Genomic DNA, 228,128 nt, shown 5'->3' on the forward strand with positions numbered 1-228,128 from the left:
CAGGGGAGAGGTTTTGGGGATGCAGAGGATGACACGGGCCGCGGCCCGCAGGACGGCGATCGCGGCGACGGGGCTGGACCGACCGCGACCGGAGAAGGTCACGGCCCGTCACCTCAAGAACGTCTTCGACACCCTGGGACTGACCCAGATCGACTCGGTCGCCCGAGTCGTCCGCTCCCACTACCTGCCCTACTTCTCTCGCCTGGGCCCCTATCCGCGAGAGACCCTGGACCGCCTCTTCTACTCCTCGCCGCGAATGGGCGTTGAATACTGGGCTCACGCCGCAGCCTTCGTGCCTCCGCAGACGTGGAAGCACTTCTCTCGGGCCCACAGCGAATGGTGGCGCAACGACTTCGGTCAGCGCCATCCGGAGACCGGGGAGGAATTCCGCAATCTCCAGTCCTCCGTCCTCACCGCTCTGTCCACCCGGCCGATGACGGCACGGGAAGTCGCCGAGGTGGTCGACCACGATCTGCCGGAGATCCACCGTGGCCATTGGGGTTGGAATCCCAGCCAGGTGAAAGTCGCCCTCGAAGCGCTGTTCGCCGGCGGCATCATCAGCGCCTCGGGACGCAACGACCACTTCGAACGCATCTATGCCCTGGCCAGAGACGTCTCACCTGAGCTGCCGCAGCTGCCTCTGACCTATGGGCCGCCGGAGGATCCGGCGCTGAGCCTGGACCCGGAGGCAGAGCTGCCGCGCGGAATATCCGGGGTCGAGAACAATGTCTTCGAACTCACTCGCATCGCGGCACGCGCTCTGGGCATTTCCCGTCCCGAGGACATCGCCGACTACTTTCGGCAGCGGCGCGCACCGACCGACGCCGCCATCACCGAACTCATCGCCTCAGGCGAGCTGCGAGAAGTCGACGTCGAAGGTGTCCCCGCGCTGAAGTGGCACGAGGCACGGACCCCACGCACCGTGAACGCTCGAGCGCTGCTGGCACCGTTCGACCCCTTGGTCTTCTACCGACCGCGCATCGAATGGCTCTTCGACTTCCACTACCGCATCGAGATCTACACCCCGGCGGCCAAACGCGTCCACGGCTACTACGTCACTCCGTTCCTCCTCGGCGATCGACTCGTCGGACGGGTCGACCTGCACCGGGACCGAGCGGCAGGAGTTCTGCGCGCTCACCAGGTGACGTGGGAACCGGGGGAGGAGCACACCACGGAGCTGGTTGAGGAGCTTAAGACGATGGCTGCGTGGCTGGGACTGACCGCCGTGGACCTCGAAGGTACTCACCTGCCATTAAGCTAGGGGCTATACAGTCGTTCGAGTCGTTGTCCGGCAGACATGCCGATTAGGAGAAAAGTGGCTAATTTCCTCGAGAAGCTTCTGCGCACAGGTGAAGGCAGAACTCTGAAGAAGCTCCGCCGATACACGGATGCCATCAACCAGCTGTCCGATGAGTTCAGCGAGATGACGGACACCGAACTGCGTGAGGAAACCGGCCGGTTCAAGGAGCGCTACAAGGACGGCGAAAGCCTCGACTCTCTGCTTCCCGAAGCCTTCGCCACCGTGCGCGAAGCATCGAGCCGGACCCTGGGTCTGCGACACTTCGACGTTCAGCTCATGGGCGGCGCCGCCCTGCACCTGGGCAACATCGCCGAGATGAAGACCGGTGAAGGCAAGACCCTGGTCGCCACGGCCCCGGCCTACCTCAACGCTCTCACCGGCAACCCGGTCCACATCATCACGGTCAACGACTATCTGGCCACCTACCAATCGGAACTGATGGGCCGCGTATTCCGGTTCCTCGGGATGGAGACCGGCTGCATCCAGGCGAACATGCCCTCGGATCTGCGCCGCAAACAGTACGCCGCGGACATCACCTACGGCACGAACAACGAATTCGGCTTCGACTACCTGCGCGACAACATGGCCTGGTCGGCCGACGAGCTCGTCCAGCGCGGCCATGCCTTCGCCATCGTCGACGAGGTCGACTCGATCCTCATCGACGAGGCCCGTACCCCGCTCATCATCTCCGGTCCCGCCGAAGGCGATGCCAACCGCTGGTACGGCGAGTTCGCCAAGGTCGTCAAGCGTCTGAAGACCGATCGCGACTACGAAGTCGATGAGAAGAAGCGCACCGTCGGCGTCCTCGAACCCGGAATCGAACGTGTCGAGGACTACCTGGGCATCGGCAATCTCTACGACGCGGAGAACACCCCGCTCATCAGCTTCCTCAACAACGCCATCCGCGCCAAGGAGCTGTTCAAGAAGGACAAGGACTACGTCGTCCTCGACGGCGAAGTCCTCATCGTCGACGAACACACTGGTCGCGTGCTCAAGGGCCGCCGCTACAACGAAGGTCTGCACCAGGCCATCGAGGCGAAGGAAGGGGTGAAGGTCCAGGCCGAGAACCAGACGCTGGCGACGATCACCCTGCAGAACTTCTTCCGTCTCTACGAAAAGCTCTCCGGAATGACCGGTACGGCCGAGACCGAGGCCGCGGAGTTCATGTCCACCTACAAGCTCGGCGTCGTCCCGATTCCGACGAACAAGCCGATGCAGCGCGTCGACCAGTCCGACTTCGTCTACAAGAACGAGGTTGCGAAGTTCGACGCCGTCGTCGACGACATCGTCGAACGCCACGAGACCGGACAGCCCGTCCTCGTCGGCACGACCAGCGTCGAGAAGAGCGAATACCTGTCGAAGCATCTGGCCAAACGCGGCGTCAAGCACGAGGTCCTCAACGCGAAGAACCACGCCCGTGAGGCGTCGATCGTGGCGATGGCCGGACGCAAGAACGCCGTCACGGTGGCCACGAACATGGCCGGACGCGGTACGGACATCATGCTCGGCGGCAACGCCGAATTCCTCGCGGTCGCGGAGATGGAACGTCGCGGCCTCGACCCGGCCGAGAACGAGGACCAGTACGAGTCCGAATGGCCCGAGGTGCTCAAGGCCGCCGAGGATAAGGTCAAGGAAGAGGCCGAGGAGGTCGTCGAACTCGGCGGGCTCTACGTGCTCGGCACTGAACGCCACGAATCCCGCCGCATCGACAACCAGCTGCGCGGACGTTCCGGACGTCAGGGCGACCCCGGCGAATCCCGGTTCTACCTGTCGCTGACCGACGACCTCATGCGTCTCTTCGGCTCGGGAGCCGCTGAACGGATCATGGCTACGGCAAATGTGCCCGACGATGTGCCGCTGGAATCGAAGATGGTCTCACGCGCCATCCTCTCGGCCCAGTCGCAGATCGAACAGCGCAATGCCGAACAGCGCAAGAACGTGCTCAAATACGACGATGTGCTCAACCGCCAGCGCACAGTCATCTACGATGAGCGCCGCCGAGTCCTCGACGGCGCCGACCTCGAAGAGCAGGTCGCGAACTTCCGCGAAGAAGTCATCGACGCCTACGTCGCCCAGGCGACGACAGGACCGGTCGAAGACTGGCAGATCGACGAACTCTTTGAAGCCCTCGGCAAGATCTACTCGCCGTCGATCACCCCCGAGGACCTCGCCGAGGAGCTCGGCGGACTCGGCAACCTGACGAAGAACCGCCTCAATCGGGAGATCCAGTCCGATCTAGACGTGTTCTACTCCCAACGTGAAGAAGAACTCGGAGAGGAAGCCACCCGCGAACTCGAACGCCGCGTGGTGCTCTCCGTCATCGACAAGCGCTGGCGTGAGCACCTCTACGAGATGGACTACCTCAAGAACGGCATCGGACTGCGCGCCATGGCCCAGAAGGATCCGCTGGTGGAGTACCAGCGTGAGGGCTTCGAGATGTTCAAGACCATGCAGGATGGGATCAAGGAGGACGTCGTCCGCCTGACCAACACACTGAAGGTTCAGGTGACCTCATCGGCCGGCACCGACGATGCCGAACCCGAGGTCGAGGTCGACGCAGAGGAGCTGCGACACAAGACTCCGAAGATGCAGCTGTCGGCCCCGTCCGAAAACGGTACCGCCTCCGTCTCCGAAAACGAGGACGACGACGAACCGGCACCGGCCAACCGCGCCGAACGTCGCGCGAAGAAGAAGGCCAAGAGCTGAAACTGAGCCCTCAGCGGCTCACATCGTCTGCAGCGCAGTCAGCGTCCACCGGGTGGTGAGCAGTTCCAAGCGGACTGCCACCGCCCGGACGCGGTTTGCGGCGGCAACGATGACCGTGACCTCGGCGATCTCGGGACTGATCTGGCAGACGTGCGCCGTCCCCGGTCGCACGGTACGGGCACCGGGCACGGTTGCGCGTTGCGGTGCCACCTCGGCGCGCAATTGACAGCGGTGATCGATCTTCGCCAACAGCTCCGGCTCGACCCAGCGGGCGATCGTCTCGCTGCGACGGACCCCGGAGAGGACCTCGAGGCAGGCAACCGCCAACGAGGTGGCTGTGGCCGCGATCCGGGCCCGGTCGTCCGCAATGTCCTGAGCTCGGACCTGCCGACTTGCACGGCGAGGAGACTGTGCCGTGGGCACCGGTGTGGACGGTCGCCGAGGCGGTGCCGAAGCCTGCGGTCGGGTGAGGGTGAGCGGGGCGGTCATTTCTGGATCTCCAATCTCTGACCTGCGAGGATGAGGCTCGGATCGGGTCCGATGATGTCCTCGTTGGCGGCATAGACGTCCGCGACGATCTGCGGGATCTCCGCGGGGGCATCGGTCAGATCGGCAGCGATCGACCACAGGCTCTCGCCTTGGGCCACAACATGGGTGGCTGTTCCGGAATCCTCAGGAACCGTGACATCGGCATCCGGCTCGTTCGCATTCTTACTGCGGTCGGGCTCGTCGGTTTGATCCGATTCTCTGGGTTCGTCTGCCGGACCGTTGGCCGGCGGTGACTCGGGTGATCTGCCCGACGGAGGTTCGGTGGGCCATCCGGGGTCGGGCGGCCGTGCTCGATCAGGTGACTCAACATCCTCTGGTGGTTCTGCCTCGTCAGCCCGCTCCGTGCTGTCCGGGGAATCCGCGGACGGCTCATCATCGTCGATCGTCGGCCACCCAGGGTCGGCCGGAGCGGACGAGGCCTGAGTAGTTGAGGTGGGCTCAGGCTCGAAGTGCACGACCGGTGCCGCTTGGGCGGAATGGACGGCCAAGCCGGCGGAGACGACGGCAAGAACGCTCGATGCGAGTATCCGCGGCATCGCCCTGACGACCACGCCTGTAAGCGCAGACCTGAAGCGACCGGAGGGGAGAAGTCGCAGCAGCAGGGCCAGCAGAGAGATGAGTCCGATCCGCGCGAACAGGAGCACTCCAGCGCCGATGATGACGATGACGACGACGTCGCTGGTCGTCCGCGGCTGAGACAGCTGTTCCCACCCGGTGAAGAACGAGCCGAGCAGAACCAGCCATGAACCCGCACATGCAATCAAGAGATACATCTAGACATCCTCCATTGGATATTGATGATAATGATGCAGTTAGATGCAATTTGCTGTCAATGGATCGAGTCTAACTACATGACTGTAGTTCGATGCTGATTCTTTTCAAGTCTTGAAAGTGGACTACAGCTGGGGCAAGCTTATCGACTATGGACGATCGCATCGATGCACTCCTGGCGGATATCGAAGCCGCCGACTCGGCAGCGCAAGCGCATGCCAGGAGAGGTGAATTCGGTGACGAAGTTGCCGGTCAGGCATCCGAGAGGACACTGCGCGAACGGCTGCGCGGATCGTTGGGGTCGACGGTGCAGGTGATGGTGTCCGATCGCGACATTACCGGGATTGCGTGCTTCCTCGGCCGGGACATCATCGTCCTCGCTGGGGTCGAAGTCTCCGCCATTGCGATCGCGGCCGTCCGCGGACTCAGGCTGACCACGAGAGTGCATCGGTTCGAAGTCGGTGGGCTGGAGCGGCTGGGGATGGGCTCTGCACTACGCCGCTGGTCAGCCGCCCATGAAGAAGTGTCGATCGACACTGTTGACCGCTCCGGCTCGATTCGCGGGCGCTGTGCGCTCGTCGGTGCCGACTACGTCGAAATCGCCGGCCGGATCATTCCCTTCACGGCGATCAGGGCCGTCCACGCCCGGACGAATCCCTTTGAGTGATGCGGGCGTGATGGCGATCAGTGGCGAGGCGAGAGAGTCAGTCCTCGATGGATCCGGTCTTGATCTGGTACTCGGTGCGCTCGTACATCCGCTGGATATACGCTTCGATCTCGGACTTCTCGACCCGCCACTGGCCGCGCCCGCCGACCTTGATGGCGCGGAGATCGCCGGAGCGGACCAGGGCCCGAGCTTGAGCGATCGAGACATTGAGCAGCTCGGCCACATCGGTCAGCGGCAGGAAGCGACTTTCGACGGCCATGAGGTGACTTCTCCCATTCCAAATGTCCATCTGCCACCAGATGTCCATCTGCTTGTTGACGCACTTTGCCAAAAACATTGCTTTGGCATCATTTGATGGTCAATATTATCACTGAGAAACAGTTTCTGTCAGTGAAACTTCTGCGAATCTGGAGACGCAATGGAGCTCTCGAAACGAATCCGACGCCCCCGCTGGACCGATGCACGGCTCTTGATCGGAGCGATGCTCGTCATCCTCGCGGTGGTCGGAACCTATCTGCTCGTCACCTCGGCGAACTCGACCACCCGGGTCTGGGCGAGCGCCCGCGCACTCGTGCCCGGTGAAGTCCTCGAGCCGGCCGACCTCACCGTCGCCGAGGTCAATCTCGCCGATCTCGGCAAGAAGTACCTCTCGGCAGATTCAGAGCTGCCGGAGAACACGAGCGTACGCGGCGTCGTGGCAGCGGGAGAGCTGCTGGCAGCCTCGGCGGTGGCGCCCCTGTCTGAACTCGAAGGACGGGTCGTCGCCATCGACGTCGCCGGCTCGGTGCCGAGCGTCGTCGACTCGGGCAGCCTCGTCGACGTGTGGGCGCAGCCGGAGCAGAACGGGCTCGACGACGACGGAACACCGCCGGAGCAGATCGTCGATTCGGCCCCGGTCGCCCATATCAATCGAGATGTCGGCAGTTTCGGAGCAGGCGACGGCGCCCGCATCGAAGTGTTCGTCGGCTCCGTTGACCTGCCCGGCGTGCTTGCCGCCCTCGACGGACGCAGCGTGCTCTCCGTCGTCGGTGCGCCGTCCGTTCCCGCCGACGACGGAGATCAGTGATGACGCAGGTTCTGCTGGCCGTCGACTTCGAATTCGACCTCATCCTCTTCGAGCTGCTCAGCGAGATCGACGACGTCACGATCGTCGCCCGCCCTGCCGACGAGGTGGAGCTGCTGGCACACTGCCGCACTGGCGGCGCCGACGTCGTCATCATCGGCCGCTACTTTCCCGGTCTCGACGCCGAGGTGGTCGCCGCGATCACGGCGTCCGGTGCCAAGGTGCTCGGCTTCGGCGACGAAGCGCATGTTCTCGAAGCCGTCGGCATCACCGCCGTCGTCGCAACGGATGCCGATGCGACGACGATGGCCGCGGCGATCGATGACATCCGTGCCGCCACCGTCGTTCCGCCGCGCCCGATGATGCCTCCGGGCCCGGTCAGCGGAGCGGGAGTGATCATCACGGTCTGGGGGACCGGTTCGTCGCCCGGACGCACACTCACGGCCGTCAACCTTGCCGATCAGGCCTCCCGCCAGGGCAGACGCAGCGTCGTCGTCGACGCCGACACGGTCTCCGGAATGGTCGCGTCCACTCTTGGGCTGACCGAGGAGTCCTCTCACCTGGCCAGCCTCTGCCGGTCGCAGACGGACCCCGTGAACCGCCTCGGCCAGCATGCAGTCCCGCATGCAGCGATCCGGGAGAACTTCCACGTCGTCACCGGGCTGACCCGGCCCGAGCGATGGCCGGAGATCCGCGCCTCCGTCCTCGAAGCGGTGCTCAAACGTCTGGCCAAGGTCTACGACGTCGTCATCGTCGACGTCAGCGACCGCATCGATCCCGATGACGACCTCGCCGATCCCTTCTACGACCGGCACTGCGCTACACGCGCGGCTCTGGAAGCCGCCGATATCGTGCTCGTCCTCGCTGCGGGGGAGCCGATCGGTCTGCAGCGGCTGGTCAAACTCCTCGGCACACCGCGGGCCGAGGCGGTCCGAGACAAGATGCGGCTGGTGATCACGAAGGTGCGGCCGAGCGCGGTCGGCCACCCCGCCGAAACGCGGATCAGAGAAGTCCTCGACCGTTTCGTCCGAATCACTCCGGACTTCCTGCTCAGCGACGACCGTTCCACTGCCGACGCGGCGATGCTCGCCGGCCACACCCTGCACGAACAGAATCCCAAGTCCGTCCTCGTCGGCGACCTCGCGCGGATGATCGACGAGCTCCTGCCGGGCCGTCGCCGCTCCCGCAGATCCGGCGGCGGACGCGAACGCCGCGGCGGCGGTCGTCGCGGGGGCACACGGAAAGTGCGGGTGGGCCAGGGGACCGGGGCACGGGACTAGGATGAGGGACATGGCCATTCGCTGCTACGTTCCCACTACACTGACCGCGCTGCGTTCGCCGCTGACGGACGTCCGCGCCGTCGCCCCCGACGCTCAGGGGCGCAGCCTGCGCGGTGAGGAGTTCGAATCCGCTGAGTTCGACGCCATGTGCATCGCCGCCGCCCTGGCCGCGAATGCGGTGTTCGATCCCGCTGAGACCCAAACCGGCACCGAGGCGGCTCCCGAGCGCCGTGTCATCGTGGCCTATGACGCCCCCGAGTCCAGCCCGACCGAAACGCTGACCGAGGGCTTCGACCTCATCAGCCTCGGCGACGTCGACATGACCCGGGTCGCAAGCTTCCACCTCGACGAGGACGTCGTCTGGGACGAAGCGGTGCAGCTGGCCGAGGAATCGGGGCCCAGCGCAGCCGAGGACCGCCTCGGCGCTTCCGATCTGCTGTGGTATGACTCGTCGGAGCTCGAACAGCTGCTCGGCGACGCAGACTGAACCGACTCAGACTGAGAAATTTTGCAGACTGAGCCGACGCACGAGTGCTTGGGTCGCGACGTCGTCGGCCGTCCGGCTCAGGCGGATTCGAAGCGGCGCAGTCGGTCGCTCAGGCGCTTCTCCAGGATCGGCACCACGGCCTGTTCGATCATCGGCCCGAACATCGGGATCGACGAGCTGATCTCGGCATGAGCGGCCAGCTTCGTCGCTGACTCGACCTCGCGCAGTTCGAGGACCGCATCGATCTCGACGGGAACCCCTGCGGCGCGTGCGGTCATGCGGATCTCGGCCTCGTCTCCGAGGACATCCCCGGGAATCATGTACACCTCGACCAGCACGGTGTTGTCCGGAAGCCTGGAGGCCAGAGCTGCAGGAAGCTCGGCATTGGGCATCGGCGTCCGCACGGTCATCTCGGTATCGGGGTCGATGTATTCGGCATTGGCCTCGGAACCGAGCTTCTCCCACACACTGGTGTCGGCGAGTTTGGCCAGGAATGACGACAGATCAACCGAATATTCTTGATTGAGAGTCAGAGATCGCATAGCTCCAGTTTGCCAGCGAATGACCGGTACACCACCGTAGGCTGCTCGGCGTGCCTTTCTCGATATTTGGGCATAGTGTGGTGAATGACGATTCGACGTCGAATCGCATCACGAATGCTCGTTGATCATAGAGGTGAAACAGTGACTCAGGTCTCAATTTCGAACGTTGCAGAAGAGTGGAGGAAGCAGAGGGGACAATCTGCTCCCGAGAACTTCCTCGAAGCCTATTATCCGCGGTTCGAAACAGGGGCTCACGACCCTGAGGCCTACGCAGCCGCGGCGGCCCGTCACTTCGCACTCGGCACCGAATACGACGGTCAGAAACCGGCGATCGCCATCTATAATCCGAGCGTCGACTCGCCGGAATTCCGCGACAACCACACGGTCATCGCCATCGTGCTCGCCGACATGCCCCATCTCGTGTCCTCGATCGTCAGCGACCTCGCCGCGAACGGACGAGCGATCCGCCGCGTCCACCACCCGATCATCACCGTCACCGGAACCGGCCAGGGCGAGAAGATCCTCTCCCCGGCAGAAGCCCCCGCACTCAGCGCGGACACGGCGAGCATTCCGACGGTCTCCGAAGCCTCTGCCGACAGCGCAGACGGAGCCCCGCAGCAGCAGTCCTGGATCCGTCTCGAGATCGACCGCATCTCCGAAAGCGACTTCGACGCACTCGAAGAGCGCCTGCGCGGAGTCCTCGACTATGTGGGCGCAGCAGCCCGTGACGCCCAGGCGATGGCCGCGAAGGCCAAAGACATCGCCGCCGAACTGAGCGCACATGCACCGCGTCCGGAACTGGCCTCTGAAGCCGAATCCGCCGCCGCCCTGCTCACCTGGCTCGACGGCCACTTCACCTTCCTCGGCTACCGCGAATACGACTACACTCACGACGCCGAGCACAGCAGCCTCGAACCCATCGAGGACACCTCGATGGGCATCTCGTCCCTGCGCCCCCTCGTGAAATCACCGCTGAGCCGGGCGGTCGCCGACAAGGCCCTGGAACCGCATGTGCTGGTGCTGACGAAGGCGAACTCCCGCTCCCGCGTCATCCGGTCGTCCTTCATGGACTACATCGGCGTGAAGACATTCGATGCCGACGGTCAGATCGTCGGCGAACGCCGCTTCGTCGGCGTGTTCAAACCCGAGTTCTACAACGACAGCGTCCTCAACATCCCGGTCATCGACCGGAAGGTCGCGAAGATCCTCTCGGCCAGCGGATTCCCGACCGGATCCCACTCGGCCAACGAACTGCTCGGAGTCCTGGAGAACTATCCCCGCGAGGACCTCCTGCACGAGGACACCGAAGAGATCTATGACGTCGTCATGGAGATCGTCGACATGCAGGAACGCCGCGAATCCCGCGTTTTCGTCCGCACCGACCCCTACCAGCGCTTCGTCTCGGTGATCCTCTACCTCCCACGCGACCTGTACAACACCGACGCCCGCGTGCGCGTGCAGGAAGTGCTGCGAAAGTTCTACAACGCCGACAGCGTCGACTTCGATGTGCTGCTGAGCGAATCTGCGTTGGCCCGCATCCACTTCGTGGCCCGCGTCGCCCGAGACTCCGAACTGCCGCAGATCAGCGCCGATGAGGTCGAGGCCCGCATAGTCGGAGCTGTGCGCTCCTGGTCCGAAGACGTTCACGCGTTCCTCGTTCCCGCCGAAGCCGGCGACACCGGAGCCTCACAGGCCCGGGCCGACCTGTGGTCGAAGGCGTTCCCGCCCAGCTATGGCGAGTACCACACCCCCGCCGAGGCGGTCGCCGACGTCGGTCGGTTCGAAGCCCTCGAGGCGGGCCACGGTCCGGCTGTCCGGCTCTACCGTCCCGACCAGAGCACCGACGCCTCCGTCCGTCTCGTCCTCTACCGCAGCGACCGGATCAGCCTGTCCGAGGTCCTGCCCTACCTCACGGCATTCGGTGCCGACGTCGTCGACGAACGTCCCCACGAACTCGACCTCGCCGACGGAACGCATCGGTACATCTACGACTTCGGACTCAGCTTCTCCGAAGAGCTGGGCGATGACGACTACGACCGCATCGCCGAGGCCTTCATGGCCGGCTGGGACGGCAAGAAGGAAGCGGGAGTCTTCGACCGCCTCGTCGTCGCTGGCCTCTCCTGGCAGCATGTGACGATCATTCGCGCCCTGGGCAAATACCTGCGCCAGGCAGGCTTCACCTATTCCGACGCCTATGTCGGTGAGGTCTACAGCGACAACCCGCAGATCTCGAAGCTGCTCGTCGACTACTTCACCGCCAAGTTCGATCCGGACGTCGACGACGCCGGACGCGAAGCGGCGATGACCGAGATCGATGAGTCCATCGAATCCGCACTCAGCGAGGTCGCGAGCCTCGACGCGGACCGTGTGCTGCGGTCCTCGCTCGAACTGCTGCGGGCGACGTTGCGCACGAACTACTACATCGACGAATCCGGTGCGCTGCCCACGGCACTCGTGCTCAAGATCCGACCCGACGAGCTCAGCTTCGTGCCGAAGCCGAAGCCGGCACTCGAGATGTGGGTGTACTCCCCGCAGGTCGAAGGCGTGCACCTGCGCTTCGGCACCGTCGCACGCGGCGGACTCCGCTGGTCGGATCGTCGCGATGACTTCCGTACCGAGGTCCTCGGCCTCGTCAAGGCGCAGATGGTCAAGAACGCCCTCATCGTGCCCACCGGCGCAAAGGGCGGGTTCTTCCCCAAGCAGCTGCCGCCGATGAGCGATCGGGACGCCTGGATGGCCGCCGGTCAGGCCGCCTACGAGGTGTTCATCGAAAGCATGCTCGAAGTCTCCGACAACCTCACCTACGGCGCCGATGACTCCAGCGTCGTCGTCCACCCCGACCGCGTAATCCGTCACGACGGCGACGACTACTATCTCGTCGTCGCCGCTGACAAGGGCACGGCACGGTTCTCCGATGTGGCCAATGCGATCGCCGAGCGCCGCGGCTTCTGGCTCGGCGACGCCTTCGCTTCGGGCGGATCGGTCGGCTACGACCACAAGGCGATGGCCATCACCTCCCGAGGTGCGTGGAAGTCCGTCGAACGCCACTTCCGCGAGCTCGGACTCAACACCGCTGCCGAGGACTTCACGGTCGTGGGCATCGGCGATATGAGCGGCGACGTCTTCGGCAACGGCATGCTGCGCAGCGAGCACATCCGCCTGGTCGCCGCCTTTGACCACCGGGACATCTTCCTCGACCCGAACCCCGACGCCGCGCGCAGCTTCGTCGAACGTCAGCGACTCTTCGACCTGCCGCGCTCGAGCTGGCAGGACTACGACCGGGAACTCATCTCCACCGGCGGCGGAGTCTTCTCCCGGTCGGCGAAGTCGATCGACCTCAGCGCAGAGGCCGCCTCGGTGCTCGGAGTCGAACCCGGCAAACGCAGCCCTGCCGACCTCATGTCCGAAATCCTCAAGGCCCCCGTCGACCTCGTCTACAACGGCGGAATCGGCACCTATATCAAGTCCTCTGCCGAGAGCCACGCCGATGTCGGCGACAAGTCCAACGACGCCATCCGCATCGACGGCGCCGATGTGCGGGCGCGAGTGATCGGCGAGGGCGGCAACCTCGGTGTGACTCAGTTGGGACGTGTCGAAGCTGCACTGGGCGGCGTCGAGGTCAATACCGATGCCGTCGACAACTCTGCCGGCGTCGACAGCTCCGACCACGAGGTCAACATCAAACTGCTCCTGCGCACGCTCGTGCATAAGGGCGCCTTTGCCGCCGAGGAGCGGGAACAGGTTCTGCACTCGTTCACCGACCAGGTCGCTGACCGTGTGCTGGCGAACAACTACTCGCAGAACGTCGTCCTCGGCGAAGCTCGGGCCCAGACCGAATCGATGTCGGGCACCTACGGCCGGATGCTGAACTACCTGGAGAAGTACGCCGACCTCGACCGGGCGGTCGAATTCCTGCCCAATGCCGACGAACTGGCCAAGCGTGAGTTCAGCTACTACGTGTCGCCGGAACTCGCCGTGTTGCTGGCGTATGTGAAGATGCACGCCGCCGATGAGGTCCTCGACAGCACCGTGCCGGACGAGGCGTGGATGCGCCGTGAACTCGTCTCCTACTTCCCGGAGGCCCTGCAGGAGAAGTACGGAGAGCTCATCCCCGAACATCCTCTGCACCGGGAGATTGCGACGGCGAAGCTCGTCAACCGGCTCGTCGACCGTGGTGGACTGACCTACATCTACCGGATGTTGGAAGAGACCCCGGCCTCGGTGCCGCAGATCGCCCGCGTGTTCGTCGTGGTCTCGGAGATCTTCGGACTCGACGACTTCTTCGAAGCGGTGTGTGCACTCGACAATCAGGTGCCGACCGAGGTGCAGGTGAAGCTGCAGCACGATTATGTGCGCGTCCTCGATCGCTCTTCGCGTTGGCTCGTACAGCAGGCGCCGGACAGCCTCGACGTCGATTCCGGCATCGAGATGTACGGAAAGGTCGTCGCGGCCCTGCGCTCTCGGGTCCCGGACCTCGTCGACGGCTATGACGCCGAGACCATGCAGGCGAAGGCTCAGAGCTACATCGACGAAGGTGTGCCCAGCGAACTCGCTTGGCGGTCCGCCGCTCTGCTCGATGAGTTCGTCCTGCTGGACATCACCCAGCTGGCCGCTCGGGCGAATGAATCCGCCGAGGATGTCGCCGAGGTCTACTACGCCGTGAACGAACGCTTCTCCGGTTCGCAGATCCTCACCCTCATCGGTGATCTCAACCGCAGCGACCGGTGGTCGGCTCTGGCTCGCGGATCCCTGCGTGACGACTACTACGGCGCGATCCTGTCGGTGACCGGAACGGTCCTGGCCGCCACGGATTCGCCGATCTCCGGAACCCCGGACGCGCGGGCGAAGCAGCGGCTGGCCGAATGGCTCGAACGCAACGAGACGGTCGTGGGCCGCGTGCTGGAGACGACGGAGACGATCCTCGGACTCGACTCCGTCACCCAGGCGCCGCTGTCGGTGCTGCTGCGTTCACTGCGGTCGATGGTCCGTTCCTCCACCTGGGAGAGCGAACACAACGGCTGAGGTTGAGTCCGACTGCGGCCGACCACTGGGCGGCCGCAGTCGGGCCGGTCGGTCACGACCGATTCTGCGGTTGTGGCTGGAAGGCCAGTTATTACCGGTCGGACGAGCCGCCTCGGCGCGTGCAATCGCACACCGATTAAGTGGTAGCGTCTGAACATCGACATCTCAGCAGATCCGCCGTCAACGCGGGTCTGCTGATCTCACCTGGGAGGAATGTATCGTGCTCAACGAACTGCTGGCGGCCGAGGGCCTCACGGATGAGTCAGACGTCGAACACATCCATCTGCTCGTCGGGGACTGGCAGCTGCTGGCCGATCTCTCCTTCGCCGACCTCGTGCTGTGGGTGCCGTCGCTCAGCGGTGCCTATACGGTGCTGGCGCATGCCCGATCGACGACCGGGGCAACGCTGTTCAATCGGGACCTGATCGGAGCCCGCGCGACCGGCCTGGAGAAGGAGCTGCTCGACCAGGCCAGCAGCACCCGCAGCTATGTCACCCACGTCGCCGCGGCCAAGGAGATGGGGATCAGCGCCGGATCCTCCGATGTCGACATCCTCGCCGAGGCGGTGCCGATCATCCGTCGTGGTGAAGCCATCGCGCTCGTCGCCCGATACTCGGAAGAGGTCCGCCGCAGAGGCTCGTCCCGATTGGAGAAGTACTACCGGGAAACGGCGATGGCCCTGATGCAGATGATCGTGCAGGGAACATTCCCCGACCGCGATGCCCCGTCCGGGGCCCGCCACGGCGAACCCCGGGTCGGAGACGGCATCTTCATCCTCGACCGCGATTCGCACGTGCAGTACGCTTCCCCGAATGCCGTATCGCTGATGCATCGGCTCGGGTTCGGCGGAGAGATCGAAGGCAGCTACCTCTCCGAGGTGGTGTCGAGTCTCAGTGCGGAGCTGCGTCAGGTCGACGAGACACTCCCGCTCGTGCTCACCGGTCGCGCCCCATGGCGGACCGAACTCGAAGTCGGACGCACGAGTGTGTCCCTGCGTGCGATTCCGCTGACGGACGAAGGGGAGCGGATCGGAGCGATCGTCCTCGCCCGTGACGTCTCCGAGATCCGCCGCCGCAAACGAGAGCTGCTCTCCCGCGACGCGATGATCAAAGAGATGCACCACAGGGTGAAGAACAACCTGCAGACAGTGTCCGCACTGCTGCGTCTGCAGACCCGCCGCATCGACAGCCCCGACGCCAAGAGCGCGCTGACCGAGGCGATGCGACGCGTGTCGATCATTGCCGTGGTCCATGACGTGCTCAGCCAAGGCGTCGAATCAGAAGTCGACTTCGACGAAGTCGTCGACAAAGGGCTGCGTCTGACACCCGAGCTCACCAGTCCTCTGGTGCACATCGAACTCAAACGGCAGGGGAGCTTCGGCACCATCTCCTCAGCCGATGCCACTTCCTTGGCCCTGGCCATCACGGAGCTGATCACGAACGCGATCGAACACGGATTCCCCACGGAGAACCTCGAGAACCTGGAGCCAGGGGAGACACTCAACGGCCATGTGTGGGTGACTCCGGAGCGCAACGGCGACCGACTGACCGTGACGATCGCCGATGACGGCATCGGGATGGGGGAGACACAGAATCCGGGCAACGGTCTGGGCACGCAGATCGTACGTACCCTGGTCTCGGCCGACCTGGCCGGTTCGATCCAGTGGCAGGCGCGGGAAGGCGGCGGAACCGTAGCCATCCTCGACGTGCCGCTGCGCCCGGACTCCTACGACTGAGCCGCGCACGATTGAGTGTGCCCGACTTCGGCCGACACCGAGCCGGGCACACGACTAGGCAAACGACTGAGTCCCTTGTTCCGAAGACGATCATTCGCCGTCGGGACAAGGGACTCAGTCGTATTGCTCGATGATTCAGATATAGCTGCGGCAGTTCAGGGGACTGCCTCCCCGTTTGTCAGCTGTTCAGCCGGCGCGGCGAGCGCGAGCTGCACGACGCTTGAGAGCGCGGCGCTCGTCCTCACTCAGACCGCCCCAGACTCCCGCATCCTGACCGGATTCGAGGGCCCACTGAAGGCAGGTCTCTGCGACTTCACAACGGCGACAGACAGTCTTTGCTTCCTCAATCTGGAGCAGCGCGGGTCCGGTGTTGCCGATCGGGAAGAAGAGCTCCGGATCCTCATTGAGGCATGCTGCACGGTGTCGCCAATCCATGGTGACCTTTCGACGAATTCAGTGAACGCGGTTGATCACGCCCGAATTCCGGGCGTGCAACTCTCACAGTCAAGGTTCACATAACGCAATTGGGCGCACAAGGGTCCAGCAGTGTGAAATTTCTGACAAGAATTTTCCCCATTGTCCTGCTACAGGGGCGATCGTGCAAATCGGTCCGCTATTCGTCTTTTCGGGTCTGATCGGGCGTCTCCGCCTAGACTGTCAGGCACATGCAGACAGCAGGTGAATGCACACGGACATCTCGTGAACCAATGGAGGACTCATGACCAACGATCTCGCCCAACCCCGCATCGTCTCCGTCGGCGGCCACACACCGCAGATCGATCCGGGGGCGTTCGTCGCAGCCGGTGCCACCCTCGTCGGTGACGTCCATGTGAAGAAGGGCGCGAGCGTCTTCTACGGCTGTGTTCTGCGCGCCGAGGCAGCCCCGATCACGATCGGTGAGGACTCGAACGTGCAGGACAACACCGTCATGCACACCGACGCCGGCAAACCCGTCGTCATCGGCGCCCGAGTCTCAATCGGCCACCAGGCGCTCGTCCATGGTGCCGTCGTCGACGACGATGTGCTCATCGGCATGCACTCGACAGTGCTCAACGATGCCCATATCGGCAGCGAATCACTCATCGCCGCAGGCGCCGTCGTCCTCGAAGACACGGAGATCCCCGCCCGGTCCCTGGTCGCCGGTGTCCCCGCGAAGGTGCGCAGGGAGATGACCGACGAAGGAGTGGAGAAGGTCCGGCAGAACGCACAGTCCTATGTGCACCTGTCGACCCTGCACAAGGACACCGCCGAGGTGGTCGACCCGAGCTGATCGGACAGAGCTGATCAGACCGGCGCCGAACTGATCCCGAAGATGTCTTTGCTGATCCCGAGGGTGTCGTTCGCAAGCAACGTGGGGATTTGAGACAATCACAGTGTGAACACTGAATTTGAATCCACTGCAGATCGCGTCGTCATCATCGGCGGCGGCCCCGGCGGCTACGAAGCTGCGCTCGTCGCGGCTCAGCTCGGTGCCGATGTCATGCTCATCGAGCAGAATCGGTGTGGTGGTTCCGCCGTGCTCACCGATGTCGTGCCGTCGAAGTCGCTCATCGCCACCGCTGAGATGATGGATGAGATCGAGCGCTCCGGCGGGCTCGGTATCCGGATCGAGGACGCCGCGGACACCGAAGCCGATACGCGCCGAGTCACCGCCGACCTTGAAGCGGTCAACAAGCGTATCCTCTCGCTCGCCGACGCTCAGGCCAACGACATCTACGAAGGCCTCATCCGCGCCGGCGTGAAAGCTATCCAGGGCAAGGCGACCCTGGCCGGACGCGACCAGGTCCACGTCGTCGAAGCCGGCGGCACCGAATACACACTCGAGGCCTCGACGATCCTCCTCTCCGTCGGTGCCCATCCGCGCGAGCTGCCGACTGCGCAGCCCGACGGTGAGCGCATCCTCACCTGGACCCAGCTCTACGACCTCGACGAACTGCCCGAACACCTCATCGTCGTCGGCTCCGGTGTCACCGGTGCCGAGTTCGCTTCGGCCTACCGCGCCCTGGGCACCGAGGTGACCCTCGTATCCTCGCGTGAGAAGGTCCTGCCCGGTCAGGACGAGGACGCAGCCGATGTGCTCGAATTCGTCTTCCGCAACAAGGGCATGAACGTCCTCTCCCGCTCCCGCGCCGCCTCGGTGACCCGCACCGACGACGGGGTCGAAGTGGTGCTCGCAGACGGCCGCAAGGTGAACGGATCCCACTGCCTCATGGCCGTAGGTTCGATTCCTAACACCGAAGGCCTCGGCCTGGAGACGGCCGGTGTGCGGGTCAGCGAATCCGGACACATCGCCGTCGACGGGGTCTCGCGGACCTCACGCGCCGGAATCTATGCAGCCGGTGACTGCACCGGCGTGCTGCCGCTGGCCTCCGTGGCAGCGATGCAGGGCCGAATCGCCATGAACCACGCACTCGGCGACGCCGTGCAGCCGCTCAAGCTGCGCAACGTCGCATCGAACGTGTTCACCGCACCCGAGATCGCGACCGTCGGCTTCACCCAGCAGAACTACCGCGAGAACCCGACGGACATCGACACCGTGATGCTGCCGCTGGACACGAACCCGCGCGCCAAGATGCTCGGCATCGAGGACGGCTTCGTCAAGATCTTCGCCCGCCGCGGATCCGGCTCCATCCTCGGCGGCGTCGTCGTCGGCCCCCGCGCCAGCGAGCTCATCCTGCCGATCACCATGGCCGTGGAGAACCGGCTCACGGTCGATCAGCTCTCCGCCTCCTTCGTCGTCTACCCCTCGGTGAGCGGTTCGCTGACCGAAGCGGCACGGAAGCTCCACCGCCACCTCTGATCTCGGCGATTCTGCAACCGCAGAAAGTTTTTCTCCGCAGCTGTCGATCTCGTCACTCCTCGACCGTCATCATGGTGTCAGGCCGCCCGGCATGACATGAGGAACGACGAAGGAGAACGACATGAAGTACGCACTTCTGCTCATGGGACGCACACAGGATCCTGACTGCGGTGAGGACGGCGGCGCGGATCCAACCGAGTTCATGGCATTCGACAAGGAGATCAACGAGGCGGGAGTCGTCGTCGGCGGCTTCGCCCTCGAAGGGCCCGAACTCGGGGTCCGGGTCAGTGGATCCGGAGGCGAATCGCTGGTCACCTCGGGCCCGTTCGCCGAATCGAACGAGTTCGTCGGCGGCAGCTACGTCATCGAGGTCGCCGACATCGACGAGGCGATCGCCTGGGCGAAGAAGAGCCCCGCAGCGAAAGCCGGACACATCGAGATCCGTCCGGTGGCCGACTACTGATGGAGCCCGATCCGGACGCGACCGCCCGGGTCCTCAGCGCCATCGGCGAGGAGGACTTCGGGCGGCTGCTCGCGTCTTTGGTCACCCGGTACCGTGACTTCGACCTCGCCGAGGAGGCCCTCCACGACGCCGTCCTCCGCGCGGTTGAGACCTGGCCGAGTCGCGGAGTGCCCGAACGGCCCCAGGCGTGGCTGATGGCCACGGCGAAGAACCGCGCCATCGATCTCATCCGCGCCGACGAAGTGCGCACCCGGCACCTCGCGCGGCTGCGCATCGAGGATGAGCTGCGACCGGGTGACCACGATGACCATGCGGTGCGCCTCGGCGAGGAGATGGACGGAGCGGATATACCCGACGAACGCCTCGGGCTGTTCTTCACCTGTTCGCATCCGACCTTGCGCGAGGATGAGCGCATCGTGCTCATCCTGCGCTTCCTCTCGGGACTGACCACCGCCGAGGTGGCTGCCGGCTTCCTCGTCGAGACCGCAACGATGCAGCAGCGGATCGTCCGCGCCAAGCAGCGGATCCTCAAGACCGGGATACCCTTTGGTCGTCCCGCACCCGATGAAATCAGCGATCGGCTGCCCGGAGTGCTGCGCGTCCTGTACCTCATCTTCACCCAGGGCATCAATGCCACTTCAGGTCCCGCGCATACTCGAGTCGACTTGCAGCGCGAAGCCATCCGTCTGACCCGACTTCTCGTCGGATACCTGCCAGGGCAGACCGAAGCCCGTGGTCTGCTGGCTCTGCTCCTGCTCACGCGAGCACGAGAGAGCACTCGGGTGGCTCAGGACGGCCGGCCGGTGCCGCTGGCCGACCAGGACCGCAGCAAGTGGGACTCTTTCCTCATCGCCGAAGGCACGGCGCTCGTTGACACGGCCGCAGGGGAGCCGGGAGCCGGTGCCTTCACCATTCAAGCGGCGATCGCAGCACTCCATGCTGATGCCGCGAGATTCGCCGACACGGACTGGAAGCAGATCCTCGTGCTCTACCGGATGCTCTCCGACCTTGACCCGTCTCCGGTCGTCGCCCTCAACACCGCGATCGCCCTGGGAAAGGTCTCAGGACCCGAAGCGGCCATGAGCGCCCTGGACAAACTGGCCGACGACCCGCAGCTGCTGCGGCACAGGCCCTTCCACATCGCCAGAGCCATCACACTGGACGAACTCGGCCGCACTTCCGAAGCCGAGGACGCCTATGCCGCCGGGCTGGATTGCCCCGGCAACGACGCCGAATCCGAATTCATCACTGCCCGGATCACCGATCTTCAGCGGTGACCCGGGCAGGGACTTCTCCGTTTGGGACTGCCGCGTTCGGCGCGAAGCGAACGCAGGGAGGCGCTCCTCAGGCGGCGAAGCGGATGATCGCCTCACCGGACTTCACGGAGGCACCTGCGTCGACGAGCACCTCGGAGACGGTGCCGGAGTGACCGGCCTTGAGAGGCTGTTCCATCTTCATCGCTTCGATGACGGCAAGGGTGTCGCCGGCTTCGACGGTGTCACCGGGATTGACGGAGACGGAGACGATGGTGCCCTGCATGGGAGCGTTGAGGGCATTCGAATCGTCAGCGATCTTCGCGCCTTTGCGGCTGCTCAGTCCGCGCTTGCGCCGCGGCACGCTGGGGCTGGGAACATGACCGAGGTCGGCGATGACGTCCTTTGGTACCGAAACGGTCATTCGGCGGCCATCGACCTCGACCACAACACTGAAGCTGTCGGTTGCAGTACTCATCTGTTCTCCTAATTGTGGATCGGCCAGCGGATTGACGAAAGCGGTTTCGAGCCAGTTGGTCCAGACCTTGAATTCTGTGGCGAACGCCGGCTCATCGACGAGCACTCGGTGCAGCGGCAGCAGCGTCGAGACCCCCTCGATGCGGTACTCGGACAGAGCGCGGCGGGCTCGGGCCAGGGCCTCATCACGAGTGGCACCGGTGACGACGAGTTTGGCCAGCATCGGGTCGAAGTCCGTGCCGACGACGCTGCCTTCCCCGATTCCCGAGTCAAGACGCACTCCGGGACCTGAAGGCGCACGGTAGTTCTTCACCGCGCCGGTGGCGGGGAAGAACGTCGTGGGATCCTCGGCGTTGATGCGGAACTGGAAGGAGTGTCCGCGTACGGCGGGGAACTCATCGGGAAGCGTCTCACCCGAAGCGATGCGAACCTGCCAGCCGACGAGGTCGACTCCGGTGATCTCCTCGGTGACGGTGTGCTCGACCTGGATGCGCGCATTGGCCTCCATGAAGATGATGGTGCCGTCCTCGCCGAGGAGGAACTCACAGGTCGCAGCGCCGACGTAGCCGACATGGGCGAGCAGGCGGGCCGAGGCTTCGGAGACGATGCGCTCCTGCTCGGCGCTGAGGAACGGGGCAGGTGCTTCTTCGACGATCTTCTGGTTGCGACGCTGCAGAGTGCAGTCACGCGTGGACACGATCCGCACATTTCCATGGGAATCGGCCAAGCACTGAGTCTCGATGTGACGGGGGCGCACGATCTGCTTCTCGATGAGGCACTCACCGCGACCGAAGGCACTCTGCGCCTCCCGGGTGGCCGCGGAATATGCGGCTTCGAGGTCCTCGGCTGCAGCGCAGGCACGGAAACCGCGTCCGCCTCCGCCGTGGACGGCCTTGACGACGACGGGGAACCCGATCCGTTCGGCCACCTCTGCGGCTTCGGCCAAATCGGCCACCGCTCCGTCGGAACCGGGTGCGACCGGAGCATCGACGGCCTCGGCGACGGCACGGGCTCCGGACTTGTCACCGAGGAGCTCGATCGCTGCCGGGGGAGGACCGACCCAGATCAGCCCTGCATCGATGACGGCCTGCGCGAACTGCGCATTCTCGGCCATATAACCGTAGCCGGGGTGGATGGCATCAGCGCCGGAGCGCTTTGCCAAGGCGAGGATCTTGTCGATGTCGAGATAGGTCTCTCCGGCTCCGGAACCGTCCAGCAGCCACGCGTCGTCGGCGAGTTCGACGAAGTCGGCATCTGAATCGGCGCGGGTGTACACGGCGACGGCCTTGATGCCGAGGTCGTGTGCGGCCCGAATGATGCGCAGAGCGATCTCACCGCGGTTGGCGATGAGGACCCGGCGGACGGCCCCGGTCGGAACAGTGGTGCTCAGTTCCGAGGTCGTTGAGTCGGAGAGAACTGTGGTCATGGTGCTCCTTTGTATGATCACAGAACAATTTAGAGAACAGCACCAAGCGTTTGTAGGACAGCGATAAAAAATTGCGACGAGAACTTCAATGTCCTCGGGCGTGTCACTGGAACAGGGTCGAGTCTACCGCTGGAGAGTCCACAGATCGGGCCACAACAGGCCCATGTCGGTGACCAATTCGCGCACGACGGGCAGGCTGAGTCCGAGAACGGTGAGATGGTCGCCGTCGAGCCGGTCGACGAAGGCCCCACCGTACCCGTCGATCGTCAGCGCTCCGGCCACGTGGAACGGCTCTTCGGTGGCGATGTACGCTTCGAGCTCCTCTGGAGTGGGTGTGCCGATGAGCACCGAGGTGGCCGACCGTTTCGACCGCAGCGCACTGAGTTCGAAGATCGCCGAGGCGGTCCGATCGTTTTCGTCGACGATAACGCTGCCGTCGTCGGCTCCCGACCGGTCGGCGGGGCCGTTCGTCTGCGGGGTCCGCGAGAGCACGGCGACCGTATGACCCGAATGCAGCTGCGTCCATTGACCAGCGATCGCCGACCAGACTTCACGAGTGCGTTCTGCCGTTCCCGGTTTCCCGATGGCCCGCCCGTCGAACTCGAGCAGAGAGTCCCCGGCGATGACGACGACGGTGTCCGCACCGTGCAGAGCCGGGGGAGTGGTGGCAATGATCCGATCGGTGACGGCACGTGCCTTCGCCTCCGACAGGGCTGTGGTCAGCTCACCGACGGAACCGGTGAACTCATCCTCGATGGCGCGCTCGTCGACCTCGGAGACGATGATGACCGGGTCGATCCCGCCGTCTCGCAGGATCTGTCGACGCGATGGAGACTGGGACGCGAGGACCACGGGGATCACGAGACGGCCTCCGAGCGATTCGGAACGGGTTCGTCAGTGCCGTCCTGCGTCTCCGGTGCTTCTTCTGCGTCTACAGCATCTTCGGCAGACGGGGCTTCCGCTCCGGGAATGAGGTCGTGACGGCGAGCGGATTCGCCCTTCTCCGGGATATCGAGGCTGCGGTCGACGACGACCGGAGCTTCGATGCGTTCGGCGATCGCGGACAGCAGAGTCGAGGACAGCTGTGCATAGCCGAGTTCGCTGGGGAACCGTCCGGAGTCATTGAGCAGAGACCAGCGTGTCGTACCGCTGAGAGATCCAGTCGACCGCAGCGGAACCGCACGTGCGGCCAGCGCGGCCAGCCACTGGGAGCCGGCGAGGACACGGGAGGTCCGACGCAGGGACGTCTTGAGCGGATCGCGCAGCCCCGGCAGACCGCCGAGATTGGGGCAGACGAGGACGAACACAGTGTAGCGACCCTCGCGCTGCAGCCGGTTGATGGCCTGGTTGAGTACGGGAACGCCGATGGTCGCCTGGATCGGGTGGATGATGTCGCCGGTGCCGATCGAGATGATCGCAAACCGGCGGTCCTCGCTCCATTGGTCCGAAAGCTGACGGGAGAGCCAAGGTGAACGCAGGACCTCATCGACCTGCCGATGCAGATCATCTGACAGCGCCGAGGGACGGGCCGTGGTCTGGACCCGGACGGTGGTGCCGAGCATCCGCGCCAATCCGCGGCCGATGAGAGTCGGCGGCGCCTGCTCGGGATCGACGTCTACCCCGCACAACCAGGAATCGCCGATGATGGCCAGGGCGGCGGAGTCGTCATCGTCGTTGTCACGCGGGGCGGCGATCGCCTCGGTGAATGTGGAGTAGCGACGATTCTTGTCGTCGTCGAAGGAACGGCGCAGCGATCCGGCCTGGTGGCGGAGCAGCCCGGCCGCCGAGGCGCCGGCGCCGACGACTGTCGCGCCCATGGTCGCCAGCGTATAGATCAAGCGTCTTCCCACTGAATTCCCTCCTCCGGCGTCATCATTGCACCTTTGTCAGTGCATCAACAACTATTGTTGGGGCATGAGCGAAAACGATCAGCAGCAACCTCAGAACCGATTCCGAGGGGCCTGGGAGGCGTTCCGGCGCGGACGCGGATCCTCTCAACAAACCGAGCCCGAACCCGAAGTGACCCCGTCGCAGGCGGTCAGTCCTGAGGAGATCGCACTCAGCCGAATCGAAGCCGAGGCCAAACCATATGTGGCTCCTGGCCTCAAACTCGCTGCCGCGTGGTCGTGGCGGTCGATCGTCGTCCTCGTGGCGATCGGTGTGGCTCTGTGGCTCCTGTCGAAGATCTCCAGCGTCGTGCTGCCCGTGCTCATCGCTCTGCTGCTGGCCGCACTGCTCGCTCCGCTGACCGGATGGCTGAACAAGAAGGGCATTCCTCGCGGAGGGGCCGCAGCGATCGCTTTCATCGGATTCATCGTCGTCGTCCTCGGACTCTTCGGCCTCGTCGGCCAGCAGATCTATTCCGGGATGCCCGACCTCGTCAAACAGGTCATCGCCGGTGTGTCCGGGATCAGCGGATGGTTGGCCTCGAGTCCCTTCGGAATCGATGCCTCGACGATCTCGAGCTATATGAACGAAGCCATCGATACCGCGACGAACTTCTTCCAGAACAACAGCAGCCAGCTCCTCGGTGGCGCCCTGCAGGCCACCTCCTCGGTGGGGACCTTCCTCACCGGCATGGCTGTCTGCCTGTTCACGACGTTCTTCTTCCTCTATGACGGACAGAACATCTTCAAGTGGGTGATGAACCTGCTGCCGGTCCCGGCCCGCCCCGTCGCCACGGGTGCCGCTTTGAAAGGGTGGACGACCCTCGTGCAGTACGTGCGGGTCCAGATCCTCGTCGCCGCCGTCGACGCGATCGGCATCGGCATCGGTGCCGCGTTCCTCGGAATCCCGCTGGTCATCCCCATGACAGTGCTGGTGTTCCTCACTTCGTTCGTCCCCGTCGTCGGTGCGATCGCCTCCGGCGCGGTCGCCGTGCTCGTGGCATTGGTCTCCAACGGACTGATCAGCGCGGTCATCATGTTGGCCGTGGTCATCGCCGTCCAGCAGATCGAAAGCCAAGTCCTGCAGCCGTTCCTCATGGGCAAGGCCGTGTCCGTCCATCCGCTGGCTGTGATCCTCGCGGTCACCGGCGGCGGATTCCTCTTCGGCATCGTCGGCGCCCTCTTCGCCGTTCCCCTGGTGGCAGTGCTCAACAGCGTCGTCAGTTATATCGTGCGCACGAACGCCGGTGATGCTGAGGACGCGGAGGAGGATCCGCCGCGTGACCCGAATGAGCGCGAAGCCACCGCCGTCCTCGAGACAGCGAAAGAACGGCTCAACGACGCCGTCCACGAGTCCGCAGAAGACGAACGTGCCTCTGGTTCCGAACCGAACGACTCCGGTGAGTCAGACACTTCGGCGGGACCCGAACGCTCGAAGCAGGACCCCGAAGGCTGAGGTTCTGGCCCAACGGTCCGACGGGTCTCGCCTGAGCCGGAGTGAACGGACCAGTGAATAGACAAGTGGGCGGGTGCGAAATCGCACCCGCCCACTTCGGTCTGTACTCGATCAGCCGGTGAAGGCCTCCACGGAGTCGACCTTGACCTCGATTGTCTTGCCGTTCGGAGCCTCGTAGGAGGTCTTGTCTCCGGCCTTGACGCCGAGGACAGCCGCTCCGAGCGGGGACTTCTCCGAGAAGACGTCGATATCGGAGTCTCCGGCGATCTCGCGGTTGCCCAGCAGGAACCGCATGCTGTTGCCGGCGACAGTTGCGTTGACGACGGTTCCCGGGGTGACGGTCTTGCCGTCGCTGTCGCTGGAACCGACCTTGGCATTGCGCAGCAGCACCTCGAGCTGGCGGATGCGTGCTTCCTGCTTGCCCTGCTCGTCACGCGCTGCGTGGTAGCCGCTGTTCTCCTTCAAGTCACCCTCGTCGCGGGCGGCTTCGATCTTCTCAGCAATCTCTGCACGACCCGGTCCGGAGAGATGCTCGAGTTCCTTCGACAGGCGGTCAAAGGCCTCCTGGGTCAACCATGTTTCTTCCTGGGTGACTTCCTCGGTCATGACTTCTCCTTCTTCGGTCGGTGCACTGACAGGCGTGTCAGGCAACGAAAAAACCGGGCGTATGGGCACGCCCGGAAGTTGAATGAAACTATAGTGTAACGCATCAGCGGAGAAAAACGATGAGTTCCATCACGTTCCCGGCCGTGAGCCGGAGGTTCGTGACCGCAACGCGCGTCCTCGTGCGAGAACTATTCGAACCAGCAGGATTCCACGTGACCTGAGGCGGCCAGCTGCGTCGTGGCCAGGTCGACGTCGACGCGCTTCGGCGAGTTCGGGTCGGCGTTCGGATCGGCAGGAACGGTGACCTCGGTGAAGCCGACTACCGCTTCGTGCTCATTCGTGGCCTGGATGATGCAGTGCACGTCGCGTTTCTGATCAGGAAATATTCCGACGCTGACGTGCGTTGAAGAATCGTCGACAACCGAATAGTCAAGAGTGCGCGGCGTCGTGGGATTCGTCTGCGGGCGGAAGGCCCAGACTGCGATGACAGCGACGACTGCGGCGAGGACGATGACGGCGATGATCTTCGCTCTACGGCTCAGCTCACGCTTGGGTCTGCGGGTCCGGCCGTAGCGATCTTCATTCAGTGGTGGTGCCACTGTTACCTCAGTCATTGAATTCCTCTTTAAGTACTTCGCGCACTAATCTAGAGTAGTCGATCCTCTGCCGGCGATCATGTCAGCCGCAGCGCCGGCAGCGGGTGGCCACCAGGCTGAATCGAAAGGGACATTTAGGATATGACTTCGCTTCCGTACCATGGGCTGCGCCTCTTGGCCGTCCATGCCCACCCCGACGACGAATCCTCGAAGGGTGCGGCAACGAGCGCGAAGTACGCTTCTCTGGGTGCGCGGGTGCTCATCGCCACCATGACCGGTGGTGAGGCCGGAGACATCCTCAACCCTGCTCTGCTCCAGAGCCCGAAGGCCAGCCGGGACATCGCCGGTCTCCGCCGTGAGGAGATGGCCACCGCTGCCGCAGCTCTCGGCGCCGAGCATGTCTGGGTCGGCCACGTCGATTCGGGTCTGCCCGACGGCGATTTCGACAACCAGACTCCTCCCGGCTGCTTCTATCGGGTCCCTGACGAGGTGGCGATGCTGCCTCTCGTCCACATCATCCGCACCTTCCGCCCGCAGGTGGTGACCACCTATGACGAACTCGGCGGATATCCTCACCCCGATCACATCAAGAACCATGCCGTGACCATGGCCGCCGTCGAGGCTGCCGCTGATGCGAACTCCCACCCCGAGCTCGGCGAACCGTGGCAGGTGCAGAAGATCTACTTCAACCAGGATCTGTCGGCGAAGAAGTGGATCACCATCCACGAGAAGATGCTCGAAGCGGGACTCGAGTCCCCGTTCGCCGACCATCTCGAGGACTTCAAGAAGCGAGATAACCAGCGCCACAACTGGCTGAGCACCCGCATCGCCTGCTCCGAGTTCTTCTCCGCTCGCGATCGTGCGCTTCTCTCCCACGCCACTCAGATCGACCCCGAGGGCGGGTTCTTCTCCGCTTCCCGCAAGGCCGCTCGCACGTATTGGCCGACCGAAGAGTTTGAACTCGCACTCGACCTCACCGGCCGTGAGCAGCTCAACCGGGATCTCGACTTCCAGGAGACCGATCTGTTCGCTGCCGTGACCTTCGATGACGGTCGTCGTGTTTCCGAAGAGGGGATGCTCCCGGAATCACCGGCAGCAGACGACCTCGACGCTGATTCCTCCGTCCCGACCGAAAGCGACACCCGCGCATGATCCTCGCGTCCACTCCAGCTCCGACTCCGAGCGGAGGCCCGGACCCGGATCTGGTGACACCCGGAACCATCGGCTTCCTGGCGACCCTCGCAATCGTCGTCCTGACGATCTTCCTCATCCGCGACGCCCTGCGCCGTGTCCGTCGGGTGCGGGCACGCTCGGGTGCCAGCGACGCCTATCCGATCCCGCTGCGCAAACATGTGGTGCCCAACCAGTCGAAGCTCTCCGGTCCGGAAGCGCCCGAACCGGAGACCGTTGACAGCGAATCCGACGAGGCCGACAGCAGAACCGACGAAGCGGGCGAAGAAACCGGGGTTGACGATGAAGATCGCCGAGGCGGCTCGACGGAGGAGCCGACCGATTCCTCCGAATCGTCCGACGACCGCTCCTGAACTTCTGAACCGGAGGACGCTGGGCCTCTGAGCTCAATGACAACGGCGCGATCACCGATGGGTGATCGCGCCGTTTCCGTGTTCGCAGATCCTGCCGATGGACGGACTTCCCGGGTCGAGCCGAGCGCAGTCAGTGGGCCCTCGCCACGCGACCGACTGGGTCAGTAGGCCGCGACTGCGGCGACGATGAGTGCGGCGAGGTGGCAGCCGTAGCCGAGGATCGTGAGGATATGGAAGATCTCATGGAAGCCGAGCCACTTCGGCGAAGGGTTCGGTCGTTTGATCCCGTAGATCACGGCGCCGGCGATATAGCACACGCCGCCGAGGACGACGAGGAGGCCGACGGGGAAGTTCGTCGCCCAGATCTGGGGGATGTATCCGACTCCGGCGACTCCGAACCCGATGTAGATGGGGACGAAGAGCCACCTCGGCGCGGTGGTGAAGATCGTACGGAAGGCCACGCCGAGTGCGGCGGCACCCCACAGCACGGACAGCAGGAGGATCGCCTGGTCGGTGCGGAGCATCAGCACGGCCAACGGTGTGTATGTGCCGGCGGTGATGAGGAAGATGTTCGCATGGTCGAGTCGGCGCAGAACCAAACGGACGCGGGTGCGCCAGCGGCCTCGGTGGTAGACGGCGGAGGTGCCGAAGAGCAGCATGCTGGTGACGGCGAAGATCGCGGCGGCGATGCGCGATTCGATCGTCGGAGAGATGATCACCAGCGCCAGGCCGCCGATCATCGCCAGGGGGAACGCCCCGGCGTGGAACCAGCCACGCAGCTTCGGCTTGACCTGTCCCGCCAGCTTCGTCAGCTCGGCCCGCAGTGCCATGCGGCGACGGGCGATGCGATGCTCAGCGGCAGGCGTTGCATCATCGCCACCTGATGAACCGACCGGCCTGGAGCCGTCGGGAACGACTTGAGAGGAATCGGCGAGCGAAGCATTCATGACTCCATAGTAGCGAGCGGGCCCGAGGCCTCATTCAGCAACGTCGGCTAGTAGTCTGTACAGTGTTCGATCCGATCGCTAATCCATATGGAAGAGGACAGCTGTGGCGCGACCCGTGAACCTGCTCTATCGGCTGTACGAGCGACGACTCAAACGTGAGCTCGACAAGTCGGTTCCGGTTCCGCGGCACGTCGGCGTCATCACCGACGGCAACCGTAGGTGGGCGAAGGAATTCGGTGCGACGACCGCCGACGGGCACCGGGCCGGAGCTGCGAAGATCGTCGAATTCCTCGGCTGGTGCCACGAGATCGACGTGGAGATCGTCACCCTCTACGTCCTGTCCAAGGAAAACCTCGCTCGTTCGGCCGAAGAGGTGTCGATCCTCATCGAGATTATCTCCGACTTGGTGGAGAAGATCGCGGCGCTCGACGGCGTCGGTGTCCAGCTTGTCGGTGATCTCGATATCGTTCCTCCCGATCTGCGAGCCCGCCTGGAAGCAGTGACGACGACCGAGGACTGCGGAATGCGGGTCAACGTCGCCGTCGGCTACGGCGGCCGACAGGAGATCGTCAACGCGGTGAAGTCGCTGCTGCGGACTCGGGCAGACGACGGCCAGGATCTGGAGACGATCATCTCGGAGCTGTCTCCCGAGCAGATCGGCGAGCACCTCTACACCAAGGGCCAGCCCGATCCCGACCTGATCATCCGCTCATCGGGAGAGCAGCGTCTCTCCGGCTTCCTCATGTGGCAGAGCGCCTATTCGGAGTTCTACTTCTGCGAAGCATATTGGCCTGACTTCCGTCGCACGGACTTCCTCCGCGCCGTGCGTGACTACGGTCTGCGGCAACGACGCTTCGGCAAATAGGCTCCGTCTGCGGCCAGCGCGGATTCCTGGCCGTCTGACGGTGGAATCCCGCATTCACTCGAAGTTCATGACCTCGACTTGCCCGAGCACGCGTGCCGCTACCGAGTGTGAGCGAGAACCGGGTTAGGTTGACTGTAGTTGGTCGACACCAACCCGAGATCGGGGGATGTCAGAACCGGATCTCGGCGGAACTCACGCCTCAGAGGTCCTCATGGCTGAAAAAGTCCACACCTACGTTCTCGACACTTCGGTGCTGCTGTCGGATCCCGGAGCGCTTCTGCGCTTCGCCGAACACCACGTCGTCATTCCGCTCATCGTCGTCTCCGAGCTCGAGGGCAAACGCAACCATCCCGAACTCGGTTTCACGGCTCGCAAAGCCCTCCACATCCTCGACGACTTCCGTTCCGACTTTGACCGATTGGATCAACCCATTCCGGTTGGTGATGCTGGCGGAACGCTGCGGGTCGAGCTCAATCACATCGACTCCTCCACGATGCCGGTCGGCTTCGACCGGACGGAGAACGATACCCGCATCCTGGCCGTCGCCCGCAACCTCTCGGCCGAAGGCGCTGACGTGGTCGTCGTGACCAAGGACGTGCCGATGCGGGTGAAGGCATCAGCCCTGGGACTCCACGCGGAAGAGTATCTGGCGGAGTTGGCCGTCGACTCCGGGTTCACCGGGATGAGCGAGCTCGGGCTCGACGATGAGCAGATGAGCGAGTTCTACGATTCGGGGTCGATCGTCACCGAGGATGTCTCCGACGAGGTGGTCAACACCGGAGTCGTCATCACCTCACCGCGGGGATCCGGACTGGGCCGGGTACGCACCGGCAATCGAGTCTCGATGGTGCGCGGGGACCGTGACATCTTCGGAGTCCACGGCCGGTCGGCAGAACAGCGGATCGCCATCGACATGCTGCTCGACGACGCTCTGGGGATCGTGTCGATGGGAGGGCGAGCCGGAACGGGGAAGTCCGCGCTGGCCCTCATGGCAGGTCTGCAGAAGGTGCTCGAGGAGAACAAGCACTCGAAGATCATGGTCTTCCGCCCTCTCTATGCAGTGGGTGGGCAGAACCTCGGTTACCTGCCCGGCAGCGAGGGGGAGAAGATGAACCCCTGGGCAGAAGCCGTGTTCGACACCTTGAGCGCCCTGGTGAGCAAGAACGTCATCGACGAGGTGGTCAACAGAGAGATCCTCGAGGTGCTGCCGCTCACGCACATCCGAGGACGGTCCCTCCACGATGCGTTCGTCATCGTCGACGAGGCACAGTCTCTGGAACGCAATGTTCTGCTGACCGTGCTCTCACGGATCGGAATGAATTCGAAGGTGGTGCTCACCCATGATGTCGCTCAGCGGGACAACCTGCGCGTGGGCAGGCACGACGGAGTCGCCGCGGTGATCGAAAAGCTCAAGGGCCACGAACTCTTCGCTCACGTCACGCTGACGCGGTCGGAGAGGTCGGAGATCGCTGCTCTGGTCACTGATGTGCTCGAGGAGTTCGACCCGTTCCGTTCCTGAGCCCCTGCTCTGGTCGCCGACCGCTCACGTTACCGCCGATGTATCGTGTTATGCGGTGAGCGGTCGACGCTGCGGCGAGCGGTCGCCGAAAGTGTGAGTGGGACGACAGAACGAAACGGCGCCCGGACGATTTCGTCCGGGCGCCGGGTTCTGATCAGTCAGATCGGCGGCTTACTTGTAGTTGCCGATCATCGTGGTGACATCGAGGGCCTTGTCGAGGTCGGCCTCGGTGATGGAGCCGTTCTCGACGAAGCCGAGAGCGATCGTCGCTTCCTTGACGGTCATCTTCTCGGCCACAGCGTGCTTGGCGATCTTCGCCGCAGCTTCGTAGCCGATGACCTTGTTCAGCGGAGTGACGATGGAGGGGCTCGCCTCGGCGAGGAAGCGGGCACGCTCCTCATTGGCGGTGAGCCCGTCGATCATCTTCTCGGCCATGACGGTCGAGGCGTTCGCGAGCAGGCGGATCGACTCGAGCAGGTTCGAAGCCATGACCGGGATTCCGACGTTGAGCTCGAAGGCGCCGTTGGTCGACGACAGCGAGACTGCGGCATCGTTGCCGATGACCTGAGCGGCGACCTGAATGGTGGCCTCGCAGATGACCGGGTTGACCTTGCCGGGCATGATCGACGAACCGGGCTGGAGATCGGGGATGGCGATCTCGCCGAGACCGGTGTTCGGTCCCGAACCCATCCAGCGCAGGTCGTTGCAGATCTTCATGTAGCCGTAGGCGATGGTCCGCAGCTGACCGGAGGCTTCGATGAGTCCGTCGCGGTTGGCCTGCGCTTCGAAGTGGTTGCGGGCCTCGGTGATCGGCAGTCCGGTCTCCTCGGCGAGGATCTCGACCACACGGGAGGAGAAGCCGTCGGGGGTGTTGATGCCGGTGCCCACAGCGGTTCCGCCCTGCGGGACCTCTGCCACGCGGGGCAGGGACGCCTCGATGCGCTCGATTCCGTAACGGACCTGTGCGGCGTAGCCGCCGAACTCCTGTCCGAGCGTCACCGGGGTGGCATCCATGAGGTGGGTGCGGCCGGACTTGACGATGGAGGAGAAGTCCTCCGCCTTCTTCTCCAGGGAGGTCGCCAGGGTGTCCATGGCCGGGATGAGGGTGTTGACCAGGGCCTTGGTCACGGCCAGGTGCACCGAGGTGGGGAAGACGTCGTTCGACGACTGCGAGGCGTTGACGTGGTCGTTCGGGTGGACGTTGATTCCGTCGGCTTCGAGGGCCTTGGTCGCCAGCGAGGCCAGGACCTCGTTGGTGTTCATGTTCGACGAGGTTCCCGAGCCGGTCTGGAACACGTCGATGGGGAAGTGGGCGTCGAACTCACCGGAGATGACCTGATCGGCGGCGTTCTGGATGGCTGTGGCACGTGCCTCGTCGAGTACGCCGAGTTCGGCGTTGGCCTTCGCGGCAGCCTTCTTCACCTGTGCCAGTGCGGCGATGTGGGCGGATTCGAGGGTCTTGCCCGAGATCGGGAAGTTCTCGACGGCACGCTGGGTCTGTGCGCTGTAGAGGGCGTCCTTGGGGACTTTGACCTCACCCATGGTGTCGTGTTCGATGCGAAATTCTTCGGTCATTGTTGTCCTTTCCGTTGGGTGCCTGGGAAATGATTGCGGAGCTCAGGCTCGTTGGGAGACTGAACGGCTGTCCACCGAGGTGGCTGGTCGCTCAAGAAGCATAGTTGGAGACCGCGGCCTCGTCGCCTCCGTATTGGGCGACGACCGTGGTGTGCCCGTCGTGGAGTTGGTAGGTGAGCCCGACGATGATGAGTCGGCCGTCGTCGACGGCGGTCTTGATGATCGTGGACAGCTGCATGATCTTGTCGACCGTGTCCATGGTGTTCTGACCGACGGTCGCGTTGATCGTGGTGCGCCCGTTCTTTCGGGCCCGGGCCACTGTCGGCAGGATGCGGGCGACGACGTCGGAGATGAATCCCGGGGGAGTCTCACCCGAGTCGTAGGCGTTGTAGGCGGCGGTCACGGCCCCGCAGCTGTCGTGGCCGAGCACGACGAGCAGGGGAGTGCCGAGCATCTCGACTCCGTATTCGAGCGAGCCCAAGGTTACCGGGTCGACGACCTGTCCGGCATTGCGCACGACGAACATGTCACCGAGGCCGACATCGAAGATCATCTCAGCGGCGACTCGGGAATCCGAGCAGCCGAAGAGAGTGACGAACGGGGTCTGGCTGCCCGACAGTGACTCTCGTCGCGCCGTGTCCTGGTTGGGGTGCTGAGGGACATCGTCGACGAAACGCTGGTTTCCCTCGAGGAGTCGCTTCCACGCCTGATTGGGCATTGCTTTCGCACCTGCTTCCGAGTTGTGTGCATCGCGCCCGGGACCGGGTGCGATTGGAGGTCAGACCAATCCGCGGCGTGCGGCTTCTTCGGCGGCCTCCACGTAGGAGTGGGTCTTCGCGGCCTGGTGCTCGGCGAAGACCTGCCGGACGGTCCCCGACTTCGACCGCATGACCAGCGAGTGTGTGGTGACGTGGCCGCCCTGGAACTTCACTCCGTCGAGCAGGTCGCCGTTCGTGATGCCCGTGGCGACGAAGTAGCTGTTGTCACCGGTGACGAGGTCATCGGTGTTGAGCACCTGATTGATGTCGAGGCCGGCCTTGGCTGCGGCTTCGCGTTCGGTGTCGTCCTGCGGCCACAGACGGCCCTGGATGACTCCGCCGAGAGCCTTGATGGCGCAAGCGGTGATGATGCCCTCCGGTGTGCCGCCGATGCCCATGAGCATGTCGACGCCGGTTCCGGGACGGCAGGCGGCGATGGCTCCGGCGACGTCGCCATCGGTGATGAGCTGGATGCGGGCACCTGCAGCGCGGATCTCATCGATCATCTGCTGGTGGCGGGGACGGTCGAGGATCATCACTGTCACCGAGGCGGGATCCTTCGTTCCCTTCGCCTTGGCCACGCGGCGGATGTTCTCGTCGATCGGCAGACGCAGGTCGACGGCGTCGGCGGCATCGGGGCCGGTGACGAGCTTCTCCATGTAGAACACAGCGGAGGGGTCGTACATCGCACCGTCTTCGGTCACAGCCATGACCGAGATCGCGTTGGGCATGCCCAGTGCGGTCAGCCGGGTGCCGTCGATCGGGTCGACTGCGACATCGCAGTGCGGTCCGCCGCCGTCACCGACCTGCTCGCCGTTGAAGAGCATCGGAGCTTCGTCCTTCTCACCTTCGCCGATGACGACGGTGCCGGCCATGCGGACGGTGGAGATGACATTGCGCATCGCTGCCACGGCTGCTCCGTCGGCTGCGTTCTTGTCGCCGCGGCCGACCCAGGGGGCGGCGGCGATGGCAGCGGCTTCGGTGACTCGAACGAGTTCCAACGCCAAGTTGCGGTCGGGCGCATCCGACTCGACCTGAGCCTTCTGTGACCAAGCGTCGGTCACTGCGACAGGTGGAGCCTCCTCATCAACTCGTCCGCGGTCATGGTGAGATTTCACGTCAACAGGCTCTTTGGAGTCACTCATGCCTCCAATTGTGCCACCCCTGTGATCCGGGTCGCGACAGCGGTGTCCGCTTGTGGCCGCAGTCACGTCCTTGAGTGGGAATTGGCCCTTCGCGCGCGAGCCGAGGACAATGGCGGTGTGAATGTCCGAAATGCTGCTGACGAGACGGGTACTCGAACGGTCGTCGACGAGGCGACGCAGAGTCCCAAGGGAGAGTCCATGGCTGACGAGTCCGGAGTGATGCTCCCGGGGTCCCGCGAAGAGATGCGCTTCCTGCGCAAGAACTCGAACTGGGTCAATATGATCATCGCGATCCTCGCCTGCCTGGCGGTCGCCGTCGGGATCCTGTTCCTCGCCCCGCAACCCGAAGTCGACTCCGAGCGCGTCGTCGACTACCAGGGAATCGCCGAGCAGTCCCAGGGCAATGCCGAGTTCGACCTCATCGTTCCGCAGATCCCGCGCGGATGGACCTCGAATGAGGCCACCCTCGATCGGGTGGGCGACTCCGAATTCACCTCGTGGTACATGTCGTTCATCGGCCCCGATGACCAGTGGGTGAGCATCGAACAGGCGGAAGCAAGCGAGAACTGGGCGAAGCGGAAGACCGATGAGGCAGTTGCCGCAGAGAAGGTGACCGTCGGCGGTGCCGACTTCCAGATCTATCGCACAGAAGAGGCGAAGGAATACTGGGTCACGCACAAGGGCGATATGTATGTCGTCCTGACCGCCACCGCTGCGCCGGATACCGTCAACACCTTCGCCGATCAGGTAGCCGCCCAGCTCAAGTGACTTCGGCCGGTCCGGCTGAGCTTCGGCTGCCCCGGAGCTTACTCGGTGTCTTCCGAGGTCTCCTCGCGAGCCTTGTCGAGGCGCTCCCGTGCCCCATCGAGCCATGACTGGCACCGGTCGGCCAGAGCTTCGCCGCGTTCCCACAGCCGCAGTGATTCTTCCAGCGGCAGATTGCCGGTCTCCAGGCGCTTGACGGTCATGACGAGTTCTTCGCGTGCCTGCTCATAGCTGAGCGTGCTGATATCGGGCTGGTCCTGCTGGGTGGTCGGTTCGGTCATCGGTGTCTCCTTCGCAGAGTGTGTGGAACGTGGTCAGAGTGTGGAGCTGTTGTCATTCGCCGGTCGTCGAGTCGTCCGCCTCCGGAGTGACTTCGGTGATCGCAGCATCGAATCGGCCGTGAGCGACCCGTACGTGGACAGTGTCACCGGCGGTGACCTCGCCGGCATTGCGGACGGCCTGGCCCTCATCGGTCTGCACCACTGCGTAGCCGCGTTCCAACGTCCGCAGGGGAGAGAGGGACCGGGCCTGGGAGCGGAGATGATGGATCTCGTTCTGGGCCTGGATGACCGACGCGTTCGTTGCCTGCAGGCTGCGGCGGCGGATCATCGCCAGTTCGTTCTCGTGCGCGGTGATCATCGTCTGCGGTTCGGCGAGCACCGGCCGTGAACGCACAGCGGTGAGCATCTCCTGCTCGCGGTCGAGGATGCGATTGACGGCAGCCTCGAGTTCGGCGCGGGCACGCAGCAGATTCATGCCTTCTTCGGCGACATCCGGCACGATCCGTTTCGCAGCATCCGTGGGCGTTGACGCCCGCATGTCAGCGACCTCGTCGAGGATGGGCCGGTCAGCTTCGTGCCCGATCGCCGAGACCACTGGAGTCTGGGCTGCAGAGACGGCACGGACGAGCGCTTCGTTGGAGAACGGGAGAAGGTCTTCCATGCTGCCGCCGCCGCGGGCGATGACGATGATATCGATCTGCGGGTCCGCGTCGAGTTCGGCGAGGTTCTTCATCACTCCCGGCACGGCATCCGGGCCTTGGACGGCACAGTTGCGGACTTCGAATTCGGCGGCGGGCCAGCGCAGGTGCACATTGCGCATGACGTCCTTCTGCGCATCAGAGTCTCGTCCGGTGATCAGTCCGATCCGGTTCGGCAGGAACGGCAGGCGCAGCTTCCGGCTGGGATCGAAGAGCCCCTCGGCTCCCAGCTGCTTCTTCAGGCGCTCGAGGCGGGCGAGGAGTTCGCCGAGGCCGACGGCACGGATGTCGTTGGCACGCATCGTCAATCGGCCGGTCTTCGTCCAGAAGTCGGCTTTGAGGTTGGCGACGACATGGCTTCCCTCGGTCAGGGGTGCCCCGGTGCGCTCAAGGACGTTCTTCCAGATCTGGACCGGAAGGGACATCTCGACATCGGTGTCGCGCAGCGTCAGATAGCTGGCCTTGCCGCGATGGTTGAGCTCGACGACCTGCCCTTCGATCCACACGCTCGACATGCGGTCGATATAGGACTTCATCTTCGACGACAGCAGACTCAGCGGCCACGGATTCTCCGCCGTGGTCTCGGCTGCAGTGGCTGCGAGCTCCTTCGGCTCGACGGATTCGCCGAGCGTGCCGGGAGTGCCGGAAATTCTTTGCGCCATTTAAGTCCCCTTCCGAATCCCAAGCCTAACGAACGGCACTGACACAGCCCATTCCTGGCCGCGGTCGTTACCTCCGGCTTAGACTGAACGGGTGACTGTCGTTTCAGTACCTGCCCCGACCATTCCGCGCCGGCGTCTGGCACCTGGCGAGATCCGCACTCCGGTCAATGCTGACAAGAGGGTGCTGCTGGCCGCGCCGCGCGGCTACTGTGCCGGCGTCGACCGAGCCGTCATCGCCGTCGAGCGTGCCCTCGAGCACTACGGCGCACCGATCTATGTCCGCAAGGAGATCGTGCACAATCGACACGTCGTCGAGACCCTGACCGAACGCGGAGCCGTCTTCGTCGCTGACACCGATGAGGTCCCAGAAGGTGCTCGAGTCGTGTTCTCCGCTCATGGAGTCTCACCGGCCGTGCACGCCGAGGCCGCTGAGCGTTCGCTTTCGACGATCGACGCGACCTGTCCGCTGGTGACCAAAGTCCACAAAGAGGCCATCCGATTCGCTCGGGACGGTTTCCACATCCTCCTCGTCGGCCATGCCGGACACGAAGAGGTCGAAGGCACCATGGGAGAGGCACCGGACCACATCACTCTGGTGCAGAATCCTGAAGAGGCTCGCACCGTCGAGGTGCCTGATGCCGAGAAGCTGGTGTGGATCTCCCAGACGACGTTGAGCGTGGACGAGACCATGGAGACCGTCGAGATCCTGCGTGAGCGTTTCCCACATCTGCAGAATCCGCCCACCGACGACATCTGCTACGCCACACAGAATCGGCAGGTCGCAGTGAAGAAGATCGGACCTGAAGCCGATCTCGTCATCGTCGTCGGGTCGGCGAACTCCTCGAACTCCGTCCGCCTCGTTGAGGTCGCCCTCGAGTACGGAGCGAAGACTGCTCACCGGGTCGACTTCGCCCGAGAGGTCGACGAGACGTGGTTCCACGACGTCGCCACCGTAGGGGTCACCTCCGGGGCGAGCGTGCCCGAGAACCTCGTCCAAGACGTGCTGCAGCTGCTGGCCGACTACGGTTTCGACACGGTTGAAGAAGTCGTCACCGCCGAAGAGGACCTCATCTTCTCCTTGCCGAAAGAACTCAGAAAGCTCGGCTGAACAGCTCCGCGGTGGCTGATCACCCTCAGCTCGTCCCTGTTTGGCGATCACGGAGATGAGTCGGTCCGCGATCATCGAAGTCCATGGCCCGCGGCCGACTGAGCTCTTCCGCGCTGATCCCACGAGCACGACTATCGAGTTCGGCCACGGCATCGAGTTCGTCGGCGACGATCCCGGTCGATGGGAACTTCCTGGCCGTGACGAGGAACCGGGATTCCAAGGACGAGACGAACCGGTTGTAGTCCTCGACCGACCGGTCCAAGCTGGCACCCATCCGTGACACATGAGTCACCAGCGTGCCGATGCGTTCGTAGAGTTCCGTGCCCAGCCGCAGCACTTCGGCCGCCGAAGTGGACATATCGGCCTGCCGCCAATTAAGTGCCACGGTCTTCAGCAGCACCAGAAGAGTCGCCGGTGAGGCGAGGACGACGTTCTTGCCCAGGGCATGGTCGATCATCTTCGGGTAGCTCGCCGCAGCGGCTGAGAGCAGCCCGTCGGTCGGAACGAAGCAGACGACGAAGTCCGGGGAGGAGTCGAATGCCTTCCAATACTCCTTCGACGCGAGAGCATCGACATGTCGCAGCAGCGCCCGAGCATGATCGTGTCCATCTGTGCCCGAACCGGGTGCTTCGGTGGAATCCCCCTTCATCCGTGCCGACAGCGGGGTCTTCGCATCGATGACGATCGTGCCTCCGCCGGGCAGATGGACGACCATATCGGGGCGGTGACGCTTGCCGTCGCGGTCCGCACTGACCTGTGTGTCGAAGTCGACGTGGGGGAGGAGACCGGCATATTCGACGATGCGTTTGAGCTGGACTTCGCCCCAGTCTCCGCGGTGGGTCGTCGAGTTCAGTGCGTTGGCCAGGGACCCCGTGGATTCCTGGAGGCGGAGGTTCTGCTGGCTGAGGTGCCCGATCTGGGAATTCAGTCGGGTGATCTGTTCGATCTGCGTACGGTCCTGTGAGTGCAGATTCTCCTGCAGGTTCTTCACGCTCGCGGCCAACGGTCCGATGGCCGCAGTGATCTCACCGGCCATCTGCGCATCGGCCTCGAGATCTTCTGTGCGCTGGGACATGATTCGCGACGTGGTTTCTGCGCGAGTGAGTCTCTCGAGGTAGCGCGACCGTGTGAGGGAACGCCCGAGAAGGAAACCGAGCGCGGCGGCGAGGACGATCGCCACGATGAAGCCGATGATGACTGCGGCAGCGGGGAAAGCATTCATGGTTCCAGGGTGACAGAGGGCACTGACACGAGAATTCGAGGACCACCTCGGCGACGGCTAGACTTGGATACCGTGGCTTTGACAATTGGAATCGTGGGACTGCCCAACGTCGGCAAGTCGACCATGTTTAACGCACTGACCAAGAACCAAGTTCTCGCGGCGAACTATCCCTTCGCGACGATCGAACCGAACGTGGGCGTGGTCCCTCTGCCGGACGGGCGCCTCACGCGACTGGCGGAGATCTTCTCCTCCGAACGCATCCTCAACGCCACCGTCGACTTCGTCGATATCGCCGGAATCGTGCGAGGTGCCTCCGAGGGCGAAGGTCTGGGCAACCAGTTCCTGGCCAACATCCGCGAAGCCGACGCCATCTGCCAGGTCATCCGCGGATTCGTCGACGACGATGTCGTCCACGTCGACGGCAAGATCAGCCCCGCCGATGACATCGACACGATCAACACCGAACTCATCCTCGCCGATCTCCAGACATTGGAGAAGGCACGGCCGCGGATCGAGAAGGAAGTCAAGGGCAAGCGTGCTCCTGCCGAGCAGCTGAACGCGATCGACGCCGCCACCGAGATCCTCGAAGGCGGAAAGACGCTCTACCAGGCGATGCAGGCCGACAATTTCGATGTCAGTGCGCTGCGCGAGCTGCAGCTGATGACGGTCAAGCCCTTCCTCTACGTGTTCAACGTCGACGACGAAGTGCTCGCCGATGAAGACAAGAAGAACGAGATGCGCGCCCTTGTGGCGCCCGTTGAAGCGATTTTCCTCGACGCGAAGTTCGAGTCCGAACTCGCCGAGCTCGACGAAGAGGAAGCCCGGGAGATGCTCGAATCGACCGGTCAGGAGGAGAGCGGGCTCGACCAGCTCGCCCGTGTCGGCTTCGACACCCTCGGGCTGCAGACCTACCTGACTGCCGGTCCCAAGGAATCCCGTGCGTGGACGATTCCGAAGGGCGCCACCGCCCCCGAGGCGGCCGGAGTCATCCATACCGACTTCCAGAAGGGCTTCATCAAGGCCGAAATCGTGTCGTTCGAGGATCTCGACGCGAACGGTTCGATGGCTGCCGCGAAGTCCGCCGGCAAGGTCCGGATGGAAGGCAAGGACTACATCATGGTCGATGGGGACGTGGTCGAGTTCCGGTTCAACGTTTAAACCCCAGGTCAGAAGCCTAAACTGTGCTACAAAACCACGTAGCGACACGCGGGCTGGTAGCACTTTTGTAGCACCTCAGGAGGGGGCTTGGAGCGAGGGATCATGGCCGTGTCGGCCAAGGACTATGCCGGTCCGTACCTTCAGCTGCACGGCACTGCCACACTCGCTAGCCACGAGGTACGCCGACCGATGGAGGTGGCGCACTGATGCTACGGGAAATGACGATCACTGGCGGCACGTGCTTCGGGCGCACTCCGCTAACGGTCACCGGCCTGAGACCCGCAAGCTTCTTCTACGGTCCAAACGGGTCGGGGAAGACGACGATCAGCCGAGCATTCGCTGGCTACGGTTCCCTGCAGTTGAAGCCGCAGTGGCACGACGGTACGGAGCTGGCGGTACAGGTCTACAACAGAGACCTTGTGGACCAGATATTGCGAGAATCTGACCGGATGCCCGGTGTCTTTGTGCTTGGCGAGAGCAATGTCGACGCGCAGAAACGACTCGAGCAGATCCAAAAGCCCGGAGGCGAACGCGACCTGGCCGTAGGTCTGTATGGGCGAATGCAAACCAGCCACGAGGCTGCGCAAGAGCGCCAGCGTGACGCTAAAGAGTCATTCAGGAATGCAGCGTGGCACAAATACCGTGCTCTAGTCGACGAACACGTAGCCTTGTTGCCTGCGTTTACCGGACATCGGGGAGTGGATCGTAACAAGGACATGCTCGTGATGCGGCTCCTCGAACGAGATACGCCGAGTAAGGATGAAACCCTCCCCAAGCTCGACGACCTTCTCGCCGACGCCGCTGCGGTATTCGACACCGGGGCTACCACCCGGGCCCGACTTGCTGAGCTTGAAGACTTCCAGTGGAGTGACGAGGACGGCTTCGTGCTCCTGGACCAAAAGGTCGTAGGCAGTTCCGAGGTATCGCTCAGCGAGCTTGTGGAGAAGCTCGGTAACGAAGACTGGATCCAGACCGGACGCCAGTATCTCCATGGTGCGGATGGGCGTTGCCCGTTTTGTCAGCAGAAGGCACCCAAAGACCTGGCAAAGCAGTTGGAGGAGATGTTTGACGACCGGTATACAAAACAGCTTGAGAAGCTGAAGCAGCTGTCTACGGCATACTCGTCGTGGGTTCTGTCCATTAGAGCGGGTATAGCAAGCTGGAGCGCGGAATCCACCAACTACTTGGACGAAGCGGCGTACCAGAAGGCACTCGGGTCGTTGGAGAGCACCGTCAGCGCAAACGAGAGGCTGCTCGAGCAGAAGCTGGGTGCGCCGTCAGAGTCGGTGGATGTGTCTACGTCTAGTTCACCAGTGGAGGCCCTGAACGCTGTTATCCGCGAGGCCAACGCCAAGATCGATGCTCATAACAGGCTGGTCGAGTCTCAGAGAGATGCGAAGCCCAAACTGGCTGAGGACTGCTGGATCTACTTGGCCGACGTGCTCCTCCGTGACGAGCTGGCCGCATACTGGAAGAGATCCGTAGGTCTGCAGAAGGGTGTCGAAACCACAGCGCAGAAGATGAAGGAAGCATCGACGGCAATCGTCAAACTTGATGACGAGGTGCGCGATCTCCAGCAGTCGGTCGAATCATCACAACCAGTGATTGATGAGATCAATGGTCTTCTCGAAAGGTCTGGCTTCACTTCATTCCACATCGTCAATTCCACCGAGCTTCATGACGGATACATGCTGGCTCGGGACGGAGTTCCCCTTGATGAGCACTCCCTGAGCGAGGGGGAACGGACGTTCATTGCTTTCCTCTACTACTACTTCCGACTCAACTCGCGTGAGAATGCCTCGGCAAAGATTCTGGCGGTGATCGACGACCCGATCTCCAGCCTCGATAGCGATGTGCTTTTCATCGTCAGCGCTCTGGTTCGCGACCTGATCAACCGGGCCCTATCTAAGTCCGACCACCTGGCGCAAGTGATCGTTCTGACACACAATGTGTACTTCCATAAGGAAATAACTCAACTTAGACATAAGGATGAGGGGGCCGGTCGCTGCTACCACGTAATCAGGAAGAGTCTCACCGACGGAAACGTCGTTGAGACGCACGCCAAAAACCCCATCAGTACCGAGTACGAACGGCTCTGGTCCGAAGTCCGACGCGCCTCACAGGGCGAAGAGATGAGTGTCATCGGTCTTGAGAATATCCTTCGCAGAATCCTCGAGAACTACTTCCGAATCGCTGGTGGTATCTGGGAGGACGAGATCGTGCAGTATCTAGAGCCAGCCGAGCGGCCAGTGTTGCGATCTTTGTTCAACTGGGTCAATGAGGGATCCCATGGAGTGTTCGAAAATCTTCACTACTCACCAAGCGTCACGACTCAGGATATATATCTTGATGTGTTTAAACATGTCTTTGTCAACTCCGGGCATGATGCCCATTACAAGATGATGATGGGAATCGATGAATCTAAAGGCGCGGCTCATGTTCGCGTATAGTTTTCGATGAGTGAGGTGGGTAGTGGAGAGGTCGTCTTCAAGGTCTACGCCCCGGGTGACAAGCCTAATTCGTGCTACTGCGAAAAGTCGTATAGCGGCACTCTTGTAGCCGCGCGGAGGGGTGCTCTGAAGCCCAACATTCACAGCAGCATGTAGTTTTGACGGACGCCACGGGCGAGCGTTCGTTCGAAGGAGATTGACAGTGACACAGAAGAAGCAGCTGTTGGAGCTGACATGGCCCAACAAGGAGCTGGCGCTGATCCCCGTTGAGAACGGGCGCTACGACTACGACTGGATCGACCCTCGCGATCCTCGCTACTGCGAGGTCCACACCATCAACGTCGATCAGGTGGTCACCGGCACGCAGGCTCCGAAGGATCCGAAGAGGGCTTATTCGGAACGAGCTGACTTCACGCCGACTGACGATAACTTGCTCATCTTGGGGGAGTCCGGTGACGTCCTTGAAGCACTGATGCACGTTCCCGAACTGCGAGAGAAGTATCGCGGACAGATCAAGTGCATATACATCGACCCGCCCTTCAATACATCCAAGACCTTCGACCAGTACGAGGACAACCTCGAGCACTCCGTCTGGCTCACCATGATGAGGGACCGCCTGGTTCACATGCAGCGACTCCTCGCTGATGAGGGAACGATCTGGGTCCACCTCAACGACACCGAGAACCATCGGATGCGGCTGGTCATGGACGAGGTCTTTGGCGCGGAGAACTTCCTTGCGGAGGTCGTATGGGAGAAGGCTGACTCCCCGCGGCGAGGAGACGGATTCTCCGACGATCACGACAACATCATCGTCTACCGCAAGTCATCCAAAGCAGTTCTGAACAAGATGCCGCGCACCGAGGCAGACAACGCCCGCTTCACCAACCCTGACGATGACCCACTCGGCCCATGGTGGGACGACAACCCGACTGCCAATAAGGGCGACGGGTCAGGCGGCATGTGTTACGCCATCCAGAACCCACTGACGGGTGACCTCATGCGTCCTCCAGCTGGGTCAAGCTGGCGACTGTCGCAGAAGACGTATTTCGAAGAACTCAACAAGTGGGCGCCATACAAGTACAAGAACCTCCATGACGCGAAGTGGAGAGCTGAGAACGAGGGTGTACCTGTAGAGAAAGCCTCCGATGATGTCTGCGCCATTGTCCTAGACGTACCGCTGGCTAAAGCACAGGCGATGATTGAAGATCGCAGGAAGAAGCCCAACCTTCCGAAGATCCTCATCCGATCTACGGGCGGTCTTGGACGAAAGTCGTACATACCATCCGAGGGCACCAACCCGCGCACCCTGTGGCGGAACGAGGAAGTTGGGCACAACCGGGAAGCGAAATCGGAAATCAAGAGGCTCTTCCCCGGAAAGAAGGCGTTTTCGACGCCGAAGCCTGAACGACTACTCGAACGAGTCATCCAGATTGCTACTGAACCGGGGGACATCGTCCTTGACGTCTTCGCAGGGTCTGGTACGACTGCAGCGGTAGCGCACAAGATGGGTCGTCGGTGGGTGACTTGCGAGTTGATCGACAGCACCTTGAAAGACTTCATCCAGCCGCGGCTCGAGAAGGTCGTCAAGGGACAGGACGACGGGGGAGTCACGAAAACTGAGGGAGAGCGAGCGAACGCAAGCTTGGAAGGTCTTCCCGAAGATATGACCCCGGATGAGGCATTCCGCTTCACTCAGGTTCTGGCCAAGCTTCTTAAGGATCGCGAGGACGGTCCCCAGGACGAGAATGAAGACGGGGCCGACACCGGTTCTGAGGATCAGTCTGACGAGACAGGCACCGATGACGCCGAGACTGACGATCAGGACGCAACTGACACCGCCCGCGGGCTGAAGGCCAGCTTACGCGCATCGAAAGACATCAGGGCACTGAAGGCGCTAGCAAAGACACGTAAGACTAAGGCCACCATTAACTGGCGCGGTGGGGGCGGTTTCACTGTGGCGCGGCTTTCACCAACGTGCTTCGACTATGACCCCGACCTCGGTCTTGTGATGCTGAAAGAGGCTGCGACTGGCGGCGTTCTCATCAGATCAGTGGCTGCCAACCTAGGGTTCCGCCTGACGCCAGACCACCGTCACTTCCACGGGGTCCGCAACTCCATGCGATTGGTTGTTGTTGAAGGTCGACTCGACGAAGAGAAGGCCGCGGATCTGATCGCGCAACTGCCTGATGGCGAAGGTCTCACTATCGCCGCTACCGAGATTGAAGACGGGGTCCAGAGGTATCTGGCACGAACTGGGAAGGGCTGCCGCGCTGTTCACGTGCCCGGGGGCCTGTTCCGCATCAGCTCGAAGGAGATGAACTGATTGTGAATGCGCTGCCCATCTCGCTCGATCAGAGCATCATCGACCAGATAGCTCTTGAGTTCGATCTGCGTCCTCAGAACAAAGAGGGCCTTCGTCAACTGATCTTCAACCTTACTGGCACCTTTGACCCGCAGACGCCAATGGTTCTGGATATGGCGACCGGGTCGGGGAAGACCTACCTCATGGCCGCTGCCGTGGAGTACTTCCGCCGGCAAGGGTTGAGGAACATTATGATCGTTACGCCGTCCCTCGTCGTTCAAGACAAAACAGTCCAGAACTTCAGGGAGGGCACGCGACGATACGTCCATGGGTTTGACGTGGCGCCGTCGGTCGTGAGCCCGCAGGCGTACGACGAATGGCGTATGCGTCGAACAGCTCTGGCTCGGCATGATGCCGCAGACCCGTCGATGGTCTTCATCTTCAACGTGCACCAGCTCGTCGCACCCAAGAAGACTGCAAAGTCCAAGACCGGTACCGCCGAAGCGACTCGAACGAAGATCCGTAAATTCCAGGAAGACGCCGGGGAGCTCTACGAATACCTGACTGAGCTCGACGACCTGATCGTCATCGCTGACGAGTCGCATCTTTATGGCTCGTCTGCGAAGGCTTTCAACCAGGCGCTGAAGGACCTCAAGCCGGCAGCAACGATTGGTCTGACCGCTTCGGCAACCGAACAAGACAATGTCATCTACCACTACCCGCTCTACCAAGCTATTAGCGACGGTCACGTGAAGTCGCCAGTGCTCGTATACCGGAAGTCGGGGTACAAGGGAGACCGAGCGGACGCTCGCCAGCTACGCGACGCACTCTCTCTACTGCGGAATAAAGAAGCTGCCTACGAGTCCTATGTTCAGGCCAACCCCGAAGGTCTGAGGACGAAGCCAGCACTGTTCGTGGTGTGTGCCAACGTGGAAGACGCGACCGCAACAGCCGAACTGCTGCGCGGTCCTGGTTATTGCAATAGTGACGAAGCCGTTCTACAGGTCGACAACGAACACGACGATGAGCTGTCTCGCAAGCACCTCGACGAGCTGGACACACAGAACTCGCGCGTCCGAGTCGTGGTCTCGGTGGACAAGCTGAAGGAAGGCTGGGACACCAAGCGGATTGCTGTGATGTGCACGCTTCGCGCAATGGCCTCAGACGTCCTTACCCAGCAGACGATGGGGCGTGGACTCCGGTTGCCCTTCGGAAAGCGGACAGGTATCGCAACGATTGATCAGCTCGATATTCTCGCGCACACATCGTTCGAGGAGCTTCTCAACGATGAGGACATTCTGCAGACGTTCGGGTTGGACGGGGCAGCGGAGGAGGACCTAACGGGAGCCGACCTTTTGCTTGCTGGGGGTACCGAGCGGCCTTTGGCATCCGGTGCGGCCGGTGATGATTCGCAGGTGGGAGATCCGTTGCAGGGGCAGCCGGACAGTGCGACCACCCAGCCGGTGCGACTCCATGCTGATGAGGATGCTCAACCCGAAGACGAGGTGGCAGGTGCTGAACCGACGGTTCAAGCGCACGAGCTCGAAGACGACGAAGAGATTGAAATTGTCGACGCTCCGACTCCTGTCGTCGTTGAGATCAATCCAGCATACGCAGGAACTACCTTCTTGTTCCCTTCATCCTCGATGGAGAAGGCGACGGAGCCGTACCAGCTCATCAAGCTCCGCAATGAAGACGTGAATGAAGCTGCGAAACGAGTAACTGATTCGGGTGAAGTCCTGCATCGAAAGAAGCTAGTAGCTTCCAAAGACGACAACGCGATCAAGGCCGAGCGTATTGAGGACGCCAAGGTGGCCAGCGAGGAAGTCGACAAGGACAGCGTTGTCAAAGAGCTGACTCGGCGTGTGGTTGGGCTACAGCAAGTGACGCAGAGCAAGGCGAACGTCGCTCAGCTGAAGAACCGAATCATTCCCCAGTTCATGAAGGGCGTCTCATTCTCAGCTTGGACTGAGAAGGCAAAGGAGTCGGCCGTTACAGAGCTCGAGCGGTTGATCATCGAGAAGGTCACAGAGCACCAGCGTAAGACTCAGACCGAGACTACTGTTCACCCCATTGAGTTGCCTATCGACGGGACGTTCACCCTCCCTGTCGGCGAAGAGGTGCTGGACTTGCTCAATGAAAATGAGCGGCAGAAGTTCCAGGCGTACAAGTACTACGGTGACTGGGGGAAGGGACTGTTTCCTGTCGCATCCTTCGACTCGTGGAGCGGCGAGTACCTCTTGGCCACGATGCTGAACTACTCCAGCGACATCAAGTGGTGGAAGCGTCTGTATCGACGTGAAGGCGCGTCCATCGCGTACACGACTCGAGACAACTACTATCCAGATTTCGTTGCGCTCGACACAGACGACGTCTATTGGATCATCGAGGGCAAAGCGGACAGCGGACGCGATGACGAAGTGGTGGCGAAGAAGCGGGAAGCAGCTGAAGACCTCGTCAACCAGCTCATCAGCGAGCCGGATTTCGAAGACACTACGTGGGGCTACCTGATCGCATACGAGTCGGATGTGCAGCAAGCTGACTCGTGGGCTGATCTGAAGACGTTGGCGCAGCCAACCGTTCGCGAGCGGTATGACGACTGATCATCGTGCGTAGGGGAAGTGACGCATAAGTCTCTGTGACGTCTCTTGCTGGGTCACCAGTCGGAGTACACCAGCGTGATGATCTGCATCAGCGTAGTCACGTACAGGTCGTGTGTGAATGCCGTATTCGCTGAAACGCAAAAGGTGCCACATGTAGTGGCACCGATCGTCGCGGGACTGAGAGCTGTCAGTCAGTGGGCTCGAAGTCTTCCATTGTCAATGGGCGCTGGGTCTCCTCGAACGCCAGGTGACCGTTAGTGCGCTTCAGCACGGAGACTCGATCGCTGCGGTTGAAGTCCTCGAGCATCTGCTCAGTCTCTGCACGTGTGAGGGGTTTGATCTCTAGTGACATGGTGGTCTGTCCTTCAGTCGGTGATTGCTTGCACTGTCTACCGTGCCGGCGTTTACGCGGACACAAGCTGAACGTCGATGTTGCCGAGAGCTCCTTCGTGCATGAGCTCTAGACGTACGGCTTCCTGCAGTAGCACTCCGGTGGGCAGCCCTGACCATGTGCGCAGTCGTGTAAACCCAGACCACGTACCAGACGGCACGAACCAGCCCTGCCACGCAGGTTCACGCACCTCAGCGTGAATCGCAGACACAAGCAGGTCATCCCGTGCATGAGCGTACTTGTCGACGAACCGTGCGACGGCACGCTCCTGAACGTCGCAGAACCGTTCATGGTTCCGCTCGGCGACTGCCTTCAGTGCAGCGTGGTCGTTCTGATCAATGAGTACGTTTCGATACATGGCTGGCTCCTCCTGGTTGTCTGTCTTCTACCGTTGCTGCGCTCCACACAAGTGCAACTCGTCAGAACGGTAGACACCCTCGCAACATGAAGCTCGAGCGCGCACGTCGACAATGACGCGAGCGTGTCCACGTTACGTGGTGTTTGAGTCGCACACTCCCCAAGACTTCAGGCCTGAGTTCGCTGTGCCTTGTTGAGCACGCTGATGTTGTTGCGTCATCGTGCCGCGGCGCTCGGTTGTGCACGCGTCTAGAAAACAGCAAATGCCGCCAGCAGGAATAGTCCCCGCGGCGGCAAGTTTCGGCTGGCTGCAAATGCGTAGCTAGTCCGCACCCAATGCAGTCACTGACTCTCTACCTACTTGGTCGAGTCCATGTGACTCACTGCTGCACAACTAACAGCAGTCCACATACTAAACCTAATCTAACCTCTACAACTACTTCATTATCTTACATACATTCCATTTCAATACACTCCTAAATAATCACTCATTCTCTACATAAACACTTAATCTACACACTCCAAATAACTCATTCCCTACTCCCCTATTTACTTAAATACACCCCTTCAACATCTACTCAAACTACCTATTCAACTAAACACTCATTACTACCCTTTATTTTATACACACGCTATCACTTGCTCCGCAAGATGCTCCCGTGCCCGGCTTGTGTGTGCCAAATGCGCCTCCACGGTGTCTGACGAGACAACTCCTCGGCACGGTGTCAGAGGAGAAGCATCTAGGAGGAGCAACGTGTCTACATCAATCCAAGCAATCAAGGCCGGCGACGCACGAGGCCTTGCTGAGTACTACGCCAAGAAGGCGGGGGAGCTGGCCAAGGAAATGGCAGCTGAACCCGAAAACCAGGACCTTAGTCCTGAAGAGCTCATCGTGGCGGCGCGCGTCAAGATCGCTCGCGATGTCGCACGAGCGGAGGGCGCAGATCCCGATCAGGCCGAGGCCAAGGAGAGGGAATTGATCCGCAAGAGTCGTGTCGAAGGAACCGCAAGTTACTACGGGCCGAAGGCACTCGAAGGTGACGATCGACGGGAATGGATCCGGGGCTCACGCGTCGGCCAGGAGGTCAAGCAGGAGGACGTCGAGAAGCTCTTGATGGGGGAGGGAGCCGACGGTAAGCGGCTCGATGATCCGCGTGTACAGACGATCAAGAAGGCAGCGCGACTAGCCGGGTTCGAGGGCGAACTCGACGCGAAATCGATCACTGCGTTGCGGGAAGGTGTGCACCCAGAGACGGGTGAAGTACTCGAAGGGGTGGCCGCAGAGTTTGTGCAGAAGGCGTGGGCGGTCGAGGATCGAAAGAAGGCGGACGTCACGGGCGCAGACCTCACCTTCTCCGCCCCGAAGGGAGTCTCCTTGCTTGCGGCATTCGGTGATGAGTCGACCGCTGAAGCAGTCATCGAAGCTCACAACGACGCAGTCGCCAGGACCCTCAAGTGGGCTGAGGACAACGGCCATGTGGTAGCTCGGCGCCGAGTTGACGGCGAGATTGAGCGACAGGCGGGGACGTTCACCGACGTCGTCCGAATCACCGAGATGACCTCTCGTGAGGGCGACCCTCAGCTGCATAGCCACACGGTCGTCTCGGCATATGTCGCGGCCGAAGATGGACGGCAGTCCGCTTTGGAAATGCCCGTGCTCTATGGCGGCTCGGCTGCTCTGGACGCGGTGTACCGCCGCACGCTTTCCGAAAACATGAAGCAACGCATTCAGGTCGGGTTGGTCCCCGATGAACAGGGGAAGCTGAGCGTTGTTCCTGGCATCGACCCGAGCCTGATCGAGAAGTACAGCAAGCGTCGGCAGCAGATCAACGAGTCTTTGGAGGAGCGCACGCGGGAGCGTGAGCGGCTAGAGAAAGTCATGGGTGGATCTCGTCAGCTGTACGAAGATGCCTACGCAGCAAAGGAGCGCGACCAGATCCTCACCCCGGATCAGGAGCGCCGCGCTGAGATCTACAAGAGCTGGTTGGAATCAGGAACGACCCCTGCCGCTGCCGCTCTGGCTACACGCAGCACTAAGGCTGAGGAGTCGGAGGTTTCCGCGCGTGAGCGTTGGTCTCAGGACCCCGATTCGCCTGACGGCGACGCATTGCTCAAGGCGGCCCAGAAGGCTCAGAAGAGTCATGAGCAGACGGTGGAACAACCGCAGTGGAGCGCAGACGAGGAGCAGAAATTCCACGAGCAGCTGTCCGAGGTTCTGACGCGTGACGCGGCGAGCTTCTCCGCAAAGGAAGCTTGGGCAGCGGCAATCCATCTCGCGCCGGAGGGCCTCGACGACGAGGAACTCAAGAGCACCATTGGCCGCTACCTCGAGTCCAGGGCACTGGTCATTGGCGACAAGCTGCAGCAGGATCTCAGCGACATCTGGGTCGACAAGACGAAACGGTTCACCACCGAGGAGGTCGTCCAAGAGGTCAAGCAGATGGTTGAGCGCGGCAAGAAGATGGAAGCCGAGAAGGTCCGTGTCGATGAAGAGGTCGACCTCAATGAGGCGGCGCAAATGGCGGAGAGCTACAACCTCAGTGAGGATCAAGAGCAACTCTTCGCCGCGTACCTGACCGGGCAGCGCCTAACGATGACAGAGGGTCCTGCAGGTTCCGGCAAGAGCTGGGTCCTGGGCTTGATCAGTGAGCACGCACGGACGCAGCAAGGGATGTCGGTGACAGTCCTCTCAACCAAGGCGGACCTCGCTGCAGAGCTGGCTGCTGAGATCGGCGCGGACCGTGGAATGAGCCTGACGAAGGCAACCATGCGTTCGGAGGAAGTCGGCGCGAAGGGTGCCTTCGAAGCCGGCTACTGGGCCCAAGGCCTGAGCGATGAACAGGCGGAAGAGTTCTTCGAGATCAAGGCATGGATGCGCGAGGCAAGCTCAGAACGGGATCGCGAGAGAGCCGAGAAGGCAATGAATGAGTGGGCTGAAGACCTGCCAGATATGGATGAAGCCCAGAAGCTCAAGGCCAAGCGCGACATCGTTGAGAACGTCGACAAAGCAGCCGAGTTCGTAGGAGCTGGCGGCGTACGCCAAACCGCATACGCGCAGCGCCAGAAGCTCATTGAGCAGACGGAAAGGAACCCCAACGCGTACGCCAAGATCGACGATGAGAAGCCACAACTCTTCATCGTCGACGAGGCAGCCATGTCGAACAACGAGACGCTTGGTCGCTTGGTCGAGTACGCCGAGGAGCGCGACAACATCCAGGTGGTGACTGTCGGCGACAGCGCGCAGCTCGCGGGCATCGGGCGTGCAAATGGCTACCGCGAAATGGTGGATGCCATCGAACCTGTGGAGCTCGCTGAGACCCGCCGTGCGAAGGCCGAATGGGAGCGCAACGCGCAGCTCGAAATGCGCAGTCTTGAGTACGACGAAACGTCCGAGGAAGTTCACGAGCAAGCACTCGGCCTGGTGAACAAGTACGACGACGAGGGCCGCATCGACCACGTCGGTGAAGAGCATGTGGAACAGGCGATCAAGGACGGCAAAGTCTCCGCCTCCATGGCTCGACCTGACCTTAGTCTTGCGTCTGAGCAGGCTGCAGATTGGTACATGGACCAGCAAGCCAATGAGGACGAAACCAGCCTCGTTCTGACTCCCACCAAGCGTATGCAGGCGGATGTTGCCGCGGAGATCCAGCAGCGGCGCATCGCCGATCCAGCCGACGAGCGAATGACTGAGGACGCTCGAAAGGCTGTTCTGCGTCTGGACGAGCAGCTGTCTCAGGAAGTACAGGTTGGCGAGCCTGTGATGGTCCGCGAGAACATGTCGAAGAAGGGGCTCCGGAACGGCATGACGGGCGAGGTCGTGCGCGTCGGACCTAAGGGCGGCGTGAAGATCGAAGTGACTGACGAGCGAGGAAAGAAGTTCACCCGCAACCTGAGCCAGAAAGAACTGGACAAGGGGATGCTCGCTCTCGGCTATACGAGCACGTCCCACAAAGCACAGGGCGCAACCGTCGATAGGGCACTGTACGTACACGACACCGAGTCGGAGTTCGCCGACCGGCACATGGTGTACCCCAGCATGACACGAGGTCGCGACGAGAACCGGGTCTTGATTGTCGGCGGCAAACGCGAGGAAGGTCTCGATTCTCTGGCTACGTCAATGCACCGTTCCGACTCCTCGTCGATGCTGCAGACGATAAACAAGCCAATCTCTGAGGAAGAGCTTGCGTCCGCGTCTAAGCGCTTCCCGTCGGCAGACCGCAGTGAGCTGGAAGATCTGGTTCGTGAGCAGCGCGCAGCGGAGGCACGCCGAGAGATGGCTGAGCGGCAGGCGCGTAGGAATGAGCGCCGTACGGTGCAGCAAGACCTGGCGGCTGAGCGAATGAAGGCACGTCGTGGCGTGTCAATGGCCGCGTAATGCTGTCAGGTGGCCGAGACCGTCTCAGCGCCTCTCTGAGTGCTTCGCTCTAGGGCGCGTTGATCAAGTGGTGTCGTGTTCGTGCGGGCGAGTCTTGGGTGGTGGCGCGACGCGAGATCTCGGACGAGGTGTGGGCTGTGATGGAGCTGTTGATGCCGACGGCGTCGGGGCGTTCTCGGCCGTGGTCGGATCACCGGCTCGCGGTCGAGGGGATGGCGTGGAAATACCGCACGGGTGCGCCTTGGCGGGATGTGCCGGAGCGGTTCGGGAAGTGGAACTCGATCTACAAGCGGTTTGCCCGGTGGTCTGAGGATGGCACCTGGGAGAAGCTGCTGGCTGAGGTGCAGAAGCAGGCAGACGCGGCCGGGAAGGTCGACTGGGTTGTGTCGATCGATTCCACGATCGCGCGCGTGCATCAGCACGGCGCGACACTGAAGCGGGACGAGGGGGCTCTCTCGAATCACAAGGATCCGTGGATCGAACCGCCTGACCACGCTATTGGGCGCTCTCGTGGCGGGTTGACCACCAAGCTGCATCTCGTCGCCGATGGGCGCGGCAGGCCGCTGGGGATGGTGATCACGGGAGGGAACGTCAACGACACCACGATGATGACCGCCGTGCTCGAGGACATCTGCGTCCCTCGCGCCGGCAAGGGCAGGCCTCGAACCCGGCCGGAGCGTGTCCTCGCGGACAAGGGCTATCCGTCGAAGGCGAACCGAGCATGGCTGCGCGCCCGGGGCATCGCCGCCACGATCCCCGAACGCGACGACCAGATCGCTCACCGCCGCAGGAAGCCTGGCCGCCCCATCGACTTCGGCCACCAGCAGCAAGAACGCTACAAGGGTCGCAACGTCGTCGAGCGGTGCTTCAAACGCCTCAAGCAGTGGCGCGGGATCGCGATGCGCTCAGACAAGCTGGCCCGCAACTACCGCGCCGGCATCAGCCTCGCTACCACGCTGATCTGGATCAAGACCGAGGTCATTAGCCTGCCAAGCGGGTGGTAGCCGATGCCCTGTGAGAATTTCGCTTGAGGCGTGCAGCGGTCTTGTTGACCCGCCCTGCGTTGTACCCCAGAGTATGCACAGTAACCGCCTTCAACCCGTCATAGGAAATCCCGACGAACGCGGCATGATCCAAGGTTCCCCCGTCATGCCAGTATTGTTCTCCGTCATCCCCCCACCCGAATGGTTTTTCCCCAGGCGTTTGCTGTGCGCGGGTAATGGCGTACCGTTCGAGCGCATCGAAGGTGCCGTGGAGGCCTCCCGCGCCGACGAATGGACCAGAAAGCTTCCACTGCCTGCACGCGCGGCCAGTCCAGGTATGGAGGACGGGAACACTATTTGGATCTGGGTCTATCGAGACGTCCGTGACTCCGAGCGGGGTGAAGACGTGTCGCTCCGCGAGCGTCCACCAGTCGTTCCCGGTGGCCACCTCAAGCAGACGCGTGAGGACCGCGTATCCAAGATTCGAGTACTCGAACGAGCCCACAGGGCCGCGCAGTTGCTCTGATATGTCAGGCAAAACGTCGGAGTCGAAACGCTCAGTGGTGTACTTCGCGTAAGGATCGCGAGCATCGGCCGTAGTCTTGATCATTCCCTTGGGCAGCCTCGGTAGCCCCGAGGTGTGTTCCGCAAGACTGCGAACATCCACTTCCCTCGGGAGTCCTGTCTCCGGCAGAAACTCGCTCACGGGCGATGACAAACTGATCGAGCCCTCACGGTCAAGAAGCTCTGCAATCCGGGCAGTGACAGTCTTTGTGACAGATCCCCACTCAAGCATCGGATCCCCCTGGTGCAACGACCCGGTCTGCTCCACCTCGATGCGCCCAGCGTTCCGGAAGCGGTAAGCCTCGCTCTTCGTGCGCACTATCCAGCTCATGACGCCAAGCCTATCTGCGCAGCTCAAAGAGGTCGAAGTAAATGTTCACCGGGCTTTCGCGGAGCGCGGTCAAGGTGCTCCAGCTCACTCAGTAAGATCCGGCGCCAACCCCGAGCAACTGTCCATCGGAACCTGTCGGACTTGTTCAACGCGCCCTAGAGCCCTTCTAAAGCGCGCGAGCTTCGATGAGTAGAAGCGTCGCCTTGCGCCTCCCCTTCTGCTGACGTAAAGCTCTATCCACTAATGCGCCCGAGCAACTGGGAGGCCGCTCGTGAGGTCGACGTAGGGCTCGGATCAGAGTCCCGTTGAGCCGGTTGGGCATCTCAGAAAAGTCAATGCACGCATGCCGTGGGGTTGGCACGCTCAGCTGTTTGAAGTGAGACAATTTTGCGTATGGCAGACTCCGAGAATCTTCAGCCGCGCGAAGCTATGCGCTTCAACTGGCAAAACCATGTTGGGTTGATCGTTGGGGCTGCCACTGCAACTCTCGTGTGCATCAAGATACTCGCAGTTGCGAACTGGGATATGAATACTGCTTTTGGCGTACTTGCGGCGAACGGAACGGCAAACGTATTAACCGGTGCGCTTCTAGCGGTTCTCCCAGTTCTGGTGGCGGTATTCGCTGTAGTTGTGGCTCCGATGCTTGAGCACAAGCTTCCTCAGCGAACACCATTTGAACGTGCGGCGGCACGGTTGGTGCCGACGTGGCCTGGGATATTTCTGGTATTCATTGTTCCGACGTATCTGCTATTCCTGGTCTATCTGTGGTGGATTTCCATTGCGATAACTCGAGTGATTCGATCGAGAAGAAGGAAGACGAAAGGTGAGGCCTCGAAGGGCTCAAGGCAACGTGGGTCCCGTCCAAGGCGTTTCGACTCTATCGGCCTGGGGTTGGCCTCGGTCTTTGTATTAGTGTTCAGCAGTCTGCCGACGCCATGGTTGCCACCTGAGGTTGTCTCCTTGGCGGGGGAAGAGGAGACCGCTTTTGTGCTGAACCTGGATCAGGATAAGGCTACAGTTTTGCTTGCTGATGATCGCTCGCTTGCTCAAGTGGACGCGAATGCGGTTTCCGGTCAATATTGCGTACGATTCGGATTCTGGCTGAAGTCTCCATTTATTTTGGTTCTTAAGGACGAGCGGTACCCTCGCTGTCCAGGATGAGTTTCCGCTGAGGTGCCCTGCTGGACGCACTTTTAACCATTGAGATCGGAGGCTGTAGCGCATAGCAAAGCACCCACCGCGTGGGTGGGTGCTTCAGTGGAGGTTGGCTTCCGTGCCTCTTACACAGTGCCGAACCGGTGGGTGATCTGCATCCAGTGCTCGACGTCGCGAAATACTATCGTCGGGCATTTTCTGCCACGGCAGCGCGGACCTCTGCGAGAGCTTTTCGGTCGCCCTGGATGGCAGCTCTCATCGAGCCGTCTTCGAAGAACGGTGTGGTACGAACTTGAACAGCACCACCGTTGTGACTCCGGGTTCCCTTGAGGATGACCACCGCGTGGAACTCCTTCATCGCGCTAATGTTTGCGTACGTGGCGACGTCCTTCTCCACGAGTGTCTCGGTTGTGGTCACGGATTTCGACCTACTGCCAGAGTCGCGTACACCCTTCACGGTGCTGTTGACGGTGCCTCCGTAGTTCTTGGAATCACTTGTGGTGTGGGCGTAGCTCTGGGTCTGGATCAGCTCACGCTTTCCGGCCTGGCCTGTGAACAGCTCTGCCAACTTCGGATCAGACCCCTTTGCCAATGCGATGTGGCCGCCGGAGCAGTTGTTATGCAGAGAATTGGCGATGTTCTCGCCGAACGTCTCAACAAGATCTGAGAACGACTGGGTGCAGAGGACGAACTTGATCCTTGCGGAACGGGCGAGGTTTCCTGTCCAGTTCTGGAGCTCAGGGTGAGGCGTACAGTGAACAAGCTCATCCAGTACGACGAGATGCTGGTCAGCCAGTTTGCCGCCATTGTCCTCGGCCATTGTCTCGAGGGCGCGTACGTAGCAGCCAAGAAGGGCATTGGTCAGTGGTCGCTGAAGGACCTCAGGGCACACCATGTAGAGAGTGTGCGTCTCGTGCATGAAGTCATCGAGCGTCAGCGTGTTGTCAGCATCCCAAGGTTGCACGTAGATGGCGTAGGAAGCCTGAAAGGACTCCGTGACCTGACCGATGGAGCCGAGGATGCCGGCTCGAGTATCGGGCGCAGCCGCTGCTTGGATGGTCGAGATTAGAGCAGCCTGGGCCAGTTCCAGGGCTTCCAGCTGTGGTCTGATTTCCTCGCTCCTGCGCCTGTACTCATCCGGGTACTGCTGAAGCTTCCGTTCGTAGTCGGCCACGCTTTGCAGGTACGTGGTGTACTCCTTGAGCTCCTTAGCCTCTTCTGCATCGGCAGGCAACGGAAGTTGCCGAGCATCGGCGTCGGAGGACAACTTTGCTGCCCGTTCGTGCAGATCCTTGAGCTTGCGCGGAAGCTTAGGCTCCTTCAGCAGCTGCGGGTTGCGGTTCTCCGCATACTTCTTTAGATCGTCAGCTGCCCGCTGCAGGTCATCGCTGAACGTTTGCCAGGAGTTCGTGGACTTGCCGTCGCCTTCTCCATCGGTTTCGCCGAGCTCCTTTAGCTTCTGCATCAGGCTCTTCAGGGAAGTTCCCGGCTGCGTACGGAGGTAGACGATCAGTGCGGCGATAGCTGTCTTAGCGTGTAGCTGGAAGAACTCGTTCTTTCCGCCAGTCTCGGCGCCATCGACGCCCTTGAGGAGTGCGCGTGCGGTCTCTCGAGCACGCGGCCAAGAGACGCCCTCGGTGATAGGCGTCCAGACCCTGACGTGCTCCTTGAGCTTTGGGATCTTCCCGGCCTTGCCCGCAGGGTCAAAGATGACCACTGGTCCGTCGTAACTTCGAGCCGCGATCGTGTTTATGGCCAAGTCGGTCTTGGTGGTCGACACAAGCGCTGAGTGTCGGTGGCGTAGGACGGTGGGGACCACTACGCCGACGGACTTACCTGAACCAGGGCCACCGTAAACGTCCACGCTGGAGTCGGAGTCGTCAATGACAAACTCGGTGTCAACGACGCCAGAATCGGGATCGACCAGGTTGCCGAAGACGAAGCGGTCCTCGCCTTTGGCATCCCTGATGCGAGCCTGGATGTCGCGCTTACCCTTCATCGGCTTAGGCGCGGCTAGGTCGTTCTCCTTCTGGAGAATCCTCTGCTGGGCTGAACGGTTGTAGGCCCAGTGCGTCAGTGCGGCGATGCCAAGGACAACGAGGACGACCGCGCAGATGACAATGACAATGATGGGCTTAGTCAAGCTGTGCGCCTCCCTTCGCCGAACGACGAGCAGCGTGCTTCTTGAGCTGGCTTCCCGTAAAACCACCAATCGTGGTGACGGTTCCGATCAGGCCACGGCAAACTACCCCGAGGGGCTTCTTCCACTTCGCGGCCCAGTAGACAAGGACGATCGCGGTCAGGATGAGTAGCCCAGGGGTTGGGTTGCTGATGCATGCGATCGGGGTCACGGCACTCATGACCCAGCCGGTCACCTTCCAGTGCGTCTTGGTCATCTTCACTGGGCGCCACCGCCAAGCGCGATGTCGACAAGTGAGTTCCAGGTGATGCCGTGTGTGTCACGGACTGCGTCGAGTCGGTTCCAGGTCTCCTGGTTGGCGGAAGCCACCAGGGAGACCCGGTCACGATTGAGGAGTCTCGTTGGTTTGGTGGGAACTCGCTTCTGGGAAGCGAGACGGTCCAGAGCGCAGCCCACAGCGAAGCGCATGTGGGTGCCGGTTCGCGCGGCCTCAAGTCGGGCGAGAGTTCGGACCTCTGGATGGACCGAAAGATTTCTTTCGATAAGCACGGAAGGTACCTCCAAGGTTGGTCGTAGTCGGCAGGGTTCTGCCGTCACCTTCCACAGTGCTGGCGTTGCGGAGATCCACAACCGAACTGCAAGTCGCGAGCACGGTGGGTGTAGTCAACGGGGGTACTTGCCGGGCGACGCGGATTGCCGGCCGCACGACAGCCCCACAAGCGCGTAGCCAGAGGGTCTCCCATAGTGCCGGTTAGTTTCACGAACCGTCGGCACTCTGAACCTAGGACCGTCTTGTGCCAAGTGGCATAGCGCTGACGGTGAACTGGGAAACCAAGGAGCTGAACGAATGACAACCGGCATGACTACGAAAGAGGCCCTCGCGCTCTTCAATCTTCCCGCGGGTGCAGAGCCAGGCGAGGTGACGCGAACATACCGTTCGCTCATCCGTGCGACCCACCCGGACCTGGCAACCGACGATCAGGACCGTGCGCAACGAGAGCAAGCTGCAACACAGATCAACATTGCCTTCAAGACACTTAAGACATTCGGAACGAGGCTGGCAGACAGCTCGCGTCCCGAACCAGAAGAGGCCCGCACGTCGACGGGGCCCGCTCCTGCGGGGCACTCGTCCGAGCGAGGCTCCCCGGCACAGACTGACGCACCGGTCGAGCAACCAGTGCATCATCCTGAAGCAACCGTCCCCAACGAGCAGCCGCCCGGACAACCGAACCCAACCTTCGAACCCTCATTCGTGTGGTACGGGCTCGCCCTTGCATTGCGCTCTTTTCCCTTCGTCCTAGGCGGAGCACTGCTGCGGTGGCTCGACTTCTGGGAGAAAGCCTTCCTCACAGATCAGTATGCGGATCTAAGCCCGAGCGGCAGTGCCGTGTGGGTAATCATTGGCATCTCGATAGTGTCGATTGTCTTCATCGGAACCATCGGAAAGAACCGATTGTCGACGCGTGTGCTTGTTGTTGCTGCAGTGCTCTACGGATCTTTCACTGAAGTGCTCGGCAACTTGTCTTGGGGGCAGAACACCTTCTTAGCTGTAGCGCTCTTGGTTCTGCCAGGACTGCGAGTCGCCTGGCCCTACGTGCGGATGAGGATGTCAGGCCACAAGTAGTGGAATGCCCTGTTGAATGCCAAACGTCAGCGCGGACGGTAACAGGTAAGCCCGGCACTGTGGCAAGGAAGAGTTGAAGGAGAACGACAGTGAACGCGTACGAAGAACCCACCCGAATCCATGTCCTCGAGGACGACTGGAAGCACGTCAAGTTGAGCGCGGTGCTCAGCGACGGGCAAACAGCGCAGACGCTGGGCGGTGACTTGATCGCGAGACTAGTTGCCGAGCCGCTGAAGCTACCGCTTGAAGGTCCGGACGGTCCAATCTCTCGACGAGCGGTATGGATCCGGTTGCCTCGTGCAGCGCGTGCCGCGGTCGACCAGGTGCGGAAAGCCCAGCCTGACGCCAGTTGGTCACGCCTCTTGCACGCGGCTGTCCTTAAGGACAAAGGCGAGTAATAGCCACGTACTCGTAGATCTGAGTGAGACCCTCGAAAAGCGTTCGGGGTCTCATTGCTGTGTGTGGATCCTGCTTTCCTCCAAGTTGGGCTGGGAAGATGTGAGGATGACACGCGAAACTTCGGCTCCTCAGGGTGCGCAAGCATCAGCGGCAGGCTTCATTGCCAGCGGCCCCATAGGCGGACTCATCCACGCAGCCGGCCCGCCCTCAGACGTCCTAATTGCGCATACGACCTTGTTCCTGCATGGCTTTTCCGTCACTCCTAAGAGCGGATTAACCGAGCCACGGGACTCGATCTCAATCTGGGCCGAAACCGAGGAGTCCGCGACGACAGCGTGGCTGGCGTTCCGGCTCGTGAAGGACGTTCTTAGCGAGACCGAGCTGGCACGCACCCTCTACTACGAGAACACAGGGAGCTAGGGGCATACGACCCTAGGCAGCACAAAGCCTCCTGACCATTCACAGGGCAGGAGGCTTCTTACGGCTTACTTGTCTTCTGCACGCTCGACAATCTCGAGCTCATCGCCTCGGAGCTTCCGGCCGACCTCAGCGAATCCGCCCTCCTCGAGCTCGGCGAGGACCTCGGCTTGGTGCTCTTCGAGAGTGAGGGGCTCAATCTGCTTCGAGCTCTTGACGCAGCCGATAGAGAACATCATGGGAGTGTCTACCCACTCGTGACCCGTATCCGCGGCCCTTTCCTCATCGACCTCCTTGGACGCTGAACCTGCACCCGGAACGTCGAGGTAAGTCAGTTCAGCAGCGATCTCTAGGCTCTTCGGCCGAGCGATGATGCACTTGCCTTCGGCTTCGAACGTGAACTCGCTGGTGGGCACTGTTCCGTAGTCGACCATGATCTCGGTCGCCTTGGTGGTGCTTGTGTTGGGGCGTACCTCCTCGCGGACTACGCCAGTGCCCCAGAACTTCGCGTCGTCTGGATGGGTGACGATGTCGCCCTTCTTGAGCGAGGTGACCACCTCATTGGCGAGTTCATCGTCCCCGTCGTCTTCTGGCTCCTCAGTGGGTGCTTCTGTGGTCGTCGTCGTCGAGTCAGCAGGCACTGCTTCGGCGGATTCAGGCGCCAGGGGCGCGTTCTTTGCTTCGTCGGAGCCGTCATTGCTGCATCCTGTAAGCAGAAGCATCGAGGCTGCGATGACGCTGACGGCGGTGTTGCGAACGGTCTTGCGGATGGTGAGTCGTGTGGTGTGCACGGTGAATCTCCTAGTCGTAGTGGATGTCGGCGGTATGCCGATCTGACAGAGACCGTGTGCGCTGCCGTTTGGCACACAAGTGGAAGTACGAAAAAATCCCCAACAGATCGAAATCTGGTGGGGACTTGAAGAGATTCACCACTGACGCACCGTTAGCGCTGACTCGCCGGTGGCAAGGCCATGTCGCCATCTCCATGGGATCCTGGGTGTATGAGTCAGGAGGACAAGGTCGCCCAGCACAACGCCAGGGTTAGGCGGCAGCTGATGGACGACTTCACGGCACTGTCGCTGGGTGAGCTCGCGCAACGAAGGGGCGAGGACGAAGCGACAGCTTGGGCGTGGGCCGAAGTTCAGAACGACGCGAACAAGCTCATCCTCGTGACATTCGAGGACGAGCTTCGCATACCGTCTGTACAGCTCACCGATCGTGGAGACCTTCGTGACGAGATTTGGCCACTGGTTCAGCGGCTCCGTAGTGAGCCCGATCCGATCCAACCGTGGCAAGCATGGTGGTACCTGCAGCGCAAGACCGGCCACTTGAGCGGCCGGGCTCTTTGCGACGTGGCCTTGACCGATCCGCCGGTTGCGTTGTTTGCTCTCGACCAGATCAAGGATGAGGCTGAGAATCGACGGTGGGGCTCGTACTGAGACCGATCTATTTAGGGACCTAGAGCTGGTCTCGGCGGAGGACGACGACCTCCAACGTGTCGGGGGCATCCCACGGTTGGATGTAGGAGTGCGGGAACTGCTCCGTGAACACGTCGGCAACTGCGTAGTTCATCTCGTCGAAGAGTCTCGCCTGCTCTGAGTCACTCAGTGACCTCATCAGAGTGCAGGCGTTGTGGAGGTCAGCGGCGGCTTCTACAAGGTGAGTCGTCTGCTCCTGAGTGCTGGCCTCTTCGCTAAGGTTCTCGAGCTTCCTCACGAGTCCCTGCCAACGTGCCAACTGGACCTCCGCTGCCGTCTCTGGGGAAGGCGCTGCGCGGCGAATGAAGCTGTCGAGGGATCCGCCGGTAGTTGCCCGGCTGATGATGAGTGCTGCTGCGATGAAGCCAGCAACCACGGCGACATTGTCCTCTTCGAGGTTCGTGAGCTTGCGCATCATCGTGCGGGCAGCCGCTTGAGCTCGGCTAGTGCTGACACCTTCCGTTACAGGCGTCCATACTCCGGTCGGGGCGCCGGCGTCGTTCGCGATCAGGGCGGCTGGGATGTCGAGCAAGGTGGCCTCCAAGGATTGATTGGTCCGTTACTGCTCAATGTGCCGACTTCGCTCGGTTCTGACTTTCGGCACAGGGATCGACACGACGTCACCCGGACAGAGCTTGGTTCTATCCGGGTGACTGAGGGATCTGCCTTGCTTACGCGTCGGTCTTGTCGACCTTCTCGGTCAGGGAGCCGCCCATGGCGCGCCACAGGATCGGTGAAGCGATGGCTGAGGCGACGAGTGCGCCCAAGGCTGCTGCCAACCACGGGTTCGCTAGAAAGCCCATTGCCGCGATCATGATCCAGCGCAGCGCAATGAACAGCAGTGCGCTCATGAGAGCGATGAGTGCCTTGCCGAGCACGGCCCGGGTGCGGGTGAACTCTTTGTACTCGGCGACGAGGTTGTTGATGAAGGTGCGGGTCTCTTTGAAGTCGCTTCCTTCGGTCGGCGTCTTGAAGCCGAAGGCGAGGCGGCCGAAGGTCAGCACGAAGCAGGTCGCGAAGGTCGCTGCAACGTCGAGCATCCCCATCTCAGAGAGTCCGTAGGCGGCCATGGCTACTGCCGCGCCGATGAGGGCTACGCCGAGGATCTGGTAGCCGTGGGGGAGGTGCTGGATGTTCTGTACGAGCACCTTGACGTTGTTGTTGGTCTTGTCGTTGGAAGTGATGGTGAGTCTCCTCTGTGTCGGCGGCACCGGTTGTGCCGGTCTGACAGAGACCGTGTGCGCTGCCGTTTGGCACACAAGGGGAAGCTCAGTAGAAGCTTTCGGCTGAGATGACGGCAGTTCTTTATGAAGTCCCGGTCAGGCTGGTGGCCTTCCACATTGAGATCCGGAACCTCGAAGGTTCACATGCCAAGCTGTAGCGTGGTGTGCATGAGTGAAGACGGGTTCATGGCGCGGCTGGACGAGGCCCTCAAGAGTGGGGGCTGGGCGTTGACTGCCGAAACCTATCTGGGGATCATTCGAGAGGTACACGAATCTATGGTGGAGGAGAACCCCGAGGCGATCCCGGGCCTTCCGGACGATTGGCTAGAAGCCGTGGATCAGGCGTACGAGGCCGTTGGTGAGGATGATCCCGCCAAATCTCGACCAGAGCGGTCCTAAACGCGTGTCCTTGAACTGCGGGGTCACTCCAGCCCGAACTCTTCAGTCGGCATGCTGGAGGCGTATCGCTGCAGCGTAAAGGCTGGTGACTTGTGACCGGCCGATCGGCTGATGACGGGCAGGCTGATCTTGTGGTGCAGCGTGGCCGAACAGTACCAGTGTCGTGTCGAGTGGTGGACGAAGCCTTTCCGGTCGCCTCCCCAAGCGTGATAGCCGGGCCAATTGTCCGTGACCTCGCTGACCCAATCGAAAAGGGGGTTGGTGAAGCGGTGGGCGATGTTCTTCGGGTTCTGATAGTTCCCGAAAGGGATCTCTTTTGGGTAGGGCCAGCGTGATGGCCAGCGCACCGAGGGCCCGTCACCTCGAGCAGGGTTTCGAGTGGGAAGCAGCAACATGTTCTTGAAGACCTTGAGGTTTCGTCCTGACTGAAGCCAAAGTTCACGCAGCCGGTCATGGATGAGGAGCGAGACCGGCGTGAAGCCGGCTTTCCAGAGCAGTACGGCGTCGTACGCACTCATCTTCCACAGCGGCTGATTGCCGTCGTAGGGATTGAAGTAGTCGTAGGTGTACTCGTGTCTCTTCGTGGCTTCGATCAGTAGCTCCCGCAGGGGGCGGCTGGAGCTGTCCCAGGCGGGGTAGAGGAAGGGCAGTGCCAGAGCCTGTCGGATCTTGCCCATCTTCGGCAAAGAGATCTGCTGTGGGCCGGTGGAAGGCGCGGAGATCTGTTCACAGACTTCGATCTTTCCGGTCCATCCAGGCATGAGCAGTCCACCCATATCCTCCGTGCCCTCGAGCTCGTAGCCCTCCATGATCTCGCGAGGGCTGGGCTCGTGCATGGCTAGGTCGACTAGACGGCTGGTGTTGTTCGTCCATGGGTGGAACAGGTGCCAGACCCTCAGTGCGTAGACCTCGCCGACTCGGAGTCCGGCGCCAGCGCCGAGGGTGTGAGCGAGTGCGATCTGTCGCATGCGGGAGGCCAGCTCCTGTGTTTGGTCTCGTTGCCGCTGCTCAACGTTGTTGTAGTGGCGCGGGATGCCGCGGCGCTTCACCGCTGGATTGTCTATGGGCATACCGAGCATGAGCGCGTGCTGATGGAGCAGGGGATCGGTGAAGATTGCCTCGTCCCACTTGGAATGCTCCCCGGTAACGGGGTCGATCGTGTCCCCTTTGAAGGACTTGGCGGGGTGGACCTGGAACGTGGACCACGCGCAGTCGACGACACCGTTGATCCAGTCGTTGTTGGGGATCTGGGTCGACTGGACGGTCAACGGCGCATCAGCGGATCGAGAGTCCGGCAGGAGGACCGCGTCTGCGTAAACCGAACCGGGGCGGCTATGCCAGCGTTCTGTGCTGTCGAAGATGGCGCGGACGATCGTTCGGACTCTTCGTGCCTGCTCTCGGCTGGTGTCCAGGGCGATGCCTTTGAGGTCGCTGGTGCTCACTTGGGTGACCGGGGTGTCCGCTAGATGGCTCAGGTGCGACTTGAAGCGGCTTCTGTAGACCTGTGGCGTTCTATCTGACCACGAGCTGAGGTTGTCCGTCAGCCAGGCGTCGAAAGCCTCCTGGAGCGTTGGAGGGCGTTCTACGCGGGTCTGCTCGGCCGGGTCCCAGTCTCCAAGTGCATGCCGTGCCTTGGCGATGACGTCATCCTGTGTCTTCGCGCTGAAAATGCGCCGCTTGAGTGTGACCGGATCCTGGATGGCGCACTGCCATCGGGGCTTCGCTTCTGTCGGCGAGTAGAGGGTTCCTCGGCCTCCGAGGACGCTCTTACCTGCGCGACCTCGCCTCTTCTTGGGAGTCTCTTCCTTGCTCATCCTGGGTCCACCTCGGAGGCACGCGCGACGCCGGTTCGTCGCAATGTTTACAGCTGACTTGTAGCACTCTACCTGTTCTAATCGTCGTTTGTGCAGGTCAGATGGAAGATGGAGTGATGAGCGGTGTGGCCCTGGTGGAGTTCAGGTTTAACGTCTGATCTTCGGGCCAACGATCCTATTTGAGTTGCAAAACTACGTAGTTCTGTCGGTTTGGTAGCAATCTTCTAGCACATCATCCCGTAGGTCACCTGGAGTGTGCGGGCAGAGAGCTGCTCGGCGATGGCGCCGCGGACCGCGCACTCGTTTAGTCAACGATCCGCTGGCACCAGTACTGGACGATCCCAACTCGATAAGAACGCTCATACGAAAGCGGTGTCTGTGCGGATCCTCCTCAACCCTGTACGGCACCTGGTAACGAGGTCATAGGAGCCTGTTTTCCGTAGGAGGAACCGCTGGGGTTGGCGTTCTCGAACCGATCGTCAGATCAATCACGCTTTTTACCTGCGGGGTTGGAATGTGCGTATAGCCAATCTGCGCTGATCCAGCATCACCCAAGGCCTATTGAGGCTCTGAATGGGCCAGAGAGCCATTTACTCGCCTCGCGATGAGACCGCAGGTGAATAATTAACAGGTCCCGCCGACTGGCGGCCAACTGTAAGAGCTTTCTGCGCTTATTGGAGTGGTGCCTGATTGCGTACCGGGCCACGTGATCAGGGTCGGTGAAGAAGGTGTGAAGAGGTGGTTCGACGTTGCCGTTCCAGAGCTGCTGCGGCCGGGGTACCCGCCGCTTTAGGGTTCGTTGGAGGACTTGAAGAGCTACTTGCCACTTCGGAAGATCCAGCCACACCATGAGGTCTGCCCGATCAGCGAGCAGTTGTCCGAGGATCGAGGTGTAGGACCATTCAGTCACCCATGTTGTTGCTCGACTGAAGGCATCAACTTCCTCGACGAAGTTACTTCGAGGTTGCCAATTGGGGCCGTGGAACAGGGAGTCGATCTCGACATGTTCTGTGGTCCCACCCATCGCTTCGGCTATCAGTTGGGCTAGGGTCGTCTTCCCTGCACCGGAGTTCCCGGCTACCAGCACTCGTAACGGGTGATGCGGTAGTGGGGTCGAAGGACTAATCAAGGGCATGATGTCAACTTATAGAAATTCGGTCCAGGTCGGTTTCTCGCTAAGCGGTCGCGCGTAGGCCAGGAGCTCGGCGCGGTGCCCGGATGGTGCAGTGTCCAACTTGCGACCGTGCAGGATGAACCCGGTTGCTTCGAGGACGCGCTGAGACGCAATGTTCGCCGGTAGGGTTTTGGCCGTGAGCTCCCGTAAGCCGCAGTCGCGAGCGTAGCGGGCAACGAGGCGGAGGGCCGATGAGGTAATACCTCTGCCCCGGTAGGCCGGATGGATCCAGAACCCGACTTCAGCCTTGTGGCCTCTTACGTCGAAGATGACGAGACTGCCGACGAACCGATCGGTTACGGCGTGTGCAATCGATAGTACAGCGAGGTCGCCTCTTTGCAGACCAGGTTCGGCGTCGTGTTTGATCATCTGTCGTACCGACTCAGGCGTGTACTCGGGGTGGGGTAGATGGGCGTACTCTTGCACGCCCGGATCTTTGGTTCCCTCGGCATAAGCGGCGGCGTCCCGAGGGTGCAGGGGGCGGAGCCTCACTTGATCATCCTGTACGGGGAGGAGTGATGAGTCGAGCATGTCATCTAAACTAACATAGTTCGGTTACAATTAACATGTGAGTTACTGGAGCCGAATTAAGCCAGTGCGACGAGCGCGGGCTGTCGACGTTCAAGGTATTGCCCGCGCGGCAGTGGAGCTCCTTGATGGAGGAGGTTTGCAGGCTGTGACGGTGCGGGCTGTGGCAAAACGGCTCAGCGTCGCACCGGCAAGCCTGTATTCGCGGATCGATTCCGCAGACGACCTCTTTGACCTTGGTCTCGACGCCGCGCTCGGCGCCGATGCGGAAATGGCTCGAGCTATCGTCGAGGACGGCGTCGACGCTCTGATGCTCGCCTACTTCCGGCATCTGGTCCGTCACCGCTGGGCATGTCAGGTGATCGCGATGCGGCCCCCGCGGGGGCCGCATTACCTCAGGCTGTCCGAACGGCTGGTCGTGCTGCTGATCGAAGATGGGGCGGTTGACCCGCTGGTGAACGCTTACGCTCTGTCGAACTTCGTCATCGGTAGCGCAACGACCGCTCACGTCGCCGTAAGTGAACCGGATGCCGTTGTCGATAGTGCGGCAGCGCCGACATACTCGAGGCTCCACCGGCAGAAGAGCGATGGGAGCGCGGAGCGAGCGGTTGCTGAAGGCGTCGCCGCGCTCAGGAACTACTGTTCGATATCCGAATAAGGTCTCTTGTCCAATGACACAGTTGTGTTTCCTCAGGTGGGCTGTCTCAAGGGTGACCTCCGTTTGGGCGCGATGGCGGACTCAAGCCCATCCCCGGAATACGCGTCAGGTCGAGGTCAATATTGCCATCTTGACGGGGATTTTGGAGCAGCAAGACGTAGGTCTGTGGGCGCCGCAGGTTGAGGCTTTGAGCCCGCGAAGTGCGGTTTGTATTCAGCGCAGATTTTGCCGACGGTGTATCCAACTCCAACTAGAGATATCGCCACCTCGAATGAGGATAATAGACTGGCACAGGCGTGCCCGATTGGCCTGACAATGGTGCGAGGGACATAACGTCCAGCGCCCGCACCGCTGAGGTCAATAGGCTGACATCGCCGAGCGAGTCTGGCGCCGTGAAGCATACCCGCAGTGGCACGGCGTGGGAAGCATGGCCCTCGTACTTTCCTGATTTGGCTCCTCGTTGGGGCCGAACGAGTCGATATCTGAAAGATCGACAATCGCGTGACCGCCAGAGAGGATGTGAAATAGACATTGGAGACGTGCGAGAGGTTCGAAGGCGGCAAACAGCGCAGCTTGATCCAACTGTCCTCTTGCCAGCATCGCCTTTGTGTGCTGCTGTGGTAATTCCGAGCCCCGGAGGGAAGAATGACGAGGCGACGAAGCTGCTCTCCACGCTCGGGGGGCGTTCCGGTCGCCTAACTGAGACTGGTGTCATTGGTCTTCCTGAGACGCATGCGTATACCGTTTGGACATGAATGCCGCCTTCGAGCAGTACTGACGTGTACTCCTCTGAATCATAGCAACCACGGCGACAATCACGGCTGCGATATGCGCGATCCGGCTCCCGGCGATCACAGCCAGCTGAGCGTCCATCTCGGCAATGAATGCCCCGAGGTCGGAGTCTGAGAATATCCAGATTGCGGGATCGATAATTAGGGACAGCATTCCTACCACCCCGAGGCCAAATAGCAGGATAAGTCGTGCCCAATTTCGGCCGCGGGCGAATAGGACAATAGCGGCGAGGACGGCGGCGTAGATGAGCAAGCGAATTGCGATCAAAACGAGGCTGTCGCCGAGAAGGTCTATCGGCCAGAGCTGTGCGGTCATCTCAACGATTCCGGTTGCGAGTGCCGCGATCAGTGCGCCGACCGCCGCCCGGACCGCCCCAGGTGGACGTTCTTCCCGCATCGCGGTGCTGTCTGCTTCCGAAGTGGAGGGTGGGGGCTTTCGCATTTGGCTTCTCCTTTGGTGATCTAACTCATTCTTCTCATTGACATCGCCAGCTGGCGGACAGCTAGAGGAACCCAGACGTCGACTGAGGCACAGCCTTCGGGGACTGCGAACATGCAAGCAGTGCTGCGTTTCGGGATACTTCCAGTTGTAGGGGGCCGCGCCAGATGCCACTGGCGATCGTGGTCGTCGGGTAGAAAGCGAGCACAACAGCTGCCGGGGGTGATCAACTCAATGCTGACGTCGATGTCGGCTTGGCGAGTGTCGAACGATATTTGCATCTTGGTAGGTTATTCATGCAGAGCGCAGACAATTTTGTCGCCGAACGTCAGTCTTGGTAGCCTTCCCAACTCAGAAGCGTTGATAGCGTAGGTGGGTCCGTCAACTCGCGCCCTGTGGCTGGGTGTTATGACTACGGGACTCTACGTTCCCACCATCGGCCGTGCACTGGAGGATGGACTTCTTGACCGTGTGGAGAACCCTGCTGGCCCGAGACCAGCAGGCTGCGCGGTACGCGCATCATGACGACTACGACTGCCACGGCCAGGATCAGGACTGAAATAAGCCGTCTTGTGATAGTACTGGCCCCAAAAGAGATTCGGGTCCAAGATCGCAAAGCCGCGTAGTACACGGGTCGACGCACTTGCCTCAGGACGAATAGGCGCAGTTATATGACGAGGCGGCCATGAACCGCGCGCCCGGTAGTTATCATCGCCAGCGGAACGTGCGATAGGCAAGGAAGGCGCTGGGAATCGTCCAGGCGATCAGGACGAGGAGCTGGAGGAGAGGAAACGGCTGACCGTACCAGGCGGCGGACAGCGACTGTGAGGCCGCGCCGAGCGGCGTGTAGCCAGCGATCTGCCGCAGCGGTTCGCTCATGAGCGGGCCGGGGGTCCAGACGCCGGCGGTGAACAGCGAGGCAATGAAGACCAGCATCCCGATGCCGTTGGCGCTCTGAGCGGTCGCAGCACGCGCAGCGATGATCGAGCCGAGCGACAGCATGGCGATGGCTGATAGGCCGAACGTCACGACCACGAGCAGGCCGGACTGCGGGCCGTGTGCTCCCAGCAGGAGCATGGCCGCGCCGGTGGCGATGAACGCTCCGCCCACCAGCGAGACGGCGGAGACGACGAGCTGGGATGCGAGGATTCGATGCGGGCCGACCGGAGTGCTTCCCAGCCGGCGCAGCACGCCCTGTTCCCGGTAGCCGCCGATTGCAGAGGGGAAGTTCGTCAGCGCCACGCTGCCGAGTGCCGCGGTGAGTGCGATCGGCACGAACAGATCGATGACGCGCAGCCCGTCGAGCAGTGGGTCGTTGACGCCGGTGACCGCCTCGCGCGTACCGGGGATGACGAATCCCTGCATCAGCAGAAGGACTGCGGGGAAGGCCAGGGCCATGAAGAGTGCGGTCGGGTTGCGTAGTAGGAGGCTGGCCTCCGTGCGGATGAGTGTGTCCAGCGCACTCATGATTGTGCTCCTTCGGTTTCGGTGCCGGTGAGACTGGCGGCGGAATCGACGATGGTGAGGTAGGCGTCTTCCAGCCCTGTGATCTGTGGATTCTGCACTGCGGCTCGAGCGATCAAGTGTTCCGGTGTGCCGACGAAGATGGATCTTCCCATCGTAATGATGGCCAATCGGTCACACAGACGTTCGATCTCGTCGAGGAAGTGGCTGACGAGGAGCACAGTGATTCCGGATCTGCGGATCCGCTCGACGAGGTTCCAGATGTCGCGTCTGCCCTGCGGGTCGAGACCCGTGGTCAGCTCGTCGAGGATGGCGATCCGCGGATTGCCGATCAGCGCCAAAGCGATCGACAAGCGCTGGCGTTCACCCCCGGAGAGTGCGGCGAACGCAGTCTTTCTGCGGTGGGCAAGGCCTACGGTGTCCAGCAGTTCCGGAATGGAGGCCGGGTTCGGATAGAGGGAGGCGAACAGGCGCAGCGCCTCGCCGACGCGCAGTTGGGCGGGCAGGGTGCTCGATTGCATTTGGTAGCCGACCTGAGACCGGAGAAAGTATCCTCCCCGGAAGGGGTGACGTCCAAGGACGCTCAGCGATCCACGGTCGGCTTCGAGCATACCGCTGATGCATTCCACTGTGGTTGTTTTGCCGGCGCCATTGGGCCCGAGAATGCCGAAGATCTCCCCGGTCTCTACGGAGAAGGTGACGTTGTCGACAGCGACAGTCGGACCGAAGGTTTTATGAAGCTCTCGTACGGTGATGACGGTCATGAGGGTTCCTTTCGAGCAGAGTGCAGCGCCCGAGGTGCGGCGCAAGTCTCGGTAATTCGATCGAGGGAGGAGCCTGATCAGGCGGTGGCGATGTCAGGCCCGTGCGCACGAACAGGCCGCGTGCGCGGTCAGGTGCGCGGGCCGGAGGATGATCGTGACGTCACGACGTGAATCAGCAGCCAGAGGCACTGGACCGCCAGAATCACGGCAGTACCTGTCGCGATGTCGATCAGCTGCCAGCTTTCTGCGTCGGCAGCCCCAGCTAGTGTGACGCTGGAGAAGACCACGGCTGCGGCCGTGAGGGCGAGGCTGATGTACTGCGGGGACCACGCGCGCGCTTCGCTGCGCAGGTGCCGCGGCGCTCCCAGGTTCCATAGCGGCGTGGTGGACATGATCAGCACGATTCCGATTCCCATGCCCACGGAGAAGGCCGCAACTCCCGGCGGAAAATCACGGGCGATGATCCAGCCGAGCAGCAGGATCAGGCCGACGTATAGAGCGAGCGTGCTGATCGCTGTCTGGGCTACCGACCACCACAGTGGCACGTGGCGCTGGTGGTCGTGACGTTTGCGGGGGATGTGTGACCATGCTTCACCCGACTGGTAGCGGCTGGCGAAAGCGGCGCAGACGGTAACGACGAGTGAAACCAGGATGGGCGTGATGTAGTTGTTGCTGATGGCCCAGAGCATGGATGCCAGCGCGAGGAACATCGTGGGGCTGGCAAGCTGATCAAGCCACCACGACGCGGCGAACGAACGGCGAGCAGCCGGCAGGTCGAGCGGGTGGACCAGTGGTTGGATGGCGGGGTCCGGCAGATTGCCTTCTTCACGGATGGTGTTCATGTTTTTCTCCACGGAACGTGATCGAGGTGGGGTCCGCGCAGGCCGCTGCGGGCAATCTCGTAGACCTTTTGGCGGGAGACGCCGAGTTCGCGGGCGACGGCGACAGCGCTGTAGTCGTCGAGCAGCGTGTCAACAGCGACCGAACGCGCCCCTGACGCGCGTGAGTTCAGGTGGGAGGCGAAGGCGCTGACCTCGGCGGCGAGCAGCGCAACGGCCAAGGGTCCGCCGAACTGTTCGGCCCAACCGGGCTCTCCGCCGGCGGCCGCCTCGTAGAGGCTGTCGCCGCCGTCCATCAGAACCGCGCTCACCTCCTGCGGCCCGATGCCGCAGGAAGTGAACCGGGCGACCAGCTCATCGAGGTCCATACCGTCAACTGCGCGATGGGCGAGGACTTGAGCCCACGCTTCGGGCAGCGACTCGGTTGCAATCGAACTGTCGCCCCTGGGTTTACGTGTCATGCCTTCAATGGTGACGGTCTTTCGACAAGGTGTCAACCCTAGGGTGACAGGTGGTCTGACCGACTGGGCCCGTCGAAAACGATTCGCTCTTCCGCAGCCCGAATTGGGGACCTTGTGGTTCCTTTATGGAGGTCGCCGATGCCTTCAGTCAAGGGCTGACATGGGTTGCGGAACGGTCCTACACCTCGGTCCTCGGTGGCAAGATTTCCGATCGAGCCTATCTCGTTGTGTGGCTCGACCTTTCCAGAGGGCGGGTCGCCTGTCAGGTCCCGCATCGGACGGGACTGATGCAAAGAAGGGTGACAGCGTGAGTGTCATGCTGCGAGAGCAGCTGGCTCTATGATTGCTTCGTACTCTACTGGTGTCAATCGACCCAACCGGGCTTGTCGGCGACGTCGGTGATATGTCCGCTCGATCCACGTCACGAACGCGATTCTCAGCTGGTCACGGGTGGCTGCCCACCTGCGACGGTCGAGAACGTTCTTTTGCAACAGGGCGAAGAACGATTCCATGGCCGCGTTATCGCCCGCTGCGCCGACTCGTCCCATCGACCCGATGATGCCGTGACGGGCCAGAGCCCGAGTGAATTTCTTCGACCGGAACTGGCTGCCGCGGTCGCTGTGCGTCACGCATCCAACCACGTCACCGCGCCTTGTCACAGCCATCTCGAGGGCATCGACGGCCAGCCGGGCCTTCATCCTCGAACTGATCGAATAACCGACGATGCGCGCCGAGTAGGCGTCCTTGACCGCGCAGAGGTAGAGCTTGCCCTCATTCGTATGGTGTTCCGAAATGTCGGTCAACCACAGCTGGTTCGGACCATCAGCTCGAAACTCGTGTCTGGTCCGTCCGTCGGCATCGACAACCGCGCACAGATCGTCGTGGACCGGCGGTCCCGGCTTCTTCCCGTTCTTTGCTCTGCCCTTGCCGAAGGCGGAGAACCAGTCATTGGACGAACACAACTGCCACGCAGTGCGTGCCGCCATGGGCTGGCCGGCCGCTTCGGCTTCGTCAGCGAGGTATCGGTACCCGAACTCGGGATCATCGCGGTGGGCATCGAAGAGCGCATTGGCCCGATATGCCTGGGCGAGATCGTTATCAGGGACAGGCGCGGCCAGCCACCGGTAGTAGGGCTGGCGGGAGAGCTTCAAGACCCGGCACGACACCGCGACGGGGATCCCGTCGGCGGCGAGCTCTCTCACGAGCGGGTAGAGCCTTTTGACGGCAGGTTCGCCTGTGACAGATAGGCGGCTGCGCGGCGCAGGACCTCGTTCTCCTGCTCAAGCAGACGATTGCGCCGACGCATCTCCCGTAGTTCTGCAGACTCGTCGCTGGTGTTGCCGGGTTTGTTGCCGGCATCGATTTCTGCTTGGCGGATCCATTTGTTGATGGTGCCTTCGTGGACTCCGAAGTCCTTGGCGATCTGTCCGATCGTCGTCTTAGAATCCCTGGTCTGGACGACGCGGATGACGTCATCGCGGAATTCTTTCGGGTAGGGCTGTGGCATGGTGTCCATCCTTCCAGGCTTGCCTGTGTACAAGCCAGGTTAGGTGTCACCGAACCCTGCATCAGTCCCATCGTTAATAGTCGCGGCGTCACTAGTCGCGGCTTGGAAGACGGCGGCGATCAAGAACTCAGACTCGCCTCGGACTATCGAGTCAAGGCGGAAGCGCTTGCCGATAGCGCGCCTCGGGTGGCTGGTTTGTTTAGGCGAATTGCTGCCTCGTACGAGAGCGACGCACGGCGGAACGAGGAGGACGCTGAACGATTCCGGCGTGGACTGCGCTGACCGGTAAGTCTGGTGTCACTCGCCGGGATCGCGGCGCACGGCGAGCTTCCCGAGCTGAAGGCGGGCGCGTGTGCCTTCAGACGTTATTCAGCTACGGAACGTGGTGGAGTTCTGCTTCAACGTCTGAGTTCTGTTCGTGCACAGCTCAGAATAAGGGTAGCCTTACCGCGTGGACAGAAAGAAGAACACTCCGACCGAGCGAGCATTCATGATGGCCGAAGTCGTGCGGTCCGTACGAATTAGTCCGAGCTACGTCCGGCTGACATTCTCGGGTCTCGACGGGCTTGAGTTGCGCGGTGCCGACCACTGGTGCCGACTGTTCTTCACCCGCGAAGGGCAAGACGCGCTCGCGTTGCCGAGCCGCACATCTGAGATCGGCTGGTACCTGCAGTACCTCGCGACGCCGAAGCCGAGACGCCCGTGGGTGCGCGCATATACGCTCCGCAACGCGCGACCTGAACTCGGCGAAGTCGACATCGACTTCGTCATCCACGGGGACCGGGACGGGAACATCGGGCCGGCCTCGCGATTTGCGCTCGACGCGACCCCGGGGGACCGCGTCGGGTTTCTTGACCAAGGTGTCGGCTACACGCCTGACCACCCCCACGACTGGACGCTGCTGATTGGTGACGAGACAGCACTGCCCGCAATCGCCGGCATTTGCCGTACGCTCCCGGCTTCTGCACAAGGGGTCGCGATCATTGAGGTCCCGACTGCCTCGGATCGTCAGTCGTTTCCTGCGCCACCCGGGATCGAGTTCTCGTGGATCGCCCGGGACGAGTCGCCTGACGGCGACAGTCGCCCCGGATCGCTTGCCCTGCGAACGTTGATGTCAGCGGATCTTCCCGAGGGTGTGGTGCACGCGCACGCCATCGGAGAGAGCGCGCTTGCGACCGGAGCGCGCCGTCATCTCGTCCAGGATCGTGAAGTCTCCAAGCGACACGTCGACTTCGTCGGGTACTGGCGTCACGGACGCCCAGCCACGAGCTGAATGAACGGGCACTGTCGCCCCCGCCCCGCCGCGCTGATTCGCGTACCCGCAAACGTGATCCGGCTGCGCCGTCATCTCGCGGAGCCGTGGGCGTCGGTTCTCCCGAGAAAGTGAATGTTGGGGCGCTCTTGGGTTATGGAGCTTGCCGCAGCCAAGGCACGTGATCAGCTCGATCGGCTCATGGCAGCGGCCGAGGAACTCGAGGGCATCGCGGCCTGCGGTGCGGCGAAGGTCGAAGGTGGAGGAGGCATCACGCTCGACGAACTCCGCCGCAAGCATGGCCTGTGATCTATCCGGTTGGAGATCGAATGCCCAAGACCAGCATTCCGGACAAGCGGGTTCATGAGCCTTCTTCGGAATAGATGATCGCTCATCCTCGTTGACGTTCGTTTGGTGCTGAACATTGAGGAGGCGATGTGAGCGAAACGATCGATGAGAAGAGCGACGGCACAGTCTCGCAACTGCAGTCGGGAATGGTCGTGCCGCAGCTGCCGCCGCTGGCAACGCAAGCCGAGAGGCTGATCGCGACGGGCCTTCTGGACGGCGAGCTCACCACTGATGTGTTGCATCAAGCCGTCACCGATTTGCAGGAACGTGTCGCTCCTGGAGCGCTGCTCGTCGTATCGGAACGGGTTCTGCCAGCGAGAACTCTGGTGCAGCATGTGAGTCGCACTTCGGGCGGGCAGGATCGGGAAGGCTTCGTCGTGGTCGACATGGACGACCTTGAGCAATTCGCGCCCACGGCCGAAGCGCCCGTGCCGAGCACGCTCGTGTACGCGCTCGAAGATCCGCGCCGCGGCGACGATATGCTCAATTGGTCTCCGGCGGAGGCTCAGGACGAGCTGTCGAAGGGCGGACGCACACCTTTCACCGTCGTCGAAGGTGTGCATCTGGCGTTGCAGCTGCCTGCTGCCCTCGACCGCAACGCCTGCTACATGATGATCGGATCGCGTCGGCGAAAGGTGAAGGGATTCGATTCGCGAACGCCCGCGCTCTGGATATCGAACGGCACGGGCAGGGATGGTCGCGACCGCAAAGGCTCACCGAAGCTGGGCTGGTGTTGGTGGAACAATCGGCACACTTGGCTGGGATTCGCATCGGGCGCTCGTCGCGTCGCTGACGTGTCCGGCTCTCCAAATGGCTCCATCGTGTGACGCCCGGTGGAGTTCCGCTTTAGCGTCTGACTGTCACCGGGGGCATGAACTGGTCAGCTGACGTTCTGCACGACCTGAACCAGGTGCCCGTCAAGATCCTCGACCCAGGCGATGAGCAGCCGGTCGAGCCATGGCTCTGGTGGCTTGACCGGTGTCGCTCCGAGCTCGATGAGGCGCTCATAACCGGTGGGAACGTCGTCGGTCCAGAGGATCACCGCCGCCCGCTGTCCCTCGGCCACCGGGTCGAGCCCGTGGTCGTCGCGGGTGCTGGCTTCGGTGGCAAGACCGATTCGGTACCCGTCAAGGGCGAAATCCACGTGGATAGGTGTTCCGGTCAGCGGGGTACGAAACACTTCCTCGAAGCCGAGAGCTTGGTAGAAGGCCGACGCACGGTCGATGTCTTGGGTGAACAGCACGATCTGTGGCGTGCGAAAGAGCGACATGTCGCTACATTGCCAATGGGCTTCTGACGGCGTCAAGGTTCAGCGCGAACACTCGGGGCGGAAACGGTGTCATCTTCGATGTCCCGAAGAAGCGACTGTGTACCTGAATCATCACGATCGTGAGAATCGGCCTGCGTTAGAGTGTCCCCTGGCATCAACACGTGGTCGCAGCCATGAGATCTGCTGCAGAGGGATTCCCAGCCCGAGAGATCGAAAGTCGAGGACCGAAGATGACAGGAAGCAAGAGTTCGCCACAGCGATCGGTGCCTCAGCGTGTCGGCGATACAGTTCAGGCGGCTGGCCTGATCCTCGCTCTCGTTCTCGGTGCCATCGCCGCGGTCATCGGCCTCGCATCGCTCATTCCCGGGATCGGCCCGCTCAGCCCGATCGCGGCTCGATGGGCACCCACCGTGGCACCGCCGACAGCTGTGGTGGGATTGATCGTGTGCGTGATCGGAATCGCTGCTGTACGCATAGGGTTCCGCCGAACCGGAACAGCCACCACAGTGCTCGGAGGGGTCGCCGCTGTCACAAACGTCGCTGTCATCATCGTCCTCGTCAGCGCTATTTCGGCCGCCGGCGGCTCGGTGAACCTGTTCACTGCCACATTCGGACTCTCGGCGATCGACTCTGCGTCGCCTGACCGCCACGAGGTGTACGACAAGTCCACCTCCGGTGACGACCTTTCCGTATCGATCTACGAACCTAAGGGAACGAAGGGTCCGGCTCCGACGATCATGTACGTCCACGGCGGCGGATGGATCGCAGGCGAACCGAACGCCGCGAGTTCCGAGCTCCGCGAACTCGCTGATCATGGCTATCTCGTCGTATCGGTCGAATACGAACTCGCCACCCTGGACAACGCCACCTGGCAGAGCGCACCTTCGCAGGTCGCCTGTGCGGCAAGCTGGATTCAGACCAACGCAGACGCGCTCGGCGCAGATATGGACCGCCTGGCGTTCTGGGGCGAGAGCTCGGGCAGCAACATGGTCGCCAATACCGCCGGTGCCGCAGTGCAAGGCACCGCCGAATCATCATGTGGTGGCAAGGTTCCGGCTCCGGCCGCGGTCATTGCCGACTACCCGGCGTTCGATGTGACCGGGCTTTACGAGAACGCTCCCACCGGGCCAGGTGCAGGAACCGGTACCCGACTGTTTGCGACCAGCTATACGGGCGGCACGCCTGAGGAATACCCAGAACGATACGCCGTGGCCGATTCCGTCACCCATTTGGAAGCACCCGCTCCACCGGTGCTCATGATGACTGCCATGCGCGATGACGTCATCACACCGAGTGACCAGCTGGCATGGGCTGAATCGGCCCGAAGCCGTGGAGTCGACGTCCAGACAGTGCAGGTTCCTCTCGCCAATCATGCGTATACGCAGAAGGCGAAGAACTCGATCGGCAGCCAGGGACACCTGAGCATCGCAGAGGCCTACCTGTCCGAACGCTTTCGCTGACCCCGACTTCCAGGGTGAGACCGATACTGACGATCACCAATTGGTTATGGTGGTCCCAGAAGGGCTTTACCGGTCCCACGCTAATTGGAATCAGGAGTATTCGATCATGAGTTTCAGTGTTTACCTGTCCGGAGAGATCCACACCGATTGGCGTGAGGAGATCAAAAATGGCGCCGAAGCGGCCGGCCTCGACATCGAATTCACCGCCCCGGTGACCGACCACCCCGCCAGCGATGCCGCCGGTGACCACCTCGGCGAGAACGACAGCTCCTTCTGGCGCGATCACCAGTCGTCGAAGGTCAACGCCATCCGCACCCGCACCCTGATCGAGAAGGCCGATATGGTCGTCGTGCGCTTCGGTGACAAGTACAAGCAGTGGAACGCCGCTTTCGACGCCGGCTACTGCGCAGCGCTCGGCACACCCTATGTGACCCTCCACGACGCCGACATCATTCATCCGCTCAAAGAGGTCGATGCCGAAGCCAAGGCCTGGTGCCAGACGACCGACCAGGTGGTCGAAACCCTGAAGTACATCCTCAGAGACTGAACCCGATGAGCTGAGTCCGCGAACGACCACCCGTCAAAGGATCGTTCGCGGCCTCCACCCAGTAGACGCCGTCGACGTCATTGATGCTGACCTCGAGTGCCGGCGAGGTCGGAACGATCTCACGTCCGGATTCGAGGATCTCCTCGACCCACCTCAGAACGTCCTGAGCTTCAGCAGCCGGCGTCACGGTGAACGTGTGTTTGTACTTATGGAGAAGTACCGTGCCTCGTTGGCACGTAGGCTCGCCAGCGCCTCGGCGACGGGAGAGGACTCGAGGCCTTCGGTGGTGACCTCGGTGAATGACACGGCTTCGAACGGCATGGACCATAGAATTGCCCGCTGTGATTGGATGAGGATCATGGAACCTCAATCTGATCTCAATGATGATGACCGCAGATTCCTCGCTCGCTGCGTAGACCTGGCCCGTGATGCCCTCGATGGCGGCGACGAACCGTTCGGTTCCGTGCTCGTCGACGGCGAGGGCCGCGAACTCTTCGCCGACCGCAATCGGGTGGCCGGTGGCGACCACACCCGCCATCCCGAATTCGAAATCGCCCGCTGGGCGGCCGAAAATCTCACCCCTGAACAACGAGCCGAATCTGTCGTCTTCACCTCAGGCGAACATTGCCCGATGTGCTCGGCGGCGCACGCGTGGGTGGGCCTCGGCCGCATCGTCTACGCCAGCAGCAGCCAGCAGCTGAGCGCCTGGCATAACGATTGGGGCTTGGCCCCAGGACCAGTTGTGCCGCTGCCTATTCAGGACGTGGCACCGGGAATCGAGGTCGCCGGCCCCGATCCGGAATTGAGCACTCAAGTGCGGCAGCTGCATGCCCGCCTGCACGGAGTCGATGGCTGAAACCCGCGGTACAGTATCTGCAACCCAGCGATTGTTCTGCCCGCACCGAAATCACGGGGCCGGCAGCGAAACTGACAAAGGAGTCCGGCCTTGGCCCTGCATGAAATCACGTTCCCCTCGAGCAACGATCGCGACACGATCAACGCGTGGCTCCACACTCCCACGACGGCGCCGAACGGCATCGTGCAGATCATCCACGGGCTCGGCGAACATTCCCGCCGCTACCTCCACCTCATCAGCACCTTGCTCGATGCCGGCTTCGCCGTCGTCGCCAGTGACCACGCAGGGCACGGGCGCACTGCCATGGAGTCGGATGTCTGGGCCGACGGCGGAGACGAGGCCGCGCGCGTCGTCGTCGACGACGAGGTGACTCTGCAGGCGAAGGCGCGTGAGATTCTGCCCGGACTGCCCTATATCGTCTTCGGCCACAGCTGGGGGTCGATGATCGCCCGCTCCATGGCATCCCGCCCTGAAGCCGAACTCACCGGGCTGGCGCTGTGCGGAATCGCCGCGCAGATGAAGGGAATCGAACAGACCATTGACCGCGCTGAACTCGCCGAGGCGGCCGCTGGCGACCATCGTGCGGAACCTGCCGCAGACCATCTGGTGGGACAGCTCTTCGACGGGTTCCTCGACCGCTGTGGTCCCGATGCAGGACCCACCGCATGGGTTGCCCTCGACGAGGCGGTCGTCGCCGATCACGGCCGTGACCCGTTCAACAACTTCGGTGCCCCGATGAGTGCGCGATTCCTGCAGGGATTCGTCGACATCTACGACGAAGCCAATGCCGATTCTTGGTATGCGACGATCTCAAACGATCTGCCGGTGCTCATCCTCGCGGGTGACCAGGATCCGGTTGCGAACTACGGCGAAGGCGCTTACCACGTGGCCAACAGGCTGCGCGAGACCGGTCACGCCGACGTGCGCACACGAGTCTTCTCAGGAGTCCGGCACGAAGTCCACAACGAATCGACGACTCGCGCCGAGGCGGAAGCGGAGATTGTTGGTTTCGCAACCCGCGTCGTCGCAGGTTAAAGATCGAGGCTGACCCACCATGATGATTCCGTCTGCCGAGGACCTGTCGAACATCATCGATGCTGTCGCGTCCTGGCAGCGCGAGGGGCTGCCCGTCCAAGTCCATCCAGGCGACCTCGGCTGGTATCAGCGCTTCGGCTCGCAAGCGCTCGCCTCGGCGTTGCGGGTATGGACGCGCGACGGTGAGATCGCAGCTGTCGGATTCCTCGACGAATCCGAACTCATCCGTATGGCGATCTCGCCTGACCATGCCTCGGATGAAACCCTCGCCGAGGCGGTCGTGACGGATCTCGAGACCACGCTGTCCGATCTCCTCCCACCGGGGACAGGAATCGTCGAGGCTCGCTTCGGGGCCGAGTTGCAGCACACCCTCACCCAGGCGCGATGGACACCCGACGAACCCTGGACCGTCCTGCACCGCGCACTGTCAGATTCTGTCCCACCGACCTCGTTGAGGTTCGAGACTGTCGAAGCGGATGGCATCGCTGACCGGATCAGTGTCGAATCCGCCGCATTCCCCGGCGCATCACTGACCGCTGAGCGATGGCAGCTGATGGCTGCAGGACACGCCTACCAACAGGCTCGGTGCCTCGTCGGCTATTCCACGGACGGTGCTGCCGTCGGCGCCACCACCGTCTGGTCCGCTGGACACGGTCGCCCCGGCATCATCGAACCTCTCGGAGTTCATGGTGACCACCGCGGCCACGGGTATGGCACGGAAATGGCGCTCGGTGCTGCAAGCGCACTGCGGTCGATGGGAGCGTCGAGTGTCAACGTGGCCACTCCGTCATCGAACACCGCCGCCGTCGCCACCTATCGAGCGGCCGGGATGGACAGCCTCGGCGAGGTCAGGGACTTCCGCCGCCCCTGACCGGCGTTGGAGAACAGACCGGAGCGGGCGTTGGAGATCAGGACAGCCGACGTCGGAGGTCAGGCCGGAGCGCCGACGATGAACGCCGCCTGCGCGACGTGCTGAATCGCATCATCGATGATCGAGACCATGCGGACGCCGCGAGTGACTGCCGGCGTCCAGTTCTCATCGATGATCTCGTCGAAGTCGTCCTCCGACAGCGTCTCCAGGTACTCGGTGAACGCGTTCAATGTGGTGTTGAGATAGTCGACGAGCAGCTGCTGATCGTCGACGCGGATCTCGGCTGCTTGTTCCGGGGTGTGCCCGAGCCCGAACCCATCGCCGATCTCGCCGAGGTCGAAACGGTCGCGGAAGTCCTCCCACTGCTGGGGACGTCCGGTGAGGTCGGAGAGTTGCACGTCGATCTCGCGGCCGCTGTGCCACAGCAGCCAGGCGATGGAATTCGGATGCCCGCCGAGGTGGCCGTTGAGTTCTTCGGGGGAGAGGTCGGGCAGCGCCTGTGCCGCTTGGAGGGGGCGCTGGGACAGGTCGGTGAGAATCTCAATGCTGTTCATGTCGCCCATTGTGCTCTTCGCGACCGCCTCTGTCACCACCGGGGATCAGTCGAGACGGGGCCGGCGGCGGTTGCGTTTGATCTCCGACCGCCGCTGTTCGGAGCGCACTCGGCGGCGCCGGGAATTTCGGGACGGCTTCGTGGCTCGCCTCTGCACCGGCGGGGCCAACGCCTCTCGCAGCATCTGCGCCAGACGCATCCGCGCGTCCTGCCGGTTCTTCAGCTGCGACCGCTGCTTCTCCGAGGTCACGGTGACCACAGTGCCGGATAGCCGTGGGGCCAAACGACTGAGCATCCGCTCGCGCTGAGGTTGGGTGAGGAAGGTCGCCGCAGCCAGGTCGAGGCTCAGCTGCACTCGGGAGTCGGAAGTGTTGACGTGCTGGCCTCCGGGCCCCGATGACCGGGAGAACTGTTCTGACAGTTCGGCGGCGGGGACGACCAGTCCGGCAGGGATCCCCGGTCCGGCGGGGACCCGCAGATCACCGTCCATCTCAGCTCTGCTCCGCTTCGCCTTTGCGATCGTCACCTGGGGCGGCTTCTTCGCGCAGCCTCGGCGTGATCTGCAGGTGCGGCCGGATGCCGTGCTTGTCGGCATAGAACTCGCGGATCCGATCCATGTCGCTGACCAGGCCATCGGTCATCTCCAAGGTCGGACCCAGGCCTGTGGTGTGAGTGGCCGAGTCCACGTAGCCCAAGGTGACAGGAAGGCCCGTCTGACGGGCGATGCGATGGAACCCCGATTTCCAGTGAGTGTGCCCGCCGCGGGTTCCGTCTGGAGTGATGACGAGAGCGAAGACCTCCCCTTTACGCATGCGGCCGACCACCTCGTCGACGATCTTGCTCGGATCCGACCGGTCGACGGGTATCCCGCCGAGTCCGCGCATGATCGGCCCACGCCATCCGGTGAAGAGGGAATGCTTTCCCAGCCAGTGGACATCGACACGAAGGCGCCACGCGATCGCGAGCATCACGACGAAGTCCCAATTGGAGGTGTGGGGTGCCCCGATGAGGATCGTCGGACGATTCGGGGCGGGCTCGGTGACGAGCTTCCACTTGCTGAACGTCCAGAAGGCGCGGGCGAGGAGGCGTCGGATCATGATCTCAAGGGTAAGGCACGCGCATGTGCGGGCCTATCGGGGCCCATGAAGGCGCGGTGCGAAACGGGCGTGTGCGGCTTTCAGGACCGGGAAGAGTCGACGGGGGCTGAGGACAAAACCATTCCTGACGAGTAACCGCGGATGATGCCCGCGCCCGAGTCGTCGACGGGTCGCCTCCTCGGTGAGGATATACGCCGCGGCCTTGGGGCCACGGCGTGCCGCCTTTTCGAACACGATCGCTTCGATATCCTGCCACGGCAACAGCGTGCCGGGCAGTACCTGATCGCGCCGTGCCAACGCGACGCCGACGGGGGAGAGGACGAGGGATTCGCGCCTGCGCATTCGCACGAACAGACCGATCGGTGCGACGACCAGGCACCCGACGATGCCGATGACCAACGCCCACATGCGCAGGTTGACGATGATCAGCCACGGGCTGCGCCCGTCCTCGATTGTGGCGGTGACGACGTAGATGAAGAAGGCGAGTAGACCGATGCCGATGACGAGCGCGACGAGCAGACCGAAGAGGACCTGCCGATTCGAGGAGGGGATGACGACCTGCTGTCCACGGTCGAGCCGACGCACGACGGCGGCAGGGGAGAGATCGTCGGTCATGGACATCAGAATACCGGCGGCACGGAATAATTACGGCCGACCTGTCGCTGTACCGGACACCAAGCATCACCGACAACGGAGGTAGATATGTCTGATTCAGCTCGTGTCGTCATTCTCGGCGGCCATGGAAAGGTCGCACTCCTGGCAGCACCCAAGCTCAAGGCCGCAGGTTTCGCCGTCGATTCGGTGATCCGCAACCCCGACCAGTCATCCGATGTCGAAGCCGCAGGGGCCAACCCGGTCGTCCTCGACATCGAAACCGCCGACACTCAGGCGCTCGCCGACCTGTTCGCAGGAGCCCAGGCGGTCGTCTTCTCCGCCGGAGCCGGCGGCGGCAACCCGGCACGGACCAAGGCCGTCGACCTCGAAGCCGCCAAACGCTCGATCGACGCTGCCGAACAGGCCGGGGTCAAACGCTTCGTCATGGTCTCCTACGCCAGCGCCTCCGTCGACTCGGACCGCGTCGACCCGGAGAGCTCGTTCTACCCCTACGTGCAGGCCAAGAGCGGTGCCGATGAGCACCTGCGAGCAAGCTCGTTGGACTTCACGATCCTCGGACCCGGCGGTCTGACCCTCGAGCCCTCCAGCGGCAAGGTTCTCATCGCCGATGCGGCCGGCGACCTCGATGGGCAGACGCCGGCGGACGATGTGCGGGTGACCTCACGCGACCTCGTCGCCGACGTCATCACCCATGTCCTCGCTGAGTCCGCTGCGGTGCGCGAGACCGTGAACTTCTACGACGGGCAGACCCCCATCGCCGAGGCGATCAGCTGAGCTGAATAGTCACACGGGCTCAGCCCCCAATCGAACCCGCTGGCCTGTCGTCTCCGATCGGAGACGACAGGCCAGCGGTCTTTCGATCGAAACTGTCTTGTGCCGCGCGTGAAGTTTAGCCCTTTCGATTCCACAGCTGATGGGTCAGACCGCTTGCTGTGGTGAGGCTCTCGATCGTGAAGTCCTTCTCCAGACCTTCAAGCCCTTCCCAGAGCCAGACTCCGCGGCCCAGGGTGACGGGGACGACGACGAGGTGCATGAAGTCGACGAGGCCCGCCGCCAGGAACTGTCGGACCATCGAAGGACCGCCGCCGATGCGGACATTGCCGCCGTCAGCGGCGGCGGTCGCCTCGGCGAGGACGTCGGCTGGGGAACCATTGACGAAATGGAAGCTCGTGCCGTTGTCGAACTCCATCGGCTCTCGCGGATGATGGGTGAGAACGAAGCACGGGGTTTTGAACGGCGGTTCCTCACCCCACCAGCCGCGCCAGCCGTCGTCTGGCCACGGGCCGGTCTGGGGGCCGAACTTCTTCCTGCCCATGATCTCGGAGCCGATGCCCTGGCCCCACATGGCGAACAGGGCACGGTCGGCGGTGATCGGGGCGTCGACGTGGTTCACGCCCTCGATTCCGCGGCCGTCGAAGTAGGAGAACAGTGCTTGGGCTTCACCGATCGGCTGGTAGAAGGTGACGAACTCACCGGCCGCGAAACCGTCGAGCGAGACGAAGAGATTGTTGACACACGCTTTGGCCATGAGCACTCCAATGTGATGGTTAGCTGATGTCTGGTCGGATCGATGGTGTCGATTCCGGGGAAGTGGAGCCAGTGTACGATCGAGTAGTTGTAGAATGCAATCACTGGAGGTGGAGAAATGCCTGTCGAACCGCGCTCGGGGTGCGCCATCAACGCCGCTGTCGAGGTGCTCGGTGACAACTGGTCGCTCATCGTCCTGCGCGACATCATCTTCGGCAATCGCCGGCACTTCCGAGAGCTGCTCACCTCCAACAACGAGGGCATCGCGTCGAACATGCTCTCCAGTCGTCTGAAGAAACTCGTCGACGAAGGGCTCCTGACCAAGGCGAAAGCTGCACGCGGTCAACGAGCCGAATACTCGCTCACCGAGGCTGGAATCCAAACCCTGCCGGTCATGGTGGCGCTCGGAACATGGGGGATGACCCACCGAGAGACTTCGCCGGAGCTGACGATCCGCTCCCGCCTCATGGCAGAAGATCCGCAGCTCGTTATCGAACTCATGGACGAACTCCGGGAGGCCCACCTCGGCGTTCCGCGACCGAACCCTGAGGCGCCCCGGGCCTCACAGCGGCTGCAGGCAGCCTTCGAAGCGGAGATCTCCGGAAGCTGAGGCGGCAGTCGACCTCAGTTGCGGTCGGTCCCGATAGCCAAGGGATCGCTGTGCCGTCGAGGCGAGGGTGCTCGCAACTATCTCTTGCCCGATCCACCGAGGTATGGTTGTATGGAATAAGTGATTGCAAACTGCAATCACTTATCCTCAAGGCTGATCCCGAAGGAGCGATCATGATCGCAGGACTGATGGCCAATATTGCTGTCACCGGCGAGAAGGAAGCAACCGCGTGGTATTCCCGGCTCTTCGAACGAGAGCCGGATGGCAAGCCGATGGCGGGGCTGGCCCAATGGCTATTCGACGAGAAGTTCGGCATCCAGATCTGGGAGGACCCGCAGCGAGCCGGATGTTCCAATGTGGTCATCGACGTGGACGACCTCGACAAGATGGCTGAGCATCTGCGCGTGGCCGGAATCGACCACGACGAACCGAGCCCCGGAGGCGGACAGCGCATCCTTCCGATCACCGACCCGGATGGAAACCAGGTGGTGTTCTTCGGTGAGTGAGGCGGCACCCGATCCGGGCGTACCTGTGACTGCGACGATCAGCCTCGGTGCTGATATCGAACACCCGGTCGCAGCAGTGTGGAACGCTTTTGCCGATACGGGGCAGCGCGTGCGGTGGGGAGTCCCTGAGGGAGAGGAAATGGTCTGCGATATCGACGAATTCCGCCCCGGCGGATCGATCCGCGCCCGTTGCGGGTCTCCCGAGGCACTGGAGTTCGTCTCCACGGGGCAGTACTGCGCGCTCGTGACCGAGCGTCATATCGTGACCACTGAGACTCTCACCAGAGACGATGAGATCCTCTCGACTGCCATCATCACCTGGACCCTGACCGCCACCTCGACGGGCACGCGAGTCGAACTCGTCGACCAGGTCGTGTCCTTCGTCGGTCAGGGAATGATCGACGGCCACCGCAACGGCCATGACATCTGCCTGCGACAACTCGGTGAATTCCTCAATTCGTAAGGTCTGCGGTCCACGGAAGATCGGCACCGGCGCGGCCGACGGTGATCCCCGCCAGCGCTGAGGCCCTGTCGCCCAGTGACATCAGATCCGCCATGCCGAGGTCGGACACCGCCGACGTCGAGGCGTGCAGATCGTGGATGAGGGAGACCATGAACGTGTCCCCAGCCCCGATCGTATCGACGACGTCGACTTGGGCCGAAGCCACCGTCACCCTCGCCGAGGCGGTCGCCAGGATTGCGCCGTCACCCCCGCGAGTCATCGCCACCAGGTCCGGACCAAGGCCGAGCAGGCGATCGATCTGAGCGACTTCGGTGAGGTCGGGATAGAGCCAATCTGCATCGACATCGCTGAGTTTGAGGACGTCGACCCGCCTGGCGAGACCTTCGAACCGAGGCAGAACCTCCTCGCGGGAACCGATGATCGACGGCCGGATGTTGGGATCGAAGGAGACGAGGGTCCCTGCCCCCTGAGAATCTGCCCTCTTCGGACCCGACTGCTCGGCAACAGCATCAAGGAGCCGATCGATCACGGCAGATCCCGGCTCGAGGAACGCTGCGATCGACCCGAAATGCAGAACGGAATGAGCGCCTTCGTCGAGCAGCGCCGAGTCGGGATCCCACCGCAGCTGGAACTCGTACTCGGCCGATCCGTCCTCGGCGAGGCGGGCCAGCGCCGTGGATGTGGCTCCGCGGGGTGAAGCGAGCACGTTGACTTCGGATTCCCGCAGGTGGGCGAGAAGGAATCCGCCGTGGAAGTCATCACCGACATCGGTGAGGAACTCGACATCGTCACCGAGGCGGCCCAACCCGAGGGCGACATTGGCCGGGGCCCCACCCGGCGCATAGCGGTCGGGGGAGCCGGGCGTGCTGACGATATCGATGAGGGCTTCACCGATGACGAGAATGCTCATGGGCACGATTCTAAGCTGAAAATCTTTCTTCGGCCGTGACCAGCAAAAATAGGACGAAAATCGGTGAGTGAACTGATTTAACGTGTTTTCGTGTCAGTGCCGTCTGGAACTGTGTGGTCATGGACAAGAACACTCTTGACAACGACGTCAGAACGATCATCGACGCGGAAACCGCCCGTGTCTTCGCCCCTCGGCCGGGAGAATGCCTGGCCTGCTATGTGTTCCGCCAACTCGGCGAATTCGGCTGCAACGGCACACACCGCTTCGCAGAAAGCTTCCGCGACCGGACGGCTCCACGAGCCACGGCGCTGCTCGCGCGTCTGAGCAGTATGGGTGCCTGCTGCTGTGACTGTGAAATGTTCTTCAACGCCTTCACCTTCGCAGCCAAACCCTGGATCACGAGCATGCCCTTCGGTGAGCTCATCGGCACTCCCTTCGGCAGTGAGGAAGCCAACGACATGAGAGAACGATTCGGAATCGACGAACCTCCCTCGACGACGCTCTACCTCTGCTGCCGATTAGTGAGGCGGGGATCCACTCAACCGTGCGGAAACTGGGCCCGTATCCGACGGTGGTGAGCGCACGCGTCCGGCAGAATGGAACCATGCCATCTACTCTGCCGCTCTTCCTCGACTGCGATCCCGGCATCGACGATGCTATTGCGCTGGCCTACCTGTGCTGCCAAGGTGACGTCGACGTCGTCGGCATCGCCGCATCCGGGGGCAACGTCCCTACCTCACAGGTCGTCGAGAACACCCGCGGATGGCTGTCGCTGGCAGGCCGCAGCGATATCCCCGTCCACTCCGGCCACAGTCTTCCCTTAGCACGGCAGGGCCTGCAGACGGCCGCGGACGAAGGACTGGAATACGCCGACCTCACGCACGGCGAGACCGGGCGCGGTTATGCGCGCTTGCCGGCTCCGAACGGACCGGTCAGCTCGGTGTCGGCCGCGCAAGCCTGGGTCGATGCCGCGCACGCGCATCCCGGACAGCTCCTCGGCGTCGTCATCGGTCCGGCCACGAATCTCGCCCTGGCCCTCGACATCGACCCGGAACTGCCCAGTCTGTTCAAACGCCTCTTCATCATGGGTGGGGCCTTCAACTACCGGGGCAACACCCATCCGACGACGGAATGGAACGTCACCTTCGACCCGGAATCCACCTCCAGGGTCCTATCTGCCTTCGGAGACGCCCATTCGAGCGGTCACCTCAGACACCTTCCGGTCATCGCACCGATCGAAGCTACCGAAGCAGTGGAGATGACACCCGATCGACTCACCCATATCCGCGACGAAGCCTCGTCCGCGGGTCAGCCGTGGCAGAAAGTCGTGGCTGAGCTGTCCGAAGCTCTGCGCTTCTACTTCGAGTTCCACGAATCCGACGGACTCGGCTATATCGCCCACATCCACGATCCCTTCGTCCTCGCCTGCGCCCTGGCCTGGGCGCGGCAGAACTCAATTGAGTCGACCGAGACAGAGCCTGAAGAGCCGAACACTGATGCCCAGGAGACAGCTGCCTTGACTCCCGCCAGGGGAGCTGCCGGCGAGCTGCCATGGGCAACGACTCAGTGGGCACCTGTCGATGTCGAACTCACAGGTACACTCACACGAGGCGAAACCGTCGCCGATTGGCTGGGACGGTGGGGCCGCCCCGTGAACGCAGAGATCATCCGCACCATCGATGCCACTGCATTCCTCGACCACCTCAGCACCACCTTGATGAAAGGACCACCCGCATGACCGCACACTCCAGACAGTCTGGGCAGGGGCCGACCTCCACGGTCGGTCCCGGACAAAACCGCAACCGCACACTTCCCCTCACCCTCACACTGCTCGGCACCCTCATCGTCATCGGCACCTACGTGGCAGTGCTGCTGACCCAACCGGCCAACCTCGGCATCGACTTCGGCCACACCACTCTGTGGGTCATGCTCGGCTATCTGGGCGGAGGCATTCTGCTTGCCGCCGGCACCCTCCCACTCATTCCCCGCAGCGTTCTCGCACTCATCCCGGTCGCCATCGCCCTCAACATCGTCATCGGGCAGGTCATCGGCAACTACACACCCGTACCGCTCTACCTCGACTCGATCGGCACAGTGCTCATCGGCGTCCTTGCCGGTCCTGCCGCTGGCGCGTTCACGGGAATCATCTCGAACCTCATCTGGGGTGTGACCCTGAGCCCCAGCGTCATCGCCTTCAGCTCCGGAGCTGCCTTCATCGGAGCCGCCGCCGGCTGGGCAGCACGACTCGGAGTCTTCCGCACACCCTGGACTGCGATCATCGTCGGCGCCATCGCCGGAGTTCCCGCCGGTGCCATCGGAGCGCCGGTTGCCGCTTACGTCTTCGGCGGCGGACTGGGCGCCGGCACCGGGGGAGTCGTCGCGATCCTCCAAGCCGCAGGCCTCGAGATGTTCAACGCCACCTTCGCCCAGAGCATGGTCTCCGACATCGTCGACAAAGCGCTCATCTTCGCCCTCGCCTATGTCGTCATCCGGTCGCTGCCCAAACGCATCATCAGTCGCTATGAGTTCGCCGCCCACAGTCGACCACGTGTGACGAAGACCGGCAGCTCCGGTCCGGTGAAACCGGTCGAATCGGTCCTGCCGACGGAATGAGCTCGGCTTCATCCGAGACGCACACCGTCGCGAATGCGGCTGAGGCTGTCGGCTCGAAGCGTCGACTGCATCCGGCCACGGAACTGGTCATCCTTGCCTGCAGCTTGTTGCTCGTCTTCGGGATTCCCTCTCCGGTCGTGCCGTTCATCATCCTCATCGGCTCACTCGTGACCGTGGTGGTCTCACCCGTCGTGCGACTGCGGACCTGGGCGATGACTGTGGGGCTCCTAAGCCTGCCGACTCTGGCCGTGCTCATCATCGTGCAGGGACTGTTCTATCCCGGCACCGAAGTGCACGTTCTCTGGCAGGTCGGGCCCGCCCGCCTCACCGTCGAAGGGCTGAGCATCGCCGTCCAGATCTGGCTGCGAGTGAGCAGCCTGATCGGGTTGTGCGCGCTGTTCGGACTCGGTGCTGACTCAGCGCGCCTCTTCGACGGGCTGCGTCGACTCCGCCTGCCCTCGGCAGTCGCGTATGTGTGTTCCTCAGCCCTCGGCCTCATCCCGCTGATCGGCGCACGCACCCGACACATCATCGAGGCGCGGCAGGCCCGAGGCTGGGCCACCGATTCCTGGCGAGTGCGCATCCGACTGCTGCCGGGAATCGTCGTCGGCCTCGTCACCGCGATCCTGTTGACCGTCGATCAGCGTCACGAAGTGCTCGAAGTGAGTGGTCTCGATTCGAGTGCGACCGCGGTTGCGCTCCAGGACCACTCGGACGGGGCAGGGCAGAGCCTCCTGCGAATCCTGGCCCCGCTCGTGACCCTTGGACTCATCGTTGCCTCGGTGACTGGAGTTCTTCCCCTGCCGGGTGCTGCACAGCTGATCGGCGGTGCCTGAGATGACCGCTGCGATCACGGACGCAGGCTTCACCTATCGCGGAGAGGACACTGCCGCGCTGACCGGCATCGACCTCGAAATCACTCGTGGAAGCATGACTGCGGTGCTCGGACCGCTCGGATCGGGAACGTCGACTCTGTGTCGCCTGCTGTCCGGACAGCTCGCTTCACGCGGCACCATCACCGGCGCCGTCGACCTGGGCGGCACGGTCGCCCTGCTCGGCGACGATCCCGAAGCGCAGCTGAGCGGAATGACCAGCCACGTCGGAGACGAGACGCAGCTGGCCTGTCGACTCCATGGACTCGACCCGATCGATGCAGCGAACCGAGCCCGGAGTCTGCTCGGACAGCTCGGAATCGGCGAACTGTGGGGCCATCGGCTGGCTACGCTCTCCGGCGGGCAGAGGCAGTTGGTCGCTCTGACGCGGATCCTCGCTCCAGGGCCCGACCTGATCGTCCTCGACCAGCCCGCACAATCCCTCGACCCGCAGATGCGAAAACGTCTGGCAACAGTGCTGCAGGAATTCTGCGACCGGGGAGGGGCAGTGCTCATCACCGGTCACCAGACCGACGAACTCATTCGGACCTGCCAGGAGGTCCGCTTCCTTGATGCCGGTCGGCTGCAGACGGCGACTGCGCCAATTCGAACCGGCGGCGTCTGGGACAGCCTCCCCGATGACGCCATGCCCCTCCCGGAGACGACGAGCAGACAGACTGATGCAGTGCTCACTGTCCGCGACCTCACCGTGGACCGGGGGAGCAGACGCATCCTCGATGGTCTCCACTTCGACCTTCGGCCAGGCGAACTCACCACCGTCACCGGAGCCAACGGGGTCGGCAAATCTACCCTTCTGCGCGCCCTCCTCGGACTGCTCGACCGATCAGCGACCGTGGCGGGCACGATCTCGGTCAGCCGCCTCGGCGAGATGAACCGGCTCGACACACTGCCCACCCACGCCCGCAGCGCTCACCTCGGGTGGGTGGGGCAGGACCCGGGACTGCAGCTCTCCGCCGCCACAGTGGAACGCGAACTGCTCCACGCCGTGCCGTTGCCGCTGCAGCGACGGCGAGACCGAGTTCGAGTGCGTGAGCAACGCCGGTCAGAGGTGGACGCCGTACTCACTGCGACCGATCTGAGCGAGGTCGCCGACGAACACCCCTTCGACCTCGACCTGCCCCGACGCAAAGACGTCGTCATCGCCTCGGCATTGATGACCGAGGCGACAGTGCTGCTGCTCGACGAACCGACGATCGGGCGCGACCTGGCCGCGATGGCTCGACTCAATGCGATCATCGTACGGTTCCTCAGCCGAGGCGGAGCTGTCCTGGCGACCACACACGACCAGCGATGGGCGAGCGAGTCCGCGCACTACCGACTGCGACTTCTTGACGGGCGAGCCCACCGAATTTGAGCTTGAAAGTGCCAAGGAGCGAGGTGGCGGGATCGCGATGCGATTGCGTGGTGCAATGAGGCTGTGAGGACCGTCGACTGAAAGGATCGCAATGCGCGGACCGATAGTGCTGTTCGCCTCCTGGGCTCTCCACGATGCTGAGGAGGCACTGACCTTCCCTGCGTCGGCGGACTATATCGCCGACCTCACGGGAGTCGACGTTGTGCGGATGACGACGAAGCAGAGCGTGGCTGCGATCGGACTGGTCGGTGCCGCGCTCGCCGCTGCCGGAATCTGCGGGGTGCGAACGCGGGGTGGCTCTCGGTTCTATCGGTCGTCTGTCGCCGGTCTCGAAACCCACGTGTTCACTCATCTGCTCTCGGCAGCGGTGGCCCGCCGCTACACCTCGGGGGTGATCACGGCAGTGCCGGTCATGTGGCCGGGCGCCGCATACGCTCGACGAGAGCTCGCTTCGCTCGGCAAACCGCTGACAGCCGCTGACTGGCGGTTGGGAGCACCGACTATGGGCGCGGTGGCGTTGGCCGCTCACATACTCGTCCGCATCGACTGGTTGTCCCTGCTCAGAAGTCGAAGGAGTCGTCCCCGGCGGTTGCGGGGCTGCGCAGCCTCTGCAGATGCAGATGCCTGACGAGACGGATGACCGGGCGAATGAGCATCTCGACACTGCCGATGACGAACAGCCACGTTCCCGTATAGGTCAGTGAGTCAGAGAAGAACATGAAGCTGCCGATGAGGAACCACAGCCCGATGAGCACATCATTGGCGATGCTGATGACCTGGTAGCGCTGTCGGATAACGAGTTCTTCCCGCCCGATGCGCAGATGAATGTCCCGATTGCCCTCAGCCATCGCTCTGTCCTCTCCCACTGGGTCCTTCTTACCGCGAGCCTAATGCCGCAGCCCGGAAGCGGACGCCGATCAGCAATGAATCTCGTGTCAGTGCCTGCATCTACCGTGAGGACATGGATCAGAACTCGCACTCATTCGATTCCCATAGCATCGAGGAGCTCGACCATCAGCCGCCGATGCCATGGGATCAGCTGCTTACCGCCATCCGCCGGTCCCCGCACCTGTCCGCCGTCGAGGCAGCCCGCATCGCACAGAGCCAGTCTGGCGCCTCAGTCGATGTTCTCAGTCCGCTGCCTGCGTCGGGCGCACCTACCTGGGACGGAGTGCACACAGTCATCAATACACTGCAGCGGAAGGATCTGCTGCCGGACCACCTTCCGCAGACGCGCAGCGCCTCCGTCATGCTGACCCACCTGCTCACCGAACTCGCGCTCAGCATCTCCGGCCATCGCAGACCACGGCCTGATCTCGGAGCGGCTTCGGCCGAGTCGAAGGCCGAGGCCGCCCAGGCGCGCTTCGAAACCGAATGCATCACCTGGGTCATCGCCGGACGACTCGGGGTGAGGGCCGCCGCGACGGGGTCGCTCAAGGGCTACCTCAAACACGACGACCTCATACCCGAGTTCTCCCGGGACCGCGTGCTGCAGACGGTCGACACGATCGAAGACCTCTTCGGCGGTGCGCTCGCTTTCGGAGCCGTGATCCGAGAAGAGACACCCAGTCTGTTCGAACTCGACATGAGTCTGGCTGTCTGAACCCTGTCAAATCGTCCTCAACCCTAGTGATCGAACACCCACTGGAGAAGAATGGCCACCATGTCCACCTCACCGCAGCGTTGGAGCATTGCCACGGTTTACCCCGATATGTGGGTCGATCCCGACGACGATCCCCGCAACACCGACGGGCACAGTCCCGGCGGAGAACGCGCCACACTGCTCAGCTACCTGCACGACTACCGGCTGACTCTTGATCTGAAATGTCAGGGACTCACTCTTGAGCAGATGATGATGCTCTCCGTCCCGCCGTCGACGATGTCATTGCTCGGGCTGGTCCGACACCTGACCGAAGTGGAGAGAGACTGGCGGAACTGGATCACTGAAGGCGAGTCCGAGCCACTGATCTATGGGAGCTTGGACGCTGCATTCGATCTCAGCGATATTTCGCCCCACCCTGACGAGGCCGTCCTCACTGAAGCCTTCGACCGACTCGAACAGGAGCAGGAAGCCACCGACACCGAAGTCAGCAGACACGCTGACCTCGGAACACACGTCGGCCGTGAAGACATTGCGGTGCGAGAATTCCTTGTCCACCGCATCGAAGAATATGCCCGCCACTGTGGTCACGCCGATCTGCTGCGCGAATGCATCGACGGCAGAACCGGACAATAGGAAGTCAGAAGACAATGAGCCGAACAGTCCAGATCACCGTCGACTGCCACGACCCCGAAAAGCTCGCCCGCTTCTGGGCCGAAGCACTCGGCTACACCATTCCAGGCCCTCCGGGAGTACAACTCGGTGACGACGAAGACCCGATGGCTGCCTGGAAGGAATTCATCGCCGACCTCGGAATCGAACTCGGACCTGAGGACATGCGTGCCGCGATCGAGGACCCGGAACAGGTCGGTCCCCGTCTCTTCTTCCAGACAGTGCCCGAACCCAAATCAGTGAAGAACCGTCTGCACCTCGACGTCCGTACTGCGCCCGAACTCGACGGAGATGAGCGGATGGACGTACTCGAAACCGAATGCAGCCGACTTATGAAACTAGGCGGAACCCGGCTGCGCCGAACCGATCCGGACCCACCGTTGGAACGAGGATTCATTGTCATGGCCGACCCCGAAGGCAACGAATTCTGCCTTGACTGACCACCCGAATCGCGTGCCTGACCAGATGAGATTGTTCTCAGAAACCACTGGTCAGGAGCTTTCGCTTGCTAGCGTGGCAACTATGAAGACGAATCGCATGGCAATGAGTACAGTGGCAGGACTTGCGGCACTCGCTCTCGGCCTGGCCGGGTGCGGCGGAAGTGATTCCGGAAACGGAACCGATGAGGCTCAGAACTCGCCCGCGGCAAGCGAAATGGCCCCGGCCGGCTCCGCCGAAGACGACGACCAGAACGAGGATGCCGACGACAACGGTGATGACAAGGACGATGAGACGAAATCGGCCGAGGACTCGTCCGGCCAGGGCTTGAGCGCCGATGCCGACTTGAGCAAGGAATCGCCGGCGATCAGTGCCGAAGACGCGATCAAGAAAGCGGAGAAGAAGGTCGGAGGCGGAACCGTTCACAGCATCGAACTCGACTGGGACGATGACGATCAGGCCTGGCAGTACGAAGTGTCCGTCCTCGACGGCAAAACCGACCACGACGTCGAGATCGATGCCGAAACCGGCAAGGTCGTCCACGATGACAAGGACGATACCGATGACAAAGAGAAGGCCATCGACCTCAACGATCCGATGACCTTCGACGACGCCCTCAAGCGTGCGCAGAAGAAATCCGATGGAAAGCTCGTGAGCTGGAAGCTCGAATTCGACGACGGCAAGCAGGAGTATCAGTTCGACTTCGAGAAGGACGGCGAAGACACGGAAGTCACCGTCGACACCAATTCCAAGCGAGTGAGCGTCGATGACTGATACCGGCCGCCTCACGGTCATCGCCGGGCCCATGTTCTCCGGAAAATCCGAAGAGCTCATGCGCAGGGTCCGGCGGGCCACGATCGCCGAAATCGATGTCCTCGTCGTGTCCCACTCTCTCGACACCCGTTCGGACATCTCCACGATCACCTCCCACACCGGGGTGAATATTCCCGCTGTGCCGCTCGGCGACGTCTCGTCCATCGCCGAGGCGGCCCGACAGAAGGACTATGACCTCATCGCCATCGATGAGGCGCAGTTCTTCGGCCCGGAACTCATCCCTACAGTCGACGAATTCCTCCACCAGGGGATCGGCGTCATCGTCGAAGGACTGTGCGTGACTTTTGACGGGCAGCCGTTCGAACCGCTGCCCAGCTTCATGGCTGTCGCCGAAGAGGTCCTCAGACTCACTGCAGTCTGCACCGTCTGCGGGAAAGACGCTGTGTTCCACCAACGCCTGGAGCAGACAGAGAGCCAGATCGATTCAAACTCCGCGACGAGCGCCCAGGCCCCCGCTTCGACTCTTGCTGCGACCGCGATCGATGCCAGCCACATCGGTGGACTGGATACCTATGTCGCTCGCTGTCGGCAGCACTTCACCGGCGGCAGTCAGGAAGCTTAGTCGTCGATGCTGTTCCAGACCTCACGCCAGATCCGTGCGAGATCCGGAATCTGATAATGAGCGTTGAGCCCGCTCGGCTGCGGAACCACATGCAGTGCCACATCGGCAGGCCATCTCTCGATCAGCGTCGTATCCTGCCGACCGAGCTGAGCCTTCGGCAGCCGGTAGCCGGTACGGAACGCTGTGATCCCGGCAATCGCGACCGCACGAGGTCGGATATCGGCAAGACGGTCAATGAGGTGAGCCGCAGACTCACGCAGCTCCTGCCGGGAGAGTTCGTCGGCACGGACGGTGGCTCGCCCGATGAGGTTCGTCAGTCCGATTCCGCGTTTGAGCAGCTGCAGTTCATCCGCGGGATCGAGTCCACACGAGGCATCGACCTGGTGATCGGTGAGACCCGCCTGATGCAGAGACGGCCAGAAACGGTTGCCGGGACGCGCGAACGGTGCATTCACCGCCGCTGTCCACAGCCCCGGGTTGATGCCGACGATGAGCATCTTCAACCCGGAAGAATCGGATGGCAGGATATCGTCGATCGCATTCGGATCATCCGTCGCGAACGCCGCAAGGTCGTCCTTGGTCGGTTTGCGGCCGCCCAGAGGGGATGGCCGACGGTTGCTGACGAAGTTGTCCTCACTCACATCTTTCACACTACCGTCGTACCATGAGCCACGAACATGTGACCCCACGCGCCGGAGAATCCGCCCCCTTCCACTTCGACGACCGATGGATCGTCGATGCCGGAATCGATCGAGTGTGGGCGGTTCTGGAACGAGTCGATGAGTGGCCCGGGTGGTGGTCGGGGCTGACCGCCGCGGAACGGATCGAGACCGGACCTGGTGGTGTTGATGCCGAGGATCTGTCTGTGACAACCGGCAGCCGAGCCCGCCTGCTGGTCCGCGCTCCGATCGGATGGTCGCTGCGCTTCACCATCGAGGTCGAAGAGGTCGAAGCACCCCAGCTCATCCGGTTCCAGTCGGAGGGCGATCTGCGCGGCGAGGGCCGATGGACGTTGACCGCTTCCGAAGGGGTGACGGCCATCGATGCGATGTGGTGCGTGACGACGAACAGAACCCTGATCAGGGCGATGCGACCGCTGTCGGGACTCATGCACGCGCTTGTGATGCGAGCCGGCGAACGCGGACTCGGGCGGCGACTGTCGGGACAGGGCTGTCACTGATCCGAACTCCTCAGGTCACGCGAAACTCGAAAATGCCGCCGCCGGTGACGTTATTTTCGAGTTTCGCGTGGCCTGAGCTCGTTTCGCGCTGCCGGAAGGTCATCGGCAGCCGCCCATGCATCGATGCCGCCGGCAAGCGAGCGCAGACGGACGCTAGCCGGCACCGAACCGGACAGGAACTCGACGGCCTCGGCTGACCGGGCCCCTGACTTGCAGTGGATGACGATATCGTCAGATGAACCCGCCGGGCCGGAGCCACCGAGCACCGTGGCGAGAGCCTGCCATCCGCCGTTTCGCAGATCGTCGAGAGGCAGATGCACCGATCCGGGGATGGAAGTCAGCTCTCGTTCCCAGTCCTCTCGCACATCGACGACGATCACCTCGTCTCTGCGAGCCCGAAATTCGGCGGCATCGATTTCGTCCGCCGCAGTGCCGGCCGTCTTTCCGATGGTCGGAACTGCTGCGCAGGCGGCGGCCACCTCGGTGAGATCCGTGACCGTGGGACGGTCCGGATCGGGAGAGAACCGCAGGGTCGAGTACTCTCCGGTCAACGCCTCATAGCGTAGGAGCCGACCGATGAACGGGGCGCCGATGCCGCAGATGAGTTTGATCGCCTCGGTCGCCATCGCCGAACCCACGGTTCCACACAGAACCCCGAGGACTCCGCCTTCGGCACAGTTCGGCACCGAATCGGGCTCCGGGATATCCGGGAACAGATCGCGCAGCATCGGCCCGTGCCCAGGAACGAATGTGCTCACCTGACCGGCGAAGCGGAAGATCGTGCCCCATACCAACGGGGTGCCGGTGAGTTCGGCGGCATCGTTGGACAAGTACCTGGTGGCGAAATTGTCCGCCCCGTCGAGGACGACATCGTGGTCTGCGAACAGATCGAGCGCATTCTCCAGGGTCAGTCGCCCCTCGATCGTGCGGACCTCAAGGCTCGGATCGAGCCGGTGCACGGCGTCGGCGGCAGAGGCGACCTTCGAACGGCCCACATCGGCGTCCCGGTGGATGATCTGGCGCTGCAGATTCGACGCTTCCACCACGTCATCGTCGATGATCGTGATCGACCCGACCCCAGCAGCCGCCAGATAGTTGAGTATTGGTGCCCCGAGTCCGCCCGCCCCGATGACCAGCACCGAGGCGGCCCGCAGACGCCGTTGCCCCTCGAGTCCGAATCCCGGCAGGCTCAGGTGTCGGGAGTAGCGTTCCAGCTCCGCCCGGGACAGGGCTTCCACTGGTTCGACGAGCGGAGGAAGCGTCGGCAAGGCGGCGGCAGCAGTGCTCATTGTGCTGCAACCATTCCGTCGAACGGTGAGGACGCCAATGCCAAAGGTCGCTTGGGAATCCGCCCGGCACCGGCCGCCAGATGACCGGCTTCGACGGCCAAGGCCATCGCCCGGGCCATGGCATGAGCATCATGGGCGCGAGTGACGGCCGAGGCCAGAAGCACAGCCGAACATCCGAGCTCCATTGCCAGAGTCGCATCCGAAGCAGTGCCGACGCCGGCGTCGAGGATGACGGGCACCTGCGCACGGGAGACGATGGTTTCGATGTTGTGGGGGTTGAGGATGCCCAGCCCGCTGCCGATCGGAGCACCGGCCGGCATCACCACGGCCACTCCTGCGTCCTCCAGACGCTTCGCCAGAGCCGGATCGTCATTCGTGTAAGCGAAGACCGTGAACCCATCGAGGACGAGTTCCTCGGCCGCGGCGAAGAGTTCGATGGGGTCAGGCAACAGTGTGTCCTCATCGGCGATGACCTCGAGCTTCACCCAGTTCGTCTCCAGCGCTTCCCTCGCCAGTCGAGCAGTGAGCACGGCATCCCGCGCTGTGTAACAGCCAGCGGTGTTCGGCAGCACCCGGATCCCCAGACGCTGCAGCATGGTGAAGACCGAGTCCCGGGATTCGGCGTCGAAGCGGCGCATCGCCACCGTGGTCAGCTCGGTTCCCGAAGCGACCAGGGCGTCTTCGAGGATGCTCAGGGAACTCGCCCCACCCGTTCCCATCACGAGTCGGGACGTCAGCTCCACGTCATCGATCGTCCACGTCATGTCAGCCTCCCTGCACTGCGGTGACGATGTCGACGGTGTGCCCGTCGGCAAGTGTGAAATCGGACCAGGCGCCGCGACGGATGACTTCACCATCGACGGCCAGCGCGATGCCCAGCCGTCCACCGTCGGTCGGTGTCCCGTCGGGGTTCAGTTCCCGTCCGGTGACCTCGGCGATGAGGTCGAGCGCCGAGGCGGCACCCGAGAGCTCATGGTGCTCGCCGTTGAGGACGATGGTCGGTGAGTGTTCGCTGTCGGTCATGAAATTCTCCTCATCGAGTGGGCAGTGGCGTGGTTCGTGTGGTCAGTGGAGTGGTCGGTAGTGAAGCGGTGTGGGGAGACGGACTCGAGGGCCCCGTCAGGCAGCCAGTTGGTAGCGGTGCCCACGGTGAGTTCGGCTCCGAGCCTTCCGCCGAACGGGGCCAAGAGGAGGCCGTGCCGGAAATACCCGGTACTGACGACGCAGCCGGGATCGATGCGCCCGATCATCGGCAGGTCGTCGGGAGAACCGGGCCGGGCGCGGGTGGTGATATCGGTGATCTCCGCGTCGAGGATGCCCGGGACCAAACGCTGCCCGTCAGCGAGCAGCCGGTGGATCGCCCCCGCGGGGGTTCCGGAGAGTCCGTCTTCCCGAGAACTGGCACCGAGCACGATCTCGCCATCGGGACGAGGCACCAGGTAAACGGAGCGGCCGTTGACCAGCCCGCGGATGGTGCGAGTCAGCAGGGGAGTCGCCTCGGCAGGGGCTCGCAGTCTCAGGACATCGCCCCAGACCTCACGGATCGGCAGCTGCGGGGCACCAACGATCTCGTTGGCGGAGCTGCCGGCGCAGAGGATCACCTGATCGGCGGCCAACCGGCGACCATCGCTCAATTCGACGCCCTTGGTCGCACCACCGTCCTTGAGCAGCTCGGCAACCTCGTGACGAATGAGGGAAGACCCTGAATCAGCGGTCAGTGCGGACAGCAGAGCCGTGGAGACCCGACGCGGGTCGATCGACCGATCACCGGGAATGTCCACGGCCCCGGCCACGGCAGGAGAGAGCGACGGTTCGATCCGGCGGGCAGCGCTGCCGGTGATGAGTTCCGTGGCGGAACCGGACTGCGATTGTGCTTCGCGCAGCTCCCGCAGCGCCTGCAGATCGGCTCGGTCACCAGCGCACACCAGCGTTCCGGCATCCGTGAAGCCGAGATCGGCTGCGGCAGCGCTCGCCACCTCGGCAGCGAACTCCGGGTACATCTGCGCCGAGGTCTGCATCAACGGGTACAGGGGAGTCTGCCCCCAGACCACCTCGGCGGCGGGGGCGATCATCCCCGCAGCAGCATGGCTCGCCCCCAGCGCGGGGGCAGGATCGATGATGGTGACTTCGGCACCGAGGCGGCGCAGATACCAAGCCGTGGACAGGCCGATGATCCCGGCGCCGACGACAATGACGTTCAAAGCTTCTCCCTCCGGCGGCATGATCCGCATCAGGTCTGACGGTCGGCTCTTACGCCCTCTCAGCCTCGTTGGGAGGCTCCCGCGAACTCCTCTACTCTATGACCATGACCACACAGATGCCACCGCGCACCGCAGTACGGCAGACGAAGAGAGCCTGGAGAGAGGCCCGATTGGCTGAAGCCTCGCTCTACCTGTGCACCGATGCCAGGACCGCCCAAGGCGACCTCGCGGAGTTCCTCGACGCCGCCTTTCGTGGGGGAGCCGACATCATCCAACTGAGGGACAAGAAGCTCGAAGCCCGTGCCGAGATCGCTGCGTTGGAGGTCCTCAAAGATGCCGCCGCCCGCCACGGCAAACTGTTCTCCGTCAATGACCGCGCCGACGTCGCGCTCCTCACCGACGCCGATGTCTTCCACGTCGGCCAAGGAGACCTCACCAGCGGACAGGCCAGGGCCGTGCTCGGCCCCGATGTCCTCCTCGGCCGCTCCACGCATTCCCTCGAGCAGGCGCTCGCCGCCGAGGCGGACCCGGAGACCGACTATTTCTGCGTCGGGCCGGTCTGGGAAACCCCGACGAAGCCCGGCCGTGCTGCCGTGGGCACGGCGCTGCTGAGCGCCACAGCCGCCGAGGCGACCAAACCGTGGTTCGCCATCGGCGGGATCGCGGCGGGCGAGAGGTTGGACGCGGTCCGGAAGGCGGGTGCGAACCGTGCGGTCGTCGTCCGTGCGATAACCTCGGCTGAGGATCCCGCGGCGGCCGCTCGGGAGCTCAAGGAGGAGTTGAGATGACCGAAGCAGCTGACAGCACAGTCGACGGAGCCGACCTGTCGATTCTCATCGCCGGGGCAGGCGCCACCGGCGGAGCCTTCGGCACCTATCTGCTCGAGGCCGGACGCGATGTCACGTTCCTGCTGCGGCAGGCCCGGGCGGCGAAGGTCCGCGAAGAGGGACTGCGCTTCACTGCTCCCGATGCTGATCGGACGAATCAGGTCGAGGTCATCACGGCCGAGGAACTCAGTGCCGCACCACAGACCTTCGACCTCGTCATCGTCGCGGTCAAAGCCGGCGGCCTCGATTCGGTCATCGACGACATTGCACCGGCAGTGGGCGAGCAGACGTTGATCATTCCGTTCCTCAACGGCATGGCTCAGATCGAGAAGCTGGAGAGCAGATATCCCGGGCAGGTGCTCGGCGGATTCGTCAAGATCGTCGGCACCATCAGAGACGGAGCTGTCGTTCAGCTGACGAACATGGCCGTGATGACCATCGGCGATCTCCAAGGTGCAGACGTGCCCGCACGAATCGCCGAGGCCCTTGATGTGCCCGGGTTCAAACTCCAGACCGTTGCTGGAATCATCGACGGGCTGTGGGAGAAGTGGACCTTCATTGCCGCGGCAGGAGTCGTCACCTGCCTGTTCCGCGCACCGGTCGGAGCAATCATGGAAGCTGGTGGCCGGTCGCATGTGCACACCATCGTCGATGAACTCGAAGCGGTGGCTGCAGCGGCCGGACACCCGGTGTCAGAGGCCTCCCACGCCATGACGCTGAAGATGCTCACCGAGGACGGTTCGGCCTTCACCTCATCCCTCTACCGGGACGTGTCGGCCGGATTGCCGAGCGAAACGGAGCACATCCTCGGCGATCTGGCGGCAAAGGCAGAGGAGCTGGGAGTCGCGACTCCGCTGCTCGACCTCACACTTGTGCAGCTGCGAGCAGGCGAAGCCCAGAAGCGGCCCTGACTTCGGCAGTGCCGGTGCGCAGCATCGCCAGATAAGGCTCCTGCGGCTGAGTGTGCTCGGTGTCGGCCGACCCGTGTGCGGCGGTGAACGTGACCATCGGGACGCCGTCGGCATGATCGAGGACGAGCAGCGTTTCGTATCCGCCCGGACCCACCGAATGAGAGCTGCCCGCCGGCAGGTCGAAGACGAGCCGCTCCAGCGGACTGTCGGGTTCGGGTGGACGGTTCATCTCCTGAGCCGCCACATCGGCGAACTGTTCTGCCGTGATGAGGTAGGCCTTGGCCGGCGTCGGTCCGGGTACGGAATGATCGTAGAAGGCCATGCCGCCGCCCCAGACTTTCGATTCACCAGCGAAGTAGATCGTCCCGGGCAGATCGATCCCGGCTTCGGCTTGGGGGAGTGTGCCGTCTCTGGCACCCGGATAGGTCACCATCGCTCCTGGCGGTCGCCCGCCCTGCAGATAGCAGGCGAGCCGATCGCGAGCCATGTTCGATCCGTAGCTGACGTACCACACATGTGTTTGAGACATCTCTTCCATGATGACATCTCGAGTTTGGAGATTGCCGAATCGGGGCCTGTGGCGCGTGCGACGGCGCTGCCGCAGGCTCAGCAATCGGCGGACTAGTTCGGCGCTGCCGGTGATGGCCAGGGCGATTCCGATGCCCACGGCGACTCCGAGCAGCGGCCGGTCTTCGAAGAGCGTGCCGCCGATGAGTCCGATCCCCGTCGAATAGAGTGCCCAGGCCAGACTTCCGATTCCGTCCCAGAGCAGGAAGGCGCGGACTGGGAACCCGAGCAGGCCGGAGCCGATGGTCGCCAGACTGCGGCCCCCGGGAACGAACCGACCGGCGATGAGCACAGTCCCGCCTCGGTGAGAGAAAGCCGAATGGGCGGAGTCGAGAAGCTTCGCAACCCGAGACCACCGCCACCGCCCGACCTCGGTCGCAGCGAAACGTCCGACAAGATGAGCCGCCAGATCGCCGAGGAGGGCTCCGGACGCAGCGGCGAGGACGAGCCCTGCCGGGTGCGGCTGCCCCGTCGCGGCGAAGGTCGCAGCGGTGATGAGCAGAGTCTCCGAGGGCACAATCGGCACGAGCGAATCCAGCGCCGCGGCCACGGCGATGAGCAGGTACACCCACGGAGAGGCGAGAGTGGCAGTGAGCAGCTCGAGTGCGAAATCCATACTCATCCACGCTAGGCACCCGGAGGCGGGGTCGGTACGCGGCCGGGCACAATGTCGGAGCGGTCGACCGGCAGGCACTATTGCGGAAAACCGGAATCCGAGACTGCGGTCGAACCCCCTGTGAGTCGGCGATCGGCGTTGCTACGATCGATTCATGCCCTGGCCGAGCGCGCTGTCCACCCGCCTTCCTCCCGAAGTACGGATGTTCGCCGCGCGGTGGACGCGGTCCGTCCTCGCTGTCGTGTGGGGTGGTCTGCTGTGCCTGCCGCTTGTCATCACCTCCGTTCTCCCGCCCACCTCACGCGTGGCCACGAGAGTCCGGGGCTGGGAACTCGCCCGGCACTCCCGCGGATTCGGACTCGTCCTCGCATCTGCACCGATGAAACGGCGATTCCTGCTCGGCAACGGCCTCGTCGCAGGTCTCGCCATCATCCCCACGGCGAACCTCCTCGGCGGATTCTTCGTCGTCACTCTCGGTTCGCTCTTCCAGGGATTCTTCATCGGGGGAGCCGTCAACATCGGGTTCGACATGTGGTCGATCTCCCAGCCGACGCTTTTCGTCGGTGTCCTCTACGGGGCGGCGAACCTCATCGGAGCTATCGCCCTGGCCGAGGCGGCAAGTTGGGCGCACAGTCGCGTCGATGCGCATTTCGTCGAGGTGGAGCGCCCCTTCGCCGTCTACACTCGCATCAGTGAGCTGCTGACGACCCGCCGCGGAGTCGTTCTCGCCATCGACGAGGAACGACGCCGGATCGAACGCGACCTGCATGACGGTGTGCAGCAGAACGTCGTTTCCCTGTCCGTGCTCATCGCTCGCGCCAGACGTGCCACTGACCCGGAGAAGACCGAAGCCCTGCTCGACGATGCGCTGGTCCAGTCCCAGGACCTCATCGACGAGATGCGGGAAGTCGCCTGGCGGGTCTATCCCACAGCGCTGGACGAGCATGGGCTTCGTCCAGTGCTCGAGAGGATTGCCGGTCGCAGTCCCGTGCCGTTGACCCTCGTGGCCGTGCCGGACGGCAGATTCCCGCCCGCAGTGGAATCTGCAGCTTACTTCGTCGTCCGTGAGGCTGTGACGAACGTCGTCAAACACGCCGAGGCGACCGCGATCACGGTGGGCATCGTCGCCGAGGCGCAGACGACGCTGACCGTGACCATCTCCGATGACGGTGTCGGCGGAGCCGATCCGCGCGGGGGAGGACTCCAAGGGCTTGCGCGGCGGGTCGGTGCCCTCGATGGGAGTCTCGAAGTCGACTCCGCAGACGGCACAGGCACCACAGTGAGCGCCCGGATCCCGCTTGGAACCGAAGCACAGATGGGCAGCACGAAGAGTGAGAAGAGCTAGAGGTGACCATGACAGAGACACAGTCGGAGAATCAGATGCGCGTCGTCCTCGCAGATGATGCGGTGCTGCTGCGTGAAGGCGTCCGCAGTCTGCTCGAAGACGAAGGGATCAGCGTCGTCGCGTCCGTCGGAGACGGAGGGGAGCTGCTGCGGGCGGTCGCCGAGCTGCGACCGACCCTGGCGATCGTCGACGTGCGGATGCCGCCGACTCACACCACTGAAGGACTGGAAGCCGCGTTGGCGATCAAACGACGCTTTCCGGACATCGGCGTGCTCGTGCTCAGCCAATACGTGCTGCGCGAGTATGCGACGGAGCTTCTGAGCACCGAGTCCGTGGGCGTCGGCTACCTGTTGAAGAATCGGGTGACGGACATCGACCGGTTCCTCGAGTCCGTTCATCGGATTGCCGAGGGCGGAACGGTCATCGATCCCGACGTCGTCCGTCAGCTGCTCACCACCTCGGAGAGGCAGAACACGCTGTCGACACTGACCCCGCGGGAAAGCGAAGTGCTCGAAGCGATGGCTGAGGGGCTATCGAACCGGGGCATCGGCGAGCGGCTCTACGTATCGGTCAGCTCCGTCGAGAAGGCCATCAGCGCGATCTTCGACAAACTCGGCCTGCAAGCGGGGGAGACGACGAGCCGCCGGGTCGAGGCAGTGCTCGCCTACCTCGACCGGGAGTGAAAGAATCGGACCGTTGACTGCCACCTGGGCCGAGAACGAGGAGAGAAATGAAACGTCGACTGCCTGATCTCAAAGAGCTTGCCCCCTTGCTGCAGTTCGACCTGCCTCGCCTCGATCGGGTCGCCGCGAGGTTGGAGTCGGCCGCAGACATCTGGGACCTCCGTCGCATCGCCAAGCGGGTGACGCCGACGGCTCCGTTCGACTATGTCGACGGTGCTGCTCTGGATGAGCGGACATTGGCGAAGAACCGTGACGCGTTGGGCAACGTCGAGCTTCTTCCCCGCATCCTCCACGGAGTCGACGCCCCGGATACGTCGACGACGATCGCCGGCACCCGAACCGCACTGCCCTTCGGCATCGCCCCGACCGGCTACACGCGCATGATGCACTCCGAAGGCGAAGTCGCCGGAGTGAGGGCGGCGGCGAAGGCCGGAATCCCGTTCTCGCTGTCGACGATGGGCACGACCTCGGTCGAAGACGTCGCGCAGGCGGCACCGGATTCCACCCGGTGGTTCCAGCTCTACCTGTGGAAGGACCGGCAGCGCAGCCTCGACCTGATCCAGCGGGCCGCCGCCAGCGGATACGAGACACTGCTGGTCACCGTCGACACCCCGATCACCGGTCAGCGTCTGCGCGATCACCGCAACGGCCTGACGATCCCACCCCGACTGACGCTGGGGACCATCCTCGACGCCTCCTATCGTCCCGGGTGGTGGTTCAACTTCCTCACCACCGAACCGCCGAAGTACGCGTCACTGTCGAACACCTCTCAATCGCTGGCAGAGATGACGAAGACGATGTTCGATCCGACGCTCGACCTCGACGACCTCCGGTGGATCCGCGAACAATGGAACGGACGACTGTTCGTCAAGGGCATTCTCACCGCCGAGGATGCCCAGCGCGCCCAATCCGTCGGCGCCGATGGACTCGTCGTCTCCAACCACGGCGGCCGCCAACTCGATCGGGCTCCGGACTCGCTGACCTCACTGGTCGAAGTCCGTGCGGAGGTCGGACCGGAGATGGAGCTGATCTTCGACTCCGGGATCATGTCCGGCACCGACGTCGTCGCCGCACTGTGCGCCGGGGCGGACTTCGTGCTCATCGGCCGGGCGTATCTCTACGGCCTCATGGCCGGCGGTCAGCGAGGCGTTGAGAGGGCGATCGCCCTCATCCAGCAGGAGATCCTCACCGCCATGGGACTCATGGGGGCCCGCAGCCTCTCCGATCTCGGTCCCGACCTCGTTCGAGGACTGCCTCAGGCACCGGCCTCAGACCGGAACCTGCCGGCCGACACCATGTGAGCCTCGGTCAGACCTGCAGCAGGCGTGTGAGCAGTCGGAACTGATGGACCGAGACCTCCTCGGAATCGACGGCTGCATTGTCGTTCTCCATCAGCGTGAGAGCCCATTCATCGAAGGTGCGCAGCAGTGAGAACACCGTCAGGGTCTGGAGTTCGAGCGGACACTCGGCATCAATCGCCTCGACCTTACGCCCGACGGTGAGCATGGAGCGTACCCATTCTTCGACTCGGCCGGCGAGCTCCCGGACCGCGGGACTGTCCGGATTCGCATAGACGATGTGCCACAGACGCGTGAGCTCGGGGCTCTCAGGCCATGTTCGCGCAACGTCCTCCCAGACCGAGCGTGCTCGGTCCCAGAACCCGTCTGAGAAAGTCTCCGGAGCAGGCGGTGTCCAGAACCGGCCGGCGGATGCAGCGAGATCGGCGACGACGAGGGCGAAGAGGTCGTCCTTCGAGTCGACGACATGGTAGAAGGAGCTCTTGCTCATCCCGCACGTGGAGATGATGCGATTGAGCGACGCCTCCTCGAACGTTCGCGAAGCGAATTCTCGCGCGGCGGCATCGATGAGTGCGGCGCGCTTCTCGGGGCGCATACGCGCCAACGCAGTCTCGGACACGTCGTCAGTGTAGCAATCGCCATCCAGTCTATGGACCATCCGGTCCAGTCGGTGATATCGTGTGTGGACCACTCGGTCCACAGTGGAACCGCCATATCGGATCGGGCTGAGGAGGGAGTCCACGCATGATCATCGCGGCAACGGTCGATGGCCAGCTGAAAGACGTGCGTCCAGAAGAGCCGCGCGTCCTCATCGTCGGAGCCGGAATCGCAGGAATCGCCCTGGCTCAGCTGCTTCGGGGTCGCGGGATGCACCCGGTCCTCATCGACCGCTCGGCCGACTCCGGTCGGATGATCGGTGACAACCGTGCCGGATATATGCTCGCCCTCATGCCGATGGTCGATCCCATCATCGATGAACTCGATTGCCGGGAGGCCTACCTCGAAGCCAGCGTCGGCATCGACCGCTATATCGCCCATGTGCATACCGGCAGAGTCCTCAGGCAGGACCACCTCGGTGACCTGCTGGCCGATTACGGCGACTACCGCGGAATCTCCCGCGCAGCGCTACTCGACGTGCTCACCGACGGCGACTGCCCGATCGCGTTCGGCACTACGGTGACGGAACTGTCCGAGGGCGGCGCCACTGTGACTCTGGCCCAAGGAGACCAAGGAGACCAAGGAGACCAGGAGTCGGAGCACGAATTCGATGTCGTCGTCATTGCTGACGGAATGAATTCCCGCACCCGCGAACTCGCCACCGGCAAGGCCGGCCCAACCGAATCCGCCAAGCCCGCCTCGACCGACTCCAGAATTCACGCCACAACCGACCCCGGCAGGCCCTCGCCCGTGTCGTCAGTGGACACAACCTGGGGCGGATGGGTCTGCTGGGCCGAAGCCGATGATGATCAGAGTGCCGTCGATGAGATCTGGGGCGACGGGTTCTTCTTCGGCATGTATCCGGTCGAGGGGGCGGTCGGCGTCTTCCTCGGCTGTCCCGACACTCGGCAGCCGCTCGGCCCACGCCGATTCGCCGGGGAAGTCCGCAGCCGTCTCACGGAGCTGACTCCACGGATCGACGCCTGTCTCACCGCGGTCGCGGAGGCCGAATCACCCTTCTTCTGGCCGCTGCGGGATTCACGGGCACGCCGCTGGAGCCACGGGCGGACCGTTCTGCTCGGCGACGCGGCGGCCGGGTTCCTGCCCACGGCCGGAATCGGCGCCGGCATGGCGATGGAATCGGCCGGAGTGCTCGCCGACGAACTCTCCGCCCTGGGCGATCGGCCCAGCACGGCCTCAAGCGCGGACAGTTCGGCCGCCTCCGGAACGGTGACCGCGCTCGAGCGCTTCGAAGCCCGCCAACGACCGCGTGTCGAGGCCGCTCACGACAATTCGCGGTCTCTGGCCCGACTGATGTTCGGCCGGTCCAGACTCTTCGCCTTCGCCCGCGACCAGGCGTTCCGCGTCATCAGCATCCGCTCCGCGCTCAAGCCGATTCTGCAGCTGCTCGAATCCCCGCCTGAGCGGATGTGACCCTCCTCCCACCCTGCGTCCCCACCGGCCGCGAACGGGCTCGTGTGTGGTAGGAATGGCCAGGGTCCTCGTGCGCGGACCTGCCGAACCACGAACGAGGATGACCATGGGAATGACAGCCGCCTCGGCGAGCGAAGAACGCCGACTCCGACGGGGACTGAAGTCTCGCCACCTGCAGATGATCGCCATCGGAGGCGCCATCGGCACCGGACTCTTCCTCGGCTCCGGCGGCACGATCTCCCAGGCCGGACCCGGCGGTGCGCTGCTGGCCTACGCCGCGATCGGCATCATGGTCCTCTTCGTCATGCAGTCCCTCGGCGAGATGTCGACACACCTGCCCGTCGCCGGATCCTTCCACACCTACGGCACCAAATACGTCAGCCCCTCATTCGGCTTCGCCATGGGCTGGAACTACTGGTTCAACTGGGCGATCACCTTGGCCGCCGAACTCGTCGCCGCCGGTGTCATCATGTCCTTCTGGTTCCCCGATGTGCCGTCGTGGATCTGGGCAGCGGTCTTCCTCATCCTCCTCGCCGGGCTGAACTTCCTGTCCGCGAAAGCCTTCGGCGAAGGCGAATTCTGGTTCGCCGCCATCAAGGTCACTGCCGTCCTGGCGTTCCTCGTCCTCGGCGTGCTCATGATCTTCGGCATCCTCGGGGGAACCTCACCCGGAATGAGCAACTGGACGACGGGCGAGGCTCCGTTCGTCGGCGGATGGATGTCCGTCATCAGCGTGTTCATGATCGCAGGGTTCTCTTTCCAGGGCACCGAACTCGTCGGCGTCACCGCAGGGGAGTCGGAGAATCCCCGCAAGGACATGCCGCGAGCCATCCGCACCGTGTTCTGGCGCATCATGCTCTTCTACATCGGCGCCATCGCCGTCATCGGCTTCCTCCTGCCCTACACGGACCCCTCCCTGCTGGCCTCGGCGAACAACGAAGACATCACCGCCTCACCGTTCACCCTCGTCTTCGAACGCGCAGGCATCGCCGTAGCCGCCGGGATGATGAACGCCGTCATCCTCACCGCGATCCTGTCAGCCGGCAATTCCGGCCTCTACGCCTCCACCCGCATGCTCTATGCCATGGCCAAAGAGGGAACCGCGCCGAGGCTGTTCGCCCTACTCAACGAACGCGGAGTCCCCGTCATGGCACTGCTGGCCACCGCCATGATCGGCTTGTTCGGATTCCTCACCGAGATCATGGGCGACGGTGGAGCCTATACCTGGCTGATGAACGTCTCCGGACTCTCCGGCTTCATCGTCTGGGTCGGCATCGCATGGTGTCACTTCCGGTTCCGCCGCGCCTACGTGCGGCAGGGGCATGCCGTTGCCGACCTGCCCTACCGGGCGCCGCTGTTCCCGATCGGCCCGGTCATCGCGCTCATCATGCTCATCGTCGTCATCATCGGCCAGAATGTGCAGGCCATCGTCAACGGCCAGCTGCTCCAGGTGGCCAGCGCCTATGCGGGGCTTCCGGCGTTCCTGCTCCTGTGGATCATCCACCGCATCGTCACCGGCCGGCGCTCACGCATGGTCGCTCTCGATGACATGGGCGTCGAGGGACTCGAGATCAAGGCACCCTGATCCGAGAGTCGGAACCTCGCCGAGGCGACACTTCGGTGGGAATCGCGCCGCCGGAAAGATGAGTTAAGCTAGGCTCGCCTAACTACTCAAGAAGGATTCCATGCGCCGTATTCTCGCCCCAGTGATTGCCTCTGTTCTCGTCCTCGCCGGCTGCGGCGGAGGAACGGATTCAGCCGACGAAGCCTCGGGCCCCACCGTTGACACGAAGTTCGGCGCCGTCGAGGTGCCCGCCGACCCGCAGAAGGTCGTGGCGCTGGGATGGGGAGATGCCGAGACCGCTCTGGCGCTCGGAGTCCAGCCCGTCGGCGCGTCCGACTGGGTCGAGTTCGGCGGCAAAGGCGTCGGTCCCTGGGCCGAAGACCTCTACGACGAAGCCCCGGAGATCATCGCGACGATGGAACCCGACTACGAGGCCATTGCCGCGCTCGAGCCCGATGTCATTCTCGACACGAACAGCTCCGGAGAGAAGGAGCGCTACGACCGCCTCTCCGAGATCGCTCCCACGGTCGGAGTGCCAGAAGGCGGCGACAACTACCTGACGACGATGGACCAGCAGGTCGACCTCGTCTCCCAGGCGCTCGGCAAGGAAGACGACGGGAAGAAGCTGCTCGACGACCTCGACAACACCTACGCCGATGCGCGCGAAGCCCATCCGGAGTTCAAGGACAAGTCCGTGACCGTGGCAGCGAAGACCTCCGAGGGATGGGGTGCCTACGTCGAGGAATCAGGTCGCGTGCAGGTCATGGAGCAGCTCGGCTTCAAGCAGTCCGAGACGATCTCCGGAATGAAGGCGGAGGGCTTCTCCGTGCCGATCTCCGAGGAGAACCTCGATCAGCTCGACGCGGACCTGCTCCTGACGTTCCCGATCTACATCGAGGACAAGGATGTCACCGAGGATGCTGCCTACAAGCGCATTCCTGCCGTCAAGGACGGGCACGACCTCGTTCTGACCAACGACAATGACGACATCCGCAAGGCATTCTCACTCAACTCGATCCTCTCGGCCAAGTACACCGCGGAGGAGCTCCCGGGACTCATCGCCGACAAGGTGAAGTAACCGACTGACGAGCGCTGCTGCGCGCCCCTGCGCAGAACTTAAGCAGAACTCACACGGCGGCACGCCACGCATCGAGACCGAGGTCGATGATGCGGGCGTGCCGCACGCTTTGCAGCGAATCGATCGGCAGCCATTCCGCCCGATCCGTCGTCCCATCGACTTCGAGAGTACCCAGGGTGCCGCCGATGATCCGAGCCTCATAGACGACGCGGGCTCCTTTGAAGGGACGAGCCGTCGAGTCGCCGAAAGCCGGATTGCGACGAGGCTCCGTGAACGAATGCGTTGTCAGGGGGCGGACGAGTTCGGCGTCGAAGCCGGTCTCCTCCCTGATCTCCCGGATCGTGCCCGCTTCGATGCTCTCGTCGAACTCGATCCCGCCGCCGGGCAGCGTCCAGATCGCGTGCAGGCGGTCCTTCCCGCCGTTGAACCAACTGAGGAGGATTTCGTCGTCGTCATTGACGATGACCGCGTAACCGGCAAGTCGAGTGTCATATTCGGAGAAGTGCATGACCTCACCCTACCCGCGTCGGCACCGGTCACCGATGAATGAAGTCGGCACGGATCTCTTGTTCGGCGGCATGCGGATACATAGTGTGAAGACATGAGCGAACAGCCGCAGACCCCGAACGACAGGCTCGTGCATACTCGCACGATCCCCGTCTCCGCCGAGAAGATCTTCGCGCTGCTGGCCGACCCGAGACGCCACCATGAGACCGAACCCGGCGACTGGGTTCGCGGCGCCATCGATGACGCGCCCATCACGGCGGCTGGACAGGTGTTCTCGATGGATATGTACCTCGACGTCGTGGGCGGGGCGTACCGCATCGACAACACCGTCACCACCTTCGATCCTCCGCATGCCATCGGCTGGGATCCCGGCCAGGCCGACGAAGCCGGGCGGATCATCCCGGGCGGGTGGAGCTGGCGCTACGACCTCAAGGAGACCGATGCCGGCACCGAGGTGACCCTGACCTACGACTGGTCCGCAACGACAGAGGCGACCCGGGAGGAGTTCGGGGGATTCCCTCCCTTCCCCGCCGAGTTCCTCGACGCCTCATTGGAAAGCCTCGAACATGCCGTGACCGCCGAGGGCGAATCGTAGTGGGGGTCGCCGGAGTGCGGAGCGACTCGGGATAGGCTGAAGACGTGACCACCATCAACAGCACTCGCATCGGCGAATCCGGGCGCCTGGTCGTCTTCCTGCACGGACTGTTCGGCCGAGGCAAGAACTTCACCCGAATCGCCAAGGACATCGAGCCCGACTTCTCCAGCCTGCTGGTCGATCTGCCCAATCACGGCGAGTCCGAATGGACCGAGACCTTCGACTACGTCGAGCTCGCCGATGCGGTGGCCGCCCATATCGCCGAGGCGGTCGACCCCGATGACCAACCCGTGCACCTGGTCGGGCATTCCCTGGGCGGAAAGGTCGCCATGGTGCTCGCCCTGCGTCACCCGGAACTCATCGACCGCCTCGTCGTCGTCGACATCGGACCCAACGCCGGCGGGTCCACCGGAGTCTTCGACCATCTGCTCTCCAGCCTCGCCGCCCTCGACCTCGACCGGATCGAATCGCGCACCGACGCCGATGCCGCACTTCAGGAGCCGATCCCCGAGGCTGCGATCAGGGGATTCCTGCTGCAGAACCTGCGCCCCTCCTCGGCGGGGTATTCCTGGCAGCCCAACCTGGCTCTGCTGCATTCGAGCCTCGATATCATCGGGGACTTCCCGGACATGGGCGGTGCCGAATTCGACCACCGCGTACTCTGGGTCGCCGGCGAGAAATCGGACTACGTCGACCGTGACGACCTGCCGCAGATGCGCAGTCTGTTCCCCCGCACCACCCTCCTTACCGTCAAAGGCTCGGGGCATTGGGTGCATTCGGAGAAGCCGCGGGAGTTCGTCTCAGCACTGACGGCATTCCTCAGCTGCCCCTGAAAAGGAATATGCTGAAAGCGCTCGACGTTGCCACAGCGACGAGCACAATTGGACTCAAACCCTCAGGAGGAATGCGTGAGCACTTCGATCCCGGCAGATCCCGCACAGAAGTTCGCCGAATACGCGGACGGAACCCGACTGGTCAGCACCGATTGGGTGGCTGAGCATGCAGGCGATCCCGGACTCGTCATCGTCGAAAGCGACGAAGACGTGCTGCTCTACGAAACCGGGCACATTCCCGGGGCGGTCAAGGTCGATTGGCACACGGAACTCAACGATCCCGTGACCCGCGACTACGTCGACGGCGAGGGATTTGCCGCACTCATGTCCGCCAAGGGGATCTCCCGTGAGGACACCATCGTCGTCTACGGCGACAAGTCGAACTGGTGGGCCGCCTACGCTCTGTGGGTCTTCACCCTCTTCGGTCACGAAGACGTCCGCCTCATGGACGGCGGCCGCGCGAAATGGCAGGCCGAAGGCCGTGAGATGACTACCGAGAAGCCGAAGCCCGAACCCACCGAATACCCTGTCGTCGAACGCGACGATTCGGCCATCCGCGCCTTCCTTCCCGAGGTCCGCGACAGCCTCGGTGATCTTCCGCTCATCGATGTGCGCAGCCCGGAGGAATACACCGGCGAACGCACGCATATGCCCGCCTACCCGGAAGAAGGGGCGCTGCGCGGCGGCCACATCCCCGGCGCGAAGTCGATGCCCTGGGGCAAGGCAGCCAACGAAGACGGCACCTTCAAGTCCGCGGCCGAGCTCAAGGAGCTCTACACCGAGCAGGCAGGACTGGGGCAGAGCGATGAGGTCATCGCCTACTGCCGGATCGGCGAACGCTCCAGCCACACCTGGTTCGTCCTCAAGCACCTCCTCGGTTACGAGAACGTGCGCAACTACGACGGTTCCTGGACCGAGTGGGGCAATGTCGTCGGCGTGCCGATCGTCACCGGAGCTGAGCCCGGGGAGGTGCGCGGACGCTGATGACCGAGACGACGACACCCAAGACCGACGACCTGCCGGAGGCTCTGGCAGAGATCGTCACCGATTTCGCCGAAACCCCGGCCGATGATCGGCTCCAGGTGCTGTTGGAGTTCGCGACGGATCTTCCCGATCTGCCGGAGAAGTACACGGATCATCCGGAGCTGCTCGAGCCCGTGCCCGAGTGCCAGTCGCCGATCTTCCTCGTCACCGAGGTGGCCGACCCCGAGGCGGGGGAGCAGGCGGAAGTGCGGCTGCACTTCTCCGCACCTCCGGAGGCACCGACGACCCGTGGCTTCGCCGGGATCCTACACGAAGGCCTCGACGGATCCAGCGCCGAGACGATTCTGTCGGTTCCCGCCGATCTGCCGCTGCGGCTGTCGATGTCGGAGATCGTCAGCCCGCTGAGGCTGCGCGGAATGAGCGGAATGCTTTCGCGGATCCAGCGTCAGGTGTCCGAGAGGATCGGCAAGATCACAGCCGAGTGAGATCCTTCTCGCTTGGCTGAGGTGGTCCAGTGAGTTACAGTGTGGTTAGCCTGCCCTTAGTCACCTGACCTCTACTTCACTCAAAGGACCACCTCGATGACCGGTTCCGCCACCTCTGCTGAGGCGAAACCGCATATTGACACCAGTCATCCGACCGGTGGGAGCCTGCGGACCAGAAGAGCGCTGGGACTCGTCGCGGCACTCATCACGCTCATCGTCGTGATCGCGGCGTCACTGGCTATCGGTGCGCGGGATATGCCGCTCTCGGAGGTCCTCGGAGCCTTCTTCGCACCCAACGGCAGTGACGATCAGCTCGTCGTCCTCGAACTGCGCCTGCCGCGGACCGTGCTCGGCATCCTCGTCGGAATGGGACTGGGCCTGGCCGGCGGGCTCATCCAAGCCCTGACCCGCAACCCTCTGGCTGATCCGGGGATCCTCGGCGTCAACGCCGGAGCGTCCCTGGCGATCACGATCGGGGTCGCGTTCTTCGGAATCTCCTCGATTACCGGATACATCTGGTTCGCCTTCGGCGGTGCCCTCATCGCCACCGTCGGGGTCTATATCATCGGGTCCGCAGGCCGCAGCCGCAGCGTCGATCCGATCCGCCTGACTCTGGCCGGAGTCGCCGTGGCCGCGGTGCTGACCGGACTGACCAAGGCGATCCTGCTGACCAACGAACGTGCCTTCGATGCGTTCCGGTCCTGGGACGTCGGCGCGATCGCCGGTCGTGATTTCGATACGATCTCCGCGATCCTGCCGTTCATCGTCATCGGCACAGTGCTCGCGCTGGCGCTGTCCCACTCACTCAACGCCGTGGCCCTCGGCGATGACCTGGCCGCCAGCCTCGGCACCTCGGTCAATCGCACGCGGGTGCTCTCCATCCTCGCCGTGACCCTCCTGGCCGGAGCGGCCACGGCTGCCGCGGGGCCGATCGGATTCATCGGTCTGATGATCCCGCATATCGCACGGTGGATCGTCGGTCCCGACCAGCGCTGGATCCTCGGATACTCGGTTGTCCTCTCGCCCATTCTGCTCCTGGCCTCGGACGTTATCGGCAGAGTCGTGATGAAGCCCGGCGAACTCCAAGTCGGAGTCGTCACCGCGTTCGTCGGTGCCCCGGTGCTCATCGCCCTTGTCCGACGGAAGAAGGCGAGCGGTCTGTGAAATCCACGAACCTCGCGGTTCCCGACCGCACCCTCACCGCGCATCCGCACGCTCTGCCGGGGGAGAAAGTCGACTTCGGTCGGCCCATGCTGCGCGTCTTCGGATTCCGCATCGATATGCGGGTCGTCATCACCGCCGGAATCATCACTCTTCTCGCGTTGGCCTGCGGCTTCGCCGGTCTCATGCTCGGCAAGTTCTCGCTGACTCCGACCGAAGTCTTCCAAGGCCTGTTCGGTGCCGCGGAGAAGCGCATCGTCAACACCGTCGTCGGAGAATGGCGGGCACCGCGCATCATCGCCGGAATCGTCCTCGGCGCTGGACTCGGAGTCTCCGGAGCCGTCTTCCAATCACTGACGCGCAACCCACTGGGCTCTCCGGACATCATCGGCTTCTCCACCGGTGCCTACACCGGAGGCATCGTCACGATCATCGTCTTCGGCACGAGCTTCGTCTCCACCGCGGCAGGAGCGATCATCGGCGGACTCCTCACCGCACTGGTCGTCTACCTGCTCACCTGGAAGGGCGGGGTGCAGGGGTTCCGGCTCATCATCGTCGGAATCGCCCTGACGGCCATGCTCAATGCGTTCAACACCTGGCTGATCATGCGCGCCGATCTTGAGCTCGCGATGGCCGCCGCCACCTGGGGCGCCGGCACTCTTAACGGAATGGGCTGGGAGACGATCGCTCCGGCCGCTGTGGCCACGATCGTCCTCGGACTGGCCTGCGGACTCTTCTCCCGGGACCTCGGGACCTTGGAACTCGGTGATGATACGGCGAAGGCCCTGGGTGTGCGCAATGAGCCTGTTCGTGCCGTGCTCATCGTCATCGCCGTCGCCCTCGTCGCCGTGGTCACGGCCGCTGCCGGCCCGATCGCCTTCGTCGCCTTGGCGGCTCCGCAGATCGGACGGCGGATCGCGCGGGCGCAGGGCACCAGCCTGTTGACCTCTGCGGCAGTCGGAGCACTGCTCCTCGTCGCCGCCGACCTCATCGCCCAGCATGCGTTCGGCGACATCCAACTGCCGGTCGGCGTCATCACCGTGAGCATCGGCGGCATCTACCTCATCTGGCTCCTCATCCAAGAAGCTCGGAAGGCATCATGAGCATTCCCAACTCTGCGGGCGCACCTTCACCGCTGATCGCCGAGAACCTCGATCTGGCCTATGACCAGCGCCAGATCGTCAGTGATCTCGATGTGAGCATCCCCGACGGAAAGTTCTCAGTCATCGTCGGCCCCAACGCCTGCGGCAAGTCGACCCTGCTGCGCGCACTGGCACGGCTGCTGCCGCCGGCGAAGGGCACAGTGCTGCTCGACGGAAACAACATCGAGAAGATGAAGACGAAGAAGATCGCGCAACGCCTGGGTCTGCTCCCGCAGTCATCCATCGCCCCGGACGGGATCACGGTCGCCGAACTCGTCTCCCGAGGGCGGCACCCGCACCAGTCGTTCCTGCGCCAGTGGACCGACGCCGATGAAGCCGCAGTGCTGTCGGCACTGCGGGCGACGAACACCGAAGAACTGTCGTCACGACTCGTCGACGAGCTCTCCGGCGGTCAGCGCCAACGCGTCTGGGTGGCCATGGTGCTTGCCCAGGAGACGTCGCTCCTGCTGCTCGACGAACCGACGACCTTCCTCGACGTCGCGTACCAGATCGAGCTACTCGACCTGTTCTCGCAGCTCAATCACGAATACGGGCACACACTCGTTGCAGTCCTCCACGACCTCAACCAAGCCTGCCGGTACGCCGACGAGATCATCGCGATGAAGGACGGTGCCATCATCGCTCAGGGACCGCCGGAGACGATCATCACCTCAGAACTCGTCCACGAGGTCTTCGGCATCGAATGCACGGTCATCGACGATCCGGTCACGGGCGCTCCGATGATCGTGGCGGGAGCACCGAAGAAGACCTTCGCCCAACGCTGAGCCGACCCGGACCGCGCCGCGCCGTGCAGGGCCCGACCGGACCAGATGATCAGGACTGCGTCTGATCGGTGGGTGGTCCCGCCTCGGTGACGGTGTGCGCATGTTCCGTGCTCTTCTTGCCCGTGAACAGGGCCTTGGCACCGAAGATGATGCCGACGATGATCGCACCCCAGACCGCGCCGAGGATGAGGGAGAAGAACGTGTTGACCAGCCACCCCAGGAAGCCGCCGACGGCCGCGATCGCTGCGACGGGCTCTTCGAGGTGGTGGACGAAGCCGTAGAGGGCGTGGAAGCCGAGTTCATCGGTGCCGACGAGGATGATGTGGCCTCCGACCCAGAGCATGGCGAAGGTGCCGACGACTGAGAGCAGTGCGAGCAGCTTCGGCATGGCGCCGACGAGGAACCGTCCGAACTTCTGCGGCCCGGGGACGTCCTTCTTTGCCATGCGCAGACCGATGTCGTCCATCTTCACGATGAGACCGACGACTCCGTAGACACCGACGGTGATGGCAAGGCCGACGATGGCGAGGATGATGGCACGACTGGTCAGGGACTCGCCGGCCACCTCGTTGAGGGCGATGACCATGATCTCGCAGCTGAGGACGAAGTCGGTGGTGATGGCGGAACGGACGATCTTCTTCTCATTGGCAGCACTGTCAGCGCTTCCTTTGGACTCTGCTGCCGGTTCTTCGTGGTGGGCGATCCATCCGAACTTCTCGAAGACTTTCTCAGCACCTTCGAAACACAGGTAGGTGCCACCGACCATGAGCAGAGGAGTCAGCAACCAGGGGAGGAATTGGCTGAGCAGAAGGATGATCGGCAGGATGATGACGAGCTTGTTGACCAGCGAACCCAGGGCGATCCGCTGGATGATCGGCAACTCGCGTTTCGGGCTGATGCCTTCGACGAATTTCGGTGTCACTGCCGCATCGTCGATGACGACGCCCGCAGCTTTGGCGCCAGCCCTGGATGCTCCTGCAGCGACATCATCAAGGCTGGCTGCTGAGAGCTTGACCAGTGCGGCAACGTCGTCGAGGAGCGCGATCAGACCCCCGGCCATCTAACGACCGCCGAGTTTGTGGGTCGTGCCCGGCGGGTAACGATGAAGATCGCCGAGGTGGTTCTCGGCGGCGTCGAAGAGGTGCAGACGATCGCCATCGGGGTCGACTCGCCGGGCTTTGGTCACCCAGGTGACCATTCCGGGTGCGGCTTTGAGCGTCATCATCGCGGATTTGATCTTCAAGCCTTCGGGCTCAGCCGACCACGAGGTCACGAGGGCGTTGGCTCCGTCGCTGCCGCGCAACGAGCCGTCCTCAGAGAATTCGAGGAAGGCCCGTTCATTTGTCTCGGCCACCCAGCGGCCGATGAGTTCCTGTGTCATTTGTCGTCCTTCTCCAGTCCGCCGATGACTTTGCCGTTGCTGTCCATGACCTTCATAACATCGCCTTCGATGGTCGCTGTTGAAGCTTTGCTCAGCCAAGTATCAACACCCGCGCAGGCTTTCTGAGTCGACATGAAGGAATCGATGGCGATCTCGTCGCCTTTGACCTTCCAAGTGGTGACGATCGCATTGCAGCCGTCCGAACCTTTGAGGGAACCGTCTTCGGCGAATTCGAGGAACGGATCGCCCTTCTCCGGGGAGGACCATTTGCCTGTGGGGTCCAGGTCGGAGGCGTCTTCACTGGGGGACGCGGTCTCGCTGGATTCGGCAGGGGAAGGAGAACTGGGGTTACGAGGGTCGACACCTGTGTCACAGGCCGCTAACGGCAGTGTAAGAGCAAGAGCTGCGATTCCGAGCGCGAGCCTCGAAGTGGGTCTCGCAGAGGCCAGGGTGCGAAGCGTTGTGTGGTTCGGCATGCCCCTGATCATAACGGCACCGGTTCTGAGCCTCCTGGAAGAACACAGGACAGCTTGTGTAGTCCGACTTCTGTAAGTTGTGTTCACCTGCGACTCTGATGGTTTTTGCAATGCGTCGTGATCAAACCGTAACCTTTCACACGGTTGGAAATCTGACACCGGAGACCCGAACCGCTGAGATGCGGGGAGCTGCGTTGAAGGGGTCGGGCAATCGAAGCATCGACAACGATCAAGGGAAACGACCTTATGCAGAAGAAACTCGTGCAGAGTTCGCTGGCGATCAGCGCCGCAGCTGCGCTGGGCCTGAGCGGCGCACTCGTCGCCTCGCCGGCGATGGCTGACAAGGCTCCGCAGAAGCTGGACGTTCAGAGTGAAGCTCACGTTCAGAAGGCACTGTCCGGCATCGAAGGCGTCAACGCCTACGGCACCGAGGGCGGCGAGCTGAGCATCGGTGTTGCCAAGAAGACCGACGAGATCAAGCAGCTCGAAAAGAAGTACCAGAACATCAAGGTCACCGAGGGCATCAAGGAACTGAAGCCCTATGCGAAGAACGATCTCGTCGGCGGTGCCGGCTACCTCGTCAAGGCCGGCGAGAGCGGCGGGGCCTGCTCGACCGGTTTCTCCGGCTGGGACGGTGACGGCAAGCCCGTCGTCCTCACCGCCGGACACTGCTCGAAGATCATCAACGAAGACACCAACGAGTTCGACGGCGACACCACGGTCGACCAGACCGAGAAGCCTTCGATCTCCGAGGCCAATGGCGGCGAAGGCTTCCAGGCCTCCGGCAGCGGCGTCATCGGCAAGTGGGGCTTCCACAACTTCGGCGGCGACCTCCTCGAGGGCGCCGACCAGAACAAGTGGCCTGAGCCCAGCGAGTCCGACATCGACTTCGCCGTCATCAACGTCGACGAGTCGAAGTACAACGTCAAGAACGGCATCACCGACTGGTCGACCGCCGATTCGGACGATCTGGCCAAGTCGACCACCGAGATCACCGAGGTCGGTGCGCACAAGGACGGCGCCATCAGCAAGTCCGGTCGCACCACCGGTAAGACCGACGGCGAAGTTCTGCCCCGCTCGGAGTACGACTTCGACTACCAGAACGTCGGCGGACGCTGGGTCCACGGATTCGGCGTGACCGCGCCGATCGACAAGCCCTTCTCGCAGCCGGGCGACTCCGGCGGCGGCGTCTACCAGGGCAGCACCGCCGTGGGTGTCATCTCCGGCGGCGGCGACCTCGATGCGAACACCTCGTTCACCTGGGTTGCCGACCTGGACCACTCGCTCGAGGAGTCCGGCACGGACTTCAACCTCGAGAAGCCGGGCGAGGAGACCCCCGAGGCTCCTGCAGCTCCGAAGGCCGAAGACCAGACCATCGAGCCCGAAGGCAAGATCAAGGGCAAGGCCGAGGCTGGCGCGAAGGTCGAGGTGAAGTGGGAAGCCGCTGAAGATGCCAAGGGCGACGAGACTGGAACCCAGGCAGCCGAAAACGGTTCTGAGACCGTCACGGCTGACAAGGACGGAAACTTCTCCGTCGAAGGGCCCAAGGCTGAAGGCGACTACAACTTCACTGCGACTGCGATCGTCGATGGACAGGAATCCAAGACGACTGAATTCGACGTGACCGTTGAGAAGGACGAGTCTGAGACCCCCGCTCCCGTCGAGCGTGAGATCAGCATCGACCCCACGGAGATCGCCGCTTCTGACTTCGTGCAGGAAGACAAGGGCGTGACGATTACGGTCAAGGGCTTCGACGAGGGTGAAAAGGTCAACCTCGAAGTTGCCAGCGGACCTGAGGGCGTCGAAGGCATTGAGCTGGAAGAGACCGCGAACGAGAACGGTGCTGCCGCATTCTCGATCTACGGCACCAGCGCCGAGAACCCTGAAGCTTACCTCGGTAAGTACGACGTCGAGGTCGCCGGAGCCAACGACACCGAGGATGAGTCGGCACTGACCGGTTCGTTCGAGGTTGTCGCAGACGAAGACGGTTCCGGTGGCGGAACCGGTGGCGACGATGACGGCAACAACGACGACGGCGATGCTGATGGCGGAGCCGGCGATGGAAACGACGATGACGGAAACGGTGACGGCGGTTCTGACCTGCCTCGCACCGGTGCCGAGCTGACCGGCCTTGCTGCCGGAGCCGGACTGCTCCTCGTGGGCGGAACCGCAGTCGTTCTGACCATGCGTCGTAAGAACAAGAACTGAGTGCAGGGAAGCTGACCGTCTGACGGTCTGCTGAACACTCACTGACGATGCCCCCGGTCTTCTGACCGGGGGCACCGTCTATTCATGGCGGCGGTCTCCCGGAAGATGCCGACAAGTCAGTTTGTACATCTGCTGAAGTTTCGGTCATTAAGTTCACAGTTTTGGACGTACTTTTTTGGTAGTTCCTGAGTGCGGCCCGTAACCTTATCGTGACTTAGGTCATCAACTTGTGACATTGATCCCTCAGAACAGAGAGACAACAACTTATGCAGAAGAAACTCGTGCAGAGTTCGCTGGCGCTGGCAGCAGCGACAGCACTCGGCCTGGGCGGCGCGTTCATCGCTGGCCCTGCAGCTGCCGATCAGGTGAAGCCGGAAATGAGCGCACAGTCGGCGACCCAGGCGGCCAAAAAGATCGCCATTGTAAACGCCTTCGGATTCGATGAGGCCACAAAGACTCTAAACCTTGGCGTTGAATCGGCTGAAGATGTCGATGCGAAGCAGATTGAAGCGCTGAAAGACAAATATGGTGCGGATAGTGTCAAGGTGACTGCAGGCGTTCCTGAAGGTCAGGCGTACGCCGGCAATGACGCAGTGGGCGGCATGGGGTACTTGGTGAATGACGGGTCTGGCTCCGATCAGGCAGCTGGTGCATGCTCGACAGGGTTTGCAGGTTGGGACACAGCCACAAAGACGCCTATCGTTCTGAGTGCTGGTCACTGCGCGGAAGAGATCTTCATCGACCCGGAAGACCCAGAACACCCTGATACGGGCAAACATCTTGGGTGGACCACCCTGCGCGATGCCGAGAAGCCGTCGACTGCGCCTGGCGCAGGCAAGGGCGGCGAAGGCTTCCAGGATAAGGGCATTGGTTCGTTGGGTGACTGGAAGTACAAGAAGTTCGGTACTTTAGCTCAGCCTGGTGAAACCACGGGTAATGACGGCGATATTGACCTCTCGGTAATCGATCTCGATACTTCGAAGTACGGTGTCAAAACTGGTGCTACTGACTGGACAAGTGCTTCAAGCGACGATCTGTCAGCCAAGGTGAAGCCGATCACCTCAGTTGGTTCGCATAGTGAAGGTTCTGTTGAGAAGTCAGGCCGCACGACTGGCCTCACAAGTGGTGAGGTTATCCCGAAGGAACAAGCCAACTTTGACTTCATGGTCATCAGCGGCCGGTGGGTACATGGCTTTGCGGTGAAGTCGCCAGTTGAGGATCCGTTCTCTTCGCCTGGGGACTCCGGCGGAGGAGTATTCCAGGGTGACACAGCAGTTGGTGTGATCTCTGGTGGCTCACCGAAGACCACGTTTGTCGACGACGCGGGTCACCCCGTTGGTGATCCTTTCGCTCTTGGATGGGTCGCAGACCTCGACTATGCACTAGATGCAGCTGACATCGACATCACCTTCGAAGATCCCACGGAAGAACCCCCGGCTGAGGACGATAAGGATGCCAACGCTTCGTCGGCAGCTGACGGCGATGATGCTACCGCTTCCGATGACGGAGACGCGGACGCCAAGGAAGCAGACGCTTCTTCCGCTGCCGAAGGTGATGATGCTGAGGCTTCGGCCGATGCAGACGGAGCAGAAGCAGACGCTTCGGCCGCCGCTGACGGTGACGATGCAGATGCTTCGGCTGCCGCTGATGGCAAGGACGACGAAGCCGATTCCGACGCTGACGGCGACGACAAGCTCGAAGCTCCCAAGGTCGGAGATCAGACCGTTGTTGAAGGCGGAAAGATCACTGGTAAGGCTGAGCCGAACGCAGAAGTGAAGCTGACCTGGAAGCCCGCTGGCGCCAACGCAGGTTCTTCCGCCCAGGCTGCACCGGCCGAAGGCACCACGACTGTCAAGACCGACGCCGAAGGCAACTTCTCCGCTGAGGCTCCTGCTGAGGCTGGCGAGTACAACTACACCGCTGTCGTGACTGCGAACGGTCAGACTTCTCCCGCCACCCAGTTCGTTGTGACCGTAGAGGAAGAGAAGACTGAGGCCCCGGCTGAGCGCAAGCTCACCATCGACCCGAAGGAGATCGCTGCTGCGGACTTCGTGAAGGAAGACAAGGGCGTTCAGATCACCGCTGAAGGCTTCGAAGAGGGCGAGAACGTCACCCTCGAAGTTGTTGCCGGACCTGAAAACGTCGAAGGCATCACCCTCGAAGAAACCGCTAACGCTGACGGAGTCGTCGGATTCTCGATCTACGGCACCAGCGCCTCGAACCCCGAGGCCTACCTCGGCAAGTACGACCTCGAGGTCACCGGCGCCAATGACACCGCTGACGAAGAAGCCCTCACCGGCTCCTTCCAGGTCGTTGCCGATGAAGACGGCACCGGCGGCGGCAACGACGATGACGGAAACGGTGACGGCGGATCCGATCTGCCTCGCACCGGTGCCGAGCTCACCGGCCTCGCAGCCGGAGCTGGCCTCCTCCTCGTCGGTGGAGCAGCCGTTGTTCTGACCATGCGTCGCAAGAAGAACAACTGAATCACGCCCTTACAGTCACTTGTTGACTGACTGAGCGAAGGTGCCCCTGACCAGCTGGTCAGGGGCACCTTCCTTATACTCGAACCACAGTCACAGCCAGATGGTCCCGGCTCAACTGATGAAGGAGTCCGCGAATGAGCCTCGAAGACGATCCATTCGACTACCAGGTCACCAAATCAGGAGTCCTCATCATTCGCCGAGGCGGCCGAACCGTCATGGAACTCGGCGGTAAGAAAGCTGCCGCACTCATCCCGAAGCTCGGTCGCAGCCATGAATCTGACCAGCAGCTGCTGGCTCGTGTGACGGGAAACTATCGCCACGGCAACGAACGTCAGCACGGACACCACTGATCCTGGCTGGACGTTCGTTCAGTGATTGGTACCCTTGAGTTATGACGGACATCACCTCCAGCGAATTCGCCCGTGCAACTGCAGTCGAACGAACCGGCGACCACTCCTTCACCGCAGAACTCGGCGCCGGCTGGAAAGTCGCCGGCGCAGTCAACGGAGGCTACCTGCTCAGCGTTGCCGGCCAGGCACTGCGAGCCCTCAACCCGAACACACCGGACCCACTCGTCATCTCGACCTATTACCTGGGACCCAGCAAAGAAGGCAGCGTCGACATCACCACTCGCGTACTGCGCGAAGGACGCTCGACCGGCAGCTACGGAATTGAGCTCTCCCAGAACGGATCTCCAACGATCTCGGCGATGGCAACGATGGGCAACCTCGGCGCTCTTCCCGATGATGTCGCCACCACCGCGGCTCCGCCACAGCTGCCCTCCCCGGAAGAATGCGTCAGTGTTGCCGAAGCCAGCGAGGACTTCAAGAAGGCCGCGCCGCTCATCGAACGCTTCGATATGCGCCTGGACCCGGCGGCCGCCGGATTCGCTGTCGGCAAACCCAGCGGCCGAGGCGAGCTGCAGGGGTGGATCCGCCTCGCTGATGGGACCGATCCGGACCCCTTGGCGCTGCTGACATTCCTGGATGCGTTCCCGCCAGTGATGTTCGATCTCGGACGGTTCAATTGGGCGCCGACGATGGAACTGACCGCACATCTGCGCGCACAACCAGCACCGGGCTGGATCAGTGCGAAGCTGTACACCCGCAATATCGCCGGTGGCATGTTCGAAGAGGACTGCGAACTGTGGGACTCGGCAGGACGCCTCGTCGCTCAATCACGGCAGCTGGCCCGGCAGCCGCGCGACTGATCCGACTGTGACGGTGCGCGACCGTCGAGGACGACAGCGGACTTTCACGTCAGTGCCATGACCTAGAGTCAGGTCAACACGTCGCCGACCGTGAAAGGACCCCAACCATGGCGTCCCTGTCCTCACTGAGCATCACCTTCGACTGCCTCGACGTCGAAGCACAATCGATCTTCTGGGCGGACCTCCTCGGCGCTGAAATCGACGCGGGCGCGAACGAATTCGTCGCCAGCATCGGGGGAGTCCACAACACCGAGGCACCGACCCCGGGAATGCTTTTCCTCAAAGTCGACGAGCGTGCCGAGGGCAAGAATCCTCTGCACATCGACTTCGACGATCCGCACTATCCGAACGATGTTGGGCGGGCGGTATCACTCGGCGCGCAGAAGATCGCCTCTTTCGACGAGCACGGAATCGAGTGGACGACTTTGAAAGATCCCGAGGGAAATCTCTTCGACATCGGGCGACGAAAGCCAGACTGACCATGCCGCGTTTAGAATGAACGACAGGCAACTTGCATGATCAGAGAGGCTCAGCATGACCCTGCCCTTGACCGACCCGACCAATGCCCCGAACGAGCGGCGTGGACTCGAAGAGTTCCTCGAATATTTCCGCCAGGTGATCAGACGCAAAGCCGATGGGCTGACCCCTGACCAACTCAAACACACGGTGGCTTCATCATCACTGACGATCGGCGGGATCATCCGCCACCTCACGCTCGTCGAAGAGAGCTGGTTCGTCGAAGTGCTGCAGGGCAGAGAGCTGGGTGAGCCCTGGGCGAGCGTCGACTGGAAGACTGATTCCGACTGGGACTTTGAGTCTGCCGCCGGAATGAGTGCTGATGAGCTCCTGACTGCCCACGAGAAGTCCTGCGCCACTTCGCGTGAAATCCTCGCCGAGGTGGCCGACCTGGATACGCTCACCGCGAGAGGTGATCGTGACGGAGAGAAGTTCAACGTCCGGTGGATCCTCATCCACCTCATTGAAGAGTATGCCCGTCACGCGGGCCACGCCGACCTCCTGCGTGAAGACATCGACGGTGAGATAGGCGACTGAGTCCTGGCCTCCGAACAACGAGTCGATCAAATAGGCTTGTGGGTATGACGAACATTCCGCCGACCGGCAGCGATACTGCACCGAAACGACCTGCAGCGCTCATTCCGCTCGATCTGATCCGCGGTTTCCTCATCGGCAGCGCCGAGCTCGTCCCCGGAGTCTCCGGCGGAACGATCGCGCTGGTCACGGGCGTCTACGACCAGCTCATCGACTCCGCGGCACATGTGGTCTCGGCGGCGAAGACTCTCGTCACGGGACCGAACCGGGTAGCAGGTGCATTGGCCGAACTGCGACGCACCGACTGGTTCCTCGTCATCCCCGTCCTGGTGGGCATGGCCACCGCAGTCTTCACAATTGCCGGAATCTTGGAGTCCTTCGTCACCGGCAATCCGGAACTGGCACGCGGACTGTTCTTCGGCCTCGTCGCCGCCAGCATCGCGGTGCCCCTGCGAATGCTGCCAGCACGATCATCGAGGCAGCCCGTGCTCGCCGGCAGCCTCGCCTTCCTTGCCGCAGCCGCTCTGGCATTCTGGATGACTGGACTGGCCGGCGGCGCCGACGTCGAGAACCCACCACTTATCGCCGTCTTCTTCGTCGCTTCGATCGCGATCTGCGCCCTCGTCATCCCCGGAGTCTCCGGATCGTTCTTCCTGCTGGCTGTCGGTATGTATTCGACCACCCTGCGCGCCGTCGATACTCGAGACTTCGGCTACCTCGGCATCTTCATGCTCGGTGCGATCCTTGGTCTGGCCGTGTTCGTCAATATCCTCAAATATTTCCTCCATAACTACCGGTGGTGGACGCTTATCGTCATGGCCGGTCTGATGTTCGGATCCCTGCGTGCATTGTGGCCCTGGCAGTCATCTGCTGAGGTTGGAGCCGACGGTGAAGAGCACGGGGCAGGTGCTCTGCTGGCACCAGTCGACCCGGTGCTCGGTCCGATCCTTCTTGCTGCCCTCGGTGCCGCCGTCGTCATCGTCCTCATCATCGTCGAGGCGAAGTTTGCGTCCTCGAAGGACGAAACCGGGGGCGCCGAATCTACCGAAGCGTGAACGCAAGAGAGTTTGTCCAAATTTCTCTCAAGCTCCATTCAGAAAACGGTTCGCGCCCATTAGGGTAAGAGAGTTGAATCACAGTCACTCTGTCTGACCGCTTCTCTGGAGACTCATGCGTCTGCGCACCCTGGCCTCATCCTCACTCGCCCTTGCTCTGATCGTCACAGGCCCCGCGGCCGCCTCCGCAACCGGTCTCGGCAGCGCCGATGACCCCGTCGATCCCCAGGCGGCGACGACCGGGGAACTGACTCTGTTGGCGACGACTGACGTTCACGGCAACGTCCTCAATTGGGACTACTTCGCGAACAAGCCCTATCCGGCAGGGGAGGAGCTGGGCATGTCTCGAGCCTCGACGCTCATCAAGGAAGTGCGCGAGGACAAAGGCGCCGAATCCGTGCTCCTCGTCGACAACGGCGACACCATCCAAGGCAATCCCCTGGCCTACTACTACGCCAAGCAGGAGCCGATCACGACCAGCGGCCAGACCCACCCATTGGCCAAAACCTACAACCATCTGGGATACGACGCACAGGTCGTCGGCAACCACGAATTCAACTACGGCCTCGATCTTTTGGCCACCTACCGTGACCAAGTCGACTTCCCGCTGCTCGGAGCCAATGTCATCGACGACGCAGACGGACAGTCCCATCTGGATCCGTACGCGATGATCGACAAGCAGGTCGACGGTGAGACGATCACCGTCGGCGTCCTCGGCGTGACGACTCCCGGCAGTCGCATCTGGGACAAGAACAACCTGTCCGGAAAGGTGCACTTCGACGATCCCGTGGAGACGGCGCAGAAGTATGTCCCGAAGATGAAGCAGAAGGGCGCCGACGTCATCGTCGTGCTCTCCCATTCGGGCAAAGATCCGAAAGGACAGAGCTGGGATCCTGACCAGCTGCAGGAGAACGTCAGCACTTCGGTGGCGAAGGTGCCTGGAGTCGATGTCCTCGTCGCCGGTCATACTCATCAGAACGAACCCAGCCAAGTCGTCAACCGCGACGACGGCAGCCAAGTGCTCATCACTCAACCGAACTACTGGGCGCGTTCGGTCTCCGAGGTGGGACTGCCGATCAATCTCGACACCCACCACGTCGACTGGGGTGAGAACGAGCCGCACGCGGACGCTCTCGTCACCCAGGGCGACGTCGCTGAGGATCAGGAGATCAAGGATCTCGTCGATGAGCAGCACCGGACCACGATCGACTACGTGAACACGAAGATCGGCTCGGTGACCGAAACGCTTTCGGCGAAGACTTCGTACTACGAGGACACTGCGATCCTCGACTTCATCTCTCACGTCCAGACGGAGAAAGTGGAAGAAGGCCTGAAGGGAACGGACTATGAGGGTCTTCCCGTGATCTCGCAGGCATCGCCTTTCAGCCGCACGGCGGAGTTCCCAGCCGGTGACATCACGATCCGCGATGTGGCCGGGCTCTATGTCTATGACAATACCCTGGCAGGCGTCGAGATCAACGGCGCCCAACTGCGCGACTACCTCGAGTACTCGGCACGCTACTTCAAACAGACCGAAGAGGGCGCCGAGTTCGATCCAGTCGACGGCACCAATGCGATCGACGAAGTCTTGGAATCTCCGATCCCGGACTACAACTATGACGCTCTGGCAGGAATCGACTACGACATCAATGTCTCCAAACCGACCGGGGAGAGGATCGAAAACCTCAAACAGGCCGACGGCAGCGAGGTCGGAGTCGACGATCGCTTCATCCTCGCCATCAACAACTACCGCCAGTCCGGGGGAGGCGGCTACCCGGTCGACGGACTCAAAGAGGTCTACAACGAACAGGTCGAGGTGCGCCAGGCACTCATCGACTGGGCTGAGGCGAAGCAGATCGTCGACCCAGCCGACTTCTTCGATGAGAATTGGCAGGTCGTCACCAGCAGCCGTGCACCCGGTGGAGACGACGATTCCAACGACAACGAGGATGCTGACACCTCCGGCGAAGCAACTGCAGAGGCAGACTCGAAGGGGTCCGATGGCGATGAGTCCGAGGCTGGTGGAAGTTCCGACGCGGCGGGGTCCGGGAGTGCCGGAAACTCCGACGGAGGGGACGACACCGGAGAAGCAACATCCGAGGACGATGATTCGACGAACGGGGCTTCCGACGGCAGCACATCGGACGGCAACGCTGACGACGGTGCAGCCGACGACTCGGCGGCCGGCGCAGGCGGCGGGGCCGATCTGCCGCGGACAGGGCTCGAGGTCGCCACAAGCGTAGGCATCGGAGCTGCCATCATCGCACTCGGTGCGGCCCTCGTAGTCTTCTCGCGCCGTCGTCGCCGTTGAGTGACCGGCGGAGGCCGGTGGGATGCGGCGACCCGACGGTTCGTCGGACGACCGTTCCGCGTTCACCGGGTTTCCCTGAGCGCCGACTCACGTAGAGTGAGAGTGACAGCAGTCAGCTCTGAAGAAGGAGAGAGTCAAGCATGGCCAACACAGCATTTCAGGGATCTCCGGTCAAGACCGTCGGCGAACTGCCAGCCAAGGGCGAGCAGTCCCCGGCTTTCAGCCTCGTCGGCAGCGACCTCGGTGATGTGAACTCACAGGACTACTCGGGCAAGCGCGTCGTGCTCAACATCTTCCCCAGCCTCGATACGGGTGTGTGCGCCGCCTCGGTGCGCAAGTTCAACGAACTCGCCTCCGGTCTGGAGAACACCACCGTTGTCTGCGTGTCCAACGACCTTCCATTCGCCCAGGCCCGCTTCTGCGGCGCCGAAGGCATCGAGAACGTCGTGACAGCATCGGGATTCCGCAGCTCGTTCGGCAAGGACTTCGGTGTGACCATGGTCGATGGTCCGCTCGCCGGTCTCCTCGCCCGGTCCGTCGTCGTCCTCGACGAGAAGGGCACCGTGACCTACACGCAGCTCGTCGATGAGATCACCACCGAACCCGACTACGATTCGGCGACCGCAGCTCTGGGAGCCTGATCTCGACTCCGCGGATCGGAGCCTCGACCTGCGAAGAATGAACCGGGTGGGACGCACAAGCGTCCCACCCGGTTCACTTTAGACGGTTTTGCGTCGGCACCCCGGCAGCAGTCGGGCAGCTCAAGCCGAAGCACTCACATATCGACGACAGTGATCGGCAGAGCGTAGTCGACACCGGCGAGCTCTCCACCACTCGTGGTGATGCTCGGAATCATGTCCTTCGGCGCCGGATGGTCTTTGAGCGCGTCCAAATAGACCTTGTGGGCTTCGAGCGACCGGACACCGCGGTCGACGTGCTCAGCCGTGAGAGCCACGGCGTGAGTGGGCTTGGCGCCGTTGATGAGCAGTCGATCAGCCTTCCACGCATCGAGCCCCTCGTCCTTGAGATCGGTGAAGACCCAAGGATTGTCGGCGTCGCGGATCGCATCGACAGTGGCAACGCCGGCATGGCGATGGTCGACGTGATTGAGACCCCACTGCACCTGAAGGTCGAAGGTCGTGACGACGACTGCGTTCGGCCGGAACTCGCGGATCTTCCGTGCAATCGCCCGGCGCAGCTCGTGGTTGGGCTCAAGCAGACCATCTGGGAAGTCGAGAATCTCAAGGTCGTCGACGCCGACGATATTGCATGCCCGACGCTGTTCCTCGGCGCGCAGCGGTGCCACTTCCTCCGGGCTCAAGTCCCGGATCCCCGCCTCCCCACGGGTGAGCAGGAGGTAGGCGACCTCTTTGCCCTCATCGGTCCACTTTGACACTGCCGCCGAACCCCCGTATTCCATATCGTCGGGGTGGGCGACCACACAGAGCACACGGTCGATATCAGAGTCATCGAAAAGCGGGATCTCAGTCATGACACCAGGCTAAGCGGCAGCTTACCGTTGCGCTAGGGCGCGGGGACGAACAGACGATTGGGTACGATATGGATGACCCACTGACCGAGTGAAGGCAGACAACGATGAATAGGTCACTCGTGGCAGTGGCGTTGGTTTTGGGGCTCACCCTCAGCGGATGTTCGGCGTTCCGGGTCAGCAGCTCCGATGAGGCCGGCGCGAAACCAGCCAGCGTGGGCGTCGGTGACGGGCAGTCACCTTCTCCGACACCAACCGGTCCGACAATTCCTGAGGGTATGAGTGAGACCACTGCCGAACTCGGCGGACAATGTCCCGTCGAAGTCAGCTTGGCTTTGAGCGCTGACTGGGGCGATGGATCCGGATACGACGGCTATCGGCTCTATGAAGCCGATTCCGGGGCGATCATCACGGTCAACTGCATCGATGATGACGAGTCTTCACCACAGGATTTGGTGGATCAGGCGCGCGAGCGGATGTTCAGCACTTCGGGATCGTCACTGGGCAGCGAGTCCACCGGATCACTCGACGGGGGAGAATACTGGGTCTTCCACGGCACGCTGGCCCCCGACGATATGCGCGCAGTCGACAAGGAAGATTCAGTGATCTTCGGTGCCGTGGCCGGAGTGTCCGTCGACGGCCGGCTTTTCAAGGTCAGCGTCGACATGCTCGCACAGGCTGATGACACTGAGGCTCAGGACCAGTTCCGACAGATGCTGCCGACGGTTCGCTTCGACGATCAGGAGCTCAAAGCTCCGGACCTGCGCTGAAGCTGCCGACCAACTGACATGCGTTTGAGCAGTTCCCGGGCCGCTATCCTTCCAGCTCTGGTGGCTCCGACCGTGGAGCTGGCCGAGCCGTAGCCGACGAGGAACAGTCGCGGGTCGTCTTTGACTGCGACCTCGGTTTCCATAGATATTCCGCCATCAGGTGTGCGCAGCCTCAAGGGGGCGAGGTGTTTGAGTGCTGCTCGGAACCCGGTGTTCCAGAAGATCACGTCGACTTCTTCGACTTGTGGTTCGGCGAACGGAAACCATGACTCGGGCACTGCCAGGTGGTCGCTGGCTGAGGGGCCCAGGCCCTCCGACGTGGTGGGTCGTTCGGTGTCGTCGATCCCGGGGAAGTGGACTCCGTGGGGAAGGATGCGGTCGAACATGCCTCGAGAGACGAGGACTCCCGAGTCGATTCCGTCGCGGAACTCTCTGCGGATCGGCAGTCCTGTTGTTCGGACGACGCTGGCTGGGGCCAACCCGGACAGAGTTCGTTCGCGAACGGCTCGTTCGACTTCGAGGCCCCAATGGCCGTCGAATTCTCTGGAGGTGAAGTTCGGGGGACGGCGTGTGGCCCAAAGCGTGTCGGTCACCTCGGCGAGTTCGAGGAGGAACTGCGTGGCGGAGATTCCACCGCCGACGACGAGCGTACGCAGTCCGCGGAAGTCTTCGACGTCGCGGAAGTTCACTGTGTGCAGCTGGTGGCCTTCGAACTCGGCGATGCCGGGGATGAAAGGCACGTAGGGCTGGGTCCAGGTGCCGGTTGCGTTGATGAGGTAGTTGCAGGAGAGCGTCACCTGTTCGCCGTCGATCGTTGCGGTGACGGTGAACCGTCCCTGTCCTGGTTCTTCGGACCGGACGGTGTCGACTTCAGCCGGGCGGATGACACAGAGTTCGAGTTCGCGCTCGAAGCGGGAGTAGTAGTCGGAGACGACTTCGGAGGCGGGCACGTTCGGATCGGGACGGCCGAGAGGGAAACCGGGGAGGTCGGAGATATGGTTAGTGGTTCCCAAAGTCAATGAGTCCCACCGCTCACGCCAGGCTCCACCAGGTCCGTCTCCGGCATCGAGGATGATGAAGTCTTTGCCTGGTGCGAGGCCGTCGCGCCACAGGTAATGGGCTGCGGACAGTCCGGCTTGGCCTGCCCCGATAATGACGACAGGCCAATGAGAATCGATCAGGAGCTCGTTGATTCGGCACACCATGGGGCCATTGTTTCAGGTTTCCCTCGTCACGGTTCCGTCGATCGGGTCCGAGCGATGTGCTGATCCGTTTCGGCAGTGAGTTATGGCGTCAGCGGGCAGATTGGGCGCAGTCGGGCCCACGAGGATTGGAATAGCAGTCTTCGTCGACGAGGTAGCGGTGATAGCGATAGACCTCGATGCCGATGTCGTTGCTGGCGACGTGAGCGAAACCATCGATCGGAAGCCAGGGGCCGCCGTCGACCGAGAACTCACCGCTGAATGTTGCTGTCATCGAGGCCGACACCTTGCCTGATTCTTGGTATTCGTGTCCGATCTGCGGGGTGCCGCCGGGAAGGGGCTTCGCACCTTTTGCCGTGGTTGTCGCGCCCGAGCCGTCCCCGAAGTCCCAGTTGAAACGCTCTGGGGTGACTTTGACCTGAACTGCGTAGGTCAGCAAGGTCATGTCGATATAGCTGACGTCGGTGTCGGTCCAGAAGGCGGCCGGTTTGCCGACGACGGCCCAATCCTTTGGCCAGGCGTAGATTGTGGGTGCCGGAATGTCGAAGTTCTGGAACTGCGATTCCGGGATGCGAGTCGGGGGATCAGGTCGGGCAGGGGCACCGCCGCCGCCTCCACCACCTGGTCCGGGCTCACTCACACAGAGATAGCCGACGTCTTCCGTCGGGCAGTCAGGCAGGCCGCCGCCTCCTCCGCCAGCGCCGCCTCCGGATCCACCGCCGTTGTTGCCGCCGTTACCGCCGCCAGAGCCGCCACCTTCGGAGCCTCGGCCTCCAGATCCTCCGTCGCCAGAGCCGCCCCCGTCTGAGCCTCCTCCGCCTCCTCCTGGAGTGTCAGCGGAACAGTTGTTGATACGCCGCATATCGCAGGTAGGAGACGCAGATGCTGGCAATGGATGAAACAGAATCAGAGTAAGTAGCGCTGTGAGGAAGACACCTATCAGAGTATTTGTCTTTAACATTTGCGATCTCGTAGGGACTGATCTGTGACTTTCCAGCCGTCGGTACCTCTTTGGATGAGGTGCTCCATGGTTACCCGATCACTCCCATTGGGGGTAGGTGATTCGTCCTTGGGTAACAATGACCACTTCGACAGGTCAAAACAGAAATGTACGGTGACAGAATCGGGCCTATCGACTGCTTTCTCAGCCTCGACTTTGTCAACTTCGATATTGGTAGGAGTGACCTTGCCTGAAAACGTGTAAGAACCATCCTTTATGACTGCGACATCTCCATTAATGGATTTCAGGGCCGCGCCGTCGGCGTAATCTGGAAACTTGTTGGCAGTTGAGAAGTCGCCTGAATAGGCTTCATTCACAGTCCGAAAATAGCCATCAAACGCCACGAGGGCACCCTCGACGGCCTTCTTCTCCTCTTTATCGAGGGTGAGGTCGGTTTCGTAGTCGGGGATGGCCACCTCGGCGGGGTTATCGGTCGACCCTGCGTCGGGCTGCTCTGCGGGCAGGGTCGACGTCGGCGCGGCTACCGGAGAATTGTCGGCACAACCGACGACCGAGACCAAACTCAGCGCGGAGAAAACGGCAACGAATATTTGGGCAGGTCGACGATGCGGTCGGGACGATCCAGTTCTCATTCCACGCCTCTGTGGTCTGCAACTGCGGCGCGACCCCATCGGCCGACACCCGGATTCCCTACATTATTCGACAGGCATGCTTTTTAGAACAGGCGAAGTCGAATCTGTGGATAACTCACGTCCGAGTGCGTGCAAGCACCTGTCCCTCAGCAGCTATCGCTATTTGTTCGCGGCCTTTGCCGCCTTAGCCGCGGCCTTCTGCTGCTTCTTGAAGGCACGGATCTCTTGCAGAGTGACATCGTCGACGACATCGGCGATTGAGCGGCGGGCCTCCGGGTCACCGTAGTCACCGGCGGCCTCCTGCCAGCCCTCGGCCTGGAGCTCGAACTGCTTGCCGAGCAGCGCCAGGAAGATCTTGGCCTTCTGATCTCCGAACCCGGGCAGCTTCTTCAGCCGCTTGAGGACCTCAGCACCGCTGGGGTTGCCGTCGGACCAGATCGCCTCGACATTGCCGTCGTATTCGTCGACGATGGTCGCCGCCAGCTTCTGCACGCGTCCCGCCATCGACTTCGGGAACCGGTGCACCGCAGGAGTCTGGGCGAAGATGTCGAGGAAGTCATCCGGATTCATCTCCGCGATCTCGTCGACATCGAGCTTTCCCAGCCGTTCGGCCAGCTTGGCCGGTCCGGCGAAGGCGCTCTCCATGGTCACCTGCTGATCGAGGAGCATTCCAACGAGCAGAGCGAAGCGGTCTTCGGCCAACAGTGCATCGGCCTTCGGATCTCCAGACAGGAACAGTGAAGTCATGACTCCATCTTCGCACGCTATCTGCCGCTGTCGGTGCACCGATATCATCGGGGGATGATCTGCCCCTGCTCCGGAATGCCACCCGGTACCGACTACGACGACTGCTGCCGTCCGGCCCTCGACGGCGAATCGTGGCCCACCACCGCCGAGGCGCTCATGCGCTCCCGGTATACGGCCTTCGTCCGCGGCCACGAAGACCACCTTTTCCGCACATGGCACGCCAAGACCCGACCCGATGACGTCGGCATCGATGACGCCACCACGTGGCTCGGACTCGAGATCGTGTCCACCACGGACGGGGGACCGGATGACGCCACCGGAACAGTGCACTTCCGTGCGCGATTCCGGGACCACCTCGGCGATCATGTCCTCGAAGAGAATTCCGCATTCGTCCGCAGAGCCGGACGGTGGATGTACCTCGAAGCTCTCGAGAACTGAGAACCAGCAACAACCTCGAGAACCGATGACGGCTGTGCCTATACTGGTGGTCGGCGCATCCAACGCCCAGCCGAGGTCGTGTTCCCAGCACACCGACCGCATGGCGAAGGGGAGAGAATCCTCGGACGAAACCGGCACGGTGTTTTCCTGACCAGGTTTCGTGCTGGGGGAGACTTGGTCGCCAAAGGGAGCGACACCATGACCAAGGACAAGGATTTCAAGAAGCTCGTTCGCGCGCGGATGACCGAAACCGGTGAGAACTTCACCACGGCCCGCACCGCACTCCTCACCGCGAACCAGAGTGGACAATCAAGCACCGATTCCAGCATTGATCCGCAGATACTGCGGTTTCGGACGAAGACACTGAGAACGTTCATGCCCGACGGTTACATCGTCTCCGTTCCGACGAAACGACGTGCCCTCGTGCTCGTCCTCATCGAAGTTCTCGCCGCCCTCGACCCCGACCGGGTCTACGACGAGAAGCAGCTCAACGTCATCCTCGGGGAGTTCCATCCTGACTTCGCTCTGCTGCGGCGTGAACTCATCGACTATCGCCTGCTCGAGCGCAATGCCCACACCGGTGAGTATTGGGTCAACCCGAGCCCGCCTACCCACACCGGTTCACAAGCGCAGGAGATGGCGGGGCTCGAGGTATTTCTGCGCTGAAGCGGCGACGGCGTATCCTTGAAGCTCGAACCACAACCGGGCAGACACGAGGAGCATCCATGGCCTATCACGCCGATTCGACCGATCTCGACGAAAAAGAGATTCTCAGCTGGGACATGTTCGGCCAATCAGCGCGTGATATGGCGCAGACCATCGCGGATTCCGACTACGATCCCGAGATCGTCATCGCCGTGGCCCGTGGCGGACTGCTGCCCGCCGGAGCGCTGGCCTACGCCCTCGGGCTCAAGCTCTCCGACGCCATCAACGTCGAGTTCTATACGGACGTCCACGAGACCCTGCCCGACCCCATCCTGCTCGCCCCGATGCTCGACATCGAAGCGATCAAGGGCAAGAAGCTGCTCGTCGTCGACGACGTCGCCGACTCCGGCCGCACCCTGGCTCTCGTCCTCGAACTGCTGCGCAAACACGGCGCAGAAGCCCAGTCGGCCGTCATCTACGCGAAGTCCGCGTCGATCATCGACCCGGACTTCGTGTGGAAGCGCACCGATCAGTGGATCGTCTTCCCGTGGTCGGCTGAACCTCCGGTCGTCGCCAACAAGTAAGCTGACCGTATGGAGGAGACACGGGACATCGGCGCCCCGTGCGGACGTGTGCGTGCCCAAGTCGTCGGCGACGTGATCCGCGCCCGAGGCATCCGCTACGCCCGCGCCCGCCGTTTCCTCCCTCCCATCGATGAACCCCCTGTGGACTTCATCGACGGCGGTCAGCCCGGCCCGGCGAGCCCGCAGCTGCGCCGCGACCCGAACGCCGGAATGACCTTCGACCAGCTCGGCGGGCTTCCTATCAGTGAAGACTGTCTGCGCGTGAGCGTGACAATGCCGAAGGACACCACCACCGAGGCGGGACTTCCCGTCCTCGTCTGGATCCACGGCGGAGCCTACGTCGCTGGGGCCGGGGATGCGGAGATCTACGATCCGTACGCCCTGGCCACCGAGCAGAACATCATCGTCGTGTCCGTGACCTATCGCCTCGGTGTCCTCGGCTATCTGGGAACGGGCCGGGACGAACACCTCAACCTCGGAGTGCTCGACCAGATCTCCGCCCTGCGCTGGGTGCAGACGAACATCTCTGCCTTCGGCGGCAACCCGGACAATGTCACGATTGCCGGTCAAAGCGCTGGGGCAGATGCCTGCGCCCACCTCATGATCGCCGAAGGCACCGAAGGACTCTTCCACCGAGTGCTCATGGCCTCAGCCCCCTTGGGACTGGCTGGCGGCACGGACGCGATGAACTGGGCGATGGGGAAGGTCGCTCAGAAGATCGACCCGGAAGCCAGCGTCGACGAGATCCTGCAGGCGCAGGAAGAAGTGCACAAAGCCGCCCTCGTCGGTGGCCTGCATGCCGGAATGTGCTTCGGAGTCCGCTACGGCCAATACCCGCTGCCGACACGTGCGGACGCAGCCGAGGCCTGGGCCCAAGTCGCACCGAAGATCGAAGTGCTCATGACCCGCACGGAACGTGAGATCGCCTTCTTCGCCGGTTTCGTCCCCGCCCTGCGTCGCCTCCATGATCGCAAACTGACCTCGCCGATGCTCGAATCCCTGATCTCCGGAATCACCTCCGCGGTCTACACCCGAGCCGGGCGCGAATTCTTTGACCGCCACCGGATGTCCGGCGGCCAAGGTGCCCGCCTGCTCATCGTCTCCCGCGGAGACGGCAGCTTCTTCGACGCCGCCCATTCCGGCGACCTGCCGCTGATCTTCCCCGGCGACATCTGGCACGACTCCTTCCTCGACTACGGTGCGACCACCGGTATCGCCGGTCCCGAACTGCGCCGGATCTGGGGCGAATTCACGACCTCGGGCACCCTTCCGCGCTTGCCAGTGCCCGGTCTCGTCGACATCATGGGCTGACCGGCTCGCCGGCGCATTCCACGTCTGCGTTCACCTGAGCTGTCGTCTTTTCACAACCGCCGTGTCACCGGCGTGGACTACCGTTGGATCATGGACGCACATCAGATTTCGGCAGCCCGTCTGATCTCACAGGGGCTCGTCGGACCGCCGCCCTCGTCACCGACAGGATCCGACCTCTCACCTGCCGGTGCCGTCGTCGAGCATCTCGGCTGCGTCCAAGCTCAAGCCCTCGGCGGTGCTTTGGTCTCCGTCGCCCTGCGTCTTGGCCCTGATGTCACTGCGGGTGTGGCTGCAGTCCGGGCCGCCATCGACGCCGGAGAGATCGTGCGCTCCTGGACCCAGCGCGGCACGATCCATCTGACCACGTCCAAGGACATCGGTTGGATACTCGGCCTCACCGGGGCACGGACCATGAAGTCCACGGCCAAGCGGCGCGAATATTTCGGCATCACCGACGCCATGCTCGAGACTGCAGCGGAACTCGCCACCTCGGCTATCAGAGCCCGCGGACCGCTGACGCGTGAAGAGCTGCTCGAGTCTTTCGCTCCCATCGGCGCCGGAGACTCATACGGCCACGCCCGGTACCTCATCACGTCCCTGGCACTGCAGAACATCATCGTCCAAGCCCCCATGATCGAGGGCAAGGACGACATGAAATACGTCCTCACCGCCGCTTGGGTGCCCACTCCCACGCACCTGGACGCCGAGGCGGCCGACCACGAATGGATGCGACGATTCGTCACCAGCCACGGACCGGTGACCCTCGACGACGCGACACGGTGGTCGGGCTTGCCGAAGACACGGATGAGAACAGCCATACAGGCCGGAATCGACGCCGGTGAGATCGTGAGCACCGAGATCGACGGCATCGACTACGTACACGCTCCCGATCTGGAAGACCGACTGAGCGAATGGGAGGAGGCGGCACACGAGACCATGCTGTTGCCCGGTTTCGACGAGATCATCCTCGGATACAAAGACCGCAGCGTCACGCTCGACCCCGCCAACGAAAAACTCGTTGTGCCCGGAGGCAACGGAATGTTCAAGAACACGGTCGTGACCGGCACCCGTGCACGCGCCACGTGGAAGCGATCACCCCGCAAGACCGGACCACGAGTTCTCGTCGACACATTTCCCGGGGAGACAGTCGACCCGAAGACCATCGAAGCGGTCAGCAAAACCCACCCCGCTTTCGTCTGAGAGCGCAGGCACGACTGTCAATGGACGAACTCCGAAGCACCCGCACATCGTCGACCGGCCAGGCCGAGACGGATGACCGACCAGCCTCGCCACCGATGAGCATCGCTGTCGGGATCATCCTCAATCCCAATCATCCGGCGACGTGGCGGGCGTACGCCGATCTTGTTCCGGAACTGCAGAAAGCCGGTGCACACCACCGGAGCATGACGACCAGCGTCGAACGCTCAGGTCGATGGCAAGCCGAACAGCTCATCGAATGGGGAGCCGACGCCGTCATCATTCTCGGCGGAGACGGAACCATCCGGGCGACAGCCCCGGTGCTCGCGAAGGCGGGAATGCTGACGTTCCTCATCCCGACCGGGACCGCGAATGTGCTCAGCCGCCATATCGGCCTCCGCTCAACTCGACACGCAATCGACCATTGCGTGCGTGCGGTGGCATCGATCATCCGAGACGGTTCGACGAACCTGCGCGGCATTCCGATCAATACTGCGGAATATCAGCGGGCCGACGGCCGACGGCACCGCACCGAATTCATCAGCCTCGCGGGAACCGGGGGAGACGCCCGGGCCGTCGCCCACCACCACTCCGCCCCAGGACTGCTCGGCTATGCGTGGGGAGCCGCCAGGGCGCTTTTCGCCGCGGACTTCACCGTGGGCACAGTGGACACATTGAACACAGCAGACGGATCGGGCGGAGCGGACACCTCGGACACAGGCGGAAGCGCCTCGGCACCGGTGTGGTCGGTGATGGCGTCGAAGGTGGCTCGTCCCGCAGGCCCCATTGCCGTGTTTCCTCAGGCACGTATCGATGCTGAGGCGTTCAATGTGCTCAGAGTCGGTCCGATCCCGGACCGACTCATCGCGCGCTGCCGAGCGTGGGCAGGAATCGCCACAGTCTGTCTGCAGGGCAGACCGCAGGCACACCCGCTCATGAACTATCGCTCCACGACGGAAATCACGGTCTCCCTCGAATCGCCGATGCCGACACACCTCGACGGAGACCTCATCGGCGACTGCCTGGAACTACGGGTGAGCGCCGGCGAGAAGAAGCTGCTGGTCTCAGCGCCGACGGCGTGAGGTGCCGAAGATTCCGCGCGCGATCTCACGTGCGGCGGTCCGCGTGAACTGTTTGAACGCCGAGGACTTCACGACCTGGGTGAACATGTTCTCGTCATCCTTCTTCGCCGACTTCTTCCGAGAGTCGCCGGACTCCTCTGGGAAGTCGATCTTGTCCGCAGAGCCGCCACGGTCCTGACCGTCGGCGGGAGCATCGGCAGGCGCCGATCGCTGCTCCTCGGCGTGAGCTTCAGATCCGCCTTCGAGGCGTTTGGCGAGGATCTCGCGAGCAGATTCGTTGTCGATCGCGGTGCCGTACTTCTCATGCTGGGGCGATGCTGCGACGGCCGCTTTGATCTCGTCCTCGCTCATCGGCCCCATCTTCGACTCCGGGGCCCGCATCCGCGTCGGCGCCACGGGAGTCGGAGCACCATCGGGATCCATGACAGTGACCACGGCTTCGCCGATGCCCAGTGATGTGAGCAGCTCTTCGAGGTCGTAGTCGGACTTCGGGAAGGTCTGTACGGTCGCCTTGAGTGCTTTGGCATCGTTGGGTGTATGCGCGCGCAGCTGGTGCTGGATACGCGAACCCAACTGTGCGAGCACATCCTCAGGAACGTCCTTCGGAGTCTGCGTGACGAAGAAGATGCCGACACCCTTCGACCGGATGAGCCGCACCGTCTGCGTCACGGACTGAAGGAAGGCCTTCGAAGCACCGGCGAAGAGCAGATGAGCTTCGTCGAAGAAGAACACGAGTGAGGGCTTGTCGGGGTCGCCGACCTCCGGCAGGTCCTGGAACAGATCGGCCAGCAGCCACATGAGGAATGTGGAGAACAGTGCCGGCGACTGGCTGAGCTTCTGCAGCTCGAGCACGGAGACGATTCCGGCACCGTTGTCGTCGGTGCGCAGCAGATCAGCGGTGTCGAATTCCGGTTCGCCGAAGAACACGTCGCCGCCCTGGGCGGCGAGTTCGGAGATCTTGCGCAGGATGACTCCGACGGTGGCCTTCGACGCTCCGCCGATGCCTTCGAGGTCGGCCTTGCCTTCGTCTGAAGTGAGGAAGTTGAGGACGGCTTTGAGGTCCGAGAGGTCGAGCAGTGCCAGTCCTGCCTGATCGGCATAGTGGAAGACCAGTGAAAGGACGGATTCCTGTGTGTCGTTGAGTTCGAGGACCTTCGACAGGAGGATCGGGCCGAACGATGTCACTGTCGCTCGCAGCGGAGTTCCCAGTCCAGAATCACCGAGGGTGTAGAACTCCGTCGGATTGCTCTTGGGCTGCCAGTCCTGACCGGCGGCGTCGAGGCGCTTGCGCAGTTTGTCGGATTCGACGGCGGCGGCGCCGATGCCCGAGAGGTCGCCCTTGATATCGGAGGCGAAGACCGGCACTCCGGCCCGGGACAGCTGCTCGGCGAGCACCTGCAGGGTCACGGTCTTGCCGGTTCCCGTGGCGCCCGCGACGAGGCCGTGCCGGTTGAGCATGGACAGCGGGATGGAGATCGGGGTCTCCTTCGAGGGATCCTCGCCGTCGAGGGCGACTCCCAGGTCAAGGGTTTCCCCGTCGAAGGTGTATCCGTCTTTGAGTGTCTGCAATGCCTGCTCAGTCATGTGTCAATCTTTACACAGCGGCGCCGAGGTGGTGGAGGAATTCTGCATGGATTCGTCCGTCCGTACCCAATTCCGGGTGGAAGCTGGCGCCCCAGACCGCACCTTGGCGGACGAGGACGGGCGTGTCATCGTGCGAAGCGAGCACCTCGATCTCGGGCCCGAGGTCGAGGATCTGCGGTGCACGGATGAACGTGCCCGCAACCGGTTCGTCCAGTCCGTGCACCGTCAACGGTGAGGTGAAGGACTCCCGCTGTCTGCCGTAGGCGTTGCGGGCCACGGTGATATCGAGCCCGCCGAGGCGGTCGAACCCGCCCAGCGAATCGTCACTGAGCCGATCGCTGAGGAGTATGAGTCCCGCGCAGGTGCCGAAGACCGGCAGGCCACCGTCCATGCGTTCGCGCAGAGTGGCGAAGAGATCCGTGCCGGCGGCGATGCGCACCATCGCCGTGGACTCTCCGCCGGGCAGGATGAGCGCATCGATGCCGACGAGGTGTTCGGATCGGGTGACCTTGAGGGTGTCGGCCCCCAGGGAGCCGAGCATGAGCAGATGCTCACGGAAGGCTCCCTGGAGGGCGAGGACGCCGACTCTCACCAGCCGCGCTCTGCCAGGCGGTGCGGTGCGGGGACATCGGCGACGTTGATGCCGACCATCGCATCGCCGAGTCCGCGGGATGCCCTGGCCACTGCAGCCGGGTCATCGAAGTGCGTGGTGGCCTCGACGATGGCCTTCGCACGGGCCTCTGGGTTGCCGGACTTGAAGATGCCGGAGCCGACGAAGACGCCGTCGGCACCGAGCTGCATCATCATCGCTGCGTCGGCCGGGGTCGCGATGCCGCCTGCCACGAAGGTCACGACGGGCAGACGGCCGAGGCTGGCGACCTGCTTGACCAGGTGGTACGGCGCAGCGATCTCCTTGGCGGCGACGTAGAGCTCGTCTTCGCTCTTGGCTCCCAGTGCACGGATCTCGGAGTTGATGGTGCGCAGGTGGCGCATCGCCTCGGAGACGTCACCGGTGCCTGCTTCGCCCTTCGAACGGATCATCGATGCGCCTTCGGTGATGCGGCGCAGAGCCTCGCCGAGGTTGGTCGCACCGCAGACGAACGGCACCTTGAAGACGGACTTGTCGATGTGGTTGACGTAGTCGGCGGGGGAGAGGACCTCTGATTCGTCGATGTAGTCGACGCCGAGGGTCTCGAGAATCTGTGCTTCGACGAAGTGTCCGATGCGGGCCTTGGCCATGACGGGGATGGATACGGCGCTGATGATCGAGTCGATGAGATCGGGATCGCTCATCCGGGCCACTCCGCCCTGGGCGCGGATATCGGCGGGAACGCGTTCGAGGGCCATCACGGCAGAGGCGCCGGCCGCCTCGGCGATGCGCGCCTGCTCTTCGTTGACGACGTCCATGATGACGCCGCCCTTGAGCATCTGAGCCAGGCCGGTGTTGAGGAGGGTCTGTGTTTCGGTCATTGTGGTGCAAGTCCATTCACTGTCGCGGAGTCGATCCGGGACGACACCGGGCACGGCGCAGACCGGTTTCGGACTGCTGCCAGGTGTCGGAGGAATCATGGTTCTTCGGAGTGAACGGCCGTTCGTGACCAGCCTAAACCGATGCGTGGCTCAATGAGAGGGCCAGAAACATGCAAGTATTTTAGGCCAGATTGATGTGGTCGCACTATGATCGACTGATGGTTTCGAAGTCACGGGTCGACACTCCGGCCGAGGGCATCGCTCTGCCGGTGAGCGTCGACAAGAGTCTGCCGACTCCGCTGCCGGATCAGCTCACTCAGGAGTTGCGTCGGCTCATCTCCGAAGGGACCCTGCGCCCGGGGGACGCGGTGCCGTCGAGCCGTCGGCTGGCCAAACATCTCGGTATCTCCCGTGGCAGTGTGGAGACAGCCTATGCGCAGCTCGTCGTGGAGGGTTTCCTCGTCACGGCCGAACGCTCGGCGACGCGGATCAATCCCGACCTGCCCGCAGCTTCGACAGTCGCGCGCCCGAAGAACCGAATCCCCGACTCGCCGAGACGGCGCCTGCGCAACTATGTCGACCTGCGTCCGGGATTCGGCGGTGACGATCCTCTGCGCGAACCGGCCTTTCGCCGAGCCTGGAGGGAGTCGCTCGATCTTGACCCGGGTCCGATCGATCCCTTGGGTCAGCCCCGTGCTCGCTGGGCGATCACTGATTATCTGCGGCTGACTCGTGGGATGGCTGTCGACCCCGACGAGATCATCCTCACCAGCGGGTCCCGCGATGGACTGCGGCTGCTGCTCAGCGTCGGCGTCCCCGGAACCATCGCCGTGGAGAATCCCGGGTTCCCGGGCCTGAGGCAGGCAATGTCCGACCAGCACCTCGTGCCCCTGGACATGGGTGAATCCTCGCCGGCACCTGCCGATGTGGGCGCTGCCGTCGTGACACCGAATCACCAGTTCCCACACGGAACACCGATGCCGGTCGATCAGCGTGCACGACTGCTGGACTGGGCGGCGCGGGGCGATGCGATCCTCATCGAGGACGACTACGACAGTGAGGCCCGTTTCACCCGCACCGTACTGCCCACCCTCTTCGATCTCGCATCATCGACCGGCAGCTCTGCCCAAGTCGTTCATATCGGCACCTTCTCCACTCTGCTGACCTCAGCTGTATCAACTGGTTACGTCATTGCTCGTGGGAAGGTCTCGGAGAGACTCATGGGCATGCGCTCGGCACTCGGCCCTGCGTTCTCTCCGATTCTGCAGATGGCCATCGCCTCCTACCTCGGCTCCGGTGGACTGCGCCGTCGCATCTCCCGTGGCCGGCGCCGGCTCCGGGCCGCCGAAGAGGTCGTGTCCGAGATCGGTCCGATTCCCGGCCTGGCCCACGACGGTCGCACTCTCGTCATCGAAACGTCTGAGGCGCAGGCCGCGAGCCTGCTGCGAGATCTGGCCGATCGGGGCATCCTCGTTGCCTCATTGGCTCGCGGTTGGACCGGCGGTGATGAAGTCAGGCACGGTCTGGTCATCGCTCATTCGAACGTCGAGGCCTCGGTGCTTCGGGAGGCCTTGGGAGAAGTGAAGACCCTGTTGAGTAGGATTCAGGCATGAGGAATTCGGGATTTGCAGTCGACGGCATCATCAAGCTGCTGCTGGCCGTGGCCGGCTTCGTCTTCGTCGGCGGGCTCGAGGACTTCTTCCTCGCCCCACGTTGGCTGGTCATCACCGCTCTGGTGCTGCTCTTCCTCAGCGCCGCCACCCAGATCTCCTATTCCGTGAGAAAGGGGGAGAAGCGGTATCTGAAGTACCCGATGGTCTTCGACGCACTCCTCATCGTCGCAGTCGTCGTCGGCCTCATCCTCGCTGCAGCGAGCAACCCCGCAGGCGCCTGGATCCTCTTCGGGTTGGTGGGCGTGGGCTCTCTGGGCATCGCCGTGATCTTCACGACCGGCGAGAACGGCCCTTCCTTCAGCGACGACGAGTCACCGAACTCCTGATCACTGCGCACAGCCGTTTTCGATCAAGCGCCCGCACATATTTGTCTTCGTCCGAAGTCGCATATCTGTTGTAACGCCTGATCGGTGCGAAGAGTGCGAAGGTCAGCGGTTGAACGCGATGGCCGCGATGTGGCCGTCTGGAATACCGGCCTCAAGATCGTGGATGTCGACATCCGGATGCGGTGAGTTCGGCTGCGGGCCGGCGCCGATGAAGTCGAGACCCGGGTCGCGTGCCAGGCCCGTGCTCAATGCCTTGAGGAAGGCTTCCGTGCGCGCCCACACGCGGACGAAACCCTCCGCGAAGTCGCCCTCGGGGAGCGCCTCGAGCTCTGCCCGTTCCCTTTCGTGCAGCAGCTGCATCGCCTCGAGGGCGACTTCTCGCTCAGGCACCGCTTCGATGTCGAGCCCGACCGGGTCGTCGGAGACGGCGACGAGGACCAGACGACGCGACCGGGACACCGAGAACTCGCACTCGTCGTGGCGTGGTTTGCCCGCCGAATCGAGTCGGATCTCGATCGCAGCAGGATCCTGGTCGAGATGCGCACCGAGGACGTGGCGGAGGACGACACGGCCCGCAGACCAGGTGGCGGCCGCCTCGGCGTCGAATTCGCGCGCATAGTTGCGTTCCTGCTCGGTGAGCACGGAATCGTCATCACGCGCCCATGCCGCCTCGGCCGAGGTATCGGCGAGGACGAGCGTTGCGGGAAGATCGGTGGGCAGTACGGTGAAACTGGGGTGGTGCACCATCGATCAGCGGCCCAAGGCCTTGTTGATCTTCTTCAGTTTGCGGTTGAGAACGAAGATCCGCACCGAACCGATGATTCCGGCGATGAGGATTCCGCCGATCGCAGCGAAGAGCATCGCCACACCCAGGGGCAGTTCGAACTGCCAGCCGAAGTACTGGAACTCGGCCGGGACATTGTTCTGCAGAATGAAGATGAGCAGCAGGACGACGATGACAGCGCCGAGGATGAGGGAAACCCACATTCCCGCCGACATTCCGGACCCGGCCTTCGTCGACGGCAGCTCACCGGTGTGACCCGCCGGAGGCTGTGACTGCTCAGCCCTCTCGTGCGGAGACATCTCCCGGGTCTTATCCGCTGCAGCGGTCTCGCCCGTCGCGGGAGTATCGCTGCCGAGGACTGAATCGGTTTCGGCCAGGAGCTCTTCGGGCGTCTGCGAATCGCCACGCGGGTCTTGAGTACTCATGCGTCCATCATATCTGCTGATGGGGCGCATAAGGGAGGTAATGCGAAAGAGTCCCGGCAGTGGCTGCCGGGACTCTTTCCCAAGTGGTGTCGATCAGGTGATCAGACAGTCTTGCTCAGCGAGGAGATGATCTCATTGAGCGTGGCCGAAGGACGCATGGCGGCTTCGGTCTTCGCGTCGTTCGGGTAGTAGTAGCCACCCAGGTCGACAGGGCTGCCCTGTACCTCGAGGAGTTCGGCCACGATGGCGTCTTCCTTCTCGGTCAGTGCCTTCGCCACAGGAGCGATGGCCTCGGCCAGAGCTTCGTCCGAGGTCTGCTCGGCCAGCTGCTGCGCCCAGTAGAGGGTGAGGTAGAAGTGGCTGCCGCGGTTGTCGATCTCGCCGACCTTGCGCGACGGCGACTTGTTCTCTTCGAGGAACTTGCCGGTCGCGGCGTCGAGGGTGTCGGCCAGCACGCCGGCCCGCTCGTTTCCGTGGACGTTGAACTCGTGGCGGAAGGACTCGGCCAGGGCGAGGAACTCACCAAGGGAGTCCCAACGCAGGTGGTTCTCTTCGACGAGCTGCTGCACGTGCTTCGGAGCCGAACCGCCCGCACCGGTCTCGAACAGTCCGCCGCCTGCGATGAGCGGAACGACGGAGAGCATCTTCGCCGAAGTGCCGAGCTCGAGGATCGGGAACAGGTCCGTGTTGTAGTCACGCAGGACGTTGCCGGTCACCGAGATGGTGTCCTTGCCCTCACGGATGCGGTCGATGGAGAACTGAGTGGCCTCCACCGGGTTCATGATGCGGATGTCCAGGCCCTCGGTGTCGTGGTCCTTGAGGTACTCCTCGACCTTCGACTTGATGTTGAGGTCGTGGGCGCGGGTCTCATCCAGCCAGAACACTGCCGGGGTCTCGGACAGGCGGGCACGGGTGACGGCGAGCTTGACCCAGTCGCGGACGGGGATGTCCTTCGTCTGGCAGGCGCGCCAGATGTCACCGGCGGCGACCTCGTGGCTCATGAGCACATCACCGGCGGCGTTGACGACCTCGACGGTTCCGGCTTCCGGGATCTCGAAGGTCTTGTCGTGGCTGCCGTACTCCTCGGCCTTCTGCGCCATGAGACCGACGTTGGGAACGGTGCCCATGGTCCGCGGGTCGAAGGCGCCCTTGGCCTGGCAGTCCTCGATGACGGTCTGGTAGACGCCGGCGTAGGAGGAGTCGGGGATGACGGCCAGGGTGTCCTGGGTCTGGTCGTCCTTGTTCCACATCTTGCCGCCGACGCGGATCATCGCGGGCATGGAGGCGTCGACGATGACGTCGGAGGGTACGTGGAGGTTCGTGATGCCCTTGTTCGAGTTGACCATGGCCAGGTCGGGTCCGTCGGTCAGGCCCTTCTCGATTCCGGCCTTGACTCCGGCGGCCGCATCGGCGGGCAGGGTGTCGAGTCCGGCGAGGATGGCGGCCAGTCCGTTGTCGGAGGTCAGTCCCGCCTCGGCGAGGACGTCACCGTATTCGGCGAAGACGTCGGGGAAGAATGCCTCGATGACCTTGCCGAAGAGGATGGGGTCGGAGACCTTCATCATCGTGGCCTTGAGGTGGACGGAGAAGAGGACGCCGTCGGCCTTGGCGGCGGCGATCTGGTCCTTGACGAATTCGTCGAGGGCGGCGGCGTTCATCTTCGTCGAATCGACGATCTCGCCGGCGAGGACGGGCAGGGACTCCTTGAGGACCTTGGTGTCGCCGGCTTCGGTGCGCAGACGGATGGTCAGGGTGTCATCGGCGTCGATGATCACTGACTTCTCGTTGTCGCGGAAGTCGTCGGCGCTCATGGTGGCGACGCGGGTCTTCGAATCCTTCGACCATTCGCCCATCGAGTGCGGGTGAGCCTTGGCGAAGTTCTTCACGGCCTGCGGAGCGCGACGGTCGGAGTTGCCCTCACGCAGCACGGGGTTGACGGCCGAACCCTTGACCTTGTCGTAGCGTGCCCGAACGTCCTTCTCCTCATCGGTCGAAGGCTCTTCCGGGTAGGCCGGCAGGTCGTAGCCCTGCGCCTGCAGTTCGGCGATCGTGGCCTTCAGCTGCGGGACGGAAGCGGAGATGTTGGGCAGCTTGATGATGTTGGCATCGGGGGTCTTGGCGAGATCGCCCAGCTCGGCCAGAGCGTCGCCGACCTGCTGGTCTTCGGGCAGGCGGTCGTTGAACTGGGCCAGCACGCGTGCGGCGAGAGAGATGTCTCTAGTCTCAACCTCGACACCGGCCGACGTGGCGAAGGCTTCGATGATGGGTTTGAGCGAATACGTCGCGAGAAGCGGCGCTTCATCCGTGCGCGTGTAAATGATTTTAGCCATAGTTAAGGACCACTCCGCATCTTCTTGGGGTTTATCGCCCTCCATCCTACCTTCTGAGCGATTTCAGTAGGTGGCCCAGGCCGATGATGGTGCTCACATCTGGTGGTGGCACGCGGTAGTCTTCTGTGTCGGCACGGACAACAGAAAGAGGACGACAGTGGCCAAACTCTACTTCCGGTACGGGGCGATGAATTCCGGCAAGTCGACCGCTCTTCTGCAGGCGGCCTTCAACTATGAGGAACGCGGACAGCGGGTTCTCCTGGCCAAACCCCTCATCGACACCAAGGGTGCATCGCAGATCGTGTCCCGGCTGGGCGTGACCCGCGAAGTCGATTTCGTCATTCCCGCCGACGGCGACGTCGAGACGATCTACGCCGAGCATGCGGACTTTGTCGATCACGATGCGCTCATCGAGTCCATCGACGCCCCGAAGGCCCCGGTCGCGTGCCTGCTCATCGACGAAGCGCAGTTCCTCAGCCCCGTCCAGGTGGATTCGCTCATGCGGATCGCGACCGCCTCCTCGGTGCCGGTGATGTGCTACGGAATCCGCACGGACTTCCAGACCAAGGCGTTCCCCGGTTCGGCTCGGCTGCTCGAGATCGCGCACACCCTCGAAGAGCTCAAGACGATCTGCCGCTGCGGTCGCAAGGCCATGTTCAACGGCCGCCTCGTCGACGGACAGTTCATCTTCGACGGCGATCAGGTCGCCATCGACGGCAATTCCGTGACCTATGAGTCACTGTGCCCGAGCTGTTATCTCGAATACTCCGGCGGTAGGCTTTCAACGACAGACTCCTGACCGATCCCGACTCAGCTTCCCCGTCGAATCCAGTTCGTCGATTTCCGTCGAATCCAGTCGACATCCTCTCGCACCTCAAGTTCTCAAGGAGCCTCCATGCGCATCGCCGTCCGTGCCTTCAACGTTAATCCCGGTTCTCCCGTCCTCGTCTTCGGCAACGCTCTGGGCACCAGGATGCCCCTGTGGACGTCCGTGGCCGCACGGTTGGCCGACGATTTCCAGATCTTTCTCACCGACCTTCCCGGACACACCGTCGACGCCGGTGATGCCCTCGCCGAGGCGGCCGCCCCGCTGACGATCGAACAGCTGGCTTCCGGTGTCGTCGAGTCCCTCGCCGAGCTCGGGGTGGAGTCCTTCGCATACTGCGGAGTCTCGATCTCCGGCGCCGTCGGACTGACCCTGGCGCTCAACCATCCCGAATCGCTGACCGGACTCGTCGCCTGTGCGACGGCCGAGAAGTTCGGCACCTCGGAATCCTGGGACGAACGCATCGGCGAAGTCCGCTCCGACGGCACCAAGGGCCTCGTCGATGACACCGCTGATCGGTGGTTCGCCGCCGGATTCCTCGGCGAGGACATCGCTACCGGCCACCTCATCCTCACGGACCTCGCACTGGTCGACGACGAGGCTTATATCGCGGCCGCCTCGGCGCTGAAGACCTATGACCTGAGCGGCAAGCTCGGTTCGATCACCACCCCGACACTGGTCATGGCCGGGGCTCAGGATCCCGGCTGCACCCCGGAGGCGATGTCGGAGATGGCCGAGCAGATCGAGGGTGCACGCTTCGTCACGGTCCCGGACTCTGCACACCTGCCGATGGTCGAACACCCCGAGATCGTCGTCGACCACATCCAGGAGTTCTGCGGGCAGCTGTAGGCACATTCGCGCCCACAGGCGATTCTCACGGTAGAGGGACCACATCTGGAGTAGGCTGTGCGAAAGCACAGGCACACCTGCTCAATGAGGAGTGAGAATGTCCCCGCGCCCGAATTCCGCTGAGTTCACATCCACTGAGATCGATCTGCGCTCTCCCGGAGAACGAGAACCCGGCATCAGCCGCACCACCCTGCGAATCCGGTGGACTGGATTCCTGCTGGGCCTCATCTTCTCCACCCTGATTTACGCGATCATGCCTGACGACGTCGGGCATGGTGCCAAACTGACCGCGGCAGTCGCGGTGCTCATGGCGGCCTGGTGGATGACGGAAGCGCTGCCGATCGCAGCGACGTCCCTTGTACCACTCGTGGCGTTCCCCGTACTCGGCACAGACGTCGAGATGGACACCGTCGGCGCCTCCTACGGCAACCCGATCATCTTCCTCTTCCTCGGCGGCTTCCTCATCGCCCTGGCCATGCAGCGATGGAATCTGCACCGCCGCATCGCCCTCGTAACGCTGAGCATCATGGGCGACAAGCCGGGACCGATGATCGCGGGCTTCATGATCGCCACCGGTTTCATCTCGATGTGGGTCTCGAACACGGCGACCGCGGTGATGATGCTGCCGATCGGAATGTCGGTGCTCATGATTGTATCGAAGGTCATGGGCACGGCCCTGGGCGGCGCGGCAGACGCCGCAGAGCAGGTCGGGGAAGCAGCCGACCGCGGCGACAGCGAGGCAGCGAGTCCCAGCGACGGCGGCGACGAGACGGGAATCGGTGCGGTCGTAAAGACGAATTTCGGCACCGCCCTCATGCTCGGCATCGCCTACTCCGCGTCGATCGGCTCGCTGGGCACCATCATCGGAACCCCTCCCAATCTCTTCCTCATCGGCTATCTCAAGGACAACCACGACATCTCCATCGGCTTCGGCCAGTGGATGATCGTTGGTGTGCCGCTGTCGGTGGTGATGATGGCCATCGCCTGGTTCTTGCTGGTCAAGGTCCTGTTCAAACCGGAGATCGACAGGATCCCCGGCGGACGCGAACTCATCCGCGAGGAACTGGCCAAACTCGGCCCCATGTCCACCGGTGAGAAGCTCGTGCTCGCGATGTTCGTCCTCGCCGCCGTCAGCTGGATCTCTCTGCCGCTGATCTTCGAGGAACCGCCGATCAGCGACGAAGGCATCGCCATGGCCGTGGGCCTTCTGCTCTTCCTCATCCCTGGCGGAGCGAACCGCGGAGTCCGACTCCTCGACTGGGATACCGCGGAGAAGCTGCCCTGGGGAGTCCTCCTGCTCTTCGGCGGCGGCCTCGCGCTCTCCGCTCAGTTCTCGGAGTCGGGGCTGACCGAATGGATCGGTGAGACCACGAGCGGCCTCGGCGTCCTGCCGACGATCCTCGTCGTCGCCATCTTCGCCGCCATCATCCTCTTCCTCACCGAGCTGACGTCGAACACCGCGACGGCCGCGACGTTCGTTCCCGTCGTCGGGGGAGTGGCCATGGGACTCGACCTCGATCCGCTGCTGCTGACGATTCCCGTCGCGCTGGCCGCAACGTGCGCCTTCATGCTGCCTGTGGCCACACCGCCCAACGCAGTGGCTTTCGGCTCCGGATACGTCACCGTGGCACAGATGGTCAAGGGCGGCCTGTGGCTCAATGTCATCGGCATCGTCCTCATCACCGCGACCGTCTATCTGCTCGCCGTTCCGGTATTCGGGATCGCTGTGTGAGGTCGAGCGGAACTGGCAGACTGATGACATGACTGAGCTGTTCGAACCGCTGACCCTGCGCGGAACCCAGATTCCCAATCGCATCTGGCTGGCTCCGATGTGCCAGTATTCGTGCGAAGCCGAAGACGGAATGCCCGGCCCCTGGCATCTCGTCCACCTCGGTGCCCGCGCACAGGGCGGATTCGGACTCATCCTCACCGAAGCCTCCGCCGTCGTCCCCGAGGGACGCATCTCACCGCAGGACGCCGGGATCTGGAACGACGATCAGGCCGAATCATGGTCAGCGGTCGTCGACTTCGTCCATTCGCAGGGCAGCGTCATCGGCATCCAGCTCGCCCACGCCGGCCGCAAGGCCAGCACCTATCGCCCCTTCACCGGCGAGCCGAAGGGCAGCGTCCCCGAATCCGACGGCGGATGGCCGACACTCGGCGCCAGCCCCATCGCGTATCCGAAGCTGGCCGAACCGACGGAGATGACGAAGGACGATATCGCCGAGGTGGTCGCCGCCTTCGCCGCTGCGGCCCGCCGTTCCATCGACGCCGGGTTCGACCTCGTCGAACTCCACGCCGCCCACGGCTACCTGCTCCATTCCTTCCTGTCTCCGCTGTCGAACCAGCGCAGCGACGAATACGGCGGTGACCTCGCAGGCCGGTCCCGTCTGCTCCACGAGGTCTATGCGGCCGTGCGCGCCGAAGTCGGTGACGACGTGCCGGTGTTCGTGCGCATCTCGGCCAGCGAATGGACCGACGGCGGTTTCGACGTCGCAGAAGCCGCCGAAGTCAGCCGCGAACTCTCAGAGGCCGGAGTCGACCTCATCGACGTCTCCTCGGGCGGCAACTATCCCGTGCGGATCCCCATCGGGCCCGGGTACCAAGTGTCACTGGCTACAGCGATCCGAGCCGAAGGCGTCCCGACCGGCACCGTCGGACTCATCACCGATCCCAAACAAGCAGAGACCATCCTCAGCACCGGACAGGCCGATGCGATCTTCATGGCCCGAGCCGCTCTGCGCGAACCCTCGTGGCCGCAGCGCGCCGCCCACGTCCTCGGAGCCGAACCCGGACCCTACCCGCCGCAGTACACCCGCGGCGCTTGGTGACTCATCCCTGAACAGCTTGAGCAGAGACACAACACAGCGAGCAGAGGCACAAAAGATTGAGGAGTTTGGAAATGAACACGATCGAAACCGAACATGTCGTCATCCGCTCTATCGCGGTCTCCGAGATGTCGAACAACGTCTACCTCCTTACTGCTAAGGAGACAGGCTCCCAAGTGCTCATCGATGCCGCCGACGATGCCGCGGCGATCACCGAACTCGTCGCCTCGGGGGCCCAGGACACAGAAGCCGAACCGACGCTGCGGGCGATCATCACCACCCACCAGCATTGGGATCATATTCGTGCACTGTCGGACACCTCGGCGAACTTCCCGGAGGCGATGACCATCGCCGGAGCCGCGGACGCGGCCGCAATCACCGAGGCGGAAGGTGTGGAGATCGCGCACTCCGTCGATCACTTCGACGTCGGGGACTTCGGCGGATTCGTCCTCCAAGCCATCGCACTGCGCGGGCACACTCCCGGTTCGATCGCACTGCTGCTGCGCGACGGGGGCCAGACGATCCTGTTCTCCGGCGACTCACTGTTCCCGGGCGGACCCGGCAAGACCTGGTCGGCAGAGGACTTCGCATCTCTCATGGACGACCTCGAAGACCGGGTCTTCGGTGAGCTCCCGGACGAGACGCTCGTGCTGCCCGGACACGGGGACTCGACGACGCTGGGCGAAGAACGCCCGAAACTGGGGGAGTGGCGCGAACGCGGCTGGTGACCGCGGTACTGCCCTCCGCTCAGCGGAGGGTGAAAACGTTCGGCGCGTTTCTCAGCTCGGCAGCGCCGCAAAGCCGATGAGCGCCCAAGCGATCACGAGCAGACCCACGGCGATGATGCCGACATTCCACCGCTTCTCCACGACACGCTGCCCGCCGGGATTGGCCAGCTCTGCGTCGCTGAGCGCCGCATAGCGGTCGAGCACGGCATCGACGGCCGGGTCCGGATTCTCGACGAGCTGGCGCACACCCTGCTCATCCTTCTCCCACTTCTTGCCCTTGCCGGCCAGGGGCCACGAGGCGAACTTCTTCTCGTGAGTGCGCACGCTCAGACCGAAGTGCGTCTCGAAGCCGTCGACGAGATTCCACGGGATCGTCACTGTCTGCAGGGGATTGACCAAGACGAGCTGCTGTCGGTGCAGCTCGACACGGGGATACCGATAGAAGACGAAGACCAAGGTGCCGACGGCCAGCGGGATGCCCGCAGCGGCCAGACCACGCAGCGAAAAATCGCCGAAGACGATCGAGATCACGCCCAGGGCGCAGAGCCCGCCGACGATGAAGAACAGGGCCGTCGAACTCGTCGTCCGCACGACGGTCGGGTCGGTCTCATTGCGATCTATCTCACTGTCAGCCACCTGATCATCCTATCCACTGAGACTGAACAAAAGTTGTCTGTTCTCTTTGTCTCGAAACGGTAACGATTCCGAAATATGCTCATTATGTGGACTCCGTCACAGTCACCAGTGAATTAGCTTTGTTGCAATCCATGTGAAAAACATGAACGCGGTCACATGCGCTTCGGCATCTGCCGAGCAGTTGCATCTGACCGGAATGCACTCCGGTTTTGGGGTGTAAGAACGAGGGTGACTCGCCCTAGAACAACAAGGAGAGAACGTGAACAAGCGCTTCCTCGCGGCTGGTGCCTCTGTGGCTGCCGCTGCAATGGTGCTCACCGCCTGCACACCCCCTGGCGGAGGCGACGACGATGACGCGTCGAAGGACACCGCCGTCAACATCGGTTGGAACGAATCCTTCCGGTCGATGAACACGTTGACCGCCAACGGCAATGCGACCTCGAACGCCATTCTCACTTACATGATGAATGACAACTTCGGGTACTACGACGACAACCTGGAGGTTCAGGAAGGCGCGCTCGGCAAGGTCGAGCAGGTCTCGGAAGACCCGCTCAAGGTCAAGTACACCTTCAACGACGATGCCAAGTGGTCCGACGGCACCCCCGTCGACGCCGCTGACCTGGCGCTGACCTGGGCAGGCACCTCGGCGAACTTCAACACCGTCGAAGCCAACAACAACGACGACGGAACGGTCAAGAAGAACGACGCGAAGACCGTCTACTTCGACTCTTCGACCGCCGGATCGGCACTGGTCAAGAAGTTCCCCGAGATCTCCGATGACGGCAAAGAGATCACCTTCGAATACTCCAAGCCCTACGCTGACTGGCAGACCGAGTTCGGCACCGGTGCCGACGGCGTCGGTGTGCCCGCGCATATCGTCGCGGAGAAGGCGCTCGGAGTCGACGATGCCCAGGAGGGCAAGGACGCGATCCTCAAGGCGATCAAGGACAAGGACACCAAGGCCCTGTCGAAGATCTCGAACACGTGGAACACCGGGTTCGACTTCACCTCGATGCCGAAGGATGAGGACCTGCTGGTCCACAACGGTCCGTACAAGATGACGAAGTTCGAAGAGGGACAGTACGTCACCCTCGAACTCGACGACAAGTACACCGGACCGGTGAAGCCCAAGGTCAAGACTGTCACGGTCCGCTACAACGGCGATCCGATGGCCATGATCCAGGCGATCGAGAACGGCGAGGTCGATATGACTCAGCCGCAGGCGACTGCCGACGTCCTCTCCGCTGCCGAGAAGATCGACGGTGTGACCGTCGATGCCGCGGACGGTGCGACCTATGAACACGTCGACTTCACCTTCGACAACAAGGGTCCCTTCGACCCTGCTGCGAACGGCGGAGACGAGGAGAAGGCAAAGAAGGTCCGTCAGGCATTCCTCAAGGCGATGCCGCGTGAGGACATCGTCGAGAAGATCATCAAGCCTCTCAATGACAAGGCCGTCACCCGTGATTCCTACTCACAGGTGCCCGGATCGCCGATGTACGACGCGATCACCAAGGTCAACGGCGTCTCCGACGCGGCTGACGGTGACGTCAAGGCTGCGAAGAAGCTGCTCAAGGAAGCCGGAGTCGACGCCCCGACCGTGCGTGTCATGTATGACAACACGAACTCGCGTCGTCAGCAGGAGTTCCAGCTGATCAAGGAATCGGCTGAGAAGGCCGGCTTCAAGATCAAGGACGTCGGAGATGTCAACTGGGGTACCCGCCTCGGCGACGGCACCTACGATGTCTCGCTGTTCGGCTGGCAGTCCGAAGGCACCGGAGTCACTGAGAACGATGCGAACTTCCGCACCGGCGCTCAGAACAACTACGGCGGCTACTCGAACAAGAAGATGGACAAGATCCTCGACAAGCTGCTCGTGTCCAAGGAGGACCAGCAGCAGGATCTGCTCATCGACATGGAGAAGCAGCTGACCGAAGATGCCTTCGGCGCGCCGATCTTCCAGTTCCCCGAACTGACGATCTACCGCGACAGCGTCAAGAACGTGAAGTCGACGTCCGTGTCGCCGACGATGTTCTGGAACTACTGGGAGTGGGAAGTCAACTGATCCGCGACTGACGCGATCGGTTCTTCTCCACCCAAGCCTTCTGTGGGGATCACTGTGTGATCCCCACAGCGGCGTTTTCGGAAGATTGAAACGGAACCCCCATCATGATCAGATTCATCCTCCGACGATTGCTGTCGACGGCGCTCGTGCTCCTCGTCGTCACTTTCGTCCTCTACCTGCTCCTCAACGTCGCGCTCGACTTCTTCTGGGACCTGCGCGCGAGCACCTCACCGAACATCGAAGCTCTCTACGAGTCGCGTCGACGGCTCCTCGATCTCGACACACCTGCAATCGTCCGCTACTTCAAGTGGCTGGCAGGCGTGGGCGGCTGCGCCATCGGCCAATGTGACTTCGGCATCGCCTGGAAGTCCGGTCAGGAAGTCACCGATCAGCTGCAGGGCGCGATCATCAATACGATCAAGCTCATCACCGCCTCGACGATCGTGGCCATCATCCTCGGCATCGCCGTCGGTATGATCTCGGCTATCCGCCAGTACTCGGGCTTCGACTACTTCATCACCTTCGTCTCGTTCCTCCTCTACTCGCTGCCCGTCTTCTGGGTGGCGGTGCTGCTCAAGCAGTACGGAGCGATCGACATCAACAACTTCATCAACGATCCGACCCTGGAATCCTGGTGGCCGATCATCATCGGCTGCATCGCCATGGGCTTGTTCTGGATGGGTGCGCTCGGCGGCAGCGCGAAGCGTCGAGTCATCACCTTCGTCGCCGCCGCGGTCATCACCTTCGCCACGATCTACTACATCCTCGCCAGCGGCTGGATGCAGCACCCGACGATCGGCCTTTTCGGCGTGGTCGTCATCGGAGCCGGCGCGGCCATCGTCATGACGTACCTGTCGACGGGGCTGAAGAACCGTCGCGTGCTCTACGCATCACTGACGACAGTGGTCATCGGCGCGCTCCTGTACTGGCCGTTGATGAACCTCTTCTACTACGTCGACATGAACTGGCTGTGGATGTTCGGGCTCTTCATCGTCGCCATCGCCATCGCCATCGGCGTCGGTCTGGCATTCCGGGGACCGGATCCCTGGGACACCGCACGTACGACGAGCTTCACCGCCATCATCGTGGCCGTGCTCATCTTCGCCGACCGCGTGCTGCAGGGATGGCAGAAGTATTCGGATGACCCGGCCATCAACAACCGTCCGATCGCGACGATCGGCGCCTCGGCGCCGAACATCGACGGCGACTTCTGGATCACGAACCTCGACTCGTTCACCCACCTCCTGCTGCCGTCGATCGCCCTGGTGCTCATCTCCTTCGCCTCGTACACGCGCTACACCCGCGGTTCGATGCTCGAGGTCATGGGGCAGGACTACATCCGCACGGCACGGGCAAAGGGCCTCAACGAGCGCACGGTCATCATGCGGCACGCTATGCGCAACGCGCTGCTGCCGCTGGCCTCGGTCGTTCCCGTCGACATCATCACGATGATCGGCGGCGCCGTCATCACGGAGACGATCTTCGGCTGGAACGGAATGGGCAAGCTCTTCATCGACTCGCTGCGCAACGCCGAGCTCGATCCGGTCATGGCCTACATCCTGATCACGGGCCTTCTCGCCATCATCGCAAACCTGGTCGCGGACTTCCTCTACGCCGTCCTCGACCCGAGAATCCGAGTGAACGCATGAGTACCAACAACGACAATCAGAACGCTCTCGCTCTCGACGAAGTCGGGGACAATGCGATCGAGTCGAAAGAAACCGAAGGTCTCTCCCAGGGCAAGATCGTCCTGCGCAAGTTCCTCCGTCACAAAGGCGCGATGATCTCCATCGTCGTCCTCGTGCTCGTGGCGATCTTCGCCTTCAGCGCACAGGGCTTCGGTGCCGTGCCGGGATGGTGGAAGTTCAGCCATACGGCCTCCGGGCCCGTGGTCAACCCCGGCGGCGCACCGACGTGGTCGTTCTCGAACTTCTTCTCTCTCGGCGACCACCCGTTCGGACAGGATGAGATCGGCCGCGACAACTTCTCGCGAGTGATGAAGGGAACCCAGATCTCACTCGTCGTCATGTTCATCATCGGCATCGTCTGCCTGATCATCGGCACGGTCGTGGGTGCAGTGGCGGGCTACTACCGCGGCTGGGTCGATTCGGTGCTCATGCGCATCACCGACGGCTTCATCATCCTGCCGGTCATCGTCGTCGGTTCGATCCTCGGCGTCCTCGTCGGTGGTGCGAACGGACCGCTGCTCGGTGTGGCACTCGGCTGCATCCTCTGGGTCGGCCTCGCTCGTCTGGTCCGCGGTGACTTCATGTCCTTGCGCGAGCGCGAATTCGTCGATTCGGCACGCGTGGCCGGAGCCAGCGATTTCCGGATCATGTTCAAGCACATGCTGCCCAACGCCATGGGCGTCATCATCGTCAACACGACGCTGATCATGAGCCAGGCGATCGTCCTCGAGGCCTCTCTGAGTTACCTCGGCTTCGGCATCAAGCCACCCGGCATCTCGCTGGGTCAGCTCATCAGCGAATACCAGACATCCTTCGCCACCCGCCCGTGGCTGTTCTGGTGGCCCGGTCTGTTCATCATCGTCATCGCTCTGTGTGTGAACTTCATCGGCGACGGTCTGCGCGACGCGTTTGACCCGCGGATGAAGACCATCCCGAGCTGGAGAAAGATGAAGAAGGCCGAGCGCATGGCACAGAAGGAGACGAAGTGATGGCTGAGAAGAAAGCAGACACCCAGCCGAAGAAGGGCTCTCCGATCCTCGAGGTCAACGACCTCGGAGTACAGTTCTGGGTCAGCGACGAATGGTGGATGGCCGCCGAACACCTCGACTACACCGTCAACGCCGGTGAGGTGCTCGCGATCGTCGGCGAGTCCGGCTCGGGCAAATCGCAGTCGAGCATGTCTCTGCTCGGCCTCCTGCCGACGAACGGTCGGGCCACCGGCTCGGCGAAGCTCAACGGTCGTGAGCTCATCGGGATGCCGCAGGAGAAGATGCAGACCGTGCGCGGCAACGACATCTCCGTGATCTTCCAGGAGCCGATGACTGCGCTCAACCCGGTCTACACCGCCGGGTACCAGATCGTGGAGACGTTACGCGTCCACCTCGACATCGGCCCGCGCGAGGCGAAGGAGCGGGCGCTCGAACTCATGCGTCTCGTCGAGATCCCGGATCCGGAGGACCGATTCAATTCGTTCCCGCACCAGCTCTCGGGCGGTCAGCGTCAGCGCATCATGATCGCGCAGGCTCTGGCCTGTCAGCCGAAGCTGCTCATCGCCGATGAGCCGACCACGGCGCTCGACGTCACTGTGCAGGCCGAGATCCTCAAGCTCATGCGCGAGCTCAAGCACAAGCTCGATGCCGGCATCATCCTCATCACCCACGATATGGGCGTGGTGGCGGACATGGCCGACCGCATCATCGTCATGCGCGCCGGCAAGGTGGTCGAGTCGGGGACTGCGGAGGAGATCTTCTACAAGCCGCAGCACCCGTACACGAAGCAGCTCCTCGCGGCTGTGCCCCACCTCGGCACAGGGACCGACAGCGAAGTCTTCGGCGGCAGCCTCGACGATGTCGAGGCCTCGCTGTCCGATATCAGCACTGATCAGGCCTCGCACGCTGATGACCCGGTCGGGCAGCCGGACACCGGTGCCGGCGGTGACGGCCTCACCGAAGCAGGAGCGGCCGATATGGCCGTGGCCGAGGCACGAGCGCAGGCGACCGAGCAGGACCGACCCGATATCGAGATGGACTCCACGGAGACGTACTACCATCCCGGTTCGCAGGCGGACTTCTCGAAGCCCTCGGCCCTGCAGCTGCGTGACGCCGCGATCGAGTATCCCTCGATCGGACGGAAGAAGGCCTTCCGCGCGGCCCACCACATCAATCTCATGATCGCCCCCGGCGAAGTCGTGGGCCTGGTGGGGGAGTCGGGCTCGGGCAAGACCACGATCGGACGCGCCGCTCTGGGGCTGCTGCCCACTGTCGAAGGCGACATGGTCGTCAACGGCACGAGCATCAAGGGACTGAGCAACAAGCAGATGCGGCCCCTGCGCAAGGAAGTCGGAATCGTGTTCCAGGATCCCGGTTCCTCGCTCAACCCGCGACTGCCGGTCGGGGAGTCGATCGGTGAGCCTCTCTACCTCCACGAGGGGATGAAGGGCCCGGCGCTGAGCAAGCGAGTCGAAGAGCTGCTGACCTCGGTCGAGTTGCCGACTTCGATGCGCAACCGCTATCCGCATGAGCTCTCCGGCGGCCAGCGTCAGCGCATCGGCATCGCCCGTGCACTGACACTGCGACCGAAGCTGCTCATCGCCGACGAGCCGACCTCGGCGCTCGATGTGTCCGTGCAGGCGAAGGTCCTCGACCTGTTCGAAAGCCTGCAGAAGGAATACGGCTTCGCGTGCCTGTTCATCAGTCACGACCTGGCCGTGGTCGAGCGCATCGCTGAGCGCATCGCCGTGATGCGCCACGGCTACCTCGTCGAGATCGGCCAGTCCTCGCAGGTCGTGTCGAACCCTGTCCACCCCTACACGCAGCGTCTGCTTTCGGCGGTTCCGGTTCCGGATCCGAAGGAGCAGCGCAAGCGCAGGGAAGCCCGGGACGCGGTTCTCGAAGCCACGATGAACGCCTGAGTCCGCCCACTCTGACGGCCACCTGCACGCGAGAGCGTGCGGGTGGCCGTACAATTGTCTTTTGGGTCCGGGCTGGACCGATCTCTCTATCTCAAAAAGGTTCTTGATGACTGAAGCCATCACACGACGGGAAAACCGCCGAAACGTAGCAATCGTCGCACACGTCGACCACGGCAAGACCACGCTGGTCGATGCCATGCTCCGGCAGACCGGTGTGTTCAGCGAACACGGCGACTTCGCCGAACGCGTCATGGATTCAGGCGACCTCGAACGCGAGAAGGGCATCACCATTCTCGCGAAGAACACCTCGGTCCTCTACAACGGGCCCTCTGCCGGTGACGAGCACATCGTCATCAACGTCATCGACACTCCGGGCCACGCCGACTTCGGCGGAGAGGTCGAACGCGGACTGTCCATGGTCGACGGCGTCGTCCTCCTCGTCGACGCTTCCGAAGGTCCGCTTCCGCAGACCCGCTTCGTCCTGCGCAAGGCGCTGGCCGCGAAGCTGCCCGTGATCCTCGTGATTAACAAGACCGACCGCGCCGATGCCCGCATCGACGGAGTCGTCGAGGAAGCCCAGGATCTGCTTCTGGGACTGGCCTCCGACCTCGCCGATGAAGTCCCGGACCTCGACGTCGACTCCGTCCTCGACGTGCCCGTCGTCTTCGCCGCCGCGAAGGCAGGTGCCGCCTCCCTCGAACAGCCCGCCGATGGAGCGGTCCCGGACAACCCCGACCTCGAGCCGCTGTTCAAGACGATCCTCGAGACGATCCCGGCACCGGAGATCAACTCCGATGGCGTTCTCCAGGCGCACGTCACGAACCTCGACGCCTCACCGTTCCTCGGCCGTCTGGCGCTGCTGCGCATCTTCGGCGGCACTCTGAAGAAAGGCCAGCAGGTTGCTTGGGCTCGCGGAGACGAGATCAGCTCGGTGAAGATCACCGAGCTGCTCGAGACCCAGGGCCTCGACCGAGTGCCCGCCTCGGAGGCCTCGGCCGGTGACATCGTCGCCGTCGCCGGCATCCCCGACATCATGATCGGTGACACGCTCACCGACATCAACAACCCGAAGCCGATGCCGGCGATCATCATCGACGATCCGGCGATCTCGATGACGGTGGGCATCAACACCTCCCCGCTGGCCGGCCGTGAGAAGAACACGAAGGTCACCGCGCGCATGGTCAAGGACCGCCTCGACCAGGAGCTCGTCGGCAACGTCTCCCTCAAGGTCGTCCCGACCGAACGCCCCGACGCCTGGGAGGTCCAGGGCCGCGGTGAGCTGGCTCTGGCCATCCTCGTCGAGCAGATGCGCCGTGAGGGATTCGAACTCACCGTCGGCAAGCCTCAGGTCGTGACCAAGCAGGTCGACGGCAAGGTCCACGAGCCCTTCGAAGAGCTCACTGTCGACGTGCCGGAGGATTACCTCGGCGCCGTCACCCAGCTGCTGGCTGCACGCAAGGGCGTCATGTCGACCATGACGAACCACGGCACCGGCTGGGTGCGCATGGAGTTCAAGGTTCCGGCTCGCGGCCTCATCGGCTTCCGTACCCGGTTCCTCACCGAGACCCGCGGCACCGGAATCGCGAACACGATCTCCGCCGGATATGGACCGTGGGCCGGCAACATCGAATTCCGCATCAACGGATCCCTCGTGGCCGACCGTCCCGGAACCGTGACCCCGTACGCGATGATCAACCTCCAGGACCGCGGATCGTTCTTCGTCGAACCGACCTCCGAGGTGTACGAGGGCCAGATCGTGGGCGAGAACTCGCGCGCCGACGATATGGACGTCAACATCACGAAGGAGAAGAAGCTGACGAACATGCGTTCGGCATCGGCTGACAACTTCGAGAACCTCACCCCGCCGCGCAAGCTGACCCTCGAAGAGAGCCTCGAATTCGCCCGCGAAGACGAATGCGTCGAGGTCACCCCGGGCGCCATCCGCATCCGCAAGGTCGAACTCGATCAGAAGGAACGCGCAAAGCTCTACGCGAAGTTGCGCCGCCAGAACGCCTGAGTCGGAATTCCACTTCCGGCAGCACCGAATGACCTCGAGCACCCAGGAACCAATGACTGATACGCCACGCGTCCTCCTCGTGCACGCTCATCCCGACGATGAGACGATCACGACGGGCGGCACGATCGCCGCATTGGTCTCCGAGGGTGCCGAGGTCATGGTGCTCACCGCCACCCGCGGTGAGGGCGGCGAGGTCATCCCCGCCGACCTCAAACAGCTCGAAGGTGATCGTGCCGGACTCGCGCGGGTCCGGGAACAGGAGATCGCCGAGGCGATGCGTGCTCTGGGCGTGCGCATGCACACCTTCCTCGGCGGGACCACCCGCACCTTCGAGGATTCGGGAATGGAATGGGGACCCGACGGGCACGCCCGGCCCGCTGCGTCGATGACCGACAACGCCCTGTGCGCGACTGATGTCACCACTGTTGCCAGGCACATCGCCGCCGTCATCGATGCCCTCGAACCGCACGCGGTCATCACGTATGCCGCCAACGGCGGATACGGGCACCCCGATCATGTGCGAGTGCACGAAGCCACGACGATGGCCTTCGACCTTGCCGAATGGCGGACCGGTCGGCTCCTCTATGTCGACACCCCCACCGAGGTGGCACGCCGTTCGTTCGACCCGAACCAGGACGGTTTCGCACTGACCGGCTTCGCCGCCGCCGAGACGATCCCGGCCAAACCCCCGGTCGGCCAGATCGTCATCGACCAGGACGTCACCTCGGTGCTGCCGGCGAAACGGGCGGCCCTCGAGGCCCACCGCACCCAGGTGAGTGTGTCCGGCGGCTTCTTCGCCCTGTCCAACGGCGTCGGCCAGAAGATCGGCGACCACGAATTCTTCTCCATCGGGGCCGGGACCCCGATCCCGCACGAGATCCTCAGCGCCGGACCGGCTCCGCACGTGCTCACCGGGCTCGACATCGCAGCGGTCGAGGCTCAGCAGAACACGGCAGCGGCCGCACCCCTGCGACGTCGTCGCGAACCTCGGAAACCGGGGATCTTCGCCTACCTCCACGCCGCGGTGCTCGGACTGCTCATCGCTTTCCTCGGCACCATGCAGCACCTCAACGTCACGGTGATCAACCTCGGTGAGACTCCGATCATCCTGCCGTGGGGAGTCGTGCTGGCCCTTGCCCTGGCGGCTGCGGGACTGTGGCATCTGAAGACGATGTACCGCAGCAGCGCCCCGATGCTGGTCGCCGCCGTCATCATCGCCGTGCTGTCCTTCGCCTTCGGTCAGCCGAAGTGGCTGCCCGGCTCAGATATGATCGTCACCGGACTGCTTCGTTCAGTTGTGTGGCTGCTCGGACCGATGGTCCTGGCCGCTGTCTTCTCCTTCATCAACGTGCGCGGGCACGATCGCACTCGCTAGACTCGTGCGAACCGCACCGAATCAGTCGTTATCGACACCCTCGGGAGAATGATGCCGACCAATACCTTGCATGATGGAACCTCGAACCCCGGCGGGCCCGACCCGTCCGGCGGCGTTGCCCGGAAGAAGTCGGTCTGGCCGTTCATCCTCGTGGCCGTCATCGTACTGGCCGCCATCTACGTGGTGATCGGCTTCTTCAGCGGTCGTATGCTGGCACCGGGGACGACCGTGGCCGGAATCGACATCGGCGGCAAGTCCGCGACAGACGCCGAGAACACTCTGCGGAACGACCTGCGCGACGATGCTGAGAAGAGCATCGTCCTGAAAGCCGGAGAGCCGACCGCGAAGCTCGACCCGGAGAAGGCCGGAATCACCTTCGACGCGGAAGCGACAGTCGAGCGCATCACCGGCTTCAGCCTCGACCCCACCGTCATCTGGGACCGCCTGTTCGGCGAAGACGAGGTCGATCCCGTCATCGCGGTCGACGAGGAGAAGTTCGACAAGGAGACCGCGAAGGTCACGGAATCCCTCGCAGTCGAACCCAAGGACGCCGAACTCGAGTACAAAAAGACCACACCGCAGGTCAAGGACGGCAAGAAGGGACAGACCGTCGACTCCGCCGCCGTACGCACCGCCGTCGACGAGAAATGGCTGCGCACCGAGGATGCTCTGCCGGTGACCCCGAAGAGCGTCGATCCCGATATCACCACCTCTGAGGCCGAAGACATGGCCGAGGAATTCGCGAAAGATGCCGTGAGCAAGGACCTCACGATCACCGCGAAGCCCGCAAAGGATGCGGACTCCGAGGTCAAGGGCGGTGACCTCACAGTGTCCCCGAAGACCGTTGCGAAGACACTGACTTTCAAAGCTGAGGACTCGAAGCTCAAGCCCGTGTTCGATCAGGAAGCGCTGCAGAAGGCAGTGCTGGACGCGAACAAGGACATCGGCCGACCGGCCGAAGACGCCAGTTTCAAGATCAAGGAAGGCAAGCCCGAGGTCGTGCCCTCCCGCGACGGAATCGGGATCAAGGCCAAGGAGCTGACCACCGCAGTCACTGATGCCATCAACGGCAAGGACGACAAGCCGACCGTCACGCTGGCCTCCGTCAAACCCGAATTCACGACGAAGGACGCGAAGAAGGCCGATGTCTCCGACACCGTGTCCCACTTCTCGACCGGGTACAGTTCCGAGCCCAACCGCGATACGAACCTGCGGGTGGCTTCGAAGAAGGTCTCCGGAACCGTGCTCCAGCCCGGTGAGCAGTTCTCCCTCAACGAGGCTCTGGGCCAGCGCACCGCCGCAAACGGCTACAAGCCTGCCGGCGTGATCTCCGAAGGGCAGATGAAGGAGGACTACGGCGGCGGCGTCTCACAGGTATCGACGACGCTGTTCAATGCCGCGTTCTTCGCTGGTTTCGACCTCGACGAGCACCAAGCGCATTCGCGCTATATCTCCCGTTATCCGGAAGGCCGAGAGTCGACCCTCGACTGGTCCTCGATCGATATGAAGTTCACGAACAACTCGAAGACCCCGGTCGTCCTCGATATGTACCTCAAAGACGGAGAGGTCCACGCGAAGGTGTTCGGCGTGAAGAAGTACGACGTGTCGGCGGATGCCTCCGACCGGTTCAACCACACCTCGCCGGGTTCGGTCACCGAAAGCGGACCGTCGTGCTCACCGCAGTCGCCGAAGGGCGGCTGGTCGATCCGAATCACTCGGACCATGAAGGACATCGCTTCGGGCAAGACCACGAAAGACGGCTTCACCACGGTCTACCGGCCCGTGAACAAGGTCGAGTGCAAGGGCTGAGCCGACTTCTGCAAGACGGCAAACCTCTGAGCGCGACGGCAGCGACATCCCGTCAGCCGGGCTGGCCTGCAGCCGGTCAGCGTGCCTCGGCGTACCAGGAACGGTGCCGCACAGTCGCACCGAGTGAGTCGAAGAGGCCCAGCGACGCCTCATTGCTCGATTCGATATCGACGAGGTAGGACCTGACTCCGCGCTGGGCAAGCAGTGCGGCCGCAGCGGCGGTCACAGAGCGTCCAGCACCTCGTCGCCGCAGGTCGGGGCGCGTGATGAGGTTCGTGATGACACCCCACTTGCTGCGCTCGGCGACTCTGCACGCGGCGACCATCGACTTGGAGCCATCGGGATGTTCGGCATAGGCGGTGACGAACTCACACGGCTGATCGGCTTCGATGAGCGTTCGGAACGCCTCTGCGGAACCCGGTTCCTCACCGGGGCTGCGCTGGGACGTCCACGCGGCGAAATGCTCGGAAGTCGGCGCATCGGAAACGTCGATGATCAGCCCGGGAGCGGCCGCCTCGGCGGGGGAGGACGCACCACCGGCCGCCTCGGTCGTGGCACCGGTGAGCAGCAGGGTGGCCTCTGACGGGGTGTATCCGCGAGCCGAGAGCAGGGGTGCGAGCCCCTCGCATTCGGGAGCCAGCGTCGAGGAATCGTCCGCGGAATAGATCTGGACGCGACTGGGCCTGCCACGGGTCCGATACCACTCCTCGACGGCGTCGAGTCCCTGTTCCCAACCCAGACCCGAATCGGTCACGGGCAGGCAGGAATTGGCACGCCGGGTCGCGGAATCCGAATGACGCAGCAGCCAGCCCTTCTGCAGCAGGCTGACCTCGGCAGCTGCCTCGGTGCCCTCGTTCCGCAGATTCTCCACGTGCAGCCAGGACACATCCTCAGGCAGCCACGCAGCTGCGGAGATGCGCCGCAGATCCACGGCGGAGACGATCTCATGCGTGCGCCCGGCCTTCGTGGGAGCCGGTGGCACTTCGTGGACGAGGAGGACCTGGTCGCGGGCGATGCGCAGGGGACCGCGCTTCGTATCGATCTCGAGCCCCGCCTCGTCGACGGCTGTGACGACGCCGAGGGCATCGGACGTCGAATGGGTGTCACCGGGCTCGAGCGAATACCGCACGACCACTCGTCTGCCGGGCTGCAGATCGTCCACTTCTGGCCTTCCTCCGCGAAATTGATGCCCTCCCACCCTATGACACGCCGGACCCGGTCGGGCGCAGGCCTCAGCGGCCATGTCAGATGCAATGCGAATCACCTGAGACGGGTGGTCACAGGAATCGGCCGAAGGCGTATTGTGGGATGTATATGCGCACCATCTGTGAGTCTTGCGAGGAGTCAGCCCAGTGACGTACATCATTGCCCAGCCGTGTGTCGACCTCAAGGACAAGGCCTGCATCGACGAATGTCCCGTCGACTGCATCTACGAGGGCGAACGCAGCCTCTACATCCACCCCGACGAATGCGTCGACTGCGGGGCGTGCGAACCCGTGTGCCCCGTCGAGGCGATCTTCTACGAAGACGATGTGCCCGATGAGTGGGAAGAGTACTACAAGGCCAATGTCGAATTCTTCGACGATCTCGGTTCGCCCGGAGGCGCTGCGAAGCTCGGCAACACGGGCAAGGACCACCCGATCATCGCCGCCCTGCCGCCGCAGAACCACGACGACTGAACGATGACGAACGCTTTCGGACTCGACCTTCCGGACTACCCCTGGGACCGACTCACCGAATTCCGGAATCGGGCCGCCGAGCACCCCGACGGAGTGTGTGACCTCTCCATCGGCACGCCCGTCGACCCGACCCCCGAGGTGATCAGGCAGGCCCTGTCGGACGCATCTGATGCCCACGGCTACCCGACGACTGCCGGTACTGCGCAGCTGCGCGAGGCCATCGCCTGGTGGTACGAGAACTGGCATTCGGTCCAGCTCGATCCCGCCACAGAGATCCTGCCGACAGTAGGTTCGAAGGAGCTCGTCGCCTGGTTGCCGACGCTGTTGGGGCTACGCGAACGCGGACTAACCGTCGCCTGTCCCTCCGCCGCCTACCCGACGTACGAGATGGGTGCGACGATCGCCGGGGTCGAATGCCGCCGTATCGACGCCGGGCAGATCGTCGACGGAGCCTCCTTGGACGGCGTTGGTCTGCTGTGGATCAACACTCCGAGCAATCCGACCGGTGAGGTCCTCGATGTCGACACCCTCGCCGAGGTGGTTCGCCGTGCTCGTGCCGCCGGAGTCGTCGTCGCCTCGGATGAATGCTACGGACTGCTCAACTGGGAATCCGATCAGCCGGCAACGAGCGTGCTGTCGGCCGCGGGGGAGTCCTTTGACGGTGTGCTGAGCGTGTATTCGATGTCGAAGCAGTCGAATCTCGCCGGTTACCGGGCGGCGTTCGTCACCGGTGATGCCGAGCTCATCTCCGATCTCACACGGTCACGCAAGCATGCGGGAATGATCGTGCCGTTCCCGATCCAGGAAGCCATGGTTGCCGGACTGCGCGACTCCGAACACGTGTTGGCGCAGAAGGAGACCTACCGGTCGCGGCGCGAGCAGCTGCGTTCGGGGCTCGAGGCCTTCGGATTCCGCATCGACCATTCGACCGCCGGCCTCTACCTGTGGTCGACCGCGGACAAGAACTGCTGGGAGTCCCTGGCTGACCTCGCCGAACTCGGCATCGTCGCGGGTCCCGGCGAGTTCTATGGGGCGGCGGCTGCCGATCATGTGCGGATCGCGCTGACCGCCACAGACGAACGTATTCGGGCGGCGGCCGAGCGTCTTCGCGGCGCCGCGAATTGATCGCGGAGAGGGATTCTGCGGGCGGACGCGGGCGGTTTCCGAGCGTCCGCTAAGTTTCCATTGAGACTTCGTTCAGGGCGAAAAACTGTCATCTGCCCTGATCAGACGTATTACCGTCAAGTAAATGCAGGGTGCAGTGATTTTCTGATTCCCGCAGTTGTCGGTAGTCTTTGAAAGAACTGTGCAAGACACCTCAGGAAGTTCTTGGGGTCGGTCAACGGTGAGGAGATCGAATGACTTCGGAGGCGAACCTCAGGATCGCTGATACGGAGCTGACACTGCCCGAGGTGTCAGCAACAGCGGGCAACAACGGATACCGTATCGGTTCTCTGCTCAAAGAGACCGGTTCGGTCACATACGATCCAGGGTTTGCCAACACCGCAACCACCTCGTCGTCCATCACCTACATCGATGGTGACAACGGTGAACTGCAGTACCGCGGGTACCCGATCGAACAGCTCGCGGAACAGTCGAACTTCGTCGAAGTCTGCTACCTCCTCATCTACGGTGAGCTGCCGACTCAGGAACAGTACGACGCCTTCGACGCCCGCCTGCGCGGACACACCATCGTCCACGAGGACCTGCGACGCTTCTTCCGTGCGTTCCCGTATGACGCTCATCCGATGCCCATGGTGGCAGCGGCCGTCGCGGCTTTGTCGACGTTCTACCAAGATGACCTCGATGTCTTTGACGAAGACCAGATCGACACCTCGTCATTCCGTCTGCTCGCGAAGATGCCGACCATCGCTGCTCTCGCGCACAGGAAGAACATGGGCCTGCCGGTCATCCATCCGGACAACTCGCTCAGCCTCGTGGAGAACTTCCTGCGTGTGAACTTCGGCGTTCCCGCTGAGGAGTACGAGCCGGATCCGCTGGCGGTCAAGGCCATGGACCAGCTGTTCATCCTCCACGCCGATCACGAGCAGAACTGCTCGACCTCGACGGTTCGCCTCGTCGGCTCCTCGCAGGCCAACGTGTTCCAGTCGATCTCGGCCGGCGTCAACGCCCTGGCCGGACCGCTGCACGGCGGCGCGAACTCCGCCGTTCTCGAGATGCTTGAGCAGATCTCGGCTTCCGATGACGGACCGAAGAAGTTCATGGAGCGCGTGAAGAACAAGGAAGACGGCGTCCGTCTCATGGGCTTCGGTCACCGCGTGTACAAGAACTACGATCCGCGCGCGAAGATCATCAAGAAGACGGCTGACGAGGTCCTCGCCCGTTCCGGCGGCGACCCGCTGCTCGAACTGGCTCAGCAGCTCGAAGAGATCGCGCTGGCCGACGACTACTTCGTCGAGCGCAAGCTCTACCCGAACGTCGACTTCTACACGGGCCTCATCTACAAGGCTCTCGGATTCCCGACGAATATGTTCACCGTGCTGTTCTCGGTCGGCCGTCTGCCCGGCTGGATCGCTCAGTGGCGCGAGATGATCAAGGATCCCGAGACGAAGATCGGCCGTCCTCGCCAGATCTACACGGGCGAGTACAACCGGAACTATATGGACATCAGCGAACGCTGAGTCCCCTCACGGCACGTTGAGTGCCGCGTGAAGACGCAACGGCGTCGGAGCAGAGAATTCTCTGCTCCGACGCCGTTGCGCATTCACTATTTCCATTCACTCGGTTTCTGGCGCAGCGACCAGTACCGGCAGGTACGTGAATGCGCTGAGGGCGCGTCCACTTGAAGTGAACGCGCTCTCAGGGGGTTTGGCCGGCTCTCCGATCAGTGCAGGTCGGGGTTGAGCTCGATGCCCTTGGAGTCCCGGGAGATCGCCTCGACGGTGCCGGTGACCGAATTGCGGCGGAAGAGGATGTTGTTCTTCCCGCTGAGTTCGGAGGCCTTGACCACGGCATCGTCTTCGCCGGGGACCGTGACGCGGGTGCCGGCGGTGATGTAGAGACCGGCCTCGACGATGCAGTCATCGCCGATGGAGATGCCGACACCGGCGTTCGCACCGAGCAGGCTGCCTGAGCCGATGGAGATGCGGTGTGTGCCGCCTCCCGACAGCGTGCCCATGATCGAGGCGCCGCCGCCGATGTCCGAGCCGTCGCCGACTACGACGCCCTGCGAGACGCGGCCTTCGACCATGGCCGAGCCGAGCGTTCCGGCGTTGAAGTTCACGAAGCCTTCGTGCATGACAGTGGTGCCGGGAGCCAGGTGAGCGCCGAGGCGGACACGGTCGGCATCGGCGATGCGCACGCCGGAAGGGATGACGAAGTCGGTCATCCGCGGGAACTTGTCGAGACCGTACACGGCGACTGGACCGCGGGCGAGGAGCTTGGCGCGGGTGGCCTCGAAGTCCTCGGGCGAGCAGGCGCCGAAGGACGTCCACACGACGTTGGCGATATGACCGAAGATGCCGTCGAGGTTGACATCGTTGGGAGCCACGACGCGGTGGGACAGCGCGTGCAGACGCAGGTAGGCATCGGCCGCCGAGGCGGGACCGGCGTCGAGATCGATCGTGGTGGTGACGACCTCGGAACGGGTGCCGCGAGCCTCATCGGTGCCCACCAGGGCGTCGAGGCCATCGTCGGCGGCACGGGCGGTGGCGGCCGCCTCGGCGGTGTCATGGGTATCTCCCGTGCTCAGGGCGGGGTACCAGACGGAGAGGACGGTGTCGGAGTGAATCGTGGCGAGTCCACGTGCGGAAACAATGCGTTCTGTCATGCCTCAAGCCTAGACGGTGGCGCCGTACTAGGCTAAGAAACATGACTGTCGATCCATCTGCTGAGACTGATGCCATATTCGCGCCCGACGGAGACCTCGGTGACTACCTGTTCGCCGCACTGAGCGACCCGGCCGAACTCACCGGCCGCCTGTGCGCCGTCGAATCCGTGTCCGGGAACGAAACAGCCCTGGCCGATGCCGTCGTCGACGTGCTGGAGCGGATCAGCGCAGGACCGGGACCGGACCTGGAGATCCTCCGCGACGGAGACACCATCATCGCTCGCACGAACCTGGGCCTGGACGAGCGGATCGTCGTCGCCGGCCACCTCGACACCGTCCCCGTCGAAGACAATCTTCCGCCCGTGCGCACACACATGTCCGGCGAGAACTACCCAGATGACGAGGTCATCTGGGGCCGAGGTGCCTGCGATATGAAGGCCGGAGTGGCGATGCAGCTCTCCACCACGGCCGCCCTGACCGCACCGAATCGCGATGTCAGCTGGGTCTTCTACGACCACGAAGAGGTTGATGCCTCGCTCAACGGGCTCGGCCGCGTCTCCCGCAACCACCCTGACTGGCTCGCCGGTGACTTCGCGATCCTCGGAGAACCGTCGAATGCCTCCGTCGAGGGCGGCTGCAACGGAACCATCCGCGTCGACGTCACCACCACCGGAGTCCGCGCCCATTCGGCTCGCGCATTCATGGGCGTCAACGCCATCCACGCAGCTGCCGAGGTGCTCACCCGGCTCGCCGAGTTCGAAACCGACACGGTCACGGTCGATGGCCTCGACTACCGCGAATCCCTGTCCGCCGTGAACATCCACGGTGGAGTCGCTGGCAACGTTGTGCCCGACGAATGCGTCGTGTCCGTGAACTATCGCTTCGCCCCGAGTAAATCCGCCGCCGAGGCGGAGGCCTTCCTGCGCGAGCTGTTCACTGGATTCGACGTCGTCGTCACCGATGCCGCCGAGGGTGCACGTCCCGGCCTCGACCGGGCGATCGCCCAGGACTTCATCGACACGCTCGGTCTGTCTCCGGCGCCCAAGCTCGGCTGGACCGATGTGTCACGGTTCAGCGCACTCGGCGTTCCGGCGGTGAATTTCGGTCCCGGCAACCCGCTGTACGCCCATAAGTCGGATGAGCATGTGAGAGTCACCGAGGTGGAACAGGCCACCGCAACTCTGCGCAGCTACCTCCAGGGCCGGTGATTGAGATGACCAGAGCGACAGATGATCCGACAGGCGATGCGATAGGCGCCCCCGTCAGCGATCCAGCCGGTGCTCCGTCCGATGAGGCGGCAGGCGCCCCCGAAGGCGAACCCGCATCCGACCCCGGCTTCTACAGCAAGGGTCCGCTGCGGCTGAGCGGTGGCCAGGTGCCCGAGACGACGACGGACCAACGTCTCCTCGAATCGAAGTCGGGGACCGACTGGGTTCATGAGGATCCGTGGCGCGTGATGCGCATCCAAGCCGAGTTCGTCGAAGGATTCGGCTCTCTGGCCGAGATCGGACCGGCCGTGTCGATCTTCGGCTCGGCACGTCTGAAAGCCGGCACCCAGGCCTACGCAGACACCCGAGAGATCGCCCGACGCATCGCCGAGAACGGCAATGCGATCATCACCGGCGGGGGACCCGGAATCATGGAGGCCGGCAACCTCGGCGCGTGCGAGGGCGGGGGAGTGTCCATCGGGCTCGGCATCGAGCTGCCCTTCGAAACCGGACTCAACGAGCATGTCGAACTCGGCGTGAACTTCCGCTACTTCTTCGTCCGCAAGACCATGTTCCTCAAATACTCGCGCGGATTCGTCGTCATGCCCGGCGGCCTGGGCACACTCGATGAGCTGTTCGAAGCCTTCACCATGGTCCAGACCGGCAAGATCACCTCCTTCCCGATCGTGCTCTTCGGAACCGACTACTGGGGCGGGCTCGTCGACTGGATGCGCGATACTCTCCTCGCCGCAGGCACGATCAGCGAAGCCGACATGAACATGTTCACCCTCACCGACGACATCGACGAGGTCGTCGCCGCAATCGGACCGGGAACGAACCCGAACAGTGCGAACTCCGCCGGATCGAATCCAGTGGACGGCCGATCATGAGAGGCGACAGCTCAGCAGTGCCGGAGACCGAACGATTCGATCTGGCCCACGCCCGCCCCGGAAACCCGGCGATCATGGCCGTGATCAACCGCACCACCGATTCCTTCTACGAATCCGCAGCCACCCACGACGAGGCGATCGCCGCCGTGGAGGCAGCAGCCACCGCCGGTGCCCATATCGTCGATATCGGGGGAGTGCGCGCCGGCCGCGGTCGAGAGATCTCCGTGAGCGAGGAGATCGACCGTGTGTGCCCGACCATCGAAGCCGTCGCCAGTTCCCACCCGCACATGCTCATCAGCGTCGACACCTGGCGTCATGAGGTGGCCGAGGCCGCCTGCCGGGCCGGTGCGGGACTGCTCAACGACACCTGGGCAGGGGTCGACCCCAAACTCGCCGAGGTGGCCGCCCGGCACGATGTCGGCATCGTCTGCTCCCACACAGGGGGACTGGATCCGCGCACCGACGCCCACCGCAACCGCTATGGTCTGCAGGCCGGTGACGTCGTCGACTCCACCTTGTCCGGCGTCATCGACCTCGCCGAGGCTGCCCGTGCAGCAGGTGTGCCCGAGGACCGGATCATCATCGATCCCACTCCGGACTTCGGGAAGAACACCTACCACTCGCTGCGGCTGCTGCGTGAACTCGAACGGTTCACCGCCACCGGCTATCCGGTGCTGCTGGCGATCTCACGCAAGGACTTCGTCGGCGAAGCGATCGGAGACGTGGCCCCGCAGGACCGTCTGTTCGGCACGATCGCCGCGACCGCACTGGCCATCGAGAAGGGTGCGGCGATGATCCGCACCCACGATGTGCGGGCCACTGCCGACGCCATCGATGTGACCGTGGCGATCACCGGTGAAGCGGCACCGAAACACACCGTGCGCGGACTGCGCTGAGGGGTCCGCGCACCCGCCTATGCGAAAATGGGGGCATGCCTCTGTGGATTGTCATCGGTGTCGCGGCCGCGGTCTTCGTCCTCGTGTTCGTCGTCGCGGCGACCTTCAACGTCTTCTCATCCGAAACCGTCGACGAGGCTGAAGAACGCTGGACCGGTCTGCCTGGCGAGTTCACCAGCCGAGATCTGGAGTCTGTGCGATTCCGGCCCGCTCTGCGCGGCTACCGGATGGAAGACGTCGACGAAGCCATGGCGCTGCTGCGCGCACGTCTGAGCGAACTCGAATCCGCGACCGCCTCTGACGGCCCGGAAACGGCTGCCGGACCACGATGAGCCGCCCCGCAGACCTGCCCGGAATCACTCTCGCCCCCGAAGTCTTCGACTCCTCCCGCTTCAGCCGCCTCGGCGCTCTGTTCATGAGCCTGCCCGTGTGGCTGCAGGCCGTGGCCGTGTACTTCCTCTCCCGCGTCGTGAGCATGTCGATCTTCGCCGCGGTCCTCAAACGTCAGGACCCGGCGAACTGGTCGTCGTCTCCGGTGACGACGACGCTCAATGACTTCCTCAACTTCTGGGACGGCGGCTGGTACGGGCGCGTCGCCGACGAAGGCTATCCCCGCGTCCTGCCCATCGACGACTCGGGAGCGGTCGCAGAGAACCAGTGGGCGTTCTATCCGCTGCACCCCTCGATCGTGTCCACTCTGGCCGACCTCACAGGATTGAGCTATGAGGTCATCTCGCCGATCGTGTCCACGCTCGCCGCGGGTCTTGCCTCGATCGTCATCCTCCACCTCTTCCGGAAGTACGTCGACGCCGGTCAGGCCCTGATGGGACTGGCCCTCGTGATGTTCTTCCCACCGGCGGCGATCTTCTCCACCGGCTACGCCGAATCACTGACCCTCCTGCTGCAGGCAACGGCACTCTTCCTCGTCGTCGAACGCCGCTACCTCACCGCACTCCCGGTCGTCGTCTTCATGGACCTGTCACGGCCCATCGGTGTGGCGTTCTCCTTCTTCATGCTCTTCCACCTCATCGACCGCTTCCTCCGCCGCCGGACCGATCCGTATCCGGCCGGTGAGGCGATCCGATCCTGGACCCTGGGAGTGCTCTCCTGCGCAGCGGCGCTCATCCACCCGATCCATGCCTGGTGGGCAACGGGATCGCTGACGGCCTATACCGACACCGAGGCGGCCTGGCACACCGGCGAGACCACGTTCGTCGTCCAGTGGGTGGCGCGGTCGATCAGCCTCATCGGTCCGCTCGGCCCGGTGTTGCTCGTCATTGTCATCGCCGGAATGCTTGCCCTGAGCTTCTCTCCGGCGGGCGCGCGCATGGGCCGGACCCTGCAGCTGTTCTGCCTCGGCTACGGTTTGTACCTGCTCATCTTCTTCAATCCGCAGACCTCCACCCTGCGACTGCTGCTGCCGATGTTCCCGATGGCGCTGACTCTTGCACTGGTGCGCTCCCGAGGCTATCGAGCCGCAATGCTGGTCGCCTATATCCTGCTCCAGATCGTGTGGGTCGCCTACCTCTGGCACTTCACCCCGCCCGCAGATCTGCCGCCGTGACCGTCCGGTGGGTGGGAGAGTTACCGGGAACGCGCGGATCATGGAATAATCGGAACTACATGATTCGGTCCACCTGGTGTGAACCGTCTTTGTATGACAACGGAAGGAAGAGCCCATATGGCAGCCCAGAAACCCCGCACCGGCGACGGACCTCTGGAAGTGACCGAAGAAGGCCGAAGCATGGTGATGCGGCTTCCAGTCGAAGGCGGAGGTCGCCTGGTGATCGAACTCAGCAGAGACGAAGCCACCGGACTCCACGACACTCTCGCCCAGACACTGGGGCTCTGAGCCGACGGCCGCAGCGCACGGCCGATCGGAGACGCACGAACAGCAGAGACTTACATGTAAGTCTCTGCTGTTGTTGCATTCACCGGGGCTTCTGCAGAAGCAGCAGGCCTTCCCCAATGGGCAGCAGCACCCGCTCGAGGTTCTCCTGTTCTGCGATGCGGTTGAGCATGCTGCGGGCCGCCTGAGTGCGGGGGCTGCGATCAACGGGATCGGCAACGGCGCCCTTGAGCAGCGTCTTGTGGATGACCAGCAGACCCTGAGAGTCGAGCAGACGCAGCGAGGGCTGGATCATCCTCTCCAGATTCCCCGGCTCCACATCGATGAAGACCATGTCATAGGCCGCCGGTGCGAGTCGTTTGAGCACCTCTTCGGCACGCCCGCTCATCAGTCGCAGCCGGCCCGGTCTGATCCCCGCCATGTCGACGAGGTCACGGGCTGCACTCTGAGTCGTGGAATTCGTGTCGATCGACGTCAGGATCCCTGCAGTGGGCATTCCGCGCAGCAGGGACAGCGTCGATGTTCCTACCCCGGTCCCAACCTCGACTGCCGCGACCGGTGTGAGCAGTCGGGCCAGCAGAGTCAGCGTCTTCGCAGTCGTTTGGGAGACCGGCGCGATCCCGAACTCATGAGAATGGGTGCGAGCGGCATCGAGCAGCGGATCGGGACCGTTGTACTGTTCCGAGAAGGTGAGATCACCTGCATTTTCGCGTGCCAACCGGCCCCTCCCTTCTGGTGCTGAGTTCTCCCAAGTCTAACCGCATTTGGGTTCGATTCCGTGGGTGCGCCACAGCTCGTCGAGTTCATCGACATCGACGAAGGCCACACGTTCGACCCGATCATGCGAATGCGGAGTGCCCTCATCTTCCCAATGGATGCGGGCTCGAGCGAAGATCTCGGGCGGCAGTATCCCGGCCGCATTGACGACCCGCCACCAAGTGACATTCGATCCGAATTCCCGCATCACCCGCCCGACGTAGCGAGGCGAGCAGTCGGCGACGGCACCCACGGTCCCATAGGCGACGACGCGCGCGGCGGGAACGAGTTCGACGATGCGCAGCACCCGTTCGACGGCTATCTCGTCCACTGCACCTCCCGGCAGTATCGGGCTGTCGAACCTGTGCTGACCATGAGTCGATGCTACCGCCGTCCACGGTAGACTTGAGACCATGTTCGGTATCAACGGCACCGAGATGGTGATTCTGGTCGTTGTGGCGTTGGTCGTCATCGGACCCAAACGCCTGCCCGAATACGCTCAGAAGCTGCGGGACTTCGTGCGCCAGATGCGTCGCATGGCCGAAGGCGCGAAGGACAGCGTCCGACGCGATTTCGGCGACGACTTCAAGGACGTGGATTGGCAGAAGCTCGACCCACGTCAGTACGATCCGCGCCGGATCGTGCGCGAGGCCCTCGTCGAAGAGGACGCGGCCATCCGCGAATCCAAACGCCAGGAGCGTTCCTCCCAGGAATCAACGTCCGCTGAGTCCTCAAGTGCCGACGTGTCGACCCAGACCGACACCGAGGTGGCCCCCACCCGGGAGCAGTCACCCATCGAACGGTTCCAGGCCCAGGTCGACCTGCGCGACCGTTCCGCTGCGGCACCGTTCGATCCCGAAGCCACCTGAGTCCCTCTCCGACAGCGGCGGCTCCGTACTTCACCGTCGCCGCTGACCACTGAGCCATCTCTGCCGAAACGGCGTCAGCAGCTCAGTTCTTCATCACCGCAGGATGCTCGGGGTTCGAGCACAGCTCATCCGAATAGCCGCGGCAGAAATACGAACCGCCCTGCTTCAACTCGATCCCGGAGAAGAGCTCACGCACCGTCACTGCGTAGAGTCCTTTGTCCGCCACGGCCGAGAAAACCGCCGGAGCCGCCTTCGCGGTTGAGGGATGGATGGAGTGCATGAGCACGATCGATCCCGGTTTGGTCTGAGACTGCACCCGCCGGATGGTCTTCTTCGTATCTCGGTGCTGCCAGTCTCCGGTATCGACGTCCCAGATGATCGCAGGTCCGCCCAGCACGTGTGACGCACGTTTGTCGAGGGCACCATAGGGCGGACGGACGAGGGGTTCGTCCTTCACCCCGACCGACTGCAGCGACTTGTCCGTCCGTCCGATCTCCTTGCGGATCTTCGCCGAGGCAGTCGTGTCCATCCGCACATGCGAAAAGGTGTGATTGTCGACCTCATGACCGGTAGCGATGATCCGCTCAGCCACCTCGGGCGAACTGTCCGTGTTCTTCCCGAGGAGGAAGTAGGTCACTCTGATGTTCGCCTCATCAGCGGCGTCGAGGATCGTCCGTTCGCTCTTCGCTTCTCCGGGACCATCGTCATAGGTCAGCGCCACACACGGCAGCAGAGCGCAGGAGAAGTCCGGTGACCGCAGATCGTCCGGATGAGGCAGCTCAAGGCTAGTGTGCAGGGCCTTCTGAACACGGTCTCCGATGGAGGACAGGTCCGTGTCCGAGACCGGTTCGTCATCGATCGTCAGCGTGTCCGTGTCGTCGGCCCCGATAGCGGCCGGGTCGACCGGTGCGGCGAAGAGTCGGCGGGCATTGACGGTGCGGTCGTGGGCGAGATCAGTGAGCAGCAGTCTCGTCTGCTGACGTGGGGACTCAGCGTTGATCGCGGTGACGACGAAATTCCCGCCACTGGCCAGCACCCGGGTGCTGATGTTCACAGCGCGCGGGTCGACACGAGCCGGGGGAGCGTCGTCGAGGCTCGTCTGCGCCGGTGTGAAAGCCGTCGCCGACCACCGATGGACCGGCGCCGTCTGCAAGGGGTCGAAGGCAGCGTGAGCGGCGAAGCCGCCTGATTCCTCGATCATGGACAGCACATGTTCTTCGATCGCCGAGTTCAGCGAGGCGGCACCAGGCAGACCGAAGGTGTGGATGTCGAGGCGGGGCGTGCGCTTGTCGGACACCACCGCGTAGCTGCGCAGCATTGTCGAGAGAACGTCCCGGTTCTCAGAGGCGGTCGCCCGCTGTGCCGGTTCCACGGACTGCTCGGGAGCGGGGTCGTCGCGGAACGCAGTGACGATGGCGCCGGCCAGGAGGACAAGGACGGTCAGAGCACTGACGGCGGAGAAGACAGAGTAGACGAGGGTGTCGCGAGGGGAGAGGGGAGACACCGCCTTCAGACCGGGCTCAGGCCCAGAGATCTGCCGGACAGGCCGCGACTGCGTCGCCGCAGCGACTCTGCAAGCGAGTCGAAGGCCTGAGCCGCAGGCGACTCGGGACTGCCGAGCACGACCGGGGTGCCGGCATCCGATCCTTCCCGCAGACGAGTGTCCAAGGGGATCTGAGCCAGCAGTGGGACTTCGCGCTCGAGGGTGGCAGTGAGGTTTTCGGCCACGCTGGCACCTCCCCCGGAGCCGAACACTTCCATCCGGGTGCCGTCGGGCATCTCCATCCACGACATGTTCTCGATGACTCCGGCCAATGTCTGCTTCGTCTGTGTGGCGATGGACCCCGCGCGCTCGGCGACCTGGGCGGCCGCGGACTGGGGTGTGGTGACGACGAGGAGCTCGGAGTCGGGCAGCAGCTGTGCCACGGAGATTGCGATATCACCGGTGCCGGGAGGCAGATCGAGCAGCAGAACGTCGAGGTCGCCCCAGAACACATCCGTGAGGAACTGCTGCAGGGCGCGATGGAGCATCGGGCCGCGCCAGACGACAGCCTGGCTCGGCGGGACGAACATGCCGATGCTCATCACCTTCACGTTGTGGGCGACCTGCGGCAGGATCATCTCGTCGACTCGGGTCGGCTTTCCGGAGAGACCGAGCATGCCGGGGATGGAGAAGCCGTAGATATCGGCGTCGACGATGCCGACGCGCAGGCCCTTATCCGCCAGGGACACGGCGAGATTCGCAGTCACCGACGATTTGCCGACTCCGCCCTTTCCTGACGCGACGGCATAGACCTTGGTCAGCGATTCGGGACGGTTGAAGGGGATATCGCGGGTACCAGAGCCCTGCAGCTTCTCCTTCATCGCCTTGCGCTGTTCGGGGCTCATCGTGCCCAGGACGACAGATACTTCAGTGACGCCGTCGACGCGGGCGACCGCGGCTTCCGTGTCTCGGGTGATCGTGTCCTTGAGCGGGCAGCCGGCGATCGTGAGGAGAACCGTGACGGTGACCTTGCCGCCGTCGATGTCGATCGATTCGACCATATCGAGTTCGACGATATTGCGGCGGATCTCCGGGTCGATGACGCCGGTCAGTGCCTCTCTCACAGCGTCTTCAGAGGGACCAGTCATGCCCACGTCCTTTCCTTCCCGGATCAGTGCTTCCGGGCTTTCAACCCTACCGCTTCGGACGTCGTCTCGTCATCCGCTGTGGGAGCCGCCTCGGCGCTGTTCGGAGGACCGGGAATCGCCGTCGTCGTGTCGATCGCCATCTTGTCTCTCCTCCTCCAACTCCTTGAGCAGATCCTTGAGCTCGGAGCGGATGAAGTCACGTGTGGCGACCTCACGCATGGCGATGCGCAGCGCCGCCACCTCACGTGCCAGATATTCGGTGTCAGCGAGGTTGCGTTCGGCGCGCTGCCGGTCGTGTTCGAACTCGACGCGGTCGCGGTCGGTGCTGCGGTTCTCCGCGAGCAGGATGAGCGGGGCCGCATAGGACGCCTGCAGGGACAGGATGAGGGTGAGCAGAGTGAAGTTCAGCGACCGCGGGTCGAACTGCCACGATTCGGGCAGCAGGGTGTTCCACAGCAGCCACACCGCGCAGAACACGGTCATTCCGACGAGGAACGCCGGAGTGCCCATGAACCGGGCGAAGGCTTCGGCTCCGCGTCCGAAGGTCTCGGGAGACATGGCGAAGCTCGGCAGCTTCCGCTTGCTCGACCGTGGGATCTCGAAATCGTCGACAGCCATGTCTACCCCCTCCTGTGATCGTCACGGCCGGTGGTCCGCCAGTCCTCGGGCAGAAGCTCGTCGAGGACGTCGTCGACGGTGACCACGCCGACGAGGCGGTCGTTCTCATCGGTGATCGGCACCGACACCAGATTGTACGCGGCCAGCAGCTTCGAGACTTCGCCGAGAGGAGCCTCGGGAGGCAGCGGTTCGACCTCGGTGTCGAGCATGATGCCCACGGCTTCGTGAGGGGGATGACGCAGCATCTCCTGGATATGGACGAGACCGAGGTATTTGCCTGTCGGCGTCTCCACCGGTTGGCGACAGACGAACACCGCGGCCGCCAGAGCTGCCGGCAGGTCTTCTCGACGAACGTGGGCGAGAGCCTCGGCGACGGTGGCCTCCGGGGTGAGGATCACCGGTTCCGTGGTCATCAGACCACCGGCTGTGTCATCGTCATAGGCCAGCAGGGTGCGCACGTCCTGCGCGTCATCGGGTTCCATGAGGGTCAGGAACCGTTCGGCCTGATCATCGGTGAGCTCGCCGAGGAGGTCGGCCGCGTCATCGGGCTCCATCTCCTCGAGCACGGTCACGGCCCGTTCGGTCTCGAGTCCGACGAGGATCTCGACCTGGGTCTCCGCGGGCAGCTCCTCGACGACATCGGCGAGACGTTCGTCATCGAGGGCTCTCGCGACCTGGAGCCGGCGGCCGGGGTTCATCTCGAAGAGCACATCGGCGAGATCGGCAGGCTTCGTGTCCTGATAGGCGGCGATGAGCTGGGTGGCTTCCTGATCGACCTCGGAATCCACTGGGTGGTCGGCATCCGTCCAATCGATCTGCTTCGTCTCCCCACGGCGGCGGAACGCGGCGAAGGCACTGCGTTCGGGCACACGACGGACGAACAGGCGGGTGACCTCCCAATCCTTGTTCACCTGCTGTTCGATGCCGACGTCCTCGACGAGGATGGGGGAGTTGTCCTCCCGCAGACGCAGCCTGCGGTCGAGCAGATCATTCATCACCAGGGTCTCGGACTCGCGCTGTTCGAACCGGCGCATGTTCACCAGGCCGGTCGTGATGACCTGCCCGGAGTCGATGGCGGTGACCCGGCCCATGGGGACGAAGACGCGGCGTCGGCCCGGCACCTCGACGACGAGACCGATGACACGCGGGGACTGCCGCATCGTCGCTCGATAGACGATGACGGCGTCGCGGACCCGTCCGACCTGATCTCCCAGAGGGTCGAACACGGGGGCAGAGACGAGCCGGGCGACGAAGACTCTTTTCGGTGGACCACTCATATTCTCAGACTACGTGGTGCGCAGAGTTTTCAGTGGTCGGCTCCAGGAAATGAATCCAGATCACATTCGCGGGCGGTGAAACGGGTGGGCGTCGAGTTCCATCCGGACTCTCCTCCTATTCATCAAGCCGTCCTGCCTTCTTAATCTCGATGTCGCCCCGTCTCCCTAGGGTCATTTCTCGGCAGAACCCGCCACAGTCGAATACAGGAGAAATCCATGCAGACACGACGAATCCGCCCGCGCACCGCTGCAGCAGGACTGGGAGCCTGCGCCGCGCTCTCGCTCTTCGCCCCGCTTCTCTCGCCGACCTCGGCGATGGCCGCAGACGCACCGGCCGAACTCTACGAAGGCCACGTCCAGGTCGACCGCGGCAAGGCCGCCGACCCGCAGAAGTTCACCGGCCAGGTCTTCGACGACGTCAACGAGAACTCGAAGCTCGATGGTGATGAGAAGGGCGTCTCCGGCGTCGCGGTGAGCAACGGAGTCGACGTCGTCCAGACTGACGGAGACGGCCGCTACGAGCTGCCCGTGCGAGAGAACATGACCGTTTCGATCACTCAGCCCTCCGGATGGCAGGTGCCCGTCGATGAGGACAAGGTCGCTCAGTTCAGCTACAACCACCTGCCCGAAGGCTCCGGCGATCTGGAGTTCGGAGGCATCGAACCCACAGGTGAGACGCCGAAGGCCGTGAACTTCCCGATGATCGAATCGCAGGCCTCGGCGAAGGACGACCAGAACTGCCCGATCGCGTCTGACACCCAGGCCTATGACATGACGGAGATGGGCTACGCCCGTGACGGAGCCGTCGGCGACCTTGCCGACCGCAGCGATTACGGAGCCTGTGGAGTGCTCCTGCTCGGCGACAACGTCGGTGACGACCTCAGCCTCAATGACGAACTGCGCGATATCTACTCGCAGATGAACGGCCCTGTCCGCGTGGCACCGGGCAACCACGATCAGGACTACGACGCCGTCGATGACTCACATGCCCTCGACACTTTCCGTGATCAGTTCGGACCTTCGTACTTCTCCTACGACGTCGGCAAGACCCACTTCGTCGTCCTCGACAGCATCGAATACGAAGGCAAGGCGAACCGGAAGAAGTACAAGGAGAAGATCAGTCAGGAGCAGCTGACCTGGCTGGAGAACGATCTGAAGAACGTGCCGAAGAACGCGCAGGTCGTCATCGCCACCCACGCGCCCATCCTCACGCACAAACAGGTCGTCGTCGACAATGCGAAGGACTTCTACGACGTCATCGCCGACTATCCGAATGCTGTGACCGTCGGCGGGCACACCCACACGCAGGAGAACCTCGTTGCAGGGGAGACACGGAAGGAATGGGCGGAAGCCGGGATCGAGAAGCTGCCGAACACGCAGATCGTCGCCGGTGCCGTCTCCGGTGACTGGTACTCCGGAGGCCTCAACGCCGACGGGCTGCCGTACTCGTTCACTCAGGACGCTTCGGAACCGGGCGTGCTCACCCTCGAATACGACGGTGCTTCGCGCAGCGAACGTTACACCGTGCGCAACGAATCGGATGACCATCAGCTGCTGCTCGGCGTGAACTCGCCAGAGTGGCGTGACTGGGCGCAGAAGGCACAGGAGTGGCAGGACGCGGACAAGGAGGGCACTGCTCCGAAGGAGATCTCCGAACGCGTCGTCACCCGCGAGGACCTCAAGCAGGGCGAGACCTGGCTGACCTCGAGCTTCCTCGCCGGCACCTCGGACGCACGAGTCGAGGTCAGCTTCGACGGCAAAGCGCCGAAGCAGTCCGAGCACACTCAGCCGGGCAAGGGCGAAGCCCTGGCGAAGGGCTGGGAGTACACCGATCCGTACACGGCGTCACAGAACCTGCGCACCTCCGGCAATGTGGGCCAGTCGAGCTCGCACCTGTGGCGGACCGAGATCCCCTCGGATCTCGATCTGGGCACCCACACCGCCGAGGTGACCGGAACCGACCGCTACGGTCGTGACTTCACCGAGTCGGTCCGGTTCACCGTGGTCGAGGATGAGGCCGCGGCGAAGACCGAATCGCAGAAGCTGCTGCGTCAGGACGGCTTCGATGCTCAGCAGAAGAAGGAAGTCCGAGACCCGAAGGGTCTCGACTCCGAAGAGGCTCAGTCGGCTCGCAACGACTGACCGCTGAAGAAGGAGCTGCAGCTCCGCGCAGGTGTCGGATGATGGCGCTTGGAAGCTGCGGAGAACTGCGAGGAGCGGGGCCCGCCGAACGGCGGGCCCCGTCTCCGTGATCAGAGAGCGTTGAACTCCGAGGTGAAATCCGGTGCGATCTCGCTCAGTGTCGGCGGCTGCCCCCAAGCGCTGTCGACGGGTGTCGCCGAAGCATGGGCGTCGAGGATCGCCAGGCTGAGAGCATCGGCCGCCGCTGCGGTGATCATCACGAGCTCGCGAGTGGCGGCGTCGCGGTCTGTTGGCAGCTCATCGGCTCCGGTGGCGATGCCGAAGACCGTGTCACCGTCGAAGAGAGTGTGCGAGGGCTGCACTGCTCGTGAGATGCCGGCATGCGCTCCCGCGGCCATCCGTGTGGTCTGAGCCGGGTCGAGTCGTGCGTCAGTGGCGACGATCGCGATCGTCGTGTTCTTCGCCGCCGTCCTGGAATCCGCCGGCGGCGCGGCGGGAAGACCCTGCACCGTCGGCAGATCGAGACCGATCGAGCGCAGCAGCGGCTCCAACCACAGGCCGCCCGACGGGGTGCCGATCGTCCCCAGCGAATTCGCCGCGACAAGTGCCGCGACGGTGGTCCCACTGGGCAGTCGGACGGCGAAGGATCCGAGTCCTCCACGCAGAGTCTGAAAGCCCGACCGGGCTCCGATGCCCGCTCCGACGCTGCCACGGACCTCGTCGATCCGACCGGACAGCGCCGCGTGTGTCGCTTGGGCGCCTTCGTTCGGTCTCGGCGGGGCCACGGAGCCGTCCCCGCGACCGAGGTCGTAGATCGCGGCGGCGGGGACGAGGGGAATGACCGCGCCGGCGAGTCCGGGAGCGGGGAATCCGAGTCCCGCCTCGGCGAGGGTGTCGACGACCCCGGTGACGGCACCGAGTCCGAATGCGGACCCGCCGGTGAGGACGATGGCATCGGCACCGTAGGAATGAGTCCCCGGTGCGATGACATCGGTCTCACGGGTGGCGGGACCGCCTCCGCGGACATCGACGCCGATGGTCGAACCGGACGGCGGAAGCACGGTGGTGATCCCGGTCAGTCGGGCGTCGGTGAGCTCACCGGCATGACCGAGGCGGATACTGGGGATCTCGAGGATTCCGCGCCCGCGGAACGGGCTGGGCTGCGCGTCCGGACCCGACCCGGCGGTATCCGAGGACATCAGCGCTCCTGTGCCCGTCCCTGCACCCAGGCCTCGATCTCGGCGCGGGTGCGGGGGAAGTCGGCGGAGAGGTTCTCGACTCCGTCGGCGGTGACGAGAACGTCGTCCTCGATGCGCACGCCGTTGCCGCGGAACTCCTCGGGCAGCAGCAGGTCATCGGACTTGAAGTACAGTCCGGGTTCGATGGTGAAGACCATTCCCGGTTCGATGGTCGCGTCCAGGTACATTTCCGCTCTCGCCTGAGCACAGTCATGGACGTCGAGGCCCAGGTGATGGCTGGTGCCGTGGACCATCCATCGGCGGTGCTGCTGTCCTTCCGGAGACAAAGACTCGGCAGCGGAGACCGGCAGCACACCGAACTCTTCGAGACGTTTCGCGATGACCTCCATGGCCGCCTCGTGGACCTCACGGAACTTCACCGGACGGTTGGGGTGGTCGGCGGCCACGGCGAACGCGGCATCGGAGGCTTCGAGCACAGCGTCGTAGATCTTCGCCTGCACCTCGGTGAAGGTGCCCGAAACGGGCAGGGTGCGAGTGATGTCCGCAGTGTAGAGCGAATCGGCTTCAGCTCCGGCATCGACGAGGATGAGATCGCCGTCGCGGACCTGACCGTCATTGCGGATCCAGTGCAGGGTGCAGGCATTGTTGCCCGAGGCGGCGATCGTGTCATAGCCGACTCCGTTGCCGTCGGAGCGAGCGGCGGTCTCGAACGCGGTCTCGACGACTCGCTCACCACGACGGTGGCCGAGCGCCTTCGGCAGCGATTCCACGACATTGTCGAAACCGGCACGGGTGATGGCGACGGCTTTGCGCAGCTGCTCGACCTCGTGGTCATCCTTGATCAGGCGCAGCTCGGAGAGCATCTGAGCCAGTTCGGCATCCCCGGCCTCGGACGTCTCGAGATCGGCTTGGACCTGGGTGCGAGCGAGGTCGATGACTCCGTCGATGCGGGAATCGGCCTGGCGGACGAGGCGGACCGAGATCGCTCCGAGGTCCTTCGTGATGGCGTCATCGACGGTGGCGGAGCTCTCCGTGGCGATGCCGGTCATGGTGGACATCGCTTCGAGGTCCGCGCGGGGACCGACCCAATACTCGCCGTAGCGGGAATCGGAGAAGAACTCCTCGGTATCGGCACCGGCGCGGGGGCGGAAGTACAGCGTCACGTCGTGGCTGTCACCCTCGGGTTCGAAGACGAGGACGGCGTCGGGTTCGGAATCGGCTTCCAGACCGGTGAGGTGGATGAACGCGGAATGCGCGCGGAAGCGGTAGTCGGTGTCGTTCGAGCGGACCTTGAGTCCGCCGGCGGGAACGACGAGCCGTTCACCGGGGAATGCTGCCGAAACGGCGTCCCGTCGGGCCGGGGTGAAACCAGCGGCGGCGAGAGCTTCGGCGTTGAGCGGAGTGCGATCCCATCCGGAGGCGACGAAGTCGCGGAAGGCGGTGGAATTCGGGCGATGCGAGCGGTTGTTGACGCGGTCTGCGAGGTCCTGAGTCGAGTCTGGGGTATCTGAGTTCTGCTCTGTCATGCCGCCAGTCTAGACGGGCGGAGTGACATGGTGCGTACAGGTGGAAGTCGAAACGACAGATGCAGATACACTGTGACCATGGTCATCGATCTCCATGTGCACACCGCATTCTCGGACGGGACCCAGACCCCTTCCGAACTCATCTCAGAAGCCTCGATGGAGGGCATCGACGTCGTCGGTCTCACCGACCACGACACCACCGCAGGTTGGACCCTTGCCGAAGATGCCGCCCGCGTCTACGGGCTCGGACTGGTGAGGGGAATGGAGATCTCCTGTCGCTACGAGGGAATCAGCGTGCACCTGCTCTCCTACCTCCACGACCCATACGACACGGGGCTGGCCGAGGTCGTGCAGGAGACGCGGCGGGCACGCCTCGACCGAACGCACCTCATCATCGAGCGACTCGCCGAAGACTATCCGATCGACATTGATGCTGTGCTCTCGGTCTCCGGCGAGGATGCCACGATCGGACGTCCGCATATCGCCGATGCGCTGGTGGCAGCCGGCGTCGTCGAGAGCCGCACAGAAGCGTTCTCATCGATTCTGTCCAGCCAGGGCAAATACCACGTGTCACTGCCGACGATCGACCCGATCACGGCGATCGGGCTGATCCGGGAGGCCGGGGGAGTCTCGGTCTTCGCTCATCCGCGTGCGGCCATGCGCGGTCGCGTCGTTCCTGATTCGGCGATGACCGAATTCATCTCCGCCGGACTCGACGGACTCGAAGTCGACCACCGCGACAACCCTCCGCAGGAGCGTGAGGCGATGCGGCGTCTGGCACATGAGCACGGTCTCATCGTCACCGGTTCCAGCGACTACCACGGGACAGGCAAACCCAACCGCCTCGGCGAGCACGTCACCTCAGACCATATGCTCGCGAAGCTGCTCGAGCGTGCGGCCTCACGGCCGGGCGGAGTCGACTACATCCAGGGCTGATTCCGGCAACAGCCGCTGGCCGCGCCAACCTGCACCCCGGGACCGACCCCGACGTCATCTCAGGGCTGAGGTCAGCCGAGGATTCTGCGCAGATGCAGCTTTCCCCAGGCGAAGCTCAGCCCATAGGACAGGGCGGCCATGAGGGCGAGCAGACCCAGATACTGGACGACGAGCAGGACCGGCGCAGCATCGACGTCGAAGAGGCGTTCGAAGAAGAGCTCGAGGAAGAACACGTGGACGAGGAACGCACCGAATGATGCCGTCGCCATCGTCGTGAAGACCTTCTTCGTCCGCTCGCCGAGGCGGATGCGCGAGACGAGGAGGATGACGCTGATAGCGAGTCCGATGATGAGCGGGTTCGCATTCTCGATCGGATAGGACCGTCGCGACTCCCACCACAGCACGCCGAGCGCCGAGACTGCGAAGAGCAGGCACAGCGTCCAGATCGGCGGACGCAGCTCATATGCGTGGTGGATGACGAAGGCCCCGACGGTGAAGTAGACGACCTGATACGTCGCGAAGCCCCATTTCCATGCATCCTGATCCGAGCCGATGAGTTCGAGCGCGAACGGAGCCCAGACGGTCGATCCCGCGAGGACGACGGCGAGGGTCGCGAGCTTCCACGGGCGCTGTCCCTTCCAGAACAGGACGAGCGTGCCGAAGACGAGGATGAGCGGAACGTACGCGTAGAGATACCACAGGTGGAAGGCCGGTCGTCCGGCCTCGAGGAAGCTGCGGGCGAGGTCGTGGCGGACGTTGACCTCATCGGTGTCGAAGAGGTTGAAGCCGAGCACGAAGATGACCGACCAGGCGGCCAAGGGCACGACATGGCGGACGATGCGGTCCCACATCTTCGCTTCGGTGCGCGGAGGCGCACCGGCGAGCACGGCCCAACCGGCGATCATGAAGAACATCGGCACGGCCCAGGGGTTGACCGCCTCGGCGAAATGGCCGAGCCACCAGGCATTGCTGCCTTCGTCGGAACGGCCGATGAGGACGCCGCCCGAATGGCCGAGCATGACAGTGAGTCCGGCGAGCACCCGCATGACGTCGACGTCGTGGCGATGCGTCTTCGGAGCCCGCGGCTTCGCGGTCGGGGCCTGAGACTGTGCGGTCGGGGATGTTGCCGTCGTCGGCTCCACGGGGGAGGGGGCTACCGTAGTGGGAGCTGCGAGGGACTCGGCGTCCAACCGGCGTGAACCGAACAATGACTCACTCTCGTTCGTACTCGATGACATGGGTTCAGAACATCATCGGTCACGGAATTGAACGGGATCGGGGGTCGAATTGAACACAGGATGAACGAAGGGCCCCGACCGGGTGGTCTGGGCCCTTCGAACGTTCATTGCGGGGGGAATGGTCTCGCCCGCGGCCGGATCAGTCCTCGCTGGAGTCGGCGGACGGGTGGCCGCCCTGACCGGTCTGGCCGCCCTGCGGACGGTTGACCGGCTTGCCGCCGCGGGTGCGTCGGCGTGAGCGCTGGCGACGCGGCTTGCGGCTCTCTTCACCGGATTCGGAGGAGGAGTCACGACGGTTGGAGGAGCCGCCTCGGCGAGAGTCGGAACGGCCACGGCCGGAACCGCGACGATCGGAGCCACGGCCCTTGCGTTCACCGGTGGACTTCTCGTCATCACCGTCAGCGTGCTGGCGCGGCAGCCGACCCTTCGTGCCCTTCGGGATGTCGAGGTCGGAGAAGAAGTGCGGTGACGTCGAGTAGGTCTCGGCGGGTTCGTCGAAATCGAGGCCGAGGGCCTTGTTGATGAGACGCCAGCGGGGCATGTCATCCCAGTCGACCAGGGTCACGGCGACACCGGAGTGGCCGGCGCGGCCGGTGCGTCCGATGCGGTGGACGTAGGTCTTCTCGTCCTCGGGGCACTGGTAGTTCACGACATGGGTGACATCGTCGATGTCGATTCCGCGAGCTGCGACATCCGTGGCCACGAGCACGTCGACCTTTCCGTCGCGGAAGGACTTGAGGGCCTTCTCACGCTGTGACTGGCCGAGATCGCCGTGCAGCGCCTTGACCGCGAAGCCGCGATCCTCGAGCTCAGCGGCCAGCTTGTCGGCGGTGCGTTTGGTACGGGTGAAGATGATCGTGCGTCCGCGGCCCTCGGCCTGGAGCATACGGGCGACGAGTTCGGATTTGTCCATCGAGTGGGCTCGGTAGACGAACTGCGTCGTGTTCTTTCCCGTCAGCGACAGATCCTCATGATCCTGGGCGCGGATATGGGTGGGCTGGCTCATGTAACGGCGGGCCAGGGTGATGACCGCGCCGGGCATGGTGGCGGAGAACAGCATCGTCTGGCGGTGCGCCGGCACAGCGTTGATGATCTTCTCCACATCAGGGAGGAAGCCGAGGTCGAGCATCTCGTCGGCCTCATCGAGGACGACGGTGCGGACGCGGTGGAGCTTGAGGATCTTGCGACCGTAGAGGTCGAGGAGACGACCGGGAGTGCCGACGACGACGTCGACGCCGGACTTGAGGCGGTTGATCTGCGGATCGAAGTCCATGCCGCCGTAGATCGTCATGATGTCGATATCACGCTGCACGGAGGCGGTGACGAGATCGGCCGCGACCTGCTTGGCCAGCTCACGGGTGGGAACGACGACGAGGGCCTGCGGCAGACGCTGCTCCTTGGCATCGGCCACGCTGTCCGGAGTCGATTCCGGGTCGGAGGTCACCGAGGAGTCCTCGGTCTTGCCGACGACGCGCTGGAGCAGGGGGATGCCGAAGCCCAGGGTCTTTCCGGTGCCCGTCTTCGCCTGCCCGATGATGTCGGCGCCCGACAGTGCCACGGGCAGGGTCAGCGCCTGAATGGGGAAGGGGTGGGTGATTCCTGCCGCGGCCAGCGAGGCCACGATCGGTCCGGCGACTCCCAGTTCTGCGAAATCCGGTTCCGTCTCCGCCATATTCAAACTCCTTTTAGCGCGTATGCGCTTGTCATGGTGCGAACCGGTAGTCTTGAACTATGTCCGATTCTGTCCCATTGGCCGGTAATGATGCTGCAACGCTCGCACTTCTGGCGTTCGGCGAGCTGACCGGTTTCGAACGTATGGCCACAAACGCGACGACCGCAGCGGATCTGGATGACAAGGTCATCCTGGCGCGGCTGGCCTCTCAGTCATTCGCGAACTTCGAACAGCTCTCACAGCACATCGATCAGATGGGCCAGGATGTGATCGAGCTCTGTCAGCATTTCGAACCGACCTTCAGCACTCTGGCTGAAAGGACTCGTCCTCGCGACTGGTACGAAAGCCTCATGAAGGGATTCGTCTTCGACGGAATCATGAATGATTTCTACCGCACGGCCGTGGACGAACTCGCGGAGCCCGGATACAGCCTGGCTATTGCAATTCTCGATGATACACGTGCCAGCGAATATGCGCGCAATCGTCTGACATCCGAAGTGGCGGTCGACACACAGCTGGCCTCGCGGCTGGCACTGTGGGGTCGCAAGCTCGTCGCCGAGACCCTGGGACGTGCGCGCAGCCTGCTCACCGACCCGTTCCTCGGCCTCGACGAAGACCTCGTCGTCGAATTGATCCCGGCGGTGACATCGAACCATTCGAAGCGGATGTCGGCACTCGGCCTCGTCGCCTGATCCCACGACGGGCGCGCAATTCCGCGACTGGCGTCCGATTTCGTGGCGGACTGGTCGCACGAACCCACGACGGATACAGGAAGGGCCCTGGTCATCGTGACCGGGGCCCTTTCTGTTCAGGCGTGCAGCTCAGGCACTGAAGCCCACACGACGAGGTGTCTCAGCTCCGATTTCGAGGTAGCCGAGCGAAGCCGAGGGCACGAAGACCTGACGGCCCTTCGTGTCGGTGAAGGTCAGCAGCCCTTCGGACTGGATCTTCTCTTCGACGCGGGCTGCGAGTTCCTTCGCATCTTCGTCGGTTTCGAGGATGATTTCGCGCTGAGTCTGCTTGACGCCGATCTTGATTTCCATGGTGCTCCTTGTGCCGATGCTCGATGACCGATGACGGTTTGGACTGTGCTCAGCTTAACGTCCGCAGACAGGGGTTTCTTCCCTATGGATTCCGCTGAGGGCTGAGGGGCCGGTGGCTGGTCAGCGGTCCGCGAACGACCGCAGACCGCCCCAGCTCATCTGGGTGAGCAGCTCGACGGCCGTGTCGGCGTCGATTCCGCGCTGCGAGTCGATCTGCTTGACGACGACCTCGGCGGTGCCGATGAGCGCCCGACACAGCAGCTGCGCCTCATCGTCGGTGAGGCGGGCGAAGCTCTGCAGGGCCGAGACGACCCGTGTCGCGGAACTCTCTCGCAGCGCGCGCAGCTTCTGTTCGGCCTTCGGCTCGTAGACATCCGAATTGAAGATGATGACGAACTCTTCGCGGTGTGAGACCACGAAGTCGAAATAGGCGCGGTAAGTCGCATGGACCTGCTCATGCGGGTCGGTGGTCGACCCCAGCGCCTCTGCCAGACGCGAGTCGAGGTGCGCCGCCGAGGAATCGATGAGGGCCAGGTAGAGATCCTGCTTGGAATCGAAGTGCTGATAGAGCACTGGCTTGGACACACCGGCAGCCTCGGCGATCATGTCCATCGAGGTCGTCCGATATCCACGGGTGGCGAAAACGGAGCGTGCGACTCCCACCAATTGGTCGCGGCGCTGGTCACGGGGCAATCTCTGTTGTGGACTCGACATTCTTCAATGCTACGCGAAGACCGGCCGTGGACCGGGCATCTGGGCGTTCGCTTCGACGACGCGCCGGTTCCGGGGCCGGAAGTCTCATGTCAGTGGGCCGTGATGGAATACGAGTATGGATGAGATGACACGGCGAATGGGCAGCACCCTGCTCTCCGGTGGCTGCCTGAATATCATCGGGCGGCCGGGAACCGGGAAGACGACTCTGCTCGAGTCGCTCTATGCGCAGCTGGTGTCGACGGTCGAGCCGGCTTCCGTCCTCGTCCTCACTCCCGATCGCGATCACGCCGATGTGCTGCGCAATCGACTTCGGCTGCCTGCCGATGCGGTGCTGTCTTCCGCTCCGGCCCGCAGCCTCGCGTCCTTCGCCTATGGGATCGCTCGTGCCGCACATACGACGCGGACCGGTGAGGATCTCGAATTCATCTCCGGAGCCGATCAGGATGTGTTCCTCGCCGACCTCCTCGCCGGCCACGAACTCGGCCATTCCCGCGGCCCGGCGTGGCCGCCGGAGATCACCGCCGAGGTGCGCTCCACCTCGGCTTTCCGAACCGAGGTCCGCGACGCACTCAACCGAGTGATGGAATTCGACTTCGGAATGCGCATGCCCGGCCCCTCACCGGAGACCTCGGAACATGTGTTCGACTTCGGTCGCAGCGCCCTCGACCGCGCCTTGGCTGAGAATCCCGATCCGCGGTGGCAGGCCGTGGCCGAGATCCTCGACGAATATCTGGGCATCATGTCCATGCCCGGATACGGTGGCGTCGACTCCGCGACGGTGCTCGCCCTCGCCGCTTTCGAGATCTTCCGCGAACCCGCAGAGGTGACCGCTGGCAGATCGTGGACCTTTGCTCCCGACCAGGTGCCCACAGTGGTCCTGGCTGACGGCGTCCAGGATTTCCCGGCCGCCAGTTGGGGGATCCTCGAACAGCTGCGCGCCCGGGGGAGTGCGGTCGCCCTGTTCGGTTCTCCCGAGACGGTGACCGGTCGATTCCACGGAGCCGACGCTTCGATCCTCGATCGGGCCACGACCGACGCCGGTTTCGAATCGGTCGTCCTCGACCGTCAGTGGGATGTCGATCCGGCATTGGCGAAAGCCATCGACGGCTTCGGTGCCAGGATCACCACGCGCTGGTCGATCGGCCACATGCCTCGCCCCCGTCCGGCAGGGGACGAATCCGATCCTGCAACTGCCGTCGGTGAGGCTTCGTCGGTCCTACCACTCGAGACTCAGTTCGCGGCACCACCCGAGGAGCCCTCGCCTGCAACGGCGGCGTCTGCAGTGGAGACCCACGTGTTCGAAGGCAGCGCGTCCGGACACCGGTATCTCGCCCGACGGATCACGAACTTCGTCGAACAGGGCCATAACTGGTCGGATGTCGCACTCATCTGCCGCAACTCCTCAAGCGCACGCGCGATCGCCAATGAGCTGCGAGCCTCAGGAGTCTCGATCGCCACCCTGATGCAGCCGCTCAACGTCGACCCCGCGACCGCACCGCTGTTGGACCTGCTCTCGGCAACTCCGGATTTCGACGATGACGAATCGATCGCCGAACTCGCTCTGTCACTGGCCGGCAGCATCTACGTCCGCCTCGACCCCGTGCAGATCCGCCGCTTCCGGCGAGCCGTGCGCAGACAGTTCCCAGCGCCCAGCAGCACCGCATCACTGGCTCAAGCGCTGCGCAGCCCCATCGACGAATCATCACCACAGGGACTGGCCACCATCTCCCGGATGCTCCATGCCGCCGCGGAGGTCGGCACTACCGACCCCCACCAAGCGCTGTGGAGCATCTGGGACGCGGCCGGGGTCGCGGAGAGATGGCAGACCGAAGCCCTGCGCGACCCGGAATCGGTGACCAACGGCTATCTCGATTCAGTGCTGCGACTGTTCGCCCTGGCCGAGAAGATCGCCGACCGCGGCGGATTCACTGCGCGCTCGTTCGCCGGAATCGTCGCCGAACAGGACATCGCCCAGGACTCCCTGGCCGATACCGCCGGATTCGCCGATCACGTCCTGGTCGGCACCCCGTCCTCGCTGGCCCATGTGCGCGTGCCCCTCGTGATCATCGCCGAAGTCAACGAAGGCGTCTGGCCGAACCCGAAGCTGCGTGGCGGAATCCTCGGCCTCACCGACCTCACCGCGGTGCTTGCCACGGGGGAGACGGTCACCGGCGATCCCGGCTACCACGCACATGCGAAGCGAACGAACCTGCGCGAAGAGGGCGAACTGTTCTATACCGCGCTCAGCCGGGCTCAGGAACTCGTGCTCGTCACCGCAGTCACCGATGCGGAGACCGAACCATCACCGTTCTTCGATGTCCTCGCCGCTGCTTCGACAAAAGACGCCGATGCAGCCGACGGCTATGCGATCACCCACGAAGATGAGCTGCCTCCGCTGACGCTGCCGGAGATGGCCGCTCATGCTCGTGCCCATCTGCTGCAGTCGGCCGCTGCAGCGAACAGCGAGGAAGCAGGGTCGCCGACAGCGGTTTCGGACAGCACCTCTGCCGAGAACCCGGAGAGCTCTGCGATTCCGGACTCAGACACACAGTCATGGGCGTCGCTGATGAGGGCGCTGTCGGATGCCGGTCGGACGGTGGAATCACCGACGCAGTGGCGGGAGGCAGAGGACATCACGACGGATGAGCCGCTCTTCACAGATTCGGATACGGTCCGCGTGTCACCCTCGCAAGTCGAAGCGTTCAACGATTGCTCTCTCCGGTGGTTCCTCACCCGCAATGGCGGTGACCGTCCGATGTCGACAGCACAGAGTCTCGGGACCATCATCCACGCCGCCGCCGAGAACTATCCGGAAGGACCCACCTCTGCGATCCGAAGCTTTGTGGAAGCGGAGTTCGGATCTCTGGAATTCGATGCGGAATGGGAACGTGAACGGGAATTCGACGTGGCGATGAGCATGGCCGACCGCCTCGGCGATTACATCAAGAAGACTCCGGGCCGCCTCGTCGGGGTCGAAGCGCAGGTCTATGCGGTCGGAGTCGACGGAGACGGACGCGAGTGGAAGGTCACCGGACGCCTCGACCGGGTCGAGGAAGTCGAGGGCGGACTGCGCATCGTCGACTTCAAGACCGGCAGGAACGTCGTCGCCGGTAAGGAGATGGACCGCCACGCCCAGCTGGGCGTGTACCAGGAAGCGATCAATTCCGGCACCATCAGGATCGGTGAGGATCAGGAGATCGACGCCCACGCCTTCGGCGCCGAACTCGTCTTCCTGCGCAAGTCTGCCCGGACGGTTCGGGAGCAATCGGCGCTGGAAGTCGATGAGAACCCCGAATGGGCACGCGAACTCATCGACGACGTGTCCGGCAGGATGCGTGCTGCGAGCTTCCCTGCACGGGTGGAGCCGCAGAAGTGTCAGTCCTGCCCCGTCCGATCATCGTGCCCGGCGATCGGTCCGAAGATGTTGGAGGAGAACTGATGCGCTTCACTGCCGAGCGGCTTGCCGAGCTCACAGCCGCCGATCCTGCCCAGGCCTTCCCGCCCAGCCCGGAGCAGAAGGTGATCATCGAGGCCGACCCCGCACAGTCGATGAAAGTCACCGCCGGGGCCGGCTCCGGAAAGACCACCGTCATCTCGCAGAGAGTGGTGTGGCTGGTCGCAAACGAGCACGTGTCTCCCGAAGAGATCCTCGGCCTGACCTTCACTCGAAAAGCCGTCGGAGAACTCGGTGGACGCATCCGAGTGCTTCTGTCCCGTCTGCGGCACAACCTCGGACGCGGCCAGGACCTGTCCCTGCCCGGTCTCGACAATCCGACCGTGTCCACGTACAACTCCTATGCCGCATCGATTGTCAGCGAACACGGGGTGAGCATCGGCATCGAGCCCGAAACGGTACTGCTCGATGACGCCGCAGCTCACACCCTCGCAGGGAATCTCATCGATTCCACACCATCCGAAGAGATCCCCGGAGACTTCTCCCGCGAGACGATGATCGCCGACATCATCGCTTTGGCCGGGCAGATGAATGATCACGGTCGGGATGTCGAGGAGGTCACGGACTATCTCGAGCAGTGCCTGGCCGCGCTGGTGTCCAGCAAAGGCAAACCCGTCGATCCCAACGGACGGCGGGCTAAGCTCGAAGCGAAGATCCGCACGGCTCGACTGGCTGATGCCTATATGCGCGCGAAACGACGCAACCTGGCCATGGACTTCTCCGACCAGGTGCGCTTCGCCCAACGCATCCTCGACGAAGTGCCCGCTGCCGCAGAGGCCGAGAGGGCACGGTGGAAGATCGTCCTCCTCGACGAGTTCCAGGACACGTCGGTGGCTCAGCTGAAGCTGTTGCGTGACCTCTTCCACTCCACTGCCGTCACCGCCGTCGGCGATCCTCGCCAGGCCATCTACGGTTGGCGCGGTGCCAGCGCTGACAACATGGTGCGGTTCTCCTCTGATTTCCGCGATGTCGAATCCCTGTCGCTGAGCACAAGTTGGCGCAATGACCGTTCGATCCTGCAGGTGGCCAATCGCATCGCCTCCGGACTCGCTGACAGCAATGAGTCCCCGCTGTCGGCTCGCGACGGTGCCGGAGACGGCGAAGTCAACGTGGAGATCAGCTCCGGTGCCCACGACCCCGATTTCCTCACCACTGGTCTGCGCGCACTCACGGAATGGTTCCACACTGTCCCGGAAGGTTCGTCGAAAGCGGTGCTGTGCCGCAAGCGAGCCCATTTCGCACCGGTGGCGGCGGCCCTGGAAGCCGCCGGGTTCGCCGTTCATGTGCACGGTTCCTCCGGGCTGCTGACCGACCCCTTCGTCGCCGATCTGCGCGCAGTGCTCACCGCCGCGGTCGATCCGATGGCTGGCGACGAAATCATGAGGCTCATCAGCGGACGGATGCTCGGCCTCGGTGCGGGCGATATAGCAGGACTGCAGGCTTTCACCCGTCGTCAGACCGAGAGGCGAGCCTCCGATAGGGCCGAGCCGACCGCCGAGGAAGTCATCGTCGAAGCCATCGACCAGGCGACGATCGTCGAAGGCATCGATGAACTCATCGAGGTCCAGCGTGCGCTCGACCAGGGAGCGCGGACGAGTGCGGACAAGGGACTTGTCGCCGACTATCAACAGTCCGGCCTGAGTTCGGAGGCGCTGCATCGTCTGGTCCGATTGGCTCGCGCGCTGCGGACTACCCGATCGGGTACGGGCACAATCACGTCGATCATCCGCACCGCGATGTCCGAGACTGGAATCGATTCGGACATCTGGGGCCTCAGCGATTCCCTGCGCAATCTGCACAGAAGCTCCGTCGACGCGTTCCTGTCCGCGGCCAGCCAATACTCGGCTACTGACGACAAACCCTCGATCACAGGCTTCCTGTCCTGGCTCAGTCTCATGGAAGCCCATGATGCGCTGAGCGTCGCCGAACCGACGACGGCAGCCGATGCGATCAACATCATGACCGTTCACGCCTCGAAGGGGCTGGAATTCGACGCCGTCGCCGTTCCCTCCCTGGTGGTCAAGGACTTCCCGACCGAGCCGCGGGACAAGGAAGGGTGGATGGACCGCACCGCCCTGCCGTACCCGCTGCGCGGTGACCGCGCTCATCTCGTCGACTTCGACCTGCGGGAAGCCGAATTCGATACGAAGAAGGCCCTGGACGAGTGGATCGGAGACTTCATCCGCCCGAAGATCGCCGACGCACATGAGGGGGAGGAACGGCGACTGGCCTATGTGGCATTCACCCGCGCCAAGAGGCATCTGTGGCTCGGAGCGGAACTGATGGGTTCGCGCGCCACTCCCGACGATCCCTCGCCCTTCCTCACCGAAGCGATCGAAGCCTTGGGGCTGGAGGTGGACGTTCCGGAACCGGCCGACGAATCGGCTGAGGACCGGATCGAGACCACTCTATGGCCGGTGTTGCGTACGAGGCAGGTCGCCGCGGCCCAACGTGCCGCAGGATGGGTCGAAGCGAGCCCGGATGTCAGCTTGGAGTCCTTGGCCGAGGAATCGGGGGTGATCGGGCGCTTCGCCGCTCAGGCACTGCGTATCGCCGACCGCCCCGAAACCACGTCCGCGGCGACGATGCCCGACCGCCTGTCGGCGACAGCATTGGTCGCATGGCGAAGGGACCCGCAGGGATTCCGTACACAGACTCTGCGTCCGATCCCGACTCCGCCGAGCCGTGCTGCCGAGATCGGAACGACCTTCCATTCCTGGGTGGAACAGCATTTCGGTCAGTCGAGCATTGACATCGGCGACGACGAATCGGTGCGACCGATCGACGCCGCGACGATCGAACGGCTGCAGGCGACGTTCTCAGCTTCCGATTTCGCGACGCGACGGGCCGACCATGTGGAGATGTCGTTCGAGCTCGTCCTGGGCAGGTTCCGGGTGCCGGGGAAGATCGATGCTGTCTTCATCACTGGGGACCATGCCGAGGTCGTGGATTGGAAGACGTCGAAGAAACCCGACGCCGCAGTGCTCGAGGTGATGAAATGGCAGCTGGCGCTCTACCGGTTCGCGATCCTGCGCGTGCATCCGGAGATCACCGAGGTGACCGGGACGTTCTACTTCGTCGGCAGTGATGAGGTCGTGCAGTTCACCGATCTGCCCGACGAGGACGAAGTCATCGCTTGGTTGGAAGCCAACGACGTCGGCTGAGAAAGGCGGATATGGGACGTCGGCTGAGATCAGCGGATCCAGCCGGTCTCTTCCCCGTTATCAGTTTCGTCGGACTCCCGAGTCGGTTCGGTCCGCACCTGCGAACCCGGCTCCGAGTCGAATTCCGCATCGTCATCAGAGGCTGTCTCTGACGGCTGCGCGCCGGGAATGAACACATCGGCGGGTGCGGTCTCTGTGATCGCGGCTTCGACATCGGGAGCATCGGTCGCTGCCGCTGCAGTCGCTGCGGCCGCACCGCGAGGAGCCTCGTCGCGAGAGGACTCATCGTCGGCAGAGCCGGCAGCAGAATCCGCGGCAGGGGCTTCAGCGCTGGCATTTTCATCGGCGGAGCCGCCGAACAGAACGTCATTGAAAGAATTGAGGAGTTCGGCGGCGTCGTCGACGGCCGTCCCGTCCCCGGAATCGACTGCTTCGAGCAGCCAGTCGAGAACTGCGAATTCGGCCAACAGCTCGGCACGGGCGATGACATACTCATCGGCGCGGGGCCGGGAATTGCGGTATTCCTCGTAGAAGGTCGGCAGGGCAGCAGGATCGATCAGCGCCGAAGCCGCCGCCAGGTCGATGGCCGGGTCTGCCACTCGCAGACGACCGATCTCCGCGAGAGCGAGCACTCGTTCCTGATCGGTATAGACACTCGTCTCGTCGAGGGAGCCGTGGATGGGCGTGGCGAGGAAATGCCAGAGCGCGACCTTCTCGAATTCCTCTTCCCAATGCTGCAGCAGAGACGATGGCACCCGTCCGGTGCTCGCCGCCTGGTCGAGACGTTCGAGGATGAGGAACTGTGATCGAGAGGGATCCTCCACTGGGAAACCGGCGTCGGACACGGGCTCGGGCGCTGCCGAATGCAGAGTCGCCAGAGCCTGCGCCAATGAACTGGCTCGGGCCGTGTCCGCGATGGGCACATCCCCCAGAGGTGCACCTGGCAGCGGATCGGACAGGGTTACCGTCGTTGGGGACGAGGTGTCGAAGAAGTCGGCGTCTACCTCGGTGATGGCACGCAGACGCGGCCATACGAAGTCCGCATGCGGGTACATGGCCTCGTAGATGCGTCCGGCCTCGGCGGCCGAGCCGATGTCCGCGGTCCGATCGAGCTGGATCTGAGCCGATGCGACGAGCTGCTGTTCGCCGTCTCCCAGCAGGACTCTGACTCCGGCGTCCAGCGGCGGCAGGGGAGTCCATGAGGTCGGGACGAAGCCGTCGAGCATCGTCGCCGCGATCGCAGTCAACTTGAGCGCCTTGGTATCCACCTTCCCCAATCTACCGTCTGGGTTCGGCTGAGACACGGGACTCGCCGTCGAGCGTGTCTGCCGGGGCGACTTTCGGGTCCGGGCAGGCAGACTCGGCCACGGGCGTTGTGTCAGGACGCTGGGATATCGTGGAGGGCATGAAGCCATTGCCTCCAGTGCAGCCGATCAGCCTCGCCCGACATGGAATCGACCGCGACCATCTGACTAGGGGCCAGGACGGAGATCTCAGCGAGATCTGGGCCTCGGGAGCCCGAGCCGTCTTCGAATATCGCGGGACGCTCCTCGTCGCCGGCGGCGGACTCTTCCTGACAGACCGCGAACTCGTGCCGGAAGGACAGACCGAGGTCTATCTCGGCCGTGACCCGCAGGGCACCCGCTATATCGGAGTGTCCTTGGACGACGACGGTCGCAGCCACGTCGATGCACAACTGGACGCTTCGCGAGCCCGGGACGCCTCAGATTTGCTGACTGCCCCGGGAGAGGGCATCGACAGTTCCGAACCCGTCTGGCTGCCCCTGCGTCACCTCGCCGAGGCCCTCGACGATGTGCAGGTCTCCCTGGCATGCGAGATCGTCGGCTTGGGAAACTGGCATCGCGCGCACCGATTCTCCCCGCGCACCGGCACCCCGACCATTCCGGTCCTGGGCGGCTGGGTACGACGCGACCCGGAGACCGGAAGCGAACACTTTCCCCGTACTGATCCTGCCGTCATCGTCGTCATCGTCAACACAGATGAGGACGGTGTCGAGCGTGTCCTCTTGGGCAACAACGCAGCTTGGGAAGCCGACCGGTATTCGCTCTTGGCCGGATTCGTCGAACCGGGGGAGACCCTCGAACACGCTGTGATCCGCGAGATCTGGGAAGAAGCTCATCTCGAAGTCACCGATCCGCAGTATCTGGGCTCCCAGCCGTGGCCGTTTCCCTGCTCGCTCATGCTCGGCTTCTCGGCAGTCGCTCCCAGCCGCGACTTCGCCGCGGATGAGGCGGAGATCGCCTCGCTGCGCTGGTTCACCCGTGCGGAGCTGCAGGATGCCATTGCGAACGGCGAGGTGCGTGCCCCGTCGACGATCTCCATCGCCGGTCAGCTCCTGCACAGCTGGTTGGACAACGCATGAACGCTTCGGCCACGGCCCTGCTCGAGGCCTTGGACGAGGAACAGCGCGCTGTCGCCACCCACTTCGAATCTCCGGTGATCGTCCTCGCCGGCGCCGGAACAGGCAAGACTCGCGCCATGACGCACCGGATCGCCTACGGAATCGTCTCTGAGGTGTTTCCTGCCAACCATGTCCTCGCACTGACCTTCACGGCGAAAGCAGCGGGGGAGATGCGTTCACGTCTGCGCGGACTCGGAGTCCCCGCAGTTCAGGCCCGCACGTTCCACTCCGCGGCGCTGCGTCAGCTGCGCTTCTTCTGGGACCGTTTTGCGGAAGGGGACTTTCCGCGGATCATCGAGAACAAAGCGGGCATCATCGGCTCGGTCATGCAGAGCCTCGGATTGGAGACCAGTCGGGAACTGACCAGAGACGTCGCCTCGGAGATCGAGTTCGCGGCGTCGACCCTGCTGGGCGTCGAAGACTATGCGACGAAGGCCGCGGCCCGGGACCTCCCCGGTCAGCTGAGCGTCGAGGATATGGTGCGGATCTTCGAAGCCTACGGAGAGGCGAAGACCCGAGGGCGGCTGCTCGACTTCGATGATGTGCTGCTCGTCCTGTCGGGTGTCCTGGCCGAATATCCTGCGATTGCGGCCGAGATCCGCGAACAGTACAGGCACTTCGTCGTTGACGAGTTCCAAGACGTCTCACCGCTCCAATTCGATGTGCTCTCCCGGTGGCTGGGCCCCCGCGACAATCTCTGCGTCGTCGGTGACCCCGCCCAGACCATCTACACCTTCGCCGGAGCCGATGCGAGTCTGCTCGGTTCGCTCAGCACGTCGATGCCCGAGGCCAGAACGATCCGCTTGGTGCGCAACTACCGGTCGTCCCAGGCCATCGTGTCCACGGCGAACAACCTGCTGCGGCACACCTCGCGCACCGCGCTGACCCTGCGAACCGACAACCCGGTGGGCCAGCAGCCCCGCATGGTGGAGTATCCGACCGACGAGGCCGAGGCCACCGGAGTCGTCCAAGCCATCTCTGCCGAGATCCGGGCCGGGCGCCGTCCTCGCAACATCGCGGTTCTCTTCCGCACGAACGGACAGAGTCCGTCCTATGAGCAGGCTCTGGCCGCAGCCGGAATTCCCTATGTGCTGCGTGGTGGAGAGCGCTTCTTCGCGCGCAAAGAGGTCAAAGAAGCCGTGCTCATGCTCAAAGCCGCACGCGCGACCTCGAGCGGACAGCCTCTGCCCGAAGCCGTGATGGAAGTCCTCGGCTCACTCGGATTCACTCGGGAGCCGCCTGCGGCCGGAGCCGGCAGACAGCGCTGGGAATCGCTCAAAGCCCTTGTCGACCTCGCCGAAGAGCATCAGCATGGTCAGGAGCTTCCCGTGCCGATGGAGGTCTTCCTCAACGATCTGTCGGATCGTGCCGAGCATCAGTTCGCCCCGGACATCGAAGGCGTCACCCTGGCGTCCTTCCACGCCGCGAAGGGCTTGGAATGGGACAGCGTGCACCTGGTGGGACTCAGCGAAGGTCTGCTGCCCATCAGCTACGCCCAGACGCCGAGAGCCATCGCCGAGGAACGTCGTCTGTTCTACGTCGCATTGACTCGTGCCGGCACAGACCTGCGAATGAGCTGGTCGCTGGCCCGATTCGATTCCAAACAGAAACCGCGGAGATCCTCCCGCTTCCTCGCCGAACTCGGGCAGTCAGGGCCGACGATGGGAGACAGTCGGACGGCGCCGAACACTGCGACACTCAACCGCTGCCGCGGGTGTGGGAAGGCATTGGTCTCGCAGATCGATCGCGCCCTCGGGCGATGCTCGGAATGTCCTGCCGACATCGACCTCGAGCTGCTGGACCGTCTGCGCCGGTGGAGGGTGCGGGTCGGAATGGATCAGGGCCTGCCGCCGTACCTCGTGCTCACGGACACCTCGCTGTCTGTCATCGCAGAAGTCCGTCCCCGCAGCCTAGACGAACTTGCTCGAGTACCAGGGATCGGTGCGACGAAACTCGAACTCTATGGAACGAACCTACTGGGCCTGGTCGGCGACTGACCCGAAATCGGGGACCGGGGTGCGACATTGGCACCGGTCATGGAAGACCAGCCCGGTGTCGGCGACCTCTCCCGCATCCAAGGTGACCACGCGACGGACCGGTGCCGTCTGGGGCCGCAGCAGCGCCTGACGAAGTATTTGGACGACATGCGCCGCCCCGAGGATCCGCGCGGCCGGGTCGCTCAGACTTTCGCGCTCCGGCAGAGCGCGCAGACGCGGATGCTGATCGAGCCAGCCGGCATCACTGTCCTTCCTGTGCAGGCAGGCGCAGACAGAGCATGGTGTCGAACCGGGACGGATGAGTCCAGTGATCTCCACTGCCTGCTCGCCGAGGACGACCTGGCAGTGATCGACCTCGCGATCGCTGAGCCACATGGCGGAATTCAGATCCGGAACCAGATGTGAACTCGTGACCACCACCGGAGCCGCCATAAGGTCGAGCTCCTCGACACGGTGGGCCGCGGCAACGGCGAATCCGAGGGCGGCCAGCTGCGCCTCGACGTGGGAACGCAGCGGACCGGTGACCAGCACCGGACGTGCTCCGAGGACCTGTGACACGCGATCCGGCGACAGATTGAAGATGCGCGCAGCGGCAAAGACCGGTGATCCCTTCGGCACGGTGCCGCTGTCCGCGTCGTCGGGAACGAGCACACTCGCCTCGCCGAGGAGGGTGATGAGGGAGCTGGCCCTGCTGAGATCGACCCCGAGCTCCTGCGCACGCGCATAGAACTGGGCCGAGCCGATGCCGAGGCGAAGATCCTCGATGAGGCTGGCATCGCCCGGCAGCAGGCCATCGATGAGCACAGGATCATCGGCACCGAACTGGATGCATGAGGACGATCGCCATGTAATCGGAACACTCGGAAAGATCCTGAACATCTCGGCCCCTTCGCCTCAGCATCGTGGAGACTTCCACGGTAGTGAACGAACGGTGGAATGGCTACGGCAGGGGACAGGCTGTGGATAACCCTGTGGATAAACGGCTGAGGACAGGCCGGAAACCGTGTTCCGACATGCCCTCAGCCGCATAACGCCCCAGGCGCTCGCGAGGACTCGTGCGGCTTCCCCTTCCGCACGCATCCTCGGGTTTTCCGGGGTCAAGCATAGAACTTATTCCGCAAAAGCCTCCGCGTCAATGCGCCGTCATGCACAGACACGTCAACAGCTTGTGGATAACCTGTGGGAATCGCCGTGGAGACTGTGGAGGAAAGGTGCCTTGAGTGCCGATGGGGCTGTTGATAAACCGGCCCACGATCGGGTCAGCTCCCGTTCTGACTGGAACCGGATCGCCGAGGCGGCTGTGGACGGGAAATTCGATCCCCATTTTTTCGTCGGACTCAGGAAACTCACAAACTTCAGAGCCGGAAGTGTACTCGTCTCCGGAACCATTCCAGTGACGCTGTCACCGTGTCAGTGCCGTTCCCTATGATGGTCCGGTGAGCAGAGCACAGCGGTGGAGTGAAGAAGAGGTGCTTCGGGCGATCGCCCGTGGTGAGATCGAAGTGCGCCGATCGGCACGGCGGAAGAAGACCGTCGCCGTCTCGAAGGAGATCGAGACCTACGTGCTGCGCACACCTGTGCGCTACAGCGTCGAGCACAACATCCGATCGCTGACGGACCTGTTCAATCGCCTCTCCGCCCGTGATCATTCCTCGGATGTCGACCTCGTCGAACTGGCTGATGAGATGAGCCGACGGTACTTCGGCGGGAGGCTGCGGCCGGCGTCGATCCGCTGGGTGACGAATCAGAATGTCAGCAGATGGGCGTCAACGACGACGTCGACGGGTGATATCCGTGTCTCCCATCGCCTGCAGTCCGTGCCCCGCTGGGTGTTGGAGACTGTGGTGGTCCATGAGCTCGTCCACCTCCAGATCGGCCCCCATTCGAAGGAATTCCATGAACTGGCGGATCGTCATCCGCGGCAGTCGGATGCCAAGCTCTACCTTGAGGGATTCAGCGATGGAGAGCGTTTCAGTCGTGGGAACTGAGAGCCGCCACAGCCGACCGGTAGAGGCTGGGAAGGCGGCTCGGCAGATCGGGCATGAGGTCATCGGGCAGCCGGTCCAAGGGAAACCAGGCGACGTCGAAGGACTCGTCCGATACGTGCGGTGAATCGTCTGTCGATGCCTGGGCGGCGAAGACGACGTCGAAATGTCGGGTGCAGGTCCCGAACGCCGCTGACAGATCGTGCACATGGAGATCGATGGGATCGTCCGTCATGCGGGTGAGCGGACGCAGACCGCTTTCCTCTTCTGCCTCTCTGCGCGCAGCGCCGCGGAGAGAGACGTCGGCAGGTTCGAGGTGTCCGCCGAACTGACCCCACAGCCCGGCCTTCCGGTGGTGGTTGAGCAGAACCGCCTCGGCGGCCGGGTCGATGACCAAGCAGCTGGCAGTCACGTGGTGCGCACCACCGGAGCGGCTCAGGGAATCGCCGCCCTGCCGGTCGAAGAGCTCTGCGAATGACGCGGAGAAGGAGTTCTGCGGTCCGCGCTCGACTTCCTTCCGGGCGGTATCGAGTTCGATCATTCAGCGATCGTCGGAGCTGTCGTCGGTCGACTCGGTGTCATCGGATGCCGAATCCTCGGAACCGTCGGTCGACTCGGCATCGCTGCCGCCGGCTCCGTCCAGGCCCTCGGCGAGGATGCGCGACAGCGCCTCATCGATGCTCGACTCGTTGGTCCATTCGGCCTGACGACGCTCGGAATATCCCAGGGGGTCATCGAGATCCTGCGTGGTCGGCAGCAGATCCGGGTGAGAGAACACTTGGTCGCGAGCTTCGGCCCCGCCTTGCGTCTCCAGGTAGCCGAACAGTGCGGCCGCATCACGGAGGCGACGGGGGTTGAACTGGAGGCCGACGAGTGTGGAGAACGTCTTCTCCGCAGGTCCCGCGGTCGCCCGGCGACGGCGCAGAGCCTCACGGATCTGATCACGGCCGGGCAGGTGCTTGCAGGCCTCATAGACGACGACGTCGACCCATCCGGCGATGACGGCGAGGAGGTTCTCCAGTGACGTCAGGGCCTTCTTCTGGTCGTCGGTCGTCGGCGGATTGAACAGTCCCTGTCGGATATTGTCGCTGAGGTCGGAGATGTTCGAGGGATCGATGTTCGACGCCATGTCCTCGATCTGCGAGGTATCGACCTTCAGGCCCTGCGCATAGCGGGTCAGGGCCGTCTCAACCTGGGCGCTCAGCCACGGGGCGCGTTCGAACAGCGCGAGGTGGGCGAGCTCCTGAGCCGCGAGGTAGATGCGGACCTCGGAGACGTCGACGTCGATTTCGGAGGCGAAGGTTTCGACATTCTGCTCGACGACCACCGCAGTGTCGTGGGGGAGCAGGGGCAGTCCCACCTCGGTGCCGGTGAGGACGCTTTCGGACAGTGCACCGACGGCCTGTCCGATCTGCATGGCGAACATCGAATCGCTCATCGACCCGAACATCGACGAAGCACCCGCAAGGATGCCCTTCATCTCGGCCGGAACCTGGGACTCGAGCGTATCGGTCAGGGCCGAGGACATGTTCTCCTTGATGGGCAGCACGAATTTCTGCCACCCGGGCATCGTCTCCTTGACCCAGTCGGCCCGGCGCAGAGGACGAGTGTTGCGGTTGGCGACGGAGAAGTCAGTGGCTTCGGCGAGCCAGAGCTCGGCCAGGCGGAACGCATCGGTCGTAGCGCGCTCAGCGTCCTCGGACACCGAAGGATCGGGAGTCGGCACAGCCTTCTGCGCGATCGACACTGCCTGGGCCTGCGGATCGGCACCCTGGCCGAAGAGTCCCTGCATCTGACTCATGATCGTGGACATCATCGCCGGATCGATCGGGAAGCCCTGCGGCATGCCCGAGCTGTTCTTGTCGTCTCCCTGACCGGATCCGGGACCATTGGCTCCGAAGAGCATTCCGAAGATCTGCTCGAACGGATTCTGCTCGTTGTTGTTGTCATCGGTCATTGTTCTACAGCCCCCAAGAATCGGTTTGACTCAACGTTAACGGTTCCGAATGTGCGAAGCTTCCCAATTCCGGGAGGTTTCGCAGGATGTTCGCACCGGGCGAAAGGAGTCTGTGAAACGGACGCTGAGGTTTCAACTAGACTGGTAGGGCGGTGCAGCGAAAGGACTACATGACAGACAACGCCCCTCGGGCCGTGCCGGCGTCACCGGCTCCGACACGCGGCACCAAGCGACGACGGACTCCACGTCTGGCCACGACTTCGGGCGTTCTCACTTACGTCTTCATCGCTTTGGCCGTGCTTCTGCCGGTTCCGTACATGCTTCAGCTGCCGGGACCGGTTTTCAACACCCTCGGTGACTACCAGGGCGACCCGATGATCAGCGTCTCGGGAGCCAAGACCTATCCGACCGCAGGACGCATCGACATGCTCACCGTCGCCGTCAGCGGCGGACCCGGTCGCGACATCTATGCCTCGCAGGCGCTCGGCGCACTCATCAACGGTCAACAGACCGTTGTTCCCTCAGAGGCGTACTACCCGTTGGACACCACTCGTGAGGACGTGACCGAATCGAATGCGGTCGAGATGTCCTCGAGCCAGGACGTCGCCATTGCGGCTGCCATGGGCCAGATGGACAAGTCCTATTCCGTGCATCTGTCGGTCGACGAAGTCGTCGCCGACGCTCCGGCGCAGGGCAAGCTGCGCAAGGGCGACCGACTCATGTCGGTCAACGGAAAGAAGCTGGATTCCGATCCGCAGGCCGCGCAGATCATGAGCAAGACCGTTCAGGAGTCCGACTCCGTCGAGGTCGGTATCGAACGCGACGGCAAGAAGAAGACGATCACCCTGACTCCCGCGGAGGTCGACGACCGCAAGGCGATCGGCATCACGATGAAGCAGGACTTCGAATTCCCCGTCGACGTGAAGTTCAACGTCGACGGCGTCGGCGGCCCCTCGGCGGGGACGATGTTCGCTCTGGCTATCATCGATGAGCTCACCCCCGGAGCGATGACCGGCGGCAAGCATGTGGCCGGCACCGGGGAGATCACCCCTGACGGAACGGTCGGCCCGATCGGCGGTGCCCGCCAGAAGGTGGCTGCCGCCACTGAGAAGGGAGCAACGCTGTTCCTTTCGCCCGCCGACAACTGTGCGGAGGTCATCGCCGCCGCAGACCAATCCAAGATCACGGTGGCACGCATCGACACTCTCGATGACGCGCAGACCACTGTGGAGCAGTACGCCGCCGGCAACACTTCGGACCTTCCGAAGTGTCCTGCCGATGGTGCCGACAACAATGAGAAAGGGCAGTAGTGAGCACCTCGTCCTCACCCACCTCCGCACGCATGCCGGCGAATCGGCCAAGACGTTCGCCGCTGCTGCTCACCCTCGTGTCTGTGGCGATCCTGCTGATCGCCTTCATCTCCTTCACCCAGGTCTACACCGAGGTGCTGTGGTTCCGGCAGATCGACGCCTCAGAGGTCTTCCGCACCATGTGGCTGACACGCGGACTGACGTTCATCGGCGGATTCATCCTCATGGCCGTCCCGGTCTGGCTCAGTCTGCACCTGGCCTACAGGCATCGTCCGGTCTACGCGCCGACGACTCCGCGTCAGGAGAACCTCGACCGCTATCGTGAGGCCATCGAACCTCTGCGTCGGGTAGCGACGCTCGCGATTCCCGCAGTGATGGGTGTCCTCGCCGGCATCACCGCCTCGGCGAATTGGAACACGATCCTCGAATGGATCAACTCGACGTCCTTCGGCTCGACCGATCCTCAGTTCGGTCTCGACAAATCGTTCTTCGTCTTCGTTCTGCCCGGTCTGCGCCTCATCGGCAACCAGCTGGGCATGGCTCTGCTCATGGCGCTCATCGCCGCCCTCGTCGCGCACTACCTCTTCGGCGGCATCCGTCCGGGGGAGCAGAAGGGCATCATCCTGACGAAGGCCGCCCAGTGGCAGCTGGGCATCACCGTGGCCGTTCTCGTCATCGTTCAGGCCGGTCGGCTGTGGCTCTCCCGCTATGACCGGATGACAGCCGCCGGCGGAATCGTCCCCGGCGTCACCTACGTCGATGACCATGCCGCCCTGCCGGCTATGGCGATCGTCGCCATCGCCGCCGTCCTCGTGGCGCTGCTGTTCGTCTACACCGCGTGGAAGGGCAATTGGCGGATATCGATCATCGCCACGCTCACCCTCATCGTGCTCGGCGGAGTCTCGATCATCGCCTACCCGGCGCTGCTCCAGCAGTTCCAGGTCAACCCGTCGCAGCAGAGCAAGGAATCGGACTACATTCAGCACAACATCGATGCCACGCGCGATGCGTTCGACTTCGATGACATCGAGGTGACTCCGTATGAGCCGAGCACCAGCGGCAAGAAGGGCGACCTGCGCAAGGACGCCGAGACCGCGGCCTCTATCCGTCTGCTTGATCCGAACCTCGTCTCGGACACCTTCCGCCAGCTGCAGCAGGTGCGTCCGTACTACTCGTTCCCGCAGAAGCTCGATGTCGACCGCTACAACATCGACGGGGACATGCGTGACACCGTCATCTCCGTGCGTGAACTGGCGCCGAGCTCGGTTAACAACCAGAGCTGGTTCAACCGGGCGATTGTCTACACGCACGGCTTCGGAGTGGTCGCAGCCAACGGCAACCAGCGCAACCCGGACGGCGAACCGCTGTTCATGGAGTCGGATATTCCCCCGAAGGGCGAGTTCCCCGAATACGAACCGCGTGTGTACTTCGGCGAATCGTCGCCGGACTACTCGATCGTCGGTGCTCCGAAGGATGCGACTCCGCGTGAGCTCGACTACCCGTCTGACGAGAAGAGCGGTTCCGGTCAGGTGAACAACACCTTCGCCGGTGACGGCGGACCGTCGGTGGGCAATGTGTTCAACCGTCTCGCCTACGCCCTGAAGTTCCAGGACGAGCAGATCCTTCTCTCTGACGCCCTCAACGAGGAGTCCCAGATCCTCTACGACCGTCACCCGCGTGAGCGTGTGGAGAAGCTCGCCCCCTTCCTCAAGGTCGACGGTGATCCGTACCCGGCTGTTGTGGACGGGAAGATCAAATGGATCCTCGACGGCTACACCACTGCTGAGGATTACCCGTATTCGACGCCGCAGCCGCTCCAGCAGGCCACTGAGGATTCGACCACCGCGTCGGCTCCGAACGCTGTGGCGACTCTGCCGGATGATGAGGTCAACTACATCCGGAACTCGGTGAAGATCACCGTCGACGCCTATGACGGGTCCGTCGACATGTACCAGTGGGACAAGGAAGATCCGGTTCTCAAGACCTGGATGAAGGTGTTCCCCGGACTCATCAAGTCATCTTCGGAGATGTCCGGTGATCTGATGAGCCACGTCCGCTACCCGGAGGACATGTTCAAGGTCCAGCGCGATCTGCTCACGAAGTACCATGTCACCTCCGCCAGCGAGTTCTACTCCGGTCAGGACTTCTGGACGCTTCCGACGGATCCGACGACGAAGGCGAGCAGCGGGCTGACGCAGCCTCCGTTCTACATGACGCTGCAGATGCCGGGCCAGCAGGCACCGTCGTTCTCGCTGACGAGCTCATATATTCCGGCTCGATCGTCTGAGGGGCAGTCGCGAAACAACCTGACCGGCTTCCTCGCCGCCGATGCTGACGCCGGAAACAAGAAGGGCCAGACCGCAGAGAGCTACGGCAAGCTGCGTCTGCTCCAGCTTCCGCGCAACACCACCGTGCCCGGACCTGGTCAGGCACAGAACAACTTCAACACCGCACCTGATGTGCAGCGCAGTCTGAACCTGCTGCGTCAGGGTGAGTCCGAAGTTGAGAACGGCAACCTGCTGACGCTGCCGATCGGCGGCGGTCTGCTCTACGTCCAGCCGGTCTACGTCCGGTCTGCTGGTGAGACCTCCTATCCGCTGCTGCAGCACGTGCTCGTGGCCTTCGGTGAGGACATCGGGTTCGCTCCGACCCTCGACGAAGCCCTCGACCAGGTCTTCGGCGGAGACTCCGGAGCCACGGCCGGCGACGCCGGCACCGAGGACAGCGGAGACGGTGAGTCGGGCTCGACCTCCGGCGGCAAGGACAAGGACTCGAAGTCCGGTTCGCCGGATAAGGCCCTCAACGACGCTCTGCAGGAGGCGAAGAAGGCCATGGAGGACTCCGATGCCGCGCTGAAGGAAGGCGACTTCGCGGAGTACGGAAAGGCTCAGGACCGTCTGAAGAACGCGCTTGAGGATGCCGTGGCCGCTGATCCCTCGCTGGCCGAGGACGCCTCGGGCAAGGAGTCGTCCGCTCCCTCCTCGGCGCCGGCCGATGAAGGCAGTGACTCGGGCAAGTGAGCCTGAGACGAACCGGTCCGGCGCGGTGAGGCGCGCCGACGGAGTACGGACTTACTGAGACGAGCGCCCCTGGGATATCCCAGGGGCGCTCGTCATTTCTATAGGGGGAGTATCCGAGCTCCACCGGCCGGCTGACCACTCCCCAATTACTACCTGACGGCGGCCCAGATACCTCGCGCGAGGTTGCTGAGCCGCCGTCAGGTAGTTCTGGTGGGGTGAGTCGAGCGGGAGGGGGTGCTCGGGGAGAAACGGGGGATGAATGAGAAGAACCCCCAGTCAGAAAACTGACTGGGGGTTCTGCCGCTAACGTGGCGGGGGAGGGATTTGAACCCCCGACCTCCGGGTTATGAGCCCGGCGAGCTACCGAACTGCTCCACCCCGCGGCGTGTTCTTAACTTTACACGAGGGGTCACCTGGCAGCCAAACCGAATACAGGTGACCTCCGCCACATGGTCACTTGCCGTTCATCCGCAGGGGTTGCATATGGTTGAAAGTTGAACTATAGTCATTCTTGTACTTCAAATTTCAACCAAAGGAGAAATCATGACTGCTCTTCCTCAGGGACTCACCGCCGGAACCTGGAACATCGACCCCATCCATTCGGAGTTCACCTTCACCGCTCGCCACGCAGGCGTCTCGAAGGTCCGCGGCCACTTCGAAGAGATCGCCGGCAACGTGAACGTCGGTGAGACCCTCGAAGACAGCACTGTGTCCGCCGAAGCCTCCGCTGACTCGATCAACACCCGCAACGAACAGCGCGACGGTCACCTCAAGAGCGGTGATTTCTTCCTGGCCGAGGAACACCCGAAGCTGAGCTTCAAGTCGACCGCGATCAAGGCAGATGACGCTGATGAGTTCCAGACCGTCGGCGAGCTGACCATGCGCGGCGTGACCAAGGAAGTCGCCTTCGCCACCGAATTCGCCGGTGTCGCCACCGACCCGAACGGCAACCAGGTCGCCGGCCTCTCGGCCACCGCCACTGTCAACCGCAAGGACTTCGGAATGTCCTTCGAGGCCGTCCTTGGTGGGGGAGAGCTCCTCGTCTCCGACAAGATCAAGATCAACCTCGAACTCGAGCTCGTCAAGGCCTGATCAGTCTTGAGCTAGGTCCGGCCTGCCAGGCGTCTGCGTCGTCAGCCTGACTGACTCGACCGGCAGCTTCGCTGTCTGATGCAGAAGGGGCGAACCGCATGTGCGGTTCGCCCCTTCTGTGGTCTCACGGCGCAGCATCTCCTGCGCTGTTCCGTTCGTCGGGCAGTCAGTCTTCCCGAGTGCGAGTCCGAATCATGCTCATCGTTTGGACCTCAGAGCGTCCGGGTTGTCGTGCAGATGCCCACCGAGGGCGATGAAGAGCTGTGCGCCCTTGTCGACGTCGGCGACGGACTTGCAGAAGGAATACCGGATCGACGACCGATAAGCCTCGTATGCAGGGCTCCCGGGCCTGCACAGGGCCGGTACGGGGATTCCGACCAGTGAGAATTCCCGCGCCAGCAGATCATTGAGCTCGAAGGCATCGAGATCCGTCACTGCGGAGAAATCCACCACTGTGAAATAGCCGGCGCGTGGGGTCGATACTTCAGCGCCCGGAACTGTGCGGCAGGCAGGGACGAGAACCTCCGCACGAGCCTGCAGCGAAGCACGGTTCTCTGCGACGAACTGCGAATCGCCGTTGAGCATATCGGCCATCCCGATCTGCATCGGACCGCCGGCCGTGAACGACAGGAACTGTTTGACCGTCTGAATGGCCTGTCGGACCTCGGGTGAGGCGATGACCCAGCCGATCTTCCAACCCGTCGTGTTCCAGGACTTACCCGCCGAGGAGACCGTGACGACCCGTGCAGAATCCTCGATTGCCACGGCGGGAGGAACATGCCCCTGATCGGTGAGGACGAGCTGCTCGTAGACCTCATCGGAGAGCACCCAGGCGTCGACTGACGCGGCCGCTCGACCGATTCGGGCGAGATCGTCGGCAGTGAAAATGAATCCGGTGGGATTGTGCGGAGTGTTGACGAGGATGATCTGAGGTTCGACCTCGGCGACCACCCGATCGAAAGCCTCCCAATCCGGGCCGAAATCGCCGTGGCCGTCGGGCAGGATCGGCACCGTGTGCAGAGTGCCTCCTGCAGCGGCGATCGCCGCCGGATATGAGTCGTAGAACGGTTCGAATGCGACGAGCGAACCCCCGCGCGGCAACAGGGCGAGGATCGCTGCCGTCAGTCCCTCTGTGGCGCCTGCCGTGTAGAGCACCTCGTCCGGGGAGACGTTCTGACCGAAGTCGCGACTGCGCTGTGCGGCTACGGCCTCGAGCAGCTGGGGGAATCCCTGGCCGGGGGCGTATTGATTGAAACCAGCCCGCATCGCCGCGGCAGTGGCCTCGATGAGTTCCTCGGGAGGCTCCGTGCCCGGAGCGCCCTGCCCGAGGTTGACGGCTCCGACCTCGGCGGCGAATTTCGTCATCTGCCCGTAGATGGTCTCACCGATCGATCCGTCAGGATTGGTCAGACCGGCCGATTCGGCCATCTCATGCCACAGCGGGGCCCGCATGATGTCCGGCATCACGACACCTCCGCCGGAGCGACACGACCGAGGCAGTCGAGAGCCGCCTCGTGGAGACGCGAATTGCTGGCCAAGGCATTGCCGCCGAAGGGACCCGGGGTCCCGGCGGTGTTCGTGAAGGTTCCTCCGGCCTCGAGCACGATGGGCACGAGCGCGCCCATATCGTAGAGCGCGAGTTCCGGTTCGCAGGCGAGGTCAACGGCGCCTTCGGCCAGCAGCATATAGGAGTAGAAGTCGCCGTAGCCGCGCGTGCGCCACAGCGAATCGCAGAGGTCGAGGAACCCATCGAAGATTCCGAGTTCCTTCCAACCCGACAGCGACGAATACGACAGTGACGCATCGGCGAGAGAATCGACCGACGACACCGTGATGCGCTTCGCCGGGGACTCGAGTTCGGTGGCATAGGCACCTTGACCGGATTCCGCCCACCACCTGCGTCCGAGTGCAGGAGCGGAGACCACTCCCACCAGCGGTCGGTCGCCGTCGTAGAGCGAGATCAGAGTGGCCCACACCGGCACTCCGCGCACGTAGTTCTTCGTCCCGTCGATGGGATCGATGATCCACCGTCGCGATGAGTTCCCGTGTGCCCCGAATTCCTCACCGAGCACGCTGTCATCGGGTCGAACCTCGCCGAGGCGGTCCATGATCGCCTTCTCCACCGCACGGTCGCATTCAGTGACCGGGGTGAGGTCGGGTTTGGTTTCGACAGCGAAGTCCTGCGCCCGGAAGTGCGGGTGGCTGATGGCATCGGCGAGATCGGCGAGTTCGATCGCCAGGTCGAGGTCGTTCATTCCTCCAGCCTATCCAGTCGAGGGCAGCAGCCGGCGCAAGGACTCCAGCCGTGAGACTCCACCTGGTCCGGCCTTGCCGTCGGCCACCCACTCGTCGAGGCGGCAGCCGGGGGAGTCAACGAGGTGAGTGCATCCGCGGGGGCATTCGGCTGTGGCATCGACGAGCTCCGGGAAAGCCGAGATCAGGGTCTCCCGGTCCACATGGGCCAGGCCGAAGCTGCGCACTCCCGGGGTGTCGATGAGCCATCCGCCGCGTTCCAACGGCAGGCACACTGCTGAGGACGAGGTGTGCCGTCCGCGTCCGGTCACGTCGTTGACATGCCCCGTGGCGCGGTCGGCGGCGGGAACGAGAACGTTGGTCAGCGTGGATTTGCCCACCCCGGAATGGCCGACGAGGACGCTGATGCGTCCGCGGAGACGTTCGGCCACCTCGGCGTGGGGTTCCGCTTCGTCCCGAGCGGAATCGTTCGCGGTCGAATCGCCGACCGATGGATCGGTCGGCTCGGTTTCGGGGGCAACAGAGGACTCGACGATGTCGACCCCGGAGGCCGAGAACCGCTGCTTGAGTTCCGTGGCCGGGTGCAGATCGGTCTTCGTGACGATGAGCAGGGGAGTGATCCCCGCATCGAATGCGGCGACGAGGGCCCTGTCGATGAGACCGAACGAGGGGTCGGGGTCCATTGTGGCCGTGACGATGCCCATGACGTCGACATTGGCCACGAGGACGCGCTCGGTCGGGTCGGTGTCATCGGCGCTGCGGCGCAGCAGTGTCTGCCGCTCGGTGATCTCCACCAGCCTGGCCAGGGTTCCCTCGGCTCCCGAGGTGTCGCCGACGAGACGGACGATGTCGCCGGGGACGATCGCCTGTTTGCGCAGGTGCGAAGCTCGCACAGCCGTCACCGAGGTGGCCCCGCGTGGCCGTTTCCCCTTCTTCTTCCGAGTCGGGGGAATCGAGGGGAAGTTCCCGTCGTCGTCCGCGAGGATGACGCGGTACCGGCCCCGATCGACCGCGGTGACCAGACCGGACACAGCGTCCTTGTGGTCGGGGCGGTTCTTCGTCCGAGGGCGAGAACCGCGACGGTTCGGTCGGGGACGGTAGTCCTCGTCGCGAAAGATCTTCGCCATATCAGGCTCCGGGAGTGAGCATGGCTTCCCACAGCTGAGTGAAGGCAGGCAGGGTCTTGGCGACGGTGCCGGCGTTTTCGATGACCATCCCGTCGTTGCGCAGGGAGAGGATGGCACCGGCCATGACCATTCGGTGGTCGTGGTAGGTGTGCCACAGTGCCGGGCGCAGCTGAGTGGTGCCGGTGATCGTCAGCGCTTCGGGATGCTCGACGACGTCGACGCCGATGGCTTTGTATTCCCGGGTCAGTGCCGTCAGACGGTCGGTCTCGTGCCCGCGCAGATGTCCGATGCCGCGCAGCTGCGAGGTTCCGTCGGCCAGGGCAGCAAGGGCCGACACCACGGGGGTGAGTTCGCCGACGGCCGACAGGTCGAGATCGACCGCGTTGAGCTTCTCGGGTCCCTGCACATGCAGTCCGTCCCGGTCGAGGCGCACTGTCGCTCCGAATGCCTCTGCGATCTCGCGGAAGCCGTCGCCGGCCTGCGTCGTGTGCACGGGCCAGTCGGCGATGGTCACGGAGCCGCTTGTGGCCACGGCGGCCGCTGCGAAGGCCGCGGCATTGGACAGGTCGGGTTCGACCTGGACGTCGAGGCCGCGCGGAAGCCCGGGCTCGACGATCCAGCGTTCGGGTTCGGGTTCGCTGATATCGACGCCCGCGTCCCGGAGGACCTCGATCGTCATATCCACGTGCGCGCGGCTGGGCACCGTATCCGCAGTGTTGCTCAGTTCGATGCCCAAAGGCATGACGGGAGCAGCAAGCAGGAGTCCCGAGACGAATTGGCTCGAGGCACTGGCGTCGATGCCCAGGTGGCCGCCGCGCAGCTGCGAGTCGGCATGGATCGTCATCGGCAAGGTGCCTTCGGCCGAGGTGATCGAAGCGCCGAGCTCTCGCAGGGATTCGATCGTCACCGACATCGGCCGCACTCTGGCCTGCTCATCGCCGTCGAGCACGACCTCACGCCCGGTCAGAGCAGCGAGCGGGGGAATGAATCGCATCACGGTTCCGGCGAGGCCGCAGTCGATGGTGATCGGCGTCTGTTCCTGGACACCTGTGTCTGCGGGAGCGGTCCCATCTGTGAAGGGGATCGGCTCGATGTGGAGTTCGTCGCCGTCTTCGTCGATCACGGCACCGAGGCGGCGCAGGGCTTCGACCATGAGCAGGGTGTCGCGGCTACGCAGCCATCCCTTGAGATCGGAGCCGGATCGGGCGAGAGCCGCGAGGATGAGATAGCGGTTCGTCAGGGACTTGGAACCGGGAACGGAAACAGTGGCAGAGACGGCGGAACCGGCGACCGGCGGCTGCCAGTCGCCGGTCACCGGGGGAGTGTGCGTGGAGATGTCAGTCAACTCCGAGAGCGCTCAGCGCCTGCTTCGAGGAGTCTTCGACGCTCGACCACAGGTCTTCGGCAGCATGCTGGGTGCGCCACCACAGGCCGGGGCGACCCGCGGTGTCGACGGCGGCGAGCAGGGCGCCGCCGAGCATCGATGTGCGCAGCAGGGTGTGTTCGTTGCGGGCCTTCTTCTCTTCCTTCGACGTCGTCTTGTCGGCAGACAGACGCTCACCGACGGTGTCGAGGAGGTAGGTGCCGACGAGGATCGATGCGCTGAAGCGGGGGAAGCGCCCGATGGCCAGCATCGAACCGGCAGCGACCTGTGCGACTCCGGTGGCCCGGGCGAGAGTCACTGCGTCGACGGGGACGTCGACCTGCTTGCGGGCCTGGTTGAGGAGGGGGCCGACGGATGCGGCGGCCGGCTCCGGCTTGCGCAGTCGGTCGACGCCGTTGAGGATGTAGCCGGCGGCCAGCATGGGCCGTGCGATAAGACGAATGGGAGACACAGTGGTCCTTCCTACGTGGCGGTCATCTCACTGGCAAGCATAACTGCTGAGGTGGGAATAGTGGGACGCCAGTCCGATGTTGTACAGGGTGAAGTCATTCGACGGGTGCACCCGTCGCGAAGTCGACAGGCAGAAGGAGAAGTCTATGAGCGCCACTGCCGTCCTGGAGAGAACGGGCGTACCATTGACTGCGATGACCGAATCAGTCAAAGAAGCACCCGAGACCGACGCCGAGAGGTCGGCGCGTTTCGAGCGGGATGCTCTGGAATATGTCAACCAGCTCTACGCAGCTGCTCTGCGTATGACCCGCAACCCGGCAGACGCCGAGGATCTCGTCCAGGAAGCCTATGCGAAGGCCTATGCGGCCTTCCACCAGTACAAGCCCGGAACCAACCTCAAGGCCTGGCTGTACCGGATCCTGACGAACACCTTCATCAACAACTACCGCAAGAAGCAGCGGCAGCCGAAGGAGCACGGCAGCGAGGACATCGAGGACTGGCAGATCGCACAGGCGAACAGCCACTCGTCGTCCGGCGGTCGTTCCGCCGAGCTCGAAGCCCTCGACCACCTTCCCGACTCCGACGTCAAGGAAGCGCTCTCGGCGCTGCCCGAGGACTTCCGGATGGTCGTCTACTATGCCGATGTCGAAGGACTGCCGTACAAGGAGATCGCCGAGATCATGGAGACGCCGATCGGCACAGTGATGTCGCGACTTCACCGCGGTCGCCGACAGCTGCGGGAGATGCTGGCCGATTACGCCGCCGAACGCGGCTTCGTGAGTCCTGAGGGAGGTGCGAAATGAGTGACGAAGGATGCTGCGAAAGCGTCAGGACCGAGTCTCTGATGCGCATCTACCACTATCTCGACGGAGAACTGACGACGACGGAGATCCGCGAGATCTCGATCCACCTCGAACAGTGCCCGTCGTGTCACGACGAGTACGAGATCGAGGCGCTGCTCAAGGAGCTCGTCCGTCGTTCGTGCAGCCACGACCGTGCCCCGATGGGACTGCGGGAGAAGATCCGCCAGCGGATCGCACTCGAACAGAACTCCTGACCGGAGGCCCAGGCTCAGCCCGGGAGCTTCGGACATGACGAAGGCGGGAAGAGATCAGAATCTCTTCCCGCCTTCGTCATTCACTGAGCGAATCAGCGAATCATGCGTTTGGACGCTTGCCGTGGTTTGCTTTCTTACGGCGGCGATCGCGACGCTTACGGCCACGCTTGCTCATTGTGCCCTCCTTTGATAGACGGTTAATTGTCTCATGATCGCCCGATCAGAGCAAAGTCGGACCAGGTCACAGACCTTGCCGATTCGGCTCGACGGGATGCTGCGGTTGTCACCGATTGTGTCCCAAGGACGGGCACCGCACAGACGCCTCAGCTGTCGCCGAGGACGTCCTGGACTCCCAGCCAGTTGAACCAGCCGCGGTGGAGCACCAGCCAGGCCAGTAGACCGTAGCCTTCCTGCGCCGGCAGATGGTCCCTCGATGACGCGAGCTCGCGCTGCCAGACGGGATGACCCAGGAGCGGAGTGAAGGTGTCGACATAGGTGATGCCGCGCCTCTTGGCCACATCAGAGAAGCTGGCATTGAGCTCAGCGATGCGGCGGTTGCGATCCCCGTCGTGCTCCGGCGGCGGGCCGAGCACGAACGTCGAGACCTTCCGAGCCAGGGCCTCGTCGAGGATGTTGGCCACGTCGAGACGAGCCCGGGCCACGGAACGACCCGAATCGAGATCCCCGGACCCCAACGCCAGCACCAGACGGTTGTCCCCGTCCGGAGTGAACCGCAGAGACGCCTCGGCGATGGTGCGCGCATGGAGCCCGGCGGAATCCTCGGTCGGCACGGCCAGGGGATACACCTTGAGCTCGGGCAGGCTCGGCAGAGTCCTCGCCGTCACCCGACCGACCCATCCGAGGCCACGGCCATCGCCGTGGCCGGCGACCAAAGGGCCTCCGACCACGGCGATGGTTGTGGTGATGTCGCTGCTCACCGGCTGAAGATCCGGTCGACGAGTTCCTTCTGCTGGGCCTCGTGGAAGTGCTTGAGTCCGGTCGAGGTGGCTGCAGAAGCGGCACGGGAGATGACCTTGACCTCACGGCCGCCGAGGAGCTCGGGCAGGTGCAGCGCCATGAACGGCCATGCTCCCTGGTTCTCCGGCTCTTCCTGAGCCCACACGATCTCGGCATCGGCCGGGAAGCGGTCGAGCACGGCGGTGATGGCCGCTTCGTCGAGCGGGTAGAGCTGCTCGAGGCGGACGAGAGCCATCTTCTGGTCGTTGTCCTTCTCGCGCTTGGCCTTGAGCTCCCAGTAGAGCTTGCCGGAGACGAGGACGACGCGATCGACCTGCGAGGCATCGACGCTCGTATCGTCGATGACGGTCTGGAACTTGCCCGAGGTGAAGTCCTCCGGCGAGTTCGCCGCGGCCTTGAGTCGCAGCATCGACTTCGGGGTGAAGACGATGAGCGGACGCTTGTTCGTCGTCGAGGCGTGGCGACGCAGCAGGTGGAAGTACGAAGCGCCCGAGGACGGGTAGGCCACCGTCATATTGTTCTCCGCGCACAGCTGGAGGTAACGCTCGATGCGGCCTGAGGAGTGGTCGGGTCCCTGTCCCTCGTAGCCGTGGGGCAGGAGCATGACGACACCGGAGTTCTGCTGCCACTTCTGCTCGGAAGAGGAGATGAACTCGTCGATGACGGACTGCGCACCCTGTGCGAAGTCACCGAACTGAGCCTCCCATGCCACGAGGGCGTCCTTGCGTTCGACGGAGTATCCGTATTCGAAGCCGACGGCGGCGTACTCGCTGAGCAGGGAATCGTAGACCCAGAAGCGTGCCTGCTCCTCGGTGAGGTTCGCCAGCGGCGTCCACTCATTGCCGTTGACAGCGTCGACGAGCACGGAGTGGCGCTGGACGAAGGTTCCGCGACGGGAGTCCTGTCCGGCCAGACGCACCGGCACACCGTCCATGAGCAGCGAGCCGAAGGCAAGCAGCTCGGCGAAGCCCCAGTCGATTCCGCCCGACTGCGCCATCTCCTTGCGCTTCTCGAGCAGGGCCCGCAGCTTCTTGTGGACCGTGAAGCCTTCGGGAACCTCGGTGAAGGCCTCGCCGATGCGCTGCAGCGTCTCGGGGCTGATAGCCGTCTCGGCATCGTTGAAGGCCTCGATGTCGCTGGGCTCGTAGGGAGCGTTGAACGCTTCTCCGTCGTAGGAGCCGGTCTCTGCTTCCTTGGTCTCGGCGAAGGCCGATTCCAGCTTCGACTGGTAGTCCTTGAGCGCCTCGGCGGCTTCTTCGTCGGTGATGCACTTCCTGCCCACGAGCGATTCGGTGTAGAGCTTGCGCACCGAACCCTTCTTCTCGATGAGCGAGTACATCATCGGCTGGGTCATCGACGGATCGTCGCCTTCGTTGTGGCCGCGACGGCGGTAGCACACGAGGTCGATGACGACGTCCCGGTTGAATTCCTGGCGATATTCGAAGGCCAGTCGAGCGGCGCGGACGACGGCCTCGGGGTCATCGCCGTTGACGTGGAAGATCGGGGCGTTGATCGACTTGGCGACGTCCGTGCAGTAGAACGAGGAACGCGCCGAGGCGGGGGGAGTGGTGAACCCGACCTGGTTGTTGATGATGACGTGGACCGTCCCGCCGGTGCGGTAGCCGCGCAGCTCGGAGAGGTTGAGCGTCTCGGTGACCACGCCCTGACCGGCGAATGCTGCATCGCCGTGGACGAGGACCGGCAGCACGGTGAAACCGGACTCGCCCTGGTCGATGACATCCTGCTTGGCGCGCACGATGCCCTCGAGGACCGGGTCGACGGTTTCGAGGTGGCTGGGGTTGGCCGCGACGTAGACGCCGGTGGTGTTTCCTGCCGGCGAGGTGAACGAACCCTTGGTGCCCAGGTGGTACTTCACATCGCCCGAGCCCTGGACGCTGTCCGGGGACATGGTTCCGTCGAACTCACGGAAGATCTGCGCATAGGACTTGCCGGCGATGTTCGTGAGCACATTGAGGCGACCGCGGTGGGCCATGCCGATGGCGACCTCGTCGAGGCCGGTGTCGGCGGACTGGTTGAGGATCTCGTCGAGCAGGACGATCGCGGACTCTCCGCCTTCGAGGCTGAAGCGCTTCTGTCCGATGTACTTCGTCTGCAGGAAGGTCTCGAAGGCCTCAGCTGCGTTGAGGCGACCGAGGATGTGTCCCTGCTCCGAACGGGTGAGTTCCTGATGCGGGACCTCGATCTTCGACTGGAACCAGCGACGCTGGACCGGGTCGGCGATATGCATGTATTCGAAGCCGGTGGTCCGGCAGTAGCTCTCGCGCAGCAGTCCGAGGATGTTGCGGAAGGGCATCATCGGCTTCGAGCCGAAGCCGCCGGTGGGGAACTCGCGTTCGAGATCCCACAGGGTCAGACCGTGCTGGTTGATATCGAGGTCCGGGTGGGACCGCTGACGGTAGACCAGGGGATCGATATTGGCCATGAGGTGGCCGCGCGTGCGGTAGGCATCGATGAGTTCGATGACGCGTGCGGTCTTGTTGACGTCGTCCTGGTCTTCGGCCGAGACGTCGGGAACCCAGCGGACCGGCTCGTAGGGCAGACGCAGGGATTCGAAGACGTCGTCGTAGAAGCCGTCTTCGCCCAGCAGGTAGCTGTGGACGAGCTTGAGGAACTCGCCCGAACCGGCGCCCTGGATCACGCGGTGATCGTAGGTCGAAGTCAGGGTCAGCACCTTGGACACGGCCAGGGAGTTGACGGTCTGCTGGCTGGCGCCCTGGAACTCGGCGGGGTAGTCGAGCGCGCCGACGCCGATGATGCAGCCCTGGCCCTTGGTCAGACGCGGCACGGAGTGGACCGTGCCGATTCCGCCGGGGTTGGTCAGCGAGACGGTGGTGCCAGCGAAGTCGTCGGCGGTGAGCTTGCCCTGTCGCGCCTTGTCGACGAGGCCGTCGTAGGCGTCGACGAACTGGCGGAAGGTCAGCGTCTCCGCCTTCTTGACGTTGGGCACCAGCAGAGTGCGGGACCCGTCCTTCTTCGGCACGTCGATGGCGAGGCCGAAGTTGATATGGGCGGGGGAGATCATCACGGGCTTGCCGTCGCGGACGTCGTAGGAGACGTTCTGCGAGGGGAAGTTCTGCAGGGCGCGGATCACGGCGAAGCCGATGAGGTGGGTGAAGGAGACCTTTCCACCACGGGTGCGCTTGAGGTGCGAGTTGATGACGATCCGGTTGTCGATGAGCGCCTTGGCAGGCAAGGCCCGGACCGAGGTGGCGGTCGGGACTTCCAGCGACTCATCCATGTTCTTGGCGATGAGCTTCGCGGGGCCGCGCAGGGGAGTGATCGTCTCCTCCGGTGCGGGCTTCGGTGCAGTCTCCTTCTCTGAGACCTTCGGCACGGACTTGGTCTCGGCCTTCAGCGTCTCGGACTCAGCCGAGGACGGGCTGACTCCGCGATCGGTCTCGCGTGAGGTCGCCGACGCTGCGGCGGGGGAAGGGGCCTTGCCATCTGACTTCTTGGCTGCCGGCTTCGCCTCCTGCTTGGTGGCGGGCTCAGCAGCGGACTGAGCGCCTCCGCCGTTCTTTTCGTACTTGTCGAAGAAGGGCCACCAGGACTGGTCGACCGAATTCTTATCTGACTTGTACTGCTCATACAATTCCTCGACCAGCCACTCATTCGACCCGAAGTCTTCAACGGTGCGGTTCGGAGTATTGACGGACACGGCGTTGATCGCCTACTTCCTGATTCAAGACTTGCTGCTTAACGACATCTCCAAGCCTAACGTGATGTGCCATCGAATGTGCAGTTAAGGGACAATAGTGTTATGCGTTTCATCTCAAATGACCCGAACACCGATCTCACCTACTCCGATGTATTCCTCGTACCGAACTCCTCGGCGCTGACTTCGCGCTTCGAAGTCGACCTCTCCACAACCGATCCGACCGGGTCGACGACGCCGCTCGTCGCCGCGAATATGACCGCAGTGTCCGGTCGTCGGATGGCAGAGACGATGGCTCGTCGCGGGGGACTGGCGGTGCT

General features: G+C 63.2%; 213 protein-coding genes, 1 tRNA gene, 1 pseudogene and 1 riboswitch (1 of these 216 running past the window's edge). Of the genes and pseudogenes, 123 read left to right on the forward strand and 92 right to left on the reverse strand.

The genetic code is table 11. The features are described from left to right. On the forward strand, positions 1-1,261 hold a 1,261-nt coding region (locus BEP01S_RS07170), incomplete at its 5' end, for a winged helix-turn-helix domain-containing protein (protein ID WP_306306257.1). Between the two features lie 54 nt (positions 1,262-1,315). Continuing rightward, positions 1,316-4,006 (forward strand): preprotein translocase subunit SecA, encoded by a 2,691-nt coding sequence (gene secA, locus BEP01S_RS07175; protein ID WP_062241830.1) that lies wholly within the window; start codon positions 1,316-1,318, stop codon positions 4,004-4,006. A gap of 18 nt (positions 4,007-4,024) precedes the next feature. Here the strand turns inward: secA and BEP01S_RS07180 are convergent, their stop codons facing one another. Then, a complete protein-coding gene (locus tag BEP01S_RS07180) occupies positions 4,025-4,495 on the reverse strand; it encodes an Rv3235 family protein (protein ID WP_039210330.1) in 471 nt (156 codons plus the stop codon). Further along, on the reverse strand, positions 4,492-5,328 hold the full coding sequence (locus BEP01S_RS07185) for a LysM peptidoglycan-binding domain-containing protein (RefSeq protein ID WP_062241833.1): 837 nt from the start codon (positions 5,326-5,328) through the stop codon (positions 4,492-4,494). Before BEP01S_RS07185 ends, BEP01S_RS07180 begins: the two co-directional genes overlap by 4 nt. A gap of 149 nt (positions 5,329-5,477) precedes the next feature. Here BEP01S_RS07185 and BEP01S_RS07190 point away from each other — a divergent pair, with 149 nt between their 5' ends. Then, positions 5,478-5,993 carry a hypothetical protein gene (locus BEP01S_RS07190; protein ID WP_062241835.1) on the forward strand — a complete coding sequence of 172 codons (516 nt, stop codon included), beginning with the start codon at positions 5,478-5,480 and terminating at the stop codon, positions 5,991-5,993. Positions 5,994-6,030: 37 nt separating this feature from the next. Here the strand turns inward: BEP01S_RS07190 and BEP01S_RS07195 are convergent, their stop codons facing one another. Beyond that, the gene (locus BEP01S_RS07195) at positions 6,031-6,252 is read right to left on the reverse strand and encodes a helix-turn-helix domain-containing protein (RefSeq protein WP_025780784.1); all 222 of its coding nucleotides are present in this window, start codon (positions 6,250-6,252) and stop codon (positions 6,031-6,033) included. 159 nt (positions 6,253-6,411) lie between these two features. On the opposite strand from BEP01S_RS07195, the gene BEP01S_RS07200 reads away from it, so the two are divergent. From BEP01S_RS07200 to BEP01S_RS07210, 3 genes are read left to right on the forward strand one after another with little or no spacing between them, the layout of a single operon-like run. Next, positions 6,412-7,059, forward strand: coding sequence for an SAF domain-containing protein (locus tag BEP01S_RS07200; RefSeq protein ID WP_062241837.1), 648 nt, complete (start codon positions 6,412-6,414; stop codon positions 7,057-7,059). Further along, positions 7,059-8,336, forward strand: a complete 1,278-nt coding sequence (locus tag BEP01S_RS07205; RefSeq protein ID WP_174521222.1) for a CpaE/TadZ family protein — start codon at positions 7,059-7,061, stop codon at positions 8,334-8,336. The genes BEP01S_RS07200 and BEP01S_RS07205 overlap by 1 nt, the downstream gene beginning before the upstream one ends. A gap of 10 nt (positions 8,337-8,346) precedes the next feature. Then, positions 8,347-8,823 (forward strand): DUF6912 family protein, encoded by a 477-nt coding sequence (locus BEP01S_RS07210; RefSeq protein ID WP_062241839.1) that lies wholly within the window; start codon positions 8,347-8,349, stop codon positions 8,821-8,823. Positions 8,824-8,900: 77 nt separating this feature from the next. Here BEP01S_RS07210 and BEP01S_RS07215 read toward each other — a convergent pair whose 3' ends face one another. Continuing rightward, positions 8,901-9,365: a DUF2505 family protein gene (locus BEP01S_RS07215; RefSeq protein ID WP_062241841.1), complete on the reverse strand. Its 465-nt coding sequence runs from the start codon at positions 9,363-9,365 to the stop codon at positions 8,901-8,903. 141 nt (positions 9,366-9,506) lie between these two features. Between BEP01S_RS07215 and BEP01S_RS07220 the strand changes: the two genes are divergently transcribed. Next, positions 9,507-14,387, forward strand: coding sequence for an NAD-glutamate dehydrogenase (locus BEP01S_RS07220; protein ID WP_062241844.1), 4,881 nt, complete (start codon positions 9,507-9,509; stop codon positions 14,385-14,387). Between the two features lie 220 nt (positions 14,388-14,607). Then, positions 14,608-16,122, forward strand: coding sequence for a sensor histidine kinase (locus BEP01S_RS07225; RefSeq protein ID WP_062241846.1), 1,515 nt, complete (start codon positions 14,608-14,610; stop codon positions 16,120-16,122). Between the two features lie 186 nt (positions 16,123-16,308). On the opposite strand, the gene BEP01S_RS07230 is transcribed toward BEP01S_RS07225, so the two are convergent. After that, positions 16,309-16,557, reverse strand: a complete 249-nt coding sequence (locus BEP01S_RS07230) for a WhiB family transcriptional regulator (RefSeq protein WP_009374875.1) — start codon at positions 16,555-16,557, stop codon at positions 16,309-16,311. A gap of 283 nt (positions 16,558-16,840) precedes the next feature. On the opposite strand from BEP01S_RS07230, the gene BEP01S_RS07235 reads away from it, so the two are divergent. From BEP01S_RS07235 to BEP01S_RS07250, 4 genes are all read left to right on the forward strand, one after another. Then, a complete protein-coding gene (locus BEP01S_RS07235) occupies positions 16,841-17,392 on the forward strand; it encodes a gamma carbonic anhydrase family protein (RefSeq protein WP_062241848.1) in 552 nt (183 codons plus the stop codon). 105 nt (positions 17,393-17,497) lie between these two features. Then, a complete protein-coding gene (locus BEP01S_RS07240; RefSeq protein ID WP_062241850.1) occupies positions 17,498-18,922 on the forward strand; it encodes an NAD(P)H-quinone dehydrogenase in 1,425 nt (474 codons plus the stop codon). A 121-nt stretch (positions 18,923-19,043) separates the two neighbouring features. Further along, positions 19,044-19,385, forward strand: a complete 342-nt coding sequence (locus BEP01S_RS07245; RefSeq protein WP_039210359.1) for a YciI family protein — start codon at positions 19,044-19,046, stop codon at positions 19,383-19,385. After that, a complete protein-coding gene (locus BEP01S_RS07250) occupies positions 19,385-20,662 on the forward strand; it encodes an RNA polymerase sigma factor (protein ID WP_062241852.1) in 1,278 nt (425 codons plus the stop codon). The genes BEP01S_RS07245 and BEP01S_RS07250 overlap by 1 nt, the downstream gene beginning before the upstream one ends. 67 nt (positions 20,663-20,729) lie before the next feature. Here BEP01S_RS07250 and BEP01S_RS07255 read toward each other — a convergent pair whose 3' ends face one another. The 3 genes from BEP01S_RS07255 to BEP01S_RS07265 all read right to left on the reverse strand — a co-directional run bounded on the left by BEP01S_RS07255 (position 20,730) and on the right by BEP01S_RS07265 (position 24,391). After that, entirely contained in the window at positions 20,730-22,541 is a 1,812-nt protein-coding gene (locus tag BEP01S_RS07255; protein ID WP_039210365.1) for an acetyl/propionyl/methylcrotonyl-CoA carboxylase subunit alpha, read from the reverse strand. Positions 22,542-22,664: 123 nt separating this feature from the next. Then, positions 22,665-23,402 (reverse strand): Maf family protein, encoded by a 738-nt coding sequence (locus BEP01S_RS07260; protein WP_062241854.1) that lies wholly within the window; start codon positions 23,400-23,402, stop codon positions 22,665-22,667. Further along, positions 23,399-24,391 carry an SGNH/GDSL hydrolase family protein gene (locus BEP01S_RS07265; RefSeq protein ID WP_244882146.1) on the reverse strand — a complete coding sequence of 331 codons (993 nt, stop codon included), beginning with the start codon at positions 24,389-24,391 and terminating at the stop codon, positions 23,399-23,401. The genes BEP01S_RS07260 and BEP01S_RS07265 overlap by 4 nt, the downstream gene beginning before the upstream one ends. Positions 24,392-24,455: 64 nt before the next feature. Between BEP01S_RS07265 and BEP01S_RS07270 the strand changes: the two genes are divergently transcribed. Further along, positions 24,456-25,883: an AI-2E family transporter gene (locus BEP01S_RS07270; protein ID WP_062241858.1), complete on the forward strand. Its 1,428-nt coding sequence runs from the start codon at positions 24,456-24,458 to the stop codon at positions 25,881-25,883. 111 nt (positions 25,884-25,994) lie between these two features. Here BEP01S_RS07270 and greA read toward each other — a convergent pair whose 3' ends face one another. Together greA and BEP01S_RS07280 are read right to left on the reverse strand one after the other, a co-directional pair. After that, positions 25,995-26,489 carry a transcription elongation factor GreA gene (greA, locus tag BEP01S_RS07275; RefSeq protein ID WP_039210372.1) on the reverse strand — a complete coding sequence of 165 codons (495 nt, stop codon included), beginning with the start codon at positions 26,487-26,489 and terminating at the stop codon, positions 25,995-25,997. A 188-nt stretch (positions 26,490-26,677) separates the two neighbouring features. Continuing rightward, positions 26,678-27,103: a DUF4307 domain-containing protein gene (locus tag BEP01S_RS07280; protein ID WP_039210373.1), complete on the reverse strand. Its 426-nt coding sequence runs from the start codon at positions 27,101-27,103 to the stop codon at positions 26,678-26,680. A gap of 123 nt (positions 27,104-27,226) precedes the next feature. Between BEP01S_RS07280 and mca the strand changes: the two genes are divergently transcribed. After that, positions 27,227-28,237 carry a mycothiol conjugate amidase Mca gene (gene mca / locus BEP01S_RS07285; RefSeq protein ID WP_062241860.1) on the forward strand — a complete coding sequence of 337 codons (1,011 nt, stop codon included), beginning with the start codon at positions 27,227-27,229 and terminating at the stop codon, positions 28,235-28,237. 53 nt (positions 28,238-28,290) lie between these two features. Next, a complete protein-coding gene (locus tag BEP01S_RS17095; RefSeq protein WP_241897232.1) occupies positions 28,291-28,629 on the forward strand; it encodes a hypothetical protein in 339 nt (112 codons plus the stop codon). Positions 28,630-28,790: 161 nt separating this feature from the next. Here the strand turns inward: BEP01S_RS17095 and trhA are convergent, their stop codons facing one another. Beyond that, a complete protein-coding gene (trhA, locus tag BEP01S_RS07295) occupies positions 28,791-29,576 on the reverse strand; it encodes a PAQR family membrane homeostasis protein TrhA (protein WP_083532615.1) in 786 nt (261 codons plus the stop codon). A gap of 103 nt (positions 29,577-29,679) precedes the next feature. Here trhA and BEP01S_RS07300 point away from each other — a divergent pair, with 103 nt between their 5' ends. Then, positions 29,680-30,441, forward strand: a complete 762-nt coding sequence (locus BEP01S_RS07300; RefSeq protein WP_039210378.1) for an isoprenyl transferase — start codon at positions 29,680-29,682, stop codon at positions 30,439-30,441. A gap of 211 nt (positions 30,442-30,652) precedes the next feature. Beyond that, on the forward strand, positions 30,653-31,960 hold the full coding sequence (gene phoH2 / locus BEP01S_RS07305; RefSeq protein ID WP_062242288.1) for an RNA 5'-3' helicase PhoH2: 1,308 nt from the start codon (positions 30,653-30,655) through the stop codon (positions 31,958-31,960). Between the two features lie 171 nt (positions 31,961-32,131). On the opposite strand, the gene BEP01S_RS07310 is transcribed toward phoH2, so the two are convergent. The 3 genes from BEP01S_RS07310 to glpX form a co-directional block, all read right to left on the reverse strand. After that, the gene (locus BEP01S_RS07310; protein WP_062241862.1) at positions 32,132-33,535 is read right to left on the reverse strand and encodes a class II fumarate hydratase; all 1,404 of its coding nucleotides are present in this window, start codon (positions 33,533-33,535) and stop codon (positions 32,132-32,134) included. Between the two features lie 91 nt (positions 33,536-33,626). Next, positions 33,627-34,253 (reverse strand): carbonic anhydrase, encoded by a 627-nt coding sequence (locus BEP01S_RS07315; RefSeq protein WP_062241864.1) that lies wholly within the window; start codon positions 34,251-34,253, stop codon positions 33,627-33,629. A gap of 60 nt (positions 34,254-34,313) precedes the next feature. Continuing rightward, positions 34,314-35,438: a class II fructose-bisphosphatase gene (gene glpX / locus BEP01S_RS07320; protein ID WP_039210383.1), complete on the reverse strand. Its 1,125-nt coding sequence runs from the start codon at positions 35,436-35,438 to the stop codon at positions 34,314-34,316. Positions 35,439-35,636: 198 nt separating this feature from the next. Between glpX and BEP01S_RS07325 the strand changes: the two genes are divergently transcribed. Then, the gene (locus BEP01S_RS07325; protein WP_235355103.1) at positions 35,637-36,206 is read left to right on the forward strand and encodes a DUF4245 domain-containing protein; all 570 of its coding nucleotides are present in this window, start codon (positions 35,637-35,639) and stop codon (positions 36,204-36,206) included. A gap of 38 nt (positions 36,207-36,244) precedes the next feature. On the opposite strand, the gene BEP01S_RS07330 is transcribed toward BEP01S_RS07325, so the two are convergent. Both BEP01S_RS07330 and xseA read right to left on the reverse strand, forming a co-directional pair. Next, on the reverse strand, positions 36,245-36,484 hold the full coding sequence (locus BEP01S_RS07330; RefSeq protein ID WP_039210387.1) for an exodeoxyribonuclease VII small subunit: 240 nt from the start codon (positions 36,482-36,484) through the stop codon (positions 36,245-36,247). A 52-nt stretch (positions 36,485-36,536) separates the two neighbouring features. Next, positions 36,537-37,844: an exodeoxyribonuclease VII large subunit gene (xseA, locus tag BEP01S_RS07335; RefSeq protein WP_083532616.1), complete on the reverse strand. Its 1,308-nt coding sequence runs from the start codon at positions 37,842-37,844 to the stop codon at positions 36,537-36,539. Between the two features lie 91 nt (positions 37,845-37,935). On the opposite strand from xseA, the gene BEP01S_RS07340 reads away from it, so the two are divergent. Next, positions 37,936-38,952, forward strand: coding sequence for a 4-hydroxy-3-methylbut-2-enyl diphosphate reductase (locus BEP01S_RS07340; protein WP_062241869.1), 1,017 nt, complete (start codon positions 37,936-37,938; stop codon positions 38,950-38,952). 25 nt (positions 38,953-38,977) lie between these two features. Here the strand turns inward: BEP01S_RS07340 and BEP01S_RS07345 are convergent, their stop codons facing one another. After that, positions 38,978-40,174: a DNA recombination protein RmuC gene (locus tag BEP01S_RS07345; RefSeq protein ID WP_062241871.1), complete on the reverse strand. Its 1,197-nt coding sequence runs from the start codon at positions 40,172-40,174 to the stop codon at positions 38,978-38,980. A gap of 72 nt (positions 40,175-40,246) precedes the next feature. Between BEP01S_RS07345 and ychF the strand changes: the two genes are divergently transcribed. The 4 genes from ychF to BEP01S_RS07365 all read left to right on the forward strand — a co-directional run bounded on the left by ychF (position 40,247) and on the right by BEP01S_RS07365 (position 48,687). Next, positions 40,247-41,332 carry a redox-regulated ATPase YchF gene (ychF, locus tag BEP01S_RS07350; protein ID WP_062242292.1) on the forward strand — a complete coding sequence of 362 codons (1,086 nt, stop codon included), beginning with the start codon at positions 40,247-40,249 and terminating at the stop codon, positions 41,330-41,332. Between the two features lie 218 nt (positions 41,333-41,550). Further along, positions 41,551-43,782 (forward strand): AAA family ATPase, encoded by a 2,232-nt coding sequence (locus BEP01S_RS07355; protein ID WP_167348266.1) that lies wholly within the window; start codon positions 41,551-41,553, stop codon positions 43,780-43,782. Between the two features lie 202 nt (positions 43,783-43,984). Continuing rightward, complete coding sequence (locus tag BEP01S_RS07360) at positions 43,985-46,105, forward strand: site-specific DNA-methyltransferase (protein ID WP_062241875.1); 2,121 nt, start codon at positions 43,985-43,987, stop codon at positions 46,103-46,105. 2 nt (positions 46,106-46,107) lie between these two features. Beyond that, entirely contained in the window at positions 46,108-48,687 is a 2,580-nt protein-coding gene (locus tag BEP01S_RS07365) for a DEAD/DEAH box helicase (RefSeq protein WP_062241877.1), read from the forward strand. Between the two features lie 187 nt (positions 48,688-48,874). Here BEP01S_RS07365 and BEP01S_RS16785 read toward each other — a convergent pair whose 3' ends face one another. After that, the gene (locus tag BEP01S_RS16785; protein ID WP_157070536.1) at positions 48,875-49,039 is read right to left on the reverse strand and encodes a hypothetical protein; all 165 of its coding nucleotides are present in this window, start codon (positions 49,037-49,039) and stop codon (positions 48,875-48,877) included. A 1,150-nt stretch (positions 49,040-50,189) separates the two neighbouring features. Between BEP01S_RS16785 and mobF the strand changes: the two genes are divergently transcribed. Both mobF and BEP01S_RS07380 read left to right on the forward strand, forming a co-directional pair. Then, a complete protein-coding gene (mobF, locus tag BEP01S_RS07375; protein WP_062241881.1) occupies positions 50,190-53,810 on the forward strand; it encodes a MobF family relaxase in 3,621 nt (1,206 codons plus the stop codon). Positions 53,811-53,908: 98 nt separating this feature from the next. Next, the gene (locus BEP01S_RS07380; protein WP_062241883.1) at positions 53,909-54,814 is read left to right on the forward strand and encodes an IS5 family transposase; all 906 of its coding nucleotides are present in this window, start codon (positions 53,909-53,911) and stop codon (positions 54,812-54,814) included. Here BEP01S_RS07380 and BEP01S_RS07385 read toward each other — a convergent pair. After that, on the reverse strand, positions 54,792-55,688 hold the full coding sequence (locus tag BEP01S_RS07385; RefSeq protein ID WP_062241885.1) for a serine hydrolase domain-containing protein: 897 nt from the start codon (positions 55,686-55,688) through the stop codon (positions 54,792-54,794). The two genes, BEP01S_RS07380 and BEP01S_RS07385, sit on opposite strands and share 23 nt — an antisense overlap. Positions 55,689-56,081: 393 nt before the next feature. Here BEP01S_RS07385 and BEP01S_RS16790 point away from each other — a divergent pair, with 393 nt between their 5' ends. Beyond that, positions 56,082-56,849, forward strand: coding sequence for a hypothetical protein (locus BEP01S_RS16790; protein ID WP_157070537.1), 768 nt, complete (start codon positions 56,082-56,084; stop codon positions 56,847-56,849). A gap of 175 nt (positions 56,850-57,024) precedes the next feature. On the opposite strand, the gene BEP01S_RS07390 is transcribed toward BEP01S_RS16790, so the two are convergent. Both BEP01S_RS07390 and BEP01S_RS07395 read right to left on the reverse strand, forming a co-directional pair. After that, positions 57,025-58,986, reverse strand: a complete 1,962-nt coding sequence (locus tag BEP01S_RS07390; protein WP_062241887.1) for a type IV secretory system conjugative DNA transfer family protein — start codon at positions 58,984-58,986, stop codon at positions 57,025-57,027. Continuing rightward, positions 58,979-59,245 (reverse strand): hypothetical protein, encoded by a 267-nt coding sequence (locus tag BEP01S_RS07395; RefSeq protein ID WP_157070538.1) that lies wholly within the window; start codon positions 59,243-59,245, stop codon positions 58,979-58,981. Before BEP01S_RS07395 ends, BEP01S_RS07390 begins: the two co-directional genes overlap by 8 nt. A 585-nt stretch (positions 59,246-59,830) precedes the next feature. Here BEP01S_RS07395 and BEP01S_RS07405 point away from each other — a divergent pair. Then, positions 59,831-60,607, forward strand: a complete 777-nt coding sequence (locus BEP01S_RS07405) for a hypothetical protein (RefSeq protein ID WP_062241893.1) — start codon at positions 59,831-59,833, stop codon at positions 60,605-60,607. Positions 60,608-61,491: 884 nt separating this feature from the next. On the opposite strand, the gene BEP01S_RS07420 is transcribed toward BEP01S_RS07405, so the two are convergent. Further along, complete coding sequence (locus tag BEP01S_RS07420) at positions 61,492-62,214, reverse strand: hypothetical protein (protein ID WP_062241899.1); 723 nt, start codon at positions 62,212-62,214, stop codon at positions 61,492-61,494. A gap of 210 nt (positions 62,215-62,424) precedes the next feature. Between BEP01S_RS07420 and BEP01S_RS07425 the strand changes: the two genes are divergently transcribed. After that, a complete protein-coding gene (locus BEP01S_RS07425; protein ID WP_062241903.1) occupies positions 62,425-62,862 on the forward strand; it encodes a hypothetical protein in 438 nt (145 codons plus the stop codon). Between the two features lie 19 nt (positions 62,863-62,881). Here BEP01S_RS07425 and BEP01S_RS07430 read toward each other — a convergent pair whose 3' ends face one another. Next, positions 62,882-63,319, reverse strand: coding sequence for a hypothetical protein (locus tag BEP01S_RS07430; RefSeq protein ID WP_157070539.1), 438 nt, complete (start codon positions 63,317-63,319; stop codon positions 62,882-62,884). A gap of 253 nt (positions 63,320-63,572) precedes the next feature. Beyond that, on the reverse strand, positions 63,573-64,112 hold the full coding sequence (locus BEP01S_RS07435) for a hypothetical protein (RefSeq protein WP_062241907.1): 540 nt from the start codon (positions 64,110-64,112) through the stop codon (positions 63,573-63,575). A gap of 180 nt (positions 64,113-64,292) precedes the next feature. Here BEP01S_RS07435 and BEP01S_RS07440 point away from each other — a divergent pair, with 180 nt between their 5' ends. Continuing rightward, on the forward strand, positions 64,293-64,523 hold the full coding sequence (locus tag BEP01S_RS07440; protein ID WP_157070540.1) for a hypothetical protein: 231 nt from the start codon (positions 64,293-64,295) through the stop codon (positions 64,521-64,523). A gap of 23 nt (positions 64,524-64,546) precedes the next feature. On the opposite strand, the gene BEP01S_RS07445 is transcribed toward BEP01S_RS07440, so the two are convergent. The 3 genes from BEP01S_RS07445 to BEP01S_RS07455 all read right to left on the reverse strand — a co-directional run bounded on the left by BEP01S_RS07445 (position 64,547) and on the right by BEP01S_RS07455 (position 68,042). Then, on the reverse strand, positions 64,547-66,337 hold the full coding sequence (locus BEP01S_RS07445; RefSeq protein ID WP_062241911.1) for a site-specific integrase: 1,791 nt from the start codon (positions 66,335-66,337) through the stop codon (positions 64,547-64,549). Positions 66,338-66,884: 547 nt separating this feature from the next. Beyond that, the gene (locus BEP01S_RS07450) at positions 66,885-67,472 is read right to left on the reverse strand and encodes a zeta toxin family protein (RefSeq protein ID WP_062241913.1); all 588 of its coding nucleotides are present in this window, start codon (positions 67,470-67,472) and stop codon (positions 66,885-66,887) included. A 9-nt stretch (positions 67,473-67,481) separates the two neighbouring features. Continuing rightward, positions 67,482-68,042, reverse strand: coding sequence for a GNAT family N-acetyltransferase (locus BEP01S_RS07455; RefSeq protein ID WP_062241915.1), 561 nt, complete (start codon positions 68,040-68,042; stop codon positions 67,482-67,484). Positions 68,043-68,079: 37 nt separating this feature from the next. On the opposite strand from BEP01S_RS07455, the gene BEP01S_RS07460 reads away from it, so the two are divergent. Then, positions 68,080-68,697, forward strand: coding sequence for a TetR/AcrR family transcriptional regulator (locus BEP01S_RS07460; RefSeq protein WP_157070541.1), 618 nt, complete (start codon positions 68,080-68,082; stop codon positions 68,695-68,697). A gap of 711 nt (positions 68,698-69,408) precedes the next feature. Here the strand turns inward: BEP01S_RS07460 and BEP01S_RS07465 are convergent. The 6 genes from BEP01S_RS07465 to BEP01S_RS07490 form a co-directional block, all read right to left on the reverse strand. Beyond that, positions 69,409-69,930 (reverse strand): hypothetical protein, encoded by a 522-nt coding sequence (locus tag BEP01S_RS07465; protein WP_062241919.1) that lies wholly within the window; start codon positions 69,928-69,930, stop codon positions 69,409-69,411. A gap of 705 nt (positions 69,931-70,635) precedes the next feature. Then, positions 70,636-71,394, reverse strand: a complete 759-nt coding sequence (locus BEP01S_RS07470) for an ABC transporter permease (protein ID WP_062241921.1) — start codon at positions 71,392-71,394, stop codon at positions 70,636-70,638. Further along, on the reverse strand, positions 71,391-72,155 hold the full coding sequence (locus tag BEP01S_RS07475; RefSeq protein ID WP_062241924.1) for an ABC transporter ATP-binding protein: 765 nt from the start codon (positions 72,153-72,155) through the stop codon (positions 71,391-71,393). The genes BEP01S_RS07470 and BEP01S_RS07475 overlap by 4 nt, the downstream gene beginning before the upstream one ends. A gap of 128 nt (positions 72,156-72,283) precedes the next feature. Beyond that, complete coding sequence (locus BEP01S_RS07480; RefSeq protein WP_062241926.1) at positions 72,284-72,997, reverse strand: hypothetical protein; 714 nt, start codon at positions 72,995-72,997, stop codon at positions 72,284-72,286. Then, a complete protein-coding gene (locus BEP01S_RS07485) occupies positions 72,994-73,455 on the reverse strand; it encodes a hypothetical protein (RefSeq protein WP_135807659.1) in 462 nt (153 codons plus the stop codon). Before BEP01S_RS07485 ends, BEP01S_RS07480 begins: the two co-directional genes overlap by 4 nt. Positions 73,456-73,769: 314 nt before the next feature. Beyond that, positions 73,770-74,962 (reverse strand): IS3 family transposase gene (locus tag BEP01S_RS07490; protein ID WP_157070548.1). Its coding sequence is split into 2 segments (ribosomal slippage): positions 73,770-74,675 and positions 74,678-74,962, totalling 1,191 coding nucleotides; the frame shifts between segments, so codons are not numbered across the junction. Between the two features lie 451 nt (positions 74,963-75,413). Here BEP01S_RS07490 and BEP01S_RS07500 point away from each other — a divergent pair. From BEP01S_RS07500 to BEP01S_RS07505, 3 genes are all read left to right on the forward strand, one after another. Beyond that, complete coding sequence (locus tag BEP01S_RS07500; protein ID WP_244882147.1) at positions 75,414-76,235, forward strand: siderophore-interacting protein; 822 nt, start codon at positions 75,414-75,416, stop codon at positions 76,233-76,235. Positions 76,236-76,370: 135 nt separating this feature from the next. After that, positions 76,371-76,523: a hypothetical protein gene (locus BEP01S_RS16795; protein ID WP_157070542.1), complete on the forward strand. Its 153-nt coding sequence runs from the start codon at positions 76,371-76,373 to the stop codon at positions 76,521-76,523. 128 nt (positions 76,524-76,651) lie between these two features. Then, entirely contained in the window at positions 76,652-77,389 is a 738-nt protein-coding gene (locus BEP01S_RS07505; RefSeq protein ID WP_244882148.1) for a DUF5701 family protein, read from the forward strand. Positions 77,390-77,442: 53 nt separating this feature from the next. Here the strand turns inward: BEP01S_RS07505 and BEP01S_RS07510 are convergent, their stop codons facing one another. Then, complete coding sequence (locus BEP01S_RS07510; RefSeq protein ID WP_157070543.1) at positions 77,443-77,868, reverse strand: VOC family protein; 426 nt, start codon at positions 77,866-77,868, stop codon at positions 77,443-77,445. Between the two features lie 194 nt (positions 77,869-78,062). Between BEP01S_RS07510 and BEP01S_RS07515 the strand changes: the two genes are divergently transcribed. Both BEP01S_RS07515 and BEP01S_RS07520 read left to right on the forward strand, forming a co-directional pair. Continuing rightward, positions 78,063-79,292 (forward strand): alpha/beta hydrolase, encoded by a 1,230-nt coding sequence (locus tag BEP01S_RS07515; protein WP_062241939.1) that lies wholly within the window; start codon positions 78,063-78,065, stop codon positions 79,290-79,292. 106 nt (positions 79,293-79,398) lie between these two features. Continuing rightward, a complete protein-coding gene (locus BEP01S_RS07520) occupies positions 79,399-79,839 on the forward strand; it encodes a YtoQ family protein (protein ID WP_062241941.1) in 441 nt (146 codons plus the stop codon). Here BEP01S_RS07520 and BEP01S_RS17395 read toward each other — a convergent pair. Then, positions 79,829-80,199, reverse strand: a pseudogene (locus tag BEP01S_RS17395) (DUF8821 family protein). The gene BEP01S_RS07520 and the pseudogene BEP01S_RS17395 overlap by 11 nt on opposite strands. On the opposite strand from BEP01S_RS17395, the gene BEP01S_RS07530 reads away from it, so the two are divergent. The 3 genes from BEP01S_RS07530 to BEP01S_RS07540 all read left to right on the forward strand — a co-directional run bounded on the left by BEP01S_RS07530 (position 80,198) and on the right by BEP01S_RS07540 (position 82,601). After that, positions 80,198-80,695 carry a nucleoside deaminase gene (locus BEP01S_RS07530; protein WP_062241945.1) on the forward strand — a complete coding sequence of 166 codons (498 nt, stop codon included), beginning with the start codon at positions 80,198-80,200 and terminating at the stop codon, positions 80,693-80,695. The pseudogene BEP01S_RS17395 and the gene BEP01S_RS07530 overlap by 2 nt on opposite strands. A 90-nt stretch (positions 80,696-80,785) precedes the next feature. Then, positions 80,786-81,730: an alpha/beta fold hydrolase gene (locus BEP01S_RS07535; RefSeq protein WP_062241947.1), complete on the forward strand. Its 945-nt coding sequence runs from the start codon at positions 80,786-80,788 to the stop codon at positions 81,728-81,730. A 19-nt stretch (positions 81,731-81,749) separates the two neighbouring features. Beyond that, complete coding sequence (locus BEP01S_RS07540; RefSeq protein WP_062241949.1) at positions 81,750-82,601, forward strand: GNAT family N-acetyltransferase; 852 nt, start codon at positions 81,750-81,752, stop codon at positions 82,599-82,601. A gap of 59 nt (positions 82,602-82,660) precedes the next feature. Here the strand turns inward: BEP01S_RS07540 and BEP01S_RS07545 are convergent, their stop codons facing one another. From BEP01S_RS07545 to BEP01S_RS07560, 4 genes are read right to left on the reverse strand one after another with little or no spacing between them, the layout of a single operon-like run. After that, positions 82,661-83,155 (reverse strand): DinB family protein, encoded by a 495-nt coding sequence (locus tag BEP01S_RS07545; protein WP_062242296.1) that lies wholly within the window; start codon positions 83,153-83,155, stop codon positions 82,661-82,663. 45 nt (positions 83,156-83,200) lie between these two features. After that, the gene (gene arfB, locus BEP01S_RS07550; RefSeq protein WP_039210458.1) at positions 83,201-83,644 is read right to left on the reverse strand and encodes an alternative ribosome rescue aminoacyl-tRNA hydrolase ArfB; all 444 of its coding nucleotides are present in this window, start codon (positions 83,642-83,644) and stop codon (positions 83,201-83,203) included. 1 nt (position 83,645) lies between these two features. Beyond that, positions 83,646-84,251: a 1-acyl-sn-glycerol-3-phosphate acyltransferase gene (locus BEP01S_RS07555; RefSeq protein ID WP_062241951.1), complete on the reverse strand. Its 606-nt coding sequence runs from the start codon at positions 84,249-84,251 to the stop codon at positions 83,646-83,648. 33 nt (positions 84,252-84,284) lie between these two features. Then, positions 84,285-84,866: a hypothetical protein gene (locus BEP01S_RS07560; RefSeq protein ID WP_062241953.1), complete on the reverse strand. Its 582-nt coding sequence runs from the start codon at positions 84,864-84,866 to the stop codon at positions 84,285-84,287. A gap of 87 nt (positions 84,867-84,953) precedes the next feature. Here BEP01S_RS07560 and BEP01S_RS07565 point away from each other — a divergent pair, with 87 nt between their 5' ends. Next, positions 84,954-85,640, forward strand: coding sequence for an SDR family oxidoreductase (locus BEP01S_RS07565; protein ID WP_062241955.1), 687 nt, complete (start codon positions 84,954-84,956; stop codon positions 85,638-85,640). Positions 85,641-85,755: 115 nt separating this feature from the next. Here BEP01S_RS07565 and BEP01S_RS07570 read toward each other — a convergent pair whose 3' ends face one another. After that, positions 85,756-86,394, reverse strand: a complete 639-nt coding sequence (locus BEP01S_RS07570) for a dihydrofolate reductase family protein (RefSeq protein ID WP_062241957.1) — start codon at positions 86,392-86,394, stop codon at positions 85,756-85,758. Between the two features lie 117 nt (positions 86,395-86,511). Here BEP01S_RS07570 and BEP01S_RS07575 point away from each other — a divergent pair, with 117 nt between their 5' ends. The 3 genes from BEP01S_RS07575 to BEP01S_RS07585 all read left to right on the forward strand — a co-directional run bounded on the left by BEP01S_RS07575 (position 86,512) and on the right by BEP01S_RS07585 (position 87,972). Next, positions 86,512-87,003, forward strand: a complete 492-nt coding sequence (locus tag BEP01S_RS07575; protein WP_062241959.1) for a winged helix-turn-helix transcriptional regulator — start codon at positions 86,512-86,514, stop codon at positions 87,001-87,003. Between the two features lie 173 nt (positions 87,004-87,176). Then, positions 87,177-87,509, forward strand: coding sequence for a VOC family protein (locus BEP01S_RS07580; protein WP_062241961.1), 333 nt, complete (start codon positions 87,177-87,179; stop codon positions 87,507-87,509). Beyond that, on the forward strand, positions 87,502-87,972 hold the full coding sequence (locus BEP01S_RS07585) for an SRPBCC domain-containing protein (RefSeq protein WP_062241963.1): 471 nt from the start codon (positions 87,502-87,504) through the stop codon (positions 87,970-87,972). The genes BEP01S_RS07580 and BEP01S_RS07585 overlap by 8 nt, the downstream gene beginning before the upstream one ends. On the opposite strand, the gene BEP01S_RS07590 is transcribed toward BEP01S_RS07585, so the two are convergent. After that, on the reverse strand, positions 87,962-88,882 hold the full coding sequence (locus BEP01S_RS07590) for a carbohydrate kinase family protein (RefSeq protein ID WP_062241965.1): 921 nt from the start codon (positions 88,880-88,882) through the stop codon (positions 87,962-87,964). The two genes, BEP01S_RS07585 and BEP01S_RS07590, sit on opposite strands and share 11 nt — an antisense overlap. Positions 88,883-89,001: 119 nt before the next feature. Here BEP01S_RS07590 and BEP01S_RS07595 point away from each other — a divergent pair, with 119 nt between their 5' ends. The 6 genes from BEP01S_RS07595 (at position 89,002) to BEP01S_RS07620 (ending at position 94,370) form a co-directional block, all read left to right on the forward strand. Next, complete coding sequence (locus BEP01S_RS07595; protein ID WP_062241967.1) at positions 89,002-89,460, forward strand: DUF2695 domain-containing protein; 459 nt, start codon at positions 89,002-89,004, stop codon at positions 89,458-89,460. Between the two features lie 26 nt (positions 89,461-89,486). After that, on the forward strand, positions 89,487-90,620 hold the full coding sequence (locus BEP01S_RS07600; RefSeq protein ID WP_062241969.1) for a nucleoside hydrolase: 1,134 nt from the start codon (positions 89,487-89,489) through the stop codon (positions 90,618-90,620). After that, a complete protein-coding gene (locus tag BEP01S_RS07605) occupies positions 90,617-91,495 on the forward strand; it encodes a hypothetical protein (RefSeq protein WP_062241971.1) in 879 nt (292 codons plus the stop codon). The genes BEP01S_RS07600 and BEP01S_RS07605 overlap by 4 nt, the downstream gene beginning before the upstream one ends. Continuing rightward, positions 91,492-92,331 carry an energy-coupling factor transporter transmembrane component T family protein gene (locus BEP01S_RS07610; RefSeq protein WP_062241973.1) on the forward strand — a complete coding sequence of 280 codons (840 nt, stop codon included), beginning with the start codon at positions 91,492-91,494 and terminating at the stop codon, positions 92,329-92,331. Before BEP01S_RS07605 ends, BEP01S_RS07610 begins: the two co-directional genes overlap by 4 nt. 1 nt (position 92,332) lies before the next feature. Then, positions 92,333-93,742 carry an ATP-binding cassette domain-containing protein gene (locus BEP01S_RS07615; protein WP_062241975.1) on the forward strand — a complete coding sequence of 470 codons (1,410 nt, stop codon included), beginning with the start codon at positions 92,333-92,335 and terminating at the stop codon, positions 93,740-93,742. Between the two features lie 91 nt (positions 93,743-93,833). After that, complete coding sequence (locus BEP01S_RS07620; RefSeq protein ID WP_062241977.1) at positions 93,834-94,370, forward strand: HXXEE domain-containing protein; 537 nt, start codon at positions 93,834-93,836, stop codon at positions 94,368-94,370. Here BEP01S_RS07620 and BEP01S_RS07625 read toward each other — a convergent pair. Beyond that, positions 94,303-94,608, reverse strand: coding sequence for a YrhK family protein (locus tag BEP01S_RS07625; RefSeq protein ID WP_306306258.1), 306 nt, complete (start codon positions 94,606-94,608; stop codon positions 94,303-94,305). The two genes, BEP01S_RS07620 and BEP01S_RS07625, sit on opposite strands and share 68 nt — an antisense overlap. Positions 94,609-94,703: 95 nt before the next feature. On the opposite strand from BEP01S_RS07625, the gene BEP01S_RS07630 reads away from it, so the two are divergent. From BEP01S_RS07630 to BEP01S_RS07650, 5 genes are all read left to right on the forward strand, one after another. Continuing rightward, complete coding sequence (locus tag BEP01S_RS07630) at positions 94,704-95,345, forward strand: hypothetical protein (protein ID WP_062241982.1); 642 nt, start codon at positions 94,704-94,706, stop codon at positions 95,343-95,345. Positions 95,346-95,405: 60 nt separating this feature from the next. Next, a complete protein-coding gene (locus tag BEP01S_RS07635; protein ID WP_062242299.1) occupies positions 95,406-95,978 on the forward strand; it encodes a mycothiol transferase in 573 nt (190 codons plus the stop codon). Between the two features lie 14 nt (positions 95,979-95,992). Continuing rightward, positions 95,993-96,454: a VOC family protein gene (locus BEP01S_RS07640; protein WP_062241984.1), complete on the forward strand. Its 462-nt coding sequence runs from the start codon at positions 95,993-95,995 to the stop codon at positions 96,452-96,454. A 103-nt stretch (positions 96,455-96,557) separates the two neighbouring features. Beyond that, complete coding sequence (locus BEP01S_RS07645) at positions 96,558-97,226, forward strand: PepSY domain-containing protein (RefSeq protein ID WP_098730911.1); 669 nt, start codon at positions 96,558-96,560, stop codon at positions 97,224-97,226. After that, positions 97,219-97,848 carry a thymidine kinase gene (locus BEP01S_RS07650; RefSeq protein WP_062241988.1) on the forward strand — a complete coding sequence of 210 codons (630 nt, stop codon included), beginning with the start codon at positions 97,219-97,221 and terminating at the stop codon, positions 97,846-97,848. The genes BEP01S_RS07645 and BEP01S_RS07650 overlap by 8 nt, the downstream gene beginning before the upstream one ends. Here BEP01S_RS07650 and BEP01S_RS07655 read toward each other — a convergent pair. Then, positions 97,845-98,489, reverse strand: coding sequence for a mismatch-specific DNA-glycosylase (locus BEP01S_RS07655; protein ID WP_062242300.1), 645 nt, complete (start codon positions 98,487-98,489; stop codon positions 97,845-97,847). The genes BEP01S_RS07650 and BEP01S_RS07655 overlap by 4 nt on opposite strands. Positions 98,490-98,512: 23 nt before the next feature. On the opposite strand from BEP01S_RS07655, the gene BEP01S_RS07660 reads away from it, so the two are divergent. After that, complete coding sequence (locus BEP01S_RS07660) at positions 98,513-99,028, forward strand: SRPBCC family protein (protein ID WP_083532619.1); 516 nt, start codon at positions 98,513-98,515, stop codon at positions 99,026-99,028. Between the two features lie 50 nt (positions 99,029-99,078). On the opposite strand, the gene moeB is transcribed toward BEP01S_RS07660, so the two are convergent. From moeB to thiO, 4 genes are all read right to left on the reverse strand, one after another. Then, entirely contained in the window at positions 99,079-100,317 is a 1,239-nt protein-coding gene (gene moeB, locus BEP01S_RS07665) for a molybdopterin-synthase adenylyltransferase MoeB (RefSeq protein ID WP_062241992.1), read from the reverse strand. Further along, a complete protein-coding gene (locus BEP01S_RS07670) occupies positions 100,314-101,081 on the reverse strand; it encodes a thiazole synthase (RefSeq protein ID WP_039210486.1) in 768 nt (255 codons plus the stop codon). Before BEP01S_RS07670 ends, moeB begins: the two co-directional genes overlap by 4 nt. Position 101,082: 1 nt before the next feature. Then, positions 101,083-101,340, reverse strand: coding sequence for a sulfur carrier protein ThiS (gene thiS / locus BEP01S_RS07675; protein WP_062241994.1), 258 nt, complete (start codon positions 101,338-101,340; stop codon positions 101,083-101,085). Beyond that, positions 101,337-102,518, reverse strand: coding sequence for a glycine oxidase ThiO (gene thiO, locus BEP01S_RS07680; protein WP_062241996.1), 1,182 nt, complete (start codon positions 102,516-102,518; stop codon positions 101,337-101,339). Before thiO ends, thiS begins: the two co-directional genes overlap by 4 nt. Beyond that, positions 102,508-102,611: riboswitch (TPP riboswitch) on the reverse strand. Its footprint overlaps the gene before it by 11 nt. 11 nt (positions 102,612-102,622) lie before the next feature. Between thiO and thiE the strand changes: the two genes are divergently transcribed. Both thiE and BEP01S_RS07690 read left to right on the forward strand, forming a co-directional pair. Beyond that, positions 102,623-103,306 carry a thiamine phosphate synthase gene (thiE, locus tag BEP01S_RS07685; RefSeq protein WP_244882150.1) on the forward strand — a complete coding sequence of 228 codons (684 nt, stop codon included), beginning with the start codon at positions 102,623-102,625 and terminating at the stop codon, positions 103,304-103,306. Further along, positions 103,303-104,256 carry a ketopantoate reductase family protein gene (locus BEP01S_RS07690; RefSeq protein WP_062241998.1) on the forward strand — a complete coding sequence of 318 codons (954 nt, stop codon included), beginning with the start codon at positions 103,303-103,305 and terminating at the stop codon, positions 104,254-104,256. Before thiE ends, BEP01S_RS07690 begins: the two co-directional genes overlap by 4 nt. Here the strand turns inward: BEP01S_RS07690 and BEP01S_RS17100 are convergent. Beyond that, a complete protein-coding gene (locus BEP01S_RS17100) occupies positions 104,210-105,439 on the reverse strand; it encodes a DedA family protein (RefSeq protein ID WP_244882151.1) in 1,230 nt (409 codons plus the stop codon). The two genes, BEP01S_RS07690 and BEP01S_RS17100, sit on opposite strands and share 47 nt — an antisense overlap. A 154-nt stretch (positions 105,440-105,593) precedes the next feature. Between BEP01S_RS17100 and BEP01S_RS07700 the strand changes: the two genes are divergently transcribed. The 3 genes from BEP01S_RS07700 to BEP01S_RS07710 are packed head-to-tail and all read left to right on the forward strand — an operon-like array spanning position 105,594 to position 108,768. Further along, positions 105,594-106,784 (forward strand): sensor histidine kinase, encoded by a 1,191-nt coding sequence (locus BEP01S_RS07700; RefSeq protein WP_157070544.1) that lies wholly within the window; start codon positions 105,594-105,596, stop codon positions 106,782-106,784. Between the two features lie 8 nt (positions 106,785-106,792). Then, the gene (locus BEP01S_RS07705) at positions 106,793-107,467 is read left to right on the forward strand and encodes a response regulator (protein WP_244882152.1); all 675 of its coding nucleotides are present in this window, start codon (positions 106,793-106,795) and stop codon (positions 107,465-107,467) included. A 47-nt stretch (positions 107,468-107,514) separates the two neighbouring features. Beyond that, positions 107,515-108,768, forward strand: a complete 1,254-nt coding sequence (locus BEP01S_RS07710) for an alpha-hydroxy acid oxidase (protein ID WP_062242002.1) — start codon at positions 107,515-107,517, stop codon at positions 108,766-108,768. Positions 108,769-108,775: 7 nt separating this feature from the next. Here BEP01S_RS07710 and BEP01S_RS07715 read toward each other — a convergent pair whose 3' ends face one another. Continuing rightward, entirely contained in the window at positions 108,776-109,384 is a 609-nt protein-coding gene (locus BEP01S_RS07715) for a TetR/AcrR family transcriptional regulator (RefSeq protein ID WP_218004332.1), read from the reverse strand. Positions 109,385-109,509: 125 nt separating this feature from the next. Here BEP01S_RS07715 and BEP01S_RS07720 point away from each other — a divergent pair, with 125 nt between their 5' ends. The 3 genes from BEP01S_RS07720 to BEP01S_RS07730 all read left to right on the forward strand — a co-directional run bounded on the left by BEP01S_RS07720 (position 109,510) and on the right by BEP01S_RS07730 (position 113,498). Then, positions 109,510-110,856: an FAD-dependent oxidoreductase gene (locus tag BEP01S_RS07720; RefSeq protein WP_062242006.1), complete on the forward strand. Its 1,347-nt coding sequence runs from the start codon at positions 109,510-109,512 to the stop codon at positions 110,854-110,856. A 106-nt stretch (positions 110,857-110,962) separates the two neighbouring features. Further along, on the forward strand, positions 110,963-112,441 hold the full coding sequence (locus BEP01S_RS07725; RefSeq protein ID WP_062242008.1) for an amino acid permease: 1,479 nt from the start codon (positions 110,963-110,965) through the stop codon (positions 112,439-112,441). 100 nt (positions 112,442-112,541) lie between these two features. After that, the gene (locus tag BEP01S_RS07730; protein WP_062242011.1) at positions 112,542-113,498 is read left to right on the forward strand and encodes an ABC transporter substrate-binding protein; all 957 of its coding nucleotides are present in this window, start codon (positions 112,542-112,544) and stop codon (positions 113,496-113,498) included. A 49-nt stretch (positions 113,499-113,547) separates the two neighbouring features. Here BEP01S_RS07730 and BEP01S_RS07735 read toward each other — a convergent pair whose 3' ends face one another. Beyond that, positions 113,548-114,006 carry an NUDIX hydrolase gene (locus BEP01S_RS07735; protein ID WP_039210496.1) on the reverse strand — a complete coding sequence of 153 codons (459 nt, stop codon included), beginning with the start codon at positions 114,004-114,006 and terminating at the stop codon, positions 113,548-113,550. A gap of 93 nt (positions 114,007-114,099) precedes the next feature. On the opposite strand from BEP01S_RS07735, the gene BEP01S_RS07740 reads away from it, so the two are divergent. The 7 genes from BEP01S_RS07740 to BEP01S_RS07770 all read left to right on the forward strand — a co-directional run bounded on the left by BEP01S_RS07740 (position 114,100) and on the right by BEP01S_RS07770 (position 119,990). After that, on the forward strand, positions 114,100-114,600 hold the full coding sequence (locus BEP01S_RS07740; protein ID WP_062242013.1) for an SRPBCC family protein: 501 nt from the start codon (positions 114,100-114,102) through the stop codon (positions 114,598-114,600). A 44-nt stretch (positions 114,601-114,644) separates the two neighbouring features. Beyond that, positions 114,645-115,433, forward strand: a complete 789-nt coding sequence (locus BEP01S_RS07745) for an alpha/beta fold hydrolase (RefSeq protein ID WP_062242014.1) — start codon at positions 114,645-114,647, stop codon at positions 115,431-115,433. Between the two features lie 75 nt (positions 115,434-115,508). Next, the gene (locus BEP01S_RS07750; RefSeq protein WP_082819329.1) at positions 115,509-116,417 is read left to right on the forward strand and encodes a sulfurtransferase; all 909 of its coding nucleotides are present in this window, start codon (positions 115,509-115,511) and stop codon (positions 116,415-116,417) included. Continuing rightward, positions 116,417-116,902: a SufE family protein gene (locus tag BEP01S_RS07755; protein ID WP_062242016.1), complete on the forward strand. Its 486-nt coding sequence runs from the start codon at positions 116,417-116,419 to the stop codon at positions 116,900-116,902. Before BEP01S_RS07750 ends, BEP01S_RS07755 begins: the two co-directional genes overlap by 1 nt. Positions 116,903-116,998: 96 nt before the next feature. Then, complete coding sequence (locus BEP01S_RS07760; protein WP_083532620.1) at positions 116,999-118,066, forward strand: iron chelate uptake ABC transporter family permease subunit; 1,068 nt, start codon at positions 116,999-117,001, stop codon at positions 118,064-118,066. Positions 118,067-118,152: 86 nt separating this feature from the next. After that, positions 118,153-119,166: a FecCD family ABC transporter permease gene (locus BEP01S_RS07765; RefSeq protein WP_062242311.1), complete on the forward strand. Its 1,014-nt coding sequence runs from the start codon at positions 118,153-118,155 to the stop codon at positions 119,164-119,166. Further along, positions 119,163-119,990 carry an ABC transporter ATP-binding protein gene (locus tag BEP01S_RS07770; protein ID WP_062242018.1) on the forward strand — a complete coding sequence of 276 codons (828 nt, stop codon included), beginning with the start codon at positions 119,163-119,165 and terminating at the stop codon, positions 119,988-119,990. Before BEP01S_RS07765 ends, BEP01S_RS07770 begins: the two co-directional genes overlap by 4 nt. Positions 119,991-120,039: 49 nt before the next feature. Here the strand turns inward: BEP01S_RS07770 and BEP01S_RS07775 are convergent, their stop codons facing one another. The 3 genes from BEP01S_RS07775 to BEP01S_RS07785 are packed head-to-tail and all read right to left on the reverse strand — an operon-like array spanning position 120,040 to position 121,847. Continuing rightward, positions 120,040-121,050: a DUF808 domain-containing protein gene (locus BEP01S_RS07775; RefSeq protein ID WP_062242020.1), complete on the reverse strand. Its 1,011-nt coding sequence runs from the start codon at positions 121,048-121,050 to the stop codon at positions 120,040-120,042. Further along, entirely contained in the window at positions 121,051-121,371 is a 321-nt protein-coding gene (locus BEP01S_RS07780; RefSeq protein ID WP_062242022.1) for an META domain-containing protein, read from the reverse strand. Continuing rightward, positions 121,368-121,847 (reverse strand): META domain-containing protein, encoded by a 480-nt coding sequence (locus BEP01S_RS07785; RefSeq protein WP_062242315.1) that lies wholly within the window; start codon positions 121,845-121,847, stop codon positions 121,368-121,370. Before BEP01S_RS07785 ends, BEP01S_RS07780 begins: the two co-directional genes overlap by 4 nt. A gap of 246 nt (positions 121,848-122,093) precedes the next feature. Here BEP01S_RS07785 and BEP01S_RS07790 point away from each other — a divergent pair, with 246 nt between their 5' ends. From BEP01S_RS07790 to tpx, 9 genes are all read left to right on the forward strand, one after another. Further along, positions 122,094-124,055, forward strand: a complete 1,962-nt coding sequence (locus tag BEP01S_RS07790; protein ID WP_062242024.1) for a S1 family peptidase — start codon at positions 122,094-122,096, stop codon at positions 124,053-124,055. A 266-nt stretch (positions 124,056-124,321) separates the two neighbouring features. Further along, a complete protein-coding gene (locus tag BEP01S_RS16565; protein ID WP_083532621.1) occupies positions 124,322-126,541 on the forward strand; it encodes an LPXTG cell wall anchor domain-containing protein in 2,220 nt (739 codons plus the stop codon). A gap of 134 nt (positions 126,542-126,675) precedes the next feature. Beyond that, positions 126,676-126,891 carry a hypothetical protein gene (locus BEP01S_RS07800; protein WP_062242028.1) on the forward strand — a complete coding sequence of 72 codons (216 nt, stop codon included), beginning with the start codon at positions 126,676-126,678 and terminating at the stop codon, positions 126,889-126,891. Positions 126,892-126,932: 41 nt separating this feature from the next. Next, the gene (locus tag BEP01S_RS07805) at positions 126,933-127,751 is read left to right on the forward strand and encodes a thioesterase family protein (protein ID WP_062242030.1); all 819 of its coding nucleotides are present in this window, start codon (positions 126,933-126,935) and stop codon (positions 127,749-127,751) included. Between the two features lie 107 nt (positions 127,752-127,858). Then, complete coding sequence (locus tag BEP01S_RS07810; protein WP_062242032.1) at positions 127,859-128,230, forward strand: VOC family protein; 372 nt, start codon at positions 127,859-127,861, stop codon at positions 128,228-128,230. A 55-nt stretch (positions 128,231-128,285) separates the two neighbouring features. After that, entirely contained in the window at positions 128,286-128,804 is a 519-nt protein-coding gene (locus tag BEP01S_RS07815; RefSeq protein ID WP_062242034.1) for a DinB family protein, read from the forward strand. 44 nt (positions 128,805-128,848) lie between these two features. Then, complete coding sequence (locus tag BEP01S_RS07820) at positions 128,849-129,856, forward strand: DUF368 domain-containing protein (protein WP_062242036.1); 1,008 nt, start codon at positions 128,849-128,851, stop codon at positions 129,854-129,856. Between the two features lie 115 nt (positions 129,857-129,971). Continuing rightward, positions 129,972-132,167: a bifunctional metallophosphatase/5'-nucleotidase gene (locus BEP01S_RS07825; RefSeq protein ID WP_062242038.1), complete on the forward strand. Its 2,196-nt coding sequence runs from the start codon at positions 129,972-129,974 to the stop codon at positions 132,165-132,167. Between the two features lie 140 nt (positions 132,168-132,307). After that, positions 132,308-132,808: a thiol peroxidase gene (gene tpx / locus BEP01S_RS07830; RefSeq protein ID WP_062242040.1), complete on the forward strand. Its 501-nt coding sequence runs from the start codon at positions 132,308-132,310 to the stop codon at positions 132,806-132,808. A gap of 134 nt (positions 132,809-132,942) precedes the next feature. Here tpx and BEP01S_RS07835 read toward each other — a convergent pair whose 3' ends face one another. Beyond that, on the reverse strand, positions 132,943-133,659 hold the full coding sequence (locus tag BEP01S_RS07835) for a PIG-L deacetylase family protein (RefSeq protein ID WP_062242042.1): 717 nt from the start codon (positions 133,657-133,659) through the stop codon (positions 132,943-132,945). 275 nt (positions 133,660-133,934) lie between these two features. On the opposite strand from BEP01S_RS07835, the gene BEP01S_RS07840 reads away from it, so the two are divergent. Then, the gene (locus BEP01S_RS07840) at positions 133,935-134,426 is read left to right on the forward strand and encodes a hypothetical protein (protein WP_062242044.1); all 492 of its coding nucleotides are present in this window, start codon (positions 133,935-133,937) and stop codon (positions 134,424-134,426) included. On the opposite strand, the gene BEP01S_RS07845 is transcribed toward BEP01S_RS07840, so the two are convergent. The 4 genes from BEP01S_RS07845 to BEP01S_RS07860 all read right to left on the reverse strand — a co-directional run bounded on the left by BEP01S_RS07845 (position 134,396) and on the right by BEP01S_RS07860 (position 137,968). Beyond that, positions 134,396-135,631 carry an NAD(P)-binding domain-containing protein gene (locus tag BEP01S_RS07845; protein WP_062242046.1) on the reverse strand — a complete coding sequence of 412 codons (1,236 nt, stop codon included), beginning with the start codon at positions 135,629-135,631 and terminating at the stop codon, positions 134,396-134,398. The genes BEP01S_RS07840 and BEP01S_RS07845 overlap by 31 nt on opposite strands. 88 nt (positions 135,632-135,719) lie before the next feature. After that, a complete protein-coding gene (locus tag BEP01S_RS16805; RefSeq protein WP_062242048.1) occupies positions 135,720-136,268 on the reverse strand; it encodes a hypothetical protein in 549 nt (182 codons plus the stop codon). Between the two features lie 314 nt (positions 136,269-136,582). Next, complete coding sequence (locus tag BEP01S_RS07855) at positions 136,583-137,221, reverse strand: hypothetical protein (RefSeq protein WP_157070545.1); 639 nt, start codon at positions 137,219-137,221, stop codon at positions 136,583-136,585. A gap of 159 nt (positions 137,222-137,380) precedes the next feature. Beyond that, a complete protein-coding gene (locus BEP01S_RS07860) occupies positions 137,381-137,968 on the reverse strand; it encodes an HhH-GPD-type base excision DNA repair protein (protein ID WP_062242054.1) in 588 nt (195 codons plus the stop codon). A gap of 75 nt (positions 137,969-138,043) precedes the next feature. Between BEP01S_RS07860 and BEP01S_RS07865 the strand changes: the two genes are divergently transcribed. The 6 genes from BEP01S_RS07865 to BEP01S_RS07890 all read left to right on the forward strand — a co-directional run bounded on the left by BEP01S_RS07865 (position 138,044) and on the right by BEP01S_RS07890 (position 143,225). Then, positions 138,044-138,406 carry a YchJ family protein gene (locus tag BEP01S_RS07865; protein WP_062242056.1) on the forward strand — a complete coding sequence of 121 codons (363 nt, stop codon included), beginning with the start codon at positions 138,044-138,046 and terminating at the stop codon, positions 138,404-138,406. Positions 138,407-138,604: 198 nt separating this feature from the next. Continuing rightward, on the forward strand, positions 138,605-139,072 hold the full coding sequence (locus BEP01S_RS07870) for a DUF2087 domain-containing protein (RefSeq protein WP_062242058.1): 468 nt from the start codon (positions 138,605-138,607) through the stop codon (positions 139,070-139,072). 59 nt (positions 139,073-139,131) lie between these two features. Then, on the forward strand, positions 139,132-139,635 hold the full coding sequence (locus BEP01S_RS07875) for a phosphoribosyltransferase (RefSeq protein WP_039210533.1): 504 nt from the start codon (positions 139,132-139,134) through the stop codon (positions 139,633-139,635). 9 nt (positions 139,636-139,644) lie between these two features. Continuing rightward, the gene (locus BEP01S_RS07880) at positions 139,645-140,946 is read left to right on the forward strand and encodes a carboxylesterase family protein (RefSeq protein ID WP_062242059.1); all 1,302 of its coding nucleotides are present in this window, start codon (positions 139,645-139,647) and stop codon (positions 140,944-140,946) included. 90 nt (positions 140,947-141,036) lie between these two features. Then, positions 141,037-142,146, forward strand: a complete 1,110-nt coding sequence (locus BEP01S_RS07885; protein ID WP_062242061.1) for a winged helix DNA-binding domain-containing protein — start codon at positions 141,037-141,039, stop codon at positions 142,144-142,146. 95 nt (positions 142,147-142,241) lie between these two features. Further along, a complete protein-coding gene (locus tag BEP01S_RS07890) occupies positions 142,242-143,225 on the forward strand; it encodes a diacylglycerol/lipid kinase family protein (protein ID WP_167348268.1) in 984 nt (327 codons plus the stop codon). On the opposite strand, the gene BEP01S_RS07895 is transcribed toward BEP01S_RS07890, so the two are convergent. Genes BEP01S_RS07895 through pdxS form a run of 3 tightly spaced genes read right to left on the reverse strand, consistent with a single transcriptional unit; the run spans position 143,208 to position 146,279 of the window. Continuing rightward, the gene (locus tag BEP01S_RS07895; protein ID WP_062242065.1) at positions 143,208-144,809 is read right to left on the reverse strand and encodes a helicase HerA-like domain-containing protein; all 1,602 of its coding nucleotides are present in this window, start codon (positions 144,807-144,809) and stop codon (positions 143,208-143,210) included. The genes BEP01S_RS07890 and BEP01S_RS07895 overlap by 18 nt on opposite strands. A 10-nt stretch (positions 144,810-144,819) precedes the next feature. Continuing rightward, entirely contained in the window at positions 144,820-145,401 is a 582-nt protein-coding gene (gene pdxT, locus BEP01S_RS07900) for a pyridoxal 5'-phosphate synthase glutaminase subunit PdxT (protein ID WP_280512733.1), read from the reverse strand. After that, entirely contained in the window at positions 145,398-146,279 is an 882-nt protein-coding gene (pdxS, locus tag BEP01S_RS07905; protein WP_062242067.1) for a pyridoxal 5'-phosphate synthase lyase subunit PdxS, read from the reverse strand. Before pdxS ends, pdxT begins: the two co-directional genes overlap by 4 nt. A gap of 218 nt (positions 146,280-146,497) precedes the next feature. Here pdxS and pdxR point away from each other — a divergent pair, with 218 nt between their 5' ends. Both pdxR and BEP01S_RS07915 read left to right on the forward strand, forming a co-directional pair. Next, a complete protein-coding gene (gene pdxR / locus BEP01S_RS07910; RefSeq protein ID WP_062242069.1) occupies positions 146,498-147,892 on the forward strand; it encodes a MocR-like pyridoxine biosynthesis transcription factor PdxR in 1,395 nt (464 codons plus the stop codon). Continuing rightward, complete coding sequence (locus BEP01S_RS07915) at positions 147,889-148,278, forward strand: hypothetical protein (RefSeq protein ID WP_062242071.1); 390 nt, start codon at positions 147,889-147,891, stop codon at positions 148,276-148,278. The genes pdxR and BEP01S_RS07915 overlap by 4 nt, the downstream gene beginning before the upstream one ends. Positions 148,279-148,380: 102 nt before the next feature. Here the strand turns inward: BEP01S_RS07915 and BEP01S_RS07920 are convergent, their stop codons facing one another. From BEP01S_RS07920 to BEP01S_RS07930, 3 genes are all read right to left on the reverse strand, one after another. Beyond that, on the reverse strand, positions 148,381-149,025 hold the full coding sequence (locus tag BEP01S_RS07920; protein WP_062242073.1) for a 4'-phosphopantetheinyl transferase family protein: 645 nt from the start codon (positions 149,023-149,025) through the stop codon (positions 148,381-148,383). Positions 149,026-149,028: 3 nt separating this feature from the next. Then, positions 149,029-149,487 (reverse strand): LapA family protein, encoded by a 459-nt coding sequence (locus tag BEP01S_RS07925; protein WP_062242075.1) that lies wholly within the window; start codon positions 149,485-149,487, stop codon positions 149,029-149,031. Positions 149,488-149,588: 101 nt separating this feature from the next. Next, the gene (locus tag BEP01S_RS07930; RefSeq protein WP_062242077.1) at positions 149,589-151,817 is read right to left on the reverse strand and encodes an NADP-dependent isocitrate dehydrogenase; all 2,229 of its coding nucleotides are present in this window, start codon (positions 151,815-151,817) and stop codon (positions 149,589-149,591) included. A 157-nt stretch (positions 151,818-151,974) separates the two neighbouring features. Here BEP01S_RS07930 and BEP01S_RS07935 point away from each other — a divergent pair, with 157 nt between their 5' ends. The 5 genes from BEP01S_RS07935 to BEP01S_RS07955 all read left to right on the forward strand — a co-directional run bounded on the left by BEP01S_RS07935 (position 151,975) and on the right by BEP01S_RS07955 (position 157,048). Continuing rightward, positions 151,975-152,616, forward strand: coding sequence for a thymidine kinase (locus BEP01S_RS07935; protein WP_039210544.1), 642 nt, complete (start codon positions 151,975-151,977; stop codon positions 152,614-152,616). Positions 152,617-152,712: 96 nt separating this feature from the next. Beyond that, positions 152,713-153,492, forward strand: a complete 780-nt coding sequence (locus BEP01S_RS07940; RefSeq protein ID WP_062242079.1) for an alpha/beta fold hydrolase — start codon at positions 152,713-152,715, stop codon at positions 153,490-153,492. Between the two features lie 97 nt (positions 153,493-153,589). Next, a complete protein-coding gene (locus tag BEP01S_RS07945) occupies positions 153,590-155,224 on the forward strand; it encodes an SLC13 family permease (RefSeq protein ID WP_062242081.1) in 1,635 nt (544 codons plus the stop codon). A gap of 28 nt (positions 155,225-155,252) precedes the next feature. Beyond that, positions 155,253-156,323 carry an NADH:flavin oxidoreductase/NADH oxidase gene (locus BEP01S_RS07950; protein ID WP_062242083.1) on the forward strand — a complete coding sequence of 357 codons (1,071 nt, stop codon included), beginning with the start codon at positions 155,253-155,255 and terminating at the stop codon, positions 156,321-156,323. A gap of 71 nt (positions 156,324-156,394) precedes the next feature. Continuing rightward, a complete protein-coding gene (locus tag BEP01S_RS07955; RefSeq protein ID WP_062242085.1) occupies positions 156,395-157,048 on the forward strand; it encodes an MBL fold metallo-hydrolase in 654 nt (217 codons plus the stop codon). 51 nt (positions 157,049-157,099) lie between these two features. Here BEP01S_RS07955 and BEP01S_RS07960 read toward each other — a convergent pair whose 3' ends face one another. Continuing rightward, on the reverse strand, positions 157,100-157,684 hold the full coding sequence (locus BEP01S_RS07960) for a hypothetical protein (RefSeq protein ID WP_062242087.1): 585 nt from the start codon (positions 157,682-157,684) through the stop codon (positions 157,100-157,102). A 259-nt stretch (positions 157,685-157,943) separates the two neighbouring features. On the opposite strand from BEP01S_RS07960, the gene BEP01S_RS07965 reads away from it, so the two are divergent. From BEP01S_RS07965 to BEP01S_RS07995, 7 genes are all read left to right on the forward strand, one after another. Next, the gene (locus BEP01S_RS07965; protein WP_062242089.1) at positions 157,944-159,749 is read left to right on the forward strand and encodes an ABC transporter family substrate-binding protein; all 1,806 of its coding nucleotides are present in this window, start codon (positions 157,944-157,946) and stop codon (positions 159,747-159,749) included. Between the two features lie 104 nt (positions 159,750-159,853). Continuing rightward, positions 159,854-161,398, forward strand: coding sequence for an ABC transporter permease (locus BEP01S_RS07970; protein ID WP_062242091.1), 1,545 nt, complete (start codon positions 159,854-159,856; stop codon positions 161,396-161,398). Beyond that, positions 161,395-162,426, forward strand: coding sequence for an ABC transporter permease (locus tag BEP01S_RS07975; protein ID WP_062242093.1), 1,032 nt, complete (start codon positions 161,395-161,397; stop codon positions 162,424-162,426). Before BEP01S_RS07970 ends, BEP01S_RS07975 begins: the two co-directional genes overlap by 4 nt. After that, positions 162,426-164,348: an ABC transporter ATP-binding protein gene (locus BEP01S_RS07980; protein WP_062242095.1), complete on the forward strand. Its 1,923-nt coding sequence runs from the start codon at positions 162,426-162,428 to the stop codon at positions 164,346-164,348. The genes BEP01S_RS07975 and BEP01S_RS07980 overlap by 1 nt, the downstream gene beginning before the upstream one ends. Positions 164,349-164,454: 106 nt before the next feature. Continuing rightward, positions 164,455-166,365, forward strand: a complete 1,911-nt coding sequence (typA, locus tag BEP01S_RS07985; protein WP_039210565.1) for a translational GTPase TypA — start codon at positions 164,455-164,457, stop codon at positions 166,363-166,365. Between the two features lie 52 nt (positions 166,366-166,417). Then, the gene (locus tag BEP01S_RS07990) at positions 166,418-167,740 is read left to right on the forward strand and encodes a PIG-L family deacetylase (protein WP_039210568.1); all 1,323 of its coding nucleotides are present in this window, start codon (positions 166,418-166,420) and stop codon (positions 167,738-167,740) included. Positions 167,741-167,788: 48 nt separating this feature from the next. Then, complete coding sequence (locus BEP01S_RS07995) at positions 167,789-169,549, forward strand: VanW family protein (RefSeq protein ID WP_244882158.1); 1,761 nt, start codon at positions 167,789-167,791, stop codon at positions 169,547-169,549. 76 nt (positions 169,550-169,625) lie between these two features. Here BEP01S_RS07995 and BEP01S_RS08000 read toward each other — a convergent pair whose 3' ends face one another. After that, positions 169,626-170,711, reverse strand: coding sequence for a GNAT family N-acetyltransferase (locus BEP01S_RS08000; protein ID WP_062242097.1), 1,086 nt, complete (start codon positions 170,709-170,711; stop codon positions 169,626-169,628). Positions 170,712-170,901: 190 nt separating this feature from the next. On the opposite strand from BEP01S_RS08000, the gene fdxA reads away from it, so the two are divergent. The 3 genes from fdxA to BEP01S_RS08015 all read left to right on the forward strand — a co-directional run bounded on the left by fdxA (position 170,902) and on the right by BEP01S_RS08015 (position 173,870). Further along, complete coding sequence (fdxA, locus tag BEP01S_RS08005; protein ID WP_039210571.1) at positions 170,902-171,228, forward strand: ferredoxin; 327 nt, start codon at positions 170,902-170,904, stop codon at positions 171,226-171,228. 3 nt (positions 171,229-171,231) lie between these two features. Beyond that, positions 171,232-172,353 carry a succinyldiaminopimelate transaminase gene (gene dapC, locus BEP01S_RS08010; protein WP_062242099.1) on the forward strand — a complete coding sequence of 374 codons (1,122 nt, stop codon included), beginning with the start codon at positions 171,232-171,234 and terminating at the stop codon, positions 172,351-172,353. Between the two features lie 233 nt (positions 172,354-172,586). Next, positions 172,587-173,870 carry a citrate synthase gene (locus tag BEP01S_RS08015; protein WP_039210573.1) on the forward strand — a complete coding sequence of 428 codons (1,284 nt, stop codon included), beginning with the start codon at positions 172,587-172,589 and terminating at the stop codon, positions 173,868-173,870. A gap of 203 nt (positions 173,871-174,073) precedes the next feature. Here BEP01S_RS08015 and dapD read toward each other — a convergent pair whose 3' ends face one another. Next, on the reverse strand, positions 174,074-175,018 hold the full coding sequence (dapD, locus tag BEP01S_RS08020) for a 2,3,4,5-tetrahydropyridine-2,6-dicarboxylate N-succinyltransferase (protein WP_062242101.1): 945 nt from the start codon (positions 175,016-175,018) through the stop codon (positions 174,074-174,076). A gap of 41 nt (positions 175,019-175,059) precedes the next feature. Between dapD and dapE the strand changes: the two genes are divergently transcribed. The 6 genes from dapE to BEP01S_RS16575 all read left to right on the forward strand — a co-directional run bounded on the left by dapE (position 175,060) and on the right by BEP01S_RS16575 (position 179,864). After that, positions 175,060-176,226 carry a succinyl-diaminopimelate desuccinylase gene (gene dapE, locus BEP01S_RS08025; protein WP_062242103.1) on the forward strand — a complete coding sequence of 389 codons (1,167 nt, stop codon included), beginning with the start codon at positions 175,060-175,062 and terminating at the stop codon, positions 176,224-176,226. A gap of 5 nt (positions 176,227-176,231) precedes the next feature. Then, the gene (locus BEP01S_RS08030) at positions 176,232-177,116 is read left to right on the forward strand and encodes an LOG family protein (protein WP_083532623.1); all 885 of its coding nucleotides are present in this window, start codon (positions 176,232-176,234) and stop codon (positions 177,114-177,116) included. After that, positions 177,113-178,012, forward strand: a complete 900-nt coding sequence (gene folP, locus BEP01S_RS08035) for a dihydropteroate synthase (RefSeq protein ID WP_083532624.1) — start codon at positions 177,113-177,115, stop codon at positions 178,010-178,012. The genes BEP01S_RS08030 and folP overlap by 4 nt, the downstream gene beginning before the upstream one ends. A gap of 35 nt (positions 178,013-178,047) precedes the next feature. Next, the gene (locus BEP01S_RS08040) at positions 178,048-178,344 is read left to right on the forward strand and encodes a DivIVA domain-containing protein (RefSeq protein WP_062242105.1); all 297 of its coding nucleotides are present in this window, start codon (positions 178,048-178,050) and stop codon (positions 178,342-178,344) included. After that, positions 178,341-179,576: a hypothetical protein gene (locus BEP01S_RS08045; protein WP_062242107.1), complete on the forward strand. Its 1,236-nt coding sequence runs from the start codon at positions 178,341-178,343 to the stop codon at positions 179,574-179,576. The genes BEP01S_RS08040 and BEP01S_RS08045 overlap by 4 nt, the downstream gene beginning before the upstream one ends. Positions 179,577-179,693: 117 nt before the next feature. Continuing rightward, positions 179,694-179,864 (forward strand): DUF3117 domain-containing protein, encoded by a 171-nt coding sequence (locus BEP01S_RS16575; protein WP_064485784.1) that lies wholly within the window; start codon positions 179,694-179,696, stop codon positions 179,862-179,864. A 79-nt stretch (positions 179,865-179,943) separates the two neighbouring features. Here BEP01S_RS16575 and BEP01S_RS08050 read toward each other — a convergent pair whose 3' ends face one another. Next, positions 179,944-180,579 (reverse strand): O-methyltransferase, encoded by a 636-nt coding sequence (locus BEP01S_RS08050; RefSeq protein WP_039210583.1) that lies wholly within the window; start codon positions 180,577-180,579, stop codon positions 179,944-179,946. Positions 180,580-180,615: 36 nt separating this feature from the next. Continuing rightward, the gene (locus tag BEP01S_RS08055; RefSeq protein WP_039210585.1) at positions 180,616-180,948 is read right to left on the reverse strand and encodes an MGMT family protein; all 333 of its coding nucleotides are present in this window, start codon (positions 180,946-180,948) and stop codon (positions 180,616-180,618) included. An 82-nt stretch (positions 180,949-181,030) separates the two neighbouring features. Here BEP01S_RS08055 and BEP01S_RS08060 point away from each other — a divergent pair, with 82 nt between their 5' ends. Continuing rightward, complete coding sequence (locus BEP01S_RS08060; RefSeq protein WP_062242108.1) at positions 181,031-181,486, forward strand: twin-arginine translocase TatA/TatE family subunit; 456 nt, start codon at positions 181,031-181,033, stop codon at positions 181,484-181,486. A gap of 82 nt (positions 181,487-181,568) precedes the next feature. On the opposite strand, the gene BEP01S_RS08065 is transcribed toward BEP01S_RS08060, so the two are convergent. The 4 genes from BEP01S_RS08065 to BEP01S_RS08080 form a co-directional block, all read right to left on the reverse strand. Next, on the reverse strand, positions 181,569-182,990 hold the full coding sequence (locus BEP01S_RS08065; protein WP_062242109.1) for a polysaccharide deacetylase family protein: 1,422 nt from the start codon (positions 182,988-182,990) through the stop codon (positions 181,569-181,571). Positions 182,991-182,995: 5 nt separating this feature from the next. Beyond that, positions 182,996-184,117 carry an Mrp/NBP35 family ATP-binding protein gene (locus BEP01S_RS08070; protein ID WP_039210590.1) on the reverse strand — a complete coding sequence of 374 codons (1,122 nt, stop codon included), beginning with the start codon at positions 184,115-184,117 and terminating at the stop codon, positions 182,996-182,998. Between the two features lie 69 nt (positions 184,118-184,186). Then, positions 184,187-184,735, reverse strand: coding sequence for a DUF1003 domain-containing protein (locus tag BEP01S_RS08075; RefSeq protein WP_062242111.1), 549 nt, complete (start codon positions 184,733-184,735; stop codon positions 184,187-184,189). 2 nt (positions 184,736-184,737) lie between these two features. After that, positions 184,738-186,012: a magnesium transporter MgtE N-terminal domain-containing protein gene (locus BEP01S_RS08080; RefSeq protein WP_039210596.1), complete on the reverse strand. Its 1,275-nt coding sequence runs from the start codon at positions 186,010-186,012 to the stop codon at positions 184,738-184,740. Positions 186,013-186,228: 216 nt separating this feature from the next. On the opposite strand from BEP01S_RS08080, the gene BEP01S_RS08085 reads away from it, so the two are divergent. Continuing rightward, the gene (locus tag BEP01S_RS08085; protein WP_062242113.1) at positions 186,229-188,154 is read left to right on the forward strand and encodes a calcineurin-like phosphoesterase C-terminal domain-containing protein; all 1,926 of its coding nucleotides are present in this window, start codon (positions 186,229-186,231) and stop codon (positions 188,152-188,154) included. A gap of 110 nt (positions 188,155-188,264) precedes the next feature. On the opposite strand, the gene BEP01S_RS08090 is transcribed toward BEP01S_RS08085, so the two are convergent. Both BEP01S_RS08090 and BEP01S_RS08095 read right to left on the reverse strand, forming a co-directional pair. Beyond that, positions 188,265-189,353 (reverse strand): P1 family peptidase, encoded by a 1,089-nt coding sequence (locus BEP01S_RS08090; protein ID WP_062242115.1) that lies wholly within the window; start codon positions 189,351-189,353, stop codon positions 188,265-188,267. Continuing rightward, positions 189,353-190,879 carry an aminopeptidase P family protein gene (locus BEP01S_RS08095; protein ID WP_062242118.1) on the reverse strand — a complete coding sequence of 509 codons (1,527 nt, stop codon included), beginning with the start codon at positions 190,877-190,879 and terminating at the stop codon, positions 189,353-189,355. The genes BEP01S_RS08090 and BEP01S_RS08095 overlap by 1 nt, the downstream gene beginning before the upstream one ends. 78 nt (positions 190,880-190,957) lie before the next feature. Between BEP01S_RS08095 and BEP01S_RS08100 the strand changes: the two genes are divergently transcribed. Further along, complete coding sequence (locus BEP01S_RS08100) at positions 190,958-191,815, forward strand: PHP domain-containing protein (RefSeq protein ID WP_062242121.1); 858 nt, start codon at positions 190,958-190,960, stop codon at positions 191,813-191,815. Positions 191,816-191,886: 71 nt separating this feature from the next. Here BEP01S_RS08100 and BEP01S_RS08105 read toward each other — a convergent pair whose 3' ends face one another. Together BEP01S_RS08105 and BEP01S_RS08110 are read right to left on the reverse strand one after the other, a co-directional pair. Then, positions 191,887-192,957, reverse strand: a complete 1,071-nt coding sequence (locus BEP01S_RS08105; protein WP_062242123.1) for an acyltransferase — start codon at positions 192,955-192,957, stop codon at positions 191,887-191,889. A gap of 235 nt (positions 192,958-193,192) precedes the next feature. After that, complete coding sequence (locus BEP01S_RS08110; RefSeq protein ID WP_062242126.1) at positions 193,193-194,725, reverse strand: DEAD/DEAH box helicase; 1,533 nt, start codon at positions 194,723-194,725, stop codon at positions 193,193-193,195. Positions 194,726-194,784: 59 nt separating this feature from the next. Between BEP01S_RS08110 and BEP01S_RS08115 the strand changes: the two genes are divergently transcribed. Further along, on the forward strand, positions 194,785-195,417 hold the full coding sequence (locus tag BEP01S_RS08115; RefSeq protein ID WP_062242128.1) for a ferritin-like fold-containing protein: 633 nt from the start codon (positions 194,785-194,787) through the stop codon (positions 195,415-195,417). Between the two features lie 129 nt (positions 195,418-195,546). On the opposite strand, the gene BEP01S_RS08120 is transcribed toward BEP01S_RS08115, so the two are convergent. Both BEP01S_RS08120 and BEP01S_RS08125 read right to left on the reverse strand, forming a co-directional pair. Then, positions 195,547-195,768 (reverse strand): DUF3107 domain-containing protein, encoded by a 222-nt coding sequence (locus BEP01S_RS08120; protein WP_039210609.1) that lies wholly within the window; start codon positions 195,766-195,768, stop codon positions 195,547-195,549. 120 nt (positions 195,769-195,888) lie between these two features. Then, positions 195,889-196,482 (reverse strand): TetR/AcrR family transcriptional regulator, encoded by a 594-nt coding sequence (locus BEP01S_RS08125; RefSeq protein ID WP_039210610.1) that lies wholly within the window; start codon positions 196,480-196,482, stop codon positions 195,889-195,891. Between the two features lie 115 nt (positions 196,483-196,597). Here BEP01S_RS08125 and BEP01S_RS08130 point away from each other — a divergent pair, with 115 nt between their 5' ends. Next, on the forward strand, positions 196,598-199,921 hold the full coding sequence (locus BEP01S_RS08130; protein ID WP_062242130.1) for a PD-(D/E)XK nuclease family protein: 3,324 nt from the start codon (positions 196,598-196,600) through the stop codon (positions 199,919-199,921). Continuing rightward, positions 199,921-203,100: an ATP-dependent helicase gene (locus BEP01S_RS08135; protein ID WP_062242324.1), complete on the forward strand. Its 3,180-nt coding sequence runs from the start codon at positions 199,921-199,923 to the stop codon at positions 203,098-203,100. Before BEP01S_RS08130 ends, BEP01S_RS08135 begins: the two co-directional genes overlap by 1 nt. 29 nt (positions 203,101-203,129) lie before the next feature. On the opposite strand, the gene BEP01S_RS08140 is transcribed toward BEP01S_RS08135, so the two are convergent. Beyond that, positions 203,130-204,368: a protein kinase family protein gene (locus tag BEP01S_RS08140; protein ID WP_244882160.1), complete on the reverse strand. Its 1,239-nt coding sequence runs from the start codon at positions 204,366-204,368 to the stop codon at positions 203,130-203,132. Positions 204,369-204,505: 137 nt separating this feature from the next. Between BEP01S_RS08140 and nudC the strand changes: the two genes are divergently transcribed. Together nudC and BEP01S_RS08150 are read left to right on the forward strand one after the other, a co-directional pair. Further along, on the forward strand, positions 204,506-205,483 hold the full coding sequence (nudC, locus tag BEP01S_RS08145) for an NAD(+) diphosphatase (RefSeq protein WP_062242132.1): 978 nt from the start codon (positions 204,506-204,508) through the stop codon (positions 205,481-205,483). Then, complete coding sequence (locus tag BEP01S_RS08150) at positions 205,480-207,519, forward strand: ATP-dependent DNA helicase UvrD2 (protein ID WP_062242135.1); 2,040 nt, start codon at positions 205,480-205,482, stop codon at positions 207,517-207,519. Before nudC ends, BEP01S_RS08150 begins: the two co-directional genes overlap by 4 nt. Here the strand turns inward: BEP01S_RS08150 and BEP01S_RS08155 are convergent. Then, entirely contained in the window at positions 207,496-208,398 is a 903-nt protein-coding gene (locus tag BEP01S_RS08155; RefSeq protein WP_062242137.1) for a hypothetical protein, read from the reverse strand. The genes BEP01S_RS08150 and BEP01S_RS08155 overlap by 24 nt on opposite strands. 557 nt (positions 208,399-208,955) lie before the next feature. Here BEP01S_RS08155 and BEP01S_RS08160 point away from each other — a divergent pair. Next, positions 208,956-209,507, forward strand: a complete 552-nt coding sequence (locus BEP01S_RS08160) for a M48 metallopeptidase family protein (protein ID WP_098730237.1) — start codon at positions 208,956-208,958, stop codon at positions 209,505-209,507. Here the strand turns inward: BEP01S_RS08160 and BEP01S_RS08165 are convergent. Both BEP01S_RS08165 and BEP01S_RS08170 read right to left on the reverse strand, forming a co-directional pair. Further along, complete coding sequence (locus BEP01S_RS08165) at positions 209,491-210,045, reverse strand: NUDIX hydrolase (RefSeq protein WP_062242141.1); 555 nt, start codon at positions 210,043-210,045, stop codon at positions 209,491-209,493. The genes BEP01S_RS08160 and BEP01S_RS08165 overlap by 17 nt on opposite strands. After that, positions 210,046-211,461 (reverse strand): zinc-dependent metalloprotease, encoded by a 1,416-nt coding sequence (locus BEP01S_RS08170; RefSeq protein ID WP_062242143.1) that lies wholly within the window; start codon positions 211,459-211,461, stop codon positions 210,046-210,048. Between the two features lie 170 nt (positions 211,462-211,631). Between BEP01S_RS08170 and BEP01S_RS08175 the strand changes: the two genes are divergently transcribed. Both BEP01S_RS08175 and BEP01S_RS08180 read left to right on the forward strand, forming a co-directional pair. Next, a complete protein-coding gene (locus BEP01S_RS08175) occupies positions 211,632-212,771 on the forward strand; it encodes a YlbL family protein (RefSeq protein ID WP_039210622.1) in 1,140 nt (379 codons plus the stop codon). Further along, positions 212,771-215,791, forward strand: coding sequence for a UPF0182 family membrane protein (locus BEP01S_RS08180; RefSeq protein ID WP_083532626.1), 3,021 nt, complete (start codon positions 212,771-212,773; stop codon positions 215,789-215,791). Before BEP01S_RS08175 ends, BEP01S_RS08180 begins: the two co-directional genes overlap by 1 nt. A gap of 309 nt (positions 215,792-216,100) precedes the next feature. Here the strand turns inward: BEP01S_RS08180 and BEP01S_RS08185 are convergent. Next, positions 216,101-216,174 (reverse strand) — tRNA-Met (locus BEP01S_RS08185). 160 nt (positions 216,175-216,334) lie between these two features. On the opposite strand from BEP01S_RS08185, the gene BEP01S_RS08190 reads away from it, so the two are divergent. Beyond that, complete coding sequence (locus BEP01S_RS08190; protein ID WP_062242145.1) at positions 216,335-216,883, forward strand: YceI family protein; 549 nt, start codon at positions 216,335-216,337, stop codon at positions 216,881-216,883. Between the two features lie 198 nt (positions 216,884-217,081). Here the strand turns inward: BEP01S_RS08190 and BEP01S_RS08195 are convergent, their stop codons facing one another. From BEP01S_RS08195 to BEP01S_RS08215, 5 genes are read right to left on the reverse strand one after another with little or no spacing between them, the layout of a single operon-like run. Further along, positions 217,082-218,347, reverse strand: a complete 1,266-nt coding sequence (locus tag BEP01S_RS08195) for an aminotransferase class I/II-fold pyridoxal phosphate-dependent enzyme (protein ID WP_062242147.1) — start codon at positions 218,345-218,347, stop codon at positions 217,082-217,084. Continuing rightward, positions 218,347-219,138 carry a histidinol-phosphatase gene (gene hisN / locus BEP01S_RS08200; protein WP_062242149.1) on the reverse strand — a complete coding sequence of 264 codons (792 nt, stop codon included), beginning with the start codon at positions 219,136-219,138 and terminating at the stop codon, positions 218,347-218,349. The genes BEP01S_RS08195 and hisN overlap by 1 nt, the downstream gene beginning before the upstream one ends. Positions 219,139-219,147: 9 nt before the next feature. Next, a complete protein-coding gene (gene rsgA, locus BEP01S_RS08205; protein WP_062242151.1) occupies positions 219,148-220,263 on the reverse strand; it encodes a ribosome small subunit-dependent GTPase A in 1,116 nt (371 codons plus the stop codon). 1 nt (position 220,264) lies between these two features. Further along, complete coding sequence (aroA, locus tag BEP01S_RS08210) at positions 220,265-221,608, reverse strand: 3-phosphoshikimate 1-carboxyvinyltransferase (RefSeq protein ID WP_083532627.1); 1,344 nt, start codon at positions 221,606-221,608, stop codon at positions 220,265-220,267. Continuing rightward, complete coding sequence (locus BEP01S_RS08215; RefSeq protein ID WP_083532628.1) at positions 221,601-222,098, reverse strand: DoxX family protein; 498 nt, start codon at positions 222,096-222,098, stop codon at positions 221,601-221,603. Before BEP01S_RS08215 ends, aroA begins: the two co-directional genes overlap by 8 nt. Positions 222,099-222,243: 145 nt before the next feature. Between BEP01S_RS08215 and BEP01S_RS08220 the strand changes: the two genes are divergently transcribed. Both BEP01S_RS08220 and rsrA read left to right on the forward strand, forming a co-directional pair. Then, positions 222,244-222,900 (forward strand): sigma-70 family RNA polymerase sigma factor, encoded by a 657-nt coding sequence (locus BEP01S_RS08220; RefSeq protein ID WP_062242155.1) that lies wholly within the window; start codon positions 222,244-222,246, stop codon positions 222,898-222,900. Further along, the gene (gene rsrA / locus BEP01S_RS08225) at positions 222,897-223,154 is read left to right on the forward strand and encodes a mycothiol system anti-sigma-R factor (protein ID WP_039210641.1); all 258 of its coding nucleotides are present in this window, start codon (positions 222,897-222,899) and stop codon (positions 223,152-223,154) included. The genes BEP01S_RS08220 and rsrA overlap by 4 nt, the downstream gene beginning before the upstream one ends. A gap of 100 nt (positions 223,155-223,254) precedes the next feature. Here the strand turns inward: rsrA and BEP01S_RS17335 are convergent, their stop codons facing one another. The 3 genes from BEP01S_RS17335 to BEP01S_RS08235 form a co-directional block, all read right to left on the reverse strand. Beyond that, complete coding sequence (locus BEP01S_RS17335; protein ID WP_098731028.1) at positions 223,255-223,329, reverse strand: 50S ribosomal protein bL37; 75 nt, start codon at positions 223,327-223,329, stop codon at positions 223,255-223,257. A gap of 148 nt (positions 223,330-223,477) precedes the next feature. After that, entirely contained in the window at positions 223,478-224,092 is a 615-nt protein-coding gene (locus BEP01S_RS08230; protein WP_082018986.1) for a GDSL-type esterase/lipase family protein, read from the reverse strand. Continuing rightward, the gene (locus tag BEP01S_RS08235; protein WP_062242157.1) at positions 224,089-227,811 is read right to left on the reverse strand and encodes a multifunctional oxoglutarate decarboxylase/oxoglutarate dehydrogenase thiamine pyrophosphate-binding subunit/dihydrolipoyllysine-residue succinyltransferase subunit; all 3,723 of its coding nucleotides are present in this window, start codon (positions 227,809-227,811) and stop codon (positions 224,089-224,091) included. Before BEP01S_RS08235 ends, BEP01S_RS08230 begins: the two co-directional genes overlap by 4 nt. 102 nt (positions 227,812-227,913) lie before the next feature. Here BEP01S_RS08235 and guaB1 point away from each other — a divergent pair, with 102 nt between their 5' ends. Then, positions 227,914-228,128 carry the start of a GMP reductase gene (guaB1, locus tag BEP01S_RS08240; protein WP_062242160.1) on the forward strand. The gene runs 1,243 nt beyond the window's last position, so only the first 215 of its 1,458 coding nucleotides appear in the window; the start codon lies at positions 227,914-227,916; its stop codon lies off the right edge, out of view.

The organism is Brevibacterium epidermidis NBRC 14811 (assembly GCF_001570805.1).
In the GTDB taxonomy this organism is placed as follows: domain Bacteria; phylum Actinomycetota; class Actinomycetes; order Actinomycetales; family Brevibacteriaceae; genus Brevibacterium; species Brevibacterium epidermidis.

Excerpts from the sequence above, each read along its gene's own strand:
- thiE (WP_244882150.1), top strand. The coding sequence starts at position 102,623 with ATGACCACACAGATGCCACCGCGCACCGCAGTACGGCAGACGAAGAGA.
- BEP01S_RS07760 (WP_083532620.1), top strand. The coding sequence starts at position 116,999 with ATGACCGGTTCCGCCACCTCTGCTGAGGCGAAACCGCATATTGACACC.
- BEP01S_RS07600 (WP_062241969.1), top strand. The coding sequence starts at position 89,487 with ATGCCATCTACTCTGCCGCTCTTCCTCGACTGCGATCCCGGCATCGAC.
- BEP01S_RS07995 (WP_244882158.1), top strand. The coding sequence starts at position 167,789 with ATGATGCCGACCAATACCTTGCATGATGGAACCTCGAACCCCGGCGGG.
- BEP01S_RS07755 (WP_062242016.1), top strand. The coding sequence starts at position 116,417 with ATGACCGAGACGACGACACCCAAGACCGACGACCTGCCGGAGGCTCTG.
- BEP01S_RS07815 (WP_062242034.1), top strand. The coding sequence starts at position 128,286 with ATGACCCTGCCCTTGACCGACCCGACCAATGCCCCGAACGAGCGGCGT.
- BEP01S_RS08070 (WP_039210590.1), bottom strand. The coding sequence starts at position 184,117 with ATGACTGGTCCCTCTGAAGACGCTGTGAGAGAGGCACTGACCGGCGTC.
- BEP01S_RS07640 (WP_062241984.1), top strand. The coding sequence starts at position 95,993 with ATGAGCCGAACAGTCCAGATCACCGTCGACTGCCACGACCCCGAAAAG.
- BEP01S_RS08060 (WP_062242108.1), top strand. The coding sequence starts at position 181,031 with ATGTTCGGTATCAACGGCACCGAGATGGTGATTCTGGTCGTTGTGGCG.
- greA (WP_039210372.1), bottom strand. The coding sequence starts at position 26,489 with ATGACCGAGGAAGTCACCCAGGAAGAAACATGGTTGACCCAGGAGGCC.
- BEP01S_RS07540 (WP_062241949.1), top strand. The coding sequence starts at position 81,750 with ATGATGATTCCGTCTGCCGAGGACCTGTCGAACATCATCGATGCTGTC.
- BEP01S_RS07485 (WP_135807659.1), bottom strand. The coding sequence starts at position 73,455 with ATGACACGTAAACCCAGGGGCGACAGTTCGATTGCAACCGAGTCGCTG.
- BEP01S_RS08095 (WP_062242118.1), bottom strand. The coding sequence starts at position 190,879 with ATGACAGAGCAGAACTCAGATACCCCAGACTCGACTCAGGACCTCGCA.
- BEP01S_RS07280 (WP_039210373.1), bottom strand. The coding sequence starts at position 27,103 with ATGACTGAGGTAACAGTGGCACCACCACTGAATGAAGATCGCTACGGC.
- BEP01S_RS07480 (WP_062241926.1), bottom strand. The coding sequence starts at position 72,997 with ATGAACACCATCCGTGAAGAAGGCAATCTGCCGGACCCCGCCATCCAA.
- BEP01S_RS07425 (WP_062241903.1), top strand. The coding sequence starts at position 62,425 with ATGAGTCAGGAGGACAAGGTCGCCCAGCACAACGCCAGGGTTAGGCGG.
- BEP01S_RS07440 (WP_157070540.1), top strand. The coding sequence starts at position 64,293 with ATGAGTGAAGACGGGTTCATGGCGCGGCTGGACGAGGCCCTCAAGAGT.
- BEP01S_RS08080 (WP_039210596.1), bottom strand. The coding sequence starts at position 186,012 with ATGAGTGGTCCACCGAAAAGAGTCTTCGTCGCCCGGCTCGTCTCTGCC.
- BEP01S_RS08150 (WP_062242135.1), top strand. The coding sequence starts at position 205,480 with ATGAACGCTTCGGCCACGGCCCTGCTCGAGGCCTTGGACGAGGAACAG.
- BEP01S_RS07605 (WP_062241971.1), top strand. The coding sequence starts at position 90,617 with ATGACCGCACACTCCAGACAGTCTGGGCAGGGGCCGACCTCCACGGTC.
- moeB (WP_062241992.1), bottom strand. The coding sequence starts at position 100,317 with ATGAGCACTGCTGCCGCCGCCTTGCCGACGCTTCCTCCGCTCGTCGAA.
- BEP01S_RS16790 (WP_157070537.1), top strand. The coding sequence starts at position 56,082 with ATGGCAGACTCCGAGAATCTTCAGCCGCGCGAAGCTATGCGCTTCAAC.
- BEP01S_RS16795 (WP_157070542.1), top strand. The coding sequence starts at position 76,371 with ATGGAGCTTGCCGCAGCCAAGGCACGTGATCAGCTCGATCGGCTCATG.
- BEP01S_RS07520 (WP_062241941.1), top strand. The coding sequence starts at position 79,399 with ATGAGTTTCAGTGTTTACCTGTCCGGAGAGATCCACACCGATTGGCGT.
- BEP01S_RS08090 (WP_062242115.1), bottom strand. The coding sequence starts at position 189,353 with ATGTCCTCGGATACCGCCGGGTCGGGTCCGGACGCGCAGCCCAGCCCG.
- BEP01S_RS07875 (WP_039210533.1), top strand. The coding sequence starts at position 139,132 with ATGGCCTATCACGCCGATTCGACCGATCTCGACGAAAAAGAGATTCTC.
- BEP01S_RS07660 (WP_083532619.1), top strand. The coding sequence starts at position 98,513 with ATGAGCCACGAACATGTGACCCCACGCGCCGGAGAATCCGCCCCCTTC.
- BEP01S_RS07770 (WP_062242018.1), top strand. The coding sequence starts at position 119,163 with ATGAGCATTCCCAACTCTGCGGGCGCACCTTCACCGCTGATCGCCGAG.
- BEP01S_RS08130 (WP_062242130.1), top strand. The coding sequence starts at position 196,598 with ATGGATGAGATGACACGGCGAATGGGCAGCACCCTGCTCTCCGGTGGC.
- BEP01S_RS08155 (WP_062242137.1), bottom strand. The coding sequence starts at position 208,398 with ATGTTCAGGATCTTTCCGAGTGTTCCGATTACATGGCGATCGTCCTCA.
- BEP01S_RS07820 (WP_062242036.1), top strand. The coding sequence starts at position 128,849 with ATGACGAACATTCCGCCGACCGGCAGCGATACTGCACCGAAACGACCT.
- BEP01S_RS08190 (WP_062242145.1), top strand. The coding sequence starts at position 216,335 with ATGACTGCTCTTCCTCAGGGACTCACCGCCGGAACCTGGAACATCGAC.
- BEP01S_RS07555 (WP_062241951.1), bottom strand. The coding sequence starts at position 84,251 with ATGATCCGACGCCTCCTCGCCCGCGCCTTCTGGACGTTCAGCAAGTGG.
- BEP01S_RS07780 (WP_062242022.1), bottom strand. The coding sequence starts at position 121,371 with ATGACACAGGAACTCATCGGCCGCTGGGTGGCCGAGACAAATGAACGG.
- BEP01S_RS07950 (WP_062242083.1), top strand. The coding sequence starts at position 155,253 with ATGACTGAGCTGTTCGAACCGCTGACCCTGCGCGGAACCCAGATTCCC.
- BEP01S_RS07825 (WP_062242038.1), top strand. The coding sequence starts at position 129,972 with ATGCGTCTGCGCACCCTGGCCTCATCCTCACTCGCCCTTGCTCTGATC.
- BEP01S_RS07330 (WP_039210387.1), bottom strand. The coding sequence starts at position 36,484 with ATGACCGAACCGACCACCCAGCAGGACCAGCCCGATATCAGCACGCTC.
- trhA (WP_083532615.1), bottom strand. The coding sequence starts at position 29,576 with ATGAATGCTTCGCTCGCCGATTCCTCTCAAGTCGTTCCCGACGGCTCC.
- BEP01S_RS07860 (WP_062242054.1), bottom strand. The coding sequence starts at position 137,968 with ATGACTTCACTGTTCCTGTCTGGAGATCCGAAGGCCGATGCACTGTTG.
- BEP01S_RS07800 (WP_062242028.1), top strand. The coding sequence starts at position 126,676 with ATGAGCCTCGAAGACGATCCATTCGACTACCAGGTCACCAAATCAGGA.
- phoH2 (WP_062242288.1), top strand. The coding sequence starts at position 30,653 with ATGGCTGAAAAAGTCCACACCTACGTTCTCGACACTTCGGTGCTGCTG.
- BEP01S_RS07670 (WP_039210486.1), bottom strand. The coding sequence starts at position 101,081 with ATGACGTGGACGATCGATGACGTGGAGCTGACGTCCCGACTCGTGATG.
- rsgA (WP_062242151.1), bottom strand. The coding sequence starts at position 220,263 with ATGGCGAAGATCTTTCGCGACGAGGACTACCGTCCCCGACCGAACCGT.
- BEP01S_RS07970 (WP_062242091.1), top strand. The coding sequence starts at position 159,854 with ATGATCAGATTCATCCTCCGACGATTGCTGTCGACGGCGCTCGTGCTC.
- dapD (WP_062242101.1), bottom strand. The coding sequence starts at position 175,018 with ATGACAGAACGCATTGTTTCCGCACGTGGACTCGCCACGATTCACTCC.
- BEP01S_RS07775 (WP_062242020.1), bottom strand. The coding sequence starts at position 121,050 with ATGGCCGGGGGTCTGATCGCGCTCCTCGACGACGTTGCCGCACTGGTC.
- BEP01S_RS08175 (WP_039210622.1), top strand. The coding sequence starts at position 211,632 with ATGACAGACAACGCCCCTCGGGCCGTGCCGGCGTCACCGGCTCCGACA.
- BEP01S_RS07990 (WP_039210568.1), top strand. The coding sequence starts at position 166,418 with ATGACTGATACGCCACGCGTCCTCCTCGTGCACGCTCATCCCGACGAT.
- BEP01S_RS08125 (WP_039210610.1), bottom strand. The coding sequence starts at position 196,482 with ATGTCGAGTCCACAACAGAGATTGCCCCGTGACCAGCGCCGCGACCAA.
- BEP01S_RS07920 (WP_062242073.1), bottom strand. The coding sequence starts at position 149,025 with ATGGTGCACCACCCCAGTTTCACCGTACTGCCCACCGATCTTCCCGCA.
- dapE (WP_062242103.1), top strand. The coding sequence starts at position 175,060 with ATGACTGTCGATCCATCTGCTGAGACTGATGCCATATTCGCGCCCGAC.
- BEP01S_RS07720 (WP_062242006.1), top strand. The coding sequence starts at position 109,510 with ATGATCATCGCGGCAACGGTCGATGGCCAGCTGAAAGACGTGCGTCCA.
- BEP01S_RS07590 (WP_062241965.1), bottom strand. The coding sequence starts at position 88,882 with ATGAGCATTCTCGTCATCGGTGAAGCCCTCATCGATATCGTCAGCACG.
- BEP01S_RS08030 (WP_083532623.1), top strand. The coding sequence starts at position 176,232 with ATGACCAGAGCGACAGATGATCCGACAGGCGATGCGATAGGCGCCCCC.
- BEP01S_RS07325 (WP_235355103.1), top strand. The coding sequence starts at position 35,637 with ATGGCTGACGAGTCCGGAGTGATGCTCCCGGGGTCCCGCGAAGAGATG.
- xseA (WP_083532616.1), bottom strand. The coding sequence starts at position 37,844 with ATGGCGCAAAGAATTTCCGGCACTCCCGGCACGCTCGGCGAATCCGTC.
- BEP01S_RS07700 (WP_157070544.1), top strand. The coding sequence starts at position 105,594 with ATGCCCTGGCCGAGCGCGCTGTCCACCCGCCTTCCTCCCGAAGTACGG.
- BEP01S_RS07610 (WP_062241973.1), top strand. The coding sequence starts at position 91,492 with ATGAGCTCGGCTTCATCCGAGACGCACACCGTCGCGAATGCGGCTGAG.
- BEP01S_RS08120 (WP_039210609.1), bottom strand. The coding sequence starts at position 195,768 with ATGGAAATCAAGATCGGCGTCAAGCAGACTCAGCGCGAAATCATCCTC.
- BEP01S_RS07975 (WP_062242093.1), top strand. The coding sequence starts at position 161,395 with ATGAGTACCAACAACGACAATCAGAACGCTCTCGCTCTCGACGAAGTC.
- BEP01S_RS08135 (WP_062242324.1), top strand. The coding sequence starts at position 199,921 with ATGCGCTTCACTGCCGAGCGGCTTGCCGAGCTCACAGCCGCCGATCCT.
- BEP01S_RS07475 (WP_062241924.1), bottom strand. The coding sequence starts at position 72,155 with ATGACCGTCATCACCGTACGAGAGCTTCATAAAACCTTCGGTCCGACT.
- BEP01S_RS07255 (WP_039210365.1), bottom strand. The coding sequence starts at position 22,541 with ATGACCACAGTTCTCTCCGACTCAACGACCTCGGAACTGAGCACCACT.
- BEP01S_RS08040 (WP_062242105.1), top strand. The coding sequence starts at position 178,048 with ATGCCTCTGTGGATTGTCATCGGTGTCGCGGCCGCGGTCTTCGTCCTC.
- BEP01S_RS07765 (WP_062242311.1), top strand. The coding sequence starts at position 118,153 with ATGCTGCGCGTCTTCGGATTCCGCATCGATATGCGGGTCGTCATCACC.
- BEP01S_RS07735 (WP_039210496.1), bottom strand. The coding sequence starts at position 114,006 with ATGCACTTCTCCGAATATGACACTCGACTTGCCGGTTACGCGGTCATC.
- BEP01S_RS07890 (WP_167348268.1), top strand. The coding sequence starts at position 142,242 with ATGAGCATCGCTGTCGGGATCATCCTCAATCCCAATCATCCGGCGACG.
- typA (WP_039210565.1), top strand. The coding sequence starts at position 164,455 with ATGACTGAAGCCATCACACGACGGGAAAACCGCCGAAACGTAGCAATC.
- BEP01S_RS07580 (WP_062241961.1), top strand. The coding sequence starts at position 87,177 with ATGATCGCAGGACTGATGGCCAATATTGCTGTCACCGGCGAGAAGGAA.
- BEP01S_RS08220 (WP_062242155.1), top strand. The coding sequence starts at position 222,244 with ATGAGCGCCACTGCCGTCCTGGAGAGAACGGGCGTACCATTGACTGCG.
- BEP01S_RS07785 (WP_062242315.1), bottom strand. The coding sequence starts at position 121,847 with ATGCCGAACCACACAACGCTTCGCACCCTGGCCTCTGCGAGACCCACT.
- BEP01S_RS08195 (WP_062242147.1), bottom strand. The coding sequence starts at position 218,347 with ATGCCGGACATCATGCGGGCCCCGCTGTGGCATGAGATGGCCGAATCG.
- BEP01S_RS07895 (WP_062242065.1), bottom strand. The coding sequence starts at position 144,809 with ATGACTGAGCAGGCATTGCAGACACTCAAAGACGGATACACCTTCGAC.
- dapC (WP_062242099.1), top strand. The coding sequence starts at position 171,232 with ATGACGAACGCTTTCGGACTCGACCTTCCGGACTACCCCTGGGACCGA.
- BEP01S_RS08085 (WP_062242113.1), top strand. The coding sequence starts at position 186,229 with ATGCAGACACGACGAATCCGCCCGCGCACCGCTGCAGCAGGACTGGGA.
- BEP01S_RS07385 (WP_062241885.1), bottom strand. The coding sequence starts at position 55,688 with ATGAGCTGGATAGTGCGCACGAAGAGCGAGGCTTACCGCTTCCGGAAC.
- BEP01S_RS07650 (WP_062241988.1), top strand. The coding sequence starts at position 97,219 with ATGACTGATACCGGCCGCCTCACGGTCATCGCCGGGCCCATGTTCTCC.
- BEP01S_RS08075 (WP_062242111.1), bottom strand. The coding sequence starts at position 184,735 with ATGGCTGTCGACGATTTCGAGATCCCACGGTCGAGCAAGCGGAAGCTG.
- BEP01S_RS07885 (WP_062242061.1), top strand. The coding sequence starts at position 141,037 with ATGGACGCACATCAGATTTCGGCAGCCCGTCTGATCTCACAGGGGCTC.
- hisN (WP_062242149.1), bottom strand. The coding sequence starts at position 219,138 with ATGAACGACCTCGACCTGGCGATCGAACTCGCCGATCTCGCCGATGCC.
- BEP01S_RS07245 (WP_039210359.1), top strand. The coding sequence starts at position 19,044 with ATGAAGTACGCACTTCTGCTCATGGGACGCACACAGGATCCTGACTGC.
- BEP01S_RS07235 (WP_062241848.1), top strand. The coding sequence starts at position 16,841 with ATGACCAACGATCTCGCCCAACCCCGCATCGTCTCCGTCGGCGGCCAC.
- BEP01S_RS07930 (WP_062242077.1), bottom strand. The coding sequence starts at position 151,817 with ATGGCTAAAATCATTTACACGCGCACGGATGAAGCGCCGCTTCTCGCG.
- BEP01S_RS07980 (WP_062242095.1), top strand. The coding sequence starts at position 162,426 with ATGGCTGAGAAGAAAGCAGACACCCAGCCGAAGAAGGGCTCTCCGATC.
- BEP01S_RS16565 (WP_083532621.1), top strand. The coding sequence starts at position 124,322 with ATGCAGAAGAAACTCGTGCAGAGTTCGCTGGCGCTGGCAGCAGCGACA.
- arfB (WP_039210458.1), bottom strand. The coding sequence starts at position 83,644 with ATGGACGGTGATCTGCGGGTCCCCGCCGGACCGGGGATCCCTGCCGGA.
- BEP01S_RS07620 (WP_062241977.1), top strand. The coding sequence starts at position 93,834 with ATGCGCGGACCGATAGTGCTGTTCGCCTCCTGGGCTCTCCACGATGCT.
- BEP01S_RS16575 (WP_064485784.1), top strand. The coding sequence starts at position 179,694 with ATGGCAGCCCAGAAACCCCGCACCGGCGACGGACCTCTGGAAGTGACC.
- BEP01S_RS07200 (WP_062241837.1), top strand. The coding sequence starts at position 6,412 with ATGGAGCTCTCGAAACGAATCCGACGCCCCCGCTGGACCGATGCACGG.
- BEP01S_RS07940 (WP_062242079.1), top strand. The coding sequence starts at position 152,713 with ATGCGCATCGCCGTCCGTGCCTTCAACGTTAATCCCGGTTCTCCCGTC.
- BEP01S_RS07705 (WP_244882152.1), top strand. The coding sequence starts at position 106,793 with ATGACAGAGACACAGTCGGAGAATCAGATGCGCGTCGTCCTCGCAGAT.
- BEP01S_RS07205 (WP_174521222.1), top strand. The coding sequence starts at position 7,059 with ATGACGCAGGTTCTGCTGGCCGTCGACTTCGAATTCGACCTCATCCTC.
- rsrA (WP_039210641.1), top strand. The coding sequence starts at position 222,897 with ATGAGTGACGAAGGATGCTGCGAAAGCGTCAGGACCGAGTCTCTGATG.
- pdxS (WP_062242067.1), bottom strand. The coding sequence starts at position 146,279 with ATGACCGAAACACAGACCCTCCTCAACACCGGCCTGGCTCAGATGCTC.
- BEP01S_RS07270 (WP_062241858.1), top strand. The coding sequence starts at position 24,456 with ATGAGCGAAAACGATCAGCAGCAACCTCAGAACCGATTCCGAGGGGCC.
- BEP01S_RS17100 (WP_244882151.1), bottom strand. The coding sequence starts at position 105,439 with ATGGATTTCGCACTCGAGCTGCTCACTGCCACTCTCGCCTCTCCGTGG.
- BEP01S_RS07870 (WP_062242058.1), top strand. The coding sequence starts at position 138,605 with ATGACCAAGGACAAGGATTTCAAGAAGCTCGTTCGCGCGCGGATGACC.
- BEP01S_RS07835 (WP_062242042.1), bottom strand. The coding sequence starts at position 133,659 with ATGACTGAGATCCCGCTTTTCGATGACTCTGATATCGACCGTGTGCTC.
- BEP01S_RS07925 (WP_062242075.1), bottom strand. The coding sequence starts at position 149,487 with ATGAGTACTCAAGACCCGCGTGGCGATTCGCAGACGCCCGAAGAGCTC.
- BEP01S_RS07810 (WP_062242032.1), top strand. The coding sequence starts at position 127,859 with ATGGCGTCCCTGTCCTCACTGAGCATCACCTTCGACTGCCTCGACGTC.
- BEP01S_RS07575 (WP_062241959.1), top strand. The coding sequence starts at position 86,512 with ATGCCTGTCGAACCGCGCTCGGGGTGCGCCATCAACGCCGCTGTCGAG.
- BEP01S_RS07405 (WP_062241893.1), top strand. The coding sequence starts at position 59,831 with ATGACAACCGGCATGACTACGAAAGAGGCCCTCGCGCTCTTCAATCTT.
- BEP01S_RS07180 (WP_039210330.1), bottom strand. The coding sequence starts at position 4,495 with ATGACCGCCCCGCTCACCCTCACCCGACCGCAGGCTTCGGCACCGCCT.
- BEP01S_RS07450 (WP_062241913.1), bottom strand. The coding sequence starts at position 67,472 with ATGCCCTTGATTAGTCCTTCGACCCCACTACCGCATCACCCGTTACGA.
- BEP01S_RS07570 (WP_062241957.1), bottom strand. The coding sequence starts at position 86,394 with ATGGCCAAAGCGTGTGTCAACAATCTCTTCGTCTCGCTCGACGGTTTC.
- BEP01S_RS07430 (WP_157070539.1), bottom strand. The coding sequence starts at position 63,319 with ATGATGCGCAAGCTCACGAACCTCGAAGAGGACAATGTCGCCGTGGTT.
- nudC (WP_062242132.1), top strand. The coding sequence starts at position 204,506 with ATGAAGCCATTGCCTCCAGTGCAGCCGATCAGCCTCGCCCGACATGGA.
- BEP01S_RS07840 (WP_062242044.1), top strand. The coding sequence starts at position 133,935 with ATGAGTGAGACCACTGCCGAACTCGGCGGACAATGTCCCGTCGAAGTC.
- BEP01S_RS07790 (WP_062242024.1), top strand. The coding sequence starts at position 122,094 with ATGCAGAAGAAACTCGTGCAGAGTTCGCTGGCGATCAGCGCCGCAGCT.
- BEP01S_RS07515 (WP_062241939.1), top strand. The coding sequence starts at position 78,063 with ATGACAGGAAGCAAGAGTTCGCCACAGCGATCGGTGCCTCAGCGTGTC.
- BEP01S_RS07615 (WP_062241975.1), top strand. The coding sequence starts at position 92,333 with ATGACCGCTGCGATCACGGACGCAGGCTTCACCTATCGCGGAGAGGAC.
- BEP01S_RS08100 (WP_062242121.1), top strand. The coding sequence starts at position 190,958 with ATGGTCATCGATCTCCATGTGCACACCGCATTCTCGGACGGGACCCAG.
- BEP01S_RS07645 (WP_098730911.1), top strand. The coding sequence starts at position 96,558 with ATGAGTACAGTGGCAGGACTTGCGGCACTCGCTCTCGGCCTGGCCGGG.
- BEP01S_RS07880 (WP_062242059.1), top strand. The coding sequence starts at position 139,645 with ATGGAGGAGACACGGGACATCGGCGCCCCGTGCGGACGTGTGCGTGCC.
- BEP01S_RS07865 (WP_062242056.1), top strand. The coding sequence starts at position 138,044 with ATGCCACCCGGTACCGACTACGACGACTGCTGCCGTCCGGCCCTCGAC.
- BEP01S_RS07690 (WP_062241998.1), top strand. The coding sequence starts at position 103,303 with ATGACCGAAGCAGCTGACAGCACAGTCGACGGAGCCGACCTGTCGATT.
- BEP01S_RS07725 (WP_062242008.1), top strand. The coding sequence starts at position 110,963 with ATGGGAATGACAGCCGCCTCGGCGAGCGAAGAACGCCGACTCCGACGG.
- BEP01S_RS07805 (WP_062242030.1), top strand. The coding sequence starts at position 126,933 with ATGACGGACATCACCTCCAGCGAATTCGCCCGTGCAACTGCAGTCGAA.
- BEP01S_RS07560 (WP_062241953.1), bottom strand. The coding sequence starts at position 84,866 with ATGACCGACGATCTCTCCCCTGCCGCCGTCGTGCGTCGGCTCGACCGT.
- tpx (WP_062242040.1), top strand. The coding sequence starts at position 132,308 with ATGGCCAACACAGCATTTCAGGGATCTCCGGTCAAGACCGTCGGCGAA.
- BEP01S_RS07185 (WP_062241833.1), bottom strand. The coding sequence starts at position 5,328 with ATGTATCTCTTGATTGCATGTGCGGGTTCATGGCTGGTTCTGCTCGGC.
- BEP01S_RS08045 (WP_062242107.1), top strand. The coding sequence starts at position 178,341 with ATGAGCCGCCCCGCAGACCTGCCCGGAATCACTCTCGCCCCCGAAGTC.
- mca (WP_062241860.1), top strand. The coding sequence starts at position 27,227 with ATGACTTCGCTTCCGTACCATGGGCTGCGCCTCTTGGCCGTCCATGCC.
- BEP01S_RS07190 (WP_062241835.1), top strand. The coding sequence starts at position 5,478 with ATGGACGATCGCATCGATGCACTCCTGGCGGATATCGAAGCCGCCGAC.
- BEP01S_RS07595 (WP_062241967.1), top strand. The coding sequence starts at position 89,002 with ATGGACAAGAACACTCTTGACAACGACGTCAGAACGATCATCGACGCG.
- BEP01S_RS07565 (WP_062241955.1), top strand. The coding sequence starts at position 84,954 with ATGTCTGATTCAGCTCGTGTCGTCATTCTCGGCGGCCATGGAAAGGTC.
- BEP01S_RS07195 (WP_025780784.1), bottom strand. The coding sequence starts at position 6,252 with ATGGCCGTCGAAAGTCGCTTCCTGCCGCTGACCGATGTGGCCGAGCTG.
- BEP01S_RS08015 (WP_039210573.1), top strand. The coding sequence starts at position 172,587 with ATGACTTCGGAGGCGAACCTCAGGATCGCTGATACGGAGCTGACACTG.
- BEP01S_RS07740 (WP_062242013.1), top strand. The coding sequence starts at position 114,100 with ATGAGCGAACAGCCGCAGACCCCGAACGACAGGCTCGTGCATACTCGC.
- BEP01S_RS07635 (WP_062242299.1), top strand. The coding sequence starts at position 95,406 with ATGTCCACCTCACCGCAGCGTTGGAGCATTGCCACGGTTTACCCCGAT.
- BEP01S_RS07710 (WP_062242002.1), top strand. The coding sequence starts at position 107,515 with ATGAAACGTCGACTGCCTGATCTCAAAGAGCTTGCCCCCTTGCTGCAG.
- BEP01S_RS07355 (WP_167348266.1), top strand. The coding sequence starts at position 41,551 with ATGACGATCACTGGCGGCACGTGCTTCGGGCGCACTCCGCTAACGGTC.
- BEP01S_RS07455 (WP_062241915.1), bottom strand. The coding sequence starts at position 68,042 with ATGCTCGACTCATCACTCCTCCCCGTACAGGATGATCAAGTGAGGCTC.
- BEP01S_RS07230 (WP_009374875.1), bottom strand. The coding sequence starts at position 16,557 with ATGGATTGGCGACACCGTGCAGCATGCCTCAATGAGGATCCGGAGCTC.
- BEP01S_RS07215 (WP_062241841.1), bottom strand. The coding sequence starts at position 9,365 with ATGCGATCTCTGACTCTCAATCAAGAATATTCGGTTGATCTGTCGTCA.
- folP (WP_083532624.1), top strand. The coding sequence starts at position 177,113 with ATGAGAGGCGACAGCTCAGCAGTGCCGGAGACCGAACGATTCGATCTG.
- glpX (WP_039210383.1), bottom strand. The coding sequence starts at position 35,438 with ATGAGTGACTCCAAAGAGCCTGTTGACGTGAAATCTCACCATGACCGC.
- BEP01S_RS07445 (WP_062241911.1), bottom strand. The coding sequence starts at position 66,337 with ATGAGCAAGGAAGAGACTCCCAAGAAGAGGCGAGGTCGCGCAGGTAAG.
- BEP01S_RS08165 (WP_062242141.1), bottom strand. The coding sequence starts at position 210,045 with ATGATCGAACTCGATACCGCCCGGAAGGAAGTCGAGCGCGGACCGCAG.
- BEP01S_RS08170 (WP_062242143.1), bottom strand. The coding sequence starts at position 211,461 with ATGACCGATGACAACAACAACGAGCAGAATCCGTTCGAGCAGATCTTC.
- BEP01S_RS07855 (WP_157070545.1), bottom strand. The coding sequence starts at position 137,221 with ATGAGAACTGGATCGTCCCGACCGCATCGTCGACCTGCCCAAATATTC.
- BEP01S_RS16785 (WP_157070536.1), bottom strand. The coding sequence starts at position 49,039 with ATGTCACTAGAGATCAAACCCCTCACACGTGCAGAGACTGAGCAGATG.
- BEP01S_RS07730 (WP_062242011.1), top strand. The coding sequence starts at position 112,542 with ATGCGCCGTATTCTCGCCCCAGTGATTGCCTCTGTTCTCGTCCTCGCC.
- BEP01S_RS07250 (WP_062241852.1), top strand. The coding sequence starts at position 19,385 with ATGGAGCCCGATCCGGACGCGACCGCCCGGGTCCTCAGCGCCATCGGC.
- BEP01S_RS07955 (WP_062242085.1), top strand. The coding sequence starts at position 156,395 with ATGAACACGATCGAAACCGAACATGTCGTCATCCGCTCTATCGCGGTC.
- BEP01S_RS07630 (WP_062241982.1), top strand. The coding sequence starts at position 94,704 with ATGGATCAGAACTCGCACTCATTCGATTCCCATAGCATCGAGGAGCTC.
- thiS (WP_062241994.1), bottom strand. The coding sequence starts at position 101,340 with ATGACCGACAGCGAACACTCACCGACCATCGTCCTCAACGGCGAGCAC.
- BEP01S_RS08110 (WP_062242126.1), bottom strand. The coding sequence starts at position 194,725 with ATGGCGGAGACGGAACCGGATTTCGCAGAACTGGGAGTCGCCGGACCG.
- BEP01S_RS07530 (WP_062241945.1), top strand. The coding sequence starts at position 80,198 with ATGGAACCTCAATCTGATCTCAATGATGATGACCGCAGATTCCTCGCT.
- BEP01S_RS07945 (WP_062242081.1), top strand. The coding sequence starts at position 153,590 with ATGTCCCCGCGCCCGAATTCCGCTGAGTTCACATCCACTGAGATCGAT.
- BEP01S_RS07915 (WP_062242071.1), top strand. The coding sequence starts at position 147,889 with ATGAGGAATTCGGGATTTGCAGTCGACGGCATCATCAAGCTGCTGCTG.
- BEP01S_RS07845 (WP_062242046.1), bottom strand. The coding sequence starts at position 135,631 with ATGGTGTGCCGAATCAACGAGCTCCTGATCGATTCTCATTGGCCTGTC.
- BEP01S_RS08115 (WP_062242128.1), top strand. The coding sequence starts at position 194,785 with ATGTCCGATTCTGTCCCATTGGCCGGTAATGATGCTGCAACGCTCGCA.
- BEP01S_RS07210 (WP_062241839.1), top strand. The coding sequence starts at position 8,347 with ATGGCCATTCGCTGCTACGTTCCCACTACACTGACCGCGCTGCGTTCG.
- BEP01S_RS07345 (WP_062241871.1), bottom strand. The coding sequence starts at position 40,174 with ATGAATGCTTTCCCCGCTGCCGCAGTCATCATCGGCTTCATCGTGGCG.
- BEP01S_RS07465 (WP_062241919.1), bottom strand. The coding sequence starts at position 69,930 with ATGCGAAAGCCCCCACCCTCCACTTCGGAAGCAGACAGCACCGCGATG.
- BEP01S_RS07315 (WP_062241864.1), bottom strand. The coding sequence starts at position 34,253 with ATGCCCAATCAGGCGTGGAAGCGACTCCTCGAGGGAAACCAGCGTTTC.
- BEP01S_RS07470 (WP_062241921.1), bottom strand. The coding sequence starts at position 71,394 with ATGAGTGCGCTGGACACACTCATCCGCACGGAGGCCAGCCTCCTACTA.
- BEP01S_RS07310 (WP_062241862.1), bottom strand. The coding sequence starts at position 33,535 with ATGACCGAAGAATTTCGCATCGAACACGACACCATGGGTGAGGTCAAA.
- BEP01S_RS07545 (WP_062242296.1), bottom strand. The coding sequence starts at position 83,155 with ATGAACAGCATTGAGATTCTCACCGACCTGTCCCAGCGCCCCCTCCAA.
- pdxR (WP_062242069.1), top strand. The coding sequence starts at position 146,498 with ATGGTTTCGAAGTCACGGGTCGACACTCCGGCCGAGGGCATCGCTCTG.